The sequence below is a fragment of the Paenibacillus sp. 1-8 genome (assembly GCF_056316205.1).
This window is the reverse complement of record NZ_CM149995.1, coordinates 4,089,313-4,319,998: the sequence shown is the minus strand read 5'-3', so window position 1 is coordinate 4,319,998 and position 230,686 is coordinate 4,089,313. Positions and strand designations below refer to the sequence as shown.

Annotated in this window: 215 protein-coding genes, 2 tRNA genes, 7 pseudogenes and 4 riboswitches (1 of these 228 cut by a window edge); of the genes and pseudogenes, 163 read left to right on the top strand and 61 right to left on the bottom strand. The window is 48.4% G+C overall.

Annotated elements, in window-relative coordinates:
• Window positions 1–109: 109 nt before the first annotated feature.
• Window positions 110–376, top strand: coding sequence for a YheC/YheD family protein (locus tag AC0WRU_RS19850; RefSeq protein ID WP_476126047.1), 267 nt, complete (start codon window positions 110–112; stop codon window positions 374–376).
• A 304-nt stretch (window positions 377–680) separates the two neighbouring features.
• Window positions 681–824: a sporulation histidine kinase inhibitor Sda gene (sda, locus tag AC0WRU_RS19845; protein WP_025685447.1), complete on the top strand. Its 144-nt coding sequence runs from the start codon at window positions 681–683 to the stop codon at window positions 822–824.
• 160 nt (window positions 825–984) lie between these two features.
• Here the strand turns inward: sda and AC0WRU_RS19840 are convergent, their stop codons facing one another.
• Entirely contained in the window at window positions 985–1,989 is a 1,005-nt protein-coding gene (locus AC0WRU_RS19840) for an NAD(P)/FAD-dependent oxidoreductase (RefSeq protein ID WP_025685446.1), read from the bottom strand.
• Window positions 1,990–2,230: 241 nt separating this feature from the next.
• On the opposite strand from AC0WRU_RS19840, the gene AC0WRU_RS19835 reads away from it, so the two are divergent.
• The 9 genes from AC0WRU_RS19835 to AC0WRU_RS19795 all read left to right on the top strand — a co-directional run bounded on the left by AC0WRU_RS19835 (window position 2,231) and on the right by AC0WRU_RS19795 (window position 15,142).
• Window positions 2,231–3,421 (top strand): NAD(P)/FAD-dependent oxidoreductase, encoded by a 1,191-nt coding sequence (locus tag AC0WRU_RS19835; protein WP_476126046.1) that lies wholly within the window; start codon window positions 2,231–2,233, stop codon window positions 3,419–3,421.
• A 379-nt stretch (window positions 3,422–3,800) separates the two neighbouring features.
• The gene (locus AC0WRU_RS19830) at window positions 3,801–5,261 is read left to right on the top strand and encodes an SWIM zinc finger family protein (protein WP_476126045.1); all 1,461 of its coding nucleotides are present in this window, start codon (window positions 3,801–3,803) and stop codon (window positions 5,259–5,261) included.
• Window positions 5,262–5,300: 39 nt separating this feature from the next.
• Window positions 5,301–7,160 (top strand): HEAT repeat domain-containing protein, encoded by a 1,860-nt coding sequence (locus tag AC0WRU_RS19825; protein ID WP_476126044.1) that lies wholly within the window; start codon window positions 5,301–5,303, stop codon window positions 7,158–7,160.
• On the top strand, window positions 7,157–8,263 hold the full coding sequence (locus AC0WRU_RS19820; protein ID WP_025685441.1) for an AAA family ATPase: 1,107 nt from the start codon (window positions 7,157–7,159) through the stop codon (window positions 8,261–8,263). Before AC0WRU_RS19825 ends, AC0WRU_RS19820 begins: the two co-directional genes overlap by 4 nt.
• A gap of 2 nt (window positions 8,264–8,265) precedes the next feature.
• Entirely contained in the window at window positions 8,266–10,587 is a 2,322-nt protein-coding gene (locus AC0WRU_RS19815; protein ID WP_476128686.1) for a DUF5682 family protein, read from the top strand.
• Between the two features lie 41 nt (window positions 10,588–10,628).
• Window positions 10,629–11,849 (top strand): VWA domain-containing protein, encoded by a 1,221-nt coding sequence (locus tag AC0WRU_RS19810; RefSeq protein WP_476128685.1) that lies wholly within the window; start codon window positions 10,629–10,631, stop codon window positions 11,847–11,849.
• 169 nt (window positions 11,850–12,018) lie between these two features.
• On the top strand, window positions 12,019–12,525 hold the full coding sequence (locus AC0WRU_RS19805; RefSeq protein ID WP_192510647.1) for a MarR family winged helix-turn-helix transcriptional regulator: 507 nt from the start codon (window positions 12,019–12,021) through the stop codon (window positions 12,523–12,525).
• A gap of 116 nt (window positions 12,526–12,641) precedes the next feature.
• Window positions 12,642–13,979, top strand: a complete 1,338-nt coding sequence (locus AC0WRU_RS19800) for an HlyD family secretion protein (RefSeq protein WP_476126043.1) — start codon at window positions 12,642–12,644, stop codon at window positions 13,977–13,979.
• On the top strand, window positions 13,976–15,142 hold the full coding sequence (locus AC0WRU_RS19795) for an ABC transporter permease (protein ID WP_476126042.1): 1,167 nt from the start codon (window positions 13,976–13,978) through the stop codon (window positions 15,140–15,142). Before AC0WRU_RS19800 ends, AC0WRU_RS19795 begins: the two co-directional genes overlap by 4 nt.
• A gap of 154 nt (window positions 15,143–15,296) precedes the next feature.
• Here AC0WRU_RS19795 and hemQ read toward each other — a convergent pair whose 3' ends face one another.
• Window positions 15,297–16,076 (bottom strand): hydrogen peroxide-dependent heme synthase, encoded by a 780-nt coding sequence (gene hemQ / locus AC0WRU_RS19790; RefSeq protein ID WP_134912866.1) that lies wholly within the window; start codon window positions 16,074–16,076, stop codon window positions 15,297–15,299.
• A 346-nt stretch (window positions 16,077–16,422) separates the two neighbouring features.
• On the opposite strand from hemQ, the gene AC0WRU_RS19785 reads away from it, so the two are divergent.
• The 4 genes from AC0WRU_RS19785 to uvrC all read left to right on the top strand — a co-directional run bounded on the left by AC0WRU_RS19785 (window position 16,423) and on the right by uvrC (window position 21,878).
• Window positions 16,423–17,940, top strand: a complete 1,518-nt coding sequence (locus AC0WRU_RS19785; RefSeq protein WP_476126041.1) for a replication initiation and membrane attachment family protein — start codon at window positions 16,423–16,425, stop codon at window positions 17,938–17,940.
• A gap of 301 nt (window positions 17,941–18,241) precedes the next feature.
• Window positions 18,242–19,189, top strand: a complete 948-nt coding sequence (gene dnaI, locus AC0WRU_RS19780) for a primosomal protein DnaI (RefSeq protein ID WP_025685436.1) — start codon at window positions 18,242–18,244, stop codon at window positions 19,187–19,189.
• A 125-nt stretch (window positions 19,190–19,314) separates the two neighbouring features.
• Window positions 19,315–19,632, top strand: a complete 318-nt coding sequence (trxA, locus tag AC0WRU_RS19775; RefSeq protein WP_476126040.1) for a thioredoxin — start codon at window positions 19,315–19,317, stop codon at window positions 19,630–19,632.
• 155 nt (window positions 19,633–19,787) lie between these two features.
• Window positions 19,788–21,878, top strand: a complete 2,091-nt coding sequence (uvrC, locus tag AC0WRU_RS19770) for an excinuclease ABC subunit UvrC (protein ID WP_476126039.1) — start codon at window positions 19,788–19,790, stop codon at window positions 21,876–21,878.
• Here the strand turns inward: uvrC and AC0WRU_RS19765 are convergent.
• The gene (locus AC0WRU_RS19765) at window positions 21,847–23,577 is read right to left on the bottom strand and encodes a CPBP family intramembrane glutamic endopeptidase (protein WP_476126038.1); all 1,731 of its coding nucleotides are present in this window, start codon (window positions 23,575–23,577) and stop codon (window positions 21,847–21,849) included. The two genes, uvrC and AC0WRU_RS19765, sit on opposite strands and share 32 nt — an antisense overlap.
• Window positions 23,578–23,840: 263 nt before the next feature.
• A riboswitch (cyclic di-AMP (ydaO/yuaA leader) is annotated at window positions 23,841–23,990 on the top strand.
• Between the two features lie 313 nt (window positions 23,991–24,303).
• Here AC0WRU_RS19765 and AC0WRU_RS19760 point away from each other — a divergent pair.
• Both AC0WRU_RS19760 and AC0WRU_RS19755 read left to right on the top strand, forming a co-directional pair.
• On the top strand, window positions 24,304–25,644 hold the full coding sequence (locus tag AC0WRU_RS19760; protein ID WP_476126037.1) for a TrkH family potassium uptake protein: 1,341 nt from the start codon (window positions 24,304–24,306) through the stop codon (window positions 25,642–25,644).
• Between the two features lie 18 nt (window positions 25,645–25,662).
• Complete coding sequence (locus tag AC0WRU_RS19755; protein WP_149094685.1) at window positions 25,663–26,340, top strand: potassium channel family protein; 678 nt, start codon at window positions 25,663–25,665, stop codon at window positions 26,338–26,340.
• Between the two features lie 6 nt (window positions 26,341–26,346).
• Here the strand turns inward: AC0WRU_RS19755 and AC0WRU_RS19750 are convergent, their stop codons facing one another.
• Window positions 26,347–27,252 carry a LysR family transcriptional regulator gene (locus AC0WRU_RS19750; protein ID WP_476126036.1) on the bottom strand — a complete coding sequence of 302 codons (906 nt, stop codon included), beginning with the start codon at window positions 27,250–27,252 and terminating at the stop codon, window positions 26,347–26,349.
• A gap of 226 nt (window positions 27,253–27,478) precedes the next feature.
• Between AC0WRU_RS19750 and AC0WRU_RS19745 the strand changes: the two genes are divergently transcribed.
• From AC0WRU_RS19745 to AC0WRU_RS19715, 7 genes are all read left to right on the top strand, one after another.
• Window positions 27,479–28,153, top strand: coding sequence for a succinate dehydrogenase cytochrome b558 subunit (locus AC0WRU_RS19745; RefSeq protein ID WP_476126035.1), 675 nt, complete (start codon window positions 27,479–27,481; stop codon window positions 28,151–28,153).
• Between the two features lie 106 nt (window positions 28,154–28,259).
• A complete protein-coding gene (sdhA, locus tag AC0WRU_RS19740; protein WP_025685428.1) occupies window positions 28,260–30,005 on the top strand; it encodes a succinate dehydrogenase flavoprotein subunit in 1,746 nt (581 codons plus the stop codon).
• A gap of 28 nt (window positions 30,006–30,033) precedes the next feature.
• The gene (gene sdhB / locus AC0WRU_RS19735) at window positions 30,034–30,801 is read left to right on the top strand and encodes a succinate dehydrogenase iron-sulfur subunit (protein WP_014277823.1); all 768 of its coding nucleotides are present in this window, start codon (window positions 30,034–30,036) and stop codon (window positions 30,799–30,801) included.
• 173 nt (window positions 30,802–30,974) lie between these two features.
• Complete coding sequence (locus AC0WRU_RS19730; protein ID WP_476126034.1) at window positions 30,975–31,784, top strand: AAC(3) family N-acetyltransferase; 810 nt, start codon at window positions 30,975–30,977, stop codon at window positions 31,782–31,784.
• 80 nt (window positions 31,785–31,864) lie between these two features.
• Window positions 31,865–32,809 carry a metallophosphoesterase gene (locus AC0WRU_RS19725; RefSeq protein ID WP_476126033.1) on the top strand — a complete coding sequence of 315 codons (945 nt, stop codon included), beginning with the start codon at window positions 31,865–31,867 and terminating at the stop codon, window positions 32,807–32,809.
• Window positions 32,810–32,906: 97 nt separating this feature from the next.
• Window positions 32,907–33,647, top strand: a complete 741-nt coding sequence (locus tag AC0WRU_RS19720) for a metallophosphoesterase family protein (RefSeq protein ID WP_476126032.1) — start codon at window positions 32,907–32,909, stop codon at window positions 33,645–33,647.
• 52 nt (window positions 33,648–33,699) lie between these two features.
• Entirely contained in the window at window positions 33,700–34,341 is a 642-nt protein-coding gene (locus AC0WRU_RS19715) for a GNAT family N-acetyltransferase (RefSeq protein WP_476126031.1), read from the top strand.
• 168 nt (window positions 34,342–34,509) lie between these two features.
• Here the strand turns inward: AC0WRU_RS19715 and AC0WRU_RS19710 are convergent, their stop codons facing one another.
• Window positions 34,510–35,397: an NAD-dependent epimerase/dehydratase family protein gene (locus AC0WRU_RS19710; RefSeq protein ID WP_476126030.1), complete on the bottom strand. Its 888-nt coding sequence runs from the start codon at window positions 35,395–35,397 to the stop codon at window positions 34,510–34,512.
• A 194-nt stretch (window positions 35,398–35,591) separates the two neighbouring features.
• On the opposite strand from AC0WRU_RS19710, the gene AC0WRU_RS19705 reads away from it, so the two are divergent.
• Together AC0WRU_RS19705 and AC0WRU_RS19700 are read left to right on the top strand one after the other, a co-directional pair.
• Window positions 35,592–36,362, top strand: coding sequence for a DeoR/GlpR family DNA-binding transcription regulator (locus tag AC0WRU_RS19705; RefSeq protein WP_476126029.1), 771 nt, complete (start codon window positions 35,592–35,594; stop codon window positions 36,360–36,362).
• 1 nt (window position 36,363) lies between these two features.
• Window positions 36,364–37,173, top strand: a complete 810-nt coding sequence (locus AC0WRU_RS19700; RefSeq protein WP_192510660.1) for a Cof-type HAD-IIB family hydrolase — start codon at window positions 36,364–36,366, stop codon at window positions 37,171–37,173.
• Window positions 37,174–37,242: 69 nt separating this feature from the next.
• Here the strand turns inward: AC0WRU_RS19700 and AC0WRU_RS19695 are convergent, their stop codons facing one another.
• From AC0WRU_RS19695 to AC0WRU_RS19685, 3 genes are all read right to left on the bottom strand, one after another.
• Entirely contained in the window at window positions 37,243–37,983 is a 741-nt protein-coding gene (locus AC0WRU_RS19695) for a GTP pyrophosphokinase (RefSeq protein WP_476126028.1), read from the bottom strand.
• A 101-nt stretch (window positions 37,984–38,084) separates the two neighbouring features.
• On the bottom strand, window positions 38,085–38,894 hold the full coding sequence (locus AC0WRU_RS19690; protein WP_476126027.1) for a histidinol-phosphatase: 810 nt from the start codon (window positions 38,892–38,894) through the stop codon (window positions 38,085–38,087).
• A gap of 60 nt (window positions 38,895–38,954) precedes the next feature.
• Entirely contained in the window at window positions 38,955–39,857 is a 903-nt protein-coding gene (locus tag AC0WRU_RS19685; protein ID WP_476126026.1) for a LysR family transcriptional regulator, read from the bottom strand.
• Between the two features lie 428 nt (window positions 39,858–40,285).
• Between AC0WRU_RS19685 and AC0WRU_RS19680 the strand changes: the two genes are divergently transcribed.
• The 5 genes from AC0WRU_RS19680 (at window position 40,286) to AC0WRU_RS19660 (ending at window position 45,104) form a co-directional block, all read left to right on the top strand.
• Window positions 40,286–40,744, top strand: a complete 459-nt coding sequence (locus AC0WRU_RS19680; RefSeq protein WP_476126025.1) for a chemotaxis protein CheX — start codon at window positions 40,286–40,288, stop codon at window positions 40,742–40,744.
• A gap of 39 nt (window positions 40,745–40,783) precedes the next feature.
• On the top strand, window positions 40,784–41,563 hold the full coding sequence (locus tag AC0WRU_RS19675; protein ID WP_476126024.1) for an SDR family NAD(P)-dependent oxidoreductase: 780 nt from the start codon (window positions 40,784–40,786) through the stop codon (window positions 41,561–41,563).
• Between the two features lie 158 nt (window positions 41,564–41,721).
• Entirely contained in the window at window positions 41,722–43,113 is a 1,392-nt protein-coding gene (locus AC0WRU_RS19670; RefSeq protein WP_476126023.1) for a DEAD/DEAH box helicase, read from the top strand.
• A gap of 18 nt (window positions 43,114–43,131) precedes the next feature.
• Window positions 43,132–43,878 carry an ABC transporter ATP-binding protein gene (locus AC0WRU_RS19665; protein WP_025685414.1) on the top strand — a complete coding sequence of 249 codons (747 nt, stop codon included), beginning with the start codon at window positions 43,132–43,134 and terminating at the stop codon, window positions 43,876–43,878.
• Between the two features lie 2 nt (window positions 43,879–43,880).
• A complete protein-coding gene (locus tag AC0WRU_RS19660) occupies window positions 43,881–45,104 on the top strand; it encodes an ABC transporter permease (protein WP_476126022.1) in 1,224 nt (407 codons plus the stop codon).
• Between the two features lie 118 nt (window positions 45,105–45,222).
• Here the strand turns inward: AC0WRU_RS19660 and AC0WRU_RS19655 are convergent, their stop codons facing one another.
• Complete coding sequence (locus AC0WRU_RS19655; protein WP_209440990.1) at window positions 45,223–45,339, bottom strand: YjcZ family sporulation protein; 117 nt, start codon at window positions 45,337–45,339, stop codon at window positions 45,223–45,225.
• 149 nt (window positions 45,340–45,488) lie between these two features.
• Between AC0WRU_RS19655 and AC0WRU_RS19650 the strand changes: the two genes are divergently transcribed.
• Complete coding sequence (locus AC0WRU_RS19650; RefSeq protein WP_476126021.1) at window positions 45,489–46,823, top strand: ATP-binding protein; 1,335 nt, start codon at window positions 45,489–45,491, stop codon at window positions 46,821–46,823.
• A gap of 117 nt (window positions 46,824–46,940) precedes the next feature.
• Here the strand turns inward: AC0WRU_RS19650 and AC0WRU_RS19645 are convergent, their stop codons facing one another.
• Complete coding sequence (locus AC0WRU_RS19645) at window positions 46,941–48,239, bottom strand: aminotransferase class I/II-fold pyridoxal phosphate-dependent enzyme (RefSeq protein WP_025685411.1); 1,299 nt, start codon at window positions 48,237–48,239, stop codon at window positions 46,941–46,943.
• 215 nt (window positions 48,240–48,454) lie between these two features.
• On the opposite strand from AC0WRU_RS19645, the gene AC0WRU_RS19640 reads away from it, so the two are divergent.
• Complete coding sequence (locus AC0WRU_RS19640) at window positions 48,455–49,240, top strand: helix-turn-helix domain-containing protein (protein WP_476126020.1); 786 nt, start codon at window positions 48,455–48,457, stop codon at window positions 49,238–49,240.
• 136 nt (window positions 49,241–49,376) lie between these two features.
• Here AC0WRU_RS19640 and asd read toward each other — a convergent pair whose 3' ends face one another.
• Window positions 49,377–50,174 (bottom strand): archaetidylserine decarboxylase, encoded by a 798-nt coding sequence (asd, locus tag AC0WRU_RS19635; protein WP_025685409.1) that lies wholly within the window; start codon window positions 50,172–50,174, stop codon window positions 49,377–49,379.
• Window positions 50,175–50,262: 88 nt separating this feature from the next.
• On the bottom strand, window positions 50,263–51,378 hold the full coding sequence (locus AC0WRU_RS19630; protein ID WP_476126019.1) for a YheC/YheD family endospore coat-associated protein: 1,116 nt from the start codon (window positions 51,376–51,378) through the stop codon (window positions 50,263–50,265).
• A gap of 223 nt (window positions 51,379–51,601) precedes the next feature.
• Here AC0WRU_RS19630 and AC0WRU_RS19625 point away from each other — a divergent pair, with 223 nt between their 5' ends.
• On the top strand, window positions 51,602–52,762 hold the full coding sequence (locus tag AC0WRU_RS19625) for a glycosyltransferase family 4 protein (protein WP_476126018.1): 1,161 nt from the start codon (window positions 51,602–51,604) through the stop codon (window positions 52,760–52,762).
• A gap of 114 nt (window positions 52,763–52,876) precedes the next feature.
• Entirely contained in the window at window positions 52,877–53,671 is a 795-nt protein-coding gene (locus tag AC0WRU_RS19620) for a WIAG-tail domain (protein ID WP_476126017.1), read from the top strand.
• Window positions 53,672–53,877: 206 nt separating this feature from the next.
• Here AC0WRU_RS19620 and AC0WRU_RS19615 read toward each other — a convergent pair whose 3' ends face one another.
• Window positions 53,878–55,653: a M4 family metallopeptidase gene (locus tag AC0WRU_RS19615; RefSeq protein ID WP_476126016.1), complete on the bottom strand. Its 1,776-nt coding sequence runs from the start codon at window positions 55,651–55,653 to the stop codon at window positions 53,878–53,880.
• A 562-nt stretch (window positions 55,654–56,215) separates the two neighbouring features.
• Between AC0WRU_RS19615 and AC0WRU_RS19610 the strand changes: the two genes are divergently transcribed.
• The 18 genes from AC0WRU_RS19610 to AC0WRU_RS19525 all read left to right on the top strand — a co-directional run bounded on the left by AC0WRU_RS19610 (window position 56,216) and on the right by AC0WRU_RS19525 (window position 72,716).
• The gene (locus AC0WRU_RS19610) at window positions 56,216–57,154 is read left to right on the top strand and encodes a glycosyltransferase family 2 protein (RefSeq protein ID WP_476126015.1); all 939 of its coding nucleotides are present in this window, start codon (window positions 56,216–56,218) and stop codon (window positions 57,152–57,154) included.
• Window positions 57,151–58,086, top strand: a complete 936-nt coding sequence (locus AC0WRU_RS19605; RefSeq protein ID WP_476126014.1) for a glycosyltransferase family 2 protein — start codon at window positions 57,151–57,153, stop codon at window positions 58,084–58,086. Before AC0WRU_RS19610 ends, AC0WRU_RS19605 begins: the two co-directional genes overlap by 4 nt.
• The gene (locus tag AC0WRU_RS19600) at window positions 58,083–58,883 is read left to right on the top strand and encodes a glycosyltransferase family 2 protein (RefSeq protein ID WP_476126013.1); all 801 of its coding nucleotides are present in this window, start codon (window positions 58,083–58,085) and stop codon (window positions 58,881–58,883) included. Before AC0WRU_RS19605 ends, AC0WRU_RS19600 begins: the two co-directional genes overlap by 4 nt.
• Complete coding sequence (locus AC0WRU_RS19595; RefSeq protein WP_025684992.1) at window positions 58,880–59,611, top strand: sugar phosphate nucleotidyltransferase; 732 nt, start codon at window positions 58,880–58,882, stop codon at window positions 59,609–59,611. Before AC0WRU_RS19600 ends, AC0WRU_RS19595 begins: the two co-directional genes overlap by 4 nt.
• Window positions 59,612–59,683: 72 nt before the next feature.
• Window positions 59,684–61,180: a glycosyltransferase family 2 protein gene (locus tag AC0WRU_RS19590; RefSeq protein ID WP_476126012.1), complete on the top strand. Its 1,497-nt coding sequence runs from the start codon at window positions 59,684–59,686 to the stop codon at window positions 61,178–61,180.
• A gap of 119 nt (window positions 61,181–61,299) precedes the next feature.
• Window positions 61,300–61,587, top strand: coding sequence for a nucleoside-diphosphate sugar epimerase (locus tag AC0WRU_RS19585; protein WP_476126011.1), 288 nt, complete (start codon window positions 61,300–61,302; stop codon window positions 61,585–61,587).
• Between the two features lie 29 nt (window positions 61,588–61,616).
• Window positions 61,617–61,949, top strand: coding sequence for an alpha-helical endospore appendage domain-containing protein (locus tag AC0WRU_RS19580; protein ID WP_025684989.1), 333 nt, complete (start codon window positions 61,617–61,619; stop codon window positions 61,947–61,949).
• A complete protein-coding gene (locus AC0WRU_RS19575) occupies window positions 61,949–62,233 on the top strand; it encodes a hypothetical protein (protein WP_476126010.1) in 285 nt (94 codons plus the stop codon). Before AC0WRU_RS19580 ends, AC0WRU_RS19575 begins: the two co-directional genes overlap by 1 nt.
• A 12-nt stretch (window positions 62,234–62,245) precedes the next feature.
• Entirely contained in the window at window positions 62,246–62,605 is a 360-nt protein-coding gene (locus tag AC0WRU_RS19570; protein ID WP_476126009.1) for a hypothetical protein, read from the top strand.
• Window positions 62,606–62,786: 181 nt separating this feature from the next.
• The gene (locus AC0WRU_RS19565; RefSeq protein ID WP_476126008.1) at window positions 62,787–63,878 is read left to right on the top strand and encodes a CgeB family protein; all 1,092 of its coding nucleotides are present in this window, start codon (window positions 62,787–62,789) and stop codon (window positions 63,876–63,878) included.
• Between the two features lie 33 nt (window positions 63,879–63,911).
• Complete coding sequence (locus AC0WRU_RS19560) at window positions 63,912–65,030, top strand: CgeB family protein (RefSeq protein ID WP_025684986.1); 1,119 nt, start codon at window positions 63,912–63,914, stop codon at window positions 65,028–65,030.
• Window positions 65,031–65,090: 60 nt separating this feature from the next.
• Entirely contained in the window at window positions 65,091–66,776 is a 1,686-nt protein-coding gene (locus tag AC0WRU_RS19555) for a glycosyltransferase (RefSeq protein ID WP_476126007.1), read from the top strand.
• 88 nt (window positions 66,777–66,864) lie between these two features.
• Complete coding sequence (wecB, locus tag AC0WRU_RS19550) at window positions 66,865–67,956, top strand: non-hydrolyzing UDP-N-acetylglucosamine 2-epimerase (RefSeq protein ID WP_476126006.1); 1,092 nt, start codon at window positions 66,865–66,867, stop codon at window positions 67,954–67,956.
• The gene (locus tag AC0WRU_RS19545) at window positions 67,949–68,935 is read left to right on the top strand and encodes a polysaccharide biosynthesis protein (RefSeq protein WP_149094715.1); all 987 of its coding nucleotides are present in this window, start codon (window positions 67,949–67,951) and stop codon (window positions 68,933–68,935) included. Before wecB ends, AC0WRU_RS19545 begins: the two co-directional genes overlap by 8 nt.
• On the top strand, window positions 68,932–69,789 hold the full coding sequence (locus AC0WRU_RS19540) for a dTDP-4-dehydrorhamnose reductase family protein (RefSeq protein ID WP_476126005.1): 858 nt from the start codon (window positions 68,932–68,934) through the stop codon (window positions 69,787–69,789). The genes AC0WRU_RS19545 and AC0WRU_RS19540 overlap by 4 nt, the downstream gene beginning before the upstream one ends.
• A complete protein-coding gene (locus AC0WRU_RS19535) occupies window positions 69,747–70,775 on the top strand; it encodes an NAD-dependent epimerase/dehydratase family protein (protein WP_476126004.1) in 1,029 nt (342 codons plus the stop codon). The genes AC0WRU_RS19540 and AC0WRU_RS19535 overlap by 43 nt, the downstream gene beginning before the upstream one ends.
• The gene (locus AC0WRU_RS19530; RefSeq protein ID WP_476126003.1) at window positions 70,772–71,488 is read left to right on the top strand and encodes a glycosyltransferase; all 717 of its coding nucleotides are present in this window, start codon (window positions 70,772–70,774) and stop codon (window positions 71,486–71,488) included. Before AC0WRU_RS19535 ends, AC0WRU_RS19530 begins: the two co-directional genes overlap by 4 nt.
• Before the next feature lie 28 nt (window positions 71,489–71,516).
• Window positions 71,517–72,716 (top strand): glycosyltransferase, encoded by a 1,200-nt coding sequence (locus AC0WRU_RS19525; RefSeq protein ID WP_476126002.1) that lies wholly within the window; start codon window positions 71,517–71,519, stop codon window positions 72,714–72,716.
• Here AC0WRU_RS19525 and AC0WRU_RS19520 read toward each other — a convergent pair.
• Window positions 72,713–73,099 carry a hypothetical protein gene (locus AC0WRU_RS19520; RefSeq protein WP_476126001.1) on the bottom strand — a complete coding sequence of 129 codons (387 nt, stop codon included), beginning with the start codon at window positions 73,097–73,099 and terminating at the stop codon, window positions 72,713–72,715. The genes AC0WRU_RS19525 and AC0WRU_RS19520 overlap by 4 nt on opposite strands.
• A gap of 166 nt (window positions 73,100–73,265) precedes the next feature.
• On the opposite strand from AC0WRU_RS19520, the gene AC0WRU_RS19515 reads away from it, so the two are divergent.
• Genes AC0WRU_RS19515 through AC0WRU_RS19500 form a run of 4 tightly spaced genes read left to right on the top strand, consistent with a single transcriptional unit; the run spans window position 73,266 to window position 77,189 of the window.
• Window positions 73,266–74,513: a WD40/YVTN/BNR-like repeat-containing protein gene (locus tag AC0WRU_RS19515; RefSeq protein WP_476126000.1), complete on the top strand. Its 1,248-nt coding sequence runs from the start codon at window positions 73,266–73,268 to the stop codon at window positions 74,511–74,513.
• Entirely contained in the window at window positions 74,513–75,739 is a 1,227-nt protein-coding gene (locus tag AC0WRU_RS19510) for a sialidase family protein (protein ID WP_476125999.1), read from the top strand. Before AC0WRU_RS19515 ends, AC0WRU_RS19510 begins: the two co-directional genes overlap by 1 nt.
• 33 nt (window positions 75,740–75,772) lie before the next feature.
• Window positions 75,773–76,993, top strand: coding sequence for a glycosyltransferase family 4 protein (locus AC0WRU_RS19505; protein ID WP_476125998.1), 1,221 nt, complete (start codon window positions 75,773–75,775; stop codon window positions 76,991–76,993).
• A gap of 22 nt (window positions 76,994–77,015) precedes the next feature.
• Complete coding sequence (locus tag AC0WRU_RS19500) at window positions 77,016–77,189, top strand: hypothetical protein (protein WP_476125997.1); 174 nt, start codon at window positions 77,016–77,018, stop codon at window positions 77,187–77,189.
• A gap of 86 nt (window positions 77,190–77,275) precedes the next feature.
• On the opposite strand, the gene AC0WRU_RS19495 is transcribed toward AC0WRU_RS19500, so the two are convergent.
• Together AC0WRU_RS19495 and AC0WRU_RS19490 are read right to left on the bottom strand one after the other, a co-directional pair.
• A complete protein-coding gene (locus AC0WRU_RS19495) occupies window positions 77,276–77,698 on the bottom strand; it encodes a hypothetical protein (RefSeq protein ID WP_149094721.1) in 423 nt (140 codons plus the stop codon).
• Window positions 77,699–77,723: 25 nt separating this feature from the next.
• Complete coding sequence (locus tag AC0WRU_RS19490; RefSeq protein ID WP_476125996.1) at window positions 77,724–78,071, bottom strand: hypothetical protein; 348 nt, start codon at window positions 78,069–78,071, stop codon at window positions 77,724–77,726.
• Window positions 78,072–78,273: 202 nt separating this feature from the next.
• On the opposite strand from AC0WRU_RS19490, the gene AC0WRU_RS19485 reads away from it, so the two are divergent.
• The 3 genes from AC0WRU_RS19485 (at window position 78,274) to AC0WRU_RS19475 (ending at window position 80,610) form a co-directional block, all read left to right on the top strand.
• Complete coding sequence (locus AC0WRU_RS19485) at window positions 78,274–78,921, top strand: DUF1796 family putative cysteine peptidase (protein WP_476125995.1); 648 nt, start codon at window positions 78,274–78,276, stop codon at window positions 78,919–78,921.
• Complete coding sequence (locus tag AC0WRU_RS19480) at window positions 78,914–79,540, top strand: DUF1796 family putative cysteine peptidase (RefSeq protein WP_476125994.1); 627 nt, start codon at window positions 78,914–78,916, stop codon at window positions 79,538–79,540. The genes AC0WRU_RS19485 and AC0WRU_RS19480 overlap by 8 nt, the downstream gene beginning before the upstream one ends.
• Window positions 79,541–79,680: 140 nt before the next feature.
• Window positions 79,681–80,610 (top strand): NAD-dependent epimerase/dehydratase family protein, encoded by a 930-nt coding sequence (locus tag AC0WRU_RS19475; RefSeq protein WP_476125993.1) that lies wholly within the window; start codon window positions 79,681–79,683, stop codon window positions 80,608–80,610.
• Between the two features lie 203 nt (window positions 80,611–80,813).
• Here the strand turns inward: AC0WRU_RS19475 and AC0WRU_RS19470 are convergent, their stop codons facing one another.
• Window positions 80,814–81,032 carry a DUF5316 family protein gene (locus AC0WRU_RS19470; RefSeq protein WP_476125992.1) on the bottom strand — a complete coding sequence of 73 codons (219 nt, stop codon included), beginning with the start codon at window positions 81,030–81,032 and terminating at the stop codon, window positions 80,814–80,816.
• Between AC0WRU_RS19470 and AC0WRU_RS19465 the strand changes: the two are divergent.
• Window positions 81,028–81,195: pseudogene (locus tag AC0WRU_RS19465) on the top strand (PTS glucose transporter subunit IIA); the annotation flags it as partial. The gene AC0WRU_RS19470 and the pseudogene AC0WRU_RS19465 overlap by 5 nt on opposite strands.
• 17 nt (window positions 81,196–81,212) lie before the next feature.
• Here the strand turns inward: AC0WRU_RS19465 and AC0WRU_RS19460 are convergent.
• Window positions 81,213–81,311, bottom strand: coding sequence for a hypothetical protein (locus AC0WRU_RS19460; RefSeq protein WP_476128683.1), 99 nt, complete (start codon window positions 81,309–81,311; stop codon window positions 81,213–81,215).
• On the opposite strand from AC0WRU_RS19460, the gene AC0WRU_RS19455 reads away from it, so the two are divergent.
• Entirely contained in the window at window positions 81,279–81,407 is a 129-nt protein-coding gene (locus AC0WRU_RS19455; protein WP_476128721.1) for a hypothetical protein, read from the top strand. The two genes, AC0WRU_RS19460 and AC0WRU_RS19455, sit on opposite strands and share 33 nt — an antisense overlap.
• Before the next feature lie 4 nt (window positions 81,408–81,411).
• Here AC0WRU_RS19455 and AC0WRU_RS19450 read toward each other — a convergent pair whose 3' ends face one another.
• Entirely contained in the window at window positions 81,412–82,437 is a 1,026-nt protein-coding gene (locus AC0WRU_RS19450; RefSeq protein ID WP_476125991.1) for a glycosyltransferase family 4 protein, read from the bottom strand.
• Between the two features lie 648 nt (window positions 82,438–83,085).
• Between AC0WRU_RS19450 and AC0WRU_RS19445 the strand changes: the two genes are divergently transcribed.
• Genes AC0WRU_RS19445 through AC0WRU_RS19430 form a run of 4 tightly spaced genes read left to right on the top strand, consistent with a single transcriptional unit; the run spans window position 83,086 to window position 87,285 of the window.
• Window positions 83,086–84,231 (top strand): ABC transporter ATP-binding protein, encoded by a 1,146-nt coding sequence (locus tag AC0WRU_RS19445; protein WP_476125990.1) that lies wholly within the window; start codon window positions 83,086–83,088, stop codon window positions 84,229–84,231.
• Entirely contained in the window at window positions 84,228–84,950 is a 723-nt protein-coding gene (locus tag AC0WRU_RS19440; protein WP_476125989.1) for an ABC transporter permease, read from the top strand. The genes AC0WRU_RS19445 and AC0WRU_RS19440 overlap by 4 nt, the downstream gene beginning before the upstream one ends.
• 5 nt (window positions 84,951–84,955) lie before the next feature.
• Window positions 84,956–86,347: a GldG family protein gene (locus AC0WRU_RS19435; RefSeq protein WP_476125988.1), complete on the top strand. Its 1,392-nt coding sequence runs from the start codon at window positions 84,956–84,958 to the stop codon at window positions 86,345–86,347.
• On the top strand, window positions 86,344–87,285 hold the full coding sequence (locus AC0WRU_RS19430) for a DUF4340 domain-containing protein (RefSeq protein ID WP_476125987.1): 942 nt from the start codon (window positions 86,344–86,346) through the stop codon (window positions 87,283–87,285). Before AC0WRU_RS19435 ends, AC0WRU_RS19430 begins: the two co-directional genes overlap by 4 nt.
• Before the next feature lie 74 nt (window positions 87,286–87,359).
• On the opposite strand, the gene AC0WRU_RS19425 is transcribed toward AC0WRU_RS19430, so the two are convergent.
• The gene (locus AC0WRU_RS19425; RefSeq protein WP_476128682.1) at window positions 87,360–87,557 is read right to left on the bottom strand and encodes a hypothetical protein; all 198 of its coding nucleotides are present in this window, start codon (window positions 87,555–87,557) and stop codon (window positions 87,360–87,362) included.
• A 192-nt stretch (window positions 87,558–87,749) separates the two neighbouring features.
• Here AC0WRU_RS19425 and AC0WRU_RS19420 point away from each other — a divergent pair, with 192 nt between their 5' ends.
• Together AC0WRU_RS19420 and AC0WRU_RS19415 are read left to right on the top strand one after the other, a co-directional pair.
• Window positions 87,750–88,112 (top strand): sigma-70 family RNA polymerase sigma factor, encoded by a 363-nt coding sequence (locus AC0WRU_RS19420; protein ID WP_452485274.1) that lies wholly within the window; start codon window positions 87,750–87,752, stop codon window positions 88,110–88,112.
• 23 nt (window positions 88,113–88,135) lie between these two features.
• The gene (locus AC0WRU_RS19415) at window positions 88,136–88,258 is read left to right on the top strand and encodes a hypothetical protein (RefSeq protein ID WP_245233286.1); all 123 of its coding nucleotides are present in this window, start codon (window positions 88,136–88,138) and stop codon (window positions 88,256–88,258) included.
• A gap of 102 nt (window positions 88,259–88,360) precedes the next feature.
• On the opposite strand, the gene AC0WRU_RS19410 is transcribed toward AC0WRU_RS19415, so the two are convergent.
• On the bottom strand, window positions 88,361–89,230 hold the full coding sequence (locus AC0WRU_RS19410; protein ID WP_476125986.1) for a helix-turn-helix domain-containing protein: 870 nt from the start codon (window positions 89,228–89,230) through the stop codon (window positions 88,361–88,363).
• 114 nt (window positions 89,231–89,344) lie between these two features.
• On the opposite strand from AC0WRU_RS19410, the gene AC0WRU_RS19405 reads away from it, so the two are divergent.
• Both AC0WRU_RS19405 and AC0WRU_RS19400 read left to right on the top strand, forming a co-directional pair.
• A complete protein-coding gene (locus AC0WRU_RS19405) occupies window positions 89,345–91,000 on the top strand; it encodes a glycoside hydrolase family 13 protein (protein ID WP_476125985.1) in 1,656 nt (551 codons plus the stop codon).
• A gap of 1 nt (window position 91,001) precedes the next feature.
• On the top strand, window positions 91,002–92,426 hold the full coding sequence (locus tag AC0WRU_RS19400; RefSeq protein ID WP_476125984.1) for a sucrose-specific PTS transporter subunit IIBC: 1,425 nt from the start codon (window positions 91,002–91,004) through the stop codon (window positions 92,424–92,426).
• 322 nt (window positions 92,427–92,748) lie between these two features.
• On the opposite strand, the gene AC0WRU_RS19395 is transcribed toward AC0WRU_RS19400, so the two are convergent.
• Window positions 92,749–94,323, bottom strand: coding sequence for an esterase/lipase family protein (locus AC0WRU_RS19395; protein WP_476125983.1), 1,575 nt, complete (start codon window positions 94,321–94,323; stop codon window positions 92,749–92,751).
• Window positions 94,324–94,517: 194 nt separating this feature from the next.
• Between AC0WRU_RS19395 and AC0WRU_RS19390 the strand changes: the two genes are divergently transcribed.
• Complete coding sequence (locus AC0WRU_RS19390) at window positions 94,518–95,456, top strand: YhcN/YlaJ family sporulation lipoprotein (protein ID WP_476125982.1); 939 nt, start codon at window positions 94,518–94,520, stop codon at window positions 95,454–95,456.
• Window positions 95,457–95,570: 114 nt separating this feature from the next.
• Here the strand turns inward: AC0WRU_RS19390 and nagA are convergent, their stop codons facing one another.
• The 3 genes from nagA to AC0WRU_RS19375 are packed head-to-tail and all read right to left on the bottom strand — an operon-like array spanning window position 95,571 to window position 98,385.
• Complete coding sequence (gene nagA, locus AC0WRU_RS19385; RefSeq protein ID WP_476125981.1) at window positions 95,571–96,791, bottom strand: N-acetylglucosamine-6-phosphate deacetylase; 1,221 nt, start codon at window positions 96,789–96,791, stop codon at window positions 95,571–95,573.
• Window positions 96,788–97,516, bottom strand: a complete 729-nt coding sequence (nagB, locus tag AC0WRU_RS19380) for a glucosamine-6-phosphate deaminase (protein WP_476125980.1) — start codon at window positions 97,514–97,516, stop codon at window positions 96,788–96,790. The genes nagA and nagB overlap by 4 nt, the downstream gene beginning before the upstream one ends.
• 2 nt (window positions 97,517–97,518) lie before the next feature.
• Complete coding sequence (locus AC0WRU_RS19375) at window positions 97,519–98,385, bottom strand: MurR/RpiR family transcriptional regulator (protein WP_476125979.1); 867 nt, start codon at window positions 98,383–98,385, stop codon at window positions 97,519–97,521.
• Window positions 98,386–98,944: 559 nt separating this feature from the next.
• Between AC0WRU_RS19375 and AC0WRU_RS19370 the strand changes: the two genes are divergently transcribed.
• From AC0WRU_RS19370 to AC0WRU_RS19315, 12 genes are all read left to right on the top strand, one after another.
• On the top strand, window positions 98,945–99,223 hold the full coding sequence (locus tag AC0WRU_RS19370) for a phosphopantetheine-binding protein (protein WP_476125978.1): 279 nt from the start codon (window positions 98,945–98,947) through the stop codon (window positions 99,221–99,223).
• A 49-nt stretch (window positions 99,224–99,272) separates the two neighbouring features.
• Entirely contained in the window at window positions 99,273–100,466 is a 1,194-nt protein-coding gene (locus AC0WRU_RS19365; RefSeq protein ID WP_476125977.1) for a radical SAM protein, read from the top strand.
• Between the two features lie 53 nt (window positions 100,467–100,519).
• Window positions 100,520–101,896 (top strand): preATP grasp domain-containing protein, encoded by a 1,377-nt coding sequence (locus AC0WRU_RS19360; protein ID WP_476125976.1) that lies wholly within the window; start codon window positions 100,520–100,522, stop codon window positions 101,894–101,896.
• 17 nt (window positions 101,897–101,913) lie between these two features.
• Window positions 101,914–102,159 (top strand): acyl carrier protein, encoded by a 246-nt coding sequence (locus AC0WRU_RS19355; protein WP_025682535.1) that lies wholly within the window; start codon window positions 101,914–101,916, stop codon window positions 102,157–102,159.
• Window positions 102,152–103,282, top strand: coding sequence for a hypothetical protein (locus AC0WRU_RS19350; protein ID WP_476125975.1), 1,131 nt, complete (start codon window positions 102,152–102,154; stop codon window positions 103,280–103,282). Before AC0WRU_RS19355 ends, AC0WRU_RS19350 begins: the two co-directional genes overlap by 8 nt.
• 82 nt (window positions 103,283–103,364) lie before the next feature.
• Window positions 103,365–104,357 carry an ABC transporter ATP-binding protein gene (locus AC0WRU_RS19345; protein WP_476125974.1) on the top strand — a complete coding sequence of 331 codons (993 nt, stop codon included), beginning with the start codon at window positions 103,365–103,367 and terminating at the stop codon, window positions 104,355–104,357.
• On the top strand, window positions 104,347–105,153 hold the full coding sequence (locus AC0WRU_RS19340; RefSeq protein ID WP_476125973.1) for an ABC transporter permease: 807 nt from the start codon (window positions 104,347–104,349) through the stop codon (window positions 105,151–105,153). The genes AC0WRU_RS19345 and AC0WRU_RS19340 overlap by 11 nt, the downstream gene beginning before the upstream one ends.
• Before the next feature lies 1 nt (window position 105,154).
• On the top strand, window positions 105,155–105,967 hold the full coding sequence (locus tag AC0WRU_RS19335) for an ABC transporter permease (RefSeq protein ID WP_025682531.1): 813 nt from the start codon (window positions 105,155–105,157) through the stop codon (window positions 105,965–105,967).
• Window positions 105,968–106,017: 50 nt separating this feature from the next.
• A complete protein-coding gene (locus AC0WRU_RS19330; protein ID WP_476125972.1) occupies window positions 106,018–107,553 on the top strand; it encodes a hypothetical protein in 1,536 nt (511 codons plus the stop codon).
• Between the two features lie 16 nt (window positions 107,554–107,569).
• Complete coding sequence (locus AC0WRU_RS19325; RefSeq protein ID WP_476125971.1) at window positions 107,570–108,742, top strand: UDP-glucuronosyltransferase; 1,173 nt, start codon at window positions 107,570–107,572, stop codon at window positions 108,740–108,742.
• Window positions 108,739–109,785 carry a Gfo/Idh/MocA family protein gene (locus AC0WRU_RS19320; RefSeq protein WP_476125970.1) on the top strand — a complete coding sequence of 349 codons (1,047 nt, stop codon included), beginning with the start codon at window positions 108,739–108,741 and terminating at the stop codon, window positions 109,783–109,785. The genes AC0WRU_RS19325 and AC0WRU_RS19320 overlap by 4 nt, the downstream gene beginning before the upstream one ends.
• 29 nt (window positions 109,786–109,814) lie before the next feature.
• Window positions 109,815–111,203: a type III PLP-dependent enzyme domain-containing protein gene (locus tag AC0WRU_RS19315; RefSeq protein WP_476125969.1), complete on the top strand. Its 1,389-nt coding sequence runs from the start codon at window positions 109,815–109,817 to the stop codon at window positions 111,201–111,203.
• Window positions 111,204–111,331: 128 nt separating this feature from the next.
• Here AC0WRU_RS19315 and AC0WRU_RS19310 read toward each other — a convergent pair whose 3' ends face one another.
• Genes AC0WRU_RS19310 through efeO form a run of 3 tightly spaced genes read right to left on the bottom strand, consistent with a single transcriptional unit; the run spans window position 111,332 to window position 115,406 of the window.
• Complete coding sequence (locus AC0WRU_RS19310; protein ID WP_476125967.1) at window positions 111,332–113,146, bottom strand: FTR1 family iron permease; 1,815 nt, start codon at window positions 113,144–113,146, stop codon at window positions 111,332–111,334.
• 24 nt (window positions 113,147–113,170) lie between these two features.
• On the bottom strand, window positions 113,171–114,523 hold the full coding sequence (gene efeB / locus AC0WRU_RS19305) for an iron uptake transporter deferrochelatase/peroxidase subunit (RefSeq protein ID WP_476125966.1): 1,353 nt from the start codon (window positions 114,521–114,523) through the stop codon (window positions 113,171–113,173).
• Window positions 114,524–114,527: 4 nt separating this feature from the next.
• Complete coding sequence (gene efeO, locus AC0WRU_RS19300) at window positions 114,528–115,406, bottom strand: iron uptake system protein EfeO (RefSeq protein ID WP_476125965.1); 879 nt, start codon at window positions 115,404–115,406, stop codon at window positions 114,528–114,530.
• Between the two features lie 304 nt (window positions 115,407–115,710).
• Here efeO and AC0WRU_RS19295 point away from each other — a divergent pair, with 304 nt between their 5' ends.
• Together AC0WRU_RS19295 and AC0WRU_RS19290 are read left to right on the top strand one after the other, a co-directional pair.
• On the top strand, window positions 115,711–115,938 hold the full coding sequence (locus AC0WRU_RS19295; RefSeq protein WP_134912963.1) for a helix-turn-helix domain-containing protein: 228 nt from the start codon (window positions 115,711–115,713) through the stop codon (window positions 115,936–115,938).
• Window positions 115,939–116,274: 336 nt separating this feature from the next.
• Window positions 116,275–116,655 carry a hypothetical protein gene (locus tag AC0WRU_RS19290; protein WP_476125964.1) on the top strand — a complete coding sequence of 127 codons (381 nt, stop codon included), beginning with the start codon at window positions 116,275–116,277 and terminating at the stop codon, window positions 116,653–116,655.
• An 82-nt stretch (window positions 116,656–116,737) separates the two neighbouring features.
• Here the strand turns inward: AC0WRU_RS19290 and AC0WRU_RS19285 are convergent.
• A protein-coding gene (locus AC0WRU_RS19285) for an IS630 family transposase (RefSeq protein ID WP_476125963.1) occupies window positions 116,738–117,878 on the bottom strand; the annotation gives its coding sequence in 2 pieces (ribosomal slippage) (window positions 116,738–117,440 and window positions 117,439–117,878; 1,143 coding nt in all).
• A gap of 110 nt (window positions 117,879–117,988) precedes the next feature.
• Between AC0WRU_RS19285 and AC0WRU_RS19280 the strand changes: the two genes are divergently transcribed.
• Window positions 117,989–118,381 (top strand): DUF5071 domain-containing protein, encoded by a 393-nt coding sequence (locus AC0WRU_RS19280; RefSeq protein ID WP_476125962.1) that lies wholly within the window; start codon window positions 117,989–117,991, stop codon window positions 118,379–118,381.
• Between the two features lie 87 nt (window positions 118,382–118,468).
• Here the strand turns inward: AC0WRU_RS19280 and AC0WRU_RS19275 are convergent, their stop codons facing one another.
• Window positions 118,469–118,645 (bottom strand): hypothetical protein, encoded by a 177-nt coding sequence (locus tag AC0WRU_RS19275; protein ID WP_476125961.1) that lies wholly within the window; start codon window positions 118,643–118,645, stop codon window positions 118,469–118,471.
• A 214-nt stretch (window positions 118,646–118,859) separates the two neighbouring features.
• Here AC0WRU_RS19275 and AC0WRU_RS19270 point away from each other — a divergent pair, with 214 nt between their 5' ends.
• The 5 genes from AC0WRU_RS19270 (at window position 118,860) to AC0WRU_RS19250 (ending at window position 121,562) form a co-directional block, all read left to right on the top strand.
• Complete coding sequence (locus tag AC0WRU_RS19270; RefSeq protein ID WP_476125960.1) at window positions 118,860–119,501, top strand: hypothetical protein; 642 nt, start codon at window positions 118,860–118,862, stop codon at window positions 119,499–119,501.
• Window positions 119,491–119,604, top strand: a complete 114-nt coding sequence (locus AC0WRU_RS19265; RefSeq protein WP_476125959.1) for a putative holin-like toxin — start codon at window positions 119,491–119,493, stop codon at window positions 119,602–119,604. The genes AC0WRU_RS19270 and AC0WRU_RS19265 overlap by 11 nt, the downstream gene beginning before the upstream one ends.
• A 353-nt stretch (window positions 119,605–119,957) precedes the next feature.
• Complete coding sequence (locus AC0WRU_RS19260; RefSeq protein ID WP_025686289.1) at window positions 119,958–120,440, top strand: hypothetical protein; 483 nt, start codon at window positions 119,958–119,960, stop codon at window positions 120,438–120,440.
• A 136-nt stretch (window positions 120,441–120,576) separates the two neighbouring features.
• Entirely contained in the window at window positions 120,577–121,068 is a 492-nt protein-coding gene (locus AC0WRU_RS19255; RefSeq protein WP_025686288.1) for a hypothetical protein, read from the top strand.
• Window positions 121,069–121,175: 107 nt separating this feature from the next.
• Window positions 121,176–121,562 carry a hypothetical protein gene (locus tag AC0WRU_RS19250; RefSeq protein ID WP_209441008.1) on the top strand — a complete coding sequence of 129 codons (387 nt, stop codon included), beginning with the start codon at window positions 121,176–121,178 and terminating at the stop codon, window positions 121,560–121,562.
• A 75-nt stretch (window positions 121,563–121,637) separates the two neighbouring features.
• Here the strand turns inward: AC0WRU_RS19250 and AC0WRU_RS19245 are convergent, their stop codons facing one another.
• The 3 genes from AC0WRU_RS19245 to AC0WRU_RS19235 all read right to left on the bottom strand — a co-directional run bounded on the left by AC0WRU_RS19245 (window position 121,638) and on the right by AC0WRU_RS19235 (window position 125,396).
• Window positions 121,638–122,993, bottom strand: coding sequence for a dipeptidase (locus AC0WRU_RS19245; RefSeq protein ID WP_476125958.1), 1,356 nt, complete (start codon window positions 122,991–122,993; stop codon window positions 121,638–121,640).
• Between the two features lie 190 nt (window positions 122,994–123,183).
• Window positions 123,184–123,360, bottom strand: a complete 177-nt coding sequence (locus AC0WRU_RS19240) for a YjfB family protein (RefSeq protein ID WP_023990044.1) — start codon at window positions 123,358–123,360, stop codon at window positions 123,184–123,186.
• Between the two features lie 56 nt (window positions 123,361–123,416).
• Window positions 123,417–125,396 (bottom strand): methyl-accepting chemotaxis protein, encoded by a 1,980-nt coding sequence (locus AC0WRU_RS19235; protein ID WP_476125957.1) that lies wholly within the window; start codon window positions 125,394–125,396, stop codon window positions 123,417–123,419.
• Between the two features lie 132 nt (window positions 125,397–125,528).
• On the opposite strand from AC0WRU_RS19235, the gene AC0WRU_RS19230 reads away from it, so the two are divergent.
• On the top strand, window positions 125,529–125,852 hold the full coding sequence (locus AC0WRU_RS19230; protein WP_476125956.1) for a hypothetical protein: 324 nt from the start codon (window positions 125,529–125,531) through the stop codon (window positions 125,850–125,852).
• Window positions 125,853–126,055: 203 nt separating this feature from the next.
• On the opposite strand, the gene AC0WRU_RS19225 is transcribed toward AC0WRU_RS19230, so the two are convergent.
• On the bottom strand, window positions 126,056–127,183 hold the full coding sequence (locus AC0WRU_RS19225; protein ID WP_476125955.1) for an SGNH/GDSL hydrolase family protein: 1,128 nt from the start codon (window positions 127,181–127,183) through the stop codon (window positions 126,056–126,058).
• A 93-nt stretch (window positions 127,184–127,276) separates the two neighbouring features.
• A pseudogene (locus AC0WRU_RS19220) lies at window positions 127,277–127,804 on the bottom strand (GT-D fold domain-containing glycosyltransferase); the annotation flags it as partial.
• Window positions 127,805–127,979: 175 nt separating this feature from the next.
• Between AC0WRU_RS19220 and AC0WRU_RS19215 the strand changes: the two are divergent.
• The 5 genes and pseudogenes from AC0WRU_RS19215 to AC0WRU_RS19195 all read left to right on the top strand — a co-directional run bounded on the left by AC0WRU_RS19215 (window position 127,980) and on the right by AC0WRU_RS19195 (window position 130,513).
• Entirely contained in the window at window positions 127,980–128,147 is a 168-nt protein-coding gene (locus tag AC0WRU_RS19215) for a hypothetical protein (protein WP_476128720.1), read from the top strand.
• Window positions 128,144–128,470 (top strand): polysaccharide biosynthesis protein, encoded by a 327-nt coding sequence (locus AC0WRU_RS19210; protein WP_476125954.1) that lies wholly within the window; start codon window positions 128,144–128,146, stop codon window positions 128,468–128,470. Before AC0WRU_RS19215 ends, AC0WRU_RS19210 begins: the two co-directional genes overlap by 4 nt.
• Before the next feature lie 120 nt (window positions 128,471–128,590).
• Window positions 128,591–129,913, top strand: coding sequence for a nucleotide sugar dehydrogenase (locus AC0WRU_RS19205; protein WP_476125953.1), 1,323 nt, complete (start codon window positions 128,591–128,593; stop codon window positions 129,911–129,913).
• Window positions 129,906–130,028, top strand: a pseudogene (locus tag AC0WRU_RS19200) (SAM-dependent methyltransferase); the annotation flags it as partial. The gene AC0WRU_RS19205 and the pseudogene AC0WRU_RS19200, both read left to right, overlap by 8 nt.
• Window positions 129,998–130,513, top strand: a complete 516-nt coding sequence (locus tag AC0WRU_RS19195) for a tetratricopeptide repeat protein (protein WP_476128719.1) — start codon at window positions 129,998–130,000, stop codon at window positions 130,511–130,513. The pseudogene AC0WRU_RS19200 and the gene AC0WRU_RS19195, both read left to right, overlap by 31 nt.
• Here the strand turns inward: AC0WRU_RS19195 and AC0WRU_RS19190 are convergent.
• Window positions 130,505–131,383 carry a DUF72 domain-containing protein gene (locus AC0WRU_RS19190; protein WP_476125952.1) on the bottom strand — a complete coding sequence of 293 codons (879 nt, stop codon included), beginning with the start codon at window positions 131,381–131,383 and terminating at the stop codon, window positions 130,505–130,507. The two genes, AC0WRU_RS19195 and AC0WRU_RS19190, sit on opposite strands and share 9 nt — an antisense overlap.
• A gap of 231 nt (window positions 131,384–131,614) precedes the next feature.
• On the opposite strand from AC0WRU_RS19190, the gene AC0WRU_RS19185 reads away from it, so the two are divergent.
• The 5 genes from AC0WRU_RS19185 to AC0WRU_RS19165 all read left to right on the top strand — a co-directional run bounded on the left by AC0WRU_RS19185 (window position 131,615) and on the right by AC0WRU_RS19165 (window position 135,793).
• Window positions 131,615–132,403, top strand: a complete 789-nt coding sequence (locus tag AC0WRU_RS19185) for a class I SAM-dependent methyltransferase (protein ID WP_476125951.1) — start codon at window positions 131,615–131,617, stop codon at window positions 132,401–132,403.
• 23 nt (window positions 132,404–132,426) lie between these two features.
• Entirely contained in the window at window positions 132,427–133,449 is a 1,023-nt protein-coding gene (locus AC0WRU_RS19180; RefSeq protein ID WP_476125950.1) for an MBL fold metallo-hydrolase, read from the top strand.
• Window positions 133,450–133,501: 52 nt separating this feature from the next.
• Window positions 133,502–134,137: an NAD(P)-dependent oxidoreductase gene (locus AC0WRU_RS19175; RefSeq protein WP_149094767.1), complete on the top strand. Its 636-nt coding sequence runs from the start codon at window positions 133,502–133,504 to the stop codon at window positions 134,135–134,137.
• 127 nt (window positions 134,138–134,264) lie between these two features.
• The gene (locus tag AC0WRU_RS19170; RefSeq protein WP_476125949.1) at window positions 134,265–134,900 is read left to right on the top strand and encodes a TetR/AcrR family transcriptional regulator; all 636 of its coding nucleotides are present in this window, start codon (window positions 134,265–134,267) and stop codon (window positions 134,898–134,900) included.
• Window positions 134,901–135,007: 107 nt separating this feature from the next.
• Window positions 135,008–135,793, top strand: coding sequence for an SDR family NAD(P)-dependent oxidoreductase (locus AC0WRU_RS19165; RefSeq protein WP_192510738.1), 786 nt, complete (start codon window positions 135,008–135,010; stop codon window positions 135,791–135,793).
• A gap of 207 nt (window positions 135,794–136,000) precedes the next feature.
• On the opposite strand, the gene AC0WRU_RS19160 is transcribed toward AC0WRU_RS19165, so the two are convergent.
• Window positions 136,001–136,558 (bottom strand): phosphatidylglycerophosphatase A family protein, encoded by a 558-nt coding sequence (locus AC0WRU_RS19160; protein WP_025685206.1) that lies wholly within the window; start codon window positions 136,556–136,558, stop codon window positions 136,001–136,003.
• Window positions 136,559–136,708: 150 nt separating this feature from the next.
• Here AC0WRU_RS19160 and AC0WRU_RS19155 point away from each other — a divergent pair, with 150 nt between their 5' ends.
• The 3 genes from AC0WRU_RS19155 to AC0WRU_RS19145 all read left to right on the top strand — a co-directional run bounded on the left by AC0WRU_RS19155 (window position 136,709) and on the right by AC0WRU_RS19145 (window position 139,254).
• The gene (locus tag AC0WRU_RS19155; RefSeq protein ID WP_476125948.1) at window positions 136,709–137,767 is read left to right on the top strand and encodes a GerMN domain-containing protein; all 1,059 of its coding nucleotides are present in this window, start codon (window positions 136,709–136,711) and stop codon (window positions 137,765–137,767) included.
• 93 nt (window positions 137,768–137,860) lie between these two features.
• Window positions 137,861–138,622, top strand: coding sequence for a ribonuclease PH (gene rph / locus AC0WRU_RS19150; protein WP_025685204.1), 762 nt, complete (start codon window positions 137,861–137,863; stop codon window positions 138,620–138,622).
• The gene (locus AC0WRU_RS19145) at window positions 138,622–139,254 is read left to right on the top strand and encodes an XTP/dITP diphosphatase (RefSeq protein WP_476125947.1); all 633 of its coding nucleotides are present in this window, start codon (window positions 138,622–138,624) and stop codon (window positions 139,252–139,254) included. The genes rph and AC0WRU_RS19145 overlap by 1 nt, the downstream gene beginning before the upstream one ends.
• A gap of 171 nt (window positions 139,255–139,425) precedes the next feature.
• On the opposite strand, the gene asnB is transcribed toward AC0WRU_RS19145, so the two are convergent.
• On the bottom strand, window positions 139,426–141,270 hold the full coding sequence (asnB, locus tag AC0WRU_RS19140; protein WP_476125946.1) for an asparagine synthase (glutamine-hydrolyzing): 1,845 nt from the start codon (window positions 141,268–141,270) through the stop codon (window positions 139,426–139,428).
• Window positions 141,271–141,434: 164 nt separating this feature from the next.
• On the opposite strand from asnB, the gene AC0WRU_RS19135 reads away from it, so the two are divergent.
• A complete protein-coding gene (locus AC0WRU_RS19135; RefSeq protein ID WP_134912985.1) occupies window positions 141,435–141,794 on the top strand; it encodes a hypothetical protein in 360 nt (119 codons plus the stop codon).
• A gap of 300 nt (window positions 141,795–142,094) precedes the next feature.
• Here AC0WRU_RS19135 and AC0WRU_RS19130 read toward each other — a convergent pair whose 3' ends face one another.
• Window positions 142,095–142,388, bottom strand: a complete 294-nt coding sequence (locus tag AC0WRU_RS19130; protein ID WP_016324668.1) for a magnetosome magnetite crystal formation protein family — start codon at window positions 142,386–142,388, stop codon at window positions 142,095–142,097.
• A 175-nt stretch (window positions 142,389–142,563) separates the two neighbouring features.
• Here AC0WRU_RS19130 and AC0WRU_RS19125 point away from each other — a divergent pair.
• Both AC0WRU_RS19125 and AC0WRU_RS19120 read left to right on the top strand, forming a co-directional pair.
• Window positions 142,564–142,637 (top strand) — tRNA-Arg (locus AC0WRU_RS19125).
• A gap of 108 nt (window positions 142,638–142,745) precedes the next feature.
• Window positions 142,746–142,874 carry a hypothetical protein gene (locus tag AC0WRU_RS19120; RefSeq protein WP_280740184.1) on the top strand — a complete coding sequence of 43 codons (129 nt, stop codon included), beginning with the start codon at window positions 142,746–142,748 and terminating at the stop codon, window positions 142,872–142,874.
• 309 nt (window positions 142,875–143,183) lie between these two features.
• On the opposite strand, the gene AC0WRU_RS19115 is transcribed toward AC0WRU_RS19120, so the two are convergent.
• The gene (locus AC0WRU_RS19115) at window positions 143,184–144,527 is read right to left on the bottom strand and encodes a 6-phospho-beta-glucosidase (RefSeq protein ID WP_476125945.1); all 1,344 of its coding nucleotides are present in this window, start codon (window positions 144,525–144,527) and stop codon (window positions 143,184–143,186) included.
• 177 nt (window positions 144,528–144,704) lie between these two features.
• Between AC0WRU_RS19115 and AC0WRU_RS19110 the strand changes: the two genes are divergently transcribed.
• The 6 genes from AC0WRU_RS19110 to AC0WRU_RS19085 all read left to right on the top strand — a co-directional run bounded on the left by AC0WRU_RS19110 (window position 144,705) and on the right by AC0WRU_RS19085 (window position 149,396).
• Window positions 144,705–145,673 (top strand): LacI family DNA-binding transcriptional regulator, encoded by a 969-nt coding sequence (locus tag AC0WRU_RS19110; RefSeq protein ID WP_476125944.1) that lies wholly within the window; start codon window positions 144,705–144,707, stop codon window positions 145,671–145,673.
• Window positions 145,674–145,800: 127 nt separating this feature from the next.
• Entirely contained in the window at window positions 145,801–147,204 is a 1,404-nt protein-coding gene (locus AC0WRU_RS19105) for a helix-turn-helix domain-containing protein (RefSeq protein WP_476125943.1), read from the top strand.
• Between the two features lie 738 nt (window positions 147,205–147,942).
• Window positions 147,943–148,539 carry a hypothetical protein gene (locus AC0WRU_RS19100; protein ID WP_476125942.1) on the top strand — a complete coding sequence of 199 codons (597 nt, stop codon included), beginning with the start codon at window positions 147,943–147,945 and terminating at the stop codon, window positions 148,537–148,539.
• Window positions 148,536–148,706, top strand: a complete 171-nt coding sequence (locus AC0WRU_RS19095) for a hypothetical protein (RefSeq protein ID WP_200893399.1) — start codon at window positions 148,536–148,538, stop codon at window positions 148,704–148,706. Before AC0WRU_RS19100 ends, AC0WRU_RS19095 begins: the two co-directional genes overlap by 4 nt.
• A 264-nt stretch (window positions 148,707–148,970) precedes the next feature.
• Window positions 148,971–149,138, top strand: coding sequence for an aspartyl-phosphate phosphatase Spo0E family protein (locus AC0WRU_RS19090; RefSeq protein ID WP_081750676.1), 168 nt, complete (start codon window positions 148,971–148,973; stop codon window positions 149,136–149,138).
• 63 nt (window positions 149,139–149,201) lie between these two features.
• Complete coding sequence (locus AC0WRU_RS19085) at window positions 149,202–149,396, top strand: XRE family transcriptional regulator (RefSeq protein WP_476128680.1); 195 nt, start codon at window positions 149,202–149,204, stop codon at window positions 149,394–149,396.
• A gap of 144 nt (window positions 149,397–149,540) precedes the next feature.
• Here AC0WRU_RS19085 and AC0WRU_RS19080 read toward each other — a convergent pair.
• The 6 genes and pseudogenes from AC0WRU_RS19080 to AC0WRU_RS19055 form a co-directional block, all read right to left on the bottom strand.
• Window positions 149,541–149,875: pseudogene (locus AC0WRU_RS19080) on the bottom strand (IS3-like element IS655 family transposase); the annotation flags it as partial.
• 129 nt (window positions 149,876–150,004) lie between these two features.
• Window positions 150,005–150,685 carry an ABC transporter permease gene (locus AC0WRU_RS19075; RefSeq protein ID WP_476125941.1) on the bottom strand — a complete coding sequence of 227 codons (681 nt, stop codon included), beginning with the start codon at window positions 150,683–150,685 and terminating at the stop codon, window positions 150,005–150,007.
• 117 nt (window positions 150,686–150,802) lie between these two features.
• Window positions 150,803–151,243, bottom strand: a complete 441-nt coding sequence (locus tag AC0WRU_RS19070; RefSeq protein WP_476125940.1) for a hypothetical protein — start codon at window positions 151,241–151,243, stop codon at window positions 150,803–150,805.
• A gap of 346 nt (window positions 151,244–151,589) precedes the next feature.
• A pseudogene (gene thiE / locus AC0WRU_RS19065) lies at window positions 151,590–151,697 on the bottom strand (thiamine phosphate synthase); the annotation flags it as partial.
• Between the two features lie 188 nt (window positions 151,698–151,885).
• A riboswitch (TPP riboswitch) is annotated at window positions 151,886–151,989 on the bottom strand.
• A 108-nt stretch (window positions 151,990–152,097) separates the two neighbouring features.
• Window positions 152,098–153,051, bottom strand: coding sequence for an AEC family transporter (locus AC0WRU_RS19060; RefSeq protein WP_476125939.1), 954 nt, complete (start codon window positions 153,049–153,051; stop codon window positions 152,098–152,100).
• A gap of 72 nt (window positions 153,052–153,123) precedes the next feature.
• Window positions 153,124–154,845, bottom strand: a complete 1,722-nt coding sequence (locus AC0WRU_RS19055) for an NAD-dependent malic enzyme (protein ID WP_476125938.1) — start codon at window positions 154,843–154,845, stop codon at window positions 153,124–153,126.
• Between the two features lie 409 nt (window positions 154,846–155,254).
• Between AC0WRU_RS19055 and AC0WRU_RS19050 the strand changes: the two genes are divergently transcribed.
• Genes AC0WRU_RS19050 through AC0WRU_RS19035 form a run of 4 tightly spaced genes read left to right on the top strand, consistent with a single transcriptional unit; the run spans window position 155,255 to window position 159,727 of the window.
• Window positions 155,255–156,376 (top strand): glycosyltransferase family 2 protein, encoded by a 1,122-nt coding sequence (locus tag AC0WRU_RS19050; RefSeq protein ID WP_025686264.1) that lies wholly within the window; start codon window positions 155,255–155,257, stop codon window positions 156,374–156,376.
• Between the two features lie 4 nt (window positions 156,377–156,380).
• The gene (locus AC0WRU_RS19045; RefSeq protein WP_476125937.1) at window positions 156,381–157,646 is read left to right on the top strand and encodes an MATE family efflux transporter; all 1,266 of its coding nucleotides are present in this window, start codon (window positions 156,381–156,383) and stop codon (window positions 157,644–157,646) included.
• Window positions 157,630–158,856, top strand: coding sequence for a glycosyltransferase family 4 protein (locus AC0WRU_RS19040; RefSeq protein ID WP_476125936.1), 1,227 nt, complete (start codon window positions 157,630–157,632; stop codon window positions 158,854–158,856). Before AC0WRU_RS19045 ends, AC0WRU_RS19040 begins: the two co-directional genes overlap by 17 nt.
• Complete coding sequence (locus AC0WRU_RS19035) at window positions 158,816–159,727, top strand: glycosyltransferase family A protein (protein ID WP_476125935.1); 912 nt, start codon at window positions 158,816–158,818, stop codon at window positions 159,725–159,727. The genes AC0WRU_RS19040 and AC0WRU_RS19035 overlap by 41 nt, the downstream gene beginning before the upstream one ends.
• On the opposite strand, the gene AC0WRU_RS19030 is transcribed toward AC0WRU_RS19035, so the two are convergent.
• On the bottom strand, window positions 159,695–160,399 hold the full coding sequence (locus AC0WRU_RS19030) for a response regulator (protein ID WP_476125934.1): 705 nt from the start codon (window positions 160,397–160,399) through the stop codon (window positions 159,695–159,697). The genes AC0WRU_RS19035 and AC0WRU_RS19030 overlap by 33 nt on opposite strands.
• 45 nt (window positions 160,400–160,444) lie before the next feature.
• Between AC0WRU_RS19030 and AC0WRU_RS19025 the strand changes: the two genes are divergently transcribed.
• From AC0WRU_RS19025 to AC0WRU_RS19015, 3 genes are read left to right on the top strand one after another with little or no spacing between them, the layout of a single operon-like run.
• Window positions 160,445–160,894, top strand: a complete 450-nt coding sequence (locus tag AC0WRU_RS19025) for a hypothetical protein (protein ID WP_025684033.1) — start codon at window positions 160,445–160,447, stop codon at window positions 160,892–160,894.
• Window positions 160,891–162,627 carry an ATP-binding protein gene (locus AC0WRU_RS19020; protein WP_476125933.1) on the top strand — a complete coding sequence of 579 codons (1,737 nt, stop codon included), beginning with the start codon at window positions 160,891–160,893 and terminating at the stop codon, window positions 162,625–162,627. Before AC0WRU_RS19025 ends, AC0WRU_RS19020 begins: the two co-directional genes overlap by 4 nt.
• A gap of 50 nt (window positions 162,628–162,677) precedes the next feature.
• On the top strand, window positions 162,678–167,105 hold the full coding sequence (locus tag AC0WRU_RS19015; RefSeq protein WP_476125932.1) for a hypothetical protein: 4,428 nt from the start codon (window positions 162,678–162,680) through the stop codon (window positions 167,103–167,105).
• Window positions 167,106–167,149: 44 nt separating this feature from the next.
• On the opposite strand, the gene AC0WRU_RS19010 is transcribed toward AC0WRU_RS19015, so the two are convergent.
• A complete protein-coding gene (locus AC0WRU_RS19010; protein WP_025684030.1) occupies window positions 167,150–167,845 on the bottom strand; it encodes a response regulator transcription factor in 696 nt (231 codons plus the stop codon).
• 163 nt (window positions 167,846–168,008) lie between these two features.
• On the opposite strand from AC0WRU_RS19010, the gene AC0WRU_RS19005 reads away from it, so the two are divergent.
• On the top strand, window positions 168,009–169,358 hold the full coding sequence (locus tag AC0WRU_RS19005; RefSeq protein WP_476125931.1) for a sugar phosphate nucleotidyltransferase: 1,350 nt from the start codon (window positions 168,009–168,011) through the stop codon (window positions 169,356–169,358).
• A gap of 271 nt (window positions 169,359–169,629) precedes the next feature.
• Here AC0WRU_RS19005 and AC0WRU_RS19000 read toward each other — a convergent pair whose 3' ends face one another.
• From AC0WRU_RS19000 to AC0WRU_RS18985, 4 genes are all read right to left on the bottom strand, one after another.
• Window positions 169,630–170,145 (bottom strand): thioredoxin family protein, encoded by a 516-nt coding sequence (locus AC0WRU_RS19000; protein WP_476125930.1) that lies wholly within the window; start codon window positions 170,143–170,145, stop codon window positions 169,630–169,632.
• Between the two features lie 158 nt (window positions 170,146–170,303).
• Complete coding sequence (locus tag AC0WRU_RS18995) at window positions 170,304–172,160, bottom strand: beta-glucoside-specific PTS transporter subunit IIABC (protein WP_476125929.1); 1,857 nt, start codon at window positions 172,158–172,160, stop codon at window positions 170,304–170,306.
• A gap of 236 nt (window positions 172,161–172,396) precedes the next feature.
• Window positions 172,397–173,245 (bottom strand): BglG family transcription antiterminator LicT, encoded by an 849-nt coding sequence (gene licT / locus AC0WRU_RS18990; protein WP_476125928.1) that lies wholly within the window; start codon window positions 173,243–173,245, stop codon window positions 172,397–172,399.
• A 234-nt stretch (window positions 173,246–173,479) separates the two neighbouring features.
• Window positions 173,480–174,451 (bottom strand): LacI family DNA-binding transcriptional regulator, encoded by a 972-nt coding sequence (locus AC0WRU_RS18985; RefSeq protein WP_476125927.1) that lies wholly within the window; start codon window positions 174,449–174,451, stop codon window positions 173,480–173,482.
• A gap of 413 nt (window positions 174,452–174,864) precedes the next feature.
• Window positions 174,865–174,941, top strand: a riboswitch (glycine riboswitch).
• 17 nt (window positions 174,942–174,958) lie between these two features.
• A riboswitch (glycine riboswitch) is annotated at window positions 174,959–175,053 on the top strand.
• A gap of 159 nt (window positions 175,054–175,212) precedes the next feature.
• Between AC0WRU_RS18985 and AC0WRU_RS18980 the strand changes: the two genes are divergently transcribed.
• The gene (locus AC0WRU_RS18980; RefSeq protein ID WP_476125926.1) at window positions 175,213–176,631 is read left to right on the top strand and encodes an alanine/glycine:cation symporter family protein; all 1,419 of its coding nucleotides are present in this window, start codon (window positions 175,213–175,215) and stop codon (window positions 176,629–176,631) included.
• Window positions 176,632–176,841: 210 nt separating this feature from the next.
• Here AC0WRU_RS18980 and AC0WRU_RS18975 read toward each other — a convergent pair whose 3' ends face one another.
• The 6 genes and pseudogenes from AC0WRU_RS18975 to AC0WRU_RS18950 all read right to left on the bottom strand — a co-directional run bounded on the left by AC0WRU_RS18975 (window position 176,842) and on the right by AC0WRU_RS18950 (window position 182,627).
• Window positions 176,842–178,197 carry a radical SAM protein gene (locus tag AC0WRU_RS18975; RefSeq protein ID WP_476125925.1) on the bottom strand — a complete coding sequence of 452 codons (1,356 nt, stop codon included), beginning with the start codon at window positions 178,195–178,197 and terminating at the stop codon, window positions 176,842–176,844.
• A 122-nt stretch (window positions 178,198–178,319) separates the two neighbouring features.
• Window positions 178,320–178,445, bottom strand: a pseudogene (locus tag AC0WRU_RS18970) (NADH-dependent alcohol dehydrogenase); the annotation flags it as partial.
• 36 nt (window positions 178,446–178,481) lie between these two features.
• Entirely contained in the window at window positions 178,482–179,309 is an 828-nt protein-coding gene (locus AC0WRU_RS18965) for a carbohydrate ABC transporter permease (RefSeq protein WP_025684022.1), read from the bottom strand.
• A gap of 22 nt (window positions 179,310–179,331) precedes the next feature.
• A complete protein-coding gene (locus AC0WRU_RS18960; RefSeq protein ID WP_025684021.1) occupies window positions 179,332–180,207 on the bottom strand; it encodes a carbohydrate ABC transporter permease in 876 nt (291 codons plus the stop codon).
• A gap of 32 nt (window positions 180,208–180,239) precedes the next feature.
• On the bottom strand, window positions 180,240–181,523 hold the full coding sequence (locus AC0WRU_RS18955; RefSeq protein WP_476125924.1) for an ABC transporter substrate-binding protein: 1,284 nt from the start codon (window positions 181,521–181,523) through the stop codon (window positions 180,240–180,242).
• A 231-nt stretch (window positions 181,524–181,754) separates the two neighbouring features.
• Window positions 181,755–182,627: a LysR family transcriptional regulator gene (locus tag AC0WRU_RS18950; protein ID WP_476125923.1), complete on the bottom strand. Its 873-nt coding sequence runs from the start codon at window positions 182,625–182,627 to the stop codon at window positions 181,755–181,757.
• Window positions 182,628–182,751: 124 nt separating this feature from the next.
• Between AC0WRU_RS18950 and AC0WRU_RS18945 the strand changes: the two genes are divergently transcribed.
• The 7 genes from AC0WRU_RS18945 (at window position 182,752) to AC0WRU_RS18915 (ending at window position 189,958) form a co-directional block, all read left to right on the top strand.
• The gene (locus tag AC0WRU_RS18945; protein ID WP_476128679.1) at window positions 182,752–183,666 is read left to right on the top strand and encodes an ACP S-malonyltransferase; all 915 of its coding nucleotides are present in this window, start codon (window positions 182,752–182,754) and stop codon (window positions 183,664–183,666) included.
• Complete coding sequence (gene mdcA, locus AC0WRU_RS18940) at window positions 183,663–185,309, top strand: malonate decarboxylase subunit alpha (RefSeq protein ID WP_025684017.1); 1,647 nt, start codon at window positions 183,663–183,665, stop codon at window positions 185,307–185,309. The genes AC0WRU_RS18945 and mdcA overlap by 4 nt, the downstream gene beginning before the upstream one ends.
• Window positions 185,310–185,313: 4 nt before the next feature.
• Window positions 185,314–186,138: a triphosphoribosyl-dephospho-CoA synthase gene (locus AC0WRU_RS18935; RefSeq protein WP_476128678.1), complete on the top strand. Its 825-nt coding sequence runs from the start codon at window positions 185,314–185,316 to the stop codon at window positions 186,136–186,138.
• A 28-nt stretch (window positions 186,139–186,166) separates the two neighbouring features.
• On the top strand, window positions 186,167–186,466 hold the full coding sequence (locus AC0WRU_RS18930) for a malonate decarboxylase subunit delta (RefSeq protein WP_025684015.1): 300 nt from the start codon (window positions 186,167–186,169) through the stop codon (window positions 186,464–186,466).
• The gene (mdcD, locus tag AC0WRU_RS18925; RefSeq protein WP_025684014.1) at window positions 186,456–188,129 is read left to right on the top strand and encodes a biotin-independent malonate decarboxylase subunit beta; all 1,674 of its coding nucleotides are present in this window, start codon (window positions 186,456–186,458) and stop codon (window positions 188,127–188,129) included. The genes AC0WRU_RS18930 and mdcD overlap by 11 nt, the downstream gene beginning before the upstream one ends.
• Window positions 188,123–188,743 carry a malonate decarboxylase holo-ACP synthase gene (locus tag AC0WRU_RS18920; protein ID WP_476125922.1) on the top strand — a complete coding sequence of 207 codons (621 nt, stop codon included), beginning with the start codon at window positions 188,123–188,125 and terminating at the stop codon, window positions 188,741–188,743. Before mdcD ends, AC0WRU_RS18920 begins: the two co-directional genes overlap by 7 nt.
• 87 nt (window positions 188,744–188,830) lie before the next feature.
• On the top strand, window positions 188,831–189,958 hold the full coding sequence (locus tag AC0WRU_RS18915; protein ID WP_476125921.1) for an acyltransferase family protein: 1,128 nt from the start codon (window positions 188,831–188,833) through the stop codon (window positions 189,956–189,958).
• A 131-nt stretch (window positions 189,959–190,089) separates the two neighbouring features.
• On the opposite strand, the gene AC0WRU_RS18910 is transcribed toward AC0WRU_RS18915, so the two are convergent.
• Window positions 190,090–191,568, bottom strand: coding sequence for a PTS transporter subunit EIIC (locus tag AC0WRU_RS18910; protein WP_025684011.1), 1,479 nt, complete (start codon window positions 191,566–191,568; stop codon window positions 190,090–190,092).
• A 319-nt stretch (window positions 191,569–191,887) separates the two neighbouring features.
• On the opposite strand from AC0WRU_RS18910, the gene AC0WRU_RS18905 reads away from it, so the two are divergent.
• Both AC0WRU_RS18905 and glpK read left to right on the top strand, forming a co-directional pair.
• Window positions 191,888–192,709, top strand: coding sequence for an MIP/aquaporin family protein (locus AC0WRU_RS18905; RefSeq protein WP_025684010.1), 822 nt, complete (start codon window positions 191,888–191,890; stop codon window positions 192,707–192,709).
• 31 nt (window positions 192,710–192,740) lie between these two features.
• Window positions 192,741–194,234, top strand: coding sequence for a glycerol kinase GlpK (gene glpK / locus AC0WRU_RS18900; protein ID WP_476125920.1), 1,494 nt, complete (start codon window positions 192,741–192,743; stop codon window positions 194,232–194,234).
• Between the two features lie 66 nt (window positions 194,235–194,300).
• On the opposite strand, the gene AC0WRU_RS18895 is transcribed toward glpK, so the two are convergent.
• Both AC0WRU_RS18895 and AC0WRU_RS18890 read right to left on the bottom strand, forming a co-directional pair.
• Window positions 194,301–195,065 (bottom strand): exodeoxyribonuclease III, encoded by a 765-nt coding sequence (locus AC0WRU_RS18895; protein WP_476125919.1) that lies wholly within the window; start codon window positions 195,063–195,065, stop codon window positions 194,301–194,303.
• Window positions 195,066–195,189: 124 nt separating this feature from the next.
• Window positions 195,190–195,263 (bottom strand) — tRNA-Arg (locus tag AC0WRU_RS18890).
• Window positions 195,264–195,521: 258 nt separating this feature from the next.
• Here AC0WRU_RS18890 and AC0WRU_RS18885 point away from each other — a divergent pair.
• From AC0WRU_RS18885 to AC0WRU_RS18735, 31 genes and pseudogenes are all read left to right on the top strand, one after another.
• On the top strand, window positions 195,522–196,433 hold the full coding sequence (locus AC0WRU_RS18885; RefSeq protein WP_476125918.1) for a hypothetical protein: 912 nt from the start codon (window positions 195,522–195,524) through the stop codon (window positions 196,431–196,433).
• A gap of 142 nt (window positions 196,434–196,575) precedes the next feature.
• Complete coding sequence (gene tig, locus AC0WRU_RS18880) at window positions 196,576–197,889, top strand: trigger factor (protein ID WP_476125917.1); 1,314 nt, start codon at window positions 196,576–196,578, stop codon at window positions 197,887–197,889.
• A gap of 412 nt (window positions 197,890–198,301) precedes the next feature.
• Window positions 198,302–198,892, top strand: a complete 591-nt coding sequence (gene clpP, locus AC0WRU_RS18875) for an ATP-dependent Clp endopeptidase proteolytic subunit ClpP (protein WP_025684005.1) — start codon at window positions 198,302–198,304, stop codon at window positions 198,890–198,892.
• 12 nt (window positions 198,893–198,904) lie between these two features.
• The gene (clpX, locus tag AC0WRU_RS18870) at window positions 198,905–200,161 is read left to right on the top strand and encodes an ATP-dependent protease ATP-binding subunit ClpX (protein WP_025684004.1); all 1,257 of its coding nucleotides are present in this window, start codon (window positions 198,905–198,907) and stop codon (window positions 200,159–200,161) included.
• A gap of 110 nt (window positions 200,162–200,271) precedes the next feature.
• Window positions 200,272–201,390, top strand: coding sequence for a flavodoxin-dependent (E)-4-hydroxy-3-methylbut-2-enyl-diphosphate synthase (gene ispG, locus AC0WRU_RS18865; RefSeq protein WP_025684003.1), 1,119 nt, complete (start codon window positions 200,272–200,274; stop codon window positions 201,388–201,390).
• Between the two features lie 228 nt (window positions 201,391–201,618).
• A complete protein-coding gene (lonB, locus tag AC0WRU_RS18860; protein ID WP_476125916.1) occupies window positions 201,619–203,346 on the top strand; it encodes an ATP-dependent protease LonB in 1,728 nt (575 codons plus the stop codon).
• 111 nt (window positions 203,347–203,457) lie between these two features.
• Window positions 203,458–205,794, top strand: coding sequence for an endopeptidase La (gene lon, locus AC0WRU_RS18855; RefSeq protein ID WP_476125915.1), 2,337 nt, complete (start codon window positions 203,458–203,460; stop codon window positions 205,792–205,794).
• Window positions 205,795–205,812: 18 nt separating this feature from the next.
• A complete protein-coding gene (gene yihA / locus AC0WRU_RS18850; RefSeq protein WP_014277608.1) occupies window positions 205,813–206,427 on the top strand; it encodes a ribosome biogenesis GTP-binding protein YihA/YsxC in 615 nt (204 codons plus the stop codon).
• A 32-nt stretch (window positions 206,428–206,459) separates the two neighbouring features.
• Window positions 206,460–206,540: pseudogene (locus AC0WRU_RS18845) on the top strand (adenosylmethionine decarboxylase); the annotation flags it as partial.
• Window positions 206,541–206,793: 253 nt separating this feature from the next.
• The gene (gene hemA, locus AC0WRU_RS18840) at window positions 206,794–208,188 is read left to right on the top strand and encodes a glutamyl-tRNA reductase (RefSeq protein WP_476125914.1); all 1,395 of its coding nucleotides are present in this window, start codon (window positions 206,794–206,796) and stop codon (window positions 208,186–208,188) included.
• A 16-nt stretch (window positions 208,189–208,204) separates the two neighbouring features.
• Window positions 208,205–209,032, top strand: coding sequence for a cytochrome c biogenesis protein CcsA (gene ccsA, locus AC0WRU_RS18835; RefSeq protein ID WP_476125913.1), 828 nt, complete (start codon window positions 208,205–208,207; stop codon window positions 209,030–209,032).
• A gap of 8 nt (window positions 209,033–209,040) precedes the next feature.
• Entirely contained in the window at window positions 209,041–209,688 is a 648-nt protein-coding gene (locus AC0WRU_RS18830) for a precorrin-2 dehydrogenase/sirohydrochlorin ferrochelatase family protein (protein WP_476125912.1), read from the top strand.
• Between the two features lies 1 nt (window position 209,689).
• Window positions 209,690–210,616, top strand: coding sequence for a hydroxymethylbilane synthase (gene hemC, locus AC0WRU_RS18825; RefSeq protein ID WP_476125911.1), 927 nt, complete (start codon window positions 209,690–209,692; stop codon window positions 210,614–210,616).
• 4 nt (window positions 210,617–210,620) lie between these two features.
• A complete protein-coding gene (gene cobA, locus AC0WRU_RS18820; protein ID WP_476125910.1) occupies window positions 210,621–212,174 on the top strand; it encodes a uroporphyrinogen-III C-methyltransferase in 1,554 nt (517 codons plus the stop codon).
• 45 nt (window positions 212,175–212,219) lie between these two features.
• Complete coding sequence (gene hemB, locus AC0WRU_RS18815) at window positions 212,220–213,218, top strand: porphobilinogen synthase (RefSeq protein WP_476125909.1); 999 nt, start codon at window positions 212,220–212,222, stop codon at window positions 213,216–213,218.
• A 30-nt stretch (window positions 213,219–213,248) separates the two neighbouring features.
• On the top strand, window positions 213,249–214,553 hold the full coding sequence (gene hemL, locus AC0WRU_RS18810) for a glutamate-1-semialdehyde 2,1-aminomutase (protein WP_476125908.1): 1,305 nt from the start codon (window positions 213,249–213,251) through the stop codon (window positions 214,551–214,553).
• Window positions 214,550–215,461, top strand: a complete 912-nt coding sequence (locus AC0WRU_RS18805; RefSeq protein ID WP_476125907.1) for an RluA family pseudouridine synthase — start codon at window positions 214,550–214,552, stop codon at window positions 215,459–215,461. Before hemL ends, AC0WRU_RS18805 begins: the two co-directional genes overlap by 4 nt.
• 125 nt (window positions 215,462–215,586) lie before the next feature.
• The gene (locus tag AC0WRU_RS18800) at window positions 215,587–216,909 is read left to right on the top strand and encodes a LysM peptidoglycan-binding domain-containing protein (protein ID WP_476125906.1); all 1,323 of its coding nucleotides are present in this window, start codon (window positions 215,587–215,589) and stop codon (window positions 216,907–216,909) included.
• 408 nt (window positions 216,910–217,317) lie between these two features.
• On the top strand, window positions 217,318–219,984 hold the full coding sequence (locus AC0WRU_RS18795) for a valine--tRNA ligase (protein ID WP_476125905.1): 2,667 nt from the start codon (window positions 217,318–217,320) through the stop codon (window positions 219,982–219,984).
• 36 nt (window positions 219,985–220,020) lie between these two features.
• A complete protein-coding gene (locus AC0WRU_RS18790; RefSeq protein ID WP_476125904.1) occupies window positions 220,021–221,397 on the top strand; it encodes a bifunctional folylpolyglutamate synthase/dihydrofolate synthase in 1,377 nt (458 codons plus the stop codon).
• Between the two features lie 6 nt (window positions 221,398–221,403).
• Entirely contained in the window at window positions 221,404–222,783 is a 1,380-nt protein-coding gene (gene murC / locus AC0WRU_RS18785) for a UDP-N-acetylmuramate--L-alanine ligase (protein ID WP_476128677.1), read from the top strand.
• A gap of 167 nt (window positions 222,784–222,950) precedes the next feature.
• Complete coding sequence (locus AC0WRU_RS18780) at window positions 222,951–224,231, top strand: SPOR domain-containing protein (RefSeq protein WP_476125903.1); 1,281 nt, start codon at window positions 222,951–222,953, stop codon at window positions 224,229–224,231.
• A 121-nt stretch (window positions 224,232–224,352) separates the two neighbouring features.
• Entirely contained in the window at window positions 224,353–224,595 is a 243-nt protein-coding gene (locus AC0WRU_RS18775; RefSeq protein WP_025682933.1) for a DUF4321 domain-containing protein, read from the top strand.
• 22 nt (window positions 224,596–224,617) lie between these two features.
• Entirely contained in the window at window positions 224,618–225,226 is a 609-nt protein-coding gene (locus AC0WRU_RS18770; protein WP_476125902.1) for a Maf family protein, read from the top strand.
• A gap of 13 nt (window positions 225,227–225,239) precedes the next feature.
• Window positions 225,240–225,932 carry a RadC family protein gene (gene radC / locus AC0WRU_RS18765; RefSeq protein WP_476125901.1) on the top strand — a complete coding sequence of 231 codons (693 nt, stop codon included), beginning with the start codon at window positions 225,240–225,242 and terminating at the stop codon, window positions 225,930–225,932.
• A 106-nt stretch (window positions 225,933–226,038) separates the two neighbouring features.
• Window positions 226,039–227,073: a rod shape-determining protein gene (locus AC0WRU_RS18760; RefSeq protein ID WP_025682930.1), complete on the top strand. Its 1,035-nt coding sequence runs from the start codon at window positions 226,039–226,041 to the stop codon at window positions 227,071–227,073.
• Between the two features lie 49 nt (window positions 227,074–227,122).
• Entirely contained in the window at window positions 227,123–227,950 is an 828-nt protein-coding gene (gene mreC / locus AC0WRU_RS18755) for a rod shape-determining protein MreC (protein ID WP_327204664.1), read from the top strand.
• On the top strand, window positions 227,950–228,480 hold the full coding sequence (mreD, locus tag AC0WRU_RS18750) for a rod shape-determining protein MreD (RefSeq protein ID WP_476125900.1): 531 nt from the start codon (window positions 227,950–227,952) through the stop codon (window positions 228,478–228,480). Before mreC ends, mreD begins: the two co-directional genes overlap by 1 nt.
• Before the next feature lie 82 nt (window positions 228,481–228,562).
• Window positions 228,563–229,225 (top strand): septum site-determining protein MinC, encoded by a 663-nt coding sequence (gene minC, locus AC0WRU_RS18745; RefSeq protein WP_134913039.1) that lies wholly within the window; start codon window positions 228,563–228,565, stop codon window positions 229,223–229,225.
• A gap of 3 nt (window positions 229,226–229,228) precedes the next feature.
• Window positions 229,229–230,026 carry a septum site-determining protein MinD gene (gene minD / locus AC0WRU_RS18740; RefSeq protein WP_476125899.1) on the top strand — a complete coding sequence of 266 codons (798 nt, stop codon included), beginning with the start codon at window positions 229,229–229,231 and terminating at the stop codon, window positions 230,024–230,026.
• 513 nt (window positions 230,027–230,539) lie between these two features.
• Window positions 230,540–230,686 carry the 5' end (the start) of a peptidoglycan DD-metalloendopeptidase family protein gene (locus tag AC0WRU_RS18735; RefSeq protein WP_476125898.1) on the top strand. The gene runs 699 nt beyond the window's last position, so 147 of the gene's 846 nt are visible here — the first part of the coding sequence; the start codon lies at window positions 230,540–230,542; its stop codon lies beyond the right edge, outside the window.

Here is a 230,686-nt window from a genome sequence, read left to right as displayed (position 1 = left end):
ATCAGGTGCATGCTACCGTTGGCAGGGATTCTTGTCGAAATGGACTTGGGCCTTGACTATCATCCAAGAATAGCCGGTTGCTGTTGACTATCGGGTAAAAGTGGTGAAGGTGGGCCAGAAATGGGTTTTCCGGTCGGTGGTCGCACGTCATGCCCGTCCCGGACTAGTCATTACGAACCTGTGCAAAGGGGGAACTCTGATGAAGGGGATGGATGCACTTAAGAAGATTTATCCCCGCCGGGTGGCTGCCCGAAAGCGACGTGAAATGGTTAATCTTACACAGCGGTGTATTCCTGTACTGGAGAAAAGATTTCCGGGGATTGGACAATTGGGATTTGATTATGGACTTGATCCGAATGGACGGATAGGATTTTAGAGGTAAATACAAGACCCCAATAATCCTTGATCTTCTTAAATTAACTCCCATAAAATTCAATTTAGTAGATTGTAAATATAATATATATGTGTATACTATAAAAATATTTTTTTATTTACCAGCGTCAAAATCCTGTGTATAAGTATTGTCCACATTATCCCCTGTCACATATATGGCTTAACGACACTTACCAACAATTTATACACAGGATTTCCACAACATGCTGTGGATAACAGAACGCTTGTTCCGTTTTTGGTATTTTGATAGAATAGATTTTGAAATAAAAGGAAAGGTTGTGTCGAGGATGGCTATACTGACGGATGAAATGCTTTTGGATTCCTATCAGATGGCAATCGAGCTTAAACTTGAATGTGACTTCATTGCACTGTTGCTGGCTGAGATTCACAAAAGAAACTTAGAGATGAATACAGCCGTAGTCCTTCATTAGACCGGACAAGCTCTCGTACTGCGACTGTGAGGTCATTCAGGGTTCGAATGGCTTTACGGACAATCACTGCAACGAATAGGCACACCGTAGAAAAGGGTATTTCACTCCAACGATTCAAATTTGGAGTAAAATACCCTTTTTTGTCATAGTCTAGAATAGACTACAGTTTCATGTTACTACTGTGACCCGGGGACAGCTTGGCGTCCGGATCTACATAAACCTTGGCGTTGTTGACGGCCGTAGGCGCTTCACCGAAGCCGACAGCAATCAGCTTGAGCTTACCCGGATAGGTCGTAATGTCCCCTGCGGCGAAAATGCCGGGAATATTCGTTTCCTGACGGGAATCAACCACGATGGAGTTACTTTCGATTTCGATTCCCCATTCGGCAATCGGGCCGAGAGTGGATACAAATCCAAAGTTAACGATCACATCGTCCACTTCGATTTCCTGAGTTTCTTTGGTTTTTACATGAGCAAGGGTAACCTTCGTAATTGAGTCTTCCCCGTGCAGCTCTGTAATTTCAGTCGGTGTAACGACGTTTACTTTGGAAGCGAGGAGGTTTTCTACACTGTGTTCATGCGCACGGAACTTGTCGCGGCGGTGAATCAATGTAACCTGTTCTGCAATCGGTTCCAGCATAAGCGCCCAGTCTACCGCAGAGTCGCCGCCGCCGCTGATTAGCACTTTCCGGCCTGCAAATTTGCTCAGGTCGCTGACAAAGTAATGCAGGTTCGTTTTTTCAAAACGATCTGCGCCCGGCAGTTCCAGTCTGCGCGGCTCGAAAGCACCCACGCCAGCGGTAATAATGACCGCTTTTCCGTGATACTCGCCGCCTTTATCTGTTTTGACGATGAAGTGGCGCTCTTCCTTTTTCTCTAATGATACGACCTTCTCTTCTAACTGTACTTCTGGGTTAAAGTGGTTCATCTGCTGAACCAGATTGTTGACCAGTTCCTGTGCAGTCACTTTAGGAAAGCCAGCGACATCATAAATATATTTTTCAGGATAAAGGGCTGCAAGCTGGCCCCCGAGTTGGGGCATACTTTCAATTAAGGTGACGGATGCCTGACGCATTCCCCCGTAGAAAGCAGCGAAAATACCGGCTGGACCGCCCCCGATGATAATCAGATCGCGAAGTTCCGCATCTGTGGATTGAGCTGTCACTCTAAAAACACCTCCGAAAGGAATAGTATGGATAATGGTATTGAATATAGAATCAGCCGCATAGAGGTTAAGAAAGCCGCCGAACGTATGATTCACTGTTTATCATTATAGACTGCCGGGTTCCGCTTGCAAAGTTAAAGCTATTAATATTCGATGAAGACTTTCTATGTGTATAAATTAACCGTTTTCAGAGAAAAGCTGTGAATAATTAATAATTATGTATATCGGAAGGGGTAGAAGCATGAGCAGTATTCCCAAAATTGTCATTGTGGGCGCTGGGTATGGCGGTATATTGACGGCTCAGCAATTGCAAAAGGAGCTTAAGCACAATGAGGCGGACGTCACGCTGATCAACCGTCATGATTACCACTATATTACGACACATCTTCATATGCCTGCGGCAGGTACGGATACGATTGAGCATTCGAGGATTCCGATTGCGCAGCTAATCGATGAGTTCAAGGTGGATCTAATCAAAGGGACGGTTAAGGAAATCATACCGAAGGAGAAAAAAATCGTGTTGGAGGATGGATCGCTATCCTACGATTATCTGGTAATCGGATTGGGCGGGGAACCGGAAACCTTCGGTATTCAGGGGATGGATAAGTTCGCGCTTACAATTCGAAGCATTAACTCGGTTCGCTTGATCCGTGAGCATGTCGAATACCAGCTTGCTTTGTATAAAAATGACGGGAACCCCGGACGGCTAAATTTTGTAGTCGGAGGCGCGGGCTTTAGCGGGATTGAATTCGTAGCGGAGCTGGCGGACCGTCTGCCGCAATTGGCGAGAGCCTATGATATTGATTTTAACCGGATTCAAATTATTAACGTCGAGGCGGCTCCTACGGCATTGCCGGGCTTCGATCCGGAGCTGGTAGAATACGCGATGGATGTTCTCAAGCGCAAGGGCGTCACCTTCCGCATCGGTGTTCCCATTAAGGAATGTCTTGAGGATGGCGTCATTGTTGGTGAGGGTGAGAAAATCGAAGCTTGCACGGTCGTGTGGACTGGAGGTATTCGTGGTAACGGTCTGATCGAGAAAGCTGGATTTGAAGTGATGCGCGGACGTGTGAAGATCGACGATTTTCTGCGTGCACCGGGTCATGAGGACATTTTCATTATCGGGGACAGTTCTTTAATGTTTAATCCCGAAGGACGCCCGTATCCGCCGACCGCCCAAATTGCGATGCAGCAAGGGGTACTCTGTGCGAAGAATTTAGCAGCTACGCTACGGAAAAAGGAGCTGCACAAGTTCGTATTTTCCAATAAAGGAACGGTTGCTTCTCTTGGAAAAGGGGAGGCTGTCGCGGTCGTGGGCAATCGCAAAATAAAGGGCTGGATTGCCGCACAGCTGAAAAAAATTGTGGATATCCGCTATCTGTTCATCATTGGCGGGATTTCGCTGGTGCTGAAAAAAGGACGGTTTTTCTAAACTTGAACATGTAATAAACATAAAAAAATCCTGTGCGATCTTTGGGAGCTTGACAGATGCCAGGATTTTTTGACGTTAGCCGAGCGTTCTGGCGACAAACAAGCCGGTATCCGAGGCAGCGATCAAAAGCCAGCAAAAAAACAGCCGATCTGATGTTGGGTCTGGGTGAGATTAAAACACAGTTGGATGGATCGAAGAAAAATGAACCCATTAGGGAAATGCTTTCGTCAATGTGCATTTCATAAGACCAACGTGAGGGCTATTATAAGCTGATCGTAGCAGATTCGGGTCCTTCCAATATAGTACAGAAGTCTTCTTATATTCAACGAACAAATGTTCTATAATATAAGGACACATCTTATGTAGAAGGAGTAATCCTATGACGCTTGAAATGACGGAATCATATGTAGATGCTTTGGCTCCCAACGCGGCAGCGATAAAGAATGCTCAAGGACTTATCAAGAAGAAAAAGTTCGTCCATCTCCATCAATCCTCGGATGGCACGCTATTATTCGCTGAATGCTCCGGCAGTGGCAGCACGAATTATATATGCTCCGCCGATTTTATACAGCAGGAAAAGCCTGTATTTCGCTGTAATTGCCCCAGCCGCCAGTTTCCGTGCAAGCATGCTCTTGGGATGCTGTATGCCTACGTGGCAGGGGATACGTTTGATATAGCCGAAATACCGGAAGACATCATGGCTAAACGTGAAAAAATAGAAAAGCGCGAAGAAAAGCAGGCTCAGGCCATCGCTGCGGCTCCAGAGGAATCTGAGGCCAAAAAGAAACGGAAAACCACCGCCAGCAAAAATGCGCTCAAGAAAAAGGTGCAATCCCAGCTGGATGGTCTGGATACGCTGGAAAAGCTTACGTTGTCTCTCATTCGTGACGGTCTGGCAACTGTCGATAGCAAAATGGTCAAAAGCATTCAGGATCATGTGAAGCAGATGGGCAATTATTATTTATCGGGCGCGCAAAATGAGCTGCGCCGCCTTTCATTGCTCTTATCTGACGCTGCTCAACGGGAGCACCATTATACATATATCATCGGGCAATTCACCCGAATACATGCCCTGATTAAGAAAGGGCGCCAACACTTGCAAGCCAAGCTGGATGATCCGGAACTGGCCCTCGATCATGAATCCACCATTGAGGAGTGGCTGGGTCATGCGTGGCAGCTTAGCGAGTTGAAGGAAGTGAACCGCGTAACGGAACAGGCTGAACTGATTCAGCTATCCTTTGTCAGCTACGACGATGCGGCGAGGCAGGAATATGTGGATCTGGGGTACTGGTTCGAGCTGTCCACAGGCCTTGTACGCCGGACGTTACAATATCGTCCCTATAAGGCAGCCAAGCTCATGCGGGAGGAAGACAGCTTTTTTGATGTGGCCTGTGTAGACACACTGTACATCTATCCGGGTGACCTTAATCCCAGAGTACGCTGGGACGGCATGACGAGCAGACAATCTACGGCTGAGGATGTACAAGCCGTTGCCAAGCAAGGTGCGCATAGCTACAGTGAGGTACTGAAAATTGTGAAAAATCAGCTCAAAAACCCATTGGCAGACCCTCATCCAGCTGTATTGATTTATGCAAATGAAATTCAGCAGGCTGAGGATGGTACGTGGGTGGTAGCGGATGAACAGGGGCAGCAACTGATACTGGCTGATATTTCTGTAAACCTTCCGGGGACTGTTGATTTATTACCTTATGTACCGGAAGCACAACTAACAGACATGACTTTGTTCGGTGTATTCGAGCACCAAATGGATACCGGCCGATTGGTATTCCAGCCCTTGACGATCATTAAGGACCAGCAGATCACGCGACTCTTATATTGATCCGGTTTTATCTCAACTATGCATATCAGGAGGGATCTTATGAGTACCGTATTATTACAGGAGGTGTACAGTGAAGTACGCCGATTATATATTGCAGGCAGTGAACTGGCCTCCGACGATTTCAGGTTGAAGAAATTACTGCCGCGTGTGCAGCAATTAGGCGAGAGAGCGCCTGTGTTCAAGCGTATTGGCGAAGGAATAGCCGCGCTTATTACGCCGGATGTATCTTATCCGTCAGCGGAAGCCGAAGCTTCTACGTTGTCGGCAAGACGTTTGCAGGAGCTTGCTTTGCTGCTTACTTCAGTATTACGGACGCAGGGGAGCACAGCAACGGAAGGGAAGCTGGTAAGGGTGGAAACCCGTTCGCTGGATACTTCCAGCGCTTATTCTTATCGGCAAATAGCCGCCGTACAGGAAGCTTTGACGACGACCGGGGGCGGACGGTATGAGATTGTGACGAATGCGTATAAGGAAGGTCTTTTTCAGGATTTACGCCTGATTCCATTGGCGATCAGAGCACTTGAAGACCCGTATATAGAAATAGCCGAGTTCGCCATGAATAAGATTCTGCCTTCGTATGGCAAACCGATTGTTCCCCATATGCTGCAAACCCTCGATGCGCACGGTGGCAAACTGGAGTCACGCAAGTTGTCGGTCATTGGCAGTATTGATAAGGAAGGCTCACAGGAAGTAATTTATGAGGCGGCAGCATCCGGCTCCAATGATGTAAGAACGACGGCTATCGGATTTTTGGCAGGTCAGGAATCGTATGTGGAGTCGTTATTGGAATGGAGCGGAGATAAGAAGAAGCCTATCCGTGAAGCCGCTTATGCGGCTCTTGCACAGAGCGATTCTATTGCAGCCCAGGAACGATTATACGAAGCCTTTTCCAGTAAAGATATCGAGTTGGTGACGCTGGCGCTACGTGCCCATTTGCCCGAAGCACTTAAGGAAAAGCTAGCCTTGGATTTCAAGGAGGATTTGCACGCGTCCTTTGAGCTGAAAACCGATGCGAAGAAGCTGGACAAGCTTTCGAAAAAGATAGAGTACTTGTGTGCTGTATTTATAGATCAAACCAGTCCGTTACTGGATGAAATATATATATCCGTATTAAAAGATTCAGAGCATTTTAATGCGATTGGCTGGCATACGCTCGTCAATCATGCGCTGGATCATACGGAAAACATAGATTCAGAGGATGTATTGGACTTGCTGTTTCAGATGGAGGAGCGCAACATACAGTATCTGCCTTATGCCTTCCGTTCTGCTTACCGACAATTATCCCCGGCGCAATTGTATGAACGCTATGCCGGGAATATCGAATTAAAGTGGAAATCGAAAGTAATCCGAGAAGCCAAGGTAAGACGCCAAAAGCTGGTACAGACCTTATCTTCCTACATCATTCAACAAACCAGCGAGTATTATTCCTTGCCTTTTGAGGATCACGATTATCCGCACCTGTTGAATGTATGGGAGCTTCTTCCGCAGGAGGAAGTTCAACTGCGTTGGGACCCTCGTTGGCTGGATTGGGTGATCGAACAGGACGAGCTGGAATTGGCAGCCGGATTTGCACGTGCGGATCATCCGAAGAGTCAGGCGTTTTTACGTGATAAATTAAAGAAAAATCCCGAATTTCGCAATCGCTGGAGCTATCTCTTGTTGAAGGCACTGGAGCGGACGGGTATTTCGGCCAAGGAGAAAAACGACTTGCTGCTTACGATTTTGGGAGATAAGCGTAACAAGGATTGCTATATATTACAGCCGTATTGGTTTAACCAGCTGCTACAGTTGCCTCCTGAGGCAGCAGAACAGGTGGAAGAGGCTCAGTCCCGACATTATCATGAAGCCAAAAAGCAGCTTGCCTATATAACGGAAACACTGAAAGGGATGAGAGCATGACGGAAAATGTACAGGAACCATTGCAGGATATGATGAGGCAACCAGCCGAGCGTTTGTATGAGCATGAATTGGAGGCGTTGCGTCAGCATGATAAGGGGAGAATTCCGGCAGGGTGGCAAATGTCGCCTCAAGCGGTGCTGACCTTTATTACAGGCGGAAAAGCGGGCAAAACTGAAATCACACCCAAATATATCGGCAACCGACGTCTGATTGAAATGGCGATTGCTACTTTGGTGACGGATCGGGCATTGATGCTGATCGGAGAACCGGGCACCGCCAAATCATGGCTGTCCGAGAATCTGTCTGCTGCGATCTACGGTCATTCCGGTCTGGTGGTGCAGGGCACGGCAGGTACAAGCGAGGAGCATGTACGCTATTCGTGGAACTATGCCATGCTGCTGGCGAATGGACCGACGCCGGAAGCGTTGGTGCAAAGTCCGATTATGCGTGCAATGGAGAAGGGGGGTATTGCGCGTTTTGAAGAAATATCCAGATGTGCCTCCGAGGTGCAGGATGCGCTCATTTCCATTTTGTCTGAAAAAACAATTTCGGTACCCGAGCTGGGCAAGGAGATGAATGCACGTAAAGGCTTCTCCATTATTGCGACAGCCAATACGCGTGATCGCGGGGTTAATGAAATGTCGGCAGCGTTAAAGCGGCGCTTTAATATTATCGTGTTACCTGCGCCATCTACTCTCGAAACCGAGATGGAGATTGTCAAAAAAAGGGTCGGTGAAATCGCATCGGCTTATGACTTACAGGCGGCTGCTCCAGCAGACGAAGCTTTACATAAAGTTGTGACCATCTTCCGTGAATTACGCAGCGGTATGACGATTGATAAAAAGGATAAGGTGAAATCGCCCACAGGTGTCATTTCGACGGCAGAAGCGATCTCATTGCTGACAAATAGCATGGCACTGGCAGCCAGCTTTGGCAGTGGAGAATTGACGGATGAAGATCTGGCAGCAGGGCTTCAGGGGGCAATCGTCAAGGATGACGAGAAGGATCAGCTCGTGTGGAAAGAATATCTGGATCAGGTGATGAAAAAACGGGGTGCGGAGTGGCGCGGACTGTATAAAGCATGCAAGGAGATTAACGGGTGAGCATGAATGGCGGAGCCGTAGAGCAAGTAGGCGTGCATATATTTGGCGTGCGGCATCTTTCCCCCGGCGGTGCCAAGCATCTACTGGATGAATTAAATCATATTCGCCCGACTGCTGTTCTCATTGAGGGACCGTCCGATGCGACAGAAGAAATCAGGCATCTGGCTGAGCAGGCAACCCGCCCGCCTGTAGCCTTGCTTGCTTTTACAAGTGATTTGCCTGTACGAACGGCTTTATGGCCATTTGCTTCCTACTCACCGGAATATCAAGCAATGAAATGGGCCAACGCACATCATGCGATGTGTGCATTTATCGATTTACCTTCATCCGTCATGATCGGACTGGAAGATCTGCGAAGACAGACGCTCAAAGATGTGGATACTCCAGTTCAAGCAGAACATATAACGTCTTCTTCGATCTATGATCGAATTGCTGTCCTGGCTGGTGAGGACGACTATGATATGTACTGGGAACGGAATTATGAACACAATTTGAATCAAGGGGCATATCGGGAAGCGATTCTTGCCTTTTCATCTCATGTACGTGCTTTAACTGAGGAAGATGAACGTGTCACAGCCGTACACGAATTTGCTTATAACGCGATTCGCGAATCGTATATGCGCCGTAAAATTAAAGAGGCCATCACAGCAGGGCATGAACCGGAGCGTATTGTCGTCATCTGTGGTGCCTACCACGCTGCAGCTCTTGCTGATTTGTCTCACAGCATGACGGATGAGGAATTGAAATGTTTGCCCACGCGTGCCACACGTCTAACTCTCATGCCTTATTCGTATTATAAATTATCCTCCATGTCCGGCTACGGGGCAGGAAATCATGCACCCCATTATTTTGAAATGATGTGGAGCCGGATACAACAGGGAACATTAGACGAGCTTCCTCATGAGTACTTATCATCTGTTGCTCGCCAATTACGGCAAAAAGGGACGCATCGCTCCACCGCCGAGGTCATTGAAGCGGTGAGAATGGCGCAATCCCTATCCGCGCTCCGTGGCGGAAGCGCCCCGGTGCTGAGGGACTTGCGTGATGCGGCTCAGACCTTGCTTGGTCATGGCGATCTGTCTGTCGTGGCGGAAGCTTTGTCAGAGTTAAATGTAGGGACGGCGATTGGACAGCTGGCGGAAGGTGTCAGTCAGACGCCGCTTCAGGATGACTTGAACCGTTTATTCAAAAGCTTGAAGCTGACCAAGTACAAAACGACTGTAGCGACAGACTTGATGCTGGATCTACGGGAGAACCGACGCGCCAGCTCTGAGGCATCCGCGTATTTGGACTTGAACCGTTCTTTTTTGCTACATCGTTTAAAGGTGCTGGACATCCCTTTTGCCCAGTTCAGATCAGTGGGTCAGGAGCAGGCGACATGGGCGGAGCATTGGGTAGTTCAATGGTCCCCGGAGACCGAAATACAGGTTGTTGAATCTACGCTGCTGGGCGAAACGGTGGAGGTCGCGGCCGCTTATGTCATGCAGCAGAAGCTGGACGCCTGCCAAACGATTGCCGAGGCTTCACAACTGATTCTGATTGCTTGCGAATGCGGTATGGTGGCTCAATTAGAAAACGGTAGAAAAAATCTACAGCGCTTGGCAGCCGATCAGCAGGATGTCATACAAATGGCAGCTGCGGCTAAAGGATTATCGACCCTTATTCGTTATGGCGACATCCGGCGAATGGATACTTCGCTGCTTGTACCGCTTTTAGAGCAGTTATTTATGAGGTCCTGCCTGTTCCTCACTGATGCCAGTCATTGCAGTGATACGGTGGCTGTGGATATGGTAGAAGCGATTCAGGAACTCAACCGTATCGCTCTGGATCATAGTGAGCAGGTCGACCAGGAGTTATGGATACAGGAACTGCATCATCTCGCTGCACGGGATGACCTTAACCCCAAATGCTCAGGCTTTGCCTGTGCGTTGCTCCTGGAACGAAATGAGCTGACCCGTGAAGAATGCGCTGCTGAGGTATCGCGTCGGTTGTCGCCGGGTGTACCTGCTGATCTGGGGGCAGGCTGGTTTGAAGGCTTATCCATGCGTAACCGATATGTACTGCTGTCCCGCATGAGTTTGTGGGAGCAGCTAAATGAGTATATCGGCTCTTTGGACGAGGATGAATTTGTACGAGCTCTTGTATTTTTGCGCCGAGCTTTCAGTGTATTTAACTCCGGTGAAAAGACGATGATTGCTGAGCTGTTAGGCGAGTTATGGGGTGTGAATACAGAGCAGGCAGCGGAAGTATTGACGCAAGAGCTGAGGGAGGACGAGGCGAAAATGCTCGATGACTTGAATGATTTTGATTTTGAGGATTTTTAGGGATGACGATAAGCGGAGAAGATCAATCCCAACCGAAAGAAATGGATGTAGTAGATGAACGTCGTGCAGTATCCCGTTGGCGGCTCATTTTGGGACAGACGGCCGAGCCGTCGTTGCGGAACAGCGGCGGTGGGGAAGCTATTGAACTGACGGAAGACGAGCAGATTATGGATCAGGCGTTAGCTGCCATTTATGATGATACCTCCACTTATTCGGGAGAACAGAGTGGCTCCGGAAGTAGGAGGGGAGCTCCGGGCAGTGGTACAGGGGCATCGGCTCCACGCTTGTCCAAATGGCTGGGTGATGTACGTACCTTTTTCCCGGAGGATGTTGTATCCATTATTCAAAATGATGCCATGGAGCGCAAAGGATGGAAGCAGCTATTATTTGAGCCGGAAGTGCTGTCACAAGTAAAGCCGGACATTAGCATGGTTGGTACATTAATGGCGTTAAAAGGGAAAATTCCTGAGAAAACGAAGGAAACGGCCCGCCTGCTGATTCAGTCTGTGGTAGATGAACTGGTCAGAAGATTGGAGCAGGATTTACGCCGAGCGGTCACTGGGGCCATTAACCGCAGACAGCATTCCCCGTTGCCCTCATTAAGCGGGTTGGACTGGAAACGGACCATCCAGCGTAATCTAAAGCATTATGACGTCGAGCGTCGCCAGATTGTGCCTGAAAAATTTTATTACTTTGATCGCGCCCGTCGCAGCAAGGAATGGAAGGTCATTGTGGACATTGACCAGAGCGGCTCCATGGCGGAATCCATTATCTGGGCATCGGTTACGGCTTCCATTTTCGCCAGTATGCCTGCACTCGATACGCGAGTTGTCGCTTTTGATACATCTGTCGTTGACCTGACGGAGCAATGTGCCAATGATCCAGTCGATATGTTGTTTGGTATTCAGCTTGGTGGCGGGACGAATATTGATAAATCGGTTGCGTACTGTGAGCAGTTTATCGAGGAACCGAAAAAGACGCTATTCATCTTAATTTCCGATTTATACGAAGGTGGCAGTCAAGCCAGACTCGTACGGCGTATGCGTGAAATGAGAGAATCCGGTGTCAAAACGATGTGTTTGCTCGCCTTGTCGGATGAAGGTCAGCCCTTCTATGACAAGCGACTGGCCAAGCAATTGTCCAGAGACGGTACACCAAGCTTTGCCTGCACGCCAGCCTTGTTGCCGGCTTTGGTGGAAGGGGCGCTCAAAGGTCAGGATCTGGCTGATTTGGTTAAACGATTGGGGATATCTGCTGGGTAATTCAACGGGTATAGCTGGTTAATAATAAGGTTAGAAAAAAAGGTTTTCGTGTCTCTTGGCCAGGGAGCTTGGAAACCTTTTTTATTAATGTACCCCTAAAAAGGGTATTGACACATAACTATACGGCGACGTATAGTGTGGGTATTAATTACAGAGGGGGGCCTTCACGTTGTATTCTGATTTTAACTTCAAGAGTGATCCCAAAAAGATAAATTTATTGGCAGAAAAATTTCCCCATGTGGACCCCCAATCGTTGAGTACGCTAGCGCTTTTCATTCAGACAGCTCATGAAGTATACAATGGTGTGTCCTCCAGACTGTCCGAATATGGACTATCGATTGGAAGTCTGAAAATTTTAATTCCGCTGTATCTGCATGAACGTGCGTTGACTCCATCTGAACTGGCCGAATATTCAGGAGTTACACGTTCAACCGTAACCAGTGTAATCGACAAGCTGGAACGTGACGGTATCATCCGAAGAAGTACGCTGGTAGATCGCCGTATGACTGCGATCTACTTGACTGAGGAAGGAAGACAGTTAATGACGGAAAGAATTCCGATGTTCATTCAGCTTTTTTCGGATTTATTGAAGGAATTTACGAAGGAAGATCATGTTCACTTCGCTGGGATGCTACAGAAGCTTTCCACAGGTCTGGAGAGAATAAAACGGGAATAATACCTTTCCCGAAGCCGATAGTTAGACGTCGTACTATCAGGTTGCGTACTTGTTTTTTTAAACAATCATTTTCCGCTTATCATTCGCTAAATCATCATGAAGGAGAGTTTATTGCAATGAATAAAAAAATCATCGTGTACGTTCTACTGGTTGTCGCATTAGGTACTGGAGGTACGCTGATGGCAATGAGCGGCAAGGATGCTGTGAGTATGGCAGCCCAACAAAAGAACACACTGCTTACCACAGATACCGTAAATGTTGCTTTTCAGGGCGTAGGGGGAAGAGTGAACACCATTGAGGTGAAGGAGGAACAACAAGTGAAAAAAGGAGATGTGCTCATGACCCTCGATCCTGTGGACCTGGACCTGCAAATTGAGAAATTAAAAACAGATATCGCGCAGGCTGATGTGAAAATAAAGCAGGCTAAAGACGGACTGCAAAATCAGTCAGAGAAAATTTCAAATTCAGAAAAGCAGGGACAATTGGATATTCAGGCTGCGCAGGCCGGAGAATCCTTATTAAACCAAGGTACACGTGTAGAGGACATTCAAAAACAAAAGCTGGCGATTGAAGCAGCACAGCAATCGTTGGATGCAGCTCTGACAGGAGTGGAGACAGCCAAAACAAATGCGGAGATTGCACAAAAAACAGTAGCATCCAGGCAAGAGTCTCTTGACTTGGCCAAAGTGAATTACAACCGTGTCCAAGCGTTGTACGATGCCGGTGCCGGAACCAAAGCAGAACTGGATAATGCCAAAAATCAACTGGATAATGCCCAAATTGCGCTGGATACAGCCCGGGATCAGGTGGAGATTGCCAATAATCAGATTACTGCGGCCAGCAAACAATCCGACATTGCTAAAAATAGTATCGCCCAGCAGCAAACCGCTCTGGAAAAAATGGAGGCAGGTGCAACCGCAGAGGAACGCCAACAGGCCCGCATCAAAACAGAAAAGGCCAAGGAAGCACTAACCCAGACCTCCCAAACACGTAAAGATGTTAAAAATAGTGAATACAACGTGGATCTTCTGGCTCAACAAAAGCAGGCATTAACCGTTCAGCTGAAAACCTTGGAATTGCAGCGTGGACGTATGGTGCTGAAGGCATCTACAGACGGTAAAGTGTCCCGCATTGTACCCAAGATGGGAGAAATCGTTGCTACGGGGGCAACGGGCGTCGTTATTGAAACCAACCAGCTATACTACGATATTTATGTGGATGAGGATTCCATTTCGCAATTTAAAGCAGGGGGAAATGTGACTTCGCACGTCGTTGCTTTAGACAAAGATATCCAAGGCAAGGTGAGATATATTACCTCTGCTCCGCAATATACCAACATGAGAATGAGCCGGGATAAAGGTTTGTCGGATATAAGTTCCTTTCAGGTGCGGGTAGATGTCCCGCGAACATCTGAATTATTACCTGGAATGACGATAGAGGTTGTGACGAAATGAAGGCGTTTATAGAAGAATGGAAGCTATTGGTCAGCGGCAGGATGGTGTTCGTACTGCTGCTCGTCCCGATTCTTGTGGCGGTAGCCTTCGGGTTTGTTTTCAAAAATAATCAGCTGAATGATGCATCTGTCGCTGTAGTCGATTTAGATCATAGCAATTATAGCCGACAGCTTATTAATAAATTGGATGCATCCCAGTATATTGACGTACGTTATGTACAAGAGAATGAAGCCGATCCGAATTTACTCCTATATAATGAAAAGTTTTTTGCAGTGATTTATCTTCCGGCAGGTCTGGAGGAAAATAGGCTTAAGGGAGTTCAGAGCAACATCGGCTTTTATGTAGATAACACGGTAGGTCAGGCCACAGGGAATCTGCGCTCGGCGGTCACAGAGATCTTTGCCACGGAAAATGCAATACTGGCTGGTGGTGGACTAAAGGGCATGGGGATGAGTGACAGCCAGGTAACAGGACTTACTTCCAACATGCTACTCCAGCAACGTCTGCTGTATAATCCCACCAATGCTACTTTAATGACCTCGGTTATGGGATTCATCAATACTGTCATGATTTCACTGATTGGTGCTGCTGCACTGACCATTGTCCCACGCTTGCGGGAGCAAGGCAGATTAAAAGAGGAGCTACAGCATTCGTACGGTTTGATTCTAAGGGTGCTACCGTATGCGTTAGTAGGATGTGTGTCCTTTTACTTATCCATTGGTTTGCTCAAGCAGATCGGCGGACTTCGGTTTGAAGCGAATGTATGGGAGATCAGTATTCCGTTTCTACTGTACACGATTAGTCTAGGCTTGTTTGCGATGGCTTTGGGGTGGAATGCGGCGAACCCGGGAAAAGCCTCTCCGCGTCTCATGCTGATTATATTGCCTTCGTTCTTGCTGAGCGGTGCTCAATTGCCAGTAGCTATGCTGCCTACATCGCTGCAATATATTAGTAATATTCTTCCATTGACCTGGCATTTCAAGTTTTTGAGAGGGATGGGATTCAAGGGCGGAGGCTTGAAGTATTTCATTCCTGAGGTTGGAGGATTTTTGATCCTGTTAAGTGCTTTGTTGCTTCTGATCTTTATTCTGATTGCTCTGGAGAAAAGAAAGCTGGCAAAAAGCGAGGATGCAGCTGTAGTGGTTGAACCTGTGTTACACTAATATCAAAGAATATGATTTTTCAGGCGCCTGTGAGGGGGCCTTTTCTCATCTTGTGCAGCTTTGCAGCATATAAAAAGGATTCCGCATTCCCTAAAGCGGGAGTTCACGAAATCCTTGGTAGTCTTATTTTAAAAGGGTTCTGGTGATTTACGTTTTATAGCTTTAACATGTTTTCAAATGTTTCTTCGTTCAGGACGCTGCCGACATAGAAGGAGCCGAACTCGCCGTAACGGGCGCTGACTTCGTCAAAACGCATTTCGTAGATCAGCTTTTTAAATTGAAGTGCGTCGTCGGCGAACAGCGTGACACCCCATTCCCAATCGTCGAAGCCGATAGAACCGGAAATGATTTGCTTCACTCTGCCAGCATAGCTGCGTCCGATCAAACCGTGACTGCGCATCAGAGTGCGGCGCTCATCCATCGAAAGCATGTACCAGTTGTCGTCCAGATCGCGTTTTTTGTTCATCGGATAGAAGCAAATATAACGAGCCTTGTTCAAAACAGGCTTCAGGCGTGAAACAATTTGCGGATTTTGCATCGGATCTTCTTCTTTGCTCAAATAGTTGCTCAGCTCCACCACACTCACGTAAGAGTAGGTTTTAGTCGTATATTTGGCAAAGGTGGTTTTGTTAAACTCATTTTCGAGTTTGTTGAGGTCTTCCAGCGTTTCGCGTAGATGTAACATAACAAAATCAGCCTTTTGTCCGATTACAGTATATACGGCAGAGCTGCCCAGACCCGCTTCCTCGGTAACGCTCCATTCCTTCATAAACTCTTGAAGCTCGTCCAGCGCTCCGGCGCGTTCTTCATCGTCTGCTGTTTTCCATGCCGTCCAGTTGATGGATCGGAAATCGTGAAGTGCATACCAGCCTTCCAGCGTGGATGCTACTTCATTTGGCGTTGATGGGGGTTGTTGAGGTTGATGTTGGTTCACAATGGTCACTCCTTTTTCAAATCTGTAAATAATCATCGGCATGGCCGAAACATGTGCGTTTTAAGTATGTCCTGCGAATGAAAAATGTGTAATGCTTAACTATTATATTGTAGCCCAAATAAAGGATTTTCACCAATGAAAGAAATGTGAAGAATTTTATTTTTCCGTGATGCAGGTCACAAGTCGTAAAATAGTTAGTATTCTCGAAAAAAGGGGAACACGGACGAATGAGGCTGCCAAAAAGGAGGACAATTGGACTTATTTTGCTGGTCTCAGCTGGGGTCAAGTATGATAGAATAGAAAAACATCTTGGAGACCGTTATGTCAGGAAAGGAAGAATGTTGGAATGCGGATGAAAAACCTGCTGCACTATACTGAGAACCACCGCTACTGCGTTTATCGGGAATTCGGCTTGAGCGCACTGGATGAATTGATGCTGGGAAGCGTCTATCAGCCGATGGTAGGCGCATTTGCGGTCAGCCTGTATCGGCTATTGTTCCAGCATGTGCCAGCCGGACAGATCGGTTATTCGCCGCTGGAGCAGCAGCGTCGTCTTTTTCTGACACTAGGGCTGGAGCCAAGCGAGAAGGGACGCAAGTATCTAATTGAACAGACCTCCAAGCTGGAGGCTGTCGGTCTGTTGCAGACGTCCAGGCTGTATGCACCGGAAACGGACGACTATATGTATGAATATGAGATGCAGCCACCGCTTGCGCCTGCCGATTTTTTTAGGACGCAACATCTTACTCTTTTGTTGAGAGACAAAATTGGCAAGTTTGCGGTGCTTTCTCTGCGAGAATCGCTGTGGAGCAGCGAATCTGCGGAATGGTCGCAATCTTCCTATAATAAAGAGAATATATCTATTCCGTTTTACGAGTTATTTGAGCTGAACACCCATGTCATTGATTACGAGTTGGAGCAGGCGCTGTCTGAGGTGTCTTCGGGCCGTCACAATGGGGCTTTGGCCGCAGAGTCGGAGGAAGGGCTGAATTATGCGGACATCATTCTCCGTTTTCCGCGCGAATCCGTCAACCGCAAGCATGTGGAGCGTCTGCGTTTTGAGCACGAGCAGCTAGGCATGGTCAATTACGTTGTTCGCAAATTCGACTTATCTGTACAGGACATAAGCCGCTTGCTGGATGAGGACGGCATTTTTACCGAAGCAGGCGATTTGTTGCTGGACGAGCTTCAGCTTCGGGCAAGCCAGCACTCCAGACAGGATCGGAAGCGTCAGGAGGAACAGCAGGTGCAGGCCGCCAAAGTGGTCGCCCTGCGTCAGAGAGAAGCTGCCACTCCGGAAGAGCCGCCTGCGGAGCAAGCCGTGGAGATGGAATTTTATGTGGAGGTTCCACCACAGTTCACAGCCAAATGCGACATTCACCAATATAATATGATGCTGCGCAACGAGCCTTATCGTCGTTTGCTGCAAACCTTTTTCCCCGGCACGGTTCCCGGTAACCTGCTGGATATATTCGAAAAGATTGATATCAGCTACAAGCTGCCCGGTGAAGTCATCAATGTACTTATCCATTATTTAATGTCCCTGCTGGTATCAGGAAGCGATCAGCGGATCAACCGCAACTTTGTCGAGGCTGTCGCTTCCAATATGCTGTTAAAGCAGGTAAGTACCTACGAAAAGGCCGTTCAATATATACGTGATCAAGCCAAGGTAAAAGGCAAGCAGTCCGCTGCCTCTCCTTCCGGCGGCCGTTCCCGTTCGTATGCCAAAAACAACGGTCCATCGAAGCCATCCATTCCCATCGTACAGGATCATCCTGCCGAGGAACCGGTATCCGAGGAAGAACTGGATGAACTGCTGCGCCTAGCCGAACGCATGCAATCCGGTAAACAGAAAAAGGTATAGTGCACAGCTCTACGCTAAATCAAACTATCAATTGGTTTTGATCCAAAACCAATTAGGTATTTAGGTATTATAAAAATGTTCAGCGAAGCCAATTCAAATATGTGTCAACTTTATGGCGGTCGGCAGCGGAGCGGGTAGAATTGTTCTGAAGAAGCGAAGCGTTTGCCTTTATCCCCAGATTTTAACCTTTAAATTCCTTTTGAAATAGAAAAATCCGGGGATAACAGCAATCGGAAGAACAATCTGCACGCGAAGCGTTTCCCCTCCATAACTCTGCACATTTTAGAAAGGAGGAGCGTTCTTGGAATCACTGGGCGATTTGCTACAGCAGATGCAGAACCCTTCGTTTCGCCAGCGCACGCGCAATGTGGCCGATCAGGTTCTCAATGATCCGCTAGTGCAGGAATTTTGTGCTGCGCATCCCGATATTGACGAAACACAACTGCGATTAAACATGAGTATGCTTTTTCAGTATGCCAGGGATCGTCGAAATTGCGACAATTGTCCGGGACTCGAACAGTGTCCTAACGATTTTCAGGGACATTTTTGCAAGCTGGGCGTAGAATACCCAAATGGTACAGCCGAAATGGTGGATATCCGTACCCCTTGCGCCAAGCTGGTAGCTTCACAGCACGAGCAGCGGGTGCGTCAGCGGATTAAAAGCTTTTATGTGGATGAGCGTGCGCTCTTGGAAGGCTATAATGCCCTTGAGATTGCACGTAAGGATGCACAACGTATGCCCGCAGTTACACAGCTATTCCGTTACATCGAAGAAACGAAAAGCCAGGGCCTATCCAAAAAAGGACTCTACCTGGAAGGTACGTTTGGTACGGGTAAGACCTTTTTAATGGGATATCTGCTGCACGAGCTGGCCTTGTCCGGACTGAACGGTGTGATTGTGTATATGCCTGATTTTGTAGAGGACTTAAAGTCCATGATTCAGGAAGGGCAGAAGCTGAAGGAAACGACTGAAATGCTTAAAAATTGTGATCTGCTCGTATTTGACGACATTGGAGCCGAAAATTTGAGTCCATGGGTACGGGATCATGTGATGGGCTCGATTTTAAATTATCGAATGAACCGCAAACCTACCTTTTATACTTCGAATTATTCGTTGCAAGGGCTGGAGAAGCATCTGAGCTTTACGAGCAAGGACGGTGAGGAATTGTACAAGGGACAGCGTTTGATGGACCGGATTCGCCCTTTTGTAGATGTTATTACCGTTAAAGGGAAAAATCAGCGGGGATAATTGTGAATCAATTTGCTATTTTGATATCTTACAATTAAAAAACTATTGTGATATAATCAAAAGGTGTAAAAAAAGAAATTGCAGGTTATAATAACCTTGACTTTTCTATAAAGGAGGAACATACAATGGCAATTGTTAGCGTGTCCGACCAATCCTTCAACGCAGAAGTCGAAGGTACAGGAATCGTTTTAGTTGATTTTTGGGCGCCATGGTGCGGTCCTTGCAAAATGATCGCTCCTATTCTGGAGGATCTTGCCACAGAAGTTGGCGATAGCGTCAAAATCGCGAAAGTGAACGTGGATGAAAATCCAGAGTCTGCTTCCCGTTTCGGCGTTATGAGCATTCCTACCCTGATCGTCTTCAAAGACGGACAGCCCGTTGATAAAGTGGTGGGTCTGAACTCCAAAGAAGCGCTGAAAAGCATGCTTGCCAAACACCAGTAATCATCGCATGTGACCCATGCTCCTGCGGGGGCTTGGGGAGCGGCCATGAACGGTCAATGCCTCCGGTTGTAAAAACCGGGGGCGTTTTTGTGTATTATTCCGGTGTATTATATAGTAGTCGCAGTCATTTAAGAATGGAAGGAGGAACCGGACGAATGGAATCTTATGCGGAGGACTTGCGGAATCAGGAGAAGGCGCTGGAGAACATACGGCACAAATTAGCGTTGCTGCCGGATGCATCGGGCTGTTACTTGATGAAGAACAGCGAGGGCATCATCATTTATGTCGGCAAGGCCAAAGTGCTGAAAAACCGGGTCCGTTCCTATTTTACAGGTAGCCATAACGGCAAGACGCAAAGACTGGTTTCCGATATCCGTGATTTTGAATATATCGTTACGGGCAGTAATATGGAGGCGCTCATTCTGGAGTGCAACCTGATTAAAAAGCATCAGCCGCGCTATAACGTGCTGTTGAAGGATGACAAAACCTTTCCGTATTTGAAAATTACGAACGAGGAGCACCCCAAGCTGGAGGTGACCCGGCGCGTTCTGAAAGATAAAGCAAAATATTTTGGCCCTTATCCTAATTCCTACGCGGCACATCAGACGAAGAAGCTGCTGGATCGCATGTATCCGTTACGCAAGTGCGGTGTGATGCCGAAGGAAGTGTGCCTTTATTATCATATGCATCAATGCCTGGGCCCTTGTGTGAAAGAGGTTGCGAAGGAAACGTATGACCAGATTGGTCAGGAGATCGGTTCTTTTTTGAGTGGCGGGCATGAGGAAATCAAAAAGGATCTTCAACGCAAAATGCAGGAGGCCGCAGAGGAGCTGTACTTTGAGCGTGCCAAGGAGCTACGCGACCAGATTATCAGCATTGACGCGATGATGGAAAAGCAGAAGATCACGACAGCCGATGCGAAGGACCGCGATGTATTTGGATTTTCGGTAGACAAGGGCTGGATGTGTGTGCAGATCCTATATGTTCGTAAGGGTAAAATGATCGAGCGGCATATGTCTACGTTTCCTTTTTACGGCGAGGCCTACAGTGACTTTATGTCCTATGTGACGCAATATTATAGTGATAACCCGGCGGTGCCGCAGGAAATATTGTTGCCGGATACACCGAAGCTGATGAAGCAGGCGGAACAGGGTGATGTCGGTCAATCGGCTGTGACGGAAGCTGTTTCTCACACTGCAACAACCGAGGAAACCGCACTGACCAGTAACAATGCTGTGCAAGAAGCAGGGACATTATCGGATGTGCCCAATGAAGAGCAGCCGTCCGAGCGTTCCGCGGATGCACTGCTGGTGGCCGAAGAGCGTGCTTCTTATGGAGAAGCAACGGATCAGGACCAGACAGAAGCCCAACTGTCCGGCGGGCTGGAGGAACCAGCTACGGCGGCACTCGCTCTGGCTGAATGGCTGGATGTAAAGGTACTGGTGCCTCAGCGTGGACTGAAAAAGCAAATGACGGGTATGGCTACGGAAAATGCACGGGTCGCTTTGGATGAGAAGTTTAAGCTGATTGAACGGGACGAGGAACGGACATCCAAGGCTGCAAGCAATCTGGGGCGTGCGATTGGGCTGGATAGCCTGCATCGCGTGGAGGCGTTTGATAACTCTAACATACAGGGCTCCGATCCAGTCTCGGCAATGATTGTGTTCATTGATGGCAAGCCTGCCAAGAAGGAATACCGTAAATATAAAATCCGTTCTGTGCAGGGGCCGGATGATTATGAAACGATGCGTGAGGTCATTCGGCGTCGATATGAACGTGTGCTCAAGGACAATCTGGAGCGTCCGAACTTGATCGTCGTCGATGGTGGACGCGGACAGATTAAGGCCGCTGTGGACGTGCTGGAGAATGAACTGGGTTTGTTCATTCCAGTGTGTGGTCTGGTGAAGGATGCCAAGCACAGAACCTCTCAACTACTGGTCGGGGATTCTCCCGAGGCCGTGACACTGGCCCGCAACAGTGAGGAATTTTACCTGCTGCAACGAATTCAGGATGAGGTTCACCGATTCGCCATTACATTCCATCGCGAGCAACGGGGCAAATCCATGGTAACCTCTCGTTTGGACTCGATTCCGGGAATTGGCGAGAAGCGACGTAAGCTACTGCTTAAGCATTTTGGTTCGCTTAAAAAAATAAGAGAGGCCAGCGTCGAAGACTTCCGGCCTCTCTCTATTGGTGATAAGCTTGCGCGTCAGATTATAGCTGCCCTTCGGGAGGAGGAGTCGTAGAGTACGGCTCTTCTTTTTTTATGGGCTCAAACATGACTCGATTTGGCTTCTTTGGACTAAACCAGTAAACGATGTAGCCCACAATGGCCGGCAATACGATCCAGAACAAACCTGCGGTCAGGTTTACCGTGTCTCCCAGACTCATCACGCTAAGACCCATCAGAATGCTGTCAAAAATAACGTGGCTGAACATGGCGGCAATAAAGCCGTAACGCAGAAACACAAAACTGAACAGCAATCCAAGGAAGGTCAGCTCGATAGGTCTGGAAATGACCGGATAAATCGGATACAGTGTGTGCCCCAATGCCCAAATCAGCGTGGTAATCAGACAGGCAACAAAAGTATTTCTCACCATCTTTTTCACCATCGGGATACCAAACAGACGGTATACGGCTTCCTCTCCAATACCTGCCATCCATGCCATAATCGGCAGTAACCATGGATAGGCCATGTTGTAAGGAGATTGTGTGGCATCTGTTGTGGAGAACGTATTAAACGTACGCTCCAGCACAAAGAACAAAATGGATTGTACACCGAGTAAAATAAAGGCCCACAAGTAGCCCACATACATACTGCGAAGCACATACAGCCCGTAGCCCGGCTCTTTGGCGCGTGGCCAGGCATTCAGTCCAACCTTGCGCATCAGCCCGTCACCGCCAACCAAGGAGAAGTAGAGCGATACGGCCATTACGAAAGTAACCACGACTTGCAAAATCATAAGAAATATAAGCGCTCCCCGACCGCCTGCTTCTGCTTGCAGTATAGGAAGCATGTTAAATGTCCCTGCCATACTGGCAACAAAATATACAATGGACAGCACAATGCCTCGTACAAAGGAAGTGTGGCGTCGTGTGAGTGAGGCGTATACGATGGCAAGTATGCCTAACACCAAGCTAAATAAAGCATAGCCCGCGTAGGTCATCCAGTTAGCCCAGTAGGTTTGCTTTTTGACATAATCCGTATAGGACGATGGGGCGGAAAAGCTCTGTGTAAACGAGCGAACATTTCCGTCTTCAAACGTAAACGCCAGCGTAAGCACAGAGGAGCCGATTTTTTTATCGTTTACGGTGTACTTCAATCCGCCCTCGCCTTCGGATGTCGCAAGCTTCAAGTCCGATGGTTTAAAGCCAAAGCGTTTTACCCAGGCTGCCGCTGTCTGCTCCTTTGCTTCCAGCGTCATGTCTCCCTCGGCTGCGCGTACAAGCCTGCTACGTGCCTGCTCATCCGTAGAAATATCAGCTTGTGTGTAACTGGTGCTGGAGGTCATTCGTTTAAAGCTGACGACTTTGCCTGTGGACAAATCCACATGAACTTGCACTTTGCTTTTGGAAGAAGGTTCCAGTAAATCGACCCGGAAGGTTTCGTAAGGAAAACTTTTTTTCCATGTACGGTCATATTGTTGAAGCAGCTTTTCTCTGGATAAATAACCGTACAGGTCCGTTTCGGCCTGATAGGTCACGATAGGCTTTTCCGGCTGCGATTCGGTATAGCCTAGCTCGGAGCGGGCGAAGTCCAGCGCGTGTATGACTGCTTCCTGCTTGCTGATGATCTTGGCATTCATCAGTGCCTCCGGATTCGGATTACTAAACGAGGGAATAAGCAATTGAAAGACAAAAAAGCAAATCAGGCCAATCCCGCCCAGCAAGCCTAATCTTTTAAAGTTGGCCGTGAGCACGACCGGTTTCCCGATAGGATTCATGAGTTTCCTCCTTAATCTGTAAATAAGAACATCCATTAAAGATATCATACTGCACAGGTTCCCGCCAACAGACCTAGGATATTCATGAAAATGGAGTGAAAGCACTTTAAAGTTTCAATAAAATAAGATAAGCTGCGATTAAAGGTGGCCTATTCTCAAATTACCGCTAATTTAACGTTATTTCGACGAAATCGGTTTTGTGCTCTGTATACAGAAAGATTATAATCTGTTGAGACAATGCATATGAAATATATAGGTAACGATATACATTTGAGCCGAATTTCCATAGGAAAACGGGGGAACCATGTTACTGGGGTGAATTTCGCAGCCGGTCCCGGACCGGAAGTGTGAATAGGGCATACTGTGAAGCCCGAATCCGTCAGCTAACCTCGTAGGCTGTGAGCAGGAACCAAGTCAGGCACTCGGATTTCCGGTGTCTTTTTTTGTGCGAATAAAAGTTGGATAATTAAAACGTTGCTGAGTTAAGTCCGCTTCGCGCTCCATTTGATCTTCCGATCGCTGTTGTCTCTGAATTTTATTGGATTAGATAAACCCTGATAAGGTTAAAATTCAGAGACAAAGGCGAGCGCTACCGCTTCCATTTTAACCATTAAAAGGGCTTATAAAATCAGAAAAAAATCCGGGGGTAACAGCAATCGGAAGAACAATCTGCACCCGGAGCGTCTCCATGCTCATAATTCACCAAGTAGGAGCAGTGATAAATAGATGAATCCCAATGCAAGATGGCTTCGGCTTTCTCCACCGCAGATATTCGTTGTGGGCTTTGCCATTATCATTCTTATAGGCAGCTTGTTGTTAATGCTGCCGATTTCCAATACAACAGGAAAGCCGCTTGCATTTATAGACGCTTTGTTTACAGCCGCCTCCGCAACCTGTGTAACAGGTCTTGTTGTTAAGGATACTGGCACCTTTTTTACCACTTTTGGTCAAGTTGTCATCGTTGCGCTGATCCAGATTGGTGGGCTCGGCTTTATGACGATGGCTACCTTGATTGCACTGGTGTTCAAGCGTCGTATTTCCTTGCGGGAGCGTCTCATTTTGCAGGAAGCGATGAATCAGACTTCTGTAGAGGGAATTGTCGGGTTAATCCGTAAGGTATTACTGTACTCACTGGTTATTGAAGGCGTATGCGCTACGATATTCTCGGTTCGCTGGTCCTTTGATATGCCCGTAGGCAGGGCGATTTATTTTGGAATCTGGCATGCCATCTCCATGTTTAACAATGCAGGCTTTGATCTATTTGGTCACTTTCGCAGCCTGACAGGTTATGTATATGATCCGATTGTTAATTTTACGGCTATGTTTCTGATTATTTCGGGTGGTATCGGCTTTGTGGTTATGTCCGACCTGGTGGAATACCGCAAGCGAAAGAGACTGTCCTTGCATACCAAGGTGGTACTCAGCATGACGGCTGCTCTGATTGTAGTCGGCACGCTTGTCATCTTTGTATTCGAGTTTACCAATCCGAAGACACTGGGCTCGCTGGATTGGGGTGGAAAGCTGCTGGGATCTTTATTCCAATCCGTAACGCCCCGCACCGCAGGTGCCAATACGCTGGACATTGCAGGCTTGCGACAGGCTACGCAGTTTTTTATCATAATACTCATGTTTATTGGGGCTTCCCCTGGCTCCACTGGAGGCGGGATTAAGACCACAACATTCGCCCTGCTCATTGGAGCGGTGATTTCGATGCTGCGGGGCAGGGAGGATATTGTACTGTTCAGGTACAGACTTGCGCAGGGACGAGTTTACAAGGCTTTGACCATTACACTGCTGGGACTGCTGTTTGTCATTGGGGTGACGATGATTTTGTCGGCAACCGAGGATCATCATTTTCTGATGATATTGTTCGAGACGGTGTCTGCATTTGGTACGGTGGGATTGTCCATGGGGCTAACATCTGATTTGACGGTTATAGGCAAGCTGGTCATTACCCTGACGATGTTTGCCGGCAGATTGGGTCCGCTCACACTGGCTTATGCACTGACTCCGAAAAAGGGTAAGGAATTATATCGTCATCCGGAAGGCAAAATGATTATAGGATAAGGGAGTTTTCGAGTAGATATGAAAACGCAGCAGTTTGTGGTTATTGGTTTGGGACGCTTTGGCTCAAACCTGGCTTTGCAATTGGTAGATATGGGATGCGAGGTGCTTGGCATTGACCAGAATGAGGATATTGTGGATAGCATGAGTGAGCTGTTGACGCATACCGTCGTAGCGGACGCTACAGACGAGGATTCGTTACGATCGCTAGGCATTCGCAATTTCGATTGCGGCATTGTTGCGATTGGTAATGATATTCAGGTTAGCATCCTGGCTGCCATTTTGCTAAAGGAGCTGGGTGTGAGCAAAGTCGTTGCCAAAGCGATTTCTGTGCTGCACGGACGGGCGTTGGAAAAGCTCGGTGTAGACCGGGTCATTTATCCCGAGCGGGATATGGGGATACGGGTTGCGCACCAACTGGTTACGCCTAACTTGCTTGATTATTTGGAGCTGTCCAAGGAATACAGAATTGTGGAACTCAACGTTCCTGCATGTCTGCATGGCAAAACGCTATCTGAGCTGAATGCCCGCACTCGCTTTGGTTGTAGCATCGTAGCGCTTCATACGGCGAACGGTATCCTGATTGCACCCACAGCGATGGATCGGCTAAAAGCGGACGATATTATGGTTATCATTGGCTCCAATGACAATATCGGCCGCTTTGAGGACGAGGTCGTTAACGTGAACGAGGAAGGCTGATCTCCTCTACACCATACGATAGCCCGCAAACGATGCACGTGTCTCGCTGATCCAGCGCCGTGCTGTCGGCCCCAGATCGGTCGTCTCCGAGTAGATAAGGGAGGTGGTGCGCCGTGTCTCCTTCAAATCAGGCAAGTACAGCGCCGTTAGCCCATTATCCCGCAGCAGCTCGCTGCGCAAGTAGGATTTGGGCAGCAATGCGGAAGCCTTGCAGGTCGGCAGCAGACGCACAATCGCCTCGAACGAGTCAATTTCCATACGAATATCCGGCATGATGCCGCTGCGCTGGAACAGGTCATCGGTCAGACTGCGGTACCAGGTTCCTTTGGAAAAAATAATCATTGGCAATCCTTGCAGGTCTTTCATCGAAGCCGTTCCCGTCTTCATCGTTAATTCATGTCCGATCGGAACGACTAGCTCCAAATGATCGTCAAACAGTGGAATACAACGCAAGCCGGCCTCATGAATGGCAGACCCGACAATACCGGCGTCTGCTTTTTTGTCGCGTACAAAAGCGACGATTTCATGGGTTTTGCCTGTGAGCAGTTTCAGCTCGGTTTGGGGATGCTTGCTCATGAAAGCTTTAACAAGAGTAGGCAGTGTCGTTTGGAGTGTCGTCAGACTTGCACCAAGGGTGAGCATACTCTGAGCTTCATTTTTGTGCTGGGACAGCTTTTGTAAAAAACGAAGCTGACGCTGGCGCTGCTCCAGTGCGAAGGTATATACAAATCGGCCTGTCGACGTAATTTCGAGTCGTTTGCCCCGTCGATCAAAGAGGTTTACGCCCAGATCCTCCTCCAGCTTGGCGATTTTGCGGGACAGGGCAGGCTGGGACAGATTAAGCAGCTTGGAGGCTTTATTCAGGCTGGATTGCTCGACAATGACGGCAAAAGCGTTCAAATCCTCAAACAAATCATCCACTTCCTCTCTATATGCAAAAAAGACATAAGAATTAATACGTATATTGCAATTCCATTATAAGCCGAAAAGGAGTAACATGAAAGCGACACAAGATGTTCACACCTTTGTTTTCTCTTTTAAGGAACACCTTGTTAGACATTTCCTGTCGGGAACTGTCATTTTATATGTTATATTACTATTGAAAACGCTATTATTGGGAGAAGGGAGCATTACCTAGATGAGAGGATTTTATTCCAGAAAGCTGCACTCGCTTCTTGGCGTCATCCCGCTGGCTCTGTTTTTTGTAGAGCATTTGGTGACCAACTTCACAGCGGTGGAGGGCGGCAAGGAAGGATTCAATCGCAGCGTGGCCTTCCTAAATGGTCTGCCGCTTGTTATTGTGCTTGAAACGTTATTTATTTACTTGCCATTGCTGTTCCATGGAATCTATGGCTTGTATATCGCTTACCAGGCTGATCCAAATGTCAAACGTTTTGGCTATTCGCGTAACTGGCGCTTTCTGTTTCAGCGCATTTCCGGTGTGATTACGTTCGTGTTCATTATCTGGCACGTATACGATACACGTTTTCAGGTGGCTCTGGGTAATGTAACACATGAGGAGCTAGGCGGCGTGATGCATGGCATTGTGACGAATCCGGTCTATTTTATCCTTTATTTAATCAGTGTCGTTTCGGCATCCTTTCACTTTGCTAACGGACTATGGGCATTTATGGTCAGTTGGGGAATTACGGTGGGACCACGTGCGCAAAAAGTATCTTCCTATATCTGCATGACCTTGTTCGTGGTTATATCCATCGGCTTCATCGCTTCCCTGTTGGCATTCCGCAGCGCGGAATTTCAGGAAACGGCAACCGCCTTGATACAAAGCAGTGCTATTCAACAGCTGCTGTAAAAAAATGAATGCACACTTTACGTGTTGCAATACATCGTTTGCAGATTCTATTTCTTATGGTAAAAGGGGATTTGACTAAAATCCTGAAAAAAAGGAGTGAGCAGAAATGGCAGCATCCAACATTATTGTCGTGGGCGGCGGTCTTGCGGGTCTAATGGCTACGATCAAGGCGGCAGAGGCAGGAGTTCACGTTCATTTATTTTCTTTGGTTCCGGTCAAAAGGTCCCACTCCGTTTGTGCTCAAGGCGGCATCAACGGCGCGGTGAATACGAAGGGTGAAGGCGACTCGCCCTGGATTCACTTTGACGATTCGGTCTATGGCGGCGACTTTCTGGCCAATCAGCCCCCGGTAAAAGCGATGTGCGAAGCGGCTCCGGGTATTATCCATCTCATGGACCGCATGGGTGTCATGTTTAACCGGACACCGGAAGGACTGCTGGATTTCCGCCGCTTCGGCGGTACGCAGCACCATCGGACAGCCTTTGCCGGAGCGACGACAGGGCAGCAGCTTCTGTACGCACTTGATGAGCAGGTACGACGCTGGGAATCCGAAGGTTTGGTGACCAAGTATGAAAACTGGGAGTTTTTACAGGCTGTACTCGATGATGAGAGTATCTGTCGCGGCATCTGTGCGCAGGATTTGCGCACGATGGAAGTGAAGACTTTTGCAGCGGATGCAGTTATTTTGGCATCGGGCGGACCCGGCATTATTTTCGGTAAAACCACGAATTCCGTGATTAATACCGGTACGGCCGCCGGGGCGGTATATCAGCAGGGCGTACGCTATGCCAACGGCGAATTTATCCAGATTCATCCGACGGCTATTCCGGGGGATGACAAGCTGCGTCTGATGTCCGAGTCTGCACGGGGAGAGGGCGGTCGTATTTGGACATACAAGGACGGCAAGCCGTGGTATTTTCTCGAAGAAAAGTATCCGGCTTATGGAAATCTGGTCCCTCGTGATATTGCGACACGTGAAATATTCAGTGTATGCGTCGATGATGGGCTCGGCATTAATGGCGAGAACATGGTGTACCTCGATCTGTCCCATAAGGACCCGAAAGAGCTGGACGTGAAGCTGGGCGGTATTATTGAAATTTATGAAAAATTCGTTGGTGACGATCCGCGTAAAATCCCGATGAAAATCTTCCCGGCTGTGCATTATTCGATGGGCGGCATGTGGGTCGATTACAATCAGATGACGAATATTCCGGGGCTGTTCGCCGCCGGTGAATGTGAATTCCAGTATCACGGTGCGAACCGTTTGGGTGCCAACTCGCTGCTGTCAGCCATTTATGGCGGTATGGTGGCTGGACCGAAGGCTGTGGAATATATCAAAGGCTTGAAAAAATCCGCACAGGATATAGCTTCCTCCGTGTTCGATGCGGCGGTCAACCAGCAGACGGAGAAGTATGAGCGTATTTTGCATATGGACGGGAAAGAAAATGCCTATGTCCTTCACAAAGAGCTGGGCGAGTGGATGACGAACAACATGACCGTGGTTCGTTATAATGACAAGCTGGAAGCTACGATCCACAAGATCAAGGAGCTGAAGGAGCGTTACTCCAACATTAACATCAATGATGCTTCGCGCTGGAACAATGCGGGTGCGGCGTTCACACGTCAGTTGTGGAATATGATGGAATTGGCTGAGGCCATGACCAAAGGGGCGCTGCTGCGTAACGAAAGCCGTGGAGCCCACTACAAACCGGACTTCCCGGACCGTAACGATGAGGATTTCCTGAAAACAACGATTGCGGACTGGACACCGGAAGGACCGCAAATCTCGTACGAAGCGGTGGACGTTTCGCTGATCAAGCCGCGTATTCGGGATTACTCCAAGAACAAGTAAAAGGAAGATACAGAAGGGAGTGTATGAGATGTCGGAGCAAGCAGTGAAATCGGATAAAACCGTGAAGTTCGTTGTGACCCGTCAGGATGAACCTAATGCGAATCCATATACGGAAGAATTTGAGTTGGCTTATCGACCGGGGATGAATGTAATCAGTGCGTTGATGGAGATTCAGCGTAACCCGGTGGACAGTCATGGTAAAGAGACGGCTCCGGTATGCTGGGAGTCGAATTGTCTGGAGGAAGTGTGTGGAGCGTGCTCCATGGTGATTAACGGCAAGCCGCGTCAGGCTTGTGCGGCGCTCGTCGATAAGCTGGAGCAGCCGATTACCATCGCGCCGATGAGCACGTTCCCAGTTGTACGGGATTTGGTCATCGACCGCAGCCGGATGTTTAACGCGCTCAAGAAGGTCAAAGCGTGGATTCCGATTGACGGCACCTACGATCTGGGCCCCGGCCCCAGAATGGCAGAGAAGAAGCGTCAATGGGCGTATGAGCTGTCCAAGTGCATGACCTGCGGTGTCTGCCTGGAGGCTTGCCCGAATGTTAACGAGAAAACGACATTCATTGGACCTGCGGCGATATCTCAGGTTCGTCTGTTCAATAGTCATCCAACTGGGGAAATGAATCAGGAGGAGCGGCTGGATGCGTTGATGACGGACGACGGGCTGGAAGGCTGTGGTAACTCGCAAAACTGCGTACGTTCCTGCCCGAAGGGCATTCCGTTGACAACCTCCATTGCTGAAATGAACAAGCAAACGACCAAGCATATGTTCAAGCGCTGGTTGACCGTATAGCACTAGACAGTAAATGCTTTATACTAAAACAGGCTTTTTTCCTGAACCGGAGAAAGCCTGTTTTTTTGTGCTCAGGACAGATAGGAGTTACCATGGAGGGAGGAGAGTGGGGCAGCAGTTATGGTATAATTATGGTATTGTGTATCGTTTTTGGAGAAAAGGAGGCTGGACAGGTGACTGTACAACCGATGACGCGTCGGCCCGTTACCGGGTCGGATGTGCTGAAAGGATTAAAGGAGCTGGGGGTTCAAAAAGGCATGACGTTGCTTGTGCACTCGTCGATGCGCAGCTTTGGCAGTTTTGTTCCGGGCGGGGCCTCTGCGATTCTTTTGGCATTAACCGATGCGATTGGCCCGGAAGGAACGCTGGTCATGCCGACGCAGTCCCATGATCTGACCGATCCGTCGACATGGATGAACCCGCCTCTGGATGAGTCATGGTGGGAACTTGTACGCGAGGAAATGCCCGCCTATGATCCGGCCTGGACGCTGACCGGAGGCATGGGTATTATTGTGGAAACGTTTCGTGGCCTGCCGGGAACACTGCGCAGTGGACACCCGCATGTTTCGTTTGCGGCCCGTGGACCTGCGGCCTCACGCTTGCTGGGAGGGCATGAGCTTGATTTCGGGCTGGGTGAACATTCGCCACTAGCGAAGCTATATGAGACAGACGCATATGTGCTGTTGCTGGGCTGCGGACATGATAGCAACACGACCTTTCATTTGGCGGAATACCGTATTACGTACAATGGACGTGAAGAAACGACCCATCAGGCCCCGATGATGGTGAACGGGGAGAGGGCATGGGTATCTTTTCAGAATTTTAATATATCCTCGGATGATTTTGACAAGCTGGGGCTTGATTTTGAACGGGATCGTCCCGCAGCCTTTACGCGAGTGAACATCGGGGATGCATCGTGTTTTTTAGCGAGGCAGCGTGATTTGGTAGACTATGCAGAACGATGGTTAGCCATCAACCGCTAGAGGGCTAAAAGCGGGAGATATTTGAACCATGAGATATCTAAACTGTACAATAGTTGAATAGATAGCAAGGGGGCACGCATATGGAGAAGACGCCGCAAACCCGCCGCGAGAGTCAGGATGGCCCACACGATAAGGCCGTTATCCCTCCCGGTTCTTCGCGGCGATCCATTTCAAATGAGCCAGCCAATCCTTCGCGCCGCCGTTTTTTGAAAAAAGCCGCTTTAGCGACAGCCGGAACCGCGCTTTTAACCGGAGGATACGCTTCCTTATGGGAGCCTAATCATTTGGAGATTACACGTTTTACGCTATCTTTGCCCCGTCTGCCGTCGGTTTTTGACGGTATCAGAGTCGTGCATTTTAGTGATGTACACTTGGGCTTTCACATGGATGAGCAGGACCTGCGGGAGCTTGCGGACCGGATTGCAGGACTGGAACCGGATTTGCTTTGTTTTACAGGTGATATTGTAGATGATTATGCCGTATCTATGAAAGCCGCTGTTCCGGTCATGGCTTCGATGCACGCCACACTTGGTAAATTCGCTATTCTCGGCAATCACGATTATCGGGGTTTACCAGCCGGAGTACAGGAGCTATATCCAAAAACCGGGTTTACGTTGCTGAGAAATGAACACGCCATTGTGGAGCGAGCCGGGCAGCGTGTGGCGATTGTTGGGTTAGAGGATGACATTATGGGCAAGCCCAATCCGCGGCGTGCCATACACGGACTGTCTGATGAAATGTGCAAGCTGCTGCTTATGCATGAGCCGGATTATGCGGATGTGGCGGCGCGAATGTCCTTTGATCTTCAACTGTCAGGACATACGCATGGAGGACAGGTGCGCTTGCCTGTCATTGGAGCGCCGATGCCGCCTCCGGGTGGACGCAAGTACATTCAGGGATTATTTCATGTGGGGAGCGACAGGATGCCGCTGTATGTCAGCAGGGGCATTGGCATGACCCATCTGCCGATTCGTGTGCTATGCAGGCCGGAGCTGAGCGTCATTACACTGAAATCCGATCAATAGGCTATTATATATTTACTTTCATCATTATGGGCTTGTAACTACATAAAAAGGGTTTAGTGTAGTGTGTAGCTGTTTCGGACAAAGGAGTGATATTCAGATGGATCGTATTGCTGTCATTTCAGATATACATGGCAATTGGCCTGCCTGCGAGGCGGTGCTGGAGGATATTGCTTCCCGAGGAATTCGTCGTGTGTTTTGTTTGGGGGATCTGATCGGCAAAGGGCCTAGCCCTTGCGAGGTTCTGGAGGCTGTCCGTCAACGTTGCGAGGTGGTCGTGCGGGGCAATTGGGATGAGCTGGTTAGCATTACGGATGATCTTAATTTTAGCTGGCAAGCCGAGCGCTTGGGCACAAAACGAGTACAGTATTTGGCACAGTTACCGTTTCATCATGATTTCAGGATGAGCGGACGTCGTATCCGTCTGGTACATGCTTCGCCGCAAAGTGTATATCATCGCGTGCAGCCATGGGATGAACCGGAGAAAAGACTCGCCATGTTCGACCCGTTGGCTGAGGAAAATGGAAAAGCCGCTTTTGCCCCGGATATTGTTGGGTATGGAGATGTGCATAATGCCTTTATTCAGCATTTTCAGGGCAAGACGCTTTTTAATGTCGGCAGTGTGGGGAATCCGCTGGATGTAACTCAGGCTTCTTACTGTATTTTGGAGGGAAACCTGGGAGAAGATACGCCTGCACCTTTTTCCATTCAATTTGTACGTGTGCCTTACGATATAGAATTGGCGGTAAAACAGGCAGAGGAAGCCGGCGTACCTTCTTTGCCGTATTATATCCGTGAGCTGCGCACAGGCATTTACCGGGGAATTCAGGACCTGGATTGATTGTGCAACCTATTCGCTGCAAAAAGCCAATCCATCCGCAGGAGGGATCATTGTGCTGACCAGAGAAATGCTTCGTTCAGGGTCAGGGCTGCCGGAGCTTTACACCGACCGTGTCCGGTTGCGCCAGCTACAAGCGGGGGATTACTCCGCGCTGGAACGGATGCTGTCCGATCCATTGGTTATCCGGTATGTGAACCGGATTCGCAAGCCAGTCGATGCGCGGATGCGGCGTCTGGTAGCGCAAATCAGAGTAGCTGCGGATTCCCTGGATTCCCTGCATTTTGCGGTGGAATGGCATGGGAGAAATACAGCAGCATACAACGAATCCGGCCAACTCAATGAACGCAACGAACTCCACGAACATAATGAACGCAGCCACTCGCCGCTGCTGGGTATCGCTTCTTTTCAGCAATGGAATGAAAAAGCGGGTGAGGCGCAGCTAGGCTATATTTTGGATCGTCCTTTCTGGGGACAGGGGCTGGCTACAGAGGTTGTGGAGGAAATGCTGAGATTTGGTTTTGGTTCTTTGAAGCTCAAGCGGATCGAAGGTCGTTGCCAAGAGGATAATCAGGCTTCCGTGCGTGTGCTGATCAAAAATAAGCTGCGCCTACTGCGCACAATCAGTGCCTATGATCATTCAGGAGAAGTGCCGAGTGTATTGGTGTTCTCGATTACCCAAGGGGATTATGCGTAGAAACGGCAGTGGAATATTTTGTTACAGAGATGAAATATAACTGCAAAACAACTCTAACACAGGACGGGTACAATACAGACATGACCCCCTTTTGAATAATATATGTTGCTGGGACCCGAAGCTTCGGGTCCTCTTTTTTTGTCTTGTTTTTATTGTAGCTGCTCTCTTTTATGATTCATAGGTACGGTTCAGGTCGCTTATCAGCTCAGGAAGCCATTCGGTCAGGGAAAGAAAGGAGTACCCCTCTGATCGGGCTTTAGTTGTATCCATGTACCACGATTGTGTAATACCGAATGGAGACATATGCTCGTCGGCAGTTTTTTCTTGAATCACGGCTTGCTTCCCGGTTACCTGCTCAATGGTGGAAATGAGTTCTCCAATCTTCACAGTACCGTCGGAGCAAGCATTTACGGGTCCTGTCAAATGAGAGTGACCAAGCCAAAGCAGAAAATCTGCGGCTTCGTCAGAACGGATAAACGAGATGTGCGCTGCCGGATTCGGTATGCCGATGTTTATTCCATCACGAACATGCTCAATATGAAAATGAAGTCTTCTCGTATAATCATCTATTCCTAATACAATCGGAAAACGAACAGCGGCAACCGGGAACGCAGCTTGTTGCATAAAAACCGCTTCTGCCTGCCGTTTAGCCTCCTGATATGTAAAATCGTCCTGTCTGCCTTTGCGAACCGGATAAGCCTGAGGGTCAAAGATACTCTCCGTCAGCACTTCAGGACTTGGATCATAGACGGATAGACTGGAGGTCAGAATATACCGTTTGGCTTTAGTATCAAAAATGCGGCAGGCTTCTCTGGCTTCATCTGGAGAAAAGCAAATATTATCGTAGACAACATCCCAAACCTGCTCACCTACCGCCTCAGCCAACGCTTCCGCATCGTTACGATCTGCAATAATCCGTTGGACGCGGTCACCGAACGAATCGCTTGTTTGACCTCTCGTAAGAACCGTAACGTTGTTCTCGGATTGCTCCAATAGACGTTCTACCAGCCTTTTGCCAAAAAATCGCGTTCCACCCAATACAAGTATCTTTCTCATTTGTTAATCACTCCTTATGGACTTGTTTTCATTATATTAAGGTAGACGAAAACAAGGATGCAAAGGATACGCTGCGATAAATAGATAAGTACATACTACTTACAAAAAAATGCTTAATATCACTTAACAAATCGTGCAATAATGCTTATAATTGATTTATGGAGGTGATACTTATTTATCAAGAAGAAAGGTTAGTGAAAATTCTTGAGAGGCTTCAGGAAGAAAAGATGATTTCGAATCAGGAGATATGCGATATGCTCGGTATTTCCAGAGACACTGCCCGGCGGGATTTCATTAAATTAGTGGATGAAGGTGCTGCGATACGAACCCATGGAGGTATTGCTTTACCTCAGTTTAAAGACAAAATAAAAGCATATAAGGAAAGAGCCCATGCTTCTTCTGAAGATAAATATAAAATTGGAAAAATAGCTGCCTCTTATATCAACAAAGGTGACCTTTGTTTTCTGGACGTCTCAACGACAGTAAAATTTCTTTGTGATCATCTCAATACATGCTCTACAGTTTATACTCATTCCCTTGATAATGCAGAAGCACTATCTAACAACAATAAGGTCGATATATGCCTGCTGGGTGGAAAGTTTAATCCTGAAAATCGCTTTTTTTTCGATGTTAATGTGGCATCTCAGTTAAATGATATTTACTTTGATAAAGTTTTTCTTGGTGCAGCTGGTATTTTAAAGGATGGCATCTATTTTTCGAATTTTGAAGATGCGGTCATCAAAGATTTAGTAGCAAAACGATCAAAAGAGGTTATTCTGTTGGCGGATTCACGGAAATTTAATCAAATCAGCTCCTATAAGGGTGTTAATTTTAGTGATATTGACATGATCATTACAAATGAAAAGCCACCAGATAGCTTTAGAAGGAATTTTGAGGAAAATAACATTGAGATCAGACTTATTAATGAAGGAAAGGCAGTTAAAGATGACTTCGAGGGGGGCTAATATGACAAAGATAAAAGCAGTTTTCAGTGACATAGACGGGACTTTAATTAATTCAAATCATGTGATAACCGAGAAAACAAAGCTTGCAGTCCAAAAAGCAACAAACCTGGGTGTACCATTTGTCCTTGTTTCTGCTAGAATGCCAAGTGGAATCCTGCCACTCCAAAAAGAATTGGAAATCGATTCACCCATTATTTGCTACAGTGGTTCTCTGGTAATAGACTGTAGGAGTAATACCACTATTTTCAGCAAAGGCTTGCCTCAAGAGAATGTTATTGGCATTTATGAGGCTGTAAAAAGCAAATTCTCAAACATTCATATTAACATCTACAGCCATGATCAATGGATTGTTGAAAATCCACAAAACGAATGGATTGTTCAAGAGCAAAATATCACAGGGGCTCAGCCTACTCAGGCGAACCTTAAAACCTTCATAAACACAAACCCTGAAATGCATAAAATTCTCTGTATGGGTCCGTCTGAAGAAATCGAAGAGCTTGAAGAAGTATTAAAGAAAGACAACGCCGTTCTAACCATCTACAAATCAAAAGACACTTATCTGGAAATTATGTCTGGAGATGCATCTAAGTCTAAAGCAATTCAGCAGATAATCAGCCGTTATGGTTTTAAAAAGGAAGAAATCATGGCAATCGGTGACAATTTCAATGATATTGATATGCTGAAATTCGCTGGGCTGGGCATCGCAATGGGGAATGCGCCTGACGAAGTTAAAAAGTATGCGAACCAAGTGACCTCCAGCAATGATGAAGAAGGATTAAGTTTGAGTTTAGAAGAGAACGTCATCAGCTAAAGGAGTTCGCCAGCGATCGTAAGATCAAATCATTCGCGTAGCGGTGGATCACCAACGAAGTCTGTCCAATCATTCCCCGAGCAGCCTCAAAAAGTTGGCTGGCACCGAAAATTGCTGATTATTAATCATAATCTTCCGAAGCTCTTCCATGGAGTCTTCTTTACCTCGGGCGTCTTTAATCTCCTTGATTTCACGATGCAGCCGTTCCATTTGGAGATCGAGCGCATTAGCGGAATCCGCTGCGTTCTTTAATTCACGTGTCAAGCTTTCGGGAACAGACTGGTTGTATTTATAAAAGATTTTATGCTCCAGACTGGCCCAGAAATCCATCGCAATGGTCCGAATTTGCACCTCCACGCAGACTAGCTCCTGGCGGTCGGACATGAATACAGGAACCTGGATCAACAGATGCAGACTTTGGTAGCCGTTTGGTTTGGGATTTTTGATGTAATCCTTGATTTCCAGCACCTTTAAGTCACTCTGTCTCTGAAGCATGTTACTGACATCATAAATATCCGAAATAAAAGAGCAAGTAATACGCAAGCCCGCGATATCCTTAATATGATCTTTGACAGCATCCAGGGATAACTCGCTATTTTTACGAACCATTTTGTTCATGATGCTCTCAGGGGATTTAAGGCGTGATTTGGTGTGCTCAATAGGGCTGTAATCGTGCAACGCCTGAAATTCCTGCTTTAGTATTTCAATCTTGGTTTCCATCTCGTCGAGCGCAAATTTATAGATTAGCATAAATCGCGTGATGTCATGCTTTAGCTTTTTGAACTTGTCCATCGGGTCTTCCGGATACATTTGTAATTCTCCTCACACATAGATGTCATTAATTTAAAATAATGGAGCTGACGGTTTAAGGTGGGTGGCAGCTGAGCGGCAAATCCCACCCTAAACAAATTTTAAAGCGGCACCGGAATTTTACGTTTTTCTTTAAAATAAACCCATTCCCGGAAGCCAATATCCTTCAGCATCGCCTTCACTTCGTCCCAATCATCGCCTACCCGCGAAGGCTTATGGGCATCTGAACCAAAAGTGACCTCTACGCCAAAATGATGCGCTCTTTCCAAAATGGAGACTGACGGATACCATCCGCCACTGAGCTTGGTTTTGCCTGATGTGTTAATTTCAATCGCTACACCGGATTCTGCAATCACTTTCAAGGTTTCATCAATCGCTTCATCGGCAGGAATATCTGAGAAAGCCGGGAAATTCCCCTTCATCGCGTCGATATGACCCAAAATCTGAAACATACCGCTCCGCGCAGATTCCTGAATGAGCGCATAGTAAGCTTGTTTGACCTCGATTTTGCGTGCATCACTTACGTCATTCCAACGGCTGCGATTAAAAATGCTGTCTCCCTCAACGTTGTGGATCGACCCAATGAGGTAGTCGAACGGATAAGGGGCCAGGGTGGAACGGTACAGTTCTGCATAATCAGGAAAATAATCTGTTTCTAATCCGAGCAACACGTCAATGCGGCCTTCGTATTCCTTTTTAAGCTGTTGTACCTCTTCTACGTACTCGGCAAGCTGGGATTTTGCCATATAAATTTTCGGAAAAGCCTGATCCTGTTCGCTGCCCAGGAAAGGGGAATGGTCCGAAATACCAATCGCTTGTAAACCGGACTGAATGCCTGCTTCGATATAGTCCCGAATATTGCCGTCTGCATGACCGCAGCGGAAATGATGGGTGTGCAGATCAAATTTCATAGGATGTCGTCCTCTCGTAATCAAGGTTTATATTTCGTATGGTGTTCCTAGCGGAGTGCGCTATTCAGAACTGATAAAATTGGTTTCCGGCATACCTTTTAGATCGCTTAGAAACTGCTGCATGGCGGAGTTCAGATATCGGCCGGATTTGTAAATGACACCTACCGGATGGCTAACCTCCAGCTCGGTAATCTGGATCATTTTCAATGTACCCGCACGTAGCTCAGAAGTGACCGATAGTCTGGAGATAATGGCAGCGCCCAGATTAATCTCAACCATCCGTTTGACCTCCTCGCTGCTGGACAATTCGATCACAACATGAGGCACAATTTGGTGTTTTTTAAATACATCGTCCACGAATTTTCGTCCTACCGTATCAGGTGAGAGCAGAATAAGTGGAATTTCCCGAAGAGCTTCAATGGTAGCATGCGGTTGGGAGGCCAGCGGATGAGTAGGCGATACGACAAGCTCAAAGGAATCGTAATACAAAATCGAAGTGCTCAAATTTGGATTACGTTCGATCAAGTAACCGATGCCAACATCAATAAGCCCGTTTTCCACCTGCTGATAAATCATGGAGGAAGCCATGGATTGAATGGAGGTTTTGATGAGCGGGAATTGATCCTGAAAGTAGGAAAGTACACGCGGTAAAATTTGAATGGCGATAGACGTCGTAGTGCCCAGCGCAATATGACCCTGCGGCGTTTCGTTCAGATCGTACAATTTTTGCCGCAGTTCCTCGACAACACTCAAGATCCGCTCTGCATGTTCCAAAAAAACAGCCCCTCGGTCGGTCAGGGTGACGGGTTGGTTGCGGTCGATCAGAATGGTCTTGAACTCGTCCTCCAGACTTTTGATTTGGGCGGATACCGCCGGCTGCGTCAAATTGAGAAGTTCTCCGGCTTTGCGGAAGCTCATCGTTTTGGAAATCATGATAAGTGTTTCAAGTTGACTGATGTTCATGAAGTTCCTCCTCTCTTTTCTTAATTCTATCGCAGCAGTACAGCCTAAGGATTTTTCACAAATCCACCTGTGCATATGTAAAACCAACGTTATGCTTATTTCATTAAATTATAGGTTATTCGAGCGGGAAGGGCAATGAATCGAAGCAGAACGCCGTGAAGTATGGTATATTGGAAAATAAAGACTAAAGTCCTGATATACTTCAAAAATAATCAATCTAAAATCGATAAGAAGTAAAGATATAGGACATTATTCACATTTTTTGTGGTTTAGCTATAAAAAATTACCGGGCAGCTGTCGATAAGTGATAGAGAGAGCATTTTATTGAGGATCGATTCGTTTTACAGTAATATTTAATTAAAAAATTCTAATTTAAATGGGACTTTTGTTGTATGTCTAAAAGCCCATCGTAAAGGGGCGCTTTGATCGTGAAGGCAGAAGTGATAAATCCTTTTTTGGAGTCGGCGCGACGGGTCATTGAACAATTGATCCAAGTATCTCCTTCACCCGGCGATCTTGGTGTGAAAAATGTCGAGCTGGTGGAAGACCATATTTGGATTATGATCGGGATGACTGGACAGCTTAGCGGAAATATTGTGTTCGGTCTGAATGAACAGGTAGCGTTGCGCATGGTTTCGGCGATGATGGGCGGATTCGTTTTGACTGAAATTGATGAGATGGGCAAAAGCGCCATTTCGGAATTGGGCAATATGATCAGCGGTAATGCCAGCACGATTTTGTCCAATCAGGGGATTGTAGTCGACATTACGCCTCCGCAGGTCATGAAGTCGGAAAACTTGACCTCCTTCGTACCTCAGCGTGCCCTTTATATTCCGCTCACAGTGGAAGGAATCGGTGAGCTGGATATTCAGGTGATGATCTCTTAATATTAAAGGAGCAAGTTTCTTTAATGTGGAGGGATAACCGTGAGTATACTGCAGGATAAGATAGTTGTGATTACAGGTGCATCCAGTGGGATTGGCGCCCTTTGCGCTCAATTGTTAAGCGAAAAGGGCGCGATTCCTATTGTGACAGCGCGTTCGCAGGAACGGTTGGAGCAAGTGTCGGCGGGAATTAGCGGCAGGCATGAGCTGATCCCTCTGGATGTCACTCGTCAGGAGCAGGTAGAGGCCGTGGCTGCCCGGGTGCTGGAGCAGTACGGACGGGTCGATATTTTGCTCAACAACGCAGGTTACGGGAAGTTTGAGTATTTTCATGAGACAGACCTGACAGAGTTTGAACAAATGATGGATGTGAACTATATGGGCGCTGTCCGCTGTATCAAGGCTTTTCTGCCGCAAATGACGGCAAGAGGTACAGGCCAGATCGTCAATGTGGCATCCATGGCGGGCAAAATCGGGACAGCCAAATCGTCCTCCTACACAGCAACGAAGCATGCGTTACTAGGGTTCAGCAATGCGCTTCGGCAGGAGCTGCGCGGGAGCGGAGTTACGGTAACGACGATTAATCCCGGACCGATCGACACGCCATTTTTTGACCTTGCTGATCCTTCAGGCGGATATGTCCGTAACGTAGGCTGGTTTATGCTAAAGCCGGACAAGGTCGCGCATCATATCGTGAGAGCGATGGAGCTTCGCAAGGAGGAGGTTAATCTGCCACGGTGGATATCTCCTTTTCTCAAGCTGTATCAGCTTGCGCCCAGACTGACCGACAGACTGGGTCATGGTGTGATGAACAAAAAATAAAGGATGTCCCGCAAACCATGTGATGGTAGAGGGACATCCTTTATTTTTTGTTATTTCGTAGCAAAGGAGGGCGGGGCTAAATATCTGCATTTGGTTGCAGGGATGTTTTCGCATATAATGGAGAGTAACGAATTTACGTATAGGGGTTGGACCTTTTCATGACATTGAATTTTGAATCGCTCGGCATTGAACAAGATCTGTTGACCAAGCTGGCTGAGCATGAGATTACGCAGCCTTCGCCAGTTCAGGCGCAGGCTATACCAGAAATGATGAAGGGCAGGCATGTATTGGCTCGTTCGCAGACCGGCACAGGGAAGACGCTGGCTTATTTGCTGCCATTACTACAAGCGATTGATCCACAGAAAAAGGCTACGCAAAAGCTGATCCTGGCTCCCAGTCAGGAGCTGGCGATGCAAATTGTACGCGAAGGTCAGCGTTATGGGGAGCATCGCGGCATCCGTGTGCTCGGCCTGATCGGTGGAGCGGCAGTCAAGCGCCAGATCGAGAAGCTGAAGGACCATCCGCAGCTTGTGGTCGGCACACCGGGACGTGTACGAGAACTTATCGCTTCCAAGAAGCTGAAAATGCACAACATTACAACCATCGTCATCGACGAGGTGGATCAGATGTTCCAGCTCGGCGGAGCAGGCGATGTCACGAACATCCTGAGCACCGCTCAGCGTGACCGTCAGTTAGTATTTCTGTCCGCAACGCTGAACGACGAAATTCAAGCGCTGGCCAAGCGGGAAATGAAGGATTACGTGGAAATCGGGATTGATCCCGACCAGAAGACGGCCAGCGGTCTGGAGCACTATTACTTTGTATCCGAAGAACGGGATAAGGTGGACATGCTGCGTCGACTGGTGCGTCATTTTAATCCGAGAAAGGCGTTGGTGTTCGTCAATACCACCAATGCTATCGGGGAGATTGAGGCCAAGCTCAAGCATATGGGACTGACTACAGCATCCCTGTACGGTGATGCGGACAAAGTTACACGTACCAACGTGCTGGCCCAGTTTCGTGCGGACAAGCTCAAGGTGCTGATTGCTTCCGATGTGGCAGCCCGTGGTCTGGATATTGAGGGACTGGAAATGGTGATCCATTTTGATCCGGCTACGGACAGTCAGGCTTATGTTCACCGTGCAGGACGGACCGGACGGATGGGGCGCAAAGGATTGGTTGCGTCGGTTGTTACCGACCGCGAAACATTCATCATGCGTAAGTTTTCCCGTGAACTGGGCATCGACATTGCAGAGCGTGCGTTGCACGGAGGGCGGGTTGTCGTGCCGCGTCCGGTGGATGCCAAGCGTGCGCCTGTAAGGCCATCCGAAGCGAGAGCCACTTCCGACGGAGCAGCCACGGAAAGCCGCAAGGCACCTGCCCGCGGTGAGAACGATCGTCCTGGCAGAACTGCGGCAAATGGCTCGGCTCCAGGTAAGGGCAAAGGAGCAGCTTTATCCAAAGCAGGGAAAGCGCAGCGAGAGCGTGATCGTAAAAACAAGGGAGCACCAAGATGGCTGAAGGAAAAAGGGTCAAAACCGAACGGATAAGTGAGAAGAGGGGGAGCCATGGAACAACAGCCTGTATTGCAAATTAATGGACTGACAGGCGGATACAGCGCCAAGCGCCCGGTGCTGCACCAGATTTCTCTGGATGTGAAGCCGGGCGAAATGGTGGGGCTGATCGGTCTGAATGGAGCCGGAAAAAGTACGACGATGAAGCATATTTTGGGACTGATGACACCGCAGGCGGGAGAAATCCGCGTGCAGGGACATAAGCAGGCGGAAAATCCCGAGCAGTATCAGGGAGCCATTGCTTTTGTACCCGAGTCTCCAGAGCTGTATCCCGAAATGACCGTGATGGAGCATATGGAATTCACCGCCAGAGCGTATGGAGTCAGTGAAGCTGATTTCCGCACCCGCAGTGACCAAATGCTGGACTTGTTCCGTATGCGGGATAAGAGCGGAAGCATGTCGATGCATCTCTCCAAAGGGATGCGCCAGAAAGTGATGATTATGTGCGCATTTTTGGCGGGACCGCCGCTATATGTCATTGATGAGCCATTTTTGGGTCTGGACCCGCTCGGTATTCGTTCCCTGCTTGATTTTATGCTGGAAATGAAGCGCTCGGGCTCGTCCATTTTGCTCAGCTCTCATATTTTGTCCACGATTGAAAATTATTGTGATCGTTTCATTGTGCTTCATCAGGGTGCCATCATTGCACAGGGTACGCTGGACGAAGTGACAGCACAGGCGGGTAAGCCGGGCATGCCGCTGGAAGATGCATTTTATGAGCTGGTGCAGGGCAGGGAATGAGCATGGATTTGCAACGCTTGCATAAAGAAAGACGTGTTGCGTTCTGGGGACAAGTGCTGCCTTATCTCGGCTATGTCATTCAGAGCGGCCTGGCGGTCGTCTTCGGCTTTGCGCTGATTGCCTTTGCCGCGTGGTACACGTCGCTGATTATGCATATCCCGCCGGATTTGCCCATCCGCTGGATTATGCTCATTGTAGCCGTTCCGGTCGCTCATGTAAGCTTCCGTACGTATTTGAATGAAGCCGATATCGTCTTCCTGCGCCCGCAGGAGCATGCGATGCATCAATATTTTAAGTCCAGCCGTATCCGTGGCGTGGTGTATAAAATATTCGGCCTGCTGTTGCTGCTAGTGATCGCGTGGCCACTGTATATCCGCAGCGATACTGCGCCTAAGCCACTGCTGCTGACCATACTGCTGTTCGTGCTGCTGAAGCTGCTGTTCAGCTATGGCGGCTGGCAGGAGCTGCGCATGGTATCGCGCGGCGCAAGTATAGGGTATCGTCTGCTTCGCTGGGCGCTGGCAGTGCTGCTGGTAGCCGCATGGCTGTGGCAGCCTCCGCTGCGCAGCTTGCCGTTTATCGTGCTGGTGGGTGTGGTGTATGTGCTTGTCCTGCGTTTTCCGGTCAAGCTGCTGGTGGCATGGGAAAACCTGATCCGTACAGAAGGCATTCAGGCTGCCCGTGTAATGCGTACTTTGGGCTGGTTTGTTGATGTGCCGGCCCTTACGCAGAGAGTGACTCCGCGTCGCTGGTTGTCCTGGTTGGGTGGTAACATACCGTGGGACAAAAAGGGAGCTTATCGTTACCTGCTGTTCAAGACCTTTGTGCGCACAGAGCCTGTGGGGATGGTCATACGGCTGGGTATCCTTGGCCTGTTGATTATATGGATCACGCATACGAGCTGGATCGGTATCGCTGTGTATTTATTTTTTATATTCCTGATCGGCGTGCAGATTACTTCGCTAAGGCAGTACCACAAGGATTCGCTATGGCTTCAGCTCTATCCGCTTCCTGCCCATACCCGTCGTGCGTCTTTTCTGGACTTTGTTGTCCGGCTGCTGTTGCCGATTGCGGTCGTCCTGTGGCTTCCTTTTATGTTGAGAGGAACTGAAGGGCTGATTTCCACGCTGCTTACGCTGGCTGGTGGAGTGCTGGTGGTATACCTGGTTCGAGGCGCTCAGGCGAAAAAATGGCGTCTGGACGGTCAAGATGAGGAAGAAGTTTGATCCTGTGTGTATAAAGTAAAAACAAAGGCTATTCCGTAAGCAGCAAGCGCTGTTTGCAGAATAGCCTTTTTGCGTGGGTACTGCTATGGATCAGCCGTGGGCGCAGATGTCATTCTGCTTAAATAAAAATCGTTTTGCTGATGATTACTAACAAAATGAACAGTACCAGAATCGTTCCTGTGCTTGTGAATGCGCCGAAACCACCGTAACCGCCTCTTGTTTCTTCTGCTCCCATGCTCATTCTCCTCTCGGTCATTGTGATGTAGGATACACCGTATATTATGAAGCGGGTTTTCGGATTGCGTGGGCCAATGTGGAGGTGGATTGCCGGATCGCCTTGTTTTTTTCAGCGGATATGGGGGGATAGAGAGGAAAAGCCACGTTTTGTCGAGAATAGAAGAAGTATGTAATCATTATCACTTGGAAAGTGGGAACGACGAGATGCTGGCAGACAAGCTGCTCGTGAATATATTTCTGGTTTTTGTACCCTTGCTGGTGTACAGCGCTTTATCGGATCATCGACATATGAAACAGGCCCCATTGCTCATGGGAGGGGTGCTGGGTATCTCTTCTGTGCTTTGTCTTATTTTCTCGTATAGCTGGTACGGCTTGTTTTGGGATCTCCGATATGTTCCGCTGATCCTCTCCGTTTTATATTTTGGCCCCGTAGCAGGACTGGTGAATATAACACTTATGGTGATGGCCCGCATTTATGTTGGACCTGATTCCATCGGGGTGGGGCTGATTTGCATGCTGTTATGTTATCTCGGACCTCTCTTGGCGAGAAAAAGATTTATGCAGCTCAAAGGCATGCTGCACCGGGTGTTGATAAACTTGCTCATGAGTGTGTGGATGAATGTGATCATGCTGGTTATTCTTATGTTGCATTCCTGGGCCAACGGCAGACTGGATGAAGATGAAGCCGAGTTGATCAAGGGGGTTATCTGGTTTGCTATAATTCAATTTCTAAGTATCGGGGCCGCCTCTTGCTGGATGGAGTTTAGTCTCGAACGGGAAGAGATGCGAAAAAAGATCAAATATGCTGAACGTCTCAATACGTTAGGGGAACTGGCCGCCTCCATGGCTCACGAAGTTCGTAATCCGTTGACGGTCGTTAAAGGGTTCCTGCAAATGGCCCAGTCGGGGCTGGAAGGAAAAAACCGCAGATATATGGCGTTGGCGCTGGCAGAGGTGGATCGGGCCGAAAGAATTATTAGCGACTATTTGAATTTATCCAAGCCGCAGATTGGGAAGACGGAGCTGATGGATCTGTCCGGCATGGTTCAACAGATTGTTCTGCTCCTGAAACCGATGGCGACCAAGCAAGGCGTAAGAATGCAGACGGAGCTGAGGAATGAAATATATCTACATACGGATCGTAATCAACTGTTGCAGGCGCTAATTCATATCACGAAAAATGCGATTGAGGCTGCGGAAGATGGAGGCAAGGTATACATAAAGCTGGCAGTTCAGGAAGAGAAGGCTTGTCTGAATATCAAGGATACTGGAAAAGGCATGAGCCCGGAACATCTGGAACGGGTAGGCACTTTGTTTTTTTCGACCAAAGAAGTAGGGACAGGGCTGGGAACGGCAGTCTCCTTTCGCATGATCGAAGCGATGAACGGCAGTATACGGTATGAGAGCGAGCCGGGAGCCGGTACGGAGGTTATCATTTTGCTGCCGCTGGCACAAGAATCTTTGCGGGCTGCTGAGGGATAAGTGCCTCGAGTTGTGAATGAATCGTTCAGCAGGGGATATAAAAAACGGTATGCCGCAACATCCGGCACACCGCTTAATCCAGCTATACGTCTAACCAGTTAATACCGACCGATTAGATTAGGGGTTCAATAAGTCTTGCACACCACGATAAACAATGTCGTACAAGTCTTCCAGATATTCTTCCTCAATACAGGAAAACGCGATACGGAGATCATGCTCACCCAGCGCAATCGTTCCCACACCATATTGCTCCAGCAGATATGTGCGCAGTTGTTCGGCGGACAAGCCGTTCAGCTTGAGACACATGAAATAACCCGAATTGAAAGGATAGTAGCTCCATACATCTCCGTATTTTCCGCTATCAAGTAACGCCTTGACCTTGTTGGCCCGGCCTTTCATGATTTGGAACTTTTCTTCCTTCTGTTGCTCAAAATCCGGTGATTTGAGAGCATCCAGCACGAAGGTTTGCGACGGGTGAGGGCCGCTGGAAATCGTTGCCCGAATGATTCCCAATGTTTTTTGCTCCAGTGCGCTCAGTACATCTTGATGTTCCGAAGCAAAGGTAATAAATCCGACACGGAAGCCCCACACAAATTCTTCTTTGGTAGCTCCGTCAATTTTGACTGGTAAAATTCTTGGATGAAGTCCAGCCAATTGGCCGAATAGCGATTCATGCAGCGAATCCTCGAAGAACAGGCCAAAATAAGCGTCATCCGTCACAACTACAACATTGATGCCTGCTTCTGCTGCTTCCTGAATGGCAGCAACAATCGCTTTGCCTTCTTCGATTCCGGGTGTATAGCCGGTCGGGTTGTTCGGGAAGTTCAGCACAACGATCGCTTTCCCGTATTCCTTCTGCGCCAGCAGCGCTTCGCGTAACCCCTCACTATTAAAACGTTGATCCTCTGTAAACAACGGGAAATTCACCAATCGTCCATGACGGCGAATACCAAAGGTCAGCTCATAATTTTCCCAGTTTTTATCCGGATAAATGACAGCATCCCCTTCATCCGTAAACAGGTCAGCAACGATGCTCAAACCATGAGTCAGCGCGTTCGTAACCACAGGTAGGCCGTAGCTTTTTCCAGCGAGCGACGGGTTTTCCTTCAGCATTTTTTCCCGCCATACACTACGCAGTTCGGGCTTGCCCGCAGGAGGCGCATAAGGGTACAGGTCCTTGGGGCTGTATGCAGACAGCTTCTCCTGAATGACCTGCAAATGCATAGGACCGCTACCCTCGGTAGCAATACCAATTGTAGCGTTGTACTTTTTAGCAAGTTTCCCCGCCTCAGCCGATTGACTTAAAATTCCTTCTTTTGGGAAATAAATCTCTTTACCTAAAAGAGAAAGCATTTCATATACATGCTCGTTGCCTGCCTGAATGTTGCGGTTTAACTGCGCTGCCAGTGGATTCATTCCGGTTTCATCCTTCCAAGTCATTTTGATTACATATTATAGCATTACACACGGTAAGCGTCACGCAAAAGCGTCAACGAAGCCTTCCTGACCTGCTGGAGCATGAATCCATGGGGAGGGACGGCTTTATTTTTTTGCGTAATGGCTGTTCTGCGCTTATATTATATTTAACGGGATCTGGGACAACGAAAGAATAGCATAAGGAGGTGCAGATTTTGCTGGATACGTCTGCGTCATCGTTCATCCTGTTGCCCGCCTTTGCCAAAATTGTGTGCGAGCCGGGCTGGAAATGGCAGGTGCGCGAAAGGCCGATGCCAAACTATGATTTATTTTATGTATGGAGCGGTGAAGGAACGGTTGTATTGAACGGGGAGTCCTATCCGGTAAGCAAAGGAAGCTGCTTCCTGTTCAAGCCGGGGGATGATACGAGTGCCACACATAACCCGCAAAAGCCGCTAATACTTACCTATATTCATTTTGATCTTACCGAGCAGCCGGAGATCATCCCTGCCAGCTATCGTATGCTGGAGGAAACGGTCGAGGTGGAGCATATGCTCGCCAGGTATGTTCGTCTGCGCCTGGAGCGTGCCTACGGAGCTGAGGAGGAAGGCAGGATGATCCTGAAGCAATTGATGATTCATCTACTGCGTGCCGACCGCAAGGAGCCGCAGGAGCAGCCGGCCAGCCACCAGCTAACCGAGGTCATTCGGGAAACGGCCAACTATGTGCGTCAGCATCCGGGGCTTCCTCATCGTGTCGAGGATTTGGCGGCACGGGCAGGGTTGTCATCACGTTATTTTTCGATCAAGTTCAAGGAGCTGCTGGGCGTTTCTGCGCAATCTCATATCATCAGCATGCGAATTGAGCGCGCACAGCATCTGTTGCTGTATGCCGGAATGAATGTGACTGAGGTGGCAGAGGCTTTGGGATACCGCGATATTTTTTTCTTCAGCCGCCAATTCAAGCAGTACACGGGGAAAAGTCCGTCCGAGATCAGGTAAGGAATGAGCGGGTGGTTCTGAGGATCGTCATATAACGAATAAAAAAAGATAAGCACATATGAAAGAGGACCCGAGCAATTTTGCCGGGTCCTCTTTCATATGTGTTGTCGTAGTCATGCTGTAACGGCAAACTCGCTTACGCTTTGGGAGCCTGCCGGAAGCAACCGAGACGCTGCCCCATTCTTACTACATCCCCTAGCTTCAACGCAGAGTCAGGATCAAAAGTGCCGTTTTCGGTCAGCAAAACGACGGTTGAGCCAAACTCGAAATATGCGAGATCGTCGCCTTTTTCCCAGGAGACGGCTTCATCATCGGTATATTTGATGCTGCTTACATTCATCGCGCCAACCTTGACGACCGCCACCTCGCCGTATTCATGGGCAATGTACGTAATCTGCCGTTCATTGCGGCTCAGAACTGCTCTCATATGCTGTAAGCCGAAGTCATTCACCGGATATACCTTGCCGCGCAAATACTCCTTCTCCACCAGTGTACCGGATACCGGCGCATGAATACGATGATAATCAGTCGGACTGAGATACAGTACAAAGGCGTAGCCATGCGTGTATTTCTCAAGACGCGGCGAACGGTTAAGCAGCTCATCCAGTGTATAGTCCTGACCTTTGACATTCAAAATCGTGCCGGACGTAATTGGGCCAGTGAATGTAATCCGCGCATCCACCGGACTGGTCATCACCTCGGTGTTCGTATCAATCGGGCGCATGCCCGCTTTTAATTTGCGTGTAAAATAGGCGTTCAGGGAAGGATATTCCTTCCATTCCTGCTCAGCCTCATGCGTCTGGATCTGGTACGTACGTATAAAGGTGGGGATAAAAAGTCGGCTTGCACCGCTTTGCGCGAAGGAACCCACAACCCGGCACACCCACTTGCGCGATGATAGCTCGGTCATGAGCCGCAGCCACTGTTTTGCCATTTCAGATCCCCCTTGTTCATTTCCGAGCCGTCTTGGCCGGAACCTGTCAGACCGCTCTGAACTATATTGACACAGAATGTGACGTAAATCAATACAGTGGACGGTCGGTGTCTGCCGGGGGCATCCGTTCGAGAAGCCAACGCGCGTAAGCCATCGGCTGAGTGTACGTTTCTTTCCAGACATTGTTCATGCCTGCCTGGCTGAAGCCGTAGCGCTGATCGCGGCCGTTGCATTCGATAAAAACAATTTTTCCTTCCTGCGTAATGCCCAGGTCCAGACCGACGTCAGCCAGCCGGGGAAGGTTTTGTGCCAGCCGATGGACGATTTGCAGCGCTAGTCTTTCCAAGTCATTCATCACACGGGCTGCGTTCCATGGCTGAGCCGTTTGTACCTGTGACAGTACCTCCAGCAAGGAACGGGCTGAGCCACCCTGCGCCACGTTGGAAACGAAGGTGTGGGAGGGAGCAATTTTGGCAAACATGCCCGTTACGCTCCAAATGCCGCCATATCCGCGTTGAACCGTCACGCGAATATCAAAAGGACGGTTGTTATACAAAGCGAGCGGCAAAGTTTCCTGCACGATATGAGGACTATGCAACAGCCGCTTGTGCAGAAATGAAGGCAGTTCTCCGGCGTGCAGGCGCAGTGTGGTCCAGCGATCGGGTACAGCGGGATGTGCGCATTGTAGAGTCCAGTCACCACGGGAATGTCTCAGACGCATAATTCCTCTGCCGATGCTCCCGCTGCTTGGCTTGATGACGACATCTCCGGTCTGCTTCATCAAAGTACGAATTGAAGCCAGGTTGCCTTGCAGCGTTCGCGGAAGATGGGGGTGCAACAGAGGGTCTTCCTGCAATATCGAATGTATGTGGTCCTTACGGAAACGGTTTTGTTCATTAAAGATATAAATTCCATTCTGCACCAGTCTGTTGATCTCACTGGCGTTTTCGTTTTGCCGATAGAGGGTTCGATTGTGGATGACCCGTGGCAACGGGAGAGTCATCTGCTGATAGCCGTTGCCGTGTTTAACAAAAGCCCGGCATGTTCCGGTCGATATATGAATATCCTCCAAACGAAGGAAGCAGGGGATGAGCTCATAGCTCAACCCAGCGTCCTCGTAATTGGCGAGTGATTCATATCCCGTCCTCATGGCGGGGATGCCCCGGTACGTTGCCGGGTTAAGCATGACGCCGACATGCAGCATGGGTATGTCCGCCCTTCCTTGTTGTGACTCCAACTGACAATTCAGTGGTTCTAGTCCATCATATGTATCAAAGATCGGCCAGGCATGGACGGTAGCCTTGCAGCTTGCCCAAAGTGAGAAGCCAGGCACCTTTCAGGCAGGGAGGCGATATGATACACCATGAGTGTTGAAGAGAATTTGCAGGAGAGCGCTTGAATTAGAGAGGAAAGAAGGTGCAGGGCTGATGCAGAGGCCGAAGGTAGCAGTCGTTACACCGGGCTCTTTTGTTATACCTTCGCCCCGCAGCAGCTCGGTGGAGCGGGTTATTGCCCATATGGTACCGTTGGCCAGCGATAAGCTTCAGGTACAGATATATGGCATACGGGGAAAAGAGGTACCGGATAACGCCGATGTGGATGGGGTGCCCTGCATACGTTATAAGCGGGGGCCAAGGTATATTTCCGAGGTGATTGCCGACCTGAAAAGATGGTCACCTGCGGTGGTGGATGTACACAACCGCCCGGCTGCGGCATATGCGATCCACAATGCTTTGCCCGATAGCCGGATCGTGCTGACTTTGCATTCGACCACTTTCATCCGGGAGCCGTACCTCAAACGGAAGGAAGTGGATCGACTGCTACAGCCGATGGAGCGGATCATCGTGAACAGCGCCTACATGCGATCAACCGTGGCCGCTGACAGCTCTGATGCTGTCAGGGAACGTATCGCTATAAATGAGCTGGGTATTCATCCCGGCGATTTTCTGCCGCGCTGGACACCGGCGGCAGAAGCGGTCAGAGCCGCGCGGCTGAACGATTACGGCTGGGCAGGCCGCCGCATCGTACTCTACGCGGGCAGGCTGGTGCCAGGCAAGGGCGTTCATCGGCTGCTTAAGGCCCTGCCACGCATCGCCCGTGCCTGCCCCGATGTGCTGCTGCTCATTGCGGGCAGCGCCTATTACGGGCAGGACCGCCTCACACCTTACTCGACGTCGCTGCATCGGCAGACGCGTAAGCTCAGGATGGGAAAGCATGTCGAATTTCTCGACTATGTTCCTCATCCAGCTTTGGCCTCGCTGTATCAGTTGGCCGATGTAACCGTTGTTCCTTCGGTGGGAGGTGAGGCCTTCGGGCTGGTTAATCTGGAAGCGATGGCCGCAGGTGTACCTGTGGTCGCTTCCCGTACGGGCGGCATCCCGGAGGTTGTACGGCACGGGGAGACGGGCTGGCTTGTTTCGCCATCTCCGGGGGAGCAGGAAATGGCCGCTGCCGTCATCGGACTGCTACAGCAGCCTGACTTGCGGCGGCGAATGGGGGAGGCCGGGCTTGCCGAGGTACGAAGACGATTTTTATGGCAGCATTCAGCACAGCGCTGGGCGCAAATTATGCTGGATTGCGTAACGTAGTGACGTGAGCCCAGCTATGAGCATAGGCTATCCTATAGGCATTAGCCATGATTCCCAGCCGGGTGAATGAAGCGGAGCGACCGCTGGTTCACTTCTGCTAAAGGAGTGGTCATTATGAACCATCGTATGAACCATAATAGTAAGGATAAAAGAACAGTGCGGCGTAACCTTTCCAACGCAGTTCCTTCCCCTCGTATAGACAAAAATAAAACGGCTTCCCCATCCGGCAACAGTAAACCGATCCAGCGGGAGACGGTGAGTGTAAAGTCTATCGTGGAAACCCAAGCTCAAGCCCATGACCTTATTGCTGTGGATGAAGCAGCATGGAGGAAGCACAAGCTTCCCAAGACGTTGGAGGAAGCCATGTTGATGAACCGGGGGTCTGTACTGCTGCTGTCTGTGCCAGAGGCGGATATGGAACTTGGGATGGAAGACGGCCTAACGTCTGTAATGTCCAAAGGTCAGACGAAGCAGGAATCGTTGCTGGATTGCTCCATTACCAGTATCCACCTTGCTGAAGGCAGACATCGCCCCAAGCAGCAGCGGGTAGCGTTGTCCGCTGACAAGCCCGCTGCTGCTCTTACGGATGATGGCGAATCTCCACTTAACGCGACCTATGATGACGGGCTTTTCCGTGAGCACACATTTAATTCAAGAGCAGCTTCAACACGGTTTGGCAGCATTCCTTTTCACATTCCCGCAGAAGCTGCCAGGGATGAAGTGAGCATTGTGTTTGAGCAGCCATTCAAGGACACACGTTATGCAATCACTGGTAATGCGAGCATACCGGGGGTAACGGTATCTGTCACGAAATGTCAGAGAGATTCGGCGGTGTTCACGGTGGAACGCGGACACGCAGGCTCGGTTTGTGAAGGTTTGATTCTGTGGATTGCAATCGGACACGATTAAAAGACGCCTGCACAGGATTGCAAATTTGCCTAAAACAAGAAAAAGGCGTCCCGATGAAGGGACGCCATACATAAGGGGGGAAGGGGCGCAGACTTGTACACTGCACCCCTATTTTTTTCGTCCATTTTATGAGCTGGGTTGGATGACAGCTGCACAACGACAATGGTCTATGGACGAGGATGAATAAGAGGGATTGCAATTATGATTTAGTTAACTCCTACAGCGTCAAAAGATTTGGCGGCTGCGGTTGCTTGCGCTGAATTCGCACCGTAAAGGTCTTTTGCTGCTTGCACCACAGCGGCGCGTGTATTGGAGAAGTTGGAAGTAGAAGTCAGGTAGTTTGTAAAGGCACTATAGTAAATTTGGACAGCTGCGTCGCGACCAATTCCACTTACAGTTACGCCATGGAAAGTGCCACCTTGTGCCAACAGATAGTAGGCTTTATTGATAATACCACTGTTCGTATGAACGCCACCGTTATCGGAGCTGCCTTTATACAAGTCGGAATAGTGATCTGGTTGATCGTACAGGGTAGGATTGGACATAGAGCGCAGAGCATCACCCGCAATGCTTGGCGTATAAATATCATCGCCTATAAGCCAGTTTTTACGCTGGATGTCATTGCCGATGATGTCCGAGAAAGCCTCGTTTAATGCACCGGATTCCCCGTAATAATCCAAATTTGAAGTATACTCTGTAACACCGTGCGTGAGTTCATGACCTATCACATCGGGATCACCACTGAAAGCGATAAATGTGGTACCGTCCCCGTCTCCATAAGTCATTTGGGAGCCGTTCCAGAAGGCGTTGTTGTAGCGGCTACCATAATGGACCGTCGAACGGAGTTGCAGGCCACGTCCGTCAATACTGTTGCGCCCGAATTTGTCTTTATAATAGTCATACGTTTTCGCGGCATACGCATGGGCATCCACTCCGGCCGGATCATTCCACACGTTATCGGCATCCGTCAGGAGCGTACCTGGAATGGTTTGACGGTTGGAGGCCGTGTAGGTCACGATACCGTTCCCGCGAGTTGTATCTCTTAACTGATAGCTACTGCCGGAAGCGGTAGTGGTGAACGACTTGGTATCACCCAGCACGCCTTTACCTGTGCCTGTCGCTTCATTAATGATGTCATACTGGAATACGATTTTGCCATCATTGGCATCAATGATGTAGCGAGTACGCAGTGGCGCAGGCTCTAAAATATTGACTTCTGTCACATAAACCAGCTGCAGGTTATCCCCATTAGGATAGAAGTACAGCTCCGCTTTAGGATCTACTTCAGGCTGCAGATTAGCAATTTTGGCAATGGAACTTTGTGCTTCTACAGCTTCAATTTTACTGTCCTTCAAATCTGCAGCTTTTTCAAGACTCAGCTTGTCCTTATCAATAGAGGTAGTTTGTTCGTTGTTAGCAGCTTCCGCGTAAGTGTCTTTACTTACACTGCTTTGCTTTTCAGCATCTGTAGAGATCGTATCGTCGGAGGAAGGGAGGGCTTGAATCCGTGTAGCTGCTTCTTCATAAGCGGTATATACGGCCTCGGTAGCACTGATTTTCGGAGTTGTACCTTCCGTAGCTTCTTGCTGCTGATCCTCAGTAATCACGGCCCCCAGATAGGAGGTGACTTCACCAGATTTGCCCACATGAATCGTCTGTTCAGCTCCATATACGGGAATCCCGTTCACATACTGTTTCAGCCGATAATGACTTACACCGGATTTGTCGCTTGTACGATCAGTGATGCGAAATTGATCACGGACACTGGTGCTGTCCGTACCTAGCAACGTTTTCTTTTGTCGATTCAAATAACTCCATACAATGTCGTCACCCGACACCGATGAAGGGGCCTTCCATTGCTCGGTGTGGAAGGTTGGTGTAAGCTGACTTGGCTCTGAAACGGAACTTTCCGCAGATGCACCAGACGCTACCGACCCTAATAACATAGCTCCTCCAAGAAGCGAAACCCATACTTTTTTCATTTAAAATTCACTCTCCCCGGTTAATGTCAGGATGAAGTCCATCCTGTTAAGAAATAGGCATTGTGCCGTTTATGTTGGTCGTGTTGTCGTCTGGAACATGAAGAAAATGGAACGTGAAGAAGAAAAAACGAAGTGTCTTTCATGAAGCGTGCGTGAAAAGAGGGTACTGCATGTGAAGCTTACAGTCTGAAAAGGTGACAAACTCCTCCTTTCCTGTCGTATAAGTAAAAGTGGAATAAAGGCGGATAATGGAAAAAAGTTGTCTTATGCAAAAAAAACCAATGTTGATTTTTTGAACTCCCATCATCTGGCTCTGATATTAGCACAGAGAATGACGGACGAGAAGATGTATGTCACAAATTTATCCAAAATGATTCTTTAGACCCTAATAACTAATTTATTTAATAGGATTAATAATAAATGTCAAATAAAGTCGTAAAATGCAATGTCGAAAAGACTCCACGCTTGCCGTTACACACGGGTTTTAGAGCGCATAGGTTATGTTGAACTGTCCTAATTATGCTGTCTATCCATACAGCAGCAAGGGAGGTGAGGTGGGAGCATGAGGAAGCAGGCAAGATATGGATTCAAGGCCAATCGCAGGCGGCATTCCAATGCGCATGACCCCTACCCGAAGGTGTGGCTGCCTGTACGAACGCCATCCGTGCATATCACCCCAACCCCTGTAACAAGGAGGGGACTAGGCACAGAAGCAGAAGTACAGACAGGTGAAGAACGGCCACCCGGTTCGTCTTCGGCGGGAAAATTGCTCGTATCCGTCATCATTCCGGCTATGAATGAGCAAAAAACGATCGGGGCTGTAGTCCGTGAGGCACGCCGTGTTCATCCACATACCGAGGTCATCGTGGTCGAGAACGGATCAAGCGACAGGACAGCCAAGGCGGCAAAAGCAGCGGGTGCGCGCGTGCTTTCCTTCCCGCAGCCATTGGGGCATGATATTGGCCGCCGAGTCGGAGCGGAGGCGGCTTCCGGGCAGGTACTGCTTTTTCTGGATGGCGATATCGTCATTCCCTGCGTCAGACTCAAGCCATTCATACAAGCCGTATGTGCGGGAGCGGATGTTGCACTGAATGATTACCATGGGCCAGTAGACCGTACGTCGGTGCATCCTGTGGTTGAAGCAAAGCATGTATTGAATATTTTGTCGAACCGTGCTGATTTAGGAGGGGCGTCTATGACGGGAATCCCGCATGCCATAAGTCGAAAGGCCCTGGATAAAATAGGTCTAAAGCCCTTGGAGAAACCTCCGTTATTTCAGGCCATGTCGATCGCTTCCGGCTTGCGGGTGGTGACTGTTCGTGAAATAGCCGTGGGTAAAGTGAATGCGACCCGCAAAAAAATGAACGGTAGGGACCCGCTTGTGGATGTGGTTGTACAGGATCATCTTGACGCGATTGCCTGGCTTACATCACATCTGGGGACGCGTGCAGGGTATACGGATTTGAAGCGCAAACGGATCAGAGACGAGGTGAAGCCGTGAGCAGAGTGTATCGCAAAGGGAAGCGTGATGACCGAAGTCGGGGCATACGACGTGCTCAGCGAAGACATGGAACAACGACAGCGATGGACAGCCGCAGGGTGAGGAAACCCGCGCCCCGACGTGGGGAAATGTCCGAAGTGAATCCTGCGGAGGTACGGGCATTGCCCGGAGATACCCTGCTGCGGGGGACGGCCGCCGCAGTGGTCAGCGTCTGCAACGAGGAATCTACGATTGGAGGGGTGCTGAGCGAGCTGGAAAAGCTGCCGCTTACGGACATCATCGTCGTATTGAACGGTTGCACGGACGGCACACGTTCTATAGTAGCGAAGCATCATCCGGGTGTGACCCTCGTCAGCGTGCCGGATCGGCTCGGGCATGATGTCGGACGGGCGGTAGGCGCACGTATAACGCAGGCTGATATCGTGCTGTTTGTGGACGGGGATCTTCCGATTCCTGCGGCTGATTTGCTGCCTTTCCTCAACGCAGTGGATCAAGGAACGGATGTGGCGCTTAATGATCTGAGCAGACATTTGCCACCTTACTTCAGGCAGGACAGCGTGACCCGGTGCAAAGGGTTCCTGAACTGCGTGCTGCGCAGGCCGGATCTGGGAGCAAGCTCCTTGACCGCTGTACCGCACGCGCTATCACGACGTTCGCTGGAGCTGCTCGGAACAGCCATGCTCGCTGTTCCGCCGAAAGCCCATGCTATGGCGGTGCTGCACGGTATGAAGGTGACGGCAGTACATGCCGTCGACGTCATTGGAACAAACCGCAAGCGGGCTTTCAATATCGGCAAAGGGAATGTCATGGAGCAACTGATCGTCGGCGATCATGCGGAGGCACTGGCTGCGGTGTTTCAGGTAGCTGGAGCTTCCCCGCTCGGACCTGTTCCAGCGCGGGCCGACGTCGCCAAAGGGAGGAATGCACGATGAGTCTGACGAGCATTATTATTCCGACCTATAACGGTCTGCACCTGCTCAAGCCGTGTATTGAGGCGATTCGGACACAAACAGCAGATGTGCCTTATGAAATTATTGTTGCAGACAACGCTTCAAATGACGGAACGGCTGATTTTTGTGAAGCCGAACGGCTGATTAGTATCCGTCTCCCCAAAAACCAGGGTTTTCCGGCAGCTTGTAATCAAGGGCTTCGGCTGGCTTCGGGTGATCAGCTCGTCATTTTGAATAATGATGTGACGGTTACACGGGGATGGTTATCCAATATGCTGGTTGCATTGCGAAGCCAAAGCACAGTGGGACTGGTGGGACCAGTGACGAATTATGCTAGCGGTATTCAGCAGATTGACGGATTAGCAGGGGATTTGGATAGCTGTCTCCAGTTTGCAGAGCAGAATAATGCAAGTAATCCGTCCAGATGGCAGGAGGTCAAGCGGCTGGTCGGGTTTTGTCTGATGTTCCGGCGTGAGCTGATGGAACGGATCGGATTACTGGATGAACGGTTTAACCCCGGGCATTATGAGGATGACGATTATTGTCTGCGCGCACGTGTACATGGCTACAAACTGTTGATGTGCAGTGACTGTTTTGTCTATCACCAGGGGAGTGCGAGCTTTTCACGCTCGGAATCTGCCTGGGTCGAAGAGTTGATTGAGCGGAATCATCGTTTGTTTATGGACAAATGGAACATAGACCCCAGAGCGTTTATTGAGACTGGAAATAGCGGAGCTTTAGGCACCGAACATGCTGTCGAAGGAGGAAGGAAGATATGAAAGGGGTTATTCTCGCAGGAGGAACCGGATCGCGCCTTCATCCGTTGACTTCATTACTCAACAAGCATCTGCTTCCGGTCGGCAAGTATCCCATGATTGTGTATGGCATCGAAAGACTGCGACAGGCGGGGATTACCGATATGCTTCTTATTATTGGCAAACAATCGGCCGGGCTGTACACCGATTTTCTGGGCAGCGGCAGCAATTATGGTGTCCAACTGACGTACCGGATTCAGGAAAAGGCGGGCGGCATTGCAGAAGCGCTCGAACTGGCAAAAAGCTACATGGAGCCAGGAGAAAAATTCACTGTTTTGCTGGGTGATAATTTGTTCAAGGAAGATCTGGGACCTGTTATTGAACGGTTCGGGCAGCAGCCTCCGGGGAGCGCCAGAGTATTGTTAAAAAAGGTGGCAGATGCCCACCGCTACGGAGTACCTGTGTTTGATCCGGAGCGGCCAGAGAGCATAGCGCGGATTGAAGAAAAGCCGCAGCATCCCCAGTCCAGATATTGTGTAACCGGCATTTACATGTACGATACCGCCGTGTTCGATAAGATCCGGCAAATTACGCCTTCGGCGCGTGGTGAGCTTGAAATCACGGATGTAAACAACTGTTATGCGGCTGAAGGCAAGCTTGAATACGACATTTTGCGGCGGTATTGGAGCGATGCAGGGACCTTCGATTCCCTTCAGGAAGCCGGGGTGAAAATGAAAGGGCTTCTGCCCTGACCTCAGCGATACACCTTCCGGCCGGGCCAGGCATATATTATGGGCATAATGCCACCCGGAGGAGTGAACGGCATGAAACGCCTGAGTATAAAAAGGAAACACAGCAAGCGGCTCAGTAAGAAAGGCTATTGGGCGGGGTATAAAAGAGGTCGGGAGCAGGGCAGCAGATTGGGCCAGGCTTCGTTCGGCAAGGTCTTTGAAGGTGTCAGCATTATCATTCCGTCCTATAATCAGCTTCATCGGCTTCGCACCTGTATTGATCGTATTGAGGAAAATACAAGCCAGCCGCATGAAATCATCGTGGTGGATTGCGGCTCAACGGACGGAACACGCACCTATCTGCTGCGTAAAAGCATCGCTGTGCGTTACGCGCTACTCCAAAAGGATATCCATTTGACAGGCAGCTTGAATCAGGGACTGATGATGGCGAAAGGCACGACGATTGTGGTGCTGGACCCCAATGCGCTGGTAACGCCAGACTGGCTGGATCGACTTCTGGAGTGCTTGCACAGTGATCCACGTATCGGTGTCGTCGGACCTGTAACGAACGGTCCGTTCGGAGAGCAACAGATTGAGGTACCTTATACGAACGAACATGAAGCACGTCTTTTCGCCATGTCTCATAATGTTTCCAATCCGGCCGCATGGCGGGAAACCAAAAGCCTGGCCGGATTTTGTTTACTGCTGCGCAGAGAGACGCTGGAAAAGACGGGGTACTGGGACGAAGGCTGTCACAGCGGTCAGGAAGCAGATGCAGATTGGCTGCTGCGTGTACGCTTGTTGGGGACACGTCTGGCCATTGCGGGAGATGCTTTTATCCATTGCACGGAAAGTGATCGGGATACGGCTTATGCCTCTCCCCAGACGACCGGAGAAGGCGGTTTGACGGAGGAAGGCAGTCGGAACCGATCCTTTTTTGTCCAAAAGTGGGGGGATGCGGATAAGCTGCTCCACAGCCTGAAATTCGGCACATCAGAGCCGGACAGCCCGACATCGCCAGCCAAGGCCCGACACGGGTCGGCGGCAATCTTTTATCCCGTTGGAGCACTCGTTAAGGGACCGTCTGGTGCAATATATCGGCTGGAGCCGGGGAGAAGACGCCTTCTGCATGGAGTCAGTGGTGCGGGAGGTGAGGACGTTGCCCCGGTCAGGGTATCCCAGCTTGATCTGCTGGCCCTTCCGCTGGTACCGAAGCCGGAGGTGACGATTTCCGATGTCGCGGATGCACCCGTAACTGCACAGCCAGGTGTTCTGCAAAATGTGGAAATTGTGCATATTCCCGGCGAGTATGCACCTGTGCTGGCAGCCCCGGAACTGGAGAACATGCCCACGCTGCCTACACTTAATATCCCGGCTCAACGCATGCGATGGATTCAGGTCCTTTATGCGGAAGGCGGGCAACTGTATCAGATCGGGAACGGCTGGAAAAGGCCGTTCCTTACCCCCTATGCGGCCATGAGCTGGCGGGCAGCTGACTACCGGATTCGGTTGGTGTCTCCCGGAGATTTGGCGGATTTGGCGGAGGAACAGCCCATTATTGCGCCACCTGTGCTGCACGGGCATTTGTAATGCTCGGAATAGGCGCTTTTAGGCGGAACCGACTACTCGTTGCGGCATACGCTGTAGTAGCGGAAAGCCCGTAGGCAATTCGTGCGTTCCGCACGGCGGAGCACATAAAGGAGGGGCTTATGCATAACCATGTAGATGATTTGCTGATCCATATTTCGCACTCGCAGCAGCAGATGTCAAGGCTGTTGGATGCGGAACGGCAGGTGGTCGTGCGCATGTCGCAGATCATACATGAACTGCCGGACGAAGAGCCGCGTTTTGATGGAATTCCGGGTATTCTCGACAGCTCGGGACAAGTAAACAAAAGCATTGTTGCCTACTTGAACGGTATTGCCGATCTTCAGGAAGCAATGGCTGAAATGCTCGTTCGTGTCGTGAAAGAGACGGCATACCCGGACGAAGAGTAACGTACCAACCGAGGGCAGGGAGTGAACACATGAGTAGGGAAAAGGCAATGATTCATATGCTGGACGCAGCTTCCAAAATGCAATGGAATGTGTCCATGATCCTGGAGGCCAAGGCGGTAGAAGCCGAAAAAATGCGTAATTGGACGCTGAACCATTTGGAGCCTCGCGCATTTGACACGGATGAAGAACAATTGGGACGGCCTTTGGAAATTCATGAGCAGATGGTGGAAATGCTGGAGGGTTTAACCCGGCTTCAAACCGGACTGTGCAGTAATCTCAAGGCATTACTGGATCAGGATGAGCAGCAAGGTGGCGGAATGGAAGGGATGATGGGAGGAATGGGACCGGGGGATATGAGCTAATGAGCATGAGGCGCGAACGTGAGATCAAGCTGGATATGATGGAGTCCATTGCTGCCAGCCAGCACGCCGTTGCCCGGATGCTGAGCAGTCTTGCGGACTTGACGCCCCATGCAGATATGTCCGCTACCCGTCTGGTGGAAACCATTCGTATGCTCAGCAACTACCAGGGGGAAATCACGCAGATGTTGGCGGGCATCCCCTTAAGACGGCAGGTGTATGGAAAACCGACTCAGCCGTGGCTCCAGCTACCTGTTCCAAAAACGAAACAACGACGAGGAAACTAAGGAGGAATGAAAATGAGAATAAGGTGGGAACGCGTCACGCGGGGAAAAGTCCGCAAAAGACGCAAAAGCACCCGGCGTTCGAGCATCCGAAGATTAAAGCTGAGAAGAAAACGTCTGCTTGCTTTAAGACGGCGTAAAAGAGGGCTTCACTCCGCCCGCAGAAGTCGTCCTCATCGGCGTCGGCAGAAAAAACCTCAGCCCACCCCGGCGGCAGCCCCTGCTGCGGAGAATCCACAGCCCGAGCCTGTTGTACTGGAGCATGATCCGCAGGCATTTCAGCAGGGATATGATGCAGCTTACAACGAGGGTTTCAATTCAGGCTTTGCCAAAGGTTATGAAGATGGCCACCAGGTCGCTTACAAGGCTCAGTAAACTGTGCAAATTATCTATTACTGCTCATCCCCCGAAGCTAGTAGCTTCGGGGTTGTTTGCGGTTCGGCAGTTGGACGGGCAAACGCCAATTTTGTCCGGGCAGTGGCAGTCGTCCATGATGCGTTTGACCCCTCCGCATATAGTTTAGGAGTGACAGAAGTTTATCCTACAACAGGACAGGGTGAAGGATGTGAACGATCAACGAAGCGGAAATGAACGCGAAGCATACCGATGCGGCTATCGGGAAGGACGCAGAATGGGCGGTTGCACGGCTGCTCTGTCACAGGTCGTGGCAATACAGCCTGCTGTTCGCCAGCTGAAAGTGTTGTATATTCCGCAAGGCTTCGCAGCTATAGACACAGGTGTTCAAGAGGCATTAAGCCAAATATGCAGCTCATGCGCCATCGGTACTCCTGCCACGATGCTGGCTGACGCCGAGGCTCACCGTCCAGACCTCGTACTGGTCATGAACGGGCTGCATGTTTTTCCGGCGGATCATCTGGAGCAGGTGCAGCAAATACGAGCCCTGGGCATTCGGACGGCCATATGGTTTGTAGATGATCCTTACTTTACGGAGGATACGGCGTTGATCAGTCTATCCTACAATGTCGTATTTACGCACGAAATTTCTTGCCTGCCGTTTTATCGCGATCAGGGAGTAACGAGGGTACACTATTTGCCGCTTGCTGCGTCAGCCCGTATCTTTTATCCCCGGCGGGTAGAGCGGGAGCATCAGCATGATATTTGCTTCATTGGAAATGCCTTCTGGAACCGTGTGAAGCTGTTTGACCACCTCGCTCCCTTCTTGGCGGACAAAAGAGTGCTGATCGTAGGTGGGCACTGGGATCGGCTGACCCGACGGGATGTGCTGGAACGCTTTATCCGTCCGGGTTTTATGGAGCCAGAGGAAACAGCCAAATATTATAACGGCTCCAAAATTGTCATCAATATACACCGCCCAACAGATTCCGGACTGGATAACCGGAATACGCATCAGCTATCCGCGGAGTCCATTAATCCCCGGACCTACGAAATTGCTGCCTGCGGCACGCTACAGATGACGGACATTCGGAAGGATCTGAACCGCTATTACCGACCAGGCTATGACATTGAAACCTTTGGTGGAGCAGAGGAGCTGCAGGTCAAGCTGGACTACTATCTCAAGCATGACTGGGAACGTGAACGCGTGGCCTGGCGCGCACTGCACACGACCATGCAAAAGCATATGTACTCGAATCGTATGGAAGAATTGCTGGACAAGGCGATGGCCTAAAGTAAACACCATAAATAGTGAGGAGTGAAAGTGATGACGATATCTACGACAGGACCGTTGGACCCGGCCACAACCTCCTGGGAAAAGGGGAGAGCTGCGGGAACCAATGACGGCTACGACGAAGGCTATTTGCGCGGACGCGCCAATGCGATTCTTGCCCGTACGAAGGCAGTTTTCCCTTTTCGGCAAATCCATGTGCTGTATGTAGTCTCGGGTAAAGGTCTTCCCTATTCTCCACTGGATGAAGCGGTGATTACCACGTTGCAAAGTATGACGGCTCAGGTTACCGTAACTGATCCACGTCAGCCAGTAGGTGATATTGCTGCTCAGCTCCGTCCGAATCTGATGCTGGCGCTGGATGGGATGGATCTTCCGCTGGAGCAGGTGAAAGCGGTAGGTCAGTTGGGCATTCCGACCGCGATTTGGCTAACGGATGATCCCTATTATACGGACACGACGACCAAAATTGTTACGCATTATGACCATGTGTTCACGCTGGAGCTGAACTGCATCGAAATGTACCGTCAGCTCGGCTGCTCATCTGTACATTACTTGCCCTTTGCGGCGTTTCTGACTCAATATTTCCCGCTTAGCTCTCCCGCTTCCGTACGGCGTGAAATCGGGTTTACCGGCTCGGCCTACTGGAATCGCATCTATTTCTTTAATCCGATTATGCCGCAGCTTATGGCCCGTAATATTAAAATCAACGGAATCTGGTGGGATCGTCTCCCAGATTATCAATCGTACGGCGATAAAATCGAGCTGGGCCGCTGGATGTCTCCGGTCGAGACGAATGATACGTATAACGGCAGCAAAATTGTCATTAATCTTCATCGCTCACATCAGGATGATTCGGTGAATAACAATGCCCTGAAAATTCCGGGGGCGTCGCCGAATCCGCGCACGTTCGAAATTTCTGCCAGCGGCACCTTGCAGCTCACCGACACACGGGATGATTTGGCTCGTTTTTACAAGCCGGGAGAAGAGATCGAGACGTACAGTTCCCAGCAGGAGCTGCTGGAGAAGATCGAGTTTTATTTGACACACGAAAAGGAACGCCGTGAGATTGCCCTGCGTGCTCTGGAACGGACCTTGCGTGAGCATACGTACGGTCACCGGATTGACCAACTGCTGTCGGTCGTATTTCCTTAATTCGGTTCGTACGTCCGATGGTCGTTATTTTAAAGGAGGTGAACTCCGATCAAACCGAAAATGATGCTGTTCAGCCATGTCAGCAATGTCCGCAGCATTACGGGAGCGGAGAAGCTGTTATTGCAATTTTGTGTAGACATTCGTACGTACTTCGACTGCATTCTGGTGACGCCCGGTGAAGGGCGGCTGACCACGATTGCCCGCAAGCGCGGGATTACCGTCCAAATTCAGAACCTGCCCATGCTGCACGGCATGTATACCCCGTATGAGGGATTGGCGCAAGATGCGGAGAATTTGCGAAACCATGCTTCGTACGCACCGTTGCTCCAGTTGCTACAGCAAGCGCGTCCAGATGTGGTGCTGGTCAATACCTGTGTGAACGTCATGCCTGCGATGGCTTCCCATGAGTTGAATATTCCGGTGGTCTGGAAAATAACCGAAGTTATTAACCAGAATGAGCATACACCTGTCTCGGTCTCCATCATTGAGCGCTACAGCCGATGGGTCATCGGCATTTCGCAAGCTGTCTTGCGGCCTTTGCACGGGGCGGGGCTGACACGGCCGCATACGGTGTTGTCTCCTTGTCGGGATATGGATATGCCGCCGCACAAAGAGCATGTGCTGCAACGGAAACGCAAACGTGAAAAGCTGGGGTTGAAGGAATCACATATTTGTATTGGTTATATTTCTTCCTTTATCTACGAAGCCAAAGGACTGTTGCCTTTTATTCAAATGGCCCTGAAGCTGTGTGAAACGAATTCGAGCTGCCGCTTCTGGATCATCGGCAGCTCGGTGGACTCGGAATATTACGTGAAATGCGTTTCTTTAATCCGCCAATCCCGATACAGCCGCCGCTTCCAGTTCAGCTCATTTGAGGAATCTGTATCCACCGCTTATAGCGCAATGGATATCGTTGTGATCCCCAGTATGGTGGAGGAAGGCTTTGGTATGACGGCCCTGGAGGGTCTGGTTTACGGCAAGCCCGTGGTGGCCTTTGCGCAGGGCGGACTTGTGGAGCTGATGGAGGCGACCGGAAATACAGAGTTTTTGGTAGAGCCGGGAAACAGCGATATGCTGGCGGAAAAAGTGGGCTATCTGCTCAATCATCCCGAGGAAGTGGAACGGATTGGTGTATGGAACCACAGCGCGGCTACACGTGTATACGGACCTGATTCCTATCAAAACAACCTGCACGTCATGGTCAGCCAATGGGTGTTTCATTATCCGCAGTGGTTTCCGCTGATTCAGCAGCCGGGTGGTCCGGTATGGACGCGGGAGGGAGAAGGGCTGCGTCAGGTCACCGCTATACCGGAGGCATATACCAGCACGATTCGGGAATTTCCCGAATCGGTGGTGTGTCAACTGTCTGTGCTCGGTCTGCCACCTATCGAGTATGCGGCCATTCCGGGCTTGCCACAGCCACCCGCTCCTGTACCAGAGCCACAGCCGGAGCCACAGGCAGACCTGCATCATGGCAAGCGTGGCATTCGGGCGAGACGCAAGCATATCAGACCGCGCAATCGCAAGCGCAAGGGTAAGAGCAACACCGGCAGCAGGAGCCATCGCATTCGCTGGTTTCCGTCAAGGCTTCTGCCGAAATCCAAGTCCAGACAGAAGCTCAGGTTGAAGCGGAAGCTCAAACGAAAACTCAAGCTCAAGCCTGTGTCGTCGAGGCATCTGCATCCGTACAAGCGGAAGCGACTAGCGCTCAAGGCTGGGCGCCACAAAAGACAACGGTCCGGGTGAAAGCACGCCGGACCGTTGAGGTGAACGTTTAACTGGAGCACAGACAGTCTGCTGGAAAACAACGACAGCAAAGGTGGGTTCCAACACGATGAAAATATTGACCGTGCTCGGCACAAGACCGGAAATTATACGGCTCAGCCTGATTATTCCGAAGCTGGATCGCCATGCGAATCAGCATGTGCTTGTGCATACGGGCCAAAATTACACGGAAAGCCTGAGCGGGCAATTCTTCCGCGAACTGGGGCTGCGCGCCCCGGATTATGTGCTTCAGGAGAAGGCGGGGACGCTGGGGAAACAGCTGTCTGCCATGTACTCGCAGATGGAGGATATTTTAAACAAGGAGCGCCCGGATCATGTGCTGCTGCTCGGTGATACGAACAGCGCCCTGTGCGCCTTGCTTGCGGAACGTATGGGCTACCCGGTCGTGCACATGGAGGCGGGGAACCGCTGCTATGATCTGGATGTACCGGAAGAGAAGAATCGCCGCGTCATTGACGCGATTTCTACGATTAATATGCCGTATACGGAGCAAAGCAAACAGCATCTAATACGTGAAGGCTTCCCGAGCCAACGAATTATATTGACCGGAAACCCGATTTACGAAGTGATGCAGCATTACGAGAAAGAAGTGTCCAGCAGCGACATTTTGAAAAAGCTGGGACTGTCGCCGGGGCAATATTTCCTGGTGACCGCCCACAGAGCCGAAAATGTCGACCATCCGCCGCATTTGCTGGCTATTCTGGATGGCCTGAATCGGGTAGCGCAGCAGTCCGGGCAGCGGGTCATTTGCAGTATTCATCCCCGCACCGCCGCTCGTATCGCGAGCCATCCGCCGATCCAGCTTGATCCGCTGGTGGAGCTCCACGAACCGTTCGGTTTTTTTGACTTCGTTCTGCTAGAGCGGCATGCGCGCTGCGCTTTGACGGACAGCGGTACCGTACAGGAAGAATGCTGTGTCATGGGGGTGCCGACGGTCACGATGCGCCGGACGACGGAACGGCCAGAAACCGTAGATTGCGGAAGCAATATCGTGTCTGGACTGGATGGAGAGGTCATAGCGAACGCGGTAGCCTTAATGACCGGGATGAAGCATAAGTGGCAATGTCCCGCAGGATATCTGGCGCAGGATGTGTCTGATAAGGTAGTCAAATTTCTGCTTGGAGGGAAACGGCATGTTTGAAAACCAACGTATCTTGGTTACCGGCGGTACCGGCTCCTGGGGGCATGAGCTGGTTACCCAGTTACTGCCGCGTAACCCCAAAGAGGTCATTATCTTTTCGCGCGGAGAATCGAGTCAGGTTGCGATGAACAGGCAGTTTGAGGATGAACGACTTAGCTTCTGCATCGGGGATATTCGGGATAAGGATGCACTGGTTACCGCCTGTCAGGGTGTGGACTATGTATTTCATTTGGCGGCTCTCAAGCACGTACCTGTATGTGAAGATCAGCCCTATGAAGCACTCAAAACGAATGTGGTAGGCACCCAAAACGTGATCGAAGCCGCTGTCATCAATCAGGTCAAGAAAGTCATTTATATATCGACTGACAAGGCCGCGAACCCATCCAATTTTTACGGGATGACCAAGGCGATTGGTGAAAAGCTGATTGTCTACGCCAATTTGCTGAATAGCGATACGCAGTTCGTTACGGTGCGTGGCGGCAATGTATTGGGCACGAACGGAAGTGTGGTGCATCTTTTTCAGAGCCAGATTCGCCAAAAGGGTACCGTTTCGATCACAGATATGAACATGACGCGCTTTTTCCTGACTTTGCGGGATGCGATCAGTCTACTGTTCAAGGCGTCGGTGGAAAGTATCGGCGGGGAAATTTTCATCATGACCATGCCAACCTGCCGCATTGTGGATTTGGCAGAGGTGCTCATCGAGGATTCGGGCGTGGAGAATGTAGAAATTGTAGAAAAAGGTGTCCGTCCTGGCGAGAAAATTCATGAGATTTTAATGAGCGACTTTGAAAGTCTGACGACGGTCGTGTACGACGAGCAGTATTTGGTCATTCTGCCAACGCTGAATATCCCCCAACTAAAGGATCGCTACAAGCAATGCCCTCCAGTGTCGTTCAGCAGCTTTAGCTCGGAGTTCAATCTGATGTCCAAAGAGGAGATACGGAGGATTCTCCAGAGCGGGGGGTTCATTAAATGAAGCTTCTTATTTTGGGCGGTAACGGCATGGCAGGCCATGTGCTGGTCGATTACTTTCAAAAGCAGGGCGGATATAACGTGTTTTACACCACGCGTGATCCCAAGAATAAAGGTGGCCTGCTGCTGGATGTGAACGACAGTTTTATGGTGGAGCAGTTGGTGCGGAGCGTGCGGCCTGACATCATTATTAACGCGGTGGGTGTGCTGAACCAGTATGCCGGAGAGGATCAGGTTACAGCATATCAAATTAACGGTCTGCTGCCGCACCTTCTCCAGCGGACGGCGGATAGCATCGGCGCCCGTTTCATTCATATCAGCACGGACTGCGTATTTGAAGGGAAGCGGGTGCCAGGTCTATATCAAGAGACGGATCAGCCTGACGGGACAAGCGCCTATGCATTGACGAAAATACTCGGAGAAGTGAAGGCGCCGGGACATTTGACGATTCGCACCTCCATTATCGGCCCGGAAATCCGGCCGGGAGGCATTGGTCTGCTGAACTGGTTCTTGCAGCAGAGCGGGGACGTTGGCGGGTATCGCCGCGTCTTTTGGAACGGGGTTACAACGCTGGAGCTGGCTAAGGCTATACAAGTGTTGATGAATGAGCCGCTGGATGGACTCATTCATCTGGTTCATCCTGAACCGATCAGCAAGTATGATCTGTTGCTGTTATTCAAGGTCATCTGGAAGAGGGAGGATATTCGGATCGTGCCGAAGGATGAGCCGGTGCAAGACCGGACACTTCGTTCTACCCGGGCCGATCTGCTCTACGATGTTCCTCACTACAGCATTATGCTGAAGGAGCTGCTGGAATGGACAGAAGCACAGCGGAACAACGTCGGCCCGTCATTGTAATTACTGGAGCGGCAGGCTATACCGGGATACACGCCTGCCGCCATTTTGCAAAGCTCGGCTGGGAGGTAGCGGCGCTGACCCGCACGGCTGCTTCCGCCCGGGAGCTGATCTTGCAGTTGAACGGTGATGAGAACTCCAGCGCAAATTCTGGCACCAGCTTCTACATCACGTCTTATGTATGCGATTTGCTCGATAAGGAACGTCTTCGCGAAGTGATAGGCCAGATTGCGCCGGATTATGTGCTCCATCTGGGTGGTAAAAATTCGGTGCCCGAATCATGGCAAAGCCCGCTGCTCTACATGGAATCCAATGTGCTGTCCACGCTGTATCTGCTGGATGCGCTGCGCCCTTTTCCCACAGCCCGGATTGTCGTGGCGGGTTCCCGGCTGAAAGCGGCTTTGCAGGCTCCATATCATCCATCGCATCCGTACAGTCTCAGCAAAAGCCTTCAAGAGGCAGTCGCGCTCTCCTGGAGCGCGTTGTTCGGCCAATCCGTCATGCTGGCGGAGCCCTGTAATCTGATTGGCCCGGGTCCCTCCACCGGCTTTTGCGCATTGCTGGCAGGTCATATCATCAGTACAGAGCGCACGTACAGGGAGTCGGCAACCGAATCAGCTCCTGAGCCTTTGCCCGCACTCGAACCCGCACCGTTCCGGGTATCTTCCCGGCATGCGCAGCGTGATTTTCTCGACGTGCGCGATGCCGTCCGCGCATATGGTGTGCTGCTGGAGCAAGGTGTGCCGGGGCAGATTTACCCGGTCTGTACAGGTCGCATCGTGGAGCTGGGCGACATTGTGGAACGTATGGTTGCACTGGCTGAGACACCTGTCGCCATCCAATGGGGGGACGCGGCAGAATCAGCGTCTACGGATGCATACCGGGCCGAGGAGCTGGAGGACATGGGGTGGAGGCCGATTATACAGTTGGGGCAATCGTTGGAGGATATGATCCGATACCACCGAGCCGGAAAGGAAGGAACGATATGAGACCGAGTGTAACGATCGTCATTCCATTTTATAACTGTGGATACGTGGATCAGGCTCTGCAAAGCGCATTAGAGCAAACCTACGGTCCGCTTGAAATTATTGTCGTCGATGACGGTTCCACGACACATACCGAATTGCTTCAACCTTATCTTCCGTATATACATTATTTAGGGAAAGCCAATGGAGGAACGGCCAGCGCACTGAATCATGGCATTCGGCATGCTAGTGGCGATTACATTGCGTGGCTCAGCTCAGATGATACCTATCATATGGACAAAATAAACAACCAGGTATCTTTTATGGTGGAACAAGGCGCGTATATCTCTCACACCAATTTCAATTTCATCAATAACTACAGCCAGATTACAACCCATCAGGCGGCGGCTGTGTTTCCTTCCCTACCGGAGTTTTATCGTTTTTTCCAGCAAGGAAATCCGGTCAACGGATGCACGGTCATGTTTAAAAAGGAGCTGTTCTCACATATCGGTCTGTTCGATGAATTGCTGCCATATACCCATGATCTGGATATGTGGTACCGAGTGATGCTGGCGCGATATCCATTTCCTTTTCTGAACGAGCCGCTGGTCAACTATCGTTGGCATGATGAAATGGGAACCCAAAAGCATTGGCCGGCCGTTGAACGGGAGTACAACATAACCCAAGCGCGTTATCAAGATCGCTTCAGTCAGCTGTTGAGCGGTTTATCCTCATGAAGCCGGAAGTCTGTCAGGGGGGATTGATATGGTAGATACGGGGATTGTTATGCCGCTGTACAAACAGGATATCGGTTATCTACAAGCTGCGATCTCATCCGTACTAGCTCAGAGCTACAGGGCATTTCGCTTTATCATTGTTATTGACGGAGCGCCAGAAATGGTAGGGCCGGCGCTCAACGCAGCAATGGGGGACCCGCGTGTTCAGTTGGTTACACTCCCTCAGAACAAAGGAGTATCCAGTGCCCTCAACCGGGGGTTTGACGAGTTGTTCCAAGATCCTGCGATCACATATGTGACCTGGGTATCCAGTGACAATGTATATTATCCCGGCTTTATAGAACGACTGCGACGAGAGCTGGAGCACGGGCCGGACTCGCTCGGCCTTGTATTCTCCACCTTCCGCCAGATTGATGCTTCAGGAAGCCCGTTGTATGATGAGCAGCATCAACAAGCGCTGATCCGGTATCAGAGCCAGTCGCATGAGGAACTGCTGAACGCCAGCATTGTTGGGGTTTCATTTATGTACAAAAGCAAATATGCCCGCCGGATCGGCGGCTATCGGTTGCAACCCGTGGAGGATTATGATTACTGGCTGCGGCTGACCGAGACGTGCAGCATGAAATTCATCCCGGAGATCCTTATGGATTACCGGGTGAATTCTGCTTTTAGTGTATCGGCCAGCTTGCACAGCCAGAAGGAGCATCGACGCTGGCGGCACGCATTTCAAGTCGCCAAGCATGAGGCAAGAGCGCGCCGGAGTATTCCGCTTGAAATGACCATTCTCATGCCCGTCACGGATATGACTCAGGCTGAGCCGCTGCTGGATAACCTGCTAGAGCAGCATTACAGCAATTGCTTGGTGCGGTTGCTGGATCTTACGCCGGAACAGGGCGCCTCTTCCTTCCTGCCGATGATGCTCGATCCTCGGCTAATCGTAACGCCAAGACCGCACTATTCGGTCAGGGAAGCACTCGTTCAGGCGATTGGGGAAACGGTTACCCGCTTTGTTGTGTGCTACGGTGTCAAACCTTATATCGCTGTGACGGATCTGCTGTATCTGACCGATTTGCTGCGCCCGCTACAGGATACACATGCCTTTTCCTATTATACAGATGACCATTCCGCCATAGGCAGCGGCCGAGGAGTCCATTCCGTACCGCCGGAATGGAATTACGTGTATTACACCCACGGGCTGCATCAGGCTCTGGAACGGGGTTGCTTTTAGCTGACAGGAGACAGCGCCGGGATCGTGGTCAACTCCGACTGAAGGACACGATGCTCCTGTACAACATTGCCGAATTGGTCCAGTCCGAAGTTGGAAAGCACCACATTTGCGGGTGCAGCGGAGACTACGTTGTATTGTACCTCATAGGCAAGTACACCTTGTACAAAAAAGGTACGTCGGGCAATGGAATTTGCAGGTACGCTAATCGATGACACGTACAAGGGTATCTTGGTATCCGGTACGAGCGAGAAAAAAATTTGTACCGTCACGATTGCCGCGTTCACCGTATCCTCATTGACCACATTCACAACGATATTGGAGCAGGCAGTACCAAAATCTCTGGTGTTTGTCATATAGCCGGTTGTAAAAGCCAAATGAATCATCCTTTCGAAAACAGAATATTGGAAAACCCCCGAAGGGATGCTCCTATACTATGAATCTACTGAATAGAAAGCTTGTATGCTTGTCGGTAGGCTATGCCGAAAAAAGGTACATTTTTGGAGATACCCCTTCCATGATTACCAATTTGCAATGAAAGGAATGCTCGCGATGCCTTTAAATTTTCAAGTGACACCCAGCGGTTTACCCAAGTTTGAGCCGAGTGTCGCTGTTAATTTGTTGAATCCGAATATTGTGGTGGCTGTCGCTGTTGACTTTAGTAGCGGGCCCCCTCTCATTGGTCTTTACCGATCATTGGACGCAGGGGCGGACTGGACCGATTCTTTACTGCCGCTTCCGCCGGGATATACAGGAGCTGAGGCGGGAATGGTAGCCTATCTGTTTCCCAATATTTTTATCGTATCCGCACATGTGTTTCCGGGAAATGAAAACGGGGCTGTCGCGATCTACCGCTCTACGGACGATGGAGCAACCTTTGCTCCTCCGGTGGTCATTAATCCGGGCTTTGGAGATTACATTAATAATGACTGGACCAATATTACAACAGATAACGCCGGAGCCAGCCCCTATCTCGGGCATGTCTATGTCACGTATAACCGTCAATACAATATAGAGTTTAATGCCCGGTCTGTGGCGTTCTATCAACGCTCCATTGATGGAGGATTAACTTGGGACCGACCGTTATTGCTTTCGAATATCCAATCCTCCACGGAGCGACCTGAGCCTGCGGTCGACAAATATGGAAGCGTCTATGTCAGCTGGATTCGTACGGGTCCGCAGACACCGGCTTATTTTATCCGGCGATCCTTTGATGGAGGGGCTATCTTTAGCGGGGATATTCTCGTATCCAACATAACGCTTGTACCCAGTCCCTTGCCCGTCCCCGGTTACAGCTTTCGGATACTGAATATTCCCAGCTTGGCCGCGGACTGCTCGGGTGTGCCTTCTACAACAAATACGTTATATGCCGTTTGGCAGGACTTTGGTCAGGGATACAGCAATATTTTAATGTCCAAATCACTCAATTTCGGCACAACATGGAGTGCTCCGGTCGTCGTGACGGACAGCCCGCCTGGCTCGCAAAATTTCTTTCCTGCAATTTCGGTTTCGCCCAAGACGGGACTTATTGCTATCGTATACTACACCAATCGCTTGGACGGTTTTAATCTGGATGTATTCACCGCCCAGTCGTCCGATGGAGGTAACACCTTCGTGAACAGCCGCCTGACGACGACCTCCTTTAACCCGAATGCTGGGGGTGGAGTAGGCCCAGTGGAGGTGCTTGGTGACTATATTGATGTAGCCATTGTGCCGCCGAATAGCTACATTGCCGTCTGGACGGATACGCGCACTGGCAGTCTGACGATTTTTGCCGGTGTACCGGGAGGTGGAGCCTGATGCCGAATGTGCAGCTTACGCCTAACGGAAGGCTGGCGCAGGAGCCGAGTGTAGCTTTCAACCTGCTCGACGGTACCATTGTGTCTGCGGCTATCGATTTTACGACGGGACCGCCGTTGACGGCAGTCTACCGTTCCGGCAACGGCGGTGTATCCTTCACACAGCAGATTTTACCACTGCCAGCCGGATATGTAGGGGCGGAATCCCATAGCGTCAGCTACGGCTTTCCCAACTTGTTCGTCATAGCCTGTCACGTATTTACCGCAGACGGTTTGAACGGTACCATCGCTACTTACGTGTCCAGAGACAATGGCAATACATTTGATCCGCCCGTGATTGCCCAGCGGGGGTATGGGACATTTGTCAATAATGTTGAAGTAGGCGTGACATTCGATACGTCTCAGGTTAGCTCCTATACCGGAAACATCTATTTATGTTATACGCATCAGTACAATCCCGACTTTTTCGGCGGCTCGGTCATGTTTTTCCAGCGATCACAGGATGGAGGGATCACATGGGATACACCCGTGGTGCTCACCGCTGGCTCCAATCAGATCACGCGGGGGGAAATCACCGTGAACATTACAGGGGTGATTTATGTCGGGTACCTTGTGACCAATCCTGTTAATGGATACCAGGTCATTGTGTCCTTCAATGGGGGGACAGCGTTCAGTTCCTCGCTACCTGTGTCTTCTGTTGTCCCGGTTCCGAGTCCGTTGCCCGTGCCCGGGTTTGGCTTCAATGTGCTGCCGGCGGCTAATATTGCCGTAGATCATTCTACTAGCCCGAATCAGGGCACACTTTATGCGGTCTGGCAGGATAATCGGGCAGGGTATGCAGATGTACTGCTCGCCCGGTCGGTGGATGGTGGATTAAGCTGGACTGCGCCGCAATCGGTGACAGGGGCCAGTGCAGGGGCACAGCATTTTTTCCCGGCCATTGATGTATCGCCCGTGACCGGTGTGATTAAGATCGTATACTATACCAATCAACTATCCCTCTCTTTATTAGATGTATTTCTGGCCGAATCAGCGGACGGCGGGCTTACCTTTACAAACCGCAGAGTAACAGACAACTCCTTTAATCCTAACGGGATTAGTCCGGTTCCAGTCGTCACGATAGGTAATTTTATTGATGTAACGATCGTGCCGAATAATGGATTTTTTGCGGTATGGACAGATGCGTTATCGGGTTTCCAGCAAATTTACGGAAGTAACGGAATGTAGCTCAGCGTACGAGACAGAGGAGGTGAGGCTGTTTTGAAAATTTTGTTGGCTACGTACTGGCCGATTCCTCATTTGGGTGGCGTATGGCCCTTTATGCTGCAAATTAAACGGAGACTGGAGCTACTGGGTCACACGGTAGACTTGATGGGGAACGGACCGGATACACCTAAATACCATATTGTTTTTGAAGATAGGGAGCTGCTGAAGGCTCAACTGCTGCCCATGCTGGATGCGAAGCTGAATGAGTCGGCTGTACCTGTATTACATTTGGATTCATGGGTGCAGACCGTGGAAAAGGATCGATACTGTATGGAGCTGGCGGCGGCATATTTTGGGGTGGATCAGTACGATATCATTCACACGCAGGATGTCATTGCGACGCGTGCTCTAAGCCGGGTCAAACGTAAGGACAGTGCGTTGGTAGCCAATATTCATGGCTCGCTGGCTCGCGAAGTTATGATGGCTCTCGAACGGGATCATGAGGAGGGTTACCGCGAGACCTTGATGTGGAAATATTATTGGGCGCTGGAGCACTATGGCGCTCTGTCCGCTGATATTACCATTACGTCTACGGAATGGATGAAACAGACGCTCGTCCGTGAATTTGAAGTGCCAGAGCAGCAGATTGCCACCTTCCAATATGGCCTGGATACCGAGCGCTTTTGGGAAGTCCAGGCGAAGGGAACGGACATGACACGACCCGAGGGGAAAAAAGTCATTATTTGTCCCTCACGGCTGGTATATATCAAAGGACTGCATTATCTAATAAGCGCTCTTGGCTTGCTGAAAGCAAGGCGTACGGATTGGGTGTGCTGGATTGTTGGAGAGGGGGACAAAAGGGAAGAGCTTCAAACACAGGCGAAGGAGCTGGGGCTGGTGGAAGAGGTAGTTTTCCTCGGGCATCGTGAAGATGTGCCTGCCCTTTTGCAACTGGCAGATATTTTTGTTCATCCGAGCATACAGGATAATCAGCCCTTTTCGGTTATGGAGGCGCAGGTTTCGGGGCTTCCGGCAGTGGTATCGAATGCGGGTGGACTCCCGGAAATGGTGGAGCATGAACGTACTGGACTGGTTTCCCTGGTTGGCGATGTGGAGGCGTTGGCAGCTCATTTGCAGCATTTGCTGGCTCAGGATGACGTGCGTATGGCCATGGGGAACCGTGCCAAGACATGGGGAACTGCGCATTGGTCTCTGGATGTCATGATTGCACGGCTCGTGGGTATTTACGGGCAAGCGCTCAATCAAGTACGTTGATTCGATAGTGAGGAGGGGGAGCATGACTTTTCCTGTAGTTGGAGACTTGTACAACCGTATTTTTGAAATCCAGCAGTCGCACCCAGATTTTGAGGTGGATTATGAAATATGGAACCGGATTAACACCTCGTTACCGGAACATTATAAGCTACCGGACACTGAAATTCTGGAACGTCTCAAACAAACTGTGCCATGAGAACGACAGTAATTTAATACATCTGGAGCAATTGTAAAAGGCAGGCGGGGACGTGGTTCCCTGCCTGCCTTTTGGATGATTTCAGATCATGTTCCGTCCGGGTTTTCATCAACCGAATCTTCGTAGACCGAGCCTTGGATCACGAGTGGACCCGTGACAACGGCCCTGCGGTCAGCCGATTGCACGGTCAGGCAATATACATATGGCGCTGTCTGTTCCACGGTTTCCTCATACCTTAGCTCGGCAAAACCCTCCTGATAGCAGGAATCCTGCAACCAGTCCAGCACGGGACCCTGCCCGTCGTTGCGACGCAGCCGGATATCCAGCTCTCCGATATCCCAGTTGAGCAGCGGATTTTCCCATGCCAAGGAGGCTTCAATGACAATACGTCCTTCAGACTCACTCGCAGGAATGATCAACGTAGATAGCACGTTCTCCTGTCCGGTGACCTGAAAAGGCAGCGCATGTGTGCCTGCATCGGCTTTGTTTTGTACCGAATATTTTAACATACCTTCTTCCTCTCCTGTCCGTGTATTAGGGCGTCACGGTAAAATGACTGGCTGTACGCATAGCAACCACGTTCCCATCCTCTACAAATTCAGCCAAAATAAATAGCGTTTCCGGATTGCATATACTCGTGACCACCCGCAGGTAAAAAGGATTTTGGGCTGTCTCCATATCCTTGAGCTGTACGACGGAGCCGGCTTCGGGAGAAGCGCTAAGGCTAAGGAGCTGCCGCCGGAAAACGCCGCCATCATTCCCTATTTCCAACAGTACATCGACAGGTCTCTTTTCACGATTGAACAGGGTCACATGGCAGCTCTGGATACTGGCGCTGTCATAAGCGAGGTGATGATCAGCAGATAAAAGAAACACGGCCATATCCTGTAGCCTCCTTGAATTCCGTTGTATACCAGCCTTATATCATATGAAAATGTGCCATGTCTGGACTGGATAGTTGTACGCCTTTTTTGACAAAATACGCGCCGGTGTCCAACCCTTTTAGCCGAGCTGTGCATGTAATGTAGCGTGGAACAACCTGCGGCCTGAGGAGAAAGGTCGCTTTAAAAAAGGAGGCACGGCTATGAGACTTGCACAACTGGCAGGGGAATATGATGCGGTCTTCAGTTTGGGGCAAAACTGCACGCCTGCCATTCAATTGGAAAAGAACCGCCTGCGGCCGTTTGCCGGGGTGCTGGACTGGATGATGTCTGACACGCTGTCCGATGTGAACCGCTTGCTGGAAAACCGGTTTGCCGGGTTTATGGATTTGCCCAATTTAAGTGTTGTTGGTACGAGCCAACTGAACTATATGGTCAGGGATATCGATTATAACGTGATCTCGGTACATGATTTCCCACAGGAACGCAATACGTCCGCCGATCTGGCGACTTATCCGGAGTTCAGAGAGAAGATAGACCGCCGTATCGAACGTTTTTTTGCAAAAACGCAGAAGGCGCAGCGCAGCTTGTTCGTCCGTATGCTGGGAACCTATGCAGAGGTAGAGGAGCTGGAGCGCATCTTGTCCGGCATGATGGCGCATGAATTTCGTCTGCTCATCGTTAACTGTTCCGGTGTAACAGAGTTGACCGAGTTGGACTGGCAGCTTGCGAATGTATGCGCGGTGGAAATGCCTTTTGCCGATGTATGGAATTACCAAAGTGATCCGCACTGGCGTATGCTTTTTCAGGGAATGTCCTTGTCATCGGAAAGGGGAGGACGGCGTGCTTGAGCGATTGCAGGGGGATTATGACGCTGTATTCAGCCTGGGAGGACATTGCCTGCCTTCCATTCAACTGGATAAAAACGGACTGCGTCCGTATGCGGGACCGCTGGACTGGATGATTTCCGGCAACTTGTCGCAGATCAGTCGCTTGCTGGATGCCCGTTTCGCCGGATTTATGGACCTTGCCAGCCTGCGTGTCACGGGGCATGATTACGGCGAGTATAACTTCATGGTCGAGGATACGTCGTATGAGATTACGGCGGCACACCATTTTCCCGTTACCCAGAATACATCGGAGCATCTGACTTCCTATCCTGCATTCAAAACGACGCTTGATCGCCGCATTGCACGTCTACTGGAGAAATCTGCGCTTGCGTCCCGTCTGCTGCTGGTTCGTCTGGGGGGAAGCCGGGATCAGGCGGTAGAATTGCACACCGTGTTATCAAGGATGATCACCCACGATTTTCGCTTGTTATTCGTGGATTATACAGGGACTGCCGGCGTGACGGAGCTGGATTGGGGGCTGGAGCAACTGGTTCCAGTGGCGCTGCCGCCTGAGGATATTTGGAGCGGGCAGGATGAGATGTGGCGCTTTATGCTGGAAAACGTCAGGCTGCATGTCTGAACATTTGAACATCTGGGAGGTACGTCTTAGATTGTCTTTGGTGCCTGTGCTTGTGCCTGCGCCTGCGCCAAGCTGTAGAGCGCCGCATAACATGATGGGAAAGGAAGAAACTTGCTTCGGTTCAAAAGGAGGGTGCGCTAGTGAAGGCTTTGGTCACCGGGGGAGCCGGATTTATTGGTTCCCATCTGGTGCGTGCGCTTGCTGATTCGGGCATCAGGGTGCATGTGCTGGATAATCTGACGACCGGGAATGTCGCAAATGTCGACCCGCGCGCGGTCATGCATATGGCGGATATCCGCAGCTCCGAGACCCGGACGCTGCTCATTCGGGAAAGCCCGGATATTGTGTTTCACTTGGCGGCACAGGCCGATGTCCAGCAATCCATCCATCGACCAGATGTGGACGCAGATGTGAATGTGATGGGGACGATCCATCTGTTGCAGGCTTGTCATGAAGCTGGTGTATCCAAGCTGATATTCGCGTCCACATCCGGCGTATACGGTGAACTGCAAAAGCAATATATTCAGGAAGACGATCCCGTGGAGCCGATTTCGGGCTACGGGCTTTCCAAGCTGACCGCAGAATCGTATATCCGGCTTTTTCATCGGTTATATGGCATGAATTACACGATTTTGCGTTACGGTAATGTGTATGGTCCCGGTCAGGCGGCGAAGGGAGAGGGCGGTGTAGTCGCTCTTTTTATGGATCGGCTGAAAAAAGGAAGCCCCTTGCTCATTCACGGCGACGGAACGCAAACCCGCGATTTCGTGTACGTCAAGGATGTAGTCAGAGCCAATATGGCGGCTATACGTGCAGCGGATCAACGTACAGTACATGTGAGTACGGGACGAACCACGTCCATCAATCGGCTGGCCTACGATTTGCTGAAGCTGCACGGCTCGTCCGTTCGGCCCGTGTATTCAGCTGCGCGGGTGGGAGACATTCACCATAGCTGTCTTAGCAACGCAGTCGCGAGACATTGGCTTCGGTGGGAACCGCTATATGGCATCTCTGCCGGATTGAAGGAAACGTACGTGAGCAGTATGGGTTCAGGCAAAGAAGGCGTGTAGCGGGAAAGCGTTTGGATTCTGGAAGAGGCTGGGGGATCAGCCTCTTTTTTATGTATAGCCTGGCAGTTACTTATAGGAAAATATGCCCTTACCTGATAGAATGGTCAGCAGTATAGACAGAAGCCGCAGCACCCATGATGAAATTTGATGGAATTTGTATCGTATGTTTAGCCATGACATGCTTCTCCTTATACCCGGCGGCTTTATTTTAGAATCATAGAGATAGCAGATAAAAGTAAACCTATGATCATAAAAATAAATGACCATTTCCATCTGTTTTTTCTATCTTTCCCCTCGGGGTCCGCCGCCTGTTCAATATAAAAATTGGAACGCATACGGTCACCACTAACCCCTGTTCCACTTAAAATAATGGCGAGTATGATGAAGACCGCTCCTGTCCAGCTCGCATAATCATATATCATGCTGAACCCTCCCTCTTCTTATCTTCTCTATTACCCCCATGTAGTTTATCTTATTACCGTTTTCAAAACAAAACCTGCAATCGGGCTTATTTCTGAGGATGGTGTTGAACTGCTCATTCACATTGGAATTAATACGGTAAGCCTGAAGGGAAAAAGGATATCCATGCTGGAGATTCGTTATTAAATATTAGATACTTTGAGCTTTTTAAACACCCGCCCAAAGTAGGTCAGATTGGAGAAACCTACTTGGGTGGCGGCCTCGCTCACGGTACAGTTCAATTGCCTCAGCAGGTGATCCGCCTCGTATATACGCAGCAGGTTCACATATTCGACGGCAACATGGAAGGTGAATTTTTCGGACATTCGCTAAAATAATAAATTACCTCACGCCCAGCGCATTCATCATTTGCCGGAAGGATTGCACATATTTATCCGGTGCTAACAGGTCGACGATCCTTGTCAGCCCCTTCTGGCGAATGGATTCGCGTTGTGGCACGTTGTTCATCAGATCCAGTCCCTCCAATACCGCCTGCGAGATATTTCCTTGCGTATAAAATTTACCCGTTACGTTGTGGTCGATGAAGGTTCGCACCCCGTCAGAATCAGAGCTGAGTACGGGGCAGCGGCAAGCCATGGCCTCAGCTACGGCGTACCCAAAACCCTCTACCAGCGAAGTGGACAACAGATGCCCGCCTGAATCGCCAATCATGGAGTAATACAGAGGCATTTTGGCATGAGGCACGTTGTTGAAACGTTCTACAATGGAGGACAAGCCAAGCTGTGTAACCATGCTCTCGAATTGTACCTTATCCTCTGGCTGCGAAAGGGTATTATCATAGAACATCCAGATGCGAAGATCCGGACGGTTTTGCAGCATCCAGTAAGAGATATCGATAAAATGCCTCCAGTTTTTGTTCGGCTCCAGTCGCCCAACCCATGCAATGACCGGATTGATCGGAGGAGTGTTAGGTACATAATTAAATACGCTGGTATCCAGTACGTTTGGAAACACGTAACGCTTAAGCCACGGACACATGCTGGAAAATAGTTCGACCAGATGCGTAGTGGTGGGTAGTAGTACTGCATTGGCGTATCTTTGAAGTAACGGTGTGGCTTCGCCTACTACCAATGCAGCCTCCACATGCGGACCGAAGCCCTGTGATTCATAGATTAGCACACCCTGATAGCCCAAAATGCGCAGTTTTGCGAGCATCTGGTAATCCGACGAGACGACGATGGCATCGTAACGGTGAGTGTGTATCAGACTAGAAATATCTCCCTCGGAAGAAGTCATAAACACGGGAATATCTCCATGCAAGTTTTGCATCCCCGAACCCTGCTGATAGTAGAGAAGATGGCATTCAATCCCGTCTTGGCTGAGCACCTTGCAGCGTTGGCGGTTCAAGGTTTCCACGCCGCCGCTGGGTATATAAAAGGTAAATAGAACTTTGATCTCAATAACCCCCTTCGGCCAATCGAAAGCTTCTTATTACCAAGGTATTCCGGCAAAAGGACGGGGTGTGGGTATCTATGGAGGCCTGGATTGAATCAGCATATAATTGTGGATGAGGCGGGTATCCTCGGGGGAGAGCTCCACTGCTTCTCTGGCAAAATCACATCAAGTTAACGAGTGTAAAAGTACATTCTTTCGTTCACATTTTAGACATATTATTTTAAGCTTATATTTAAGTGACTTTAAGCTGGAGTTATATGTGTGGGATTAACATTAGAGTTTAAAAGTGTTGCATGAGGTGCATGAGGGGGCCGCTTCTATATAAGCTGAACTAGAAAAATTCACATAAAAAACGGAGTAGACGGAATGGTGCTATACAAGCGAAGCGGTCGCTTTTGTCCCCGGATTTCTACCCTACTCATAGGTTTAATTCAAGAAATACGGGGGCGGTGGCGATGGGAAGCACCATCTGTCTGCGTAGTGGCGCTACATGTAACTTTTAAGTTCAGCTTATATAATGCATCATTTTTGATATGGGAAAAGGGAATAGAGATGTTGGGACGAATGGGTAGTTACAGTGAAAGACTATGATTTTGCAATATGATAAAAGAAAGGGTGAAGCGTGTGCTCAAGGTGCAGCAGGTGAGCAAGTGGTATGAGGGCAACCGGGGCGTACATAAGCTGGATTTTGAAATGCAGCGTGGCGAGATTGTCGGGTTTCTGGGGCCGAATGGTGCGGGCAAAACGACGACGATGCGTATGATTACAGGGTATCTCCAGCCGAATGAGGGAGTGATTACGATTGGTGGCATCCCGATTCAGGATCAGGGCAGACAGGCTCGTTCCAAAATCGGTTATTTGCCGGAAACGCCCCCTCTGTATGGAGATATGTCCGTTCGATCCTATTTAAAATTTGTGGCAAGCATTCGAGATGTGCCTGCGAGAGAACAAAAGCTGCGCATTTCCGAGATGATTTCCCGGCTTGGGCTGAACGGGCGTGAAAAGCAACTGGTACGGAGTCTTTCCAAAGGGTATAAGCAGCGTTTGGGGCTGGCGGGAGCGATTATTCATAACCCGGATTTGCTGGTGCTGGATGAGCCGACCTCAGGTTTGGACCCGAATCAGATTCTCGAAATTCGCCAGCTCATTCAGGAGATTGGAGAAAATCATACGGTGCTGCTCAGCACACATATTTTACCCGAGGTGGACGCCTTGTGTAATCGGGTTCTTATCATCCATGAGGGTGAGTTGGTGCTGGATGGACGGCCTGAGGCGCTCGGCGGTTCGATGGAAGACGGATTTAAGGTAAAAGTGGAGGTCAAAGGCAGCCGTGAGCAGGTGCTGAACGTTCTTCGCGCTTGGGGGAAAGTAGAGGTGGAGCTATTAACATCTGGTATATCTCAAGCTGACACGAAGCAGACTGCAACTGAGGAAGATTTGACCGGATGCTTACTGACAGGCGCTTCCAGTGAGGATTTCCGCGAGGAGCTTTTTTATGTGCTGTCTGGTGCGAAGCTTCCGATTTTGGAGTTGAAAAAAGAGAGCCTCAGCTTGGAAAATATATTCCAGCAGTTAACGACTCGCGAATCAAAAGCAGGTCAGGCCGATCAAGTGAATGTAGTGGAACAAGTCGAGCATTCGACGGAAAATGAAATTTCCGCAGGTGTTGCTGAGGACAGCCAAGAAGCTGCGTCCGGCAACAACAAAGCCGGGCAAGACAAGAGCACAGGAGGTGAACGGCCATGAGGCGCTTGTTCGCGGTCTGTCAAAAGGAGCTGCAAGCCTATCTATGGACGCCGACAACGTATTTTGCGCTTGCGGTGTACATGCTGCTGACCGGGTTGCTATTTTACACGAATTTTGTCATGTATCAGCCAAGCATCCTGGATTATCGGCTGGTACTTGGTGATACGCTGTCCATGCTGGTGTTCGTCGTCCCACTGCTCACGATGAGGCTGGTTGCGGAGGAATTCAGGCAGGGTACGGATGAGCTGTTGCTTACCTCGCCTGTGAGTGTGACGGAAATGATTGTAGGTAAATTTCTGGCGTCGCTGGGCATGCTGCTGATTTTGGTGCTGTGCAGCCTGGCGTATCCGGTCGTGATGTCCTTTTACGGATCGCTGGACTGGACACTCGTATTTACATCCGCAATCGGTCTGTTTATGCTGGGTGCAGCCATGATGGCCATTGGTCTGTTCGCTTCGACGCTTTCGCAGCATCAGATGATGTCTGCGGTCGTCAGCTTTATTATTTTGCTCGTGTTTTGGATGCTGGATTCGTTTGGTGGACAAACAGGCGCGTCTGCGGCATTGCAGCAATGGCTGGAGCCTTTTTCTCTAACCGCACGGTTTGACAGCTTCACCAAAGGTTTGCTGAACGGAGCCGATGTGCTGTATTACGTGACGGTGGCGGTGCTCTTTTTGTTATTCAGCATTCAGGTGGTCGAACGGAAACGGTGGAGGTGATGAACATGAAAAAATGGCTGGGTCATACAAACAGTGTGGTATTGTCGGTTGCTGCTGTAGGTATTTTTATTTTGCTGACGTTGTTTCTGCGTTCGCTGGGAGGCTTTCAGCTGGATTTGACGGCAGGCAAACAGTATACGTTGTCTGATCAGACATTAACGGCCATTCAGGGAGTGAAGGGAGACGTGCGTCTGATTGCTTTTACCGTATCGACTTCTCAAAATCAAAAGCTGAACCGGGACGTTACGGATATGCTGAGGGAATACGCCAAGCGTAACAGCAAGCTCAAGGTCGAGCAATATGATCTGAATCAGGAGCCGCTGTTGGCCAAGGAATACGGTGTCACCGAAGCATCCATCGTTCTGGTTCAGGGTGAGAAGAAACGTGTTATTGATATAGGTAGTCTGTTTTCACAGGCACAGGGAAGTAGCGAGGGGGCATACCAGTTTACCGGGGAAGAAAAGCTGACCAGCGGACTGCTGGGGCTATCGTCTACCCGCCAGGGAAAAGCTGTTTTCCTAACCGGACATGAGGAGATCCCTTTGTCCCAAATGACCGGATTGAGCAACTCATTGGCGCAGGATAATGTAAAAACAGAAGAAGTGCAGCTCAATCAGGCGGGTAGCGTGCCTAAAGATGCATCAGTGCTGGCTATTGTTGGGCCGCAACGGGATATCAGCGCGACGGAGCTGAAAAGCATTCGCATCTACTTGAGTGGTGGTGGAAAGCTTTTTCTGGCGTTGGGCTTTCATCCGAACATGCAATCGGACTGGAAAAATCTTGACGCACTGGCGGCTGATTACGGTGTAAAGGATACACATGCGATCGTGGTGGACCAGGAGCAGACGAATACGCTTGGACCTCTGTTTACAGTGCCTACCTTTGGCAGTCATGCGATTACGGATAAGCTGGCTGCGTCCAATCTGTATCCGGTGCTTTCGCTGTCTATTGCTTTGCAAGCGGGAGAGCAGAAGAATTGGAAGACTACGGCCTTGCTCAAATCTTCTGCTGCCAGCTATGGCGAAACGAATATTCAAGGGCTGCTAAACAACGAAACACAGAAGGATGACAAGGACCCGCAGGGGCCGCTTGATCTGGGTTACGCGGTAGATGGCAAGGACGGCAAGCCTAAAGCAATTATTCTCGGAACGTCGGCCCTTCTGAGCGACACCGAGATCAGCACGGGAGGCAATCGGGATTTTGTCCTGAACAGTCTGAATTATGTACAGGAACAATCTGACGGGCTTACCATTCGTCCTCGTCAGGAGCAGGATTATAAGGTGGTTTATTTGACTCCTGCGCAAGCGAAGACGATATTGACCCTATCCGTGATCGGATTGCCGTTGTTGTTCGCGGCAGCCGGAATCTTATTATGGTGGAGGCGAAGAAGAGCATGAGAAAATGGATACCCACAGTGCTGCTGTTAGTTGTATTGGGAGCGGGTATAGTCTATGCCAAGAGCCAAAACTTTTTTCGTGAACAAGCTCCCGCAGCTCGCCAACTGGTTCAGCTTACGCAGGGGAATATTACGTCTTTTGCTATAACAGGGAAGGAAGGCAAGTCGGTCGAACTTACACAACATGATGGCAAATGGAGCATGAGCAAGCCTCAGTCTTATCCGTTAAACGGCTATACGATTGATAATTGGTTAGCCGCTATTCAAAACGTGAAGCTCGGTGAGGTGGTGGAATCTTCTCCAAAAGACGTAGCCAAATACGGAATCAGCGCCACCAATAACCAAATACAGATCAAGACCAAGGATGGAAGCGAGCATACCTTTGCTTTTGGCGAAACATTGCCTTCCGGAGATGCTGTCTATGTGCTGTCAGATAAAAAAGAAGTGGCTTCCATACCTTTGGATACCCTTTCCGGGTTGCTTCTGGGTACAGCCGATTTTACCGATACAACGCCGTTCGACTGGGATGATGACAAGCTGAGCGGACTGGAGTGGGAAGGTCAGTCAGCCTCCTGGATGCTCAAGTCTTCCGGTGACGGAGGAACGGGGGAAAGCTCTTCCACAGCTTGGACGCTGAATGGAAAGTCAGTAACCAGTGATGTGGGGACTTCCTTATCGCAGCAAATCAAAAATCTGGCGAGTAGTCAGTCCTTGCGCAAAGCATCCGAGCTGAACAAACCTGTTCACCGCTTTACGCTGAGCGTATCGCTGGGCAAGCAGGACAATCCACAGCTGGTGTATCAGGGCTGGACGGTAAACGGTGACCCGGATACTGTATGGGTTGTGCCACCGCAAAGCAACTGGGCGTATGGGCTGTCGGCATCAGACGTGAAGCGTATTGAACAAGCTGGACATGACCAGGCTCAAACTGGAAAATAAACGTTAGAAATAATAATGCACGGCAAAGAGGCTCCATCGGCGGATCATCGTCGATTGGAGCTTTTTTGTGTTCGTTATTCGTCAGGCTTGCCGCTTTTGGAAGAGCGACGGTTCCCATCGTTTAATTCCTTAATGACCTCAATCAGCTCATGGAGCGAGATATCCAGCTTATCCAGTTTTTCTTCCATGGTGTGCAGGATGTGCCGCAACAAAATAAAGCAAAGACCTGCCGGAAAGCCTACGTTGGTTATCATAGAAAGAGCATCATCCATCTGCAATGGTTTCCCTCCTTTTTAGCCATATATAAAGGAAGGTAAATAAAAAGAACCGTATACAACCGGATCAAAAAATAGTATAATAAATAAGAACAAGTGTTCTTTTTTTGGTTGTAAAATGTGTTCTCAAATTACCCTATAATATGAGGATTTCGAAAAGCCAAATCCAAAGAGAAAGGGTGGTTTATGATGAATAAATCTCAGCTAACATTGGTTGAACAATATCGTAAAAAGCTGTACCGCATTGCATGGAGAATTCAGTATCGTGCCCGGGTACAAACCAATCATGAATTTGTCATGGAAAAGAACGAAGCCGTCGCTACTCCATCTTTTACAGACTCTGCAAACTCTAAAATGTACACTCTACAGCTCATTAACTCTCTACCATCTGAGATCGGAAAAGCCATCATCTTTGACCTTTACATACTAGACAAAACCGAAGCACAGATTGCAAGAGAGCTGAAGCTATCCCAACAGGCGGTGAATAAATGGAAAAAGAAAATGCTGAATCAATTATCTCAGATGCTGAGTTCATCAAACTGCTCCAATTAGCACGAGGCGGAGATCAGGAAGCTATGAGCAGGATACTTCATTTGTTCAAGGAAGATATTCAGAAAACCAGCCGGTATATCCGCATGTCCCGTGAGGATGCCGTTCAAAGTATTGTGACTGATTTTATAGAAGAATTACGGCAATGAAAATCATTATTTTACACGAGGGTTATTCTTTTTAATGAAATTAATGTTAAATATTTCTATAATAAAAATAATCCTCAACAAGGATGATTCTTATGGAGAATATTATTCAGAATGATAAAACAATTTTCTATAATTTGCGGGTGAATGGCGTTTGTACTCCTTAAATTTTCGTATAAAATAGCTGAAGTTTTCGAATCCAACCATTAAGGCAATATCTAATATTTTTAGATCTTTGTTTTTTAGCAGTGCGGCAGCTTTTTCGCATCGGAATACATTAATATAGGTAACGGGTGTTTTGCCGATTGTAGTTTGGAAATATTTGGAAAAATAATTTTTATTCATGTTTAAAATGGAGGCCAATTCTTCAAGTGATATTTTGCGATCATAATTGTTTTCAATATAGGTAATGACTTTTTTAATTTTTTCTTGTTTCCCGTTGATGTCGGTTTGTTTTCTTAAAAAGAGCTGCTGTCTCAGTAGAACTTCAATAATTTGAAAAAGGTTAATTTTAATGTTTAACGATGAGAGGGCATCTTCCATGTTTTTTAAAGAGATAATATTCATTAAACGATCCGTTATATATTCTTTCACCTCATCGTCCAAATCTGTGATGGAAGGAAATTGTAACTGCCCGCTTATTAAAGGTTTTAATATGGTATTTTGACATGTATCAGGATACTCAAAGTTTAACAATTGCGGTAGAAATACAATAGCGTGATGAATAGAAGATCCTGTTCCAGTCACTTGATGCAGATCCCCGGAGTTAATAAAAATAAAATTTCCTTTAGTTATCTTTACAGTCTCTGAGTTAACGGTGACTTCCATGATTCCATCCTCGACATAAATAAATTCCAATTCTTCATGCCAATGAAATCCTACATAATATTCGGTTCTTCTAAATTTACTATACACATGTAACGGAAAAAGCGGTGTACCATGAATAGAGTTTTCTTTTAACGATAATTTTACCATAATAAATCCCCTCAAAATGAGAATAGTGTTATTAAAATTCGGAAATGTGCAAGAAGTAAGCTATTGATTTGATTATACTGAATACGATTTCAGAATACAAAAGGGGAGCAATAGATGTTAGATAAACAAAGAAAATGGTGGCATAAAAGTGTGATTTACCAGGTTTATCCGCGCAGTTTTTATGATACTAATGGTGATGGGATTGGTGATATCAAAGGAATTATTCAAAAAATAGATTATATAAAGGATTTAGGTGCTGATGTAATCTGGTTAAGCCCTGTCTATCAATCTCCTAATGTGGATAATGGCTATGATATTAGTGATTATTATTCCATTTTACCTGAATTTGGAACCATGGAAGATATGGATAAACTGTTACTTGAAAGCCAGAAACGAGAAATGAGAATTATTATAGATTTAGTTGTAAATCATACTTCAGATCAGCATAAATGGTTTCAGGAGGCTAAAAAATCCAAAAATAATCCGTATCGGGATTATTATATTTGGCGCGATCCGGTTGATGGCCGTGAGCCAAATGAACTTAAATCTAATTTTGGCGGCTCGGCATGGGAATTTGATGAACATACTAACCAATATTATTTACACTTTTATAGCAAAGAACAGCCAGATTTAAATTGGGGAAATAAACAGATGCGACAAAGTATATGGAATATGATGAATTTTTGGATAAATAAAGGTATCGGTGGGTTTCGGATGGATGTTATTGACTTGATCGGCAAGGAACCTGACAAACTTATAAAGGAAAATGGCCCAAAATTACATGAGTATTTGCAGGAAATGAACAAATTTACTTTCGGAGGTAAAGATTTGCTAACGGTTGGGGAGACATGGGGGGCTACAACGGCAAACGGCAAACTATACTCTGATCCCAAGCGTAATGAATTAAGTATGATATTTCAATTCGAACATATGCAATTGGACAAAATGAAAGGTAAACAACGATGGGACTTGAAAAAGCTCGATTTAAGAGAATTAAAGCAGGTTTTGAGTAAATGGCAGTATGCGCTTGATAAGGAAGGCTGGAACAGCTTGTTTTGGAATAATCACGATTTGCCTCGAATTGTGTCAAGATGGGGAAATGACCGTGAGTACAGAGTCCAATCTGCAAAAATGTTAGCCACATTATTACATGGTATGAAAGGAACACCCTATATTTACCAAGGGGAAGAAATCGGTATGACAAATGCTACATTCGATTCTGTTGAAGATTATTTAGATATTGAAACACAAAATATTTATAGGGAGAGAATAGAAGCTGGATTTAAAAAAGAGGAAATTATGAAGGCTTTTTATATGAAAGCAAGAGATAATGCAAGAACCCCAATGCAATGGTCTGCGGATAAAAATGCAGGATTTACTACCGGGTCTCCTTGGATGAAATTGAATTCAAATTATACTCAGATTAACGTAGAAAGCGCTATCAAAGATTCGGATTCTGTTTTTTATTACTATCAGAAGCTGATTCATATCAGAAAAAACAATGAAAACCTGATATATGGTACGTATTGTCTCCTTGATCCGGAAGATGAAAGCATTTATGCGTATGAACGAATTTTTGAGGATAAAAAGCTTTTAATTGTATGTAATTTTTACGATCAGGAAAGAAGTTTCAAATTTCCAGTAAGCAGCAAAGACAAGGTGCAAATTTTAATTAGTAATTATGATGATTCCAGCTTAAATGTACAAAACCTTCAACTACGACCTTATGAAGCAATGATATACGAGATCATCGAAGGAGAGGCTAAATGAAATGAGCAATAATAAAATAGATAAGACAGCTAAGCAGGTTTTAGATGTTATTGGAGGACCGGACAACATCATAAGCGCGGCTCACTGTGCAACTCGTCTTCGTTTAGTGCTAAAGGATGAGTCTATTGCGAAAACGGAAGAACTTTCAGAAATTGAACTTGTGAAAGGACAATTTAGCAATTCAGGTCAGTATCAGATTATTTTAGGTGCAGGTACAGTAAACGAAGTTTATAACTCATTTATTAAATATGCAGATATTAAGGAGTCTACCAAAGAAGAACTTAAAAAAGAAGCAGATCATAAAATGAATCCGCTTCAAAAACTTGTGAAGCTATTGTCTGATATTTTTGTTCCGATTATTCCTGCTCTTGTAGCGGCGGGCTTGCTTATGGGGATCAATAATGTATTGACCTCTAAAGGACTGTTTTTTACAGGCAAGTCTTTAATGGATGTATACCCGAATATTACTGATTTTTCCAACATGATTAATATATTTGCTAACGCTGCATTCGTATTTTTACCCATTTTAATAGGGTTTTCAGCGACCAAAAAATTTGGTGGGAATCCTTATCTAGGGGCCGTAATGGGAATGATCATGGTGCATCCTGATCTCCTCAACGCATATGGCTATGGTGATGCAATTCTCAATAACAAAGTCCCTGTGTGGCATATTTTTGGATTGACTATTGAAAAAGTCGGATATCAAGGCACTGTTTTTCCTGTATTAGCGGCATCATTTATTCTGTCGTGGATTGAGAAAAAATTAAGAAAAATTATTCCATCTGTACTTGATAATTTACTAACACCATTACTAACTGTTTTCCTCACAAGTTTTCTTACATTTACAATTGTCGGTGGAATAATGAGAGCAGCAGGGAATCTTTTAGCAGACGGCATGGTCTGGCTATATGATGTACTCGGATTCTTTGGTGGTGGTATTTTTGGATTTATTATAGCTCCTTTGACATTGACAGGAATGCATCACAGCCTTCTTCCTATTGATATTCAACTCATTGCTGGAGGAGGGTCTTTCTTACTTGCACTCGTATCCTGCAACAATGTCGCACAAAGCGGAGCAACTTTTGCTGCTATGTTTCTTACCAAAGATAAGAAAATGAAAAGCGTGGCGGTGTCTTCGGGAATATCTGCACTGTTAGGAATTACAGAGCCTGCAATGTTTGGTGTGAACTTGAAAATGAAATTTCCGTTCTATGCTGCAATGGTAGGTTCGGCATGTGGATGTACTTATGCGGCATTTAAACATATATTAAATGTGGCCCCTGGACCTGCAGGAATTATTGGATTTGTAAGTATTGAAGCTGGTAATGTTATTAACTTTTTGATTGCTGTAACGATTTCATTTGTTGCAGGTTTTTTAATGACTTTAGTGATGTCAAATTCAAAAAAATTAAATAAGAGCTTCTAATTTTAACAGTTACAGCGCATATATACAGCCAACTACGTGGTTATTAAACGATCCGAATGGCTTTTCTTATTACAATGGAGGAAGGCTGTAGAGATTTTTTGCACCAGGAGGAAAAACTTTTTTCAATACTATGAAGTGGGATTATTAATAAAAATTTGATCGGAAAAGGGGCCAAAAGGACCTCAAATTCCACAGTCAAGTGGGAGATGAGGTCCTTATTTGCAACCAAATTCAAGATAAAATGGAGCTGACAAAATCGAAAATTGACTTTTGGGACAGCCCCTTTCGTACTTATACATCCATCCACAAATGGAAAAACTAATTAATCAACATACTTATTTCCGTCAGCATCAATATAAATGGATTGAACAGCTGTGCGGCGATACGGATATCCTGCCTCCGTGGTGCCGTTAATCTCATAGGTTACGGAATAGATACCGGGCTTGTCCGCTTTGGACAGCTCGATTTGTCCGGTGGGATTAACGGTTTTTTGCTGTATCGTAAGACCCTTGGTTGCAGAAGTAACTCCTTGCTGCGGATCACCGTAATATTGCACCTGATAGGTGACTTGCGTAACGCTGTCAGGGGAATCCTGTGGCTCCAGATTCAGCTTCGGACCTACAGCATTCAGATGATATTTCATCTCAGGAACCTGAGCTGCTTGATAGCGGGCAATCAGGAGATAAGCTCCTTTGCCGGCAATTGTGGCATTCAGTTTATAGATTCCAGGTTTTGGATTTGTAATAACTGCACTATGATGCCATGCACCAGCAAAAATTTCGTCATCATAACCTGCTTTAAGACTAACAATTTCGCTAGTACCGTCCGGCTTGGTCAGCTCGAGTTTACTCACACGTTTATCGCTGATCCAGTCCAGATTAATGGATTGAACCCCATTTTCAACGGTAAGGGTTTCTGAGGCTTTACCGTTATAGTCGCCGCCTCGGATAAAGTAGGAATTGTCGATATCGCTATAGGTGGATTGTAATGCAGAGGCAGTCAAGGAAGATGCTGAAAGTGCCTCAGATTCGTGATTCAATGCTGGAGTATTCGCTTGGAGGTAAGGTTGGATCAGGGAGAAGACGTAAGATCCGGTACGAACTTTGGCATGATCCCAGGGTCCGACTTTAACTACACGTCCACCGGGAAGCTTGGCATTGTCGACTGTGACTAGTCCATCATTCTTGCCAAAGGATGAGAGGTAAAGTCCGCCCAGTATGTAGGAAGCGCTGCCGTCAGACCAGTTATCACCAGCAAACGTGAAGAATGGGATTGTAGTTGCGTTGCTGAGTGCATCGGTCTTGGATCGGTAATACTTCATATAAGAGGTTTGTAAAGTAGAGGTGCCGGGATTTTGTGAGCCAATAATATCTGCCAGCCACCCGGCCCAGCTACTGTATGCGAGATCTGCAAGTTGTGAGCCATGATGGGGACTGCTTAGGGTAATCACACGTTGTACATAGGGAGCGGCTCCGTTATATACAAGAGCGGTTTGAGTATCCACTCCACCTTTGCTGTGGGCAATGATGATGAGTTTTTTTCCAAAGTGATTACTAATGACCTTAATTTTGTCGGCTAGAAGCTTTCCATTGTCCCACATATCCTGTGATGTGCCATTTGCATCGTACAGATTAACGGTGGCCGTCTGGTATCCGGCGTCACGTGCGCGCTGAAGCATGTCGTTATTATTCTTCCAGACTTCCGCGCTGCTGTTCAAACCATGTACAAATAATAGTGCGGGCTTGGCAGGGTCAACGCGATCAGGTGGTGGGCCTTCTGCCCAGCTTCCTCCAGGATCTTTCGGGGGGTGGGGTGTAGTGGAGCCTGCAAAAGCGCCGACGGGGACAAGAGTAACGGATAACAAAAAAATGAGCATCAAAACGGTGATCTTTTTCAAACTTGAAATCCTCCTTTTGTAAAATAAAGTATTTTTCAACCTTATTATACATGCCATCTTGTGGTAAATCATCAATTGTATTTCATATTTACATTAAAATTTTATTTTTTAGTCATTTTTTAGTCAGCATAGCCCTGAGAATCATAGCGCATCCTATTCACGTCACACATTTTATATGTATGGAGGATGAGTTCATGCCAGTAACTAAGAAGGTCATCAGTTTTACGATTTCTGCTGCTTTACTCGCCAGCATGGCTGCTTTGACTGGATGTGGGGAAGCAGATAATCGTAACGTCCGCACGAACAATACCCGTTACAATGCACAGAACACACAGATGGATGGTGTGAACCGTTTCGGGGTCAAGTCCAATGGTATGGACGGAATGCGGCCGAATGAAAATGCTAACGAAAATGCTAACGAAAGTGGAAACCGTGTCGGTAATCTGCGTGTAGATCGTTCTCTATCCAATCGCATATCTGAGCTGCCAGATGTAAAATCAGCGACGGTACTGGTTGGTGAACGTAATGCCTATGTAGCGGTTTCCTTGAATGATCAAGGAAACGGAAAAGGTGTCGGTACTCCGAGCGTCAACGGTACTGAGCGTAACAGGAATGTACCGAGTGTGAATGGTGTTAATGGTACTAGAGGGAACCGTACTACAGATACTACAACGCCGGGAATGACTGACAATGGTGTTACCGGGAATGGAACACCTGCGCGTCGTGATGATGGTTTGTTCGGTACGATGGGTACAGGCTCGTACGGTATGTTGCGTGGCTTGACGGACAACAATCGTACAGATAACACTAATACCACAATCGAAGGAGCAAGAACTGCATACGAACCAAGTGATGAAGTCAAGAGCCGTATTGCTAACAAAGTTAAGCAATTTGCACCTTCGATTGAACAGGTGTATGTATCGGCGAACCCCGATTTTGTAAAGCATACCACTGACTTTTCGCGCAGTGTGCAAAATGGTCGTCCGATCAGAGGCTTGAGCAATGAAATGGTGGATGTGATTGAACGTGTATTCCCGACCTCTGCGGCAGATACAAACCGTCCAACAGAAGGATCAACAACGGCACCAACTCGTCCACAAAATCATACCCCTGCACCTCTGAATCATCGCTAATTCACCACATATGTGTGTAATGCCAAAAAAAGAGCTATCCATCTCGGCGGATGACCGCCGGGGGATAGCTTTTTGGTTTAGAGGTAATCATAATACTGAATTCATAATACTGAATTATCTTCGCACTCCTTTGATCCACACGCCTTGCAGCTTTAAGTCTGCATCCAGTAAGAGGATGTCTGCTTGTTTACCTGCTTCAAGCGAACCTGTCCGATGCGCAATGTTCAGGGACTTAGCCGGATTCAGGCTGGCTGCTTGTGATGCCTCGGGAATAGTCAGACCCACATGACGAACCAGGTATCGGAAGCCTTCAATCATTGTTAGCGTGCTTCCTGCCAGAGTGACGCCATCCTCCAGCCGTGCCACGCCGCCCTGCACGATTACTGGTAAATCGCCGAGTGTGTAATGTCCGTCCTCCAGCCCGGTGGCAGACATCGCATCGGTAATCAGAATGAGATTGTGCTCCTGTTTCAGCTTGGCGAGCAGGGAGACAGCAGCGGGATGCACGTGGATACCGTCCGCAATAACTTCCGCTTCAATGCGCGGATCAGCTAGCACAGCTCCGGCGGCTCCCGGCTTGCGGTGATGCAGCGGAGTCATGGCATTGAACGTATGCACCGCATGGTTCAGGCCCGCCGCCGCTGCGCGTTCCACTTCTTCATACGTGGCATCCGTATGCCCGAGAGCCGCAGTAATGTCATGGTTGCGCAGCCATGCAATCAGCTCCAGTGCGCCTTCCCGTTCGGGCGCAAGCGTCAACTGGCGGACAAGGCCCGGATAGCGCTGCTCCCATTCCTTCGCCCAGGCCAGATTCGGCGGTTGAATGTGCTCCGGGTTTTGTGCTCCCGGCCAGTTCGGGCTAATGAACGGCCCTTCCAAATGTACGCCCTCCAGTTGTGCATAGGGCATAGGCTGTGCCATGTAGGCGTGAACCTCACTTAGCACCCGGTCGATTCGATCCTTGGGTGCGGTCATCGTAGTAGCCAGCATTGCGGTCGTTCCTTGGGAGCTGTGAAAAGAGGTAATCGTATCCAGTACCTGCGGATCGGCGTCCATAAAGTCCTCGCCGTTACCGCCGTGAACATGAATATCAATAAAGCCTGGCAGCAGGTAGCCGTCTTCCAATCGCACGATGCTTGCCCCCACCGCTGCACCATCATCCTGATTTTCCACTACTGCTGCAATAAGATCAGCAGGCAAATCATCCTCTGCACCAGCATATACGATGGATTGTCCCTTAATGGCGACAACCCCTTTTTCAATCATGTGATCCTCAATAACGACTTGTCCATACAGCAGTTGGGTTAGACCACCATTCGTTTCATCCGAGTTCAATTTAACCAGCCTCCCGCTTCCTGATCCAGTAAAATCAGCACGTTGGGATGACATTGCAGCAGGGAAGCCGGGCATTCTGTGGTTACAGGTCCGGTGAAAGCTTGCTTTACAATGTCTGCCTTATCCGCGCCAAAAGCGACCAGTACAATTTGCTTTGCCTTCAAAATCGTGCCAACCCCCATCGTGACTGCTTGCTTGGGTACAGCATCTATATTGCCAAAAAATCGGGCATTCGCTGCGCGCGTTCCCTCTTCCAAATCTACCACATGTGTGATTCCCGTCAGGCTGTGCCCGGGTTCATTAAAGCCGATATGGCCGTTGTGACCAATGCCGAGCAATTGGAGATCCACGGGTCCGTGATCCAGAATTGCCTGCTCGTGGGCCGCACATTCTGCTGCCAGATCGGCCGCATTACCGTCAGGTACGCGTGTATGGGCAAGAGGAATGTCGATATGCTGAAACAAGTGCTCATTCATAAAGCTGCGGTAGCTCTGCGGATGTTCCGGGGGAAGACCAACGTATTCATCGAGATTCACGGAGTAGGCTCGTGCAAAGCTCACCTGTCCCTTACGGTACATTTCTGCAAGATGACGGTAAATGCCGATAGGTGTACTTCCGGTAGCGAGCCCAAGCATGGCCTGCGGCTTGTTCAGCAGTAAGCTGGTGATCACAGCGGCAGCGGTAGCATTCAGGTCTTCACGGCTGTTCAAAATACGTATGTTCATCTTCAGTGGCCCCCTGGTTGTTTTTTGAGCTTGCTTACTTGTTGATACGAACCTTCCAATCTCGGGATATATTTGTCAAAATCCGCGCTTACCATACCTGTAAACAGGATATCTATGATATGAAGCTGGGCAATGCGGGACGCCATATCTCCACGCCGCATCCCTTCTTCCAGCGAGGAGGAAAATAGCGCAATATCCGCAATACCTGCCAGCGTGTTATTGCCGAAGGAGGTCAGGGACAATGTTCTGGCCCCCTGTTCCTGTGCGCAGCGCAGAGCCGCGATGGTTTCCTGTGTTTCCCCTGAATAGGAGACGGCAAAGGCGACATCTCCCGGCCCGAGCGAGGAGGCAGAGGTAATCTGCATATGCGAGTCCGCGAAGGCGGTACTATTTTTGCCAATTCGAATGAGCTTCTGATAAAAATCCTGCGCCACAATCGAGGAGGTCGCCATGCCGTACAGATCAATGCGGCTTGTGGCGGACAGCCATGCAATCGCCTGCTCCAGCTTGCCGAAATCCAGCAATCGGGTCGTATCCGCAATGGATGCGGTATGATTCGCCTCAATAGCTTCCACGATACGAGAGAGCGAATTTCCGGCGACGATGTCCTGATAGGAGGCTTCACCGTCACTGTTCGAACGGGGCAGCTCGGCGGCCAGCTTCATTTTGAAATCGGGATAGCCTTTAAAATGCAGTGATTTGCAAAACCGCGTAACGGTCGCCGGACTCACGCCACAACGCTCCGACAGCTCCCGAATCCCCAGATACAGCACGTCTCCCGGAGCTTGCAGAATGGATTCCGCCAGCTTGCGCTCTTGCACGGGAAGCTGCTCCAGTCTGTGGGTTAAGGTATGAAGAATTGGGGACATGAGCAGCGCTCCTTTGGCTATAGAATATTCCGGGTGAAAATAATTATCGTAAAAATAAACGATATAAAGAAAAGTATTTTCATTATTATTGTAAAATAATCCTGTCTCACATGCAAGCAGTTGGAAGCAAGATGTGAGCTATATAAGTCGAACTCGAAAAATGAACATCAAAACGGAGTAGGCGGAATGGTGCTGTACAAGCGAAGCGGTCGCTTCTGTCCCCGGATTTCTACCCTGTAGAAAGGCTTTATTCAAGAAATCCGGGGGCGGTGGCGATGGGAAGCACCATCCGACTGCGTAGTGGCACCAGAGGTAACTTTTAAGTTTGGATTATATAAAATAATGAATAAAAATGAATAAATAAGGTAGCTAAAATTGTCGAAATCATCATACATTAATTTACATATTGCGAGATATATTTACAAAACAACCTATTGACTTGTCTCTTCAATGGAGGAGTATAATTGAATAAAGTTCCAATGTAGGAATTTTCCAAGGAGCTTTGCAGATGGCATTGTCGGGCGGAACGAATAGGATCATTCACAAGGAGGAGTTTGCTATGCAAAGCCAAGTGATTGAAATGATCAGCACGGTCAAGGAAGATCCTGAGCTGGTCGGTAAGCTGGATGGACATTCGGACATTATTCATGATGCAGGACTGGATTCGTTACAGCTGGTTCATTTCATGCTGCAAGTGGAGGATGCGTTTGACGTGGAAATTGATTTTGATTCCTTTGAGCTGGAGCATTTGAGCTCGGTAGATGCGTTTTGCAGCTACATTCAGGGGATCAGCGATGCGGAAAAAGCGCCGCACCCGGAGGGAATGGAGACAGTCTGACGTACAGCTTGGTACATGTGCCTGAAAATCCATTAAACGAGGTGTTAGCATGCAGCCCAAAAGCAATGTGCTGATTGATGAGAAAGCGTTCAAGCTCATTAAGCGCAACCTGAAAAACGCTTCTGTATCTTACCGTAACGCAACACAGGACCCTACCTTCAAAACGGACATGCCCCAGACGATCGGCATTAAGCTGACCAACCGCTGCAACCTGAGATGTACGCACTGCTTTGAATGGAACGAGGAAGGCTATCATCATCAAATGGATAAAGAAGAGCAAAACATGGATCTTGCCCCGGATATGCTTCGGCAAATTTTGAGCGAGACGAAGGAGGCCAAGTCCCGGCTGTATATGTGGGGTGGAGAGCCGATGTTTCATCGGCGTTTTGACGAAATTTTGGACGTGCTGGCCGAAGATCGGCGCGAAATGACCTTTTGTACCAATGGACTACTCATTGATAAATATTTGGACCGGATTTTGGATTTATCTGAAAATCTGGAGCTGTTAATAGCGATTGAAGGCTTTGAAAGAGAACATGATCTGATTCGCGGTAAAGGCACCTTTCAAAAAACGATGCGGCAGATGGATAAGCTGATTGAACTGCGTGACCAGGGATTGTACAAGGGACGGGTGACCGTCCATGCCGTCATTAACGATAACATGATCGGACGGATGTACGAATTTCTGCAAATGCTGGAGGACAAGAGGCTGGATCTGGTGCTGTTGACGTTCCCCTGGTACATTTCCAAAGAAACCTCCCTCAAAATGGATGAATATTTTACACGTAACTTCTCTTGGCTCCGACAATTGGAGGAAAAAAATATTAGTAGCTGGCATGCTTTCAAATATAAAATCAACCCGGATAATATCGACCCTCTCATGCGGGAGCTACAGCGGATTAATGAGCGGGTGTGGAACATTCGCGTGCGCTATCAGCCTGGTCTGGACTATGAGGAAATCGACAAATTTATACATGGTGAGGAAATGGTCAGCCGTTGCTCCAATCATTGCTTGGCACTCACTTCCAGAACGGATATTTTGCCGGATGGAAAGGTCATGCCTTGTAAATTTTTCAGTGAATTTACGATTGGAAGCTTGCGTGACCACAGCCTGAAGGAGATATGGAATTCGGATGCATATGAGAAAACTCGTCAAAAGATTAATCATGAAGGCTTGACGCCGGTGTGCTCCAAATGCAGCGTGTTGTATCTACACGGGACAGGCTCTCTGAAATATATTTAGTTTTCTATGGATGTTGTTTGTGACTGGATGGAAGAGAGGGATGATGACAGGACGTGACGACCAAAACCGTTAACCTTGTGGAAGCGCTTGCTCATGAACGGGATCATGGGGTCCTGATTTGGCTGTTTAATATCGGCGCAGAGCAAGTGTGGCATCCATCCCCCCGTAAGGGGGGCATGGTAGACCGTGATGAACAACAGGTTGTAAACCGGATGGAGGAAATGAATCTTCTGTTGTGTCGAAGTCAGGATGTGATCGTACTGCGGGAACAGCCGGATCAGGCTTTTCTGAACATGCTTCAGCGGTTAGGCTTTAGCCTGCCGCGTATTGAGGTGCCGGAGCCTTCTGATCCGTTAACGCCGATTTCGGAGCTGGTGCTGGCGGACGAGGCACTTTTGGCACGGCTGCGTGTGGTTGCGGAAGCAGGCCACGGTAGTAACGGAGCCAAAGCGTGGCTTGTTCCATATGCGGTTACCCCGCAGGAGGAAGCGATTGCGGAGCGCTGTGGACTGGAGCTGATCGGGGCTCCGTCCTCAGTCAGCGCCCGGGTGAATGATAAAATATTCAGCCGCCTGACTGCGCAAAAGCTTGGTTTTGCCGTCAGCGAGGGGGCTGTATGTGCAGACGAAGCGGCGATCCGCAGGGAGTGTGGCAGACTGGCCGACTTGTCGGACGGGCCTGTGAAGCTGATCATCAAGCAGCCGCATGGCGCATCGGGACAAGGTATGTATATGCTGGACGAGCTGTCCAAGCTGGATACGCTGTTGAGTGTGATGAAACGCTTTGGCGGCTCATCGCCTTCTTCTGGAGGCTGGCTGGTGGAGCGCTGGCATAACAAGCAGATGGATCTGAACTACCAGCTCTGTATTGACGAGGGCGGCGGGGTGACGATGTTTTCACTGAAAAGGCAAAATGTGGACGGCACGGTGTACACCGGGTCCCGCGTTCCGGCTGAGCTTGGCGATGCGCTGGAGGAAGAAGTGAGACGCTGTGCCTGCCAGTTGGGAACGTATCTGTATTCCATCGGTTATACGGGCATGGCTTCCATTGACGGTTTTGTCGATGAAGGAGGATTGCTGGTTCCGGTGATCGAGATTAACGGCAGATTTACCTTGTCTACCTATATTTCGTTCCTGTCGTCGGTCTTGGGAGAGCAGCATAAAACGCTATCCCGCTACTACCGCAACATTACCACCACATCGCTGACCTACAGTCGCTTGTGCGGCTTGCTCGCAGAGGAAGGCTTACTCTACACGCCCGAACGCCCCGAAGGGGTGTTTGTTTATACGGCAGGTACGTTGTCCGGTACTCCGGTGAAACGGGGCTATGTGAATCGGATTTTCACGCTTATTATGGCAGACAGCTGGCAGGAAGCCGAAGCCTATGCGCACAGGCTGGAAGGTGTCATTGCGGGATTGGGAAGCTCATAAATCGGGAGGAATTTAGGATGAAAACAGATGTGTACCATGTAGTACCCTTGCTGGAAAAGGTATTGAAGCTGGCTCCGGGAGAGCTGGAACAGTTGACTCCGGAGCAGGATTTGAGAACCTTGGGGCTGAATTCCCTATCCGCTGTTGAATTGATTGTAGAGCTGGAAAATGAGCTGGATATTACGATGGAGGACGACGATCTGGTGCTGGAGCATCTTTCTACACTTCAAGGCATCGAACGTCTGCTGGGCAAATATGCATAAGGGGGCGGCAGAGATCAGGTCTGTGCAGGTATCCGGCATGGAGGATGCTCATGACTCCGTTGTCGACTGCACTGCTGAAGAAATTATAGATGCTCCTCCGGGGAAGCACTGTGTATATTCATCCCTGCGCACCTCGCTGCGGCGGTATGGCGTGAACATGGCGGAATCTGAATTGTTCATGCTGTGCGGCAGTATGTGTGCGGAGTATAGCGGAGATTTGAAGCGCTTCGGTCCCGAGAAATATCCGGAGCAGCTTCAGGAAATGGCAGCCAGCGGCGGTCCGGTGATTCGGGTGGAGCCGTGGATTGTTGGTGTAAGCGATGAAACCGACCTGCTGCGGGCGCTGACATCAGGCTACGGTACGATGCTGCACACATCGAGTACCGCTTTAACCTACCACGACGTGTATGTGAAAAATTATCCAAGAGGACATGTCATTGAGCTGGCTGGACTGGACTTGCAGGAGCGAACAGCACAGGTAAATGACAGCTTCCTGCTGGATTCTTCGGGACATGCCATGACTTACGTCGGTTCGGCCCGGCTCGACGATCTGATGCAGGGCATTATTGAATATGCCTGGCTGGTGGAACAGCCCGCGCCCCTTTCGCCAGACGAACTGCATGCGGCGTGTGCATACCATATTCGTCAATATGTAACTGGACATGAAGCGGTCTGGAGAGGTGTACCTTCGTCCAATGACCCGGGAAATAAAGCCGGAAATGTCGCAGTTGGTAAACAGGTCAAGCGGGGAGATGAAGGCTACCGGGCCTTTGTAGAGGATTTCCGCCTGCTGACAGACATGGGGGATGCGGACTTCCGTACGTACTGCCATGAAATCTATTACAATCTGCGTTTGGGCAGCGCCCTTCATCTGACCGATTACACGGCGGATTATTGCATGGTGCATGAAGCCACATTGGGACCGCGAGCGCAGCATGTGGTGGAATTGGCGCAATCATTGCATGCGGAGTGGCATAAGCTCAATCTGCATATTTACAAAACAGGTCTTCAACTGCGCAAGCATCGGATGCCTGACATTACCGAACGCGCTCTTAGCTTGATTGACAAACAGCGGCATATGCTGGAGAAATTGATGATTTTAGCCGAGCAAGCAGCCGAGTAGCTCAGGCATAACGTATCAGGCAAATCGTATCAGGAATACTCAACAAGGTGTCACGGACAGATGAAAGAGGAGGGAGAACTGAATGCCGTCCATTACATTGAATCAATTGTCGAAAACGTTTATGTACTATAAAAAGGAGCCGGGCGTGCGCAAATCATTACAAAACCTGTTCAGGCGGGAAAAACTGACCAAGGAGGCCGTAGTGGATATCAGCTTCACCATTGAGGAAGGAGAAATCGTCGGATTTCTTGGCCCGAACGGGGCGGGCAAAACAACGACGCTCAAAATGCTGTCTGGCATTCTCCATCCCACTGACGGAGAGGCATCGGTACTCGGCTTTACCCCGTGGAAGCGACAAAAAGAGTTCAAACGTCAGTTTTCCATCGTGATGGGACAGAAAAACCAGCTATGGTGGGATTTGCCCGCAAGCGAGTCGTTCGAGCTGAACAAGCTTATTTACGAAATAGATGAAAGTCGTTACAAGGAGGCGCTAGACGAGCTGGTTACCCTGCTTGGGGTGGAGGAACAGCTTCATGTTCAGGTTCGGCGCTTATCTCTCGGCGAGCGTATGAAAATGGAGCTGATTGCCGCGCTGCTGCATCGTCCACGGGTCATTTTGCTGGATGAGCCAACCATCGGATTGGACCTTGTTTCTCAGCGGCGGATTCGTGAGTTTTTCAAAGCCTATAACCGTACGCATCGGACGACCATCCTGCTGACAAGCCACTACATGAAAGACATTGAGGATTTGTGCAGCAGATCCATCATTATCAGCGGGGGCAGACTGGTGTATGACGGAGACTTGCACAAGGTGAATGAGGTCATCGGTGCTCGTAAATTGCTCAAGGTTCGACTGGAGACCCCTGTGTCTAACCTGACGTTGGCGGGACTTGGCAAGCTGCGCTCCAACTCGGAGCTGGAGGCGGTATTTGAGCTGGATGCAGAAGATACTCTGACCTGGTCCAAAAAGATTTTGGATGCGCTGCCTGTCGTTGATTTTACGATTGAGGACGTCCCGTTGGAAGAGGGGATAGCCAATTTGTACGATGGAGGCAGGCTGGCCGATGCGAAATAATAAATACATGAAGGTGCTCCAGCTCGGCATGCAAAACGAAATGGAATACCGGGCCAATTACTGGCTCCAGATGGCGGGATTTATGCTGCCGATCATGACACAAATTTTTCTCTGGCTCGCGGTATTCGGCTCTTCGGGACAAGCAAGGGTGCTGGGCTACTCTTTGTCGGAAATGCTGGTGTATGTAGTCATGGCAGGGGTAACCGGGAAGCTGATCGCCACGGGGTTTGAATACGAAATTGCTACAGACATCAAGGAAGGCGGACTGGCCAAATTCATGGTGCAGCCTGTACATTATTTTGCTTACCGTTTTTGTCGGTTTATTGGAGGCAAGGCGATACAGTCCGCAGTAGTGCTGCTGGCGGCTGCGATTCTACTGCTGTGCCTTAGCCTGGAAGGACAAATCAGCTTCGGGGTGTCGTATATCCTGCTCTACATATTGGCGTTGCCGGGGGCGCTGGTGCTCAATTTTGTGGTCTATTACGCGCTGAGCGGCATAGCCTTTTGGGTGACGGAATCGGCGGGACTGTTTTACACGCTGTCGCTCGTCATTTATGTAGCTAGTGGCACGGTGTTTCCGTTGACGATTTTTGGAGACGTTTTGGCCCGCATGTTCAGTTTGCTACCGTTCAGCTACACTGTATTTTTTCCGGTGAACGCATTAACGGGCAAGCTGACCATGCTGGAAGCCGCTGAAGGCATTGGCGTGCAATGGCTCTGGATTGTAGTGCTAGCGGCCGTATCGCGCCGGGTGTGGCAAGCCGGGGTCAAACGCTTTGTCTCGGTAGGAGGTTAACATGAAAAATGTTTGCCGAAACGTTGGACGTTATATCCGGCTGTACTGGAAGTTCGTCCAGTTTTCCGTCATGTCGCAGATGGAATACCGCATTAATTTCATTACTGCTTTTCTGGTCGAAACCGCTTATTTGCTCATCAAGCTGCTGTACGCCTCCGTTCCATACCGGGCCGGAACGGATATTAATGGCTGGTCTCCTGACGCGGTGCTGTTATATATCGGCGTATTTACGATGATGAGCGGCTTTTACAGCGGCTTGTTCTACAGTAATTTTACAAGTCTGCCCGATAAAATCCGTACCGGTTCACTGGACGTGCTTATGACCAAGCCGGTGTCCCTGCAATTTATGGTGACGCTGCGGCAATTTGAGCTGGGCTACACCGTTCCGAACGTAGTCGGCGGTGGAATCATGACGGGCATTGGCTGGGTTCGGCTCGGTCTGCCGTTCAACTTTGAGACGGTCGGGGGCTTTTCTGTGCTGCTCGGTTGCGGAGTGTTGACGGCCTATTCCGTGTTTCTGCTGCCCCAGCTGCTGGCCTTCTGGATCATCCGCACGAACGGGGTAACGGAGCTGTCCAACAGCATTTTCGAAACGAACTATGTGCCGATGGCGGTGTATAGTAACCTGATTCAGCGTATCGGCCTGTTCGTGCTTCCGGTGTTTGTGATTTGTAATTTTCCACCGATGTTTATTCTGGGCAAAATGGAACCCGGCTTGATCATTTGGGCATTCCTCGCCCCGATCTGGCTACTGGCGGTGATCCGCTTTATATGGCAGTTTGCCTTGCGTGATTATACGAGTGCAAGCCAGTAGCGCTACCGTACTAGCAGGCTAATTACGAAGCAGGAAAGGAAGCGAATCATATGAATGCGATACCGAACCAGCGTCATTTGTATATGGGAACGTTCGAAGCGGAGGTATACTGGCGGGATGCCCAGCTAGCTTCCCTGCCCGCCATTCCTGACCGGGCTTCTTCTGCGATTGTAGCAGCTATGGATGAGCTTCTGTTCAGCTTTTGTCAGCCGGGAGACGCGTTGTTGACCCGCTATGCGATTTCGCCTGTGCATCGTCAGTATATTGCGCAATTGGGTTTTCGCCCGGCTGTGAATGAACGGGATTTGACTGACGGAACGGAGCAGGCCGGGAATGTGTCGGCGGCTTCCGTTTTTGAGCTGCTGGGCAGTCGCAAGGCCGATACCAGTACGGGGTTTCCGCAACTGGAGGGATGTGTGCTTAGCCCGTTTGCGGGTTTGCCGCATGTCGAGGAGGCTGCACGCGCCTGGGGGATTACGCTGCATCAGCCGCCGCTGGAAACGATCCGCAAGGTGAATGCCAAAACCTATTCTTCCGATTTAAAACGCAGTCTCGGACTGCGCCATCCCGGCTATATTGTGACTTCGTTTGCGGATGTAGCTGAGGCGGGACGCAAGCTGCTGCGGGATGGAAGCTTTTTAATCAAGGATGATTTTGGCGTATCGGGCAAAGGAAACCTGCACATTACCTCAACACAGATGCTGGACCGGATTGTATCGTATTTACGTGGACAGGAACGAAAAGGCAAACGGGTACTGTTCCTTCTGGAGCCTTTTCTGGAGAAGGAGCAGGATTTTTCATGCCAATTTACGATTGGTGATAACGGAAGTGTCGATATTCTGTCTGTGCAATGGCTGGCTAACACCCAATTTGCCTATCGGGAATCGTTGTCGCCGGATAAGGCTTTTATGGAGCGGCTGGAGCGCGAGGGCTATTTTCGCTTAATGCAGGATGTAGGGAAACAGCTGTATCAGGACGGTTATTACGGCGACGTCTGCATTGACTCGATGACACTCCGTGGCGGGAAGCTGGAGCCTATTATCGAAATTAACGCCCGTAAATCCATGAGTCTGATCAAGCACCAATTGGACACCTTTTTGGCTGGAAAAAATATGCGCGGCACGCTGACGAATTATTCACTGTCCCATGATGGCAGTCTGTCCTATGAAGAATTGCTGGAAGGGCTGGAATGTGAAGGATTGCTGTTCACAGGTGAAAGTGAAGAAGGCGTGATGCCGCTGGGTGCCAATACGCTGTATGTGAACACGGGTGGACGAGATGGCGAAAACAGGAATGCAGGTCATAAAAGCACCCCTAGCAGAAAAACAACGGAGCGCGGGGTCAGATCGTCTGCCAAGCAGGTTCGCGTTAGCGGCATTGGCAGTGGTGACAGCCTGACTGTGTCTGGCGGGCCGGAGGGCGTAGCTGATTTTCAGGGTAAAGAAGAGGCAACTGGAAGTGAGCGGGCGCGAGGGAAAGGTCGTCTTTATTTGGAACTGGTTGCCGCAGGTGAAGAGGAAAAAATGCGTCTGACTTCGAAGCTGGAGCATTTTTTGGCGGAGCATCATTTTACAGTGCTGAATTAACGGGAGGCGTATGAGCATGAGCGAGACTATGCATAAGGGTATGCACGAAAGTATGCTGATAACGATTTTGTGTTCCGGTTTCGGATTGGGCTTTTATACTCCCGGATTGCTGATGCAAGCGGGTCTTCGCAGGCTGGGCGTGGAGACGGCGATTCATGTATTTGAAAATGTGCTGCCCGAGTCGGCCCGTCTCAAGGTGGACAAAAGCCGCAAAGCGTACCATGACAATTTCGCTGTAGCCTTAATGTCACAGAAGGTTCCGCAGGATATGCGCAATTCGCTTGATCTCGCCGCCCTGGAAGTATTGCTGACCCGATGGATGGAGGAGGATCGGCGGCATTTTATATGCTTGTCCGGCCATTGGATGTATGTACTGGAGGAGTATCGCAAGCGCAGGGAACCGGGATCGGTACATGTGGACATTGTGTATATGGATTCCACGCCTTCTCCTTCGTGGAAAAATCTTGCCAAGCATAACCCGCACTTTGCCGATGGGTGTGGAGAAACGACATTTTTTGAAAATGACCAAAATAGAATCAGCCACTATATTGATGTCCCGGCTGTGGAGCATGTTCCATTTGAAGCACGGCAATTCCGCTTATTTGTGCATGGCGGCGGTTGGGGCATGGGCACATACCGTGACAAGGTTGGACGGCTGAAAGAGACGGGCTGGGCACTGGATTTGCTGCTGTATGATCAGGATCAGCCGGATGAACAGCGGGACGGTATACGCTATTTCCGAATGGACCCGCAGTGGAGAACATGGCAACGGAATGAAGCTGGGGAGCATACATTTTCGCCTTTCGGTGAGGTGAAGGCTGGCGAGGAGACGTTGTATGAGATCGGGGCGGATTACCATAGCATGCTGGATCAGGCATGTCATGTCCAGGCCATTGTTAGCAAGCCTGGCGGGGGCAGTCTGACAGATTCGTTCGCCACAGCCACTCCACTCATTATGCTGGAGCCGTTCGGTGTACATGAGATGCATAATGCGGATCTGTGGGAACGGCTGGGACTGGGGATACGGTATGATACGTGGATGCAAATTTATGGCGGTAGCGCTGAGATTCTGGAGGACATGCATCGGAGGATCGTGGAGTTGCGAAGTCAGACACCACGCTATGTGGAGGCATATGTGAGGAACACTCAGGTGCGGACAAGCTCAATGGGATTGGAGAAAGGGTCATGAACGCCGCAGCAGCGGCGCAAGAGCCTGCAGTACGGGATATCCGCTTTGGCCTCATTGGCTGTTCAGCCATTGCACCTCGCGCGCTGCTGGAGCCAATTCGGCACGTTGCCGGGGCCCGTGTAACCGCGCTTGCGAACCGGACCGTTGCCAAGGCAGGAGATCTGGCGGACCATTTCGGCGTTAGTGTCGTTTATCGGCATGCCAAGGATCTGTTGAACGACCCGGAGATTGACGCCGTGTATATTGCGCTGAGTAATGATCTGCACGCCGAGTGGATCGGTAAAGCATTACAGGCTCACAAGCATGTGCTTGTAGAGAAGCCGTTATGTCTGAATCCGGCGGAGCTGGCTCCCCTGGAAGCGGCAGTCGGGCAGAGCAGCGCTCACCTGCTGGAAGGAGTCATGGTGCAGCATCATCCCTGGCAGCGCGAGCTGCGCAATATCGTGGATTCCGGTCGCTACGGTCGTTTGCGCTCCATAGCGACCAGCCTGTGCATTCCCGCAAAGGACGGGCATGTGGAGAATTACAGATCCCGACCGGAGCAGGGCGGGGGATGCTTTTGGGATCTGGGCGTGTATTGGCTCCAGTTTCTTCAGGCAGTCGCTGGACTGGAGCAGGCGGAGTTCCGCAGTCAATCAGATTTCGACGGTCCTAACGGCTGTGACTGGACATTTCGTGCACAGGCCCGCTATCCGGGTGGACTGGAGGCATCCGCCCTCTTTTCATTCGAGCGGCCATACCGCTGCGCTCATGTATTAACCTTTGATTCGGCGGTAGTTACTTTGCAGGACTGCTTTCGGGCGAATCTGGGCTTTTATAAAATAACGCTCAAGACGGAAATAACGAAGGATTCAATGGCAGACTCCAAAATTAAAACCGTTTTCGAGCCGATGAACTATTACGTCAATCAGTTGGATGCGTTCTGCAACATCATCCGGGGAGTCGCGGAGCCGATTCCGTTCCACGAGGCCGCCGAGCGCGTCAGATTGCTGGCAGCTATTCATGAGGCCGCCCGTTCAGGCCAGACGATCTATGCTGTATAGGAAAAAGAAGAAGGGGGGAGATTCAGCAGATGGATAAAAAGGACGAAGCCTTGCTGGAACGCTTCGGCGAGCATCCGACGCCATTTTATTATTACGATGGCGACGCGCTGCATGCTCATGTCAGCTCGCTGCTAACCCGGCTGCACCCGGCTGTGCGTGTGCATTACGCACTCAAGGCCAATGGCAACGTAGCCTTGGCGGGATTGCTTCGCACGTTAGGCTGCGGCGTCGAAATCGCTTCGGCCGGGGAAATGTTCGTCGCGATGGAGGCCGGGTATGCCCCGGAAGATGTGCTGTACGCCGGGCCGGGAAAAACGGTAGCCGAACTGAGCGAGGCGGTAGCCTGTGGAATCGGCTGCATTCATGTCGAGTCGGTGCGGGAGCTGCGCTTGCTGGAGGACATTGCCGCCCAAGCAGGCTTGTATGTCCGCGCTGCGGTTCGTGTGAATCCCGATAACGATTTGTCGGGATCGACGATCAAAATGGGCGGCGTTCCTCGTCCCTTTGGTGTGGACGAGGGGCAGTTGGATCACTTTTTTACGGTGCTGGAAGATTGTCCACATGTATATTTCCAGGGCATTCAGGTGTATACAGGTACGCAAATGCTGAAAGCGGATCAGATTTTAGCTTCATTCGCGAATACCCTTCAATTGGCAGAACGCATACAGGATCAGTATGGTGTGACGATGCAGACGGTAAATTTGGGCGGCGGGTTTGGCGTTCCTTATTTTACTCATGAGCAGCCGTTGGATATGGGGCAAGTGATCGACGGACTGAACGCGATGGCAGATCAGACTCGATCCCGTCTGCCAGGGGTTACGATGATCATCGAAAGCGGCAGATATCTGGTTGCTCAGGCAGGAATGTATGTCTGTCGGGCGTTGTATACAAAGGAATCCAAGGGAGAAAAGTTCGTCGTGGCTGATGGCGGTATGAACCATTATGCCTCGGCTGCTTTTCGAGGACGCCGGATTAGGGACAACTACCCGGTGCGAATTATGCGTGAGCAAGGGGAGGGACAGGAAGTGGCGATTCAGATGGGGCAGGGGGATGGACCTGTTCAAGAGGCTGCTGCTGTCGAGCTAAGATTAGGGAAGTCCGCAGACCGGATAGGGGAGCTTCAGCCAGAAGCAACCGTGGATCTGGAAACCGTGAGTATTGTCGGACCGCTTTGTACACCCGAGGATTGTCTTGTGAAAAAAGCGCAGCTTCCTCCGATTCAGGAGGGTGATTATATTGTCATTCCGAATGCAGGAGCTTATGGATTAAGCTATAGTCCGGTGCATTTTCTGGGACATGCTACGCCGGCGGAACTGCTGGATTTTCGCGGTGTATTACACGTGATTCGTGAGCACGGTGACCGTACAGACTTGCTCCGTCACCAACGTATGATTCCGTTGCTGGAGGATATTTTCTGATCGTAAAAGTCAGCACTCGCTTCTCGTGACTAAAAAAACGCCAAAACCGTTGGAACCGATAGAGATCGGACCTGCGTTTTGACGTTTTTTTTCGTTATTTTTGCATATGTGTTGTTGTGGTTTGGACTTTAACGCTGCTGGGAGCTGCGCATTTCCTGACGTACAAGCTGCCATACCATGAAGATCAGCACAGCGACCTGTGGGATAAACGTTTCCCAAGTAGGATACATGCCCAGCCAGCTAATGGATGGCAACGAAGAGGCCGTGTGCCCCGGAAGCTTGCCAGCCACTTGAAGTGAGTGAATACTTTCGCCCAGAAACCGGAATACGAGATAGTAAATCAGTACAGTGGCCGTCAGGAAAAAGGCGCGAATCGGCAATCGTACGCTAAACTTGATGATCGCAAATGCCAGCACAACCAGTATGACAGTTGCCGAGCCAATACCAATCAGCAATTGAGAGGTTTCGATGGCCGGGGCCATACCGATATAAAAGATAGCGGTCTCGGCGCCTTCACGCAGAATCGCGAGCGCAGAAACTGCGAACAGCGACCACAGGCTACCACGCGCCAGCGCGCTGTCTACACTGTTCTCGACAAAGCGGTTCCATGCGGCAGCATTGGATTTGGAATGTAGCCAGCTACCGACAGTCAGCATAAGTACGACCGCTACCAGTCCAGTCACACCCTCCAGCAGTTCACGCATGCTGCCCGATGCGGCGGCCGCGACCAGTGTGGTGAACAGCACTGCCAGGATTCCGCTCAGTACCAGCCCTGTTCCGGCACCGGCCCATATCCAGCGACCAGCCACAGCCTCGCCGCTTTTTTTGGCATACGCCAGCAGAGCCGCGAGCACGAGAATGGCTTCCAGCCCCTCACGCAGCAAAATCAGTGCCGCATCCCAAGCGGTGTAGGAACGTTCTTCCGTCAACGGACGGAGCCTTTCCAGCATCTGATCAAGGGTCTGGATGGCTTTGACTGTGTTCGGTGGAGAAGACAGCAGATAACCGGAAGTCTCGGTCATTTCATTTTCAATCGCGGTATAGGACGCCGGATCGGAAATTTGCACATGTCCTTCCACCGAAGGCCACAGAGCAATGAACTGCCCTGCCTTGTCAGCCGCTTGCTCAGGCTGATTGGCTACCGCATCCTGCCGTGCGGATTCGAGGAGCTTGACCGCATCACTTAGCGAGGCTACTGAGCCATTAGCCGCGTTGTTTGCTCCAGCTTCTTGACCCGTATTCACCAACTTGCCTTGACTGTAATCCGACAACAAAGTCGTTAGCTCCTGCATTTCCTTGAGAGCCTGCTCTTGTCGTATTGGCTCGGCTTGCATGGAGATGCGAATCAGGCTGATTTTAGTTTCCAGCGCACTGTATACCGGAAAATTGTCCGAACGAATCGGTGTCTCCACCTGATACCATGCTTTTACGATCCGGTCGTAATCAGCGCGGGCCGCAGTCCAGTCGCCTTTTTGCATGGCAGCCAGACTGCCCTTCGCCATGGGAAGCAGCTTTTCCGCTGCTTTGGCTCCAGCCGGGGCGGGTTTGTCGCCTTCCGCAGCAGTCACAAATTCGTTGACCGAACGAGCTAGCACGGACAGTGCAGCTTTTGCTGGTTCTCCGCCGCTGCTGGCAAGCGCCTGCTCTGCATCCGCGAGAGCCTTGTCTACCGCTGCGATATGGGCTGCATCACCACCGTTTGTTTTGGCAGCTTCCCACAGCGTACGGAATTCCTTGACGTCCCTGGAGGCTTCCGTCCATTGGGATTGTCCCGCCTCCACCAGTGCGCCACCCACCACAGGCATGAGCTGATCATTGGAAACAGCTTTGGCACCTGTTTGTGCGAAAGCGACCGACCTGGAGCCGGATATGAACGGAGTTACTGTCAGCAGCAGAGCCACCAGCAGAAACACCCATCCCAAGCTTTTATTACGCCGATTCATATAAATCCCCTTCCTTGCCTGCTGCTAAAATAACGTATCCCCGATGTAGCCGCCTTGCGAAACACCCGGGAAGCAGGCGAACACCGCACTGCCTTTGTGCACAATATATTCGTTCAGCTTGTCATTGCGCGCAAGCTTCTCCTGAATGTGGACGAACTGCTTGAATAGATCACGCTGGTAGCTGATGAACAGCAACCCGGCATCGAGCTGTCCTGTTTGCTTGTCCAATCCGCTCGAATAAGAATATGACCGCCGCAAAATATTAATGCTCCCGTCCCCATGAGCCAATGCCACATGAGAGGTGGGAGGCGTAATCGGCTTGCCATTCGGACTTGTGGCCGCCAGATCGAGCTTGTCGAACTCCTTGGCCTTGCCTAGTGGGGCCCCGCTGCTGCGATGGCGTCCAAAGGTATCCTCCTGGTCGCCCAGTGTCGAGCGATCCCATACCTCTACCCGCATGCGTACACGGCGCACAGCCATATAGCTGCCGCTGCCTATCCACGCGGGGCCATCACTCGCCTGTGTCCATACCAGACGGTTCATCTCGTCAGCCTTGGAGGTATCCGGGTTCCCCGTACCGTCCTTGAAGCCGAGCAAGTTACGTGGTGTGCTTCCCGCCGGATCGGCCTGTGCTGTCCGCTGGAAGCCTTCCTGTGTCCAACGAAGCACCGCCGTTCCTCTGGCGATACGCGCCAAATTACGCAGGGCATGGAAAGCTACCTGCAAATCATTGGCGCATACCTGTACCCCGATATCGCCGCCACACCATTGGTCGTCCAGCGCATCCCCTTGAAAACGGGGCAGCTCGCGGAGCCCGGCAGGCTTAAGCCCTGCCAGACCGAAGCGCCCATCAAAAAAGGACGGACCCACACCAAAGGTAATCGTCGTCCGTGACGGCGACAGTCCCGCCGCTTCGCCCGTATCGGACGGAGGCAGGTTGAGATTTTCGTTATCGTTGCCGATCAGCGCGCCGGAAGTCATCGTAGCAGTGGCTTCTGTCCAGGCTTTAAACAGGCTACGTACCCGTTCCTTGTCACTCGTCGTTAGATCAAAGGCGGCGAAGCAGATGAAATCCTGTGCCGGAGTCACAATACCAGCCTGATGCTTCCCGTAAAAAGGAACCACATCCTTGGTATCCGCATCCGTCATCATGCTTTCGAGCCGTTGGCTGGCTGTCAGCACAGCCCCCACACCGCCGCCGCCGAGCAGGAGACCCAGTCCCCCGACCCCGGCCAGCTTCAATAGATCCCGGCGTGATACAGATTTACTCTTTGCTGACAGCACATCATTTTCTAACAGATCAACCTGTTCTTCACGGGAATCTGTGCGCTGCTGCTGTTCCTGTCTCGTTCCCTTTTGCCGATTAAAGCCTTTCATATCGTTACACTCCTAACAATTTTCCCATTTGGGACAACGGCTCTGCCAGAGCATCAAGGTTTTGACTCAGCTTTTTAATTTCTTCCGGTTTAAGCTTCGTATAAGATACATAGCCTTCGCCTTTCTTGAAAGGAGCCAATTCTTTCTGCAATGCCTCAAAGCGCTCGCCAATTTGCGTTTCCAACGCTGCATCTTTTTGGTTCAGATCTGTTTTCAAAATCTCATATATTTTTTGTGCGCCCTCTACATTAGCTGCAAAGTCGTACAAATCCGTGTGGGAATAACGTTCTTCTTCACCCGTCACCTTGGAGGAAGACACTTCGTTCAGCAGCTCGACTGCGCCTGTTACCATCAGGCTGGCGTCAATGTTGACCGTCTCCACCTTGGCACGCAGTAGCTTTGCATCACTCAACAGGCGGTCGGAAAACTCGTCCAATCCTTTGGTGGTGTTTTCTTCCCATAATGTCTTTTCAATCCGGTGAAAACCGCGCCAATCCGCTGCATCCACATCACCGTCACGCGCATCAATATTCGGGTCAAGATCGCCCAGCGCTTCTGCAATCGGTTCAATCCGTTCATAGTACATACGTGCAGGAGCATACAGCGCCTTGGCTTTGTCCAGCTCGCCAGCTTTGACCGCGTTCGTGAATTCTTCTGTCTTTTTCACAAACGTATCGCATTGCTCTATGGCATAGGCACGGTAAGCCGCCACCGCTTGATCAAAATTGGGGGCAGAGGCCGCAGGAGTCGTTGTCTGTGTTGTTGCTCCTGTATCCTTGGTCGTTGCGGCGGGCTGCTGAGTAGCAGTTCCGGTTTGTCCGCAACCTGCGAACAGAATAGAAGAAACCAGCACTCCGGCCGGTATAGCGTAACGTAATTTCATAATTAATGAACACCCTTTCTGGCCAAGCGGCCATGAACAATAGTCTGTTGCGCGATATCTATATGTATCACTATTTTGATAATGATTATCAGTCGCGGTTTTTCTTATCATAAGGCTGCCCCATATGCCTGTCAATACATAAAATTAGACGCAGAGTCTAACGATTCAGCAAAGGCTGAAAATAACTGCCTAAGCCCATTTTTATTCGCATATTGAACCATACCTAAGCACATGACATAAAATGTGTTGACTGTATCCCTTAACCTTGTTACACCACACAAAACCCGAGCAAGGAGGGGTGAAATTGACGAAGGGTAACGACCACAAAAACAAGTTTTTGTTAACTCACCGTGAACGTGAAGTATTTGAACTGCTCGTGCAGGACAAAACGACGCGTGACATCGCCGGACAGCTATTTATTAGCGAAAAGACGGTCCGAAACCATATTTCTAATGTGATGCAAAAATTGAACGTAAAAGGTCGTTCACAGGCGGTCGTGGAATTAATCAGGCTTGGCGAAATAAAAATCTGACCTCTCGTTCCTTGCGGGGTACAAAGTCTTCTTGATGATCCTTTAACAGTGAAGGATGGTCGGGAAGGCTTTTGTTTTGTAAAAATGTATACATTTAAAAACGATAACCATGCACAACAGTCGTATGGTATCGTCTAGATATGAACAAGGGCATCAAGTTAACGAGTGTGTGTTTCAAAACGCGTTATCAATGTAATGTGTTTTGAAACATACACTCGAAATATTTAAACTATTTTGTGGAATATTTATAATTATAGAGTTCACATAGATGAGCATTGTTAAGAGTTTAATAGAATTTAATTAGATTAAAATTTTACCGTAGAGGAGGTGCAAGCCATGAAAGTTGAAAAGATTATATATCCAACTCCACTGTCTCAGGTAGCGGATATTGAGAACGACAATATTGATGTATTTATTGAACTTGAAGACGGGACAAATGTTACTGTGGTTGTATTTACTCCGAAAAATTTAATGAGTTATATGATCAAAGAAAACATTAGTTTCTTTCCCACCCCTCCACCAGACATTGTTGTGAAGTCATTAACAGCGGAAAATATTGAGCAAGCCATTAGAAATTATGCTCAAAAAGATGCCTTCTGGCTTAAATTATTATTTGCAGCTAGTGTTGATCAAACTATCATAGATTTAGATAAAATAGATTTACGTCTTGAGGAAATTAAAAAAGAGAGTGAAGAGTTGTTGGACAATTCAATTTAATGGAGTTGTCATACTAAGCACACAATCAGATATTACTAAGGCTACTCTTATAGAGCCTTTTATTTTTGTCGCTAGTACAATATCAGTCTTTAAATTGTGGATATAACCGTTTTAGTTTTATCCGGGCATCAGCCGTTGAAAATTGCCAGTCTACGCCCTTTTGAGATTCATTTCGTGTACGTTCCCACGCGCTGAGTTCACTAGCCAATTCGGAGATGGATGGGATTCGGCGCCCTAAACATTGTCGTGTCATGACGCTAAGCTCAATTTCAGCTATATTCAGCCAGCTTCCGTGTTTCGGTGTATAGTGAATCTCCAAACGCTTTGCTAAACGACGAGCGGTTTCGGGTTCAAACGCTTGATACAGCGAAGCAATCGAGTGCGTATTCAGGTTATCCATCACCAAGCGGATTTTGGGCACTTCTTTGTAGTGGACATCCAGCAGTTCCTGAATCTGCTGTGCCCATTCCACTCGTGTACGCTGAGGGCGTACATCCACCTGTCGCCACCCGGCTAACGGTTCGGTGAAAATAAAAATGCTGCACGTCCCCTGTCTTACGTATTCCGCATCCCGGCGCTCTGGTTTCGCAGGTTTCATCGGAATGGGGTCCCGGGTATCATTCAGTAGTTGATAGGGTTTCTCATCCATGCAGATCACGGGACATGAAGCATCGTAAGGAAGTCGGTAGACCTCCAACACATCCTCCATCGCCGCTACAAATGCCGCGTTCTTTTCTGGTGGAATACACCAGCACTTACGAAGATGCGGCTTGAGTTCGTTTTTTTAAAATACGATCCACCGTGTCGTAGGAAAGACTGTCGATGTACTTCAGTTCCACGGCTTTGTCCGCCAAAAGACGTAGCGACCAGCGGCTTCTTCCTTCCGGTGGTTCGCTACAACTCAGGGCAATGATTTGAGCTTCGAGCTCACCCGTTATTTTGGGTGGGTTGGGCGGGGTCAACCGTTTTTTTCTTTCGATTGCAGCGTGTAGCCCTTGCTGCGCAAACATTTTACGTACCAGATGCACGGTATTGGTATGCACTTGAAGTTGCTTGGCGATCTCCAGATCCTTCATCTTGCCAATCGGATGCTGTTCATCTGCCCAAAGTAGAATCTGAGCACGCCGGATGGAGCGGGCAGTGGCTTTGCCTTTCGAAACCAGAGATTGTAAGGTTTTTCGTTCCGTTTCCGTTAACTCTACACGATACCTTTGGTTTTTCATTGTCATTACCTCTTTTGGGTTTTGACTCTATCCTACCATTATAATTTACTTTTTTAAAACTGATAGTGTACTAGTACCTGTAAAATACTAAAACCAGTAAAGGAGGCCACATGGTGAATCCTCACGATCTTATCCCTAAACATAAGTTGGATTTTGATAGCATTAATCAATTGAAATTGTGCAGTAAGGCAGAAATTCGACCCATCATTCCTGAGCTTTTTACCTGGTTACAAGACAGTAATTGGCCCATTTCAGCGGAAGTAAGAAATATTTTGTTCCAGTTCGATATGGAGCTAATTCCAGTCATCCGGCAAATATTAAATTCAAACGATAGTTCGTGGAAGTATTTCGTGCTTATACATTTTTGTAAGCAGCTTCCCAATGCTTTACTTGGAAAGCTAACATACGAACTAAATAGGCTCAGCACTAATCCGAGTGAAAACGATAAATTGGAAGAGGTCGATCAGATTGCGCAGGAGATGCTAAAAACAATTTACAGATAAAAATATTTTTATGTGTTTTCAAATACCTGATTAATTACGTTACCAAAAATCCTTGAGCACATACGCTTAAGGATTTTTTTACTACTTCTATTTTATAAGTTTGATGAGCTGAATTTGAGATTGTTTGGGTAGAGAATCGGAGTGTTCATATACACTGATCAAATAACTGACAACATCACTTTCATTACTCAAACCTAACTCTGTTTTTATGGATTGTAATTTTTCTTTTATATCTTCATACACCATAACACTTTTTCTTTCCAAAATGGATTCGCCTCCCTAAGAGAAAATATATCACACGGATGAATTCAAAAAAAAGAAAATGAATTAAAAAAGAACATTTTTGTATTCAAAAACAATTGACTATGTATTCTAAAATGGTTATTATGAATGCATAAGAGCTATAAATGAATTCAAAAATATGTAGAGATGGTCTCTAGAGATTAATTTTCATAAATTAAAATGAAGGATGATACATATGACAAAAAAAGCAAAGGTCAACAAGTTAGCCATCAAGGACATTGTACGAATGGAGCAGGTTTGGGAACAAGAAGAAAAAGATGAGACAGGCTTATACTACTTCCACATTACAGATGTCCTTAACCGCAAATGGCAGACGATCGGATTAAACGTATCAGACGCTATTCAAGTGTTTGAAAACGGAAATGATGACGTGTGGACACGTATTATTAAGCCAGCTCCATTTAACTTTAATCTTACTGCCAACGATTTAATCAATATGCTCGATATCGGACCTGATGCTTGGCGTATTCGTAATGCTATCCAAATCATACTGAATACTGTTGAAAGACGCAATGAATTCGTTAACAAAATTAAAAATATAAACTTACATGAAATTGCTAATTTACTCTATAAAATGAAAAGCCAGTATCTACGGTACGCTCAACTCCCTAATGAAGAATTTATCAAAATGTATGTCGCGAATCCAGTGGAGGCATTGTCTGTTTATTTCCTTGAGACTGTTGATGTACATACTTTTTGGGAGTGGCGTGACGCTGGTGGTACTTATGAAAAGGCTATTGAGTATAAACGGGGGCAGCCAGACATGACTCTAATTCAAGCTGTTGAAAGAGCAGAAGATGAAGCCTGTGGAGGTTAAAGATGCTCTGACATTAATGATGATGTTCGGTACGTTATTAGTTACACTAATCGGATTAATCGTCACCATTGTTATTGCATTGAACCAAAACCAAAAGAAATAAACGGCCTACTCGCGCAAGGTGACGAAAAAAATGCTTACATCGCTAAAATATGTGGGAATTTGTATTCAAATGTTGTATTATATATAGAAGGAAGAAACTACCATTAGATTATGAGAGAACTCACATGAATAATCTAGCAGAAGGCTGTACCACAAAGTTATACAAGGACAGAAATGCATTTGGTGGTAGTCTAAGAATGCAAATGTCAATATTACAGGTTTTGAGTTATACTTATATAAGGTGTTGAAGAAGAATCACAAGGCAGAAAGGCTCGATGCTCCAGGTAGCAGTAAGTAGCTTTTCCTTAGGTCTACCTGTGGTATATTCTTGATCGGAGGTGAACGGGGAGACATATGATACAAAACCAACACTTGATGACGTATACGCTGAACAGCGGCATAAAGGGAACAGTCGACCTATCCAGTAAGCAGGTTCAGGAATGGATAAAAGCATATCGAATTGGCAGCAAGTTTGTAACGGTAGTCGGTAAACAGTATTTTGGTTTGAATCCTGAATTGGTAGCAGATTTTAAGGTACATAATGAATACTCGGAGCAGCGGGATCATATATCCATGATACAACCTGCAATGGTAAGTAAAGCTGTAGACGCAGACCCGTTGGCAGAGGCGTACAGTCAGTATAAAACGTTGATTCAGGTAGAGTGCAAATGCGGAGCTTCCTATATAGAAGAGTCGCCGCACAAAAGAACCAAGTGGTCATGCAAGGAATGCAATAACATTGTGTTCCTGGATCGTAAAAAGGGGATGGTGGATACGGAAAAAGGCAAGGCGTGGTATATGACCAACAAATACTATGTGGAGAGACAAAGCAATTGACCTAGGTCAGTTGCTTTTATTCTATATGTCCATTCCCTGAACTTTATAAATCAGCTATAACCTTTTGCCAAATAATAAAATTGATGTTTTTTGCGCTTTGTAGTACATTATCAAGTGTATTATAAGGAGGCTTCTCATGTACGGACATAGACAAGATGATACTTTATACATCATGACTTACACATTAAATAGCGGTATCAAGGGCACGGTGCCTTTGTCTAATCAACAGATACAGGAATGGCTTGAGTGTTACAGAATCGGCAAGAAATTTGTAACCGAGATTGGCAAAGAGTACTTTGGGCTGCATGCGGAACTGGTAGCTGATTTTAAAGTTCATAATCAATATTCAAGCTATCAGGAAGTCATTATCCCGGTTCAACAGCCGGATACTGGCCTTAAAGAGCTGTCCCAAGCTTACAAATCAACAGAAACCTTGATCAAAGTAGATTGCAAATGCGGCACCTCCTATGTAACGGAATCTCCCTTTAAGCGGACCAAGTGGTACTGCACTAAATGCCGGGAAATTGTTTTTCTCGACAACAAAAAGGGAATGGTCGACACTTCCAGAGGCAAGGCTCATTTTATGACCAATAAGTATTTTGTGGAACGGGAAACAACTGGCGTATAAGCCGGTTGTTTTTTTGTGTATTATTGAATCATACTCGATAAAATGATAACGATAGTCAGGTGGTGAACGTCATCCGGGAAAATCATACGAACGGAGCAAGGAATCGCATGAAAACGAACAGTGTGTACATAAACGAAACGCTTCATCTGGAACAAATTATAAGTGACTTGCGGGTGATGGGCTATGTGGCCTTTCATCATAATCCGCAAATTACAGGTGAGCTTGAAGAGCTGGAAGAACTGAAAAAGCAGCTATTGTCGTTTTTTCAGCAGCATCATGTATTGTGGATCGAGCTTGACCCGATAACGCAATATGCGGTGGTGAACAACATGGGGAAGGCCACGGTGCTAAAACTCATGGGTCGGAAAATGAACCCGCTGCGTGATCTGAGAGCAAACGCTGCTTTGGCCGGGCAACCGTTTCATGAGTTGGATCGGGAAATAGAGCGGTTGAATCGACTGGTTCACCTGTTGCGCTACACCCGTTTTTCTTAAGCGACGGTAGCCATGTAAAAAAGCATTCACGAAGCATGTATGATCACATGTCGTGAATGCTTTCTTTGTGCTAGCTTACACAGATTTCAAAAACTCCACAATGGTCAGCAGACCCTTATCGAAATTTTCCAAATTAAAATGCTCGTTCGGCGCATGCAAGTTCTCATCCGGCAAGCCGAAGCCCATCAGTACGACTGGAGCGGTTAGCACACGCGAGAAGGTTTCCACGATTGGGATGGAGCCGCCGTCCTTGGTAAACAGGGCGCGTACACCGTATACCTTTTCAAAAGCATCCGCCGCCGCTTGCAGAAATGCGTGTGACGGGTCGATGTTAAAGGCGTTCGCTTTTTCACCCTGCTGGATGTCCAACGTGGCACCTGTCGGAACATGGGCGCGCAGATGGCGCTCGATTTTGTCCAGAATGTCCTGCGGATTCTGGTTGGCAACCAGGCGGCACGTAATTTTCGCGTGAGCTTCCTTCGGAATGACCGTCTTCGTGCCTTCCCCTTGGAAACCGCCGTATACGCCGTTCAGCTCCAGTGTCGGACGCGCCCCAACACGCTCGACGAAGCTGAATCCTTCTTCGCCATAGAGGGAATCAAGTGCAAGATCTTGTTGCAGCTTGCTCTCATTGAAGTCTTGCTTCACGAATTCTTCTCTCATCTCTGCCGATAATGGAGCGACATCGTCGTAGAATCCTTCGACGCTTACGCCGCCTTTGTCGTCATGCAGGGTTGCCAGCAAGGACACCAGAGCATGCAGCGCGTTCGGCACACCGCCACCAAAGGAACCGGAATGCAGATCCGTATTGGCTGTGTGGATCGCAACCTCCAGTGAGCACAAGCCGCGCAAACCTGTGCAAATGGCAGGCTTCCCTTTTTCGATCAAGGAAGTGTCGGACACCAGTACAGCATCGGCAGCCAGACGTTCAGCTCCAGCTTGCAAAAACTCAAGCAGGTTCGGACTGGACACTTCTTCCTCGCCTTCGATACAAAATTTGATGTTCAGCGGCAATTTGCCTTCCTGCTTCAAAATGGCCTCAACTGCCTTAATGTGCAAGAAAATCTGTCCTTTATCATCTGTCGCTCCGCGCGCATATAATTTTCCATCACGGATGGATGGCTCAAACGGTGGCGTTTCCCACAGGTGAAGCGGGTCTACGGGTTGTACATCATAGTGTCCATACACGAGGATCGTCGGTTTACCGGGTGCGTGCAGATAATCCGCATACACCAGCGGATGGCCTTTAGTCGGGATGATTTCAACGTTTTCCAACCCGGCAGACGTCAGTTTGGCGGCAAGCCAATCGGCTGCTTTGTTAATGTCGCCTTTGTGCTCGGATAATGCGGAAATACTCGGAATGGACAACCATTCCTGTAGCTCGTCCAGTTGTTGCTCTCTGGCTTTTTCAAAATATTCAGAATAACTCATAAACTATGTATCCTCCTTTTTAAATGTAAATCGTGTGAATGTTGCGCTATCCTCCGAACCGAGGTCGTGGACGATATGTCTAGTTTACTACGTTTTGTGCTGAACGAAAAATAGGGAGATAAAAAAACGATTCTACCCGGGTCTGTCCAGACCTGAGCAGAATCGCCCTTAACCAAGCATATGGATGTACTTATGCGCGAATGTCCAGTTGACCGCCAAGATGAGGCTGTACGCTTTTTTCCATCATCTGCACTAAAGCCTGTCCTTGTTCACTGGCCTGATCCTTAGCCATACTTAATACCTTCACACTTACGGCTTGCGCCAAGCTGGCCTGACTCATACCTGTTGATAATGCTGCGATATCCATGTTCCAACCCTCCTTCATTGTGAAGACTCTTTCTCTATATTTATCGGTTGGAACGGTTATTTTATTTCATCCAATTGGAATTTTGTCAGCAAATCTTGAAGCTGTTCTGCCAGACGGGTCAAATCTGCGGCAGACGAACCGATCTCTTCCATGGAGGCGAGCTGTTCCTCTGCGGCTGCGGACACGGTCTCCGTATGGGATGCCGCTTCTTCGGCAATACGTGTAATTTCCTCCATGCTGCTGACGACTGCATTTGTTCCATCTGCTACCCCGGCTGTAGAGGCTGCTACGTTGTCGAGCTGCTTTGCCGACTTAACAATCGCTCTACGGATACGGGAGAAGGAGCGGCCGGACAGATCAACAGAATTGATACCTTCACTTACGCGTTCCTTGGCGGATTCCATGGCAACCAGGGCTTCAGATACACCGCTCTGTATCCCTTGAATTTGCTCACGGATTTGTTGTGCCGAATGAGCTGAGTTTTCCGCCAGCTTGCGGACTTCAGTCGCTACAACTGCAAAGCCTTTGCCATGCTCTCCAGCGCGTGCTGCTTCAATAGAGGCGTTCAGGGCGAGCAGGTTGGTTTGGCTGGCGATTTCGGTAATAACCGTGACAATCGTTCCGATTCGTCCGGATCGTTCACTCAAAGCACTGATAATGGTATCCAGTTCTTCCACTGTAGTACGAATGCCGTCAATGGAGATGACGCTGTTGCCGATATGCTCGCTGCCTGCATCCGACGCCTGAATGGCCTGTGCGGAGTAAGTGGTCATTTCAGCCATGGTTTCGGTCATAGCGGTAATGTCTGTTGCCATGCCGCTAATCCGTTCCTGATTATCTTTAGCGCTGTCCACTTGGCGCTCACTGCCTGCGGCTACATCTTGAATGGCTATGGTCACATGCTCGATCGCACGGGTCGTTTGTTCTGCACCTGCTGCAAGCTCTTGCGAGGATGCCGACAAATTGCCTGTCATCGCTTGAATTTCTCTAATCATGTTACGCAGGTAATCTACCATTTGTTGAAAATATCTTGATAATTCACCAATTTCATCTGTGCTGGTCGTAGCCACCTTAATCGAAAGATTACCTTGGCTGATGGCATCCATAGAATTACGTAATCTTTGGATGGGCTTAAGTATACTGCTGATTATCCACATTGCGAGCACACCAATGATGATGGCTGCAATCACCAACACTACGATAGTTGTGACAAGAATCGGTTTGGCGGAGGCACTGGTTTCTGCTTTGTCCATCGTTCCGGCAATTTTCCAGCCCGTCAGCGCATTGGTTTTAAAAATCAGGTTTTTAGATACATCATTAAGATTGTAATCAAAGCTGCCTTCCTTGGAGGCAAACAGTTGCGGCACTATTTCTCCGATTTTGGTACTTCCGCTGATTTCTGTCGGGTGGGTGACGATACGTTTGGTACCATCTAATATCATGACATAACCATTTTGTCCGATTTTTAATTTTGTAATTTCTTTCAAATTATTTAGGTTCAGGGAAAGACCGAGAACACCGTTGTTGTCGGGAAGTGTACGTGAAATATACACAACGGCGACCTTAGCCGTATTGAGTCCTACAGGGCTGATTACGGTTTGCCCGGGTTTTTCCATGGCCTGTTTGTACCACGGACGCTCACGAGGATCGTTTTTGGATCCAATGGCTTTGCCAATAATGAGTTTTCCTTCGGGAGTTCCTACAAACATATCGACGGCTTCCGTATGCATTTTCAAATACACTTGTAACCTTTTCAGGATGGCTTCATCTGCTTCAGCACTGTTATCACTAGCCGTCATCGTAGTAGCGTAATATTCGAGATCAGCGATTTTGGCTTGAATCGCTTGAGTAACTGCACGATCAGATGCGGTAACGCTAGTCGTCGCACTGTCAAGTAATTGGCGGTTCGTCTGGTTATACGCTGCCTGATACGAAAAAAAACTTACAATAATACTAGGAACAAGCATGACCAGAAGAAATGCTGCTGTCAATTTTTTACGTAAAGTTAAAGTTCTCATTCGTTTCAGTTGTTTCATCAAACCCCTGCTTTCTAAATACATATTCATTTCCAATGCTTATAGCATATGTATTTACTATCGGCTATTTTAAGCGGATTTGATAGATTTATTGCTAATTTGTCCAATACGCTTAAGAATTTCTCGCATAACATGAAGTATCTTGCAATTTGGAGGCTGGGTCCTGAACCGGAGCGGTTCGGCCTGATTGGGCTGCGAACCTATCTCGTACCGGGTCTGGTAGTGACCTTTAGCGGTTCTATCGGTCTGATCGGTGAGCTTGGTGATACGTATGCGATTGAAATCGTATGTGGTGCCGACTACGATCCGAACGATGATATTACCGGGCAGAGGGTGTACTTGGCGTTACAGGGGCCACTGAAACGCAAGCTTTTAATGCACAGGATCTTTCCGCGCCATGGGCGATACAAACGGTGTATTCCTCTTATATTTCCGGGTATCGACGACCGTACGTAACGGTCCGGAGGTATTTACTGGCATCGCTGCGACTCCTTTTTTCTAAATATATCAGACGAGTATTTACTTAATTAAGAGCTCGCTGCAACACCCAGAATACAAATATCCTAGGTGTTGTTTGCTGTAAGCTCATCAGTTCCGGCTCCTAAAATCGGAGCTTCTCGTCCCATGTGACCGATTCTCCATATTCTGCTTCCCGGATTCTAATTCTTTAAAATTTCTCGCAAATACCCTGTCAACTCATCTGCCGCTTTGGTATGGGCGGTGAGCCCGGGATGGCTGCGAGATCCTAACGTTTCTTCCGTCGTGTTCGGCAGTTGGAATACGGACACATTCCGATCCCTCGTTCTTTTCTTGTACGCGTCTACCGCCCGGTAGATTGAGGGCATCATCGGAGTACCAAGCATCCCATAGGCCCACACAATATGGGCAGCAGGATTACAGGTCCGAAGCTTAGCAATAAAATTTTTGACAGCGTTTTCAAAAGCTTGTAAATCTTCTTCATTGAATGTGCCGTCCTCGTTCAAGCGTTGCTTGTACACTTTCCCGCTTGCTGGGTCCGTCCATGCAGGAGAATAAAAGGCTCCCCCGTCATTAGTCCCCAAATTCACCACGACCACGTCCGGCTGCCATGAGGTAAAATCATGATCTGAAAATGCCCCTAATGCTTCATTTCTCTCTCCGGTGAGCACACCGCATACTTGCTCATAATATGCCGGTATGTTCGCATGCGGATTATTATCCCAGCTTGTTAGGACACCCCATCCGCTTTGTGATAACACTCGGTAGTCCGCATTCAGTGCTTCGGCTGTTATGGCTGTATAATTGCGTAGTGCTGTGAACAGCATGGGGACCCAGTCTGTCTCCTCCTTCGCTCCAATTGTTCCTTCTCCTGAGGTAATGCTGTCACCGATAAATTCCACCTTGTGGGGCTTATCGGTGACCGGCAGTAATTCTCCGTCTACTCTCAGGGCATGAATTTGCAACAAGCAGCGCGAGTCCGAACTCATAGGCTGGACATCCTTGACCACCCGGACATTTTTAACCATGTCAGGATTCATTCCTCTCAAAAGACAAATCCAATGCCGTCCTGCGGCCACCATCAGACGGCTCATCGGGGCACCATTGATGACAATGCTGATCCAGGACTCATACACCTGGTAATCGGTCTCCATTTCAATCCACAGCTCCGAGCCTTTGATATTCAATTCAATGCCGCTGCCTGTCCAAAACAGAGTTAGTGGTGTAAGTGTTTGCGTAGTTCGACCATGAACCTTTACATGCTTAGCTTTTGTAAGTGGATATGTCTTCAATTTCTTGTTATGTGTCATTTCCAATATCCTCCTCATGATCTCCAATTTAATGCTTGTTTCTATAATATTGTAAAATAAGTGATGGGAAATCTCAAAGTCTATTTTTAAGCATTAATTAGCTTTGCCGAACATGACGATGTTAATCGCCTTGCCGAAGTCTATGCCTACTTTGCCAGTTAATTCTGCTGTTTTTTGTGCTAACACGGCTGCATTGACACCACATGAGAACAGCGCAATATCAAAGTCATCTTTGTGTGCTGTGATCCATTGGAGTGTTTCAGGCATCTGTCCATATTGATGAAATGCGAGCGTGTGCGAGATATGCAGCCTGTACGGCTCGGCCTCAAGAATAGGTCTTACTTCAGCGGCCGTCCGAGTGACCAGCAGAATGCGTCGATTTTTCAGCATGTCCCAGAAAGCGGGTGTCTCAGCCAAATACCGATTCAGGCAGGCGTGGCAGGTCAGTGAAGGGGAAAGAGCATAGTGTGCAAAGACCTGATCGGTCAGCTCCCGCTTCATATAGGATGGTGCTTTAATAGATTCGTCATCATATGGCAAAATGCCAGCAATGCTGGCTTTGTTCACTGCCTCAGCCACCGCGTCTCGTAGTTCTGTATTCGGCAGAAACAGTCCCTTTTGACCGAGATTGGCTTAACTTTGTATTCTATCATATGTCGAAAGCGAAAAGGTTTTTGTATGAATGGCTATTCTTTTTGGATTGTACCTATTTTTGCAAGATTTGTTGCATTTGTACATGCCGGTTCAGGAGCGTCTTCATAACTTGAGAGAAGACAGTTGAATGGGAGGAAGATACATGAGTCGCAAGATTGTGATTGAAATTAATTTTAATAACTATGGGATGAATCCCAACCGCCTGACACGTGAGTGGATCAGTAACCGACTGGATATATTCAGAACCTTTACGCTGCGTAGTTTGCTAAGTCAGACGAATGCGGCCAGATCGCGGAAGGGCAGGATTTGACGCTGACCAGTCCTGAAATGACCCGTTTTTTCCTTACGCTTGGAGAGGCGATTGGCTTGCTGTTGAAGGCTTCTGTCATGGCGATGGGTGGAGAGACGCTGGTGATGAAAATGAAGGGCTGCAACATTGCAGATCTGGCGGAAGTGATGAAGGAGCAGGCGGGCCAGCCAGCCTTGAAAGTAAAAGAAATCGGAATACGCGGTGGGGAAAAGCTGCATGAGGTGCTGATTTCTCCTTATGAGGTGCCGCACACGTACTGCTATGATGATCGTTATTTTGTCATTCTCCCACAGCAGGCAGACAAGCGATTACTTAGCCAGTAGGGCTGGAGCGGGTGAGCTTTGATCAATACCGCTCGGACGATAAGTTAATGGATCGGGCTGGAATTGCTGAGCTACTGCGAGGCATGGAGTAACGATGAAAGAGGTGGTACTTTGCAGCTTATGAAAAAAATAACAAAAGGAACTGTAAAGATTGCGGTAATCGGCCTCGGTTATGTAGGGCTGCCCATGGCAGTGGAAATGGCAAAGGCTGGTTATGATGTATATGGTGTGGATTCCGATCCCGTCAAAGTAGCCAAGCTGCTTCAAGGACAATCGTACATCATAGACATTGGCGACGATGCACTGAAAGGTCTGATCGGACAGGAATTGCATCCGGTTACGGATATCAAGGTGCTGGAGCATGTGGATATCGTCGTGATCTGCGTGCCTACGCCGCTGACAGACGGACATCAGCCGGATACGTCCTATATTGAAACGGCTATCGACCAGGCGATCCCTCATTTACGCAGACAGACGCTGCTGATTCTGGAAAGCACCACGTATCCGGGAACAACGGAGGAACTGATCCGCCCGGTGATTGAACAGCGCAGGGGCTGGACGGTCGGTCAGGATTTTTATGTGTGTTTTTCACCGGAACGTGTTGATCCGGGCAGTGTTCATTTTAACATTCGGAACACGCCCAAGGTGATTGGCGGCTGTACGCCGGGTTGCCTGGCAATAGGAGCAAGCTTTTACGGCTCCTTTCTGGATCAGATCGTCCCGGTTAGCTCGACAACAGTGGCGGAAGCCGCCAAGTTGTTCGAGAATACGTTCCGTAGCGTCAATATTGGAATGGTCAATGAGCTGACAGCTGCTTGTGAGAAAATGGGCATCAATATATGGGAGGTTCTGGATGCGGCGGCAACGAAGCCCTTCGGCTATATGCCTTTTTATCCGGGGCCTGGCATCGGGGGGCACTGTATCCCGGTTGATCCGCTATACTTGTCATGGAAATCCGAGCAGCATGGTTTTCCACTGGAATTCGTGGACTTGGCAGATCGCATGAATCGACGTATGCCGCTGTATATCGCGGAGCGAATTGAAACCCTGCTCGCCCAGGAAGGTAAAGCCGTGAACAAGGCCGAGATCGTTCTGGCGGGCGTAGCCTACAAAAAAGACATTGACGATGTTCGGGAATCGCCTGCCCTTGTCCTGTTTGAGCGCTTAAAGGAAATGGGTGCCTCGGTGAGCTTCACCGACCCGTATGTAAAGAGCTTTAAGCTAAATGGTGAGGTCATCCAATCTCGTGTAGCGGATACCCGTCTGTGGGAAAGTGCAGATATCGTCGTGATCACAACGGATCATTCTGTGCTGGACTACCAGCAATTGGTCGACCATGCCCCGCTGGTGTTCGATACACGCAATGCGACGGTGCGTTGCACAGGTGGGCATGTCGTGATTCTGGGGCATCCCGGTACTGGAGGGGGCGCCGCTGTTGGCTAACCGTGATCAGGTGAATGAGCGTTATTACGGACAGATTAATTCGGAGGAATCCCATGAGGCTACCCGTAACAGAATTCACTGGATTTGCCGCCATGTGCAGGGTCAAGGGACGCTCGTTATGCCGAGGCGGCAGAGGCGTTCAATCGCCTGCTGGGGGAGCCGAGCGGCTACCGGGAGGACCGGATTACCGCTTGCGTGCGTTTGGCGGAATGCTATCTTCATCTCGGGGAGCCGGAGCAACAGTTGGATAGTCTGCTGCGCTCCTTCCGATATGATGTGCCGCAAGCGGACTTGTGCTGCATGATCGGTGACTGGTTTTTCACACGAAAAGAGTGGAGCACGCCCACCTACTGGTACGAAAAAGCACTGGAGCAGCAGGACGTATCTGGCTTGAGAGCTGTTCCGGTGCCCTGCTACTCCTGGCTGCCGCATATACGACTTAGCCATTGCTGTGTCAATCTGGGCAAGCTGGACGCTTCATATGAGCATAGCCAAAAAGCTTTGCAATACTTGCCTGAGGACCCGCATTTGCTGGATAACGAACGCAAGCTCAGGAGTGCTATTCAAAACCTTTCATCCTCAGCCCGTTCTTCAAAATAGTTCAAGCTGTTCGGGTCCATTGTCCTCTTCGGGTGGCTTGCGGAGTGGAAAAGGCTTAGGCTCCATGCCGAGCATGGTCATGAGCTGCTTGGCGTTAGCGGCGGCATCTCCACCTGAGTTGTTGTTGAAAATAACGCACACCTCACGGCTTTGCTGCTCCAGCTCCAGCAATCGGTCCTTCCATTCGGCCAACTCGCTCTCATTATACCGATACAGGTAACGAACCTCTCGCCAGTTGGGCGCGGAGCTTTGATTCCAACCGGACACATTTCGTCCGTGGAGACGTACCACCGTCAGGTTGCTGTTTGTAGCCTGTGGTACAATCGGCACGGACCCCAATCCCGCCTGCGGCTCGTCGCATACGCTGTGTATCCAGCCTTCCTCACGCATAAATGCCAGTGTTTGCTTTCGAAACTCGGGTGTGAACCAGCTTTGATTTCGGAATTCAAGTACGGATGGGACATCTCCCATCCTTTTTTTCGTGTCACGCAGCACGGCGACGTTCTCACGTGTACAGTCGAACCAGGGAGGGTACTGGAACAGTACAGCCTTGAGCTTGCCCGCTTCGCGGAGAGGCTGTATGGAAGTATGTAATGCTTCGTACATCGCATCGATGGTTTTGAAATAAGGCTGTTTGCCGCGCGTATGCCCGGTCATGCCCTGATAGGCTTTGACAAGAAATGAAAATGAGTCAGGGGTTTCGGTCACCCAGCGTGCCATACGATCCGTGGGCTGTACGGCATAAAAAGAACTATCCATCTCTACCACTGTAAAATGGCCTCCATAGACGCTTAGCTTTTGATTGGCTTTGGTGCCGACCGGATACAGATCATCGTGATCGCCCCAACCCGTCAGTCCGATTTGAATCATAACGTTGCCGCTCCTTTCCTTCATAAATACCGCCAAAAGGCGTTCCCATGATTCATTTTAATGATAAAATGGGATGAATCGCATGAAGCTGGTATGAAGTTCCTATGAATATTTAAGCTTAAATATGGATATTGTAACATGTTGCTTAATCGTAATGTTTTTGAGTCTCCAGTTTGAAAAAGCTAATATGGTATGTAATAGAGCGAAATGAGTTCATGGAGGAGAAACAATATGGCAGAATGGTATGAGCAGAGCTTTGGGGAAGATTACTTATTAGTATACAAGCATCGCGACTTTCAGGGAGCCTATCATGAAGTACAGAAAATGATCTCTTGGCTCAAGTTGCCGCAGGGCTCCAGCGTATTGGACTTGTGCTGTGGTATGGGACGCCATTCTCTTGCGCTCGCGGATGCGGGCTATAAGGTAACGGGTGTGGATTTGTCCTGTGTGCTGCTGCGTGAGGCACATGCTGCCGATCCCGAAGGACGGGTTAGCTGGCATCAGGGCGATATGAGAGAGGTGCCGCTGGAGGAGAGCTTTGATGCGGTGGTGAATTTGTTTACTTCCTTCGGTTACTTTGAGGAGGATGCGGAGCAGCTTAAAGTATTAAAAGGAATTTATCGGCTGTTGAAGCCGGGCGGACGTTTTATAATAGATTATTTGAATCCTGCGTACGTAGCCGCTCATCTGGTGCCGCATTCGATACGGGAGGATGAAGGAAATCAGATTGAGGAGCATCGGGTTATCGAGGACGGATTTGTGAAAAAACAGATCGCCATTCGTTCAATTGCTTCTGTTTCGGCTTCTGATGGCGGTGCTGCTGGTCAGGATACAACTGTAGCGGGTGAAGAGCCTGTACGTGTGTATCATGAACGCGTCAAGCTGTACTCATATGAAAAATTCCGTGCTTTGCTGGAGGAAGCCAGACTGTCTGTAGAGCAGGTACATGGAAGCTATAACGAAGATGAATATATCGAAAATGTATCGCCCCGAATGATTTTTGTCGGCGTGCGTGCTTGATACGGAAAGGCGGATGGGAAGCCATGAAGATGCCGGAGCTGACGCCGTGTGAACGAATAGATGGAGGTTTTCAGGTCAAAATATCGATGTCCTTTCCGCTGCGCTGGGTGAACAGCTATGTGCTGAAGGGGAAGGACGGCTTTACGATCGTAGACCCCGGCCCGCGCAGTACGGATACGGAGGAAGAATGGGCGCATGTCTTCCAGGAGCTTGGGATGTCCTTTGGTGATATCTCGGACATTGTCGTGACTCATCATCACCCGGATCATTATGGTTTGGCGGGCTGGATGCAGCAGCAAGGTCAGGCTCGTGTACATATGTCAGCGCGAAGCCATAAGGAAGCGATGATGATGTGGGGCCAGCCAGATTCACAAGCGGATATCTCTATGCCGATGGAGCAGAGGCTGCCAAGCTTTTTTGTCCGTCACGGCTTTCCTGTGGAGCAGGTATCGGCCTTGGAACTGCACATGCGGCAGGCTCATCTGCAAGTGAATCCACAGCCTGATATCACCGTTATTCCTGTCGGGGAGGATGCCCGTCTGGAATGGGATGGGCGTGGCTGGCTGCCCATTGAGACAGGGGGGCATGCGCCCGGACATATCTCTTTGTATGAGCCGAATAGCGGCGTTATTCTGTGCGGTGACGCGGTTTTGCCAAGGATTTCGCCTAATATCAGTCTGCTGCCGGGAAGTGACCCCCAGCCCTTACAGTCTTTTTTGAATGGTTTGCAGCGGCTTGGCGAGCTAGAGGTAGCGTGGGCATATCCGGGGCACCGTAATCCGTTTGGTTATTTTCGTGAACGGACGCAGGCGCTGCTGGAGCATCATGAAGAACGGCTGGACAAGTTCCATGAATTGATCCAGCCAGAGGGCAGTACAGCCTATGAGCTGTGTATTGCTATATTTAGTGACAAACTGGGGATTCATCAGCTACGGTTTGCCATGTCCGAGACACTGGCTCATCTGGTGGAACTGGAGCGACGCGGTCGGGCCTCTATAAGCGAGACGAACCCTATCGCACGTTTCTATCCACTTCGCGGGAAATAATGGCGGAAAGTAACAGAAGGACAACGGCATCCATGCCGGGAAAGAGGCTTTTATGAATTTGCTGCTGCTGGGGGCTACCGGACGTGTGGGGCGTTTTATCCTGGAATATGCATTAGCGGACGGTCATACTGTTACAGCTCTTGTTCGTTCACCGGACAAGCTGGAGGATTACATATTAAGATATGGGACGCTGCTCCAGATCGTACAAGGAGATGCCACCAACGCTGAGGATGTAGCGCAAGCGCTGGAGGGTGGGACGACGGCTGTCATCAGCGCGTTGAATACGGATGGAACCAAGACCTTATCCGTGAATATCCGTTTGCTGATCCGGCTTATGCAGGAGCAGTCCGTTCCCCGGCTCATTACAGTGGGGACGGCAGGGATTTTACAGAGCCGGACGGAGCCGGGTTTGTATCGGTATGAATCCTCCGAGCCCCGGCGGCGCAGCACCCGTGCGGCTGAGGAACACCGCCGGGTGTACGAACGGCTGCGCGATTCGGCGCTGGACTGGACAATAGTCTGCCCGACATGGCTGCCGGACGGAGCGCGGACGGGCATATATCGCGTGGAAAAGGATCTGCTGCCCGAGGGTGGCACACAAATTACGACCGCTGACACGGCCGATTTTACCTATCGTCAGTTGAGTAGTAGCGATTTTCTACACACACGGGTAGGCATTGCCTATTGATGCTGTACGAGTTTAATATTTGACAAAAATTCAGAATTAGAATACTATGATTCTTGTCGGTAACGTTGTTTCCGAAAAGATCACGTTCAAACTCTACGTTAAAAATAGTAAGGAAGTGCATTAAAAAATGTCCGAGCCATCGCATCCCTATAAAACCTATTCGGAAGTGAAGCTACAGCAGCAGCAATTGCTACGTAAAAATGTCATTGATGCGGCATGTATCCTTCTTGCGGAAGAAGGGCCAGAGGCTGTGACCGTGCGACGAGTTGCCCAGAAATTAAGCTGTTCCACCAAGATTATTTACAGTATTTTCGGCAGCAAGGATGGTCTCGCCAATGAGATGTACCTGGATGGATGTCGGCTATTGGCCGAAACCTTTCAACAAGTTGCAAGCACCGATAACGTACTCGCTGATCTGGAAGCCCTAAGTTGGGCGTATTGGCAATTTGCACAGCTTCATTCAGCCTATTACAAAATGATGTTTGGCGGGGCTTTATCTGATTTTAAACCGGATGAACAGAGTTTGGAGGGTACAACTACGGCCCTATCTCGAATTCTGGAAACCGTCATACACGCTATGGAGCAGGGTGAACTGGAAGAACATGATCCGCTGCTGGTTGTCCGGATGTTCTGGTCTGCTTTACATGGAGTCATACATCTTCAGTTTGCAGGTCATTTTGAAGTAGATATGGCTCAAGGGGTGTATGCATTTACACTGAGGAATACGCTCGCAGCATTTAAAACATCCTCATCCCAATCTTAAGATATAAGGTGTACTGAGGTCGTCATAATAGGTGACTTCAGTTCATTTTGGAACAATGGTAACAATGTTTCTAAAATAAAACAACGATACTATGGAGGTTCATAATCATGTTTATGTACGCAAACAAAACAGCTCTGATCACAGGCGCATCATCCGGTATTGGCGAAGCCTTTGCCTATTCGCTGGCAGCTCAAAAATGCAATCTCATTTTGGTGGCACGTAATGAAACGAAGTTGAAGGCGTTGGCTAAAGAGCTTTCTGCTAAATACAATGTAAAGACAACAGTCATCGCACTTGATCTTTCTGCGATAGGAGCACCGCAAACATTACACCAGGAGGTTCAAAAACATCAACTAAAGGTGGATCTCTTAATTAACAACGCAGGCTTTGCCACCTATGGATACTTTGAACAGGTTTCAGGAGAACGGCAGCATGAGGAAGTCATCCTCAATGTGGCTGCTTTAGTCGATATCACACATGCATTTATGCCTGATTTATTGCGTAACCGGGATGGCGGATTAATCAATGTTTCTTCCACAGCCGCATTTCAGCCCGATCCGTATATGGCGGTGTATGGAGCAACCAAAGCATTTGTGCTTTCTTTTAGTGAAGCTCTATGGGCCGAAAATCGGAAACGGGGGCTTAAAGTTCTGGCCCTTTGTCCAGGCTCAACAGAAACGCCGTTTTTTGATATTGTTGGCGCAAGTGAAGCGTCAGTTGGAATTAGGGAAACTCCCCAAACCGTTGTGAAGAACGCGCTGAGAGCATTTGAAAAGGGGCGTAGTCACATCATTTCCGGTCGCCAAAACTATTGGGTAGCTCAGGTGTCCCGGTTCTTCTCTCGTCAATCCATGCTGGGAATTGTAGAACGTACACTGCGCCCAAAAAATTAAATCAGATTGTAACCACTACGTTAGTCTACCCTATGTTCCGGGTCTGATCGTTTCTCATTCGAATCAGACCCGGCATTTCTGCTTACATAGATCAAGCGCTCAGACGCTACTTCAGCTCTCTGGAATTTAGTAAAATCCCATTCCACAGTGCAATAGCCTGATCATAATCGTCAGCCTTCATCGTGCGGAATGTATATCCTTCTTTAATTAACGGGTTGTATTCGGTGCGCTTTCTTCTCCAAGCTCCTGTTCGCGCTCTGCCTGTTTGCGATGGGCGATACGACTGCTGGCCGAAGCTGCGATAGCGCCCACAATATCGTCCAGAAACGTATGGATCGGCCCCAGACTTTTATCGTTCAGCCGTTCCAGCACACCCGGTTTAAGCTTATCGACATAACCGTAATTCGTAAATCCAATGCTGCCGTATACATTCACAATGGAAAAAGCCAAAATTTCATCCACTCCGTATAGCCCTTCATCATTTTCAATCATATCCTGCAAGGGGGGAAGGAGAGCGCCTTGCTCGGCAAGGATATCCAGTTGGATGCCTGTGAGCACCGCATTTTGAACCTCGCGCTTCATCAGCACCTTTTCCACATTCTCCATACATTCTTCCATCGTTAAATTCGGATAATATTTTTTTTGTAAAAGCATGACCAGCTCTGCGATCTCTGTAAGGTTTACACCACGCTTGTGCAGCCATTCGCGGGTGGCATCGGCTACCTTTTTACTGTTCAGGCTATAAGGCACTTTTTTCTTGTCCATAAAGTTGAAGCTCCCTCCTCGTATCGTTCCTGATTTCTACTACAATATGACCAGTGTGTCCAGTCGGCTGAAAAAGTAGTTATTTTTTACGCGAGGCTTGTATACATATTAGTACAATCTGTACAAAATTGTTAGGGAGGAACTTCATTTATGAACATAAAACATCCATTGCGCGTGACGTCCGTAGTAGGGCTGCTGTCCCTGCCGTTGTTATTGTCCGGCTGCAGCCTTTTCGGCAACGAATCGGCATCTATTGATCCCCCGCCATCCACGACGGAGCAGTCCATGATTAAGGCGGTGACCGGAAAAGCTCCCGTCAGCACCGGACAGCTGAGAGCTGTATTTTTACAGGATCATAACGGTTTGCTGGCTCCGGTATCCTTGCCGATTGCTACAGGTGATGTGCAGGCGGATGCCAAGTCGGCGCTGGAAACGCTGGTTGAGGGCGGGCCGTATGCCGGACTGTTACCAGAGGGCTTCAAGGGCGTGCTGCCACAAGGTACGGAAGTGAAGAGTGTAACGGTGGACAAGAACAACAAGCTGGCAGTCGTCGAATTCAACAAATCGTTCGGCAGCTACAAGGCACAGGAAGAACGCAAATTGATGGAAAGCTTGACCTGGACCCTGACTGACCGTCCCGATATTCAAAGTGTACAAATCTGGGTGGATGGCAAAAAGCTGAATGAAATGCCTGTTGGCGGCACACCGCTGGATCATCCGTTGACCCGTGCAGTAGGCATTAATCTGGAGGTTGGTCATGGCGTAACGCCACTGGATTCCAGTCCGGTCACCGTGTATTTCTCCTCATCTTCTCCTGCTGGAGTTCAATATTATGTGCCTGTAACACGGTTGGTCAGCCCGGAAAAAGATCGTGTTCAGTCCGCGCTGCATCAGTTGATCCAGGGTCCGCAGACCAAGGACGGATTACAGGAAGTCATGACAGGGGAGACCGCTCTGAAATCGGTAGAACGCTCCAAAGATAACGTGATTACGGTATCGCTCTCGGATGATATGTTTGCCAAGGGAGAAGCGGTGCCTGCCGAGTTTCTGGAATCGGTCGTGCTGACGGCGGCAGATAATTCAGAGGATGCGGTTAAAACCAAAATTCGAATTGAGCTGAACGGTGAAAAAAGCGTGATTGGACAAAATAATCAGAATTATGGAGAGCCTGTAGCCAAGCCGCAGCATATTAACGAAATTCCTCTTTAAGGACGGGGAATCGTCCTTGGGGTGCTTTTGCCTGCACACTTTGGTAGAATAAATGTACAAGAACAGGTTGCATACGACGTAGGAGGAAAAAGCATGAGTAGATCTAACGGACGAAACAGTGATGAGCTGCGCCCGATGAAATTGACAGCAGGAGTAAATAAGTATGCGGAGGGCTCTGTTTTTATAGAGGTTGGCGAGACGAAAGTCATCTGTACGGCTACCGTGGAAGAACGCGTTCCACCCTTTATGAAGGGACAAGGAAAGGGCTGGGTAACGGCAGAGTATTCCATGCTTCCGAGGGCGACCCATACGCGTAATCAACGAGAAGCTGCACGTGGGAAGCTGACAGGCCGGACGATGGAAATTCAACGTCTGATCGGAAGAGCGCTGCGTTCGGTTGTGAATTTGCAGGCGCTGGGTGAGCGGACGATTACGCTCGACTGTGACGTGATTCAGGCGGATGGCGGCACACGCACGACCTCAATTACCGGTTCTTTCGTAGCGCTGGCGATTGCTGTGAATAAAATTGCGCTACAGCACAAGCTGCCTGTTTTTCCAATTACCGATTTTCTGGCATCCGTCAGCGTGGGGGTTGTTGGCGGCAAAGCGCTGCTGGACCTGAACTATGAAGAGGATTCCAAGGCTAAGGTAGACATGAATCTCGTAATGACGGGTGGCGGCAAGTATGTTGAGCTGCAAGGTACGGGGGAAGAAAGCCCGTTCGACCGTCAAGAGCTGGATCAACTGCTCAGCTTGGGTGAACAAGGAATTCTGCAAATGATTGAGCGTCAAAAAGAGGTGCTCGGACCGATTGCAGACAAGATCGGAGCAGGACGTGCGGGGGCTGGGGCCTGATGCTGTTGGAGGGTCCGGTTGTTATTGTCGCTACGAAGAATAAAGGGAAGGTGCGGGAGTTCGCACATGCCTTTGCTCCGTTTGGCAAGGAAGTCAAAAGCATGTATGACTACCCCGATATTCCTGCTGTCGTTGAGGATGGTAAAACCTTTGCCGAGAATGCGCTGAAAAAGGCCAAAGCGGTCGGAGATGTGCTCGGATTGCCCGTGCTGGCTGACGATTCCGGCCTGTGTGTGGATTTGCTGGACGGAGCGCCGGGCGTATACTCGGCCCGTTATGCCGGGGAAGGCGCCAGCGATCACGAAAACAATATCAAGCTGCTCGACGTTCTGGAATCGAAGCAGCTTGGTGATGATACCGGACAGCCTTTGCTGAGCCCGGCTCAATTCGTCTGTACCTTGATTCTGTATAATCCGCAGACAGGGGAGACCTTGGAATCGACTGGCTCGGTGGATGGCTGGATTACAACGGAAACCGCAGGCAGCGGGGGATTCGGCTATGACCCGTTGTTTTATTTGCCGGAGTTTGAAAAGACGATGGCCGAGCTGACGCTGGAACAAAAGCAAGCCATCAGCCACCGTGGTGTAGCATTGCGGGGCTTGGTGAACAAGCTGGGGAATCCGCAGGCATAGCTTGATATAAGTAACAGGCCAGACACATAACGATCAAAAGGCTATCCGCCAGTCATGAGCTGCGGATAGCCTTTTTGGCTTTCACTATTTCTCGTCGTTATTTCCCGTATACGACGAACAAATCACCGTTCTTTGCCTCGAAGCCTGCTGCTTTAGCTATTGGTTTAATTCTTACCGAATCGCTACCTTGTAAGTGCGCAGCCAATTATCCACTTGAGCCAAATATGCGAACAATTGAGGACCCGACATCAGTTGACCGAACCAGGGCAGGTTGGTGGATGCCTCCGGTGAGGCCGCGATATCCCGTACTTTTTGCGCATCAATCAGCCTGAGCAGCGGGGAGGAGGAATCATCCAATAGATCCAGCGCCTGTTTTTTCACAGCAGCAAGATAGGAAGGGTTATGCGTTTTGGGATACGGGCTTTTTTTGCGATACAGCACATCATCCGGCAGTACACCCTCCAGTGCCTTTCGCAAAATACCTTTTTCACGTCCGCCCGTCATTTTAATACTCCACGGGATGTTCCATACATACTGCACCAGCCGATGGTCGCAATACGGCACCCGCACTTCCAGTCCGGCCCCCATACTCATCCGATCCTTGCGGTCCAGCAGAGTAGGCATAAAGCGGGTGATGTTCAAATAGGACATGACGCGCATTTGCGCGGCTTTATCTGCTTCCCCCGGCAGCTTTGGCACTTCTCCTACCGCTTCCGAGTAGCGGTCGTTCAAATACTCCAAGGGCTTGATCCAGTCCCGCACCTCGGGAGACAGCAGACTGGCTCTCATGTCGGGAGCGACTGCCCACGGGAATGTGCCCGAATTGAGCATATCCTCCCGATGGAACCACGGATATCCGCCAAACACTTCATCCGCCGCTTCACCGGAAATGGCGACAGTGGCCCCCTTTTTAATCTCCCGGCAAAAGAGATACAGCGACGAATCCACATCCGCCATACCGGGCAAATCCCGCGTTAGTGTGGAGTTGTTCAGCGCTGCTACAACCTCGGGCGTATCGAATTCGATCCAGTGATGGTTCGTACCTAACTCATCGACCATCCGCTGAATCCATGGGGCATCGGCTCCGGGCTGGAACGCATGGGCTTTAAAATGCTTGTCGTTATCCACATAATCGACCGAATACGTATGAACTTGTCCCTGCCCGGTACGCTTGTAATAATCGACAGCCAGCGCGGACAGTGCGCTTGAATCCAGACCGCCCGACAGCAAGGTGCATACCGGAACGTCTGAAATGAGTTGCCGCTCCACCGTATCCAGCAACAGCTCGCGTACCTTGAGTGCTGTTTCTTCGGTGTTATCCTCATGTGCAAAGCTTTCCAGCTTCCAGTAGGCTTGAATGCGCACACCGTCGCGGCTGTACGTTAGCGTATGTCCGGGGCGCAGCTCCTTCATGGACGAATAGACGCCGTGTCCGGGGGTGCGTGCAGGCCCGATGATAAAAATTTCGGCCAATCCCTCGGCGTCGACTGCGGCTTCTACCGCAGGGTGCTGGAGCAGCGCTTTGGGTTCTGAGCCAAATACGAATACTTCTTCGGTGTGGCTATAAAATAACGGCTTCACTCCCAGCCGATCCCGTGCCAGAAATACCTGCTCCCGCTCACTATCCCAGACCGCAAACGCAAAAATGCCGTTTAACCGATCCACACATTCGGGGCCCCATTCGATATAGGATTCGAGCAGCACCTCCGTGTCGCATTGTGTACGGAAAAAATGCCCGCGCTGTTGGAGCTCTTTTTTCAGCTCAGGCGCGTTATATATTTCCCCGTTATATACAATCGTATAAGTGATATCCTCTAGCTGCCGGATCATGGGCTGAGCGCCATTTTCCGGGTCCATAACGCTCAGTCTTCGGTGTCCGAAGGCACACGGGTTGGATATCCAGGTGCCCGCAGCATCCGGTCCGCGATCGGAGAGCGTTTGCGTCATATTGAGCAGTAGCTCCGATTGATGCATTAAGTCTCCGTTCCACTGTATGAAACCAGTAATTCCGCACATGTCTGTTCATCCTCTCTTTGTCGTGTTCATCCAGTGTTGGAATGAATCAAAAACTAAATCCCCAGTTCATCAGTATATATGCCGAAAAGAAGCATAAAATGTCTGTCCGTTCCGAAAACTACAAATGGGGAAACTCGTGTATTCGCAAGGAAGGAGGAAGGCAAATGTACTACATCAAGGATGCTAAAATACGCCGCTTCACCGAACTTGACGGAGTACGCTGCGCAGAGGTAGAGGTACGGCCCGGCGCGGCAGATGACCCGGAACTGCTGGTCTACATCACCGCCACCAATCAGCAGGACCGTCAGGAAGGTTATGACGTGGTACGCATCATTCGTAATGACGCCGATTTGGCGCTGGATTGGTACGATAATAATCTGCATTCCGCGTTTGAGGAAGTGACGGACAAGGCTTTTACCGACTCCACACACATTACGGCCGGGGAAGAACGGGAAAAGTTTAAAAGAGAGTTACTTTCCTATGGGCAGCTCAGCACGGAATTTGCCAAGGAGTTCGGGGCATGAGGATATGGTGTGCTATGCCTCGGCTTTTGTTAATTTGGGCTCCGGCGCCATCGCCGAATCAGCGTGAAAGGAGGGGAAAATCATAGACAGCAAAGCGAAGTACAAAAAAAATAAAGGCAGCAGTTATATTCATAACAATGAATTTGCGGAAGAAGTGCTGGAGAAAAACGTAAGACACGAGGTACGGAGAAGTCCTAAACGCTTTGGTAATAAATAAATAAATTTGTATATTGAAAATTTTTAAAGAAGCCTCCGTATCCCGCTTAACTCGCGGAATAAAAGGAGGCTTCTTCTTCAGATTTATGCGGCTTCACGGAGCGTCATGATGCCTTTGTAGATGTTGTAGACAAATACCCCGAGATAGACCACTACGAATAGCAGTACAAACCCGATAACTGAACCTGCATGATTCGCCGTTATAATAAAATACACCAGCGGAATCGCCGCAATAATGGGGAAAATATGCGATAAAATAGCTTTTTTTGCATGTCCCTGAACATATTCGTCCCGTACTGCAATCCACACAATGACAGGCACTAGAAAAGGCGCGAAGAAAATGCTGAAATAACAAAGTGATGACAATAGACCTCTCACGGATTATATACCTCCTTCGTAGCATGGCCTTTGTACATAATACCCCGTCAGCGTCCAAATGATTCCTTTTGCAGCCTGTTTACTTGTACAATAAAAAAATGCTTTTGACAGTTAGCAAAAATATGATATAATAATCAATGCGCTGAATACATAAGGCTCCAACGAATACCATTTTGTCCCAGTAGCTCAGCTGGATAGAGCAACGGCCTTCTAAGCCGTCGGTCGGGGGTTCGAATCCCTCCTGGGACGTACAGCAAGAAATGAAAAGCTCCTGTACAGGAGCTTTTTTTGTGTTTAGTTGCACAATAGCAACCATTGTAATTGGTTCAATCCAGATCACAAGGGTAATGGGTAATCGTGAAAAAACTTGAAAAAGGACTGATTACGGGCCCAAACCATACTGAGGGAACCGGCAGCGGATTCGGCAAAGGAGCAGTTCTGGAGCTTGCCCGCAAAGTCCACAAGGTTATTGCCACGTTAGAATAAGCGCACCTATTACCGATCTCAAGGATATTGCTCGTCCTGAGGGATTGTTTCTGGAAAAATTCGACTTTGATATATTTGTTGCCGACGCGGGTTTATCCTCAGCAGTCGGAAGAACAAGTCAAACAGTCAGAAGCGAAGCTCCGGGACCAGACGATCTAGGCCAGAATAGATGGAAAAATCAAAAAAAGGCTGTTTTTCGTGCATTCAGCATGTATACATGAGAACAGGGACGAACCAAGATCGGCACGTCCCTAATTAACTATTTAATTATGAAAGCTTGCTTTCAGCGTAGACATAATGTCTAAAGCTTTATACCGTCGCCTTCGCCTTATGAGCAAAAAATTGTGGCAAATGCTCCTTATGCGCTTCCAGCAATTCATCCAGCACCGTTTGGGCGATGTCGCCGCTTGGTACGAGCGGATTCAGGGTGAAGGCTTGCAGAGCTGTTGCGTAGTCACCCGTTACTGCCGCTTCAATCGTCAATTCTTCCATCGCCTTCATCACTTGCAGCAAGCCGCGCTGTGCAGGCGGGAATTTGCCGAAGTTCACGGGTTCTGCACCATGTGCGCGAATCACACTGGTAATTTCAATCGCGCTGTCATAAGGGACATCATCAATTGCACCATTGTTACGTGTGCTAACCACCATCAGTGTGCCTTTGTTGTTATAGATGGAATTAATGATTTCACAGGCTGCATCGCTGTAATGCGCACCGCCGCGTTTGGATAGTTCCTCCGGTTTGTAATCCAGATTCGGATCTTTATACAGTTCAAACAGGCTTTCTTCCAGACGTTTGACGACTTGACCCCGAGTTCCTTCATTTTTGGCTTCCTCTAGTTCTTCCTTCAGCATGCTATCCGTCATGTAGTAATAACGATGGTATGGACAAGGCAGCATTTTTAAATGACGCACTTGATCATACAGGAAGCGCATATTCTTAATATTTTCAACGACTTTTTCTGGCTTTGCGCCGGGAGCGTACAATCCTTCAATGACTTGCTCTGTTAATTCGGCCCCGGTTTTGTCATAAACTTTGTGCCAATGAAGGTGGTTAATCCCTGCAAATTTAAAGAACAGCTCGTCTTCCGGTTTGTCCAGCACAGCCGATGCACTCTTGATCGCGCCGATTGGAACATTACATAATCCGATGACTTTGTCCCACTGACCATAACGAAGTACGGCTTCGGTGACCATACCCGCAGGGTTGGTGAAATTGATAAGCCACGCATTCGGACACAATTCTTTCATATCTTCAACAATGCTCAGGATGACAGGAATGGTACGGAAGGCTTTGAACATCCCTCCGGCACCGTTGGTCTCCTGACCGATCATACCGTGTTTTAAAGGAATACTTTCATCTTTAATCCGAGCTTCGAGCAAGCCTACCCGAAATTGGGTCGTTACAAAATCGGCATCCTTCAAGGCTTCCCGACGATCCAGCGTCAAATGTACTTCACAATCAATGCCTGCTGCCTTCACCATCCGTTTAGCCATGGCGCCCACGATCTCCAGCTTTTCGCGTCCTGCCTCAATGTCTACCAGCCACAATTCCCGAATGGGAAGCTCTGCATAACGTTTGATGAAGCCTTCCACTAATTCCGGAGTATAGCTGGAGCCGCCACCGATAGTCGCAATCTTTATGCCTTTTTTCATGATTGTTACCTCCCTGAATACTTTTTTTAAAACCGCTTTCTCAAGCTTCTATTTCACTGTAATCTCTGTAATGCATTACAGGTCAAGGATTTTAAAAAAACATATTATAGGATGCAGCGAGGTCATAGAGGCTTAGCCCAAGGACATGTTAGAATAGAGGAGAACGAGGTGAGGACTGTGGCGAATATTCATGAAATTGCAAAGCTTGCGGGTGTATCCTCGGCAACGGTGTCCCGTGTCATTAATAACCACCCGTATGTGAGTGAATCGACAAGACAGCGTGTACAGGAGGTCATAGACCGACTGGATTATGTTCCTAATTTAAATGCGATTTCTTTAAAAACGGGCATGACAAAGCTCATAGGAATTATTTCAATTTCTTTTAATGATTCATTAAATTTATTTGTGCGTGGTTTTACGATGTATGCTCAGGAGCATGGCTTTAATATAGCGCTTTTTATTACGAATGGGGATAAGGAGCGGGAGCTTGAAGCACTGGAAATGTTGCGAAGAAAGCAGTTGGATGCCTTGGTTTGTATGATTCGCGTCAATGAGTGGAGTGTGATCGAGCATTATACCAAATATGGTCCGATTGTGACATGGCAGCGTGTGAGCATAGAGGCAATTCCGTCTGTATTTATGGATCAGTATCAGGGCTATACGCTGGCGTTAGAGCATTTGTATGCCAGAGGATACCGGAGAATTGCAAATGTGTATGGCAATATGCGAGGGCTTAATACGAAGGAACGCATCCGGGCCTATCATGATTTTTGCCGAAAATATGATTTGGACGCTGAGGTCTTCCCGCATTTTTATAATTTGAATACCATTGAAGCCGGTGAAAATATCGCCCATTGGTGGATAGAACAAACGGACAAACCGGATGCCTTCGCTTGTTCTACAGATTATTTGGCAGCAGGGCTGCTGACCGAAGCACGCAGGCTTGACGTTTCTGTGCCGGATCAATTTGCGGTGGTCGGCTTTGATAACACAGAAATTTCGCATTTGCTTGATTTAACAACGATTCATTACCCGATTGATAAACAAGCTGAGAACGCATTCATCCTGATTCGCAACACCCTTGAAGGGCTGGATGAAACATTACATCATTTGGAGTTCAAGCTAGTGGAGAGGGTGACCACCTGATTTGGGAAACAGTTTTGTTTGGATTGCTAATATAGAGAAAAAGTACATTGACACATGCCAATTTTTGGACAATAATTCGAGGTGAGATTATAAAATTTGGATTTTTTGTATGAAAGGTGGTTATGAATTGGAACATACACCTAAGATTTTAGCGGAGTTGGACAATTACTTAAGGGAAAATAACTTGACTATAGCAGAATTTGCGGAGCGTTCAGGTGTTCATCAAAGAACGCTTAATACTTGGGTTACGAAGCATCGCCCTGTAGCTATACATCAGTTGGATCGAATCACACTGGCAATGGGATTACCAGAGGGCTATTATTACGACCGATACATAGATGATTACATCATCGAACGTTCCCCGGATTGGCGGCGAATTGAGCCCGTATTGTATCGCTGTGCTGAACTGGATAAGCTGAAGGCGATTCAGCGTGTAGTTGGGCATATCATGGACAAGCTGCTATATTCCCCGAAGCTATTTGATGCAGCGGAAAAACTGTTCGCACAAGGTCGGCACGCTGCTGCGTTGTTGCTTTTTGAGGGGGTTGCGGAAGCGGAGAAATACCAGCATTCTGAACGCTTGGCCATATGTCAATATCGTATATTCACGATTCAGATTGGAGACGATCAAAACCTAAATCTCAGGGCAGCTACGATATTTGAAGCTTTTGTTGAACGCCTAGATGAAATAGACCAGCTTGACGCATTGAAGGACTTGGCAAACGTGTATAGGTCTTTGCGTCTATGGGACAAGGTAGAGGAAATGGCGAGAAAAATGAGAGATAAAGCGGAAATCCAATATACTTTGAAACATCAGCAGAAGAAGCAAAAGCGCGTGGAGCCTGATAGAAGGCTGAGTCGTCCCATGTTTGTATACATCACCTATGCCGATTTACTGTGTGCAATTGTCTGTGACGCCCAAGGCGATTATCAACAAGCTCTAGATTATACATACGCCTACGCTAATTTAGATTGGGTCAAAGAGACGGACGAGGATACTCTGCATTGGATCAAACTGTATCAACATTGGGCAAAAGGTAATACCTATGTAAACAAACTCCTGTCTGGAGATACAAGTGTGCTTCTGGATTATGTTGAATATATTTGTACTTCACCTGATAAGTCGGAAAAGGAAATGGTTGCTAAGTTGATGAACGTTATGATTGCGGCTAACCAATACCATATAGATGTGAATCACATACTTAAACGTTTTGAAACGGTTATTGACTCTTTTGTGCAACAGGGGCAGCTATCTCCTGACATATATACTAAGCAAGTGGTTCCAGAACAATCAATGCATTTTAAATATGAACTGGCCAAATATTACTTGAATAAAGGAAGATACTCACATGGCTTTGAATACTTGCTAGACGTTTTATCTAAATCATTAGCCATTAATAAAGAAGCTTTTTTCATTAGGTGTATAGCATTATTTGAACAGTTTAAAAAGTTTGCAGACGTTAAGGCTCATGTGAAGTACGAAAGTTTAGTGAGTGAAGGGAAAAGAGAAAGATTATTTTATTATTGGTAGTAACTACTGTTTTATTCATGTTAGATTCAAATCCTGTATGTAAATATTATTGATAAGGTCTGGTTAGACAATGTAGAGAAAAATGGTTCTTTTGATCAGCGCAATTAGCTTTTTGTTTATCTTAGCTATGCCTGTTCAGCCGCATAGCCATAATCAGAGAATACAACTTCAAGAACAAATTGGAGGTGCTTAAACAGATAGGAACAAATAAATCCCCGCCAACCAATTAAGGTAACGGGGATTTATTTTATTATTTACTTTTTCTGAATATGAATATCCCAATAAGTGCAACAACTATTATAGCGGGAATTCGCCATGAATGCGGTAGAAATTTAGTTAACCATAGGGCAGCAAATACTGTGGCTATGCCAAATATTCTAATCGTTCATTGGGTTCAAATTTCTTCCTATTGAAGAATACATTCAAATAGCCTATTGCGGGGTTAATCATTAAAATTATGACCATTGGTTTTAAATACCACTTTCTTTTCATTCTTCCTCCGTCATTCGTCGTTGTTAATCACAGTTATTAAAGGAATTATCAAATCCATTGTCCATATTCAAATTAAAGCTTGATTGTGAATTTAAATTTTTCAAAATAATAATTTCTTTCTCTGCCGCTCTATAACTGGTAGACTTTTTTAATTGATTTAATGTTCGACAAAACTCCCCTTACTTCTCACTATACAAAGTGTAATATTTATAACTCGTCCCTTTATTGGCATCAGTATTACTCTGCGTGACTGTTTTACCTTCGGTGAGTAATGCTGAACAATTCACAAAGCCAGAGGAAAACCTAGTTCAAACAGAAGTTATTCAGACTGATCGTGGAGAGGCGACTGTAACAACCAACTTTAATGATGACAATCATAGAATAACGACTGTTGTTGAGAATGGAAAAACAACTAAAATTGAGTATTTCACAAAAGATCAAACTTTGCTGATTGACGGTGTAAAACAGGAGAACTTTAATGTTAAAGAGAGCCGTTCTGATTTTTCGTTAAATGCTGTTCCTTCAGGTGGAACCTTTGTAGGCAAGTTTGATTACTCCTATGATTGGGTGAATGTAGGAATAGATTATGCAGCAGCGGCAATAGCAACGGTTACTAAAGCTCCTGTATCAACCATTCTCACAATTTTAGGCGTTGGGGCAAGCTTGAATACTCAATCTTATTATACGATTTATCAATATTCTTATCCTAGAAAGTGTGAAGCTATTCCTTACGCTAATTATACGGTGTTCTATCAAGATGCTTCACGAAACAAAGTAACTGGTACGGCTGACTCTGCAAAGTTCTTTAGTTCGCAACCATACCCTATCGGATGTACTCCATGAACAAATTTTTAAAACGTTATACTGGTATTTTGCTAGGCTATGCAATAGGTCTGGGAATATTTTATGCACTGGGGTATAAGTTTCAAGCTATGATGTTTTATATTATTTTGACTGGAACTGTAACTGGAGAGATAATCAATTTTGCATTGTCGAAACGAGAGAAATGAATCGGTCTATCCCTTGATTGCATTAAAAATCAAGGGATTTTTTCTCATTATTTATGAAAAGAGATCAAATTGCAAAAGGGTTGTTATCCAAACCAAAGGAACCTCTGTCCCTACTTTAGTAGTGGAGACGGGGTTCTTTTGCGTAAAATTCGGGGCTTCCCAGTTTATGCGAACTTTTTGAAAAGTACTTTTTTTGGTAAGAGTATCATTCAAAAACCTAAAAAACGTCTTTTTGTTCTAAAATATTACATATAGGAGGGGATCATGCTGATGAATCAAGGTGTGACTTTACTTCGTGTCGAGAGAGCTAGGAGGAAGCTGTATCAAGTCCAGAAAAAGTACGGATTTTTAACACATCCCAAAGTAATTGAACAATCCAAGAAGCTGGATGATCTGTTAAATCATTACCAAAAGGGCAGATCAGATCATTAAGCTAATGTGTATTACATTTGCATCATACTATGATTTCAAAAACCAGGTTTGGAGGTAATGATGTTGAATCGACGAAATGCTGTAACCCCTTTTGGGTGGAAGATTAAACAAAAACTGGTCGAGAAAAGAATTGATCAAAAAACATTCTGTACTACATATCAAATTCCGGCTTCCAGATTGTCTAATCTCATTCACGGGACACGTAAGGCTACGAGATATAGAAAACAAGTATCCGAATTGCTTGGAATTGAAGAATAATATATTTTATTTATTTTTGAAACGGCTTTGTCTGAATATAAGTATTAATAAAATCAACGATTTGCTGCAAGGATTCTATTGGGCCGACACCTCAAGCAGCAATCGAAGTGTTATAAAGGTACAACCGTTTTCATCACCCTAAAAGTAGCTTCTGCCACGGTCTGTATGAAACCACTGAATCTGACGCAGATCGCCTTTCACCGTCGCAAAAGCGCGGGAAATCAATGTTGCATTCTTATGAGGACCAGCACTATGATCAATGATTGCTCGATTGAACAGGTCGACCAGCACGCAGATGTAGTGCCATCGGTTCTGACTTTCACATAGGTTAAGGCACTGACCACGAAGCGTTTGACCTCCGTTTGAGCAAACTTACGATTCGATGTATTCGCTGTAGTTTCTTCATTACAAGCCGTTTTGTGAGACTTATATTGTGCCACCGTGTACGTAGAAACCAGCCCTTGCTCTTTCATGATCCGCTCCTTAGTATGATAGGTTTATTCTACAAGCCCTCATTTTAATGTAGTCGATCCACATCGTGAAACTACGTGATTCAAAAGGAAATGTTCTCAACATGTATAACTATGACATTTGGGGGGATGGCTTCTTCACAGAAGAAAGTCCATAATCCATTTACCTCTATCAACTAAATGCAAAATATTAACACTTTCCTTATCGTATACAGAAACTTGCCCAAATATTTTTTCGTTGCCAATAAAATTCAAACCATTTTGTATGGTTGAACTGCTAACAATATATTCAACACTGGAAGTGATATTATCAGCATTCAAGTTCAGTAAAATTGTCCGATCTATTCTAGTAGGTATATTGTAACCAATAATCCCTATGACCTCGTAATCCATATGATTATATTCGACATATTTTTTTTCATTTATGGTTTTATTTATAGGAACATCATTACCAATAACTGCAACATGCGAATTAGATATGAAATCAGATTCAGAAAAAAACCTTCCACTTGTTAAGTTAGGTGGAACATAGTCCCCCTTATATATAACACCCCGAATATCTTCTCCTTGCCCGAAAAACCTTCCGAATAATACAGTATCATTTGGTAGTGCCTCATATAAAGAAGAAAAGTCAAGTTCAGTTTTTGATGTTTTGAAAAACAAGGCATTATCATCATAAAAGTTATTGCTTAGTTTTTTTACGAGATTTACATTTTCATTATAAAACAATGTAAATAAGCAAGCGAAACAGAACAGGGTAATAGCGACAAATAAAAACACATCTAAAACTTTGACACGAGTTATACGAATATTGTTCATAATGTATCCTCCAAGGCGGGTAACAAGGTGAATTGTTTAGTGAATTGTTTGGTAAATTTTTTTATTAATGAAATTACTAAAAACAGAAATTCATATCACAAATAATTCGTTAAAAAATTAGATACCGTAGTATGTTTTGGCTACACCGGAATTTAATGAGTTATAGTTTTCCCAACTAGAACGAGCATAGGATCTTCCTTGTTTGGTGCTCCATACCCGTCCAGAATCTCCATAAACTGATCCACCCTGAGCCCATGTATGTTCAAAACGTGCTCTCGTATAACTGTCTAGCTTTACATTCCCTTGCTGGGCCTGAGTGTTGCCCCAAACCTGTCTGTTTCCTTTATCCCAATCAATTCCCGAATTGTGATCGTATGTTATAGAAGCGTTGTTTAACGCAGTAACTGAATAAACAGTTACATTATTAGGGATAGTCAATTCTTCCTTAGTTGAGATTACCAAGTTTGGATCAACTGCTTGGTTAGGTTCTACCGTACTGTCAGCAGCATACGCGGGAACACTCCCCAATAAAAGACACGAACTCAATGCAAGGCCCATAATTTTTTCTTCGTGACTAAATAAACTCCCTTTCTTCAGAATTCACCTTGATACCCGCGAAAATATTATACTCCTAGTCCATTTTTTTTGTAAATAAAAGGATCGAACTGGATAAGTATGAATTAATTTGGATTTGAGACGAGGGAATGTATACTACCTCAAAGAAAAATCTTTTGTCTGCACCCAAGTCATGGATAAGTGATATGCTCTATAAACAGAAGCAGCCTATCTGTTCAGGAAGACTGCTTCTGTTTATTACGACGAATGATGCCTCAGCCAGTAGTTAAATACCTCTATCAGCAAATTTCCGTTCACACACGTATCGCGCTGTTCCCGTGCTTGTTCCCACTTCCTCTACACGGTCTATAGTAATGCCCCCGATCCCGACGATCGGCACATGAATTCCCGCTTTAGGCAGCTCATGCAATATCGCCGGACCCTGCACGGCATGGGCAGCCTGCTCCAGTTACCTTTGTAAGCAGCGCGTCTCCGCCACTAATAAGCTCATTTTCCCACCTCCACCAAAATCAAGAGCAGGAAGTCCCGTAAGAATACAGTTCCGGAACAACGCCAAAAAGCCGCCCCGAAAACTGGAGCGGCTTCATCATAGGTCCAATGCGCAAAAAAACACCAGGGACCTTATATACGAAGGCTCCACTTTCCTACGCTAGTACGAACTAGATCAGGTTCAAAGGGTCCAAGATACGTTCTTGTCTCAGCCATCATCGGCTCCCCTAGTGGACTTCCTATTCTTTTGACTATTACTGTACATTCGTTCATCTGTTATGTTAAACCGTCATCTCCAACTACACGAAAGAATTCGCGACAGGGTCCAATGTCTAATAGGAAACAATTTACATCAATAGCGAAATGAGCACAGGCAGTGTAGCAAGAGAAATGACGGCACTGATGACAAAGGAGGAAGCTGTTTCCGATTCCAGACTTTCAAAACGCGTAGCAATCATGGCAGCGACGGCTGAGCCAGGGAAGGAAACGAGCAATACTGCCTTCACCGTATCGGCAGACGAAAGGCCGCACAGGTAGGCAATCAGCAGCATCAATAAAGGCTGTACAATCGTTTTTAACAGCGCGATAGCAATGGCGGTTATGCTGAAACTGATATTGCGCACGCCAATGGTCACACCGACTGCGAATAAAGCGGCCCCGGAGGTAATGTCACCGATTTGATTCAACGATTTGCTCAGCAAATCCGGTGAATGGAAGCCGAACAAGGTCAAAATCACGCCAATCAGCGGCACGAGCGCCAGCGGTTCCCTTAAACCGTGAAAAATGGAGTCCCAGACTAGACTTCCGAGGTGACCGTTCTGTTCCTTGCCTGAATTCCGGCTGGCTACGGTAGCTATAATGGTAGCCGCCGGGTCAAGGACGGCATTGACTACGATGCCGGTAAGTGCAATGGGGATCGCCACGGCTGAGGAGCCGTAGATGGCGCCGAGCACGGGAATGCCCATAAAAGCAAAGGTCGGCTGTGCCGAGTTCAAAGCAAACATGGAGGCATCCTTCAGCGACTGCTTCCCCGCAAAGCGGGACAATAGAAGGAGAACAGCATAAAAGCCGACAATGCCAATGAACAGAGCCAGCAAGAATGACCATTGCTCGATAAGGGATTTCCTGCTGGTGGTCGTAATGCCGATAAATAAATGCGCGGGCAGCGCAAATTTGGTGACGAGCGCATTTAGGGCTTTCGAGGAAGAGGCGTCAAAGCTTTTGTAATGCCCCGCTAACCACCCTAAAATAATAACGAAAAAAATCGGCACCAAAATATAAAGGATATGTCCGACACTCATAGTTCGATCCTCCTTGCTTGAACTGGCGTATCCTGCCTGTCTGAATAGGCATTCTCTTCCCCCAATGAAGCATTAGTGAGGGTGATGTATGACACTTTCCACGGCCTTGACCTTCACATATTCCGGTTTCCACATTGCATCCCGAATGGCTTGCTCAACATCTGAAATATGTGCCTGGGCTACCTGATCCTGAATCGCGGCTTTCGCCACCGCCACCGCAACAGCGTATGAAACATCCCGTAATTTTCGGATAGGGGGGAGCAGCGCACCGCCAGGCTTATTCGAATCTACGCCATTGGCAACGGCATCTGCTGCGGCTGTAAACATGGCAGGGGTGATTCTTTTGGCCTTGACCACAATTGCGCCCAGACCAAGTCCCGGGAAAACAAAGGCATTGTTTGCCTGTCCAATCTCAAATTTCGTACCGTTATAGGTGACTGGCTCAAAGGGACTTCCGGTAGCAATCAAGGCTCTGCCATCGGTCCATCGTATCAAATCCTCGGGTACCGCTTCGGCAAGGTCTGTAGGATTGGACATGGGCATGATGATCGGGCGTTCTACATGTTTCGCCATTTCCTTGATAATCTCCTCAGAGAAAGCACCCGCTACGCCGGAAGTTCCGATCAATATCGTAGGCTTCACCTGGCGGATAACCTCAAGCAGCGGTATTTTTCCGTCATCAGACCGCGTCCATGAGCTGACTTCCTCTTTTTTACGTACATACGGCTTCCGATATTCCAGTACATTTTCCATATCGTCCGTTAACAGCCCGCTGTAATGAAAGGCCCAAAAGGGCTTGAATGAATCCTCCTCCGAAAGGCCGTCCGCGATCATAGCTCCCCGAATTTGGTCCGCGTTACCGATTCCTGCTGCCCCCGGGCCGAACACAAGTACTTTTTGCTCACGCAGCGGAATCTTGGTGACACCTACCGCCGAAAGAATCGCAGCCAGCGTTACCGCTCCTGTGCCTTGAATGTCATCGTTAAAGGTGAGAATGCTTTGACCGTATTTGCCTATAATATGGCGTGCATTCACGCTGCCCACATCTTCCCAATGCAAAAGCGCCTTCGGGAATTGCGTTAACGTTTTGCTGATAAAAGTATCAATAAACTGGTTATAGGCTTCTCCGCGAACCCGCTTATGGCGGTTTCCGATGTACAGCGGATCATTCAGCAGCTTTTCATTATTGGTGCCCACATCCAGTACAATCGGCAGCACCCGTCCGGGATGAATGCCTGCCGCAGCTGTATACACAGCAAGCTTGCCAATAGCAATGTTAATCCCCCCGACACCCCAGTCACCGATGCCCAGAATACTTTCGGAATCCGTTACGACGATCAGATCCACATCCTCACCACTCAAACCGGAATTATAGAACGCTTGTCCAATGCCGTTCGGGTTATCTATCGACAAATATACGCCCCCAGGGCGGTTGTACTCGTGACTATATTCTTGAATCGCGGTTCCTACCGTAGGTGTGTAGACCACAGGCAGCATTTCACTCAAATGGTCGGTAAGCAGACGATAGTAGAGTACGATATTTCGATTGTGAAGGTCGTTAAGGGAAGCATTTTTACGCAGCATGGTGGGCTGTGCCAGAAATTGCTGATACGCTCGTACGCTCTGTTTTTCCAGTGAAAGGACAGTTGGAGGAAGGATTCCTTCCAATCCCAGTTCTTTGCGTTCTTCTTCCGTAAAAGCGACACCTTTGTTCAAAAGGGGGTTCGCTAACACATCCTTGCCCCGTAATGGGGTGGATAATGAGCCGTCCCGGTTGACATAAAATGCTTCCATACTCACACCCTACTTTCTTTTCGTATTGATGATTATTCATTCGGGTTATTCATGACGAAAGATGACATGTTACCCATAGTATGGACGTGTAAATCTGTTTTATTCGTCTATTTTTCTATGACAAAATAACCATAAATTTTTCTGTGATTGATCATAAGGAACTAATTCTGAATATGGATAAATAAGATGATTTTTGTCGATTTTGGTCTAATGAATTAGTTCTAAATACTCTGTTTTTGCAAAATATGAAAATTGGTTTTTATTTCCTTATATCCTTATGTATCACGGCATGTCATCTATTTTATTAAGAAAATATGAAGTTTTTGTACATTAATTTAACCCCTCTAAGCAAACATTTTTAAATCTTTTTCAACAAAATAGAACTATTCGGAGAAAAGGAGAGGTTTGTGTGCAGGGACCTATAGCCATTTTTAGCGATAATGACAGGGCTATTGATTATCCCAACGTGATTTATTTTTACGAGTATATACAGTGCGAGGATCAGGAGGTCACTTCAGCCTATGAGGACGCATGCTGCTGCCTGATTGATTACAGGGAGCCTGGACAGGCTGTACGGGTAGCGAATCAGATCCGTAGTCGCTTTCCGCAGATGCCGCTGTTACTGGTGACGGATGTATCGCATCCGTTCAGTGATCATCATATGGTGCAGATTACCGGAATAGGTCGTTTGCGCCTGCTTTTTTGGCAAGCCAATGACAACGAAGAGATGCTTTCCGAAATTCAAAGCTTGCTCTATCCCGAGTATTCGGCCAAAGGCCAACATATTGCTTTCATCTTGTCTGTATATAACGAGGAGCAGCGTTTTGTTCATGTCAAGAAGTTTGCTGAACGGCTGCAAGCTTTTATCCGCAGTCATATTGTGGAGGGCTCTATTTATCTCATTGATGATGGCAGTCATGATGGCACGAATGCCTTGATCAAAGCGTTGGAGGCGGCGACAGACCTGTCCGTGAACCGGATTAATCAGAATCTGAGTCCGCTGCTTCAAACCAGGGAACTGGGACGCAATACCCGCAAAGCAGGAACGTATCTGGAAGGGATGCGCACCATCGGCGCGGATTACTACGTATTTGTGGACGCGGACGACTCCTTTTTTATTGAGGATATTGCCAGAATGATTAATGTCGTTCGGCAGGGCTACTATGATGTGGTGATTGGAACCAAGGATATGACAGCCGAAAATCGCTCTTTATTACGATCTATCGTGAGCTTTGGCAAACGTGTCATTTCCCGGCCTTTTTTACCGACAGGCGTGGTGGATTCCCAGACAGGGCTTAAAGTGATGAGCTCGGTCGCTGTGAAGCGGATGTTCCCGCATTTGAAGGAACAGCTCGGACTGGCGCTGGATCTGGAAATGATGTTTATTGCCAAGCGACTCCAGCTTCGTGTGCTGCAATTACCCGTCAAGTGTATTGACCGGGACGGCTCGCACATTCATGTCTGGAAGGATTCGATTCGTTTTTTGCGCTCCATTATTGATATTTGGCGGCTAGATCGGCGGGTGAGATAAGAACGTGACAAACCGCTTGCGAACGTTGATGTTTCCTTTATTTAATGTGCTGCTGAACGGATTTAATTTTTTCTTCCATATTGCAGCGAGCTGGTATCTTACCGGACAAGCTTATGGTCAGGCGAATGCGCTGCTGGCCCTCTTTGCACTGTTGTCCGTTTTGGGCCTGTCCATTCAGCTATTAACAGCCAAGCTGGTCTCCAAGGGAGACAAGAAGGTTCCGCTGCGTAGCCTGCCACTCGGTTCCCTATTGCTAAAAGCACCTCTGTTGCTAACCGTGCTTGCCATGGCGATATTACTGGCGCTTCATCCGCTGCTGCGTTCGTTATTAGGTGTGGATTCCGGCCCGCTATTTATGCTGTATGCCTTGGTGGGGCTGCATATTCTCGTCAGCTCGTGCCGTGGAGATTTACAGGGCAGAGAACGCATGCTGGCGCTGAATGTGAACTATTACTTGGAGGTTTTAGGAAAGCTGGGACTGTTCTTTATACTGGCTGCATCAGGGCTCAAGCTGGAGGCTTTACTGCTGGCAAGCTGTGGGGGGATGCTGCTGTCGCTGCTTCACGGCTGGGCTGTTTCGGTGCGGGGCTTATCCTCACGCGGACGGACTGGAGAACGTATATCTTCCGGGCTATGGAAATCACTAGGTCAGGATTTTACGGATAGTCTCATTACGAATTTATTTATTTTGTTCTGTATCTCCATTGACATGCTCTATGTGCAGCATTATTTTCCCGAACAGGCCAGCGGTTATGCGATTGCGTTGAAATACAGCCAGTTGGTCTATTACGTGTCGTACAGCTTGATAGCTGCCTTTATTCCAAAGCTCGGTGCGCAGGGGCATGACCGCCAAGCCTTGCGCAAGCTAGTTGCCGTCTATGCCGGATTAATGGCTGTTGCAGCGATCTGTGTATATGTGGGCACTACCTTTGTGTTCCCACCTTCTATTCCCGTACTATTCGGGGCTTCATACCAGTCGGCAGAAGCTTATATTCCGTTGGGAGGATGGGTGTACTGGCTGTTTTCCATCGTGCTGTTCTTTGTTCATGTGCATGTATTGGTGGGCAGACGCAAATTTATGTTCGGGCTACTGGCTGGAGCTGCGATTTTATTGGCAGCCTTTCATGTGGCGCATCAAAACCCGTCTGATTTTCTGCTATCAGAGTTGATTGTTTACGGCGCCATGTCGCTCTATTTTGTGGTAGATGCCTATGTATATTTGTTCAAAATAAAAATAAGGGGGGATTCACCCCATGAATACAATACCTGAACAGAATGGTAAAACCGTAATTCTGTTGCTCTCCTGGCGTGACATTCGTTCACCTAAAAGCGGGGGAGCCGAAATTTTCACCCACGAAATGCTCAAACGCTCGCAGCAAGACCGTTTTCAGTTTATTCATTTTTCGCCCAGGTTCGAGGGAATGCCCGAGGAAGAAATCATAGACGGAATTACGTATATCCGAAAAGGCAATATTTACAGCGTCATTTATTATGCCATGCGCTATTACCGTCAACATCGCAAGCATATTGATTATGTGATTAATCAGGCGAACACGCACCAGTTTTTCACCCGTTTCTGGGTGGAGGCGCCCAAGCGAATTTTCTTTATACATCAGCTAACAAGGGAAATATGGTTTGAAAATGCCGGATTCCCGCTTAATCATATCGGATATCGCTTGGAGCCCTTGATGCTCAAGCTTGCTCGTAAGGATCGGACAATTACCGTATCCCCGTCTACCCGTTATGATCTGCTCAAGCTGGGCTTTCACCCGGATCGTGTTCATCTGTTGCCTGAAGGCATCGAGTTTGAACACTGGCCCCGGGAGCAATTTTTAACCAAGGAGTCCAATCCTACCTTTATGTACGCCGGGCGCTTTGTGAAATATAAAGGCATTGATCTGGTGGTTGAAGCTTTTGGACGACTCAAGAAAAAATTCCCGCACGCTATGTTATGGATCGCTGGAAAAACCGATAAAACCTATGTAGCAGAACAATTATTGCCGATTATGAAACGGTATGGATTGACGTACGGAGAGCCGGATGAACAGGGACAATCCCAAGCGGATATTACCTTTTACGGATTTGTTTCACCAGAGCATAAGTTGGAGCTGATGAGCCGCGCCCACGCGCTCGTTTTCCCTTCCCTGCGTGAAGGCTGGGGCTTGACGATTACCGAAGCAGCGGCTGTGGGGACTCCCAGCATCGTCAGTAATTCACCCGGACTGGTGGACGCGACGGATTTTGGGAAAAGCGGATACCTGTGCTTCCACGGTGACATCCGGGGATTATCTGAACAAATGGAAAGAGCAGCAAACGGAGGCGAAGACTATATGGCCATGCGTGAGCGGGCGTATCAGTATGCGCTGGGATTTCATTTTAATCATACGGCGGCTGCATTTGAGCAGTTAATGGGAGATTGGGTAAAGGAGGCGGAACAGAGTGGACAAAGTGGTCATTCTCTTCTCCACGTACAACAATGAACGGACAATAGAGCCATGTTTGCAAAGCTGTATGGGGCAAAATTACAAGGATTTGCACATCGTGATTGCCGATGACGGCTCAGAGGACCAGACCGTGGAGACGATTCGTACGCTAGCGGCAGGGAGTCCAGTACCCGTAACGGTGTTGGAGCTTCCCCATGGAGAGCGGGGAATCGCAAGAGTCAGGGCGGTCGAGGAAGCTGGACGTTTGGGTGCCGAATACATACTTGTATTGGATTCCGATATGATTTTAGCCGAGCATTTGATTCAGCAGAGCATCGACTTTTTTGACGATCATCAGGATATCGGCGCATTGGTCGTTCCTGAGGAGGCCTATTCGGAAGCGGCCAACTTTTTTTCCAAAGTGAAAGTCTTCGAGCGAAATGTAATTAACAACGCGGGTGAAACCTTGGGAAAACGCTCCATTGAAGCGGCACGCTTCTGGCGAATGAGCGCTTATGAATCGACAGGCGGATTTAACGCGGAGCAGATTGCTTTTGAAGAAATACAGCCGACCCTGCGCTATATAGAGTCTGGCGGAGTCATCCGGCGGGCGGTATTTACACGTGTATATCATGATGAAAAACAGGTCTATTTGCGTGATGTATTACGTAAAAAAGCTTACTACTTCTCGGTAATGGATCGTACGATGTCATCCGAAGAGGGGGGATTGCGGAAGGCGCTGGAACGGTGGTACTTTTTCCGTCCGGTGCTGTATACATGGAAAAATCTGAAAAGCTATATCCGTCACCCGTTGCTAACGGCGGGGATGTTATGGATGTATGCATGCCTGACTGTGATTGGGGCAGCCGCCGTGTTGAAGGGCGGCGCCCGTCACTCAGGCGATCTCGCTAAGGCGGATAAGGCGTAAGGATAAATGGCCCACTGTCAGCGTATCCAGCGTGTACAGGTCGGGATCGGAAGATTCCGACTCATCATACGGTATATACAATGAATGCTCGGTTAACTGAATACCCTGCTGGTCAGGATGACGAAGTGAGCTGCCTACAGGATACAGCTCAGCGAGCGCAGCATGTACAGCAGTTACGATATCCTGCTCATTTAGTAAAACATAGGGTCGGTACGGGGCATTCAGAATGCTGTCTATAAATGCCGACAGAGGGGGAGCAACGCTCTGGTCTGTATGCAGGCGGTTTCGATTCAGCTTGGCTTCATCAAGCGCCTCGTACAGTATCCTTTTCAGCGTGTCATCATCCAGATCCAGCGGTTTCGTCAAAAAGTGGAATACGCCCACTTGATTAATCGCGGATAAAATGGTCTGCGTATGCAGGTGACCTGACAAAATGATCCGCACGATATGGGGATAATCCTCCTTGATCATGCGAAGGAAGGTAATCCCGTCCAGACCAGGCATAAGCAGATCGGAAACCACGACATCAATCGGGTGCTGTTCCAGCACCTGCAAGGCTTCTTTGGTGGTATGAGCGGTATGTAAGGTGAACCTTTCCTCCGACAATGTCCGTTCAAGCAGGGACAAAACCATAGGGCTGTCGTCAACAAATAGAATGTTTTGGGGTGTCATAAGAACTGCGCAACTCCAATCAGGAAGTAAGAAATGAGGAACTACATGTATAATATCAGCGTTTTGGCATTTTTGAAAGATGTCAATACAGAACGGGCGCTGCGTCTTTTTTGTGAACGATTCGACTCGGCTGAGCATGCGCTCTGGGAAAAAGGAATGTGTCTGCTTCACCAGTATCATGCTGCACGACATGCAGGAGTAACCCTGACCGTCTCCAGCGCACTTCAGCATATGGACGATCGTCATGATATTTACATTGTTGATCTGCGCGAGTACAGCGAAGAAGAGCTGGATCGTTTATATATTGCAAAAACCTGCGAGTTGCTGCTGCTGACGGATGGGGCAACGGAAACCGCTGCAAGGTTTGCCGCACTCCAGCGCCGGACTCCCCGGTTGTTGTGTGCACGGCTGCCGCTAGTCAGCTACGAGCTGGAGTGTCTGATGCAGGCCATTCTGGGCCGAATTGAACCGAATGGAGGGGACAGGAAAGCATGAAGCGATGGGCGTTGTTGAAACCGGGTTGGCAAAAGCTGATCCTGTACCTGATCGTTGTGTGTGTGACTGTGTTCTTGGCTGCTGTGCTTCAATGGTTTGTCGTACGCCAATTCAGCAGTCACTTGGCGGAAATTCAAAATGAGCAGCTCCAGCATGAGGTGCAGGAACTGTCCAGCAGCATAACCGAGCGCTATGCCGTATGGCAGGCTGAACTGAAGGAGCTGTCGTCCAGTCTGGGCAGAGATATGCTGAATCAGGGGAACCGCCAATACTCCGAGGGGTTTAAGCGTGAAACCGGGTCCTTTTATGTGCTGGATGAACAGTATCATGTGATTGCCGGACGAGAAAATCGTGAGATGAAAAGTGCGGTGCAGCAGGTTAAATGGCTGCAAAACGGCTGTGCCGTAAGCCCCTTTGTGACAGAGGATCATCAGCCTGCTCAGTATATGGTATGCAGGATTCAAGGGGCGCAGATGGGCGGATTTATGGTGCGTACAATTGATGCTGATATGCTTAGCGGAATCATTAAAAGTAAACCAGTCGATCAGCACGAGGTTTTATTTTATAATAATCAATTTAAGGTCGTAGCTTCCCGCAATTCACCGGATATCAACCGAACGGATATTACAAATGTAACCCGCAGGCTACTGGAGGGCAATACGAGCGTCATTGAAGATAGCGGAGAGAAACATGGAATAGGGTTCAGCCGCATTGGGGAAGAGGCGCTTTACATATCGGTTGAAGATGTCAGTCAGGACATTCCAGAGCGCACCAGCTCTTTTCGCAAACAGTTATTGATGGTCATGGCTCTGATATTACTTATGCTGTGGGTCATGCTCATACAGTTCCGCAAACGAATTGTGAAGGATGCCATCGTAAATAATCAGGTGCGTGACCAACGGCGGGATGAGGATATGCGACAGCAGCAGGATACGTATTACTTGCCGTTAATGCAGACGATTGAGCAACGGCTCCAGGAGCTGCAAGAGCAGACTGCCCGTCTGACAGGCGGTGATGATTTGAAGTTGCTGGGCTTTTATCATGATCTGGCGAACCGCTTTGAAGCAGCTTCCAGTCAGGGAAAGGGAGCATCCCATGAGGAATTGGAATATTTCCGTGAGTTGAATGAAAATTTCATTCAGGGACGTCTCAAACAGGAATCCTCACTGGGAGGGCTGCTGACCGGAGTCCGCACCTTACGTGATGAGCTGGAAGAGAAGATGCACGACAATAGCGGGATTAGCTTCACGGATATGAATGAGGTATTGTCCGAATCGCTGAAATGGGCGAACCGTTCGTTGGATATGAAGAACATTCAAGTGATCTTGCGGCAAGAGCCTGTTCCATCGATTGCAGCACAAGCGCCAATGCTGTACAAAACGATTCAGGGGCTGCTGGAAAATGCAGTGCAGGCAATGGGCCAAGGTGTAGAGCTGCCGGAGGATCAGGAGCGGGGACGTACGGGTCTGCTGCGTTCCAAGCGCCAGACTCAAGTCCTCAAGGTTAGCTCACGGCTGGAAGAAGGAGAAATTGTTATTACCATTGAGGATACGGGCGGCGGCATTGATGACAAGATGCGCTGGAGCTATTTCCAGCCGGACTATTCCCAAAACTCGCAGGAGCATACGTTCAGCCTGTATCATATGGATGCCTATCTAAAGACGATCAGTGGTCGCTTAAAGCTGCGTAATACGGATCAAGGCTTGCAGGCGATCGTTCGTTTAAGAAGATAGCCCCAAAATAACCGACAGATACACGAGAAGTTCAAGAGAGGGGGACAAGCATGAAAAAATGGATATTTCGCTACCGCTACGATATGGCGGCAATTTGGTTGATGCTGGTTGCGATTGGCGTATATCTTGTGCCTATCTATGGACCGGGGCAAATCGTATTCAGTGATATTGCCTTTGGAGCCACCTCTCATCGGTATCTGGAGGAAATTATGGGGGTATGGAACGAACGGTGGTCTACCTCTACCATGTTCAATGCTCCCCGTATCCTTTATATCTTGCCCTTCTACGGACTTTCGTTGCTATTTGGAGAAAGCGGCCCGGTCTTGCTCAAGTCGTTTATCACGGGTCTGCTGTTTGTTTCGGCATTTTCGATGTATGCCTTTGCCAAGCGGCTGGTCAGTGTATATTATTCACCGAACTTTACGAAAACCCGCATTTTTGCCATCATGATCGGCGCACTGTTTTATGCACTGAATCCGTGGGTTATTTTTCGCATTCAGCATATTTATTTGCTCTGTGGATATAGCTTGTTTCCGTTAATGCTGCGCTTCTTTTTCAGCGCGGTCGACCCCAAATTTCAAATTCAGCAAATTAAAAACTATAATCCTCACAAGCTGTACCAGCGGAACTGGATAGACTTGTTTCTGTTGGCGGCGGTATTTACCGTCAGTGCCGCTGCGATTCATTATTTTTTCTTCGGCATGATTTATTTGGGCTTGTTCACCATGCTCTTGCTGATCAAACTGACCTGGACGCACCGCAAGGCCGGTCGCACCTATTTACAGCCGTTATACGGCAATTTTTTGCGTAAAGGGATCATTTTTGGCGTGTTCTTCGGTCTGCTCAGTTTTTATTGGTTGTCCCTGTATCTCGGCAGTATGGTGATGGACGCTCAGGCGTCGCAGCATAATATCAACGTCGTCGATACCTTGTCCCTGTTCAGTCGTAACAGCAGCTTATATAATGTGGGCTACTTGCTGAGCTATTGGTGGCCTATGTTCTCCTTTTCCTCACTGTCTGCGATGTTTTATGTGGGCGGAGGGTTTTTACTGCTCTTGATTGGCTATGCGATGGTGACACGCTCACACAAAAATCCGATCATTCTGATTTTTTCGCTGCTTACGTTATTATTTCTCGTTGCTGCCACCGGGACAACCTTCCCGTCCATTGCGAAGTGGTTTGTCATTCTGGTGACGAAGACCCCTGTGATTGGCTCAGTTTTCCGTGATCCCAACAAGTTTATCGGGCTGATTGCCCTTAATTTCGGGATTTTGCTGACCTTCGGCGTGATTCAGATTATGGAATGGTTTGGATCATCATCGCTGCAACGAATGTATAAAAGGCTGGCGCTTGTCATTGTTGTCCTGTGCCTTGGCGTGTATTTTGCACCCTTGCGTACCCAATTCATTGAGGGATATTACAAGCCGGTTCAAGTGCCGGAGGCTTACAGCCAAATGGCTGAGAAGCTGACAGACCCGGACCGCTTCGACAGCAAAGCCTTGTATTTTCCGATTGCCGATAATATGATTCAGAGCTTTAACGGCGTAGCCACGCCCAAATGGAATAAGGGTAAGACGGCAACCGAGAAGGCAACCGGAGATTTTCAGGTGTACTCATCTCCTAAAAATACGATTTTCCATCATGAAGGCAACGACCCCGGGATTACATACTATATGAACTTTCTGGAGTATTTGCTGGACAACGGGCTAAGCTCGCGGTTAGGCTGGTTGTTTTCCACCTTTGGGGTTAATCAGTTAGTGTACCATGACGAATATGAGGGACAGGAGAAGCGGCAGGATTTCCACCTGTCTCAGTTGGAAGGCCAGACCGGGCTGAAACGCACGTACAAGAACGGACTTTTTTCCATATTTAATCTGGATCAGGCCCCACCTTATATGAACATATTAACGAGCAAAATTGTGACACCTTACGGCTTTAGCCGACTGGAGAGCTACAGTCATCTGCCTGGATTTGATTTTAGTCGCTTCGGGGTACTATTCAGTGCGTTAAAGCCTGAGCTAAAAACCATTCAGACAGTCAACAAGGGGGATTATGTGGAAGCGGCCTCCTTTAACGATTTACTGTTGTCACAGCTTCCGGCAGAGGATTACTTGCGTCCGTTTGATGTCATTGAAGATGGCAATGCTTTTTTAAAATGGTCCAAAACCTTTGCCTCGACCAACGATTGGTTATGGTATTTATCGTCCCAGAATATACGGAATTTCCCGTTTGATATGGAAATGGATGCCGGGATTGCTGTCACCTTTGCCAGCAAGAAGCTGGATGTGGCCCCTTATCAGATGAGCAGCATTAAAGGGAAAACGGTCCTGGATTTTGACTCCATGCTGCGGACCGAAACCTTTTTCAAACCGGATAATCCGCAGTTGTTCAGCGTAGAGGCTAATCCGCGTGAGGAATTGAATGAGGTGCCGACCCTGCACGGCGAGATTATGAAGGGAGACCCGAGTAACATATGGCAGGTCGCGAGATCCGGTTTGCTGGAAGCTAAGGAAAATAACCCGTACCAGTTTCAGATCACCGTCTCTGGACGCGGCACGAACAAAATGCATGTTAAAATGAGGTTTTATGATAAGCAGATGCGTGAGCTGGGGGTTAGCTATGTCGTGGCACCTTCGGAGGGATATAATTTTGACGGTGTAAAATTTTACGGGGAATATGTGTCCCCGCCGGGCAGCTACTGGATGCGAATGGATTTGTTAACCCTGCAACGCCCGCAGCAAAAGAACTACTGGTGGATTCATGATATCCAGTTACGTGATCTGGGACAATATAGTAAGCCTAACGCATTTACGATGCACAAAAAGCTGGAACAGCCACAAACCTCGCATGTATATGCGAGAGTGTTTATGAATAAGGCAGGCGGGAAGCTGAAAGTTACGCTGCCGGGCGGAGTGGTCGACATCAAAACCCATGATGAAGGCTTGAATCAGTTCGAATGGGTTGACCTGGGAGAACATGCTTTTCCCAAAGGGGATACCCCGATTACAGTTAATAACCTGCAAGGCTTTAACGCGATCAATCAATTTGCGATTGTACCTGTAGACCAGCTGGATGAGCTATCTTTTCCGGTGGAGCAGGCGTTGAAGCGGGGCAAGCTCTTTTTCACCCTGGAGGCCGAGAGCGATTTTAACGCCCAAGGAAATGTGCAGTCAGAGCGTGCTCTGCCGAGGCTCAGCATGGGACGGGGAATCAGCTATCAGAAAGGTACATTAAGCAGGGATGTGGAGATCGCCAAAACGGGCACCTATTCTACAGCTATTCTGGCTGATTTACCTGCCGGGTATCATGGGGCATTGACGATGAAGTGGACGAATGAAGAGACAGGAACGGTGCTGACAAGAACGATCCATACAGGTGAGTCGTATAAGCGATTGCCCGTGACCTCTTCATCCGAAAAACAGGTCATTGAAACGGTGCCGAATCAGGATGGCTTTGCCAAACAAATCATTCAAATTCCCGGTCTGCTGAACGATTATGGACGTGTAGAGTTCAAGAATCTGTTTTTAACCAAAGGGAAGTATCGCTTAACGCTGGTGTTGGACAGTCAGGTGCCGTCCATGAGCGGGTATGGAGATATTCATCGGTTGGCCGCGCAGGAAGTGACGGTTATGCCAGAGGATAACACGAAGGAATCTTTAACCAATGATGTAGGCTGCGTGGCGGATATTCAGCCTGGCAAGACGAGTCTGTTATCAGGCGGCGAGGGGTTGTCCATTCGTTACGCACCAAGCTATTCATGTGATTGGAATATATATGCGTCGAAGAAAATGAAGGCTGAGCCGCTGCGAGAGTATGCCGTACAACTGGATGCGAGGTCAAAACAAATTGGAAGTCGGCATATGAAGGTCATTTTTTTGAATAAAGCCTCCCAAATCCTCCAGACCTCTTATATTAACGAGGTGGAGGAGCGAGATAAGGAGCAATGGAATCATTATGATCAGATTGTGAAGGCTCCGGCAGGAACCGCCTTTATGCAGTTTCAGATTTTGGCGCATGCGCATAAGAAGCAGTCAGGCTTATTTCAAATGAAGCATTATTCCATCATCCCTTATCAGGCGATGATTACAGTGGATCAGCTTACGCTGTTTGAGGGGACGGATATGGAAACCTTTTTTACGGCTCCCCATGCTTCAGAAAGTATTCAGGCTACTCGTAAAAATTCCATGGAACGCAGCTTTACGCTGTATAATCCGATGCATCAGCAGGTGCTGATTCGGGAAACCGAGTCGCCCAATCCACTGTGGGAATTCAGACTGGGAAGTGAAACCCAGCGTGCCCGTCTGTCGGTAAACGGAGTGACTACTGGATTTATAACCAGTGGCAGCGGGAGCGGCAAGGTCGTCATTATTCTGGCTTCCGCCTACCGCTTTGGCTGGATACTGTTCATCATTGGGATACTTGGTGGAGCGGCTTGTTTTCTTCCTTATCGGCGATGGAAAAAACGAAAGATTCCATAGAAGAAAGTTTCCAGATGCAACCCAGTAGCCATCAGACGGCACGGCTACATCTCATATTTGTACCCCCTGCCCCAAACTGTACGGATGTGCTGAGGATTTTTGGGGTCACGTTCGATTTTTTTGCGGAGACTGGAGATATGTACGTCAATCGTGCGATCGAGATAGGCACCGTCTCCGCCTTTAATTCGATCCATGAGCTCGCTGCGGGTAAAGACTTTCCCCGGATAGCCGGATAGCTCTTTTATAATGGAAAATTCGATTTGAGTCACTTCAACCTCCTGGTCATCGACCAACAGGCTGTGACGGTAATCATTCACCCAGACCCGCGCTTTTTTGAGTTTTTTGGTTATGGCCTGGGACTCGGCAGGCATGTTGGAGCCACAGCGGCGCAGTAAGGCTTTGATACGGGCGGTTAGCTCTCTCAGGTTGAATGGCTTGCATAAAAAATCATCCGCTCCGTCATCCAGTGCTTTAATTCTTATATTCAAAAGGGTATTGTTGGAGATCACCAGCACAGGAACCGTCGTATATTGACGGAGTTGGCCGATCAGTGCGCATTCGACCCTGCCGGAAAACATAAGATCGGTCACAATAACATCAGGCTTAAAACGCATAAGTGTCGGAAGTGCTTGTTTGAAATCGTAAATAAGTTCGGTATGATAACCTTCTTCCTGAAGATGAAGGCCGATCATATCTGCCAAACTTTTTTCATCTTCAATGATAAGTATTTTAATAGACATAACTGACAGCTCCTGTACAAACAAATATACAAATACATGATGTAATGATGTAATCATGTATAAATTGCGATTTATGCATACCTATGTAATCGGTAAATTTATGAAAAACGAATAGTGCCAAGTGGCATGTAACTTATTAATTTAGAGGAAGAAGGTTGCATAAATGCGAATGATTTTATTATCTGGAGGTTCTGGTAAGCGTCTCTGGCCTTTGTCCAATGAGAGTCGCCCCAAGCAGTTTCTTACGATTCTGCGTCATGACGAACGACCTGAAAGCATGCTGCAACGGATTTGGCGGCAGTTATCTGAAGCAAATTTGGCAGGGAAGGCCTATTTTTCAACGAGTGGAACTCAAGCAGAGCTGATCCGTGGGCAAATTGGAGCGGATGCTGTAGTAATTGAGGAGCCTACCCGACGGGATACATTTCCGGCCATTTCCTTGGCTGCGGCCTACTTACATGACCAGGCAGGTGCATCGCGCAACGAGATTGTAGGGGTTATGCCAGTGGACGGATATGCGGGGGATGAGTTTTTCGAGCATTTACGCAGGCTTCCATCTATATTGAAGCAATCCGGGAGTGACATCGCACTCATGGGGGCTGTTCCAACGGAGCCTTCTGATAAATATGGCTATATTGTTCCTTCGTCATCTTCCTCCCCCAATCAGCCGTATCTTAGGGTTAGCTCATTTGTGGAAAAGCCGGATCTGATCCGTTCGGAGGCGTTGATCCGGGAAGGAGCCCTATGGAATTGCGGTGTGTTTGCCTTCAGGCTTGGTTTTTTATTGGACATGCTGGAGCAAAAGGGCCTATCATCAGACTATGCATCTCTTTCGACAAATTATGCAGAATTGCCTAAGACCAGTTTCGATATTGCGGTAGTGGAACAGACCCGTCAGCTTTCGGTGCTTCCATATCATGAGGAGTGGAGGGATCTAGGAACGTGGGATTCGCTGGTGCGGGAAATGAGCTCAGAGCTGAGCGGCCCAGGCTATATTTCAGAAGCTTCTCATGATTCGCATATTATCAATGAACTGGAGATTCCGGTTAGCATCTGGAATGTCCCGGACATCATCGTCGTTGCCGGGCCGGATGGCGTGCTGGTCACCGATCGACAATCATCCACAGGGATTAAGGATATGGTGGCAGAAATTGAGATTGGTCCTCGTTTTGAGGAGCGCTTTTGGGGGAAGCAAACGGTATTGTCCCAGCAACAAGCGGCCAGCGGCTTACAGACAGTCACCAAACGGGTAGTCATCTCTGCTGGAAGATTCATCAGCTATCATGAACATCAGTTCCGTAAAGAGGTGTGGACTATTACGTCCGGGGTGGGAAGCGTCTGTATCGATGGAATAATGCAAATAGTCAACCCCGGTGAGGTTATCGTCGTAGAGCCGGGTACCAAGCATTATATAGGTGCTATCGAAGGGGATTTGGAGTTCATCGAATCTCAAATGGGGCATATTGTGTCAGAAACCGATATTATCAGATACGAATTTCCCGACTCCATCTAACACTAGCTATATAAGCTTAACTAAAGAAGGTACATGGAAAACGGAGTAGGCAGAATGGTGCCGTACAACCGAAGCACGATCCGTCTGCGCAGTAGGACTGGGTTGAGTACGGACGACGGTATCCTAAGGTAATGAAGGCGAGTCAGGGCCCATTTTTTCTTGAAAACCTTAAATCATCTGATTCTTTCCAAAAAAGGTATCCATGCGGTGAACGCGTGAATACCTTTTTCTGCATAGAAGCTTGTCCGTAAGACACGGTATAGGACAATGCTTATAAAATCAGTTTCTTGGAAATCAGCCACTCTTTTACTACATCCGTACTGAGTTCTCTTTCAGGTGTCCATTCCACCTTATCCACCAGCTTGCCATGTCTGAATTCCGCAATGGTGGGGGTGTACTTTACGTTATATTCCTCTTTGAATTTATTCCATTGAGGCTTGTCCTTATGAATTTTGTGAACATTCAAAAAAGTGATTTTGGAGCCCAGATTATACTGCTCGATCATCTTGTTAAAGTTCGGTTCAAAGCGGTTGCAGTCTCCACAGCTAGGTCTGCCTACATAGACAAACACACTTTGATCCTGCTGGATCATGGTTTTAAAACCATTAATTGTAACCGCATTCAAGTGATCGTATATTTCGGGATAATTGCTTTTACTCGCTTGAATCTCTTTGTCTTTCTGCTGAACAACCTGCTCCAGATCCTGAAATTTGAATACAGCCGAAATAGCGATAGCAATGACGAGCAGCGCAATCACGCTTAGACCGAGAATATATCCTTTTTTCACAGAAATCCTCCTTTATTTAACAATCTTATACATACCATAAATGATATTTCCATTTTTCGCTGTAATACTTGTCTCACTCTGTATGAAAAAGAAGCTTTCCATTCGGAAAGCTTCTCTTGTGATCAACATTAGCTGGTTTTATTATGGTCTAAAGAAAGCTAGATAACTACTGTCATCAAGTAGTCTTGTCGTTTCACTTCAGATTCTGCTGTTTTTAGAACATCCAGATACTTAGCAGAATTCGTCACGATGATCGGCGTAGCTGTCGGGTAACCTGCAGCTTGAATTTGTTCAATGTCAAATTCGAGCAACAGCTGTCCCTGTGTAACCACGTCGCCTTCTTTTACGCGCTTGTCAAAAAATTGTCCTTTCAGCTTCACCGTATTGACCCCAATATGGATCAGAATTTCTGCTCCGTCATTGGAAGTAATACCGATAGCATGTCCGGTCGGGAATACCGTCGTAATCGTTCCGTCTACAGGAGAAGTCAGTACGCCCTCTGTAGGTTCAATCAGAATTCCTTTACCCATGGCCCCTGAGGCAAAAGCGACATCAGAAGATTCTTCGAGTGGCAGTACTTTACCTTGCAGCGGACTTACGAGAATTTCCTTCTCAATCATAGTTTCTTTCTTCTCTGGTGTTGGTGCTGCTTTGGCAGTTTCTTCTTTTGGATCATCAAAGCCCACAACCATAACTAGCACCATTGCAAGTACAAAGGCAACGAGCAAGCCGATGACAACCCACAAGAATCCAGATCCAAAATAAGTAGGCAATGCCAACAAACTAGGCAGGGAGAAGGATTTTGCAGTCGCTCCGCCGGAAGCGATAATAGCCCCGCCAATACCACCGGAAATACAAGCATAAATGAATGGCTTTTTCAATTTTAAAGTTACGCCATAAATCGTTGGTTCTGTAATCCCAAAAACAGCCGCCAGCGTAGAGGAACCTGCCAAAGCCTTCATTTGAGTATTTCGGGATTTCAGGAATACGCCCAATGTTGCACCAGCCTGAGAAAGTACAGCTGCTGTAAGCATCGGAAGCATCGTGTCATAGCCCAAGGTTGCGATATTGGACAGCATGATAGGAACGAAGCCCCAATGTACACCGAAAATAACAAATACTTGCCAGAACGCCCCGGCAACAGCACCAGCGATCAACGGGCTTAAATTGTATACCCATGTAAAACCGCTTGCCAAGCCTTGGCTGATCAGGTTCCCTACGGGACCAAAGGCCAAAAACGTCAATGGCACAACGACTAGCAGGGATAGCATCGGTACGATAATATTTTTAACCGATTGATGGATAAAGGAATTAAACCATCGTTCTACATAAGACTGTACCCACACCGCGAGAATAATCGGGATGACACTGGAACTGTATTTAATCAGAATGATGGGAATGCCGAGAAAAGCCAGTTTGGCCGGATTGTCCACCGCTGCAATAACATCCGGGTAGACGAGTGCTCCGGCAACTGCGACCGATACAAAGGCATTTGTCTTAAATTTACGTGACGATGTAAAAGCCAGAAATACGGGCAGGAAATAAAATACGCTGTCCGAAGCGGCGTTCAGAATCAGATACGTACCGCTTGTTTTATCAATCCAATGGAGTGACAAAATTAATGCCAGAATCCCTTTAAGCAAACCAGCTCCAGCAAGTGCGCCCAAGAGAGGAGAAAAAATGCTGGAAATGATATCGACGGCTTTACCAAGAAAGTTCGTTTTTTCGGAAGACTCTTCCTTTTTCTCACCTACATTTTCGGCATCCTGCAAATTCGTTTCTGCCATCATATGTTCGAATACTTGACCTACATTGTTGCCGATAACAACTTGAAACTGGCCGCTGCTTTCAACCACCGTAATGACACCGGGCGTTGCTTCCAATGCAGCTTTGTCTGCTTTTGTACGATCCTTTAATTTAAATCTCAAGCGTGTAGCGCAATGGAATACCGAATTGACATTCTCTTCGCCGCCAACGAGGGTCACTATTTTTTTGGATAGCTCTTTATCACTCATGTTCAGAACTCCTTATAGGTTATTCTTGGTATGGATAGGATTTACCGTTTACAAGGTTAAAAAGATGCGCCGGCGTGCAATTTTTTAACCTTATAAACAAGAAAAACCTAAACTCGTAGCGAAAGGGACACGTCCTCTCCTTAAAGAAGAACGTCCGATTTCGCCATCAGTTTAGGTTTTGCCTGCCTTACCAGTCACAATCCTTATACGATGAAATTATGAAGTTTACTTGCCTGTTACTCCGTGATATTATTTCGCTCCGTCACTCGATGAATATGAATGGTCAGATACACATATTCGTCCTTGCTTAAATATTGGTCGTATGTTTTTTCCAAATACTCATTGATTTTTTGCGCACAGGCGAAAGCTTCGGTATACGTCTGCTTCACCTGGTTGTACAAAAATTCTTCGCCGCTGTGAATGACCTCTTTACGAATCACCCGCATCGCAAAATATTGCAAATGTGTCAAAAATCTCGAATAGCTAAAGGAGGACTCATCCAGCACAATACCGTAATGATACGTAATAATATTCAATATATGCTGAACGATTTCCGTCATTTTTAGCGTAGATTTCATTTCGTTACCGTCGATTCGAGCGTTCACCATATGCAATGCGATAAATCCCGCTTCGTCTTCGCCCAGCTTTACTCCGAGCGTATCTTCAATTTTTTGCAGAGCATCCAGCCCAACCTCAAATTCTTTCTTGTAAAAGCGTTTAATATCGTACAGCATCGCGTTTTGGAGCGCCAGCCCCTTTTCTTGCCGCTGTATGGCAAAATGAATATGATCGGTCAGCGTTAAATAAATATTGTCGCTTAATTCTGTATCCAGCACTTGCGTTGCATGGGTCACAATTTCATTAACGACCTCCAGATGGGATACGGGAATATCGTTCAGCAGCTCCGTTAATTTGGCTGTGAACTCGTTTTCATTTAATATGAAGATTTTATCTATTTTATGATCATCGACTTGGTCGCCAGCCACCTTTTTGAAGGAAATGCCTCTTCCCATTACGATGACCTCTTTGCCTTTATCATTTTTAGTCAACAGGACGTTGTTATTGAGCACCTTCTCAATAATCATTGAAGTTCCCCCCTCCCATCCTTTACCAATAAAAAATGCCCAAGCACAATTCAACACTATTGTTAGCAATAGCACTCAATTGAACTCAGGCATTGCCCGCATCACCGGTCACAATCCTTCGATATAGTGCTATTGTAGCACAAAAAAAAGCGATTTCAACATATTTTATTCTTATTCGACAAAAAACATTACAAACACAGGTCCTTTCGCCTAACCCCTCAGTTAAGCGTTACTCTATGTAGTCGTGCGTTCAATGAGGCTGTATTGCAGGGGGTGCAGCTCCATTTGGTGACCTACGAGCTGAGGGGAAAGCATGTAAAAAGCATTTTGTGCCTGAGCTGCAATCGGGTTCTGGATGGTCGTAATGCCCATAGTATGCGCAAGTTCCGTATTATCAAACCCGACAATCGCCAGATCTTCCGGCACGTTCAGCAGTTGTCTACGGGCTTCGCAGATGATACCAACCGCCACATAATCGTTGGAGCATAGAATAGCCTGTGGGAATTCGTCCCGATACTGTAACAAATCACGCACCACCTGTTCACCGTCACGGATGTTATAGATGGAAGAATAATTCCAATGCTGCAATACAGGAAGATTGTGCTGCTCCATAATATACGCATAGGCTCGTTGTCTGCTGTGGGTGTTGATACTGCGTGGGCGGCCAAAGGCATTGGCTATACGAGTATAGCCTTTTTGTATCAAGTGTTTTAGCGCTAGCATATATCCTTCATACTGGTCCATGGCGACGGAGCGAATATCGGTATGATCCATTCGTTGCCATGACACAATCGGGCCATACTTGCAATAAGTGCTTAACAAATCGGTATCATTTACACAGGAAATGATAACTAACGCATCAACTCTTTTTCTTTTCAGATCTTCGAAGGCCAGAAGCTCTTTCTTCTTGTCTTCTCCGGAAGTATAAATAATCGTTTGAAATTCGTACTGGCCCGCCACCTCTACAAAGCTGTTCAGAAATGCGAGAACAATTTCATTAATGGTTGAAGTGATAATGCCAATTTGAAGGGTCTGACCTTTGGATAAGGAAATGGCGTTCCGGTTGGGAACGTAATCCAGCTCCTGCATGATTTTTAAAATTTTGCTTCTTGTTTCCTGGCTCACATGGGGGGAATTGTTTAACACTCTGGATACCGTAGCTTTGGAAAAGCCAGCCAGTTTGGCAATTTGATCAAGATTCGACATGATGCTTCTCCTCACATAAGAAAAATACTTGATATGAAACGCGTTACAACGCTTAGGATGCTTATGAGGGCATTACGTCCATTTTATATCATCTGTCAATGCATTTCAAAAAAACAGTTCTTATGATGTGGTATTATTCTGGAAATACTTGCGATATCGTAAAGCTAAGCTTTAGGCCGTTTCCATGCCTCCCTCACTTGGCGTGTGAACACTCTCGATACTTGAAAGGTGTCTCTGATCTGAACATAGGGCAGATGATATCTGGTTGTACTTTTGCCACGATTGAGGAGATTTTGCTGACAATCTAAATATTGGAAAACGACTTTAAACAGCCTTGAAACGACTTCACAAATTTTTCACTTGTAAAAAGCTGAAAGTTTTCTGTATAATAAAAAACAATTTCATATGTCTGGTTGATGTTTGCGGGAGATGGAACGTAAGTTCCGACCGAAGGGGCAAAACTCTCAGGTGCTTGGGCTGATAACAGCAACAAGCGGGACCGTAAACGGACAGAACTCTGGAGAGACCCTTAATTGGGCGCCGAAGGTGCACCGCAGATATCATCTGCTTAAACTCTCAGGCAAAAGGACAGAGACGCGAATAACCTGTGACAGGGTATGCCCTAGGCTTTTTTATGAGCTGTTAGTGGCTGAATTCTGCACAAGATGGTTGTATTTTTTCGTGCCTTTAACCTCTCCAGGAGTCGAATCAGCGGATTTGACTCTTTTTTGTTTTTTAATATGCTGGAGGAGCGGGTTGAAATGAATTTGGTACATGTATTAGAAACGATTAGCAGTTGGATATGGGGTGCCCCTCTGATCATTCTCGTCATGGGAACAGGTCTGTGGCTGACCATACGTTTGAAAATGTTGCAGGTCTTTTGCCTGCCTCTGGCGATCAAGCTGATCGGCAAGGCCCCGAATGAAGGTAGCGGGGATGTCAGCAGCTTTGCGGCCCTGAGTACGGCGCTGGCGGCTACAGTAGGTACAGGAAGTATTGTCGGCGTCGCGACAGCGATAAAACTGGGCGGACCGGGTGCCCTGTTCTGGATGGTTGTTGCAGCCTTTTTCGGGATGGCGACGAAATATGCGGAAGGTGTGCTTGCGGTAAAATACCGGGTGAAGGATCGGAATGGACAATTTTCCGGCGGCCCGATGTATTATATTGAAAAAGGGCTTGGACGCCGCTTTAAACCACTGGCGATGCTGTTCGCCTTTTCCGGAATGCTGGTGGCGTTGTTCGGGATTGGAACATTTCCGCAGGTCAAAGCGATTGTATCCTCGACCGAAAACAGCTTTGGTGTTCCGCCGATTGTAACGGCATTGATCATTGCTACCCTTACGGGACTCGTTACCATTGGAGGGCTCAAAAGCATTGCCAAGGTATCGACCAAAGTCGTTCCCTTCAAAACAGGCTTGTACGTGCTGATCTGTATGATCGTACTGATTCGGTTCGCCGATCAGATTCCTGCCGCACTCGCGCTTGTGCTGCATTCGGCATTTTCCACGACATCTGCGACGGGTGGATTTGCCGGGGCTACAATTATGCTGGCGATGCGCAGCGGGGTAGCCAGAGGGATTTTTGCCAATGAGGCCGGATTGGGAAGCGCACCGATTGCAGCCGCAGCCGCCAAAACCAAATGGCCTGCGGAGCAGGGGTTGATTTCCATGACAGGTGTCTTTATAGATACGATGATTATTTGCGTGATGACCGGGTTGACGTTGCTGGTTAGCGGCGTATGGAGCGGTCCTACCGATGCGGGCTTGATGACGCAGCAAGCTTTCTCCAGCGCATTCCCGCTTGGTGCGGAACTGCTCACAATCATTCTGATTATGTTCGCGTTCACCACCATGCTTGGCTGGAACTACTATGGAGAACGTTGTGTTGAATATTTGCTGGGTGTCAAATGGATTAAGCCGTACCGTTATCTGTTCATTGCACTGGTTGCCGGAGGTGCGTTTATTAAGCTGGATGCGATCTGGTTACTGGCAGATATCTTTAACGCCATGATGGCCTTCCCGAACTTGATTGCACTGCTTGGCTTGTCGGGAATTGTAGTTGCTGAGACCCGTACCTATATGGATTCCCTGTATCCCAACAAGAAAAAGGGAATACTCGCAGGTGCCAGTGCAGGAGCAGCCATAGACATAGAAGAAAAAGGACAAACAGTCAGCTCGTAAAGAAACAACGAAAAGGGAGTGTCCCTCAGCCATTACAGGCTGGGAGGGCACTCCCTTTTTACGTTATAGAGCAGGATGAAGCTGGGGGATGCTCTATAGATATGTGTACTTAGCTTACTTTAGGATTAGCTCAAATTGCCGGGTACAGATTTGGACAGACGGCCAGTTGTAATCGCTGTAGGTCGTACAGCAGGACGAATAATCTTCATGTTATTTCACCTCCTCCGATTGGGATTGCAGCCACAGCGTACGCAAGGTTCGCTTGATCTGCCGTTTTTCATAGGAGCAAGGGCGGTTCCCTGTGCGCATCCGGTACAGGGGGCAATGATTCCCCTGACAGGCAGGTCGGAAAAAGCAGGCTTGGCACTTTGCGTCCGTTTCTTCACCTGAAGTGGTCCACAGTGCCATTTTATCGAGATCCAGCTCCATGCTCCCGTCCCCGTGAATCTGGCCCAACTGATTGTTTTCCTGATCTATGGCGACTGAGCATTTGTACAGCTTTCCGTCTGATCCGACAATCAGGGAATTGGGCTTGGCTGCATAGCATATGGCTCCTGTAGGGAGCAGGATATCCGAGATAAAGGAGCTGACAGTCAATCCCTGTGCAATGGCTGCTTCGTTAAACTCCCATATTTTACGGTCTTTCGTACGGTCGTCGCATACGGACAAATTCAGATCATTTTCGCCCCCCATACAGCCGACAGGCCGGAAAAATACTTTAAATCGGGGATCATCTGCAAACCATTCCGTAAGCTGCGGGATAAAGTCAGTGACGGCCTCCAGGTTACTGTTATCGAAGTTAACGCGCAAATTAATCTCAAACGGTCGTTGTACGTCTTTTAAAGAAAGAAGATTATCGACGATACGACGGAATGTACCGCCTCCGCCATGCAGCCCGCGTCGTGCATCGTGGACTTCCTCGCTGCCGTCCAGCGTAACCATGAATCGTTCCACACGCCAGTCCAACAGCTGCTCAAATCGTTCACGGGACAAATAGTAGCCGTTCGTCGAGATTTCTGCGCCATAGAGGACACCATGCTGGTCGCAGGAGCGAATAAAGGATTGAGATAGTTGCTCTATAACGTGCGGGGCCAGTAATGGCTCACCCCCGTGCCAGCTAATCGTGAGCTGCTGGAGCTTGCCAATTTGAGCTTGCTGCTGAATATAGGCTTCCAGTCCGGACACAACGTGATTCTTCATCGTCGCTCTCGGGAAGGATTCGTAGCAATAGAAGCAACGGAAGTTGCAGGCTTCGGTAGCGAGCAATACCAGATGCATACTATTCTGCTGCTGCACAGACTGATGTAATTCCTCTGCTTGTTTTAGCTCATCGGTTGCAGCATTGACCAGAAAGCCATGCTGTAGAAGCTGCTCCTGCAAGGAAAGGCTGCTTTCAGGCACAGGGTCATCCGGTCTGGCGTCGAGCAAGGCCACTACCTGCTGATTTTCCTCTGGCCCAAATACCGCGAGGGCTCCTGTATAGCTGTTGAACAGCATAAGCCCGCCATCATCCACTGCGGTTCGCGCATTAAAACGCGAAGGCTTCCATTGCACGTTCTGTGTCATGAATTCGTTACACATCCTTTGTAGTTGTAAATATTGTTCTGTGCTGATTTGTTCACCAGTCCGAAATGACAACTCTACAATGATGCCTTTTAGATGAAGGACTGGCAATGACACTCATCACGTTCCTCCAGCAGCTTAGGCGCAGTTTCAATGACGGTTTGCAGTACGGAAAAGCATATGCGGTCTTGCAAAGGGGTATTTTTGACATTGTGAAAATAGTGTTCAAACACGTGGCTCATCATATGATTTTCTCCAAAAATTAATTTGGTGGGATTCAAGTAAATCTAATCTTTGACCGCTCCGGCGGCAAGATCGGAAATAAACTGGCGGCTAATGAAAAGAAACAAAATGATAAGCGGCAGTACAGCCAGCAGGGTACCGGCAATGACCATCGCATAATCTGTATTGTAAATCCCGTTCAATTGGGACAGCGCAATCTGGAGCGTAAATTTGCGCGCATCGGTTAATACAATTAACGGCCATAAATAATCATTCCATGCTCCTATGAAGGTGAATGCGCCGAGAAAAGCGAACGCAGGACGTAGAATCGGGAGCGCCACATTCCAATACAACCGAAAAAGGCTGCATCCGTCCATCCGCCCTGCATCCAGCAGTTCCGTTGGAATGGATTCCTCCGCATACTGGCGTATCCAGAAGATACCGAAGGCATTCACCATCCCCGGAATGATCAGCGCTTTGAACGTACCTACCCATCCAAAGGTAGCCATCATGACAAAGGAGGGGACAAGCGACAGTTGGGAAGGGACCATCATCGTAGCCAGCAGGATGATGAATAATGCTTTTTTGCCCGGAAAATCAAATTTGGCAAATGCAAAACCGGCCAGTGAATCGAAAAACAGCACCAACAGGGTAACGGAGCTTGCTACAAAAAGCGTATTAAAAAAGGCTCCGGCAAAATCAATCTGCTGCAATACTCTCGTCACATTGCTCCAGAAGTGGCTTCCAAACCACAACTGTGGTGGAAAACGATAGATGTCCGAAGTGGTACGGCTAGCCATGACGATAAGCCAGTAAAAAGGAAACATCGACAGGATCATTCCCGCCAACAGCCCGGTATATAAAATAACGGATTTTACACGTGCCTGCATCATGCTGTAAACCCCCTTCCTGCCGTTATTTTTTGCCTTGTACGAGTTTCCAGTTCACGATGGAGAACAGGGCAATAATGAGGAACATGCCCCATCCGACGGCTGCACCATATCCAAAATAGTTGTTAATGAACGATTCACGATACAGATACAACACAATGGTCATGCCACTTGCTCCGGCACCACCGTCATTACCGACCAGCACCTGCGGCTCGGTGAACAACTGCATTCCGCCAATGGTGGACGTAATCACGGTAAACAGGATGACCGGACGCAGCATGGGAATGGTGATGCGGAAGAAAGCTTGCGCTCCAGTTGCTCCATCTATTTTCGCAGCCTCATACAGCACATGCGGAATACTCTGGAGTCCGGCCAGATAGATGATCGCGTTGTAGCCGGTCCATCTCCATACGACCATGGAGGAAACGGCGATTTGGATTCCCCACGGCACATTAAGCCACTGGATCATAGGCAAGCCAAGGAGTTGCAGCAGGTAATTGAGAAATCCGAAATTATTGGCAAATAAAGCGCCAAAGATGATGGCAACAGCCACAATGGATGTCACGTTCGGCAGAAAAAATCCGACCCGCCACAGGGTACGCATTTTGACAAAAGGTGCATAAAGCAGGAAGGCAATAATCAGCGCAAAAAATAACATCGGAATCGTCGAGTACACCCAGATCACAAAGGTATTGCCCACAGCCTGCCAAAATTCGTTATCTGTCACAAGGTAGCGAAAATTACCCCAGCCGTTATAGGTCATGTCTCCGATACCGTCCCATTTGTGAAACGCCAGATATAATGAAAAACCAATCGGAAACAATCCAAAGATGCCAAACAACAGATAAAACGGCGAGATCGCAGCATAAACGGCACGGTGCTTCCAGATTTCTCTCAGCATATGGTCCACACGCCTTTTTTGAATTTTGTTTTTTACCGCTGTAATTCCCGTTCGATTCGGTCCATCGTTTCCGTCCATAATGCATCGGGATCGGCATTCTGCTTGGCGACATTAGCAAGGCGGCGGGTCACAATGCCGTGGATGACAGGATAACGCTCACCGAAATAGCTGCTTTTGACATTACGTGCGGAGGCGGCAAAGATCAGTCCAGTGGCCTGACCGCCAAAGAAAGGCTCGGGTGTCTCCATGACAGGATCGTCATAGACGCCGGGAGTGGACGGGAACAGCCCAATTTTATGGTAGGCATCCAGTTGGTGTTCCGGGTTTTGCAGCCAAGTCAGGACTTCAAAGGCTTCTTTGGGATGTTTGCTGGATTTGAGGATGGAAATAAAAGATCCACCCAAATTGCCGTCCCCTCCAGGGGCACGGGCGACTCTCCACTTGCCCGCAGTATCCGGTGCAGCCTCCGTGAGAACCTGCTTCATCCAGACTGCCCCTACAAAAGAGGCTATTTTGCCGTTATTGACCGAAGCGTTCCATTCGGGAGTCCAGCCATCCGCATTGGCGAGCAGATGCTTCCTGTGGAAATCCACAGCAGTTTTCCAGCCCAGACGGATGTCAGGAGATTGATTCCCGATGTAGCTTCCATCCGGTTTGAAGTAAAGGTTCGTATGTTGGGCAAGTACTTGATTGTAAACGTTTACAATATTGTCGGCTAAAAACGAACGGCTGCCGAGCTTTTGCTGAAGCTGTTCTCCGGCGGCCATATAATCGTCCCATGTGCGAATTGTAGCACTGACCTTTTCAGGATCACTGGGCAGACCAGCCTGCGCAAAGAGATCGCTGCGATAAAAGAGGGCGGTGGGGCCTGTATCCATCGGAAAAGCAATCATTTTGCCATCAGGGGTGATGCCCTGATTCCATTTCCACTCCAAATATTGATTCTTGAATTGATCGGCTCCCAATGTCCTCAAATCATAAAAACGATCCGCACTAGGGAACAACTCTACCATCCAGTCGTTCAAAGCTACGATGTCCGGTTCACCGGAACGGGCTGCCAGAGTTGTCTTGAGCTTGGCCTTGAAATCACCGCCGATTTTTTGGGTGTTCAATTCAATGCCGGGAAACTGTTTTTCGGCACGAGCGAGCAATTCATCGTCAATCGAACGGTTCCAGTACCACAATGTAAGCGTTATCTTTTTTTCGTTCGACAAATTAGTTTCAGATGATTGACTTTCAGAGGACAGGGGTCCACTACAACCACTAATCATCGTGAGGAAAGCAAGATATAACACCAGCCATCGCACTGTCTTCACATCATTTCCCTCCTTGCATATCTGAGATGGTCTACCTACTGAACAAGTTGTGAATGGTTTAGCTCCATCATATGAAGCGGTTATTCATTAATATGCATATACCTTAACCAAAAACAAAAAAATTGAAACGAAGCATGTATAGAAATTAAATACTCTAAAGATATTGATCCTACTAATCCGAAGAATGATAAAACAATAAGGCAGATATTATGTCAAAAGGTATCTAAATCGTCAATGCTGAGCAATATCTTGGAAAAATCTAATGATGAATTCGAAGAACGATTTCTCTATATCGGTGTGCAGTTCCCCAGTAGGATAGGACAGATAGATTGTTCGCATACATCGAGGCTCCCTTATTTGAAGCAGCTTGATGTCTTCGGTTACGACGTTCCTCCACAGGATAGAAGGAATAAAGGAGATGCCAAGTCCTGTTTGAATCAACCCTCTTACCGTAGCCGGATCATCACTTTCAAAGACGATGTTCGGTTCAAAAGGGATGTGAGTAAAAAAACGGTCCGTTGTTTTCCTAAGCGAATTACCAGGTGTAAGGCTGATAAACTTCTCATGCTCTAGATCTTTCAGGAATACGGTGTCCTGAACGCTCAAAGGGTGAGATTTTGGTACGCCAAGCAAAATTTCCTCCTCCAGCAGGATCGCATGCTCGTTGTCCGCCAACTCTTCGGACGTAATCGCAAAATCGTACGCCGGTCCTTTCTTCATCTTCGCAGGGTGCTGGGTCAGGTTGAATCTAATTTGAGGATAGAGATCGCGAAACTTGCCGACAAGGTTGGGCAATAGCATAGAGCCGACGGCGACGTATAACGTGATGACCTCTACCTTTTCGTTCTTCATTTCTTTGACTTCGGATATGCCTTGCTCTAGCGCTGATAGCGACTGGTTCACTCTTTTCAGGAACTTCTTTCCATACTCATTCAGCACGATATGTTTTCCTTCGCGGTCAAATAGCTGCACACCCAATTCCGTCTCCAGGTTTCTAATCATTTTACTTAAGGCAGGCTGTGAGATAAACAACTCGTTCGCGGCACGTGTGACATGCTCATACTTCGAGGTCACTTGAAAATACTTAAGCTGTAAATAATCCATAGTGAAAAATCTCCTTTATAACCATTAGGTTATCAATCATATGTGAATATATATATTTTACAGGTATTTGCTCACTTATTACAATTGACAATGTAAAGAAAATGAATCCGCTAAAGGTGGTGAGATTCTGAACATCGTTTTTACATTTCCCGGCCAGGGGTCACAGCTTCCTGGAATGCTCCAAGATGTGCCCGAGTATGTGAAAAAGGCAACAAGTATCATCGAAACTGAACTGCGTGATGATGAGGAGGCTATGGGCTCAACGGTCTGGATTCAGATTGCACTCTTCGTTAAGGAGACGGCAATAGCCTATCGGTTGATCGAGCAGGGTATCCGGCCCCAATTCGTGGCAGGGCATTCCATTGGTGCATTTCCTGCGGCGGTCATCGCGGGAGTTCTTTCGTTCGAGGATGCGCTTCGGATCGTGTGGCTCCGTGCCCGGTTGATGGAAGAAGCTTTCCCTGAGGGCTATGGACTGGGTGCGATCATCGGACTTACGAAGACAGAGGTTCAACAAGTCGTGGATCTTTCTCATAGCGAGGCAACGCCTGTCTACCTCTCGAATATAAACGCAGAGCAGCAAATCGTCGTATCCGGTTCATTGGAAGGGATAAATAAAGCTTTTATGCATGTGAAGGAGTTTGGGGCCGCTAAGACAGTGCTTCTGAAGGCTCCGATTCCTTCACACTCCCCGCTGATGTCAGAGGTAGCCAAGAAACTATTGGAGCAAATACACACTTTTCCTTTGCGGGACGCTCAAATACCATATTTGGTGAATCATACGGGCAGAAAGACGACAGCCAAGGAAAAAATCGCGGAGGACCTTGCACTAAACGTAGCATATCCCGTTCGGTGGATGGATATGGCGGCTGTCTGCGTCGAATCGGGAGCTGACTGTTTCATCGAGATGCCGCCGGGTCATACTCTTTCCAGACTTGTCAAGCAAGCCCACAAGGATACCCGGCAAATGGCCGTGGACGAGATCGGTCTGGAAGCGACTCAGTATCTGATTAGAAAATGGAAGGAGCAAGAAGAATGAATAAAGTACTGCGATCCTGGTCACAAAAACGTGATAAAAAGCAGGAAAAGTTAGGAAAGGTGGAAAAGTGGCTGGACGGAAAATACATCGACTCCTCCCGAATCGTCGACCTGATGGAGGCGCTAATCGAGCCAGGCGCGAAGGTCGTCCTGGAAGGAGATAACCAGAAGCAAGCGTCCTTCCTTTCCCAAAAGCTACTGGAAGTCGATCCTGGCAAGGTGCATGATCTGCATATGATTATGTCCAGCATTTCAAGACCCGAACATTTGGATATTTTCGAGAAAGGCATCGCCGGGAAGCTGGACTTCTCCTACAGTGGCTCCCAAAGCCTTCGTGTTGCGCAAATGATTGATGACGGGACGCTTAAGCTCGGTGACATCCATACGTATTTAGAATTGTTCGGACGTCTCTTCATAGACCTTATTCCAGATGTGGTGCTGGTAGCGGCAGACAAATCAGATCGCGAGGGCAATCTGTATACCGGAAACAATACGGAAGAAACTCCGACGATCGTGGAGGCGGCCGCTTTCAAGGATGGGATCGTAATCGTGCAGGTTAACGAAATCGTGGACGAGCTGCCGAGAACCGATATTCCAGCCTCCTGGGTCGACGTCATTGTACAAGCCGACAAACCGTACGCACTGGAAGCACTGTTCACCCGTGATCCGCAGAATATTACTGAACTGCAAATCCTGATGGGCATGATGGCGATCAAGGGCATTTATGGAAAACATCAGGTGCAGTCGCTTAATCACGGCATCGGCTTTAATACTGCGGCGATTGAGCTTCTGCTGCCGACCTATGGTGAGCAGCTCGGCCTGAAAGGGAAGATTGCCAAGCACTGGGCTCTGAATCCGCATCCGACTTTGATTCCGGCGATTGAATCCGGCTGGGTCGAAAGCATTCACAGCTTTGGAGGCGAGGTCGGTATGGAGAGATACATTGCGGCTCGTTCAGATGTGTTCTTCGTCGGCAAGGACGGATCTATGCGCTCCAACCGCGCGATGTGTCAGGTTGCAGGACAATTCGCTGTAGATATGTTTATCGGATCAACGTTACAAATGGACTGCGCGGGCAATTCGTCTACCGTTACTTCCGGCAGACTGTCCGGTTTTGGAGGAGCACCGAATATGGGGCATGATCCTCGGGGACGGCGACATGCGACTCCTGCCTGGCTTGACATGATCGAGCGTCCGGCGGAACTCTCCAAAGGCCGGAAATTGGTCGTGCAGATGGTTGAAACATACGGTGCCAACAAAAAGCCAGTATTTGTGGATTCGCTAGATGCCGTCAAGGTGAAGGATGAATCTGGCCTCGCCATTACGCCGGTCATGATTTACGGGGATGATGTCACCCACGTTCTCACCGAGGAAGGCATCGCATACCTCTACAAGACGGACAGCATAGAGGAGAGAAAGAAGGCGCTCGCGGCAATCGGAGGCGTAACGCCTTTAGGGATGGAAAGCAATGAGAGCGATGTAAGCCTGCTGCGTGACAGAGGGATCGTGGCCTATCCGGAGGATCTTGGGATCATGCGCAGACAAGCCAAACGCTCGCTGCTGGCAGCACAGACGATCAACGACCTCGTAGATTGGTCAGACGGATTGTATGATCCGCCGGCTAAATTCCGGAGCTGGTCTTAAAGCCATGCTCACGATGAAGCATACAGCTTTCGCGGCTTCTCTGGCTGCCAAAGCTGTAAAGGCACTGATGGAAGAGGCTCTTCTTACGCCCAAGCCTGGACTTGTCGATGCCAGAGACAATGGCTCTCATACAGATATGTCCATTGAGCTAATGCTTGTATCCGCGAGAGTATTGGAGGATACGTTTCGGGAAATAGCCATTGTGTCATACCTTCACCCGGTGAACCAGACTTTACGCGAGCAGATAGCTCTAATCGGGCGGGAAGGCGAGCAGGTGATGCTCAGTGCAACGAACGGTATCAATACACATAAGGGTGCCATTTGGGCCCTTGGCCTTTTAACCAGTGCACGGGCAGCCTTTCCAAGGGAACGAGACCCACATCAGATTATGAGCATTGCAGGAAGAATCGCATCGTTCCATGACCGGTATCGCCCGGTGCAGCAGACGAATGGACAATCGGTTAAGAAGAAATACGCGGTAGTGGGGGCAGAGGAAGAAGCGAAGCTAGGCTTTCCGCACATCCGGGACGAAGCTTTGCCTGCTTTGCTGCGCGCCAGGGCTTGTGGGAAGACAGAGGTGGAAGCACGCATAGAAGCTTTATTAGCCTTGATGGAAAGTGTGGATGATACCTGCATCCTGCACCGCGGTCAGTTGTCGGATCTGATGGCGATTCAGAGAATGTCCGCAGCGTTCCTTGCAGCAGACGGATTAAGAACCCAGTCGGGCAGAAAGCTGCTCTACCGCTTGTCCGAGTATTGCAATGTTAGACAACTCTCGCCCGGAGGCAGTGCCGACCTGCTAGCTGCCACATTATTTCTTATCGATTGATACTTTTAATTGGAGGTATTTCTGAAGGATGGAAAAATTACAGTTTCAATACCAGACTACAAAGCCCATCCGTAAGCCGGCACATATCGGTGTTGTTGGTTCGGGGGATTTGGAGATTATTGTAGAGCCTGTGGAAGGCCAGACCACTAACGTTAGCATTTTAACAGGCAGTGAAGGATTTGGACAAGTATGGGAGAATGTTCTGATCCGTTTTTTTAACCGTTATCCGATTATTGCCAATATTACAGTTCATGACTTCGGAGCTACTCCGGGTGTAGTAATGCTTAGATTTACGCAAGTGTTGGAGGTGCTAGATTATGCAGAATAGTTTTGTGGAGCTGAATGGACGCGAGAGAGCCAAAGCGTTGCTAGACGAAGGGACTTTCCGTGAGATGCTTGGGCCGTTGGACAAAATCCAATCCCCCCACCTAGAGCCGCAAGGCATTGTTCCTCAGAGCGATGACGGGATCATTCTGGCTCTTGGCGAAATACACAAACAGAAGGTCTTGATCATTTCGATGGAAGGCGCTTTTCAAGGAGGGGGTATTGGAGAAGTCAGCGGGGCCAAAATTTCCGGAGCACTCGAGCTGGCACTGAAAGAGAATGAGAGAGGGAACAAACTATATCCCATCATGATCTTCGATACAGGGGGGGTTCGGCTACAAGAAGCGAACTACGGGTTGTTGTCGATTTCGGAGATTGCCACCCAGATCGTTGCTCTACGTAAATACGTTCCTGTTATCGGACTGATCCCGGGCCGTGTAGGGGCATTTGGGGGAATGTCCATTACTGCAGAATTGTTTACCACTCTGATTGCTACTAAGAAAGCGCGCCTCGGTCTGAACGGGCCGGAGGTCATTGAGCAGGAAGCAGGGGTTATGGAGTTCGATTCAAGCGACAAAGCCTTGATTTGGAACACAATCGGAGCCAACCAGCGCTTCCAAACCGGATTGATTGACGAAATGGTGGAAGATACGACGGATGCAGTTATCGAAGCGATTGATACTGCGCTCAAGGCACCGGCGAAGCCTGCTAAAACAGAGCAAATCGATTTCTATCTGACCCTGTTAAGCAATCTTGATCCTACAGAAGCTTGGACACCTGAGCGCTATCGCGAATTTTACACGCAGATACAGCCTGTGCAGCAGCCTGTCCCGCTGGCAAAAGAGGGCGCGTCCGACATTTCGGATAGTAGAGGTTATCGCTGGTTCTCCCGCTTGACGGGCATTGCTCACCCAACCAGCGATGTTCCTTCAGTGCTTGCAGCAGACGTGGATAAGAACGGGCAACTGTGCAGATATATCGCCATTGTTCCGAATGCCACCAATCGATTCCCGCGCGTCAGAAAAGGCGAGGTTGGTATGCTTGAAGGCTGGACGGTGGCTCAAATCATTAGGGACGCAATCCGTCAAGATGAGAAAAAGGAAACGAAGCGTCCGATCATTGCCATTATTGATGTACCGAGTCAAGCATATGGCTATAAGGAAGAAATGGTCGGTATCAGCCTTGCCCTCGCTGCAAGTGCAGATGCTTACGCAACCGCTAGATTAGGAGGTCATCCGGTCATCGGTGTGATCGTCGGTAACGCGATTTCCGGGGGCTTCCTTGCGCATGGGCTGCAATCGAATCGTTTAATCGCACTGGATGACAGCAAGGTCAATATTCAGGCCATGTCCAAGGCTTCTGCTGCTCGAATTACCAAGCGGACGATTGCCGAGCTTGATGAGGCTACCAAGAAAGTTCCAGCTATGGCCTACGACGTTCGTAGCTACAGTACTCTGGGGGCATTATATCAGATGCTGAGCGGTATCCATGCAGACGATCCACAGAGCAGCGATGTAGCCATCGTGGAAAAGACCGTTTCCGAGGCTATTGAGAGTACGAAAGGAGCGCCCCGTGACCTTAGCTTCCGATTGCAGACCAAGGAAGCTATGGCGGGCGGGCGGACTGCAACCCGTAGCGTTCGAGATGCACTTTTGGAGCAATGGTAATCAGTCCACATGATCTGATTGAAGTGTCCAATTTGAAATATCTCTCTTTAAATGAAGACAAGGAGTGGGTAACCGCCTCGCTGAGGCGGACCCCCTTTGTGGTCGTTCGCCGAGCTGAGCCGTCGGCGGATGGTTGTATTCCCGTCGGAGTACGCGGACAGGAGCGAAATCAACGGGAAGCTGCATTTCTGGACCCGATGGGGGTGTGCCAGATCGTGTCTCCTTATGCGATAGTGAAACGTCAGATGTGGAACTCCTTGTCTACAGAGAGACGGCAGCAGCCTGTTCTTCAGTTGATGGACTTGTTAGCAGAAATGATGGCGGATTGGCGCTGGGGGCCAGCGGGGAGTGCAGGATTCGAAATAGCGACGGGATACCCTGCTGTGAAGGCAACCAGTGATCTTGATCTCGTAATAGATGGTTCTGAGGCTATTGATTATTCTACAGCTGAAGGTCTCTTGCGCAAGCTGGAGCAGTTGGATGTTCGAATCGATATTCAATTGGAGGTGAAGGGCGGCGCCTACGTCCTGCGCGAAATCCTTAAGAGACGGACCAGCACCGTGGTGCTGCGAACTTCTTCAGGTCCGAGGCTCGTCCGCAATCCTTGGCAATGATGGATGTACTATACCAACGGCAAAAGGGAGGAATGCACGACCATTTGACGTATGCCAACATCAGCTCTCAAAGGGGAAGTGCGTATTATGGAAAACACTACAGGCCAAAAAGTTAATATTAATGAAAGTGACATCTTAAAGGTGTTTGCCGTCAGCGGAGCCATCCTGCAAAGCGTTCTGGGAATGTTACTGAAGTATGCCCATAATAACGCGGATCTGGCCTTACTAGGCGTTATTTATAATTTAGTGAAATATACCGCACCAGTCTTTATTTTTGCCATCGTGTATGGAATGGTGATGAATAATCAGCATACCAGGGTATCACATTTTTACAAGGAAAAATTCAGCGAGCTCGTGATTCCTTATTTTCTGTGGGCGTCAGCCAGCTTGCTCTTCTTCCCACACATACAGGTTAATCAACACGTTACTTCGTTTTGGACGCTCATTGAGTCTTATGTGCTCGGTAATTCATCACCGCAGTATTGGTACACGGTGATGATGCTGCAATTTCAATTGCTGATGCCAGTCATTATTTTCGTCTGCTACAAGTACCTGGCTAAGCCTTTGCGGGTCATTCCGCTGCTTATTGTGAGCTTCATGATCTTCGGAGCCTGGGTATGGATGTATTATACCTTTGTATTCCAAGGTCCTTATGCGTCCAGTCTGCTATACCTTGACCGCTTTTTCGTCAGTTATTTTATTTATGCTCTACTAGGCGGAATCGCTTGGGTATATAAGGAACAATTCGACGGGGTGCTTCGACGGATTCAGTTCGTACTCATTCCGGTAATGCTGCTTATTCTCATTTGGACAAATCGCGAATTTTTCAGCTTTGGATTCGAGGATATGTCATTTGGCAATCTGATTTATCTGAAGCCGTCCATGACCTTGTACAGTTTGGTAGTGATTTTCCTGATTTACATGCTGGCAAGGCATTTGATCAGCGTGAATTCCCGTTCACTTCCCTATTACAAATGGTTCTCGACCTACGCGTACCGGGCCTTTACAGCGAACGTATTCATTCTGGTCATCGTGCTGCGCTTGTTCGGTGACTTGATAAGTCAGCTTCCTTTATTTATGGCGCTGCTTTTGGTTTATCTGGCAACTGTGGCCTGCTCCTTCGGCGTCGTCTATGCCTTTGCGCAGATAAAGGTAAAGGTATGTCGTGAACGGTTATTCTTAAAACAAAAAAGAGCGCACAGCACCAATCACTAAGATAAGTGCTTAAAGAAAAAAATACATGTAACAACGTGTATATGACACCATAATTTAGGCGTATCCAAGTTATTGGCAGATTGATGGCAATCATAAAGGGTATCTCGATGATTGAAGAGATACCCTTTTACTTACATCAACCGCTGTATTTCATCTTTCAGAATTTCGGATCGCGTACCGAAAATAACCTGTACCGTACCGCTGCCAAGCCTGATGACTCCCGACGCTCCGAGCTGCTTGAGAGCTTGGTCGTTAACCGCTTTGTCGTCTTTGACGACGAGACGCAGCCGTGTGATGCACGCATCGATGCTTTGGATATTGTCTGAACCGCCGAGATAGGTCAGCACCTTGACTGCATGACTGGACTGACTGTCAGATGCGGCACCCGCCTTTTCGCTGGGTACGGATTTGTTAGTGTCAGACAGGAGGCTGTCTTCTGCATCGTCTTCACGTCCAGGAGTTTTTAGGTTGAATTTGAGAATGATGAATCGGAACAGGAAGTAATATACGACAGCAAAGGCAAGCCCGACCGGGATCATTCGCAATGGGTGGGTGGAAAGCTTCATATTGACCAGATAGTCAATGAGTCCTGCTGAAAAAGAAAAGCCGAGCTTGACATCCAGTAGGTACACGAACAGGCCACTCAGACCTGTCAGCAGAGCATGAACGCCGTAAAGCAATGGTGCAATGAACATAAATGAAAATTCGAGGGGCTCGGTAATTCCTGTCAGGAACGATGCCAGCGCAGAACCGATGAAGATGGAAGCGACCGCTTTACGTTTTTCCGGTTTGGCTGTATGAATAAACGCGAGGGCAGCCGCAGGCAGAGCGAACATCATAATGGGGAAGAAGCCGGACATAAACATTCCTGCCGATTTATCGCCTGCGAAGAAACGCGTCAGGTCACCATGAACGACCTCACCTGCCGCATTGGTGTAGTCTCCAATCTGAAACCACGCGATAGAGTTTAGTACATGGTGCAGACCGAGCGGAATCAGCAGCCGATTAGCGATCATGAATACCATCGACCCGATTCCGCCAAAGCCGACAATCCAGTTGCCGAAGGCTGCAATCCCATCTTGTATCGGACTCCAGATCATACCAAGCAGAATGGCCAGAATCATGGTCGTGAAGGCCGTGATCATAGGGACGAAACGTTTGCCCGAGAAGAAACCGAGCCAATCCGGAAGCTGGATGTTGTGATATTTTTTGAACAGGAAGGCAGACCATCCACCGATAAAAATACCACCCAGTACGCCCATGTCCAGCTTGACGTCATCCGGAATGTATGCAAATATGCCCGGTACTGCCGCCAAAATGCGGGTCAGCACCATGTAGGCAATGACTGCCGATAGTGCAGCTACCGCATCCCCGGCCAGGCCTATGGCAACACCGATGGCGAAAATTAACGCCAGGTTGCCAAAGATGGCACCCGCCCCCTCGTTCAGAAAAGGAGTGACATAATGATTCAGAAATCCACCCACTCCGGGACCAAGCGGTATATCCGTTTCATAGTTAATCAGAGCCAATCCTTGCAAAATCCCTGCGGCGGGTAGTGTGGCTACTGGAAGCATTAACGATTTGCCGATTTTTTGCAGAAATTTCAGCATAACATTCTTCCCTTCTTCGTCGAGGTTGGGAGCGTCGTATCCATCCTGAAATCCTTATTTTCGCCCATTTTTTTACATCATAAATCGGGGAATCTGACATGGTCAACGATTATTTTAGGATATGAAAAACGTAAATCCGCAGTTGACATCGCTTACATGCTTATATAATATCAAATTTAAGTTAATAATCGTGACGGAGACAAGAGAGCCACGCAGACATCCCATGCAAGAGCACAGGGGCGGTTTGTGATGGCTTTTCTTTTTTTGTGCGCGGTGAAAGCGATTGAAAATCGGTTGATCTATTGAGGAGGTAGGTTGTATGTCGCCATACGCAGCCGAATTCATAGGGACGATGATCCTTATTGCTCTAGGTGGCGGAGTGTGCGCAGGGGTGTCCCTGAAAAAATCATTTGCCCATGGCTCTGGCTGGATAGTGATCGGATTCGGGTGGGGGCTCGCGGTCGCCGTTGCGGTATATGCGGTTGGTCGGATCAGCGGAGCACACTTAAATCCGGCGGTGACGCTGGCGCTTGCATTTCAGGGAGCTTTTCCGTGGAGGGATGTTCCGGGCTATATTGCAGCTCAGCTTCTTGGGGCCATGGCGGGTGCCGTGATTGTGGTTTTGCATTATTTGCCCCACTGGAAAGAGACGGAGGACACAGCAACCAAACTCAGTGTATTTGCTACAGGACCGGCTATTGATCATCCGTTCGCCAACGTGCTTAGTGAAATGATAGGTACTTTCATCTTTGTTCTTGCTTTGCAGTCATTCGGTGCCAACTCTTTCACTGAGGGACTGAATCCACTCATTGTGGGTTTTCTGGTTGTCAGCATCGGCTTGTCCCTCGGCGGGACGACAGGTTATGCTATTAATCCGGCTAGAGATTTGGGCCCGCGTCTTGTGCACTGGTTGCTTCCGATTCCCGGTAAAGGCACATCTAACTGGAAATATGCCTGGGTGCCCATTGTAGGTCCGTTGCTGGGGGGCTCTTTCGGAGGATTGTTTTACCAGACCGTATTTAAAGGGAATATGACTCCAGCTTTCTGGATTGTGCTGGGTATGATTGTAGTAGTGCTTATGGTTACCTTTCGTTTCAGTCGTACTTATAAAAGTGATAAAGCTAATAAAATAACAGCATAAAATGAGCGGATTACAGGGGGAGAGATCAACGATGGAAAAATATATTTTGTCACTGGATCAGGGAACGACAAGCTCAAGAGCGATTTTGTTTAACAGTAAAGGGGATGTGGTGTACTCGGCTCAGCGAGAGTTCCCGCAATACTTTCCTCATCCCGGCTGGGTAGAACAGAATGCGAATGAAATCTGGAGCTCCATTCTTGGGGTCATTGCATCCTGCCTATCTGAATCCGGTGTAAAAGCGAACCAAATTGCCGCTATCGGCATTACCAATCAGCGTGAGTCGGTAGCCGTGTGGGACAAAAATACAGGACTGCCTGTGTATAACGTACTTGTATGGCAGTCGCGCCAAACCTCCGAGATCTGCGAAGAACTGAAGCAGCAAGGGCATGAGGAGCTATTCCACAGTAAAACAGGGCTGTTGATTGACCCGTATTTCTCAGGCACAAAAGTGAAGTGGATACTGGATCATGTAGAAGGTGCGCGCGAAAAGGCGGGACGAGGCGACTTACTGTTCGGTACGATTGATTCGTGGCTGATCTGGAAGCTGTCCGGCGGCAAGGCGCATGTGACCGACTATTCCAACGCAGCCAGAACACTGATGTATAACATTTATGAGCTAAAGTGGGACGAAGAACTGCTGGACATTCTCGGTGTGCCAAAAAACATGCTGCCTGAGGTACGGCCTTCTTCCGAGGTATATGCGCATACGGTGGATTATCATTTCTTTGGTCAAAATATACCGATTGCAGGCGCAGCGGGTGACCAGCAGGCGGCTCTATTTGGTCAGGCTTGTTACGAAAAAGGGATGATCAAGAATACTTACGGCACAGGTTGCTTCATGCTGATGAACACGGGCGATCAACCCGTTGAGTCCAAGCACGGACTTATTACGACCATCGCTTGGGGGCTGGAGGAAGGCAAGGTGCAATATGCGCTGGAGGGGAGTGTCTTTGTAGCGGGTTCGGCGATCCAGTGGCTTCGTGACGGTCTGCGCATGTTCCGTGAAGCCAAAGACAGTGAAGCCTATGCAGCCCGCGTTCCCTCTTCGGAAGGGGTGTATCTGGTACCAGCTTTTGTCGGCTTGGGCAGTCCATACTGGGATAGCGAGGTGCGTGGAGCGATGTTTGGCCTGACACGTGGCACGACAAAGGAGCATTTTATCCGCGCAACACTGGAGGCACTTGCTTACCAGACAAAAGACGTACTTGCCGCGATGGAAATTGACTCCGGTATTGCCGTGAAGACGTTGCGGGTGGATGGGGGAGCCGTGCTGAACAATTTTCTGATGCAATTCCAGAGCGATATTCTGGATGCCACAGTAGAACGGCCTGTGATCCATGAGACGACGGCACTCGGAGCCGCATGTCTGGCAGGTTTGGCGATTGGATATTGGAAGAGCATGGATGAGCTGCGCAAGCGTGTGAGGGTGGAGCGGTCTTTTGACCCCGCTATGGATGAAGAAACGCGCAGCAGTTTGTATGAGGGCTGGAAAAAGGCCGTGAATGCGACGATGGCCTACAAATGAGTGTTGTAACCGTGAAAAAGAAGGCTGCTCTTTGCAGAGCGGCCTTTGTCATAGTGTAAAGAGAAATTATGCTGAAATATCCTGCAATTCTAGTATAACGGGACAGTGATCGCTGCCTGTAATATGGCAATCAATCTTCGCATCTGACAACAACGGGCGAAGTCTGTCCGAGACGAGAAAGTAGTCGATTCGCCAGCCGATATTCCGTTCTCTCACCTTCGGCATGTAGGACCACCAGGAATAAACATCCGTTCGGTCGGGATAAAAGTGTCTAAAAGTATCTATAAATCCAGCGCTCAGCAACTGCGACATTCTGTCACGTTCCTCAGGCGTAAATCCGGCATTTCCGTGGTTGGCTTTCGCATTTTTTAGGTCAATTTCCTGATGAGCCACGTTCAAATCGCCGCAAACAATGACAGGCTTCAATGTATCCAACTGTTGCAGATAGCTGCGGAATCGGTCTTCCCATTCCAGTCTGTAAGGCAGTCTGGACAAATCCCGTTTGGTATTCGGAGTGTACACATTGACCAGATAGAACTTCTCAAATTCCAGAGTAATGGTTCTACCTTCCGGCTCTTCATTTTCCTCCAGGCCATAATGTACGGAAAGCGGTTTGATTTTGGTGAAAATAGCGGTGCCAGAATATCCTTTTTTCTCGGCATAATTCCAATACTGCGTGTATTCCTCCATGTTCTCCATGACAATTTGTCCCTCTTGAAGCTTGGTCTCCTGCACGCAAAATATATCGGCATCTGTTTCTTTTACATAGGTATAAAATCCTTTGGTCACACAAGCTCTTAAACCATTGACATTCCATGATATGATTTTCATTTATTAATTCTCCCTTGCCGTACCAAACATGTAAGCATACTGCTTTATTTCTGTGGCACTTCGTTCAGTTCATGCTCGGCGGTAAAACGAAAAAAAGCTCCCTTACGGAAGCTTCTCACGATAACGTCCCAGGAGGGATTCGAACCCCCGACCGACGGCTTAGAAGGCCGTTGCTCTATCCAGCTGAGCTACTGGGACATAAAATTCAAGCGAAGATTAATATATCACATGGATAAAAAAGATTCAAGCTTTATTTCGCATATATCCGGTATTCAGGCTTTCTTTAGCATAAAAATCAAAGTAGCTATCGTTTTTTTTGCCTCATAAAAGGGTATGTTAGAATACAGGTGAATATGTGGAAGACGAGAGGTTGGACTTCGGCCGCTGTTTCTCATATAATCTACAAATACTTTAGCTTGCGGTGGAGAGGGGGTGCCTTGAATAAAGGACTCCAAGGTGACGACAAAAGAAAATAATATTGTTTTGTTTCCGAAGACACTGGATTACTATCAAATTCAACTCACTGTAATGCTTGAAAACGAACGTTACGGAGAGGCGATGGAGATGCTGCGTTTTTTGATGCAATGCCAGGGACAGGAACAGAAGCAATACGAAGAGTGGGATGCCCTTTCACAATGGCTGGAAGCCGCTTTTCCACAATATGCCGACAGAGGGGCGGAAACGGACGCTACGGAAGAAGATGAGGTCAGTGAAGCAGAGCTGGCCCGCCGAAATGCGCGCTTCAAGCAGGAGCAGGATGCAGGCTACGGCAACAAGTTGCTACGTATGGCTATGGATGAACCGTTGTCGGAACAGACGATTTTAGCGCTGGAACAACTGTCTTATCTGGATCTGCCGGAAATCGACGATGCGCTGCTTAAATGGATTAAGGAACGGGAAATCCACCCTCTGCTTCAATTCCGTGTTTTGCAGACACTACGACGACGCGGAATGGAAGGGACGATCGAAATCAGCCGGGGAGATGAGAAGGCAGAAATCGAGATTGAGTCTATTCCGTTGCGGCCGGATGAATTTCCTGAACCGATTATGCGTATTCTGGAGCGAGTGGCCGATCAGACTGAAGTGCATGAGCCTACGCTGTTCTATTTTGCGCAGGAACTATGGTCGCAGTTTGTGATGGCGGTGTACGGTACGAAAGATTACAGGTCAATGCTGGTGGAGGAGGACGGGATGCCGGATATTTGGGCGGCAGCACTCCATCAGACGGTATCGGAGAGTCTAAGCGGCAACAAGGATGAGGAAGAAACCCGTGCTACATATGGCATTACCGATGCATTGCGCTTCCGTTTTGAGCAGGTATATCGGTCGATGCGTCTATTCGTAGCGGCGGGAATGAACACTCCATAACGGCCGGAAACGTTTACCTGTGAAGCATTCAAGGGGCTGCCCTTGAAAAAGATAGTAATGTTAGATATACTATAGTGGTTATTTTGTGTGCGTTGATCGTATGAAAACTAAGTGAAGATTTTGTTGGAGGGGAAAGCATAAAATGAAAGCAACTTGGGAGAAAATAGAGAAGAACCTTGGGGTTCTTGAAGTTGAGGTTGACGCGGATCGTGTAGCCGCTGCACTCGACAAAGCTTTTAATAAAGTGGCTAAACAAGTAAGTGTACCAGGATTCCGTAAAGGTAAAGTACCACGTCCTATTTTTGAAAAGCGTTATGGTATTGAAAGCTTGTATCAGGATGCAATTGACTTCCTGCTGCCAGAAGCCTACAGCCAAGCTGTAGAAAAAACGGATATTTTCCCGGTAGACAGCCCTGACGTTGAAATTGATCAATTCGCTAAAGGCGAATCCTTCAAATTCAAAGCCAAGGTTACTGTTAAGCCTGAAGTGACTTTGGGTGAATACAAAGGTGTAGAAGTGCCTGTAAGCAAACTCGAAGTAACCGACGAAGAACTGGCTCAAGAGCTGGAGCGTTTGCAACAACGTCATGCCGAGCTGGTTGTCGTTGATGAAGATGCTGCACAATCCGGCGATACGGCTATTATCGACTTTGACGGTTCCGTGGATGGCGTTCCATTCGAAGGCGGACAAGCTGAAAAGTATTCTCTGGAGCTCGGCTCCAATACGTTCATTCCTGGCTTTGAAGAGCAAGTGATCGGTTTGCACACAGGCGATTCCAAGGACGTTGAAGTAACGTTCCCTGAGAACTACCATTCTGCTGATCTCGCTGGCAAACAAGCAGTCTTCAAAGTGAAGATTCATGAACTGAAACGCAAAGTTCTTCCTGAGCTGGATGATGAATTTGCTAAAGACGTAAGCGAATTTGACACATTGGCTGAATTCAAGGAAGACTTGAAAAAGCAACTGCTGGAGCGTAAGGAAAACGAAGCTAAAGCTGCCCGTGAGGGTGCGGTAGTGGAGAAGGTTGCTGAGAACGCAACAATCGACATTCCTGAAGCGATGATCAAAAGTGAAGTGCAAAACATGGTTCGCGATTTCGACAACCGTCTGCGCAGCCAAGGTATGAATCTTGAAATGTTCCTCGGATTCTCCGGCCAAAGCCAGGAAGATCTGGAAGCGCAAATGAAAGTGGATGCTGAGAAGCGTGTACGCAACAACCTCGTGCTGGAGCAAGTGGCTAAAGCGGAAAACATCGAAGTTTCCGAAGCGGAAATTGATGAAGAGCTGAAAAACATGGCTGAAGCTTACAAACGTTCGGTTGAAGAAATTCGCGGTATTCTGGAAGGTAACGGCTCGTTCGCAAACCTGAAAGAAGAAATTTCACTGCGCAAAACGATCGCTTTGTTGTTGGAAAACAGCAAAGAAGTTGAAGCGCCAGCTGAAGCTGCCGAGTAATTCAAACGATGAAATATACGGGGTATGCCGAACAGGCTGCAACGTAGCAATTAGATAGGGATAAGGCACGTAGTGAAAGTTACGTGCCTTATTTTTACCTTGGGCAATCCATATTTTAGTCGTTTATGGAAAGTGCTGTGAGTTGCGCTTTGTTGGTTCTACATAAGTCACTGCTGTACATTTGCACATACATACGAAACATGGTTAAATATGAGAAGGTCTCGGCTAAGTACGTTGTATAACAGCCCGCACTGCATATATGAGCGGATGCAAATATGACACGAGACTCTGAACATGTTAAAATATTTTGTAAGGTGTTCCCGTTTCATGCTTGCTGCTTTCGTTTTAATGGGACTTAAGGAAGTGGATGAATACTGGTGTTCATTTTAATAAAGAAAAGAGGTTGGTCGTGATGAGTCTCGTCCCTATGGTTGTGGAACAAACGAATCGAGGAGAACGATCTTACGATATTTACTCGCGGTTGCTTAAGGATCGCATCATTTTCCTGAGTGGCCCGATTGATGACGATGTCGCCAATCTCGTCATTGCACAGCTATTGTTCCTTTCTGCGGAAGATCCGGAGAAGGATATTAATTTGTACATTAACTCGCCGGGCGGTTCTGTAACTGCGGGCATGGGTATATATGATACAATGCAATTCATTAAGCCGGATGTATCGACGATCTGTGTAGGCATGGCTGCCAGTATGGGCTCTTTGCTGCTCACAGCAGGTGCTCCAGGCAAGAGATATGCGCTTACCAACAGCGAAGTCATGATCCATCAGCCGTTGGGTGGCATTCAGGGGCAAGCCTCTGATATGCTGATCCATGCGGACTGGATTCTCAAAACGCGTGCCAAGCTGAATCAAATCTATGTAGAGCGTACAGGTCAGCCCCTCGAAAAAATCGAACGTGATACTGACCGGGATTTCTTCATGGAAGCGGAAGAAGCAAGAGCATACGGTATCATTGACCAGGTGCTGTCTAGACCGATTAATCTGTAAAGGGGTGGCTCTATGTTTAAATTTAATGATGAAAAAGGACAACTGAAATGTTCCTTCTGCGGTAAATCTCAGGATCAGGTTCGCAAGCTAGTTGCCGGACCAGGCGTATATATATGTGACGAATGCATTGAGTTGTGCACGGAAATCGTGGAAGAGGAACTGGGTCATGAGGAAGAAGTAGATCTGAAAGACATTCCGAAACCAATGCAAATCCGTGACATTCTCGATCAATATGTAATTGGTCAGGATCAAGCGAAAAAATCATTGTCCGTAGCGGTGTATAACCACTACAAACGTATTAATACGCAAAACAAAATTGATGATGTGGAACTGCAAAAAAGTAACATTTTGATGCTCGGACCTACAGGTTCAGGTAAAACGTTGCTTGCGCAAACCATGGCTAAAATTTTGAACGTTCCTTTTGCCATCGCAGATGCTACTTCCCTTACGGAAGCGGGTTATGTGGGCGAAGACGTTGAAAACATTTTGCTGAAATTGATTCAAGCTGCCGATTATGATGTGGAAAAAGCTGAACGCGGCATTATCTACATCGACGAAATTGATAAAGTAGCCCGCAAATCCGAAAACCCGTCCATTACACGTGATGTATCGGGTGAAGGTGTACAGCAGGCATTGCTTAAAATTTTGGAAGGCACGGTTGCTTCTGTACCTCCACAAGGTGGTCGTAAGCATCCTCATCAAGAGTTCATTCAAATTGATACCACGAACATCCTGTTCATTTGCGGCGGTGCCTTTGACGGTCTGGAGCAAATGATCAAACGTCGTGTTGGCAAGAAAGTCATCGGTTTTAATGCGACTACAGATCAAAAGGATTTGAAACCGGGTGAATATACTTCTATGGTATTGCCTGAAGATCTTTTGAAATTCGGTCTGATTCCGGAGTTTGTAGGACGTTTGCCGGTTATTTCTACGCTGGAGCCGCTTGATGAGAACACATTGGTTCGTATTTTGTCTGAGCCGAAAAATGCGTTAGTCAAGCAGTATCAGAAGATGCTTGAACTGGATAATGTTACTTTGGAGTTTAAGCAAGATGCTCTGGAAGCCATTGCCCGTGAAGCTATCAAGCGTAACACGGGTGCCCGTGGTCTTCGTGCGATCATTGAAGGCATTATGCTGGATGTGATGTATGAGGTTCCTTCCCGTGATGATATCACGACTTGCGTCATCAATGAGCAGGTTGTAAAAGATAAAATCGCACCGGAACTCGGTGGTACAGATAAGGATAAAAAACAAGAAGAGAGCGCCTAAGGATTGATACTTCGCGATCTCTAAAACATGAGAAGCCGGATCTCCACTTCACTAAACCCATATGAGGTTTTATGGGGTGGAGGTTTGGCGTTAATGGGAGAGAAAAGTACATGTTCTTAAGACAAGACACACGTCCCGTTAAAGTCGGGAATCTGACGATTGGCGGCAGCAATGAAGTCATCATCCAAAGCATGTGTACGACCAAAACAGCAGATGTGGAAGCTACCGTCGCTGAAATTCTCCGTTTGGAAGAGGCGGGTTGCCAACTTGTACGGGTCACCGTCAACAATGAGGAAGCTGCCGCTGCCATTAAGGAAATTAAAAAACAGATCCATATTCCGCTCGTAGCGGATATTCATTTTAATCACAAGCTGGCTCTGCTGGCGATTGAAAACGGAATTGACAAGGTTCGTATCAATCCCGGCAACATTGGTCGTCGCGAAAAAGTGGAAGCTGTTGTTAAGGCATGCAAGGAAAAGGGAATTCCGATTCGGATTGGTGTGAATGCCGGGTCATTGGAACAGCATTTGCTGGATAAGTACGGCTATCCTACGCCAGAAGCGATGGTGGAAAGCGCACTGTATCATATCGGTATACTGGAAGAGCTTGATTTTCACGATATTATCGTGTCGCTGAAAGCATCTGACGTGCCTATGGCGATTGCTGCTTATACGAAGGCAGCCGAAATCATCAGATATCCGCTACATTTGGGTATTACCGAAGCGGGTACGCTCTTTACCGGAACCGTTAAGAGTGCAGCGGGAATGGGTGCCTTGCTGGCAGCGGGCATTGGCTCGACCATGCGTATTTCGCTGAGTGCCGATCCAGTGGAAGAAGTGAAGGTTGCGCGGGAACTGCTCAAAACCTTTGGGCTGATCACGAATGCTGCGACTTTGATTTCCTGTCCGACTTGTGGACGTCTGGATATTGATCTGTTCTCAATTGCCAACGAAGTCGAGGACTATATTGCGAAAATTAAGGTGCCGATTAAAGTGTCGGTACTGGGTTGCGCGGTGAACGGCCCGGGGGAAGCCAAGGAAGCCGACATCGGGATTGCCGGAGCGCGCGGGGAAGGACTTCTATTCCGTTACGGAAAAATGATTCGCAAAGTTCCCGAGGCTGACATGGTTGACGAATTGAAAAAAGAAATTGACATCATCGTCAAGGCGTATGAAGAGACGGGTAAAATTCCGGGTCGCGAGGAACGTCATACAGCCGAGAAGGTATAGACAAAATCGATTCCCATAAAGAGGCATAATCATATTCTATTGCCATCATTTAAATGCCGTGGAGGGCAGCTCTGCTACAGAACTGTTCTTCACGGTGTTTTTGTATTTTCTCTCTGATCTTTTGGAAGACTGCCGTTTAGCTATTGGGGAAAAGGAAATACTGTTTTTCATAGACGGCATTTTAGCGGCATTTTTCAAAATGCTGAGATGAGAAACGGAGGAAATACGATGGACTTTACTATGATTTTGTTGTTGGTGCAAATGTTTTTTGGGATTGTCATCGGTCTGTATTTCTGGAACCTTTTGCGGAGTCAGAAGACGAACCGCAGCGCAGTGGACCGGGAATCCCGCAAGGAACTGGATAAACTGCGCAAACTGCGTTCCATTTCATTAACCAAACCGCTGGCTGAACGCACTCGTCCCGCCACATTACAGGATATTGTCGGTCAGAAGGACGGACTGCGTGCGCTCAAGGCAGCGTTATGCAGTGCGAACCCCCAGCATGTTATTATTTATGGCCCACCAGGAGTGGGCAAGACGGCTGCTGCGCGCGTGGTGCTGGAAGAGGCTAAGAAAAACCTGTCCTCCCCGTTCAAGGGAGACGCCAAATTCACGGAGATTGATGCGACGACTGCCCGTTTTGACGAGCGGGGTATTGCAGACCCGTTGATTGGTTCGGTGCATGATCCGATTTATCAGGGTGCTGGAGCGATGGGGGTGGCGGGTATTCCGCAGCCCAAGCCCGGAGCTGTAACGAAGGCACATGGTGGCATGCTGTTCATTGATGAAATTGGCGAGCTGCACCCTACACAGATGAATAAGCTGTTGAAAGTATTGGAGGATCGTAAAGTATTTTTGGAGAGCGCATACTACAACTCGGAGGATTCGAATACTCCTGCTTATATCCATGATATTTTTCAAAATGGTTTGCCTGCCGATTTCCGTTTGGTAGGTGCGACGACCCGTTCGCCGCATGAGCTGCCGCCTGCCATTCGTTCCCGGTGCATGGAAATTTTTTTCCGTGCTCTCCAGCCGCAGGAAATTGCTCGTATTGCTGAGGATGCCGTCCACAAGCTGGGCTTCGGTCCTTGCCCGGAGGCGGTTGAAGTTGTACAGCGTTACGCCACAAATGGCCGGGAGGCCGTCAATATGATTCAGCTTGCTGCTGGATTGGCACTCACGGAGAAACGGGAACGTCTAAACGCTTCGGATGTGGAATGGGTAGCAGGCAGCAGCCAAATTCAACCGCGTCCTGACCGGAAAATACCAGGTATTCCACAAATCGGATTTGTTAACGGTTTGGCTGTGTATGGCCCGAATATGGGCATGCTGCTGGAGATTGAGGTTACAGCAGTTCCGGTTCCTGCGGGAAAGGGAACCTATAATATTACGGGTGTGGTTGATGAGGAAGAAATTGGCGGTGGCTCCCGTACGCTACGGCGTAAAAGTATGGCCAAAGGCTCTGTAGAAAATGTATTGACCGTTTTGCGTACACTCGGTTTATCGCCGTCGAATTACGATTTGCATATTAATTTCCCCGGAGGAACACCGGTAGATGGCCCGTCGGCAGGCATTGCGATGGCAACAGCTATTGCTTCCGCAATGCGGGGAATTCCGGTGGATCACGAAATTGCGATGACCGGAGAGGTTAGCATTCACGGGCGTGTTAAACCGATTGGCGGCGTATTAGCCAAGGTTGAGGCTGCTTTTCAGGCAGGGGCTAAAAAGGTGATCATTCCGCAGGACAACTGGCAGTCTCTTTTTGACAGCATTGAAGGCTTGAAAGTTATTCCGGTGCAGTCGGTTACGGAAGTATTCCGGCACGTATTTGGACAGGAATTGACGCCAGATTTACCTGTGCACGCGCCAATTGAGACTTTTCGCCCATCCCAATCTTCCCTGTTACAGGCCGATGGGACGCATAACGGGACGATATCGGACACAGGATCTTGCTAATGAACTACCCTTTCATTGGTTTTTTCATAAAACATTTGATAAAATATGAAAGATAACAACGTGAAGGATTGTAAAATCCGGAACCTGAGAATCACTGGAGGTGCGAAAGCGATGGGACCCAACAAGACAAAAGGTCGTCGTTTTCCTTTGCTGCCTTTAAGAGGACTTCTGGTCTACCCGAGCATGGTTCTGCATCTCGATGTGGGCCGGGAAAAATCGGTCAAGGCTTTGGAAAAAGCGATGGTTGAAGATAATTTGATTCTCCTGTGTTCTCAATCAGAAGTGAATATTGAAGAACCCGCACAAGAGGATATTTTTCGAGTCGGCACGGTGGCCAAAGTGCGCCAGATGCTCAAGCTTCCCAACGGAACGATTCGGGTGCTGGTGGAAGGGCTGGAACGTGCCGAGATTATTCAATATACGGACAATGAGGAATATTACGAGGTACTGGCAAAGGAGCTGCATGAGGCAGAAAACGTGCATCCCGAGACGGATGCGCTCATGCGTACTGTTTTGACTCAGTTCGAGCATTATATCAACTTGTCCAAAAAGGTAACTCCTGAAACTCTCGCAGCGGTATCCGACATTGAGGAGCCCGGACGGCTGGCTGACGTGATTACAAGCCATCTTACGCTCAAAATTAAGGAAAAGCAGGATATTCTGGAGACGATCGACGTAACTCAACGTCTGGAGAAGCTTCTGGATATTTTGAATAACGAGCGTGAGGTACTGGAACTGGAACGTAAAATTAACCAGCGCGTGAAGAAACAGATGGAGAAAACGCAGAAGGAGTATTACCTGCGTGAGCAAATGAAGGCGATCCAGAAAGAGCTTGGCGAGAAGGAAGGTCGCGCAGGAGAAGTAGAAGAACTGCGCAATCAGTTAAGTGAGCTGGAGCTGCCCGCTCATGTGAAGGAGAAGGTCGAGAAGGAAATCGACCGTCTGGAGAAGATGCCTGCAAGCTCTGCCGAGGGCGGAGTGATCCGTAATTACGTCGATTGGCTGTTAAGCTTGCCATGGAACAAGTTTACGGATGATGATCTGGATATCGTCAAGGCTGAAGAGATACTGAATGATGATCACTATGGACTGGATAAGCCGAAGGAACGGGTGCTGGAGTATCTTGCTGTACGCAAGCTGGTGAAGACCATTAAGGGGCCAATTCTGTGTCTCGTAGGTCCACCGGGGGTGGGCAAGACCTCACTGGCTCGTTCCATCGCGAAGTCCATGGGGAGAGAATTTGTCCGCATCTCGCTCGGGGGCGTGCGGGATGAAGCGGAAATTCGCGGTCATCGCCGGACTTATGTAGGCGCGATGCCAGGTCGCATCATTCAGGGAATGAAGACGGCTGGAACGTCTAATCCGGTCTTTTTGCTGGATGAGATTGATAAAATGGCTTCGGATTTTCGTGGTGACCCTTCGGCAGCACTGCTGGAGGTGCTTGATCCCGAACAGAACAATACGTTCAGTGACCATTTTGTCGAGCTGCCCTTCGATTTGTCCAATGTGATGTTCGTGACGACAGCCAATGCTGCGCACAACATCCCGCGTCCGCTGATGGACCGAATGGAGACATTGTACATTCCGGGTTACACCGAGCTGGAAAAGCTCGAAATCGCCAATCGTTATCTACTGCCCAAGCAGAAGAGAGAGCACGGCTTAAAAGAGGAGCAACTGGACATCGGGGAGGATACGCTGCTGCGTGTCATCCGTGAATATACCCGTGAATCCGGCGTGCGGAATCTCGAACAGCAAATGGCTTCTTTATGCCGCAAGGCTGCGAAGTCAGTGGTATCCGGTGAAGAAGGCCCGATTCAAATTACACCGGACAATCTGAAAGATTATTTAGGCGTCGCCAAATTCCGTTACGGTGTAGCGGAGCTGGAAGACCAGATTGGTACGGTTACAGGCTTGGCGTGGACAGAGGTCGGCGGTGAAACGCTGATGATTGAAGTGACGGTCGTACCCGGCAGCGGTAAGCTGATTCTTACAGGTAAGCTGGGAGACGTTATGAAGGAATCCGCGCAGGCTGCATTTAGCTACACTCGCTCCAAAGCGGTTGAGCTGGGCATTGCTACGGACTTTTATGAGAAAAATGATATTCATATCCACATTCCGGAGGGAGCGATTCCGAAGGATGGACCATCGGCGGGAATTACCATTGCTACAGCGTTGATTTCAGCTCTGACCAACCGTCATGTATCCAAGGATGTGGCTATGACGGGGGAAATTACCCTGCGCGGCCGTGTGCTGCCGATTGGTGGATTAAAAGAGAAGTCGCTGGCAGCCCACCGGGCAGGCTATAAAAAAATTCTGCTTCCCAAGGATAATGAACGGGATTTAAAGGATATTCCCGACAGTATCAGGCAGGATGTTGAATTTGTTCCCGTTGCCCATATGGATCAGGTGCTAAAGCATGCTTTGGTTGAGCAGGCAAGGGTACATTAGAGAGGAATTAAGGACACAATGAAAGTAACAAAAGCAGAATTTATTATTAGCGCGGTTGGCCCCGATCAGTTCCCTGTGGACGCTTTGCCGGAGATTGCTCTGGCAGGGCGTTCCAATGTAGGGAAGTCGTCACTGATTAATCGGTTGATTAGTCGTAAAAACTTGGCGCGCACCAGCTCTACACCGGGGAAAACACAGCAGCTCAATTATTACCGGATTAATGATGATCTCTATTTCGTCGATTTTCCGGGTTATGGCTACGCAAAGGTATCCAAAACGTCTCGCAAAGCCTGGGGACAAATGATTGAGTCGTATTTGCTGGAACGGGAGCCGCTCAAGCTGGTGCTTCAAATGGTCGATTTGCGCCATCCGCCGTCCAAGGATGATATTATGATGCATGACTGGCTTCGCCATCATGGGCTTCCGGTATGCGTTGTAGGCACGAAGGCAGATAAAATCCCCAAAACACGGCGGGAAAAGCATTATAAAGTAATCAAGCAGGAACTCGGAATACTTCCCGGGGGTTTGTTTATCCCCTTTTCATCTGAAGAAGGCATGGGTAAGGACGAGCTATGGTCGGTCATCTCCAGCTATATTGAGAATGACGAAGACGAGGAGCAACCGGAAATCTAAGAAGAAGGACGTCCATGGAGAGCGCTTTATCGGAAAAGACATATGCGAAGAAGCTGGTTCGTGGGTTGGAAGAACTTCAGGTAGAGACACCGGAGTGCAAGCACACAGAATGAGTATAAATTGTTTTCAATGGAGCCATTTGCGCGTCCCATATGATAACCATGGATTTAATCCATGGTTATTTGCTTTAAAAGTGGCTCAAATTATATCAAACGATACAGATGTATTGGATGTTCGAGTTTGCCATCCAATTTTCATAAACAATTCATAAAACAGCCGGAGGAGATTCGGACTTCTGTGATATAATTAACATAGTTTATGATAACAGTGGTTATTCTTATTACAGTTTAGGCAGGTGAATTTGCAATGCACATCGTCGTTGTTGGGTTGAATTATCGTACGGCGCCTGTGGAAGTCAGAGAGCGTTTTACATTTGCAGAACAAGATTTGCCAAAAGTGCTGGAACAACTCAAACTCACCAAAAGTGTGTTGGAGGGCGTAATTGTCGCAACCTGCAATCGGACTGAAATATATGTCGTGGTGGACCGCCTTCACATGTGCGGTTATTTTATACGCAGTTTTATGGAGCAATGGTTCGGCATTCCTCGCGATCAATTTACACAGCATCTATATATATATGAGGACGAGCAGGCGATCCGGCATTTGTTCCGTGTGACTTGTGGTCTGGATTCTATGGTAATCGGGGAAACACAAATTTTGGGACAGGTGAAGAACGCTTTTCTTCAGGCTCAATCCCAGAAAATTACAGCAACGTGGTTTAATATGCTGTTTAAGCAGGCCGTCACATTGGGCAAGCGTGCCCATTCGGAGACGTCCATTGGAGAAAGCGCCGTATCCGTCAGCTATGCAGCAGTTGAGCTGGGTAAACGGATTTTCGGGATGTTTACCGATAAGAAGGTGCTGATTCTCGGTGCGGGTAAAATGAGCGAGCTTACCGTTAAGCATTTGTATAGCGGGGGAGCAGCCGAGGTCATTGTGGCGAACCGGACTTTATCCAGAGCGGAAGATTTGGCTTCCAAGTTTCACGGAACGCCGGTCACGATGGAGGAAGGGATGAATCGGCTGGCGGATGTGGACATTGTCATTAGCTCCACAGGTGCACAAGGATATATTCTGGATCGCGAGCGGGTTGAAGCGAGTATGAAACGTCGTCGGTCCCGTCCTTTATTTATGATTGATATTGCGGTTCCACGTGATTTGGACCCGTCTATTGGTGAATTGCAGAATGTTTTTCTATACGATATTGATGATCTGGAAGGCATCGTGGAGAGCAATTTGGAAATGCGTCGTACCGAGGCTGCCAAAATTGAGCACATGATCGAAGGAGAACTTGGCGAGTTTTATCAATGGTTAAAAACGATGGGAGTGCGTCCGGTGATTCGTGCTTTACAGGAAAAAGCGGAGTCCGTGCATCAGGATACGCTCGAAAGCTTGTTCAACAAGCTTCCCGAGTTGGATGAACGACAACGCAAAGTGATTAGCCGCTTGACGAAGAGCATGCTGAACCAGATGATGCATGATCCGATCAATTCGGTGAAGGAACTGGCTGTCCAAAAGCAGGGGGATGAGGCGCTTGAACTGTTTAGCCACATTTTTGCTCTGGAGGATCGTTTGGAGGACGCCGCTCAGAAAGTAGATAAAAGCGATGCATCCGCGTTAATGAAACCGGAGGCCGGTATTCATGAAAAATCTGGTCAGGCCCAAGCCTCGCCAGCGTCGTTTGCGCCGGCTGGCCTGTAAAGGCGGGTGAGTGAACGTGGCTTTAAGCACGCTTATATATGATTCGATGATTTACGTTTTTGCCCTGAGCCTTCTGTTTGTATTCTCGGATGGCATTCGCCGTAATGCGAGTGCCAAACGGACAGGTACAGGGCTTCTTGCTGTCGTGCTTGTGCTCCAGCTTATATATATGGGGATAAGAACCTGGAACGAAGGACATCTTCCTATTTTCGTAACCTACGATTTTTTATTTTTGTTTTCATTTATTTTGGTCCTGATTTCTTTAATTCTCTCACGCTATCAGCGGTCGGAATTTGCGGTATTGCTGCTTAACATTATTAGCTTTGCGGTTCTTGTGCTCAATAATATATGGATGGAGCCCACCGATAATCCGCTTGGAAATTGGCATACGGTGCATGGGCTGCTTCTCATCCATATCGCTTTGGCTAATCTTGGCTTTGTAGCCATGACGGTAGCGGCTGTATTTTCGGGGCTCTATCTGTTTCTGCATCGTAAATTGAAAGTCAAGAAATGGAATGATACGATCCGGCGTCTGCCGAGTCTGGAAATGATGGATCGGTACACCCATATGGCGCTGTTGATTGGTACTCCTTTGCTTGGAGTCTCCATTGTAGTTGCCGTCATCTCTATTATTGCTGAAGAACGCTGGCGTCTGCTACTGGATACGAAAGTATTGATGACAGCGATAGCCCTGTGCGTGTATATTGTATTTTTAGTGAGCAAAAGATTAAATCAGAAGTCGGGCCTTGTGATGGCGAAGTGGGCATTGGTGGGCTACACGCTATTGATTCTTAACTTTTTGCTGAATTCCTGGTCTGTATTTCATCAGTGGACGGGAGAGTGAATGGCCGTTTGCAACATTTTGTGCCGATTTCGCTGAATTGTAAAAATAAGATTTGTTGTATTGTGGGCGGAGGAAGGATAGCGGAACGCAAGGTAAAGGGACTGATGGAAAGCGGGGCGTTCATTACCGTCATCAGTCCGAATATAACGCCGGATTTACAGGTTCTGGCTGATCATAAGCAGCTCCACTGGGTAAATCGCGTATACCGCGAGGGTGACCTCCAGGGGGCCTTTCTTGTATATGCGGCGACCGACCGGAGAGAAGTGAACAATGCGGTTGCGCATGAGGCCAGACAAAGGGGTATACTGGTAAATGTGACGGATCGATCGGAAGAGGCTGACTTTATAACGCCGGGTATCATTCGGCGGGGGAGACTGACGATTAGTATTTCCACAGAAGGGGCAGGTCCCGCTGTGACCGCTGATATTACATCAACTTTGGATACGTTGTTCGGTAGCGAATACGAGCCATATCTGGATTTCATGCACGATATGCGACAGATCATCAAACGTACTGTAAGTTCCCCACAGCAAAGAACCAAACTACTGAGGCGCTTGGCGAGTAGCGGTATTTTGGATCAAATACGACGTCATGAATTTATTGCTTGGACCGAAAAAGAAATAGACCTATGGATTGCGCAAAATCAGGAGGAATAACATGCGAACAATTGTGGTAGGCAGCAGACAGAGCGCGCTGGCGTTAACTCAGACTGGGCATGTCATTGAAGATTTGAACGCGCTGTGCGCGGAGCATGGACTGGATTTACAGTTTGTCGTGAAGAAAATTCTGACCAAGGGTGATCGAATATTGGATGTCACCTTGTCCAAAGTGGGTGGCAAAGGGCTGTTTGTCAAAGAGATTGAACAGGCCATGCTGGCTGGTGAGATTGATATGGCAGTACATAGTATGAAGGATATGCCGTCCGAATTGCCGGAAGGGCTTGTCAACGGCGCTGTACCGCGCCGTGAGGACCCACGCGATTGCCTCGTTACATTGGGCGCCAAGAGCTTGGAGGATTTGCCTCAAGGGGCAAAAGTGGGTACGAGCAGCCTGCGTCGGGCCAGTCAAATCAAGTCCATGCGACCTGATCTACAATTGGAGCCTGTGCGTGGTAATATTGATTCCCGTCTGAAAAAGCTGGAGACTGAAGGTTTTGACGCCATCATTTTGGCGGCTGCAGGCTTGCACCGGATGGGCTGGAAAGACCGAATTACGTCCTATATACCGGAGGAAGACTGCTTGCCGGCAGTTGGGCAGGGAGCGCTCGGTATTGAATGTCGCGCCAATGATGAAGAGCTACTCACATTGTTGCATCTATACAACGACCGGGATACCTCGGCTACAGTTGCGGCAGAACGAACCTTTCTTGGCGTGCTCAATGGGGGATGTCAGGTGCCAATCGGGGCCCACGCAGTCTGGGCTGGCCAAGAGATCCGCCTCACGGGTATGGTAGGATCGCCGGATGGCGCGGTTATTTTGAAGGAAACGCTCCAGGGAAATGATCCGCAAAAGCTGGGAGAAGCGGTGGCGGCCAGCTTGATCGCCAAAGGAGCGGAACAAATTCTGGCGCAGGTGAGGGGATGATGGAATGGCGGGAAAGGTTTATTTAGTAGGCGCAGGACCCGGAGACGCAAGACTGATTACGGTCAAGGGCTGGGAATGCATTCGACTGGGTGATGTGATTGTCTATGACAGACTGGCAAGCCCTCGCCTTTTGGGTTTGATGAAGCCAGGTGCTCAGAAAATATATGTCGGCAAGCTGCCGGATCGTCACACCATGAAGCAAGAGGAAATCAATCAGCTGCTGGTGGATCTGGCTCTGGAAGGAAAAACGGTCGTCCGGCTCAAAGGCGGGGACCCCACCATTTTTGGGCGGGTCGGCGAAGAAGCCGGACTGCTGCGCAAACACGGTATTTCCTATGAAATTGTACCCGGCATTACATCAGCGATCAGTGTGCCTGCCTATGCGGGCATTCCGGTCACACACCGGGATCTGGCCTCATCGCTGTCTATCATTACGGGGCATGAAAGTCCGGACAAACTCGACAAGAGTATTCATTGGGATAAAGTAACGAACGCAACGGGCACACTGATCTTTATGATGGGTGTGGCGAAGATCGGCTATATTAGTGAGCAATTGATGAAGCATGGCAAGCCGCCTGGCACACCCGTTGCTTTGATCCGTTGGGGAACCCGTGCGGAGCAGGATACACTGGTGGGTACGCTGGAAGATATTGAGGTCAAGGTGAAAGCCGCGAATTTTCAGCCTCCCGCCGTCATCGTTGTCGGAGAAGTGGTGAATCAGCGTGAACAGTTAAAATGGGCTGAAGATATGCCTTTGTTTGGCAAGCGGATTTTGGTTACACGTGCACGTGCACAGGCTAGCAGTCTGGTTCATCGGATTGAGGAGCTTGGCGGCGAGCCTTATGAATTTCCCGTCATCCAGACGGTTGTCCCTACGGACGAGCCAACGAAACGACAAATTACTGAGGCGTTTGCACGATTGCCTGAATACGACTGGGTGTTTTTTACCAGCGTTAACGGAGTGGAGTACTTTTTCACTCATTTGAAGGAACAAGGCAAGGATGTGCGTTCGCTGTTTAAGGCGCGTATTGCCGCAGTCGGACCGGCTACAGCGGCGGCACTTCGCACGCATGGAATTGAAGCGGAGCAGATCGAAGGCCCTTTTCAGGCAGAGGGCTTACTCGAAGCGTTTGAGCAGGATTTGCAGGCAGGTCAGAACGTATTTCTGCCAAAAGGAGATCTTGCCCGGTCCTGGCTGCCGGAGAAGCTGAGAGAGCTGGGACTTGAAGTGACTGAGGCCGATTTGTATCAAACCGTGCTGGCGGCAAACGCACAGGATGATGAACTGCTCAAGCTGCTTGAGGAACGTGCCATCCATGCGATTACTTTTACCAGTTCCTCAACGGTCACCTTTTTTCTGGAAGCACTCAAGCAGATGGGGGTCGAAGATCCGTTGGCACTGCTGGAGGGAGTAACGATCGCTGTAATTGGACCTCTCACCGGAGAAACAGCGACCCAGGCGGGATTGACCGTCAGCTTCATGGCGGAAAAGGCAACTATTGAAAGCCTGATTCAATCGCTATGTGACTGGAAACAATCAAGCGCTGTGACATCATAATTTTATTTTACCAAATGAATGTATAAAAACTGGAGGTTTGCAATCATGAGTGTTCCTTTTACCAGACATCGCCGTTTGCGTCAATCTGCTGCCATCCGTAGCATGGTGCGTGAGACGGTATTGAATCCGGCTGATTTTATCCAGCCGATCTACGTAACATTCGGTACAGGAGTGAAGCAGGAAATTAGCTCCATGCCCGGTGTGTACCGCTTTTCTCTGGATCAACTGGAAGAAGAACTGAAAGAAATTAGTGAGCTTGGCATTCCTGCCGTGCTCCTGTTTGGCATACCGGAGACGAAGGATAGCTTGGGGACTTCGGCTTTTGTGGACGATGGTATTGTTCAGGAAGCTACACGTCTGATCAAGTCGCGTTATCCCGAGTTGCTGGTTGTGGCTGACACTTGTTTGTGCGAGTTTACGGATCATGGGCACTGCGGCATGGTCCACATGCATGAGCATGATGGTGAGGTATGTGGTGAAGTGCTTAATGACGAATCTCTGGAGGTGCTGGTGCGTACAGCCGTTTCTCAAGCCAGAGCGGGCGCTGATATTATCGCGCCATCCAATATGATGGACGGTTTTGTACAGGCGATTCGACAAGGGCTGGATGAGGAAGGCTTCACACATATTCCGATTATGTCGTATTCCGTCAAATATGCGTCTGCTTTTTATGGCCCTTTCCGGGAAGCGGCAGATTCTGCACCGCAATTCGGTGACCGCAAATCCTATCAGATGGACCCTGCTAATGCACGTGAAGCATTGCGAGAAGCAGAATCCGACGTGCTGGAAGGTGCGGATATGCTGATGGTGAAGCCCTCTCTTTCTTACCTAGACGTGATGCGCACGATTAAGGATCAATTTGATCTGCCTATGGTGGCTTACAACGTCAGCGGTGAATATGCCATGGTCAAGGCGGCAGCTCTTCAAGGCTGGATTGATGAAAAAGCGATGGTGCTGGAGATTTTGACGAGTATGAAACGTGCGGGTGCAGACATGATTATTACCTATTCCGCCAAGGATGCAGCGAGATGGTTGAAGCAATAAGCGATTTTTCAGAAGACAGGAGTGATCAAAATGATCAACGAACAACGAACAGTGCGCGAAGATGCGCGCTCCAAAGTAGCCTTTGATGAGGCAAAGCAATATATTCCGGGTGGCGTGAACAGTCCGGTCCGGGCTTTTAAATCCGTCGGCATTACGCCCGTTTATATCGACCGTGGAGAAGGATCGCGGGTATATGATATCGACGGTCAATCCTATATTGACTATGTTTGTTCATGGGGACCGCTCATTATGGGACATGCACATCCTGAGGTCGTCAAGGCTCTACAGGCTGCAGTTATCAAAGGAACCAGCTTCGGAGCGCCAACGTTGGCGGAAACCGAAATGGCGAAGCTCGTTTGTGAGCGTGTTCCTTCCGTGGATATCGTTCGTATGGTCAACTCGGGAACCGAGGCGACGATGAGCGCGATCCGACTTGCACGCGGATTTACGAGCCGCAGCAAAATCCTTAAATTTGAAGGCTCTTATCATGGTCATGCGGACAGCTTACTGATTAAAGCAGGCTCTGGTGTGGCAACACTGGGTCTGCCCGATAGTCCGGGTGTACCCGAAGCCGTGGCCACACATACGATCACCGTTCCTTATAATGATTTGGCTTCTGTGAAACTGGCCTTTGAAAAATTCGGCGAGGAAATTGCCGCCATTATTGTCGAGCCGGTCGCTGGAAATATGGGAGTTGTACCGCCACAGCCTGGATTTTTGGAAGGTTTGCGTGAGGTAACCCGGCAGTATGGAAGCCTGCTGATTTTTGATGAAGTCATGACCGGATTTCGGGTAGGACTTCATTCAGCTCAAGGTCGCTTTGGTGTAACCCCGGATCTCACATGCCTGGGTAAAGTCATTGGCGGAGGTCTGCCTGTAGGTGCCTATGGCGGACGTCGCGATATTATGGAACAGATTGCACCTTCTGGTCCGATCTATCAGGCGGGTACGCTTAGCGGAAATCCGCTGGCTATGGCAGCAGGCTATTCGACGCTTAAATTGCTGACGCCAGAAGTATATGATCGACTGGAAGAACGGGCAGCACGGCTTCAGGCCGGATTTGAACGTAATGCACGTGAGCTGGGCATACCTGTCACGATCAACCGTGTAGGTTCCATGGTTTGTCCATTTTTCACGGAAGAGAAGGTTGTCAATTTTGATACAGCTAAAACAATTAATCAGGACCACTTTCGTCGTTACTTTACCGAATTGGTGAACGAGGGAGTCTGTGTGGCGCCATCCCAATTTGAGGGCATGTTTGTATCGGGTGTGCATACGGTAGATGATATTGATGCAACCATTGAAGCGAACTATCGCGCGCTCAAACGTCTATGAGCTGGCAAGGCGGCTGGAAAAGACGGGGACCGTGGCTGGAAGTCACACCAGGACGGGAAATCACAGAGGGTGGACATCGCATCGATGCTGTAGATCACTGGTTGCTGAACCGTTTGGAGCTACCGGATAAGCTGTGGCGCAGACTGCGACACGAAAAGCAGATTGAACTTGCGGGGGACCGGCTGCGGCTGGCCCTTTTTCCCGTTACGGACCTTGGCGTGGCCCCTCGCTGGTACGATTTGAAGGTGTTGTATGAGGATGATTTTTGCCTGGTCGTACACAAACCGGCGGGTATGGCGGTACACCCAGACGGAGCTGTAAAAGAGGGTCCACTGACGTTGGATCATGCGGTCGCATCGTATTATGAGATGAATGGCATCCATGCGGCAGTACGGCATGTGCATCGTCTGGATACGGATACGACAGGCCCGGTGCTGTATGCCAAAAATGAATTCGCGTTGCTCAAGCTGGACGAACAGATGCGGGCCAAGGATATCGGTCGCCGTTATGTGGCTTTGGTACGGGGTGAAGTCCCTTCATCACTGCGGACGCTGGATTGGCCGATTGGCAAGGACAGGCATCACAAGCAGCGTCGCCGTGTTTCTCCGACCGGACAGAGCGCGGTTACCCATGTGGAACTTGGTGAAGTGTGGGGGAGTGGTCAAAAGGCGGTTAGTCTCGTATATTTAACACTGGAAACAGGCCGAACGCATCAGATTCGCGTTCATCTTAGCCATGCGGGCTATCCGTTATTGGGGGACGTATTATACGGGGGACGGGCTGCTGATTTTGGCAGGCAGGCGCTGCACGGAGAGCGTCTTACCTTCCGTCATCCGCTGAGCGGTGAAACGATTACTGTGGAAGATGCTTGGCCGGATGATTTTCAAAAGCTGCATAAACAGCTATAAAAGATGGCATGCCTTCTATTTTGGCGCATATACTTGAACCTAGAAACGGTTTGCAATATGGAGTTTCCGTGCGCCTGACAGGAGTCAGAGGATGTGCGGAGGCTGCCCAAAGGAGGATGCCATCCTTGAACAAACAACAGAATGATCAGCCGCAAGGCTTGCGTTTTGATATTTATGAACGCATTCATTTGACGGAGGAAGCTGCCGGGATTGCTGAGTTGGAGGAAATTGAGCTTCTGCCACGCATTCAGGTTGTAACCCACGGCGACCATGCCGCTTTGCGAGGGCATTTGCTGCTGGAGGGCGTGTACCGCACACCTGAACAGGTAACGAACGAGCTTCATCATTTGATCCCTGTTGAAATTACGATTCCACTGAATCGGGTAGGAAGATTGGAAGACATCTCTGTTGAGATTGAGAATTTTGATGTGGACCTGCTGTCATTACGTAGTCTGAATATTACTGGTGTTCTCTCCCTGCACGGGGTGGAAAGCTCCCATGCGGAGGAGACAGCGGTTTGGCTGGATGAGGAATTTACGGTGGTGCACGCACCTGAACATCCCGCTCAACCCTTTTCCACGAATGGAGAGCAGCGTCAGGAAGAAACTTATGCCACTCAGGATACTGTATCCGATCACACGACGGAGTCTGAATCTTCATACAGGGTGCTAGCTCAGCAGGAGTACGCTTCCTGGGAACAGCCGTCACAGGAGTATGGGGAACAGAAGTCATCATCGGAACAGCAAGGTTATGAGCCTGCTGTAGACCCGCACCGGATCTATGATCCTTGGGCGGGTAAAGCTGTTGAAGATAGCACTTCAGAGGTAAAGCATGAGCATGAGACACCGGAAGTATGGGGATTTCAGCAAGAGGAAGCATGGACGGGAAGTGACCCGAAAATATCCTCCACCGCTCCCGATGTGGTCTATGATCCTTTGCTGGCTGAACCGCATCATGCTACGGAGCCAGAGATCTATCTGGAGCCGCAGCTTGGGGCAGGTCAGGTGAATGATTTTAGACCTGAGACATTAGAGCAGGTGGACGGTGCGTTCCATGATACTGTTGCCGACGATAAGCCGGAGATGCGCGTGGCGTTGAACAGCAAAAAGGACGAAAAAGCAGACGAGCCGGACCCGGTGGTCTACTCATCTTTGCTCCAATCTAGTCGTTCGGTGAAGGAAGCGGAATACCAGCAGCAACTGGAGCAAGAACCGCAGGGCCAGGCGCAGGAGGCCGAAGAAGAGCGTGAGGATGCCAAGTGGAAAAACCTTTTTTTCCATACACAGAATGAAACGTCTTTTCGCAAGGTTCGATTATGCATCGTTCAGCGTGAAGATACACTGGAAACGATCGCTGATCGCTATCAACTCAGCACACGGGAGCTTCAACTGTATAACAGGCTGGCAGAGCATCATGTAGAAGAAGGGCAGGTATTGTACATCCCTTAATCCGGTCATTGGAAAATGAGCAACGGGTGTTGACTATAGTCAATGGGAAATGTATGATGTGGTATAGCTATTGAAAGACTGAGATCGGGAAGAGTAGGCAGCAAGCCCTTCAGAGAGTGGAATTGCAGCGCTGTGAGGTTCCGCAGGAAGCTACTGGCCGAAGTCACCCGGGAGTCGTCTGTTCGAACGGTCCCTCATTTAATCCCAACGGAAGGTACGAGGTTCACGGTAGAATAAGGCCGGTCCGCAGCCGTTATCTGCATAAGTGTCACACCATGTGTAATGGATCAGTGGATACATACACTAGGGGTGAAACAAAGGTGGTACCGCGAGAGAACAGCCTTTCGTCCTTTGAGGATGAAGGGCTTTTTTTATTTGCCAATTGAAAAATCATGGAGGTATCCTGATATGTCAGAACAAGACAACAAGACAACCTTGGAAATGCCGACAACGTACGATCCAAAATCAACAGAGAAAAAATGGTATAAAACGTGGATGGAGAAGGGGTATTTCCGCGCTGGGCGACTTCCAGAGGCAGAACCTTTTACAATCGTTATTCCACCGCCGAATGTTACAGGCATGCTGCACATTGGACATGCTCTTGATTTTACTTTGCAGGACATTATTATCCGCACCAAGCGGATGCAGGGCTATGACGCATTGTGGCTGCCAGGAGCAGACCATGCGGGCATTGCCACCCAGACGAAGGTAGAGCAGAAGCTGCGTGAGGAAGGCTTGACGCGCTACGATCTGGGACGTGAGAAATTTTTGGAGAAGGTTTGGGAATGGAAGGATCTATACCTGGACAACATTCACAATCAATGGGAAAAAATGGGCTTCTCCCTCGATTATTCGCGTGAGCGCTTTACGCTGGATGACGGGCTGTCTCAAGCCGTTCGCGAAGTATTCGTCAAGTTGTACAATAAGGGTCTGATTTATCGCGGTAAACGCATCATTAACTGGGATCCTGCTGCACGTACGGCTTTGTCAGATATTGAAGTGGAATACAAAGAGGTAAACGGAAATCTGTATCACCTGCAATATCCGCTTCAAGATGGCAGCGGGTTTATCACTGTAGCCACCACGCGTCCTGAAACCATGCTGGGCGATACAGCGGTAGCCGTACATCCTGAGGATGAACGTTACAAGCATATGATCGGCAAAACACTCGTACTTCCGATTATCGGACGGGAAATTCCGGTTATTGCGGACGACTACGTAGAAAAAGACTTCGGTAGCGGTGCGGTTAAAATTACACCTGCTCATGATCCTAATGACTTTGAAATGGGCCAACGTCACCAGTTGCCACAGATTATTGTTATGGACGAAACAGGTACGATGAACGCCGAAGCAGGCAAATATCAGGGCCTTGACCGCAGTGATTGCCGCAAGCAAATCGTCGCTGATCTGAAAGAGCAGGGCGTGCTGATCCGTATCGAGGAGCATGTGCATCAGGTGGGCCACAGCGAACGTACAGGGGCGGTTGTAGAGCCTTACCTGTCTACGCAATGGTTCGTGGAAATGAAGCCTCTGGCAGCCAAAGCGATTGAAGTGCAGAAGGCTGGCAATGGCGTAAACTTTGTCCCGGATCGCTTTGAGCGTACTTATCTGCACTGGATTGAAAATGTGCGGGACTGGTGTATTTCCCGTCAATTGTGGTGGGGACATCGTATTCCTGCCTGGTACGATGAAGAAACCGGAGAAGTTATTGTATCGGTGGAGGACCCTACAACCTTGCCTGAATATGCTGGTAGAAAGCTGAAACAGGATGAGGACGTGCTGGATACATGGTTCAGCTCTGGCTTGTGGCCGTTTTCGACACTGGGCTGGCCTGAGCAGACTGAGGATCTCAAACGCTACTACCCGACCAATGTCTTGGTTACAGGCTATGACATTATTTATTTCTGGGTGTCGCGGATGATTTTTACAGCCCTGGAGTTCACAGAGGAAATTCCGTTCAAGGATGTGCTGATGCACGGACTGGTTCGTGATGCGGATGGAAAGAAAATGTCCAAATCCCTCGGAAATGGTGTAGATCCGCTCGACGTAATCGACAAATACGGTACGGACGCCATGCGTTACATGGTTTCTACAGGCAGCACGCCTGGACAGGACCTTCGTTTCCGTTGGGAACGGGTAGAGCAGGCACGTAACTTCGCCAATAAAATCTGGAATGCGTCACGCTTTGCGCTGATGAATCTGGAAGGGGTTACTGCGACGGATATCGACATTACTGGTGATTTGAGCACAGTTGACCGCTGGATCCTGCATCGTTTGAACGAAACTTCACGCGATATCACGCGTCTAATAGATGCTTATGAATTTGGCGAGACAGGCCGCCTTCTGTATAACTTTATTTGGGATGACTTGTGCGACTGGTACATCGAGTTTGCGAAGCTTTCCCTGTATGGCGAAAACGCAGAGGCGAAAAAGAAAACACAGTCCGTACTGGCGTATGTGCTGGATCGGACACTGCGCATGATTCATCCGTTCATGCCGTTTATCTCCGAGGAAATATGGCAGCATCTTCCGCATGAAGGCGAAACGATCACACTAGCCGCTTGGCCTGTCTATGATCCGGCTTTTGAGGACAAGGATGCGGTAGCTGAAATGAATTTGCTGATCGACGTGATTCGCGCTGTGCGGAATATCCGGGCTGAAGTGAACGTGCCGATGAGTAAAAAGATCGAATTGCTCGTAAAACCCGGCGATCAAGCCGTTCTCGATATCATTAGCCGCAATGGGGAATATGTACGTCGATTCTGTAATACGTCTGAATTTGACGCGGGATTGGAGCTATCTGTTCCAGATAAAGCCATGACTTCTGTAGTTAGCGGAGCAGAGCTATACCTACCGTTAGCCGGGCTGCTTGATATTGCCCAGGAAATTAGCAGACTCGAAAAAGAGCTTCAGCATTTGAACAGTGAAGTGGAGCGCGTGGAGAAAAAGCTGTCCAACCAAGGCTTCGTGGCGAAGGCACCAGCCAAAGTCATCGAGGAAGAGAAGGCCAAGCAAGCCGATTATTCGGATAAGCGCGCCAAAGTTATCGCACGGATTGAAGAACTCAAGGGATAATTCCACTAACTATAAAATGACCTGAAGGTGAAGAGGATGTCAGATACGATCAGGGGCGGGGGAGCGGCTCCTTTACAAAGCTATGATGAAGCAGTGGAATGGATTAACGGTCTGATTCCGTTCGGAATCAGACCCGGACTGGAACGGATTGAGCAGTTAATGAACATGTTGGGTGATCCGCAACGGCATCTTAAATTTGTGCATATTGCGGGAACCAACGGCAAGGGCTCGACCTGTGCTTTCTTGACCTCTGTCCTGCTGAAATGCGGTTATGATGTGGGAACCTTTACGTCTCCGTATATCACCCGGTTTACGAACCGATTCCAATTCAACGGGACAGATATTCCCGATGATACACTGGTCTTGCTTGCCAATCGTTTGTATCCGTTGGTCAAGGAAATCGCGGCCAGTGATTTGGGATCACCCACGATGTTCGAGGTATCGACAGCGTTGGCTATTTTATATTATGCAACGGTGGCTTTTCCAGATGTTGTGGTATGGGAGACGGGCCTCGGGGGAAGGATGGATGTAACTAATATCGTGAGCCCTATCGTCTCGGTCATTACGAATGTAGGCTATGACCATACGGATATTTTAGGGGATACACTCGAACAGATCGCAGGCGAAAAGGCTGGAATTATCAAGCCAGGCGTACCTGTTGTTAGCTGTGTATCTCAGCCAGAGGCTATTCAGGTTATACGGGAAACGGCGGCAAAGCAGGGAGCTACCTTGTATCTGGCAGGAGAACAGTTTACGTATGAACGGCTGAATGGGGACGAAACAGGACAGACTTTTTCGTTTGCGGGACCTTTCCGACACATAGAAATCGGCATCACGTTGTTAGGCGAGCATCAATGTGCTAATGCGGCAGGAGCTCTGATGACACTTGAGGTGCTTCGTCAGTATATGGCTTTTGTGCTGGATGACGCTGAACTACTGGAGGGCTTTAGAGAAGCGGCCTGGGCAGGTCGTCTGGAACAGGTCAGCAGTTCGCCGCGAATTGTTATTGACGGTGCTCATAATCCAGAAGGGGCGCAGACGCTGGCAAAGAGTCTTCCCCAACTGTATTCGTACCGAAAAATGGTTTTAATGATGGGTATGCTGTCAAACAAGCATCATGAAGCATACTTGCAGCATATACTGCCACTAGTGGATACGCTTATCCTGACCGAGCCCGATTTCCGCCGCAAAATGAATGCCGCTGAACTGGCTCATCTCGTGGAGAAGCTGCGGCCGTCCTATGCCAAAACGGATTTGAAAATTATTGTAGAAGGTGACTGGAAAAAGGCTCTTCGCTTGCTTCAGTCACATACGGAAGCGGAAGATCTGGGGGTGGTGTCCGGAACGCTGTATCTCATTGCGGATGTACGGGCTACCCTTATGTATCAAACCGATTCGGAAAAAGGTTGGTGAAATTTGTTGATTACTTCGGAACATGTTCATTTTATCGGTATCGGCGGTTACGGGATGAGCGCGATTGCTCGGGTCATGCTGGAGATGGGATATACCGTGACAGGCTCAGATGTGGCATCACAGGAGCTGACAGAAAAACTGGCGGCGAAAGGCGCAAAAATATATCTCGGGCACACGCCTGAGCACGTTACAGGGGCAGACATCGTCGTTTATTCAACAGCACTGTCCCGTGACAATGTGGAGCGGGTGGCAGCAGAGGAATTGAATATTCCGACCCTGCATCGTTCCCAGATGCTCGCACGGTTGCTTAACGAGCGTAAGGGAGTAGCTGTTGCGGGAGCGCACGGCAAAACGACAACCTCCTCGATGATCGCGCTGGTTATGGAGAGATGTAATGTCGATCCAACATACATTATTGGCGGCGAAATCACGAATTTGGGGACGAATGCCAAAGCAGGCAAAAGCGAGTTTGTCGTTGCCGAGGCAGATGAGAGCGATGGCTCTTTTCTGCAATATCATCCTTGGCAAGGTATCGTGACCAACATTGAAGCCGACCATTTGGAAAATTATGATGGTGACTTTAATCGTCTGAAAAGTGCCTATGTACAGTTCTTGAGTCAAATCCGGCCGGATGGCGCGGCTATCGTATGTGCTGATGATCAGAACGTACGGGAAATGCTGCCTCAGATTCAGACTCGAGTCATTACCTATGGAGTCGAGCATGAAGCAGATTATACGGCAACGGATATCCAGTTGGGTGACCGTCGATTAAGCTTTACCATGAACCGCAAAGGGACGGCGCTTGGAACCATCGAATTGTCTGTACCGGGTAAACATAATCTGTACAACGCTATGGCTAGTGTGATTTCTTGCTTGGAGGCAGGTATCCCATTTGAGCAAATTGCTGCGGCTATTGTGGAGTTTCACGGAGCAAAGCGTCGTTTTCAGGTGCTTGGCGAAAGCAATGACATTCTTGTTATTGATGATTATGCCCATCATCCAACAGAGATTGAGGCTACGATTAGTGCAGCTACAGTGACTGGCAAGCGTATTATTGCCGTGTTCCAGCCGCAACGCTACAGCCGTACTTTTTTCCTGCTGGATGCGTTTAGTCGTGCATTCAGCGAGGCGAATGAAGTCATTATTACCGATATTTATTCTCCGGCGGGAGAAAAACAAATTGAAGGTGTGCATTCTTCCAAGCTCGTGGATTTAATCGTCCAGAACAGCAACGCGAATGCCATTTATCTGCCAACCAAGGAAGCTGTTATCGACGAGTTGAAGGATCGCCTTCAGCCGGGTGATCTTGTGCTGACAATGGGCGCGGGAGATATCTGGAAAGTGGGCGACACACTGGCACGCCATCTGCGCGAACGGCAAGTCTAATAAGTATCTATAAGGCGTTATGCCTATGAAATACAACCATTCAAGGGTGTCCCGAACACGAAACGTGTCCTCGGGATACCCTTTTTTGTAGTGCCCGGGGCATATTTTTACTTCCTGACTCATACAACAGACTATGAGGAAGTATGGGACAAGGAGGGAGTGCATCCGTGAACAAGGCAAAGATGACATTCCGGTTCGATCAACAGGCGCCGGAGGCAAGCCGTGAGGAAAGCCGTGAGGAAAGGCTACAGGTGCTTCCGTACAAAACCGGGCCGATAACTAGCCAGCAGCGTGAAACAAATAAAGAAGCGGAACGGTATGAAAGCGAGAAACAGCCTCAAGCTGCTAACCAGCATGAAAGAACGGAAAGAATTAGCGGCATGGGTGCAAACAGCGGGACTGAACGAATTTCAGAAATTAACGAGCCTCCGAGCGTGAATAGACCTGGTACGAAGCGACGTTTTGCTCCCGCCCCCATCGTGCAGGAAGGATGGGATGATCCGTTTGGGCGGTCAGCAGCTTCCTGGTCAGATACGGATTTTCTGCCAGATGGTACGGAAGAGGATGAAGAAGAAACTCATCGTTCCAGTCAAGAGTACCGAAAGCGCCCGCCCCATCCCTCCAAATGGAAGCTGATTGGCTCGGTAGCCAGTGCGTTGATGACCGGGGGGATGTTTGGATATATCATGTTGCTGCTTTTTAACGGAGGTGGAGCTGTCCCGGGATCAGATCTGTCAACAGAGGAGGCTATTCCGGTCTTTAAAGAATCTGTTAGTACAGATACACCATTTGTAAAAGAGAATTCTGCTCCTGTCACAGTTGTGTCGGCTCAGGTCCCTTCCCAAACCTATTACCTGCTGCAATATGGAGTATTCAGCACCCCTGAACGGGCTTTGCAAGCGAAGGAAGAGCTATTGAAGGCAGGCATCGCCGCTGGTGGGGATACAGAGGATCAGAACCGAGTCTATGCAGGGATATCGCCGGACAGGGAACAGGCCAAGCTGCTCAGCAATCAACTGAAAACGCAAGGAGTCGAGTTGTATGTCCGTGAGCTCCAATTATCTGGATTCGAAAAAGCAGCTTATGGGGGCGAAGGTGAAAAGCTCACTACTTTTTTTCAGCTAAGCAGCACATTGGTCGGCAAGCTGAGCGGGCTTTCCTCATCCCTGCTTGAAGCAGGCGGATCAGGTAAGGCGAATGCCGCCGAAATGAAGGAACTGAACGATCTGCACCAGCAGTGGACGCAAAATATCGCTGCGCTTCCCTCCGGCCTGCCGAAGGAAGCGGCTGCTTCCGTATCCATGCTGGAAAAGGCGATGAACAGTGCAGTCTCGGCACTTGGAGAATATAACAAGAACACAGCCAAGGAGCACATTTGGGAAATTCAGTCTTCGATGATGGAATATGTTTTGCATGAGAAGGAATTTATACAATTCATAAAACAATAGATTCTCAATGTTTTCCGGCAAGGAACTGGAAATAGTTCCCCATGCCGGATTTCTGTTTGTATTGCGGTTGAAATCACCGTATAATAATGAAGGTGTCAAAAAATGGCGAGGGAAGATCAGGATGAAAAAAAATGTAGGAATGCTTATACTATTTTTGTTGCTCGGTTGGCTCTTGGGTGCATGGATTGCCAAAGCTCTTCAATCGATCAAATTCCTTTCCTTTCTGACCCACCCCACTACGATATCCTGGTCGCCGAGAGCGGATCTGGATATTATCAGGTACAACATAACGATAAATTTTGAATTGAGCCTGCTTAGTCTGATCGGCATCATCGCCGCGTTCTGGCTGTACCGCAGGCTCTAACTGATGAAAAGGAGCTTCCCTTATGGACGGGAAAATTACGCCCCGCATTATTCTGGCATCGACTTCACCGAGAAGGAAGGAATTGCTTTCATTTCTTAGACTGCCCTTTGACGTGATGCCGAGTCATGCGGATGAAAGCACGCCTGAGAGCTGGACGCCTCAGCAAATTGTGGAGGCCCTTGCGGTACGCAAAGCCGAAGCGGTCGTGAACATTGCCAGCCAGTCCGAAGAAAATGGATTGGTAATTGGCAGTGATACCATAGTCGTGCTGGATGGTTTGGTACTGGGTAAGCCTGCCGACCATGCGGACGCGGTTCGCATGCTGACAGCATTGCAGGGAAGAACCCACCGTGTATTCACCGGGGTGGCCTGCATACATACCGTAACCGGCAAAACGCTTGTCAGACATCGCCAAACGGAGGTTACGATGAAGCCTCTCAGCCATGAGCAAATTGTGGCATATGTGAATACGGGTGAACCTTCTGACAAAGCGGGAGCGTACGGCATTCAGGGTTTGGGTGCTACGCTGGTGGAATCTATTCAGGGTTGTTATTTTAACGTCGTAGGATTGCCGCTTTCCCTGCTGTCGGACATGTTGTCCGAATTCGGAGTGAGCGTGTTGCAACCTTAAAGGGGATAAACATATGTTAGAGTCGCCAACACTGATGCTTCGCGACCTCCCTCATGAAGAACGACCAAGAGAGCGCATGATGACATATGGGGCGGATGCTTTGAGCAACGCGGAGTTGCTGGCAATATTACTGCGTACGGGAACACAAAATGAGTCATCGGTGCATTTAGCGCAGCGTATTTTGCAGCAGGCGGGGAACTTGCGCCAACTGGTGGATATGAGTCTGACCGAACTGACCCAGATTAAAGGTATTGGCAATGCCAAGGCGATACAGCTCAAAGCGGGTATCGAACTTGGGCGACGGCTGGCATTGTCACGCCATTTGGAGACCCCGGTGATCAGTTGTCCGCGGGACGTGGCAGATCTGCTGTTTGAACAGCTTCGTTATTTGCAGAAGGAGCATTTTGTATGCCTGTTTCTCAATACTAAAAATCATGTTATTGCCCAGGAAACACTATCCATGGGCAGCCTGAATTCCGCCATCGTACATCCTCGTGAAGTATTTCGGGCAGCGATCAAATGCAGCAGTGCTTCGATCATTTGCGCTCATAACCATCCGAGCGGTGATCCGAAGCCAAGCCCGGAGGATGTCCAGTTGACCCGTCGCCTGATGGAAGCGGGCAACATCGTGGGCATCGACGTACTCGATCATATCGTGATCGGGGACGGAACCTTCGTAAGTTTGAAGGAACAAGGTCTGATATAATATACTATTTAAATCAAACATTTAAATCCGACTGGCTAGGCCGGCCTGAATAAACCGTTTATACATGGATAACAGATTTCAGGGAAGAGAAAAGGAGATTAACAACATGCTGGGTGGCTTTACAAAAGATTTAGGAATTGACTTGGGGACGGCAAACACGCTGGTATACGTAAGAGGAAAAGGGATTGTGGTTCGTGAACCTTCTGTAGTCGCATTACGTACAGACACAAAAACCATTGAAGCGGTTGGTGAATCTGCAAAAAAAATGATTGGTCGCACACCGGGGAATATCCGTGCGATCCGTCCGATGAAGGATGGCGTTATTGCGGATTTTGACACGACTGCAACGATGATCAAATATTTTATCCGTCAGGCGCAAGCCCCACGTTCTTTGTTTCCACGTCATCCAAACGTGATGGTTTGTGTGCCTTCAGGCATTACTGCGGTGGAGCAGCGTGCTGTTGAAGATGCAACGAAGCAAGCGGGCGCGCGGGAAGCGTACACGATTGAGGAGCCGTTTGCGGCTGCAATCGGCGCTGATCTTCCCGTATGGGAGCCAACGGGCAGCATGGTTGTCGATATCGGCGGAGGTACAACCGAGGTAGCGGTTATTTCTCTGGGCGGGATTGTGACGAGCCGTTCCGTTCGTGTGGCTGGTGATGAAATGGACGAGTCCATCATCCAATACGTGAAGCGTCAATACAATCTGATGATTGGTGAGCGGACTTCGGAACAGTTGAAAATGGAAGTCGGTTCTGCAATGCCGCTGGAACAAGTGGAGACGTCGGAAATTCGTGGACGTGATCTGGTAACAGGTTTGCCGAAGACGATTACGATTACGTCAGATGAAATCAGTGAAGCTTTGTCCGATACAGTGAATGCAATTGTGGAAGCAGTCAAAGTGACACTGGAAAAATGTCCTCCCGAACTGGCGGCAGACATTATGGACAGAGGTATTGTATTGACTGGTGGCGGAGCACTTTTGCGCAACTTGGACAAGTTGTTGGCGGCTGAAACCGGGATGCCGGTTATCGTAGCGGAAAATCCTCTGGATTGCGTGGCAATCGGTACAGGCAGAGCGCTGGAAAATATCCATTTGTTCAAATCGCGCAGCAGTTCTGCCGTCCGTTCCAAACGTTGAATCGGGGGTGTAGGAACTGTTTAAGCTGTTTGGCAATAAAAGACTATTTATTCTATTGATCGGAATCGTTCTGTTTATTGCCCTTATGGGGATCACACTTGGACAGAGAAATTCCTTAACCTGGCCGGAAAAGTTCGCCAGAGATTCAATTGGCTTTGTGCAAGGTATCTTCTACAGGCCCGCTTCAGCAATAGCGGGCTTCTTTGAAGATATCGGGAATATGCGGAGCATTTATAGTGAAAATGAACGGTTGAAAATTGCCGTAGCGCAGTTAACAGCCGAGCAGATTCAGACTTCTAACTTGAAAGAGACAAACGCCAGACTTGAGCAAGAACTGAAATTCACCCAAACGCAAAAGTCCAAAAATCAATATGATTATCGTATTGCACAGGTAAATAGCGTCAGTAATGATTCCAAAACGCTTGTCATTGATATTGGTGAAAAGGACGGGGCCAAGGTTGGTCAGGAAGTCAGATCACTTGAAGGGTTTGTAGGGGTTATTAGTCGTACAGCGAACTTCACTTCTACGGTTACGCTATTGACTACATTAGACCCTAAAAATCCAAATTCATATGCTATCGCAGCGACAGCACTGGGCAAGGAAAATAATTCGTTCGGTATGATTGAAAGCTATGATCCGGCTACGAACAGATTTCAAATGACTCGCATTGAGGAAAATGATCCAATCGCAAAAGGTGATCAGATCATTACGTCCGGAGCAGGCGGGAAGTTCCGTAAAAATCTGTTGATCGGTACGGTAGAAAAAATCCAGGTTGGCGAGTTCGGACAAACACGTACAGCGATTATCAAACCCGCAGCCAGCTTCGTGGATTGGAAAGAATTGCTCGTTCTTTACACTCCTGAGGTACCGGAATAATGAGGATACGCGGTCAGGTTCTAATACTGCTGCTGTTTGTACTGTTTATAGCTGAAGGAACGATTCTTCCGTGGCTTCTTCCGGATAGTTGGCATCCAAGAATGGTTCCGAATCTCGTGTATGTCGTCATTTTGTTTGTATCCGTGTATTATAGTCGCCATACGTCATTGGTACTTGGTATTGTTTTTGGACTTATTCATGACGCTGTGTATTACGGGTTTATTATCGGACCTTACTCTTTTGCAATGGGATTGTCGGCTTATTTGCTGGGGCTGGTATTTACAGCTCAACGTGCGCCCATGCCTATTATGATGGGAGCTGTGCTGATCGGAAGTTTTCTGCTGGATTCGATGCTTTTTGCCATTGATCATCTGTTCCAGCTGAACCATCAGACTTTCGACTGGGCGTTGGCTCAATATATGATCCCTGATTTATTTATCCATTTTCTGTTCGCCCTCATCATTTATGTCCCCGTTCGCAAGCAATTGCAGCGTTTGGGTATTCGTGTGAAAAAGGAAGAGAAAGTCTAGGTCTTTTTACACACATTTTGTCCGGGTTAGCAGGGATTTCACGTTCCGGGGACGAAATGATTGAGATAGGAGGGACAGGCTAATGGCGGTGAAATCGAATCATGTCACGATTAAAGGCATCAAAGACGGCCTGGTATTCCTTCTGGACGATCAATGTGAGTTTGAGGATTTGCTGGGCGAGCTGCGTTTCAAGCTGGAGCACAGTCATCAAAATATTTTAACCGGACCGATTATTCATGTGGATATTAAGCTGGGAAGCCGGGAAGTGACGGAGGAACAAAAGGAAAGTATTCTGGATATTTTGAGACAGAAGGGGAATCTGCTGATACGGTCCGTCGAATCGCCCGGACTGCCTTCGGAGGTGCAGGGAAAAGCTCCCATTCACACTGTGACGGGGATTATCCGTTCAGGCCAGGTGCTTCATCATAACGGGAATTTACTCTTTTTGGGAGATGTGAACCCCGGTGGAATTATAACGTGTACTGGTGATATCTACGTGCTCGGTGCTCTGCGGGGTATGGCGCATGCGGGGATGGAGGGAAATGGCGAGGCAATTATCGCGGCCTCCTATTTTGCACCAACACAGCTGCGAATTTCCGAAATGATCAGTCGTCCGCCCGATGAATGGGAGACGCGTGAATCCGGAATGGAATTTGCGTATCTCAAGGACGGCGCCATGCAAATAGATAAAATGAGTAATATTGTGCGTCTGGGCCGCGATTTTAACGTGTTCAAAGGGGTGTAGCACATGGGAGAGGCTATCGTCGTCACTTCAGGAAAAGGCGGCGTCGGCAAAACGACGACGTCAGCCAATATAGGAACAGCGCTGGCACTGCTCGGCAAAAAGGTGTGCTTAGTGGATACGGATATCGGCTTGCGTAATCTGGATGTTGTTATGGGTTTGGAAAACCGAATTATCTATGATCTGGTCGATGTAGCGGAAGGTCGTTGCCGTTTAAATCAGGCTTTGGTCAAGGATAAGCGCTTTGAGGAGCTGTATATGCTGCCTGCTGCTCAAACCAAGGACAAGAGTGCCGTAACGCCGGAGCAGGTTAAGGATATTATTTTGGAGCTTAAAAAGGATTTTGAATATATATTGATTGATTGTCCTGCGGGTATTGAGCAGGGCTTCAAAAATGCTATTGCTGGAGCGGATCAGGCGATTGTCGTAACGACACCGGAAAATGCTGCTGTACGTGATGCTGACCGGGTTATCGGATTGCTGGAAAACTCGCATGTGACTTCACCAAAACTGGTGGTTAATCGTATCCGTAACAGTATGGTCAAATCCGGGGATATGCTGGATATTGACGGCATTTTACAAGTGCTTAGCATAGACCTTATCGGGATTGTGCCGGACGATGAAATGGTAATCAAGGCAGCCAATACAGGAGAGCCTACCGTCATGAATCCGGATTCACAGGCAGCGATTGCCTACCGTAACATTGCTAGACGGATTCTGGGGGATACAGTGCCACTCATGCAACTGGATCAGAAGAAAAGTGTAATGACACGGTTTAAGAAATTTTTTGGTATGGGTGGATGAAGAAAACAGTGAGTTATGGCTGGGAGACGCTTCGCGGCTGATTTGATCTTACGATCGCTGTTGCCACGGGATTCTTTTATTTGTAAAACATTTAGTGGTAAGAATCCCATGGCAAAGGCGAACGCTTCGCTTCTTCAGATTCAAATCATCCGCTTCGCTACTGCCTGCGCAAAATTCCTAAGCTGCTTTTAAGTAAGAGAATGGATGTAGAGGAAAGATACGTACGAAGAATTGCAGGCTTTTTTTAAAACTTCTTAGTTCTTTCATCTTAATTACGAGCACTTAAATAATTAGTGGACTTATTTAAGTGTTTTTGGTTTGTCTTTTTAAACTTCTATAAATCCTGAATCTTAATTTCAGACTCACTAAATAACCGTCATATATACAGACCATCCGGTGCGCTTGCGCCGGTTTTTTTCATTTTCAGATACGTAATCCCGAACCGGACAACATAAGTTGAAGCCCGTCCTCATAAGATGTACCAAACATACCTCGCTGGGGGGCTGAAACAGGATGAATAAAAACTCCGGAATCAAGCAGCGCAGAGAAGAACGCATACAGCAGCTGATCGCGAGAAACAAAGCTGAAGAATATTCCTCAGGGATACATCAGGACAGGAACGGGAACAGGGAAATGAAGCCGATGCCAGCAGTCAGTACG

Coding starts and splice junctions, on each gene's coding strand:
- sda (WP_025685447.1), top strand. CDS start 681: ATGGCTATACTGACGGATGAAATGCTTTTGGATTCCTATCAGATGGCA.
- AC0WRU_RS19835 (WP_476126046.1), top strand. CDS start 2,231: ATGAGCAGTATTCCCAAAATTGTCATTGTGGGCGCTGGGTATGGCGGT.
- AC0WRU_RS19830 (WP_476126045.1), top strand. CDS start 3,801: ATGACGCTTGAAATGACGGAATCATATGTAGATGCTTTGGCTCCCAAC.
- AC0WRU_RS19825 (WP_476126044.1), top strand. CDS start 5,301: ATGAGTACCGTATTATTACAGGAGGTGTACAGTGAAGTACGCCGATTA.
- AC0WRU_RS19820 (WP_025685441.1), top strand. CDS start 7,157: ATGACGGAAAATGTACAGGAACCATTGCAGGATATGATGAGGCAACCA.
- AC0WRU_RS19815 (WP_476128686.1), top strand. CDS start 8,266: ATGAATGGCGGAGCCGTAGAGCAAGTAGGCGTGCATATATTTGGCGTG.
- AC0WRU_RS19810 (WP_476128685.1), top strand. CDS start 10,629: ATGGATGTAGTAGATGAACGTCGTGCAGTATCCCGTTGGCGGCTCATT.
- AC0WRU_RS19800 (WP_476126043.1), top strand. CDS start 12,642: ATGAATAAAAAAATCATCGTGTACGTTCTACTGGTTGTCGCATTAGGT.
- AC0WRU_RS19795 (WP_476126042.1), top strand. CDS start 13,976: ATGAAGGCGTTTATAGAAGAATGGAAGCTATTGGTCAGCGGCAGGATG.
- AC0WRU_RS19785 (WP_476126041.1), top strand. CDS start 16,423: ATGCGGATGAAAAACCTGCTGCACTATACTGAGAACCACCGCTACTGC.
- trxA (WP_476126040.1), top strand. CDS start 19,315: ATGGCAATTGTTAGCGTGTCCGACCAATCCTTCAACGCAGAAGTCGAA.
- uvrC (WP_476126039.1), top strand. CDS start 19,788: ATGGAATCTTATGCGGAGGACTTGCGGAATCAGGAGAAGGCGCTGGAG.
- AC0WRU_RS19765 (WP_476126038.1), bottom strand. CDS start 23,577: ATGAATCCTATCGGGAAACCGGTCGTGCTCACGGCCAACTTTAAAAGA.
- AC0WRU_RS19760 (WP_476126037.1), top strand. CDS start 24,304: ATGAATCCCAATGCAAGATGGCTTCGGCTTTCTCCACCGCAGATATTC.
- AC0WRU_RS19755 (WP_149094685.1), top strand. CDS start 25,663: ATGAAAACGCAGCAGTTTGTGGTTATTGGTTTGGGACGCTTTGGCTCA.
- AC0WRU_RS19745 (WP_476126035.1), top strand. CDS start 27,479: ATGAGAGGATTTTATTCCAGAAAGCTGCACTCGCTTCTTGGCGTCATC.
- sdhA (WP_025685428.1), top strand. CDS start 28,260: ATGGCAGCATCCAACATTATTGTCGTGGGCGGCGGTCTTGCGGGTCTA.
- sdhB (WP_014277823.1), top strand. CDS start 30,034: ATGTCGGAGCAAGCAGTGAAATCGGATAAAACCGTGAAGTTCGTTGTG.
- AC0WRU_RS19725 (WP_476126033.1), top strand. CDS start 31,865: ATGGAGAAGACGCCGCAAACCCGCCGCGAGAGTCAGGATGGCCCACAC.
- AC0WRU_RS19720 (WP_476126032.1), top strand. CDS start 32,907: ATGGATCGTATTGCTGTCATTTCAGATATACATGGCAATTGGCCTGCC.
- AC0WRU_RS19710 (WP_476126030.1), bottom strand. CDS start 35,397: ATGAGAAAGATACTTGTATTGGGTGGAACGCGATTTTTTGGCAAAAGG.
- AC0WRU_RS19700 (WP_192510660.1), top strand. CDS start 36,364: ATGACAAAGATAAAAGCAGTTTTCAGTGACATAGACGGGACTTTAATT.
- AC0WRU_RS19695 (WP_476126028.1), bottom strand. CDS start 37,983: ATGTATCCGGAAGACCCGATGGACAAGTTCAAAAAGCTAAAGCATGAC.
- AC0WRU_RS19690 (WP_476126027.1), bottom strand. CDS start 38,894: ATGAAATTTGATCTGCACACCCATCATTTCCGCTGCGGTCATGCAGAC.
- AC0WRU_RS19685 (WP_476126026.1), bottom strand. CDS start 39,857: ATGAACATCAGTCAACTTGAAACACTTATCATGATTTCCAAAACGATG.
- AC0WRU_RS19670 (WP_476126023.1), top strand. CDS start 41,722: ATGACATTGAATTTTGAATCGCTCGGCATTGAACAAGATCTGTTGACC.
- AC0WRU_RS19665 (WP_025685414.1), top strand. CDS start 43,132: ATGGAACAACAGCCTGTATTGCAAATTAATGGACTGACAGGCGGATAC.
- AC0WRU_RS19660 (WP_476126022.1), top strand. CDS start 43,881: ATGGATTTGCAACGCTTGCATAAAGAAAGACGTGTTGCGTTCTGGGGA.
- AC0WRU_RS19655 (WP_209440990.1), bottom strand. CDS start 45,339: ATGGGAGCAGAAGAAACAAGAGGCGGTTACGGTGGTTTCGGCGCATTC.
- AC0WRU_RS19645 (WP_025685411.1), bottom strand. CDS start 48,239: ATGAATCCACTGGCAGCGCAGTTAAACCGCAACATTCAGGCAGGCAAC.
- asd (WP_025685409.1), bottom strand. CDS start 50,174: ATGGCAAAACAGTGGCTGCGGCTCATGACCGAGCTATCATCGCGCAAG.
- AC0WRU_RS19630 (WP_476126019.1), bottom strand. CDS start 51,378: ATGCTGCATGTCGGCGTCATGCTTAACCCGGCAACGTACCGGGGCATC.
- AC0WRU_RS19625 (WP_476126018.1), top strand. CDS start 51,602: ATGCAGAGGCCGAAGGTAGCAGTCGTTACACCGGGCTCTTTTGTTATA.
- AC0WRU_RS19620 (WP_476126017.1), top strand. CDS start 52,877: ATGAACCATCGTATGAACCATAATAGTAAGGATAAAAGAACAGTGCGG.
- AC0WRU_RS19615 (WP_476126016.1), bottom strand. CDS start 55,653: ATGAAAAAAGTATGGGTTTCGCTTCTTGGAGGAGCTATGTTATTAGGG.
- AC0WRU_RS19610 (WP_476126015.1), top strand. CDS start 56,216: ATGAGGAAGCAGGCAAGATATGGATTCAAGGCCAATCGCAGGCGGCAT.
- AC0WRU_RS19600 (WP_476126013.1), top strand. CDS start 58,083: ATGAGTCTGACGAGCATTATTATTCCGACCTATAACGGTCTGCACCTG.
- AC0WRU_RS19595 (WP_025684992.1), top strand. CDS start 58,880: ATGAAAGGGGTTATTCTCGCAGGAGGAACCGGATCGCGCCTTCATCCG.
- AC0WRU_RS19590 (WP_476126012.1), top strand. CDS start 59,684: ATGAAACGCCTGAGTATAAAAAGGAAACACAGCAAGCGGCTCAGTAAG.
- AC0WRU_RS19585 (WP_476126011.1), top strand. CDS start 61,300: ATGCATAACCATGTAGATGATTTGCTGATCCATATTTCGCACTCGCAG.
- AC0WRU_RS19580 (WP_025684989.1), top strand. CDS start 61,617: ATGAGTAGGGAAAAGGCAATGATTCATATGCTGGACGCAGCTTCCAAA.
- AC0WRU_RS19575 (WP_476126010.1), top strand. CDS start 61,949: ATGAGCATGAGGCGCGAACGTGAGATCAAGCTGGATATGATGGAGTCC.
- AC0WRU_RS19570 (WP_476126009.1), top strand. CDS start 62,246: ATGAGAATAAGGTGGGAACGCGTCACGCGGGGAAAAGTCCGCAAAAGA.
- AC0WRU_RS19560 (WP_025684986.1), top strand. CDS start 63,912: ATGACGATATCTACGACAGGACCGTTGGACCCGGCCACAACCTCCTGG.
- AC0WRU_RS19555 (WP_476126007.1), top strand. CDS start 65,091: ATGATGCTGTTCAGCCATGTCAGCAATGTCCGCAGCATTACGGGAGCG.
- wecB (WP_476126006.1), top strand. CDS start 66,865: ATGAAAATATTGACCGTGCTCGGCACAAGACCGGAAATTATACGGCTC.
- AC0WRU_RS19545 (WP_149094715.1), top strand. CDS start 67,949: ATGTTTGAAAACCAACGTATCTTGGTTACCGGCGGTACCGGCTCCTGG.
- AC0WRU_RS19540 (WP_476126005.1), top strand. CDS start 68,932: ATGAAGCTTCTTATTTTGGGCGGTAACGGCATGGCAGGCCATGTGCTG.
- AC0WRU_RS19535 (WP_476126004.1), top strand. CDS start 69,747: ATGGACAGAAGCACAGCGGAACAACGTCGGCCCGTCATTGTAATTACT.
- AC0WRU_RS19530 (WP_476126003.1), top strand. CDS start 70,772: ATGAGACCGAGTGTAACGATCGTCATTCCATTTTATAACTGTGGATAC.
- AC0WRU_RS19525 (WP_476126002.1), top strand. CDS start 71,517: ATGGTAGATACGGGGATTGTTATGCCGCTGTACAAACAGGATATCGGT.
- AC0WRU_RS19520 (WP_476126001.1), bottom strand. CDS start 73,099: ATGATTCATTTGGCTTTTACAACCGGCTATATGACAAACACCAGAGAT.
- AC0WRU_RS19515 (WP_476126000.1), top strand. CDS start 73,266: ATGCCTTTAAATTTTCAAGTGACACCCAGCGGTTTACCCAAGTTTGAG.
- AC0WRU_RS19510 (WP_476125999.1), top strand. CDS start 74,513: ATGCCGAATGTGCAGCTTACGCCTAACGGAAGGCTGGCGCAGGAGCCG.
- AC0WRU_RS19500 (WP_476125997.1), top strand. CDS start 77,016: ATGACTTTTCCTGTAGTTGGAGACTTGTACAACCGTATTTTTGAAATC.
- AC0WRU_RS19495 (WP_149094721.1), bottom strand. CDS start 77,698: ATGTTAAAATATTCGGTACAAAACAAAGCCGATGCAGGCACACATGCG.
- AC0WRU_RS19490 (WP_476125996.1), bottom strand. CDS start 78,071: ATGGCCGTGTTTCTTTTATCTGCTGATCATCACCTCGCTTATGACAGC.
- AC0WRU_RS19485 (WP_476125995.1), top strand. CDS start 78,274: ATGAGACTTGCACAACTGGCAGGGGAATATGATGCGGTCTTCAGTTTG.
- AC0WRU_RS19470 (WP_476125992.1), bottom strand. CDS start 81,032: ATGATATATGATTATGCGAGCTGGACAGGAGCGGTCTTCATCATACTC.
- AC0WRU_RS19445 (WP_476125990.1), top strand. CDS start 83,086: ATGATAAAAGAAAGGGTGAAGCGTGTGCTCAAGGTGCAGCAGGTGAGC.
- AC0WRU_RS19440 (WP_476125989.1), top strand. CDS start 84,228: ATGAGGCGCTTGTTCGCGGTCTGTCAAAAGGAGCTGCAAGCCTATCTA.
- AC0WRU_RS19435 (WP_476125988.1), top strand. CDS start 84,956: ATGAAAAAATGGCTGGGTCATACAAACAGTGTGGTATTGTCGGTTGCT.
- AC0WRU_RS19430 (WP_476125987.1), top strand. CDS start 86,344: ATGAGAAAATGGATACCCACAGTGCTGCTGTTAGTTGTATTGGGAGCG.
- AC0WRU_RS19425 (WP_476128682.1), bottom strand. CDS start 87,557: ATGGATGATGCTCTTTCTATGATAACCAACGTAGGCTTTCCGGCAGGT.
- AC0WRU_RS19420 (WP_452485274.1), top strand. CDS start 87,750: ATGAATAAATCTCAGCTAACATTGGTTGAACAATATCGTAAAAAGCTG.
- AC0WRU_RS19415 (WP_245233286.1), top strand. CDS start 88,136: ATGAGCAGGATACTTCATTTGTTCAAGGAAGATATTCAGAAAACCAGC.
- AC0WRU_RS19410 (WP_476125986.1), bottom strand. CDS start 89,230: ATGGTAAAATTATCGTTAAAAGAAAACTCTATTCATGGTACACCGCTT.
- AC0WRU_RS19405 (WP_476125985.1), top strand. CDS start 89,345: ATGTTAGATAAACAAAGAAAATGGTGGCATAAAAGTGTGATTTACCAG.
- AC0WRU_RS19400 (WP_476125984.1), top strand. CDS start 91,002: ATGAGCAATAATAAAATAGATAAGACAGCTAAGCAGGTTTTAGATGTT.
- AC0WRU_RS19390 (WP_476125982.1), top strand. CDS start 94,518: ATGCCAGTAACTAAGAAGGTCATCAGTTTTACGATTTCTGCTGCTTTA.
- nagB (WP_476125980.1), bottom strand. CDS start 97,516: ATGAACATACGTATTTTGAACAGCCGTGAAGACCTGAATGCTACCGCT.
- AC0WRU_RS19375 (WP_476125979.1), bottom strand. CDS start 98,385: ATGTCCCCAATTCTTCATACCTTAACCCACAGACTGGAGCAGCTTCCC.
- AC0WRU_RS19370 (WP_476125978.1), top strand. CDS start 98,945: ATGCAAAGCCAAGTGATTGAAATGATCAGCACGGTCAAGGAAGATCCT.
- AC0WRU_RS19365 (WP_476125977.1), top strand. CDS start 99,273: ATGCAGCCCAAAAGCAATGTGCTGATTGATGAGAAAGCGTTCAAGCTC.
- AC0WRU_RS19355 (WP_025682535.1), top strand. CDS start 101,914: ATGAAAACAGATGTGTACCATGTAGTACCCTTGCTGGAAAAGGTATTG.
- AC0WRU_RS19350 (WP_476125975.1), top strand. CDS start 102,152: ATGCATAAGGGGGCGGCAGAGATCAGGTCTGTGCAGGTATCCGGCATG.
- AC0WRU_RS19345 (WP_476125974.1), top strand. CDS start 103,365: ATGCCGTCCATTACATTGAATCAATTGTCGAAAACGTTTATGTACTAT.
- AC0WRU_RS19340 (WP_476125973.1), top strand. CDS start 104,347: ATGCGAAATAATAAATACATGAAGGTGCTCCAGCTCGGCATGCAAAAC.
- AC0WRU_RS19335 (WP_025682531.1), top strand. CDS start 105,155: ATGAAAAATGTTTGCCGAAACGTTGGACGTTATATCCGGCTGTACTGG.
- AC0WRU_RS19330 (WP_476125972.1), top strand. CDS start 106,018: ATGAATGCGATACCGAACCAGCGTCATTTGTATATGGGAACGTTCGAA.
- AC0WRU_RS19325 (WP_476125971.1), top strand. CDS start 107,570: ATGAGCGAGACTATGCATAAGGGTATGCACGAAAGTATGCTGATAACG.
- AC0WRU_RS19320 (WP_476125970.1), top strand. CDS start 108,739: ATGAACGCCGCAGCAGCGGCGCAAGAGCCTGCAGTACGGGATATCCGC.
- AC0WRU_RS19315 (WP_476125969.1), top strand. CDS start 109,815: ATGGATAAAAAGGACGAAGCCTTGCTGGAACGCTTCGGCGAGCATCCG.
- AC0WRU_RS19310 (WP_476125967.1), bottom strand. CDS start 113,146: ATGAATCGGCGTAATAAAAGCTTGGGATGGGTGTTTCTGCTGGTGGCT.
- efeB (WP_476125966.1), bottom strand. CDS start 114,523: ATGAAAGGCTTTAATCGGCAAAAGGGAACGAGACAGGAACAGCAGCAG.
- efeO (WP_476125965.1), bottom strand. CDS start 115,406: ATGAAATTACGTTACGCTATACCGGCCGGAGTGCTGGTTTCTTCTATT.
- AC0WRU_RS19290 (WP_476125964.1), top strand. CDS start 116,275: ATGAAAGTTGAAAAGATTATATATCCAACTCCACTGTCTCAGGTAGCG.
- AC0WRU_RS19280 (WP_476125962.1), top strand. CDS start 117,989: ATGGTGAATCCTCACGATCTTATCCCTAAACATAAGTTGGATTTTGAT.
- AC0WRU_RS19270 (WP_476125960.1), top strand. CDS start 118,860: ATGACAAAAAAAGCAAAGGTCAACAAGTTAGCCATCAAGGACATTGTA.
- AC0WRU_RS19260 (WP_025686289.1), top strand. CDS start 119,958: ATGATACAAAACCAACACTTGATGACGTATACGCTGAACAGCGGCATA.
- AC0WRU_RS19255 (WP_025686288.1), top strand. CDS start 120,577: ATGTACGGACATAGACAAGATGATACTTTATACATCATGACTTACACA.
- AC0WRU_RS19250 (WP_209441008.1), top strand. CDS start 121,176: ATGAAAACGAACAGTGTGTACATAAACGAAACGCTTCATCTGGAACAA.
- AC0WRU_RS19245 (WP_476125958.1), bottom strand. CDS start 122,993: ATGAGTTATTCTGAATATTTTGAAAAAGCCAGAGAGCAACAACTGGAC.
- AC0WRU_RS19240 (WP_023990044.1), bottom strand. CDS start 123,360: ATGGATATCGCAGCATTATCAACAGGTATGAGTCAGGCCAGCTTGGCG.
- AC0WRU_RS19235 (WP_476125957.1), bottom strand. CDS start 125,396: ATGAAACAACTGAAACGAATGAGAACTTTAACTTTACGTAAAAAATTG.
- AC0WRU_RS19230 (WP_476125956.1), top strand. CDS start 125,529: ATGAAGTATCTTGCAATTTGGAGGCTGGGTCCTGAACCGGAGCGGTTC.
- AC0WRU_RS19225 (WP_476125955.1), bottom strand. CDS start 127,183: ATGACACATAACAAGAAATTGAAGACATATCCACTTACAAAAGCTAAG.
- AC0WRU_RS19215 (WP_476128720.1), top strand. CDS start 127,980: ATGAGTCGCAAGATTGTGATTGAAATTAATTTTAATAACTATGGGATG.
- AC0WRU_RS19205 (WP_476125953.1), top strand. CDS start 128,591: ATGAAAAAAATAACAAAAGGAACTGTAAAGATTGCGGTAATCGGCCTC.
- AC0WRU_RS19190 (WP_476125952.1), bottom strand. CDS start 131,383: ATGATTCAAATCGGACTGACGGGTTGGGGCGATCACGATGATCTGTAT.
- AC0WRU_RS19185 (WP_476125951.1), top strand. CDS start 131,615: ATGGCAGAATGGTATGAGCAGAGCTTTGGGGAAGATTACTTATTAGTA.
- AC0WRU_RS19180 (WP_476125950.1), top strand. CDS start 132,427: ATGAAGATGCCGGAGCTGACGCCGTGTGAACGAATAGATGGAGGTTTT.
- AC0WRU_RS19175 (WP_149094767.1), top strand. CDS start 133,502: ATGAATTTGCTGCTGCTGGGGGCTACCGGACGTGTGGGGCGTTTTATC.
- AC0WRU_RS19170 (WP_476125949.1), top strand. CDS start 134,265: ATGTCCGAGCCATCGCATCCCTATAAAACCTATTCGGAAGTGAAGCTA.
- AC0WRU_RS19165 (WP_192510738.1), top strand. CDS start 135,008: ATGTTTATGTACGCAAACAAAACAGCTCTGATCACAGGCGCATCATCC.
- AC0WRU_RS19160 (WP_025685206.1), bottom strand. CDS start 136,558: ATGGACAAGAAAAAAGTGCCTTATAGCCTGAACAGTAAAAAGGTAGCC.
- AC0WRU_RS19155 (WP_476125948.1), top strand. CDS start 136,709: ATGAACATAAAACATCCATTGCGCGTGACGTCCGTAGTAGGGCTGCTG.
- rph (WP_025685204.1), top strand. CDS start 137,861: ATGAGTAGATCTAACGGACGAAACAGTGATGAGCTGCGCCCGATGAAA.
- AC0WRU_RS19145 (WP_476125947.1), top strand. CDS start 138,622: ATGCTGTTGGAGGGTCCGGTTGTTATTGTCGCTACGAAGAATAAAGGG.
- asnB (WP_476125946.1), bottom strand. CDS start 141,270: ATGTGCGGAATTACTGGTTTCATACAGTGGAACGGAGACTTAATGCAT.
- AC0WRU_RS19135 (WP_134912985.1), top strand. CDS start 141,435: ATGTACTACATCAAGGATGCTAAAATACGCCGCTTCACCGAACTTGAC.
- AC0WRU_RS19115 (WP_476125945.1), bottom strand. CDS start 144,527: ATGAAAAAAGGCATAAAGATTGCGACTATCGGTGGCGGCTCCAGCTAT.
- AC0WRU_RS19095 (WP_200893399.1), top strand. CDS start 148,536: ATGAACAAATTTTTAAAACGTTATACTGGTATTTTGCTAGGCTATGCA.
- AC0WRU_RS19090 (WP_081750676.1), top strand. CDS start 148,971: ATGCTGATGAATCAAGGTGTGACTTTACTTCGTGTCGAGAGAGCTAGG.
- AC0WRU_RS19075 (WP_476125941.1), bottom strand. CDS start 150,685: ATGAACAATATTCGTATAACTCGTGTCAAAGTTTTAGATGTGTTTTTA.
- AC0WRU_RS19070 (WP_476125940.1), bottom strand. CDS start 151,243: ATGGGCCTTGCATTGAGTTCGTGTCTTTTATTGGGGAGTGTTCCCGCG.
- AC0WRU_RS19060 (WP_476125939.1), bottom strand. CDS start 153,051: ATGAGTGTCGGACATATCCTTTATATTTTGGTGCCGATTTTTTTCGTT.
- AC0WRU_RS19055 (WP_476125938.1), bottom strand. CDS start 154,845: ATGGAAGCATTTTATGTCAACCGGGACGGCTCATTATCCACCCCATTA.
- AC0WRU_RS19040 (WP_476125936.1), top strand. CDS start 157,630: ATGAATACAATACCTGAACAGAATGGTAAAACCGTAATTCTGTTGCTC.
- AC0WRU_RS19030 (WP_476125934.1), bottom strand. CDS start 160,399: ATGACACCCCAAAACATTCTATTTGTTGACGACAGCCCTATGGTTTTG.
- AC0WRU_RS19025 (WP_025684033.1), top strand. CDS start 160,445: ATGTATAATATCAGCGTTTTGGCATTTTTGAAAGATGTCAATACAGAA.
- AC0WRU_RS19020 (WP_476125933.1), top strand. CDS start 160,891: ATGAAGCGATGGGCGTTGTTGAAACCGGGTTGGCAAAAGCTGATCCTG.
- AC0WRU_RS19015 (WP_476125932.1), top strand. CDS start 162,678: ATGAAAAAATGGATATTTCGCTACCGCTACGATATGGCGGCAATTTGG.
- AC0WRU_RS19010 (WP_025684030.1), bottom strand. CDS start 167,845: ATGTCTATTAAAATACTTATCATTGAAGATGAAAAAAGTTTGGCAGAT.
- AC0WRU_RS19005 (WP_476125931.1), top strand. CDS start 168,009: ATGCGAATGATTTTATTATCTGGAGGTTCTGGTAAGCGTCTCTGGCCT.
- AC0WRU_RS18995 (WP_476125929.1), bottom strand. CDS start 172,160: ATGAGTGATAAAGAGCTATCCAAAAAAATAGTGACCCTCGTTGGCGGC.
- licT (WP_476125928.1), bottom strand. CDS start 173,245: ATGATTATTGAGAAGGTGCTCAATAACAACGTCCTGTTGACTAAAAAT.
- AC0WRU_RS18985 (WP_476125927.1), bottom strand. CDS start 174,451: ATGTCGAATCTTGATCAAATTGCCAAACTGGCTGGCTTTTCCAAAGCT.
- AC0WRU_RS18980 (WP_476125926.1), top strand. CDS start 175,213: ATGAATTTGGTACATGTATTAGAAACGATTAGCAGTTGGATATGGGGT.
- AC0WRU_RS18975 (WP_476125925.1), bottom strand. CDS start 178,197: ATGACACAGAACGTGCAATGGAAGCCTTCGCGTTTTAATGCGCGAACC.
- AC0WRU_RS18965 (WP_025684022.1), bottom strand. CDS start 179,309: ATGATGCAGGCACGTGTAAAATCCGTTATTTTATATACCGGGCTGTTG.
- AC0WRU_RS18960 (WP_025684021.1), bottom strand. CDS start 180,207: ATGCTGAGAGAAATCTGGAAGCACCGTGCCGTTTATGCTGCGATCTCG.
- AC0WRU_RS18950 (WP_476125923.1), bottom strand. CDS start 182,627: ATGGATTATTTACAGCTTAAGTATTTTCAAGTGACCTCGAAGTATGAG.
- mdcA (WP_025684017.1), top strand. CDS start 183,663: ATGAATAAAGTACTGCGATCCTGGTCACAAAAACGTGATAAAAAGCAG.
- AC0WRU_RS18935 (WP_476128678.1), top strand. CDS start 185,314: ATGCTCACGATGAAGCATACAGCTTTCGCGGCTTCTCTGGCTGCCAAA.
- AC0WRU_RS18930 (WP_025684015.1), top strand. CDS start 186,167: ATGGAAAAATTACAGTTTCAATACCAGACTACAAAGCCCATCCGTAAG.
- mdcD (WP_025684014.1), top strand. CDS start 186,456: ATGCAGAATAGTTTTGTGGAGCTGAATGGACGCGAGAGAGCCAAAGCG.
- AC0WRU_RS18920 (WP_476125922.1), top strand. CDS start 188,123: ATGGTAATCAGTCCACATGATCTGATTGAAGTGTCCAATTTGAAATAT.
- AC0WRU_RS18915 (WP_476125921.1), top strand. CDS start 188,831: ATGGAAAACACTACAGGCCAAAAAGTTAATATTAATGAAAGTGACATC.
- AC0WRU_RS18910 (WP_025684011.1), bottom strand. CDS start 191,568: ATGCTGAAATTTCTGCAAAAAATCGGCAAATCGTTAATGCTTCCAGTA.
- AC0WRU_RS18905 (WP_025684010.1), top strand. CDS start 191,888: ATGTCGCCATACGCAGCCGAATTCATAGGGACGATGATCCTTATTGCT.
- glpK (WP_476125920.1), top strand. CDS start 192,741: ATGGAAAAATATATTTTGTCACTGGATCAGGGAACGACAAGCTCAAGA.
- AC0WRU_RS18895 (WP_476125919.1), bottom strand. CDS start 195,065: ATGAAAATCATATCATGGAATGTCAATGGTTTAAGAGCTTGTGTGACC.
- tig (WP_476125917.1), top strand. CDS start 196,576: ATGAAAGCAACTTGGGAGAAAATAGAGAAGAACCTTGGGGTTCTTGAA.
- clpP (WP_025684005.1), top strand. CDS start 198,302: ATGAGTCTCGTCCCTATGGTTGTGGAACAAACGAATCGAGGAGAACGA.
- clpX (WP_025684004.1), top strand. CDS start 198,905: ATGTTTAAATTTAATGATGAAAAAGGACAACTGAAATGTTCCTTCTGC.
- ispG (WP_025684003.1), top strand. CDS start 200,272: ATGTTCTTAAGACAAGACACACGTCCCGTTAAAGTCGGGAATCTGACG.
- lonB (WP_476125916.1), top strand. CDS start 201,619: ATGGACTTTACTATGATTTTGTTGTTGGTGCAAATGTTTTTTGGGATT.
- lon (WP_476125915.1), top strand. CDS start 203,458: ATGGGACCCAACAAGACAAAAGGTCGTCGTTTTCCTTTGCTGCCTTTA.
- yihA (WP_014277608.1), top strand. CDS start 205,813: ATGAAAGTAACAAAAGCAGAATTTATTATTAGCGCGGTTGGCCCCGAT.
- hemA (WP_476125914.1), top strand. CDS start 206,794: ATGCACATCGTCGTTGTTGGGTTGAATTATCGTACGGCGCCTGTGGAA.
- hemC (WP_476125911.1), top strand. CDS start 209,690: ATGCGAACAATTGTGGTAGGCAGCAGACAGAGCGCGCTGGCGTTAACT.
- cobA (WP_476125910.1), top strand. CDS start 210,621: ATGGCGGGAAAGGTTTATTTAGTAGGCGCAGGACCCGGAGACGCAAGA.
- hemB (WP_476125909.1), top strand. CDS start 212,220: ATGAGTGTTCCTTTTACCAGACATCGCCGTTTGCGTCAATCTGCTGCC.
- hemL (WP_476125908.1), top strand. CDS start 213,249: ATGATCAACGAACAACGAACAGTGCGCGAAGATGCGCGCTCCAAAGTA.
- AC0WRU_RS18805 (WP_476125907.1), top strand. CDS start 214,550: ATGAGCTGGCAAGGCGGCTGGAAAAGACGGGGACCGTGGCTGGAAGTC.
- AC0WRU_RS18795 (WP_476125905.1), top strand. CDS start 217,318: ATGTCAGAACAAGACAACAAGACAACCTTGGAAATGCCGACAACGTAC.
- AC0WRU_RS18790 (WP_476125904.1), top strand. CDS start 220,021: ATGTCAGATACGATCAGGGGCGGGGGAGCGGCTCCTTTACAAAGCTAT.
- AC0WRU_RS18775 (WP_025682933.1), top strand. CDS start 224,353: ATGAAAAAAAATGTAGGAATGCTTATACTATTTTTGTTGCTCGGTTGG.
- AC0WRU_RS18770 (WP_476125902.1), top strand. CDS start 224,618: ATGGACGGGAAAATTACGCCCCGCATTATTCTGGCATCGACTTCACCG.
- radC (WP_476125901.1), top strand. CDS start 225,240: ATGTTAGAGTCGCCAACACTGATGCTTCGCGACCTCCCTCATGAAGAA.
- AC0WRU_RS18760 (WP_025682930.1), top strand. CDS start 226,039: ATGCTGGGTGGCTTTACAAAAGATTTAGGAATTGACTTGGGGACGGCA.
- mreD (WP_476125900.1), top strand. CDS start 227,950: ATGAGGATACGCGGTCAGGTTCTAATACTGCTGCTGTTTGTACTGTTT.
- minC (WP_134913039.1), top strand. CDS start 228,563: ATGGCGGTGAAATCGAATCATGTCACGATTAAAGGCATCAAAGACGGC.
- minD (WP_476125899.1), top strand. CDS start 229,229: ATGGGAGAGGCTATCGTCGTCACTTCAGGAAAAGGCGGCGTCGGCAAA.